Source organism: Paenibacillus rigui (assembly GCF_002234615.1).
Classification (GTDB): domain Bacteria; phylum Bacillota; class Bacilli; order Paenibacillales; family NBRC-103111; genus Paenibacillus_S; species Paenibacillus_S rigui.
Genome location: NZ_NMQW01000017.1, coordinates 1 through 230,686 on the forward strand (window position 1 = coordinate 1; position 230,686 = coordinate 230,686).

Here is a 230,686-nt window from a genome sequence, read left to right on the forward strand (position 1 = left end):
TAGTGAAAGCTGATACACGAGTCGACCAGTATATCACCTCTCTAATCGTCGGCACCGTCAGATGGTTATAAAAGACAGAGTTTACACAAACTATTTTACAGACTCAAGAGAAAAATGCAATTGGTATAGATCTGTTTTTCCCATCTCCATGCGTGGATCCATTTACGCACCTACCCTTACGACACCCATCGGAGTATCGTATTTAATAATTATTTCATATTTTCTTTTTATTCTTTAAGATAACGCTAATTCGTCTTGTTAACATTTTAAGGGAAGTGATCATATCCTTGAGATAACCTTTATTTTCTTTAAATATACAAATAAAAATACTACCGCAATTAATTGCAATCCAAAACCTATTATTCCAAAACTAACAAATATCATTGAGATTATTGGCATTAAAATAATAAAAAGTAATGAACCATAAAAAATAAAAGTCCTAATTCTAAAAATTTTTTCAAACAAATCATGAATTAACCAAATAAATAAAGGCCCCCCAAAAATTAATGATAAACCCGAGAAAATAATATTTAGTCTTCTAAAGCTCGACGCTTCACTTTCCCACATAATAAAGTACATACTGACAATAATTGAACATACAACCATATAAAAGATGGGAATGGCTGGTCTAAATAATTTAATAAGGAAATCAGAAAAATCTTTTGTTTTATATTCAATTATATATTTAGTAGCTTCTCTATTTAGTTTGTCTATCTCTACTTGTACTAGCGAATTAATTACTTGCAACTTGTTCGAATTGTGATCCGAATAATAATCTCTTATTACTTTTCTTAAATCATCAGTGTAGTATGGACTACAATTTCCTAGTGCATCAAATAATTTTTGTTCATTCTTTTCACTAGGAGTTACAATATTAAGGGAGATAACACTTTCTAATTGACCATAATGAGCTGCCGTTTTCCGGTTACTGTCAAAATTTATTTTATTTTCATTTTGAATAATTGCCTTGTTTTCCTTATAAAGCCATATCATAAAGGTGAGTATAAAAGTTAGAATAGCTGAACCTATTGGATTTGATTTAACCAGAAAAAATAACTGATAAAGAGTATTCAATTCTATAATATCTCCTATTCTTAGGAACCAAGATTTCTTGAATTTTATTAAATGTTAAATCAGCATTTATATGATTGATTAATTTAATGTTCTGAAACTTGTAAGTGCTTTTTCTTGTAACTCTTGAAGTGTATTATCAATCGTTGATCCTTGGTATTTATTTGCACGGTTCATTATCTCAAGAATATACCATGATATTGAAAGTCTATATTTATTGAATTGTTCTTCTGTTACATTAACTTCCTGTCCAAGATTTAAATTTAGCCAAGGACAATTTGATAGAATTCTAGAGTCTGCTTTTCCATTTTTATGAACTAAGACATTACGAATTTGTGAATGTTCAAAAATTGCATTTTTAACATGGTCATCAATAAATCCACCGTGCCCTACACAACTCAGTATAGATTCAAATCTTCCAACCCCCGTCTTCATGCCAGCTTTTTGGTTTTGTTTTAAACAATCCAGTAAATATATGGATTGTTCGTTCTTATCCATATTATAGAACTCAATCAATGGTCCATTAATTTTCTTTATTTGTTCTTCTGACTTAACTCTCTCCTCGTTCTCTAGCAGATGAATAATAAAATCATCGACAAGGGCTTCCAAAATTCCCCACAAACGAATAGTGGCCAAATTATAAATATAAGAATAATTATTGTTTTTTTCCTTCTGTAAAAAAGGTTTTAATTGTCGAAAATAGGGTTCACTTTCCCCTTCTGCTAATTTATTGTTCATAAACATCATTCCAAGTAATGTTAATCTTGTATAAGAATCAAGATCGTTAATAATTTCCGTAAGATAAGCATCAAAGAAGTTATTGCTCTGCTCCAATTGCTATACACCACTTTTCTTGGATGTTTTCGTACTTTAAACGCAATACCAGGCACTTAATGACTTTGAAAGATTAAAAGACGACACTCCTAAGAGTACCGTCTATATCCGCACTAAGCTTCGATGGGCCAATCCTTATACTTTTCTTTTGCTCGTTCAACAATAGCACTAGTCAAGAACGATAGCTGCTCGCCTTTAATCTGTTCCCGCATAAGCACGAATTTAACCGCCAAAGTAACCTTAGCCATAATGTCCTGTCGATGCGGGTTGGTCCAGTCAATTTGGAATTCCTTTTTCATAGCGCTCACTACTTTTCGAATTAATCCAGCAACAAAGTCATTGGAAAATGCATCGTTACCCATGTTTTCAACAATGTAATAGAATGCCATTTCTTCATCTGTTAACCCAAGTGCTTCTTTCTTTTTTCGCTCTTCTTCTATTTTCTTTTTGGCCTCTACCATCATTTGTGCTACTGTAGCCGCACTAATGACACGATTGTGATAATCATTAATCGTATTCTCTAGCATTACACTTATCTCTTTGCCCAGGGTATACTTCTGCCTGAGCATATAGAATACTTCTTCTTCGAGCAATTTTTGCATTAACTTCAATCGAAGATCGACGTGAGGCTTTTTCTCGAAATCGGCGAGAAATGCTTCGTCAAGAATCGAAATGTCCGGCTTCTCAATGCCCACTTTTTCAAATAAATCAATTACTTCTTCACTAGCACCGATACTCCGATCGATCAATTTTTTTAACTCTTGTTCAATTTTTTTGGGCTTTCCATCGCCCCCATTAATCTTAAACTTCTTAATTTGTATTGCTGCAATTTCATAGAGAAGAACATCGTTAGCATGAGAAATTACCGGTTGAAGATGCTTAACGAGTTGGTAAGCCTTATCTAACTTTGCTTGAGCATTTAGAAAAGCATCCTCATCCGGCCCCATCAAATGGCCGACAAGATCAGCTATCCAATCCTCGCGCTCCACTTTCGGTTTTGAACGCCAATCGGTTACATTCATACCTTTTGGTATAAAAGCGCGGACCACATCAAGCGACGCGAAGAAGATCGGCACCGCCTCCTCATCAATATTACCAGCCGGCTTCCCCTTACCTCCGCCTTGCGTGTATTTATGTGTCGCCTCTTTAAGGGCTTCGGCTATGCCGATATAATCGACGACCACCCCACCCGTTTTACCGGGATAGACCCGGTTGACGCGCGCAATAGCCTGAATGAGACCATGACCTTTGATTGGCTTATCAACGTAAAGGTACGTCAGTGGTGGAATATCGGTACCGGTCAACCACATATCACGAACAATAACGAACTTAAGAGCATCTGCAGGATCCTTCAGTTTCGCCTTAACAGCATCCTGCTCTTCTTTCGATTTAATATGGGAATAATCACTGCCAGGTTGTTTTTCCCTCCAGGTAAACGGATCTTTATCGATATCACCAGTCATTACGATCTCAATCGGAGGACATCCTTCAATGGCCCTCATTTTCTCATAAAGAGCAACACAGATCTCACGACTCATACAAACAATCATTCCCTTGGCATCTGGAGATGCCGCCTTTCCAAAATGGTTCAAGATGTCCTTTGCTAGTGTTTCTAATCGTTCGGAGGTTCCGACGACTTTTTCAAGCGCTGCCCATTTGGCTCGTTGTTCATCCCACTTGCCATCTCCAACTTGACTTACGATCTGTTTAAATTCTTCATCAAGCTGGGCGTTTTCTAAATCAAGCGGAATAAGGCGAGACTCGTAATAGATCCGAAGCGTTGCACCGTCCAGAGTAGCCTGTTGCATGTCGTAGATGTGGATTACATTGCCGAATAACTCAAACGTATTCCGGTCCGCGAAAGTTATTGGTGTACCGGTAAATCCAACGTGTGAGGCATTCGGCAAGGCACGACGGAGATTGCCTGCAAAGCCGTCGAAACTATATTGGGTACGATGTGCTTCATCGGATATGACAACAATGTTCCTGCGCTCAGAACAAATTGGGAACTCACCTTCTCCATCCTTCAATCGGAATTTCTCGATCGTGGAGAAGATGATTTGGCCTGCCTCGTTACGCAGAAGTTCCCGTAGTTCGTTCGCGTTTTCGGCATGATGAACATTTCCAACAAGAGAAGCACCTTGTAGGAATGTTTCATGTAGTTGCCCGTCGAGGTCTGCCCGGTCAACCTGGATGACAATCGTCGGATTTTCCATTTTAGGATGCCGGGACAAAATCCCTGCAAAAAAGAGCATAGAGAAAGACTTGCCTGAGCCTGTAGCGTGCCAAAGAACACCAATCTTACGGTCACCCTCTGGCTGGGTTGCGCGAACAGCATGTTCCACTGCAAACCTAACACCAAAGTATTGATGATACTTTGCACCAATCTTTATAGCTTCTTTGCTGCCATCTTTCATAAAAGTAATAAAGTTACGAATGTAATCGAGAAGACGCTCTTTATCGAACATCCCTTGGATCATTGTTCGCATGGAATTCGTGATATGATTATCTACTTCTTTACCATCAATAGACTTCCATGCCGCATAAAACTCATACGGCGCTCCCGGGATGCCATGGAGCGTTTGGGTGCCGTCGGAGATGACCGAAAAAGCGTTATAGTTGAACAGTTGACTGATATCATAGGTATAATTAGTGATCTGGTTATAAGCATAGTCAATCGTTGCCTGCTCACTGTACGGACTTTTAAGTTCAAACACGACAAGTGGTAAACCGTTGATGTAAATAATCAGGTCCGGCCGCCGCGGCATCTTACCTTCAATGGACAATTGATTTACGACAAGGAAGTCGTTTGCCAAAGGCTCTTCCCAGTTGATAGGGGTAACATGATGAAAGACTTGCTCGCCATTCTCCTCGTAAGAGAAATCGATGCCCTTAGTGAGCATCTCATGAAATCTCTGGTTACGTTGAAGTAGCGTAACTCCATCCGGATCAGTAAAGTGAGACACAAGAGAAGAAATATGCTGATCCGGGATTTCTGGATATCCATCCTTTAGGAATGATTCCAATCGTTCACGAAGCACGACCTCACTGAGAGAGGAACGACCGAACAGGTTCATAGCATGGAGGTAATTGTATCCAATGTTTCTGAGTCGTTCAATTGTCGTTTCCTCGAAGTCCGTTTCATAAAGTCCGTTAACCAACTGATAACACCTCCTCGACTTGTTCCTCTGCTGCCTTCAACTCAATTTCTCCAGAAAGAAGTCGGGGAAGCAAGTAGTCTCTTGTATTCATCAAAGTTTCTATTTCATTCGTTAGCAATTTAATCTGGGCAAATAACGGCTCTACTTTTTTATTAAACTCTTGTACTCTTTCCGAATTCAGTATTGGTAGTGCTTTGAAATTGGAACGGTTAACCTCAAGAAATGTACTTCCATTTGAAATCGATCTAATCTTTTCCATATTGAATTTCAACCATAAAAACAAATACCATGCCGAGTATCTTTCGTTAGGAATAAGAATAATGAACCCCTGATTTGTTGCAGCTGGCTCTTGGTTTATTGCAATTACACCAATAGTTGCTCTACTGGTCATCATTACTGAATAGGCCGGAAACATTTTTGCAGAACTTTCATTTAGCCCCATTTCGGTTATTTTTTTAGCTGATTTATTTACGAACAATGTTTTAGATGAAGTCAAATCCGTTGGTGAAAACCAGTTTATCTCACCGTTTTCCCAGTATTCATTTACTTTTGTACTCGGAGTTCCACCTCCAAGAACTTTTACTGCAGATCCAATGTTTGTTACCTCGAAGCAAGCAGGGATTGTCCCTACTTCCTCTATTTCATGAAATTCCTCCTCTTGAAAAGGACCAAACTCCACAAACCAATGCTTATACAAAGTTAACGCCATCTGTTCGAGGGTTTCGATCATGCGACGATTGATTTCTATTTTTGCATTGAGCGAGTCGAGGATATTCCCAATTTGCTTCTGGACTTCAATTTTTGGAAAACTTGTTGTGTATTCCTCAATTCTAGTTGGAGCTGTATGAAGTATTTTAGTACCGGAGGCACTTTGAAATAGGAAATTATTAAAATCCTTTGATAAAAAAAGCCAGTATAAATAACTCTTATCAATAAGATCTGACCTTAACACTTCAACTTTTCCAAGCCTTTGGTTGTGCAGATATTTACGGCCATCATCAGGGATTCTACCTGGAATCCCCAATATTTCTCCTCCAGCAGTCTGGCATGTCATAACTAATAAAATATCAGATGGTATTAATTCGTATTCCTTAGGATACTGACCTGTATATTCCTTTATTTTAGTGGTTTCAAATCGAAAGCCCCCATCATACCTAAAGTTACCAATATTCACCACAACTGGATTGCCATTCTGTTCTTCCGAAAAATACTCGCTTTTAAACGGCCATCCATGGTGAATTTTTATGACCTCGGAAAGTTTAAGTATACTTCTGGTCATAATAGCCCCTCCAAATTTCGAACAATCCGTTCTTGTAACCGGTTTGACTCCTCAAATTGTTCCCGAAGTAGTCCTATTAAAACATCCATTTTTTCTTCAAAAGGTATCTCGTCTAGTTCTTCCACCTGTGTTCCAACATAAATGCCTGGAGTCAATTTATAATCTTTATCAATAATTTCATCTATACTTACTGCTTTACAAAAACCCTCTACGTTATTAAATGCTTCTTCTAGATTGCGATATGCACTATAAACAGCAGCAATCTCTTTAATATCCCCTTTTGATAAAGCCTTTTGCTTTCGACTAACCATGATTCCTTTCTTCCTGGCATCAACGAATAACACCCGGTTCTTGCGCGCACGGAAGCCTTTCTCCCCGTTACGGTTCTTGCTTAAGAAAAAGAGACAGCACGGGATCCCTGTAGTAAAGAACAACTTCTCCGGTAGTTGTACGACGCAATCGATGTAACCTTCATCGACCAACTTCTGGCGTACATCTTTCTCGCCAGTATTATTAGTCGTCATCGCTCCGTTTGCCATAACAAAACCGGCAGTCCCGCCCTCTTTAAGGTGGTAAAGGAAGTGCTGCATCCACATATAATTGGCGTTACTGTCGGTTACAGCTTTGTCATAATCCGTTAGAAGACGTGGGTCTTTCTTTTGGACTTTCTCCGCTCCCCACTGCTTCATGTTAAACGGCGGATTAGCGATTACAAAATCAAACTTCATGTCCTTGTACTTATCCTCTAATAATGAATCACCTAGACGAATATCAGCATTGATTCCGTGCATAAGCACGTTCATTTTCCCTAGACGAACGGTTAGATCCACGCTTTCCTGTCCATAGAACGAGAGTGCCTGCTTGTTTTCAGAATATTTTTGGGATTGCACAAACATGCCACCTGAGCCGCACGCCGGATCCAGCACTGTCCCCGATTCCGGTTCCAACATAGCAACAAGCAATTCTACAATTGAACTAGGAGTGAAAAATTGGCCGCCACGGTTGCCTTCACTAGAGGCAAAATTGCCAATGAAATATTCGAATACCCTACCCAAGACATCTACCGATTCATCGTTAGAAGAACTGAACGCGTCTCGAGAGAAAATTTCGATTAGTGATGCCAAGTTCTCCGTTGGCAGGTTTGTTGATTGATATATGCGAGGCAAAACACCGACAAGATCAGCATTCTCGTCTTCGATTTTTTTCATCGCTGTATCGAGAATCTCTTTAATTTGGGGCTGCTTCGCATTTTTTACAATGTAAGACCAACGTGATTCCTCCGGAAGTACATACACGCGTTCCGCTATGTATTGGTCACGGTCATTTAAAATTTCATTACGCATTTCCTCATCTTCAAAATATAAGGGGCTACTCGGATCACTGAGTTGCTTCTCCAATTCTTGCCGACGCTTGTCATACCGTAGAGACAAATAACGTAAAAAGATCAGTGGCAAAACTATATGTTTATAATCTGCAGGGGCCACAGTTGACCGCATGCGATTAGCTGCTTCAAATAGGTCTTTCTCAAAATTTATATCAGCTTTTGTTGTACTCATTTTTACTACATCCTCCAAAGACAAAGAAGTCTATTATTAATCCTAATTATTCATTAAACATTATTCGACACAGAATTGCTTGTGTCCTTCTAATTGATTAGTTAAATATTACAAAAAAATCAAGATTTCCTTTTTGATGAATATGAAAATAAATCCAAGTACCTAATAGATTAAGATAAAAGGTACTTGGATTATTTTATTGAATCTACACTCCTGTATTACCTAATAATTCATTGATCAATCTTCATCCTCTTAGAGATCTGCTTCAGACTATGGTTAATATCTTGCAAATCTACAAAATGAACATAAACCTCGACCTGATCGTTACTATAAAATGATAATCCTTCTTCAATTTGACCTGTGACACCATCATGTAACGGATACAATAAAAAGATTTTCCTAGCATTATATTTCTTGGAATATGCATACATTTGGTACATATCCCCCTGGGATATTCCATAGTTAGAATATAAACTATTTAACAATTTCCATTTCGTATCCATAACGATAACTGAGTCATTTATTTCTAAAACAATATCCGGCTGCAGGCTAAACTGCTTTGGCTTGTCAAACAAATGATAGGATTTATCCTGTAGTTTAATTTTATATTGTGATCCAAGATGCCTACTAATAACATTTCCCATATATGCTTCAAAAATTTTTTCCATAGGAAATAGGAGTGCATAGGCAACACTTTTACCCGCAAAGGTGGTAAAACTTTTGTTCAATAAAAATAGCTTGCACCATTCAAGCAGTAATTGATATTCCTTCATGCTCCTATCTAGCTTTATATTTGCAAAGTCTTTCTCATAGTTAACTGATTCTTCAACCATTTCGAATGAAATAAGTAATTGTTCTATGTCTTTAATATTCTTTAAATCCTTAGATAAATTCAGTAGCTTTTTTAATGTGGTCTTTATAATCCTATTTTCTGACCTATTCATACTAAAAAGATCGTAAGATACGAAAAAACGCTCTTTATGAACTATATTTCTCTTAATATGTTCGTTAAAAATAATTTTCCCTTTATAGAATTTCTCATTTTCTTCATGTTGAATATAACTTGACCTGATTCCTCTCTTTGTTACCTCTCGTGCTTCCTGAACAAACATTTGTATAAAAATTTCATACAAATTATTCTTCATTACTCCAAGACTAGAGTTGTTAAAGGATTTAAAAGCGAAGTTCTTTAAAGACTTAAGCATTGTCAAAAAAATTTTCCTGGTGATGGTTTCAGACTGCAACTGATCTTTTACGTAAATTTTAGGAAGTATTTCAATTTTTGTACCATCACTCATTTGTACAAGACCCACATAGTTCTTTGCGCTTATAACTTTACCTATCCCTTTTTTGCTTGATATAGACATTAGCTCTAAAGCATCGGCACCTGAGTCATTCTTATGGGAAATGATAAAGTTCTCTAATTCATCAAAGGTCTTTGCAGGAATTGATATTAAATTAGGGGGGAGCACTCCGGAAATGTCCCTGACCAACGAATCATATTCTTTTATAACATAGTAGTTTTTCAATGTATTCACCATGAATTAATATTCATAAACTTGGACATAGGCTTCACTATTTAATAAGGCTTCCTCATTTATTTGATAGACATCTTTATCTGCATCAATCTCTGAGATATTGCCAAAAAGTTTTGAATCCACTTTTGTATTTTTGATGAATTTCAGCTCATCGATCTTATTCATATCTCCAAGTACAAGTTGGATTTTATTATAATCCTCATAAAAGTACTCTTGTAGTAAAGGAATTATCGAGTTTTTAAAGATGTTCGCCAAGCATTCTATCGAAGGGTTATCTCTAAGATCCATAAAATAAGCATGTCCAATCATATGCTCCCTGTCATAGAGCACTTCAATTCTTTTATTGATGATATCAAGCAGTTTACTAACTTTGATATCTGAAACGTTAATACTGTCAAGCACACCGCTTTGCGGCATCATCTCTATAAACTTAAACCGTCTTCTTAGTGCCGTATCCAGCAAAGCGATAGATCTATCTGCAGTATTCATTGTCCCTAGAATATAAACATTATCCGGCACACCAAATTTTTTCTTAGAATATGGAAGTATCGCTGTTAATTCCTCTTCTTGACCAAGTCGCTTTGATTTCTCAATTAGAGTTATAAGTTCACCGAAAATTTTAGAGATATTTCCCCTGTTTATCTCATCAATTATAAAAACGTAATTTTTAACCTCACGTTCAACACTGATGGTATTTGTATAGTTGTCTTGGTATTTTTCGATGATTTCGATGAGATCAGATGAATTAATTCTGTTTAACTTATATAACGTTCGAGTTGTTAAGTTTGTATTTCCGTTAAGAGCATATATATTTTCTCTAATGTTTGTAGCAAGCCATCTTACATTTCTTTTTCTCTTATAATCACCTAGGCTATTATCGAAAATATACTCTCCAGTCACAATTCCAATTGCATCAATAGTAGACTTATTATACAAAGAGAGAACAACATCACCAATGCTCATGTTATCTTGAAAGTCTAAAAGCATGTCTCGAACAGTACTTGAATCACAAACTGTTTCATATTCGATTTGTTCAGGCAAGTGATCCCATCCAATTCTTATGCAATTATCCCTAAAGCACTCTCTTTTCGTGTGATTGTCTCCTGCACCTTCTAAGGAAATCTTCCAAATTGTTGGGTTACCAGAAATCATATCAGAGTTATCGTTGTTTGTTACGACTTTCAATTTTGAGGCAGCATCACAAAAACCTTTGAACACTCCGGATTCCAAAGAGTATTTAACTTCACCCGTATGTTCTTCGTCGATAACTGGCTTAATTCCCTCAATAAACTCCTCATAGCCATAGGACTGATGAAAAGTGGTAAATGCAATTTGGCCCTTGTCTTTATACCCTTTATAACGATCAAAGACTTGGTTATAACCAAAATCTTTGACTTCTTGATCAATCTGTTTGAGACTGCTATTCTCGATAATTGCAACAGCATATTTTACTGTATTATAAGTTTTCCCGGTACCAGGAGGACCGTAAAGGATTATATTCCTATCTTCAAAGGGGCTTGTTCCATTCAATGCAACTTCCTCCTTAGCAATTGTTTGCTCATCAGTTCCATCTTCAACTGCTTTTCTATAGTAGGGTTCTAGTTCTGTTATTGCTTCTGAAAATGCATTTAATAGCTGGGCATTATCCATTGATAGAACTTGGTCATACCCAAAACTCCTTCCGATTTCTAATTTGTGGTACTCCCTGTTTTTTGTTTTTTCTATACTGCTTTTAACCTCGTCTGCTGAAATAATTTTTGGATCTTGATTACTTTTAAAAGTTACAAAATATTCGAAGTTTGTAGATTCGGGATTAAGAATATCTAAGAATTGATTATGTCTCTCATAATCTTTAGTTTCACATTTACTATCTTTAATTTCTAATGAAACCCTGTATCTAACCTGACTATCTTTCTTCTCTGCAAAAATTGAAATACTTGTCGGAGACTCTGACTTTTGCGGATCCTTAAGTTCTATCCAAAAATATGTACGAATACCATTTCCGCTACCATCTAGCCATTTAGAAGCTGTGATTTTATCAAAAGTATAACCCAGGTGTTCGAAATGATGACCAACTCCCACAAACTCTTTTCCAATATTTCTTGCCAAATCGCGTAAATCTAGCATTTCCTTTTTCTGATTTTCATCGACTATTTTATCTTGGGACTTATAGTACTCCCCACCATGATCGCGAAGAAAATCTAAAATTTCTTTAAATCTGATATCGGACTTCACTTTAGAGTTATTTCCTTTCAGCATTAACTGTGCATACTCATTATTTACAAATTCAATTAACTCATAGATGTATTTTGGACCTTCATCTGTTTCTATAACATCATCATGGTTTAGAGTAACAGGTATTTCTTTTACGCCACCGAACTCATTCTTATAACTCAATCTTCTTAACATTCCATTAGAGCGCAAGAAATTATAACTACTTCCTTGGTGGTCACCGTTATACCATTGGGAAATCCTCGCATTCTGAACTTCTTTGGAACAAAGCTGTTGTGCTGCTTTTTGAATTTCTGGCTGTTTGAAATAAAAATTCTCCGTATTCAAAGAATTATTTTTTTTGCCTCGAACATATTCGTTGTATGTCATTATCGCAGTTGCTACCCATACTGCAGAAGTAACGTCTTCATATATCATAATGAGCCCTCCACGGAGTGTACCAAATATAACTATTCTGTTGATAATAAAAATAACTTCTTCTCAAACCCGCCACGCTCTTCTCGCTTCTTCAACCTTACTTTTTCAAACTCCTCAACACTTACACATTTGTTATCCAGGATGGCATAGACAAGCTCAACCAAGTCCGCAAGTTCCTCAACTTGATCCTCTTGGTCGGCCATTAAATATTCGTCCAGCTCCTCTTGCAGCTTCTCATTAAGCTTCTCAACATATTCTTGATCGTCCAGCTCCCGGATGGAATATGTAACCCCTTTTGAATCCATAACTTGGGGAATTTTATCACGAATAAGTTTGTTATAGGTTTTCATTTTCTCCACCTATCCCTGGCATGAAATCCAGAATTTCCGTACCAGATTATTTTGAATTGCAAATTCAAGTTCAGATATATGCTTATCCTCTTTCAGTCCGGATGCTCGTATCCCATTAAGCAGCCTCAGGTTCCTTGCTTCCAGATCTATAATTACACTCTCAGAAGGAATGACATTCGATTTGCTACTGTTACAGCTGCGATGAGCATATACAAGGTTCCACAGATCATCGGAGTACAAATACGACCAGGGAACCACATGATCGATTGAAGGTGTTTCATTAGAATCAATCACTTTATTGCAAATGAAACAAATGTGATTTCCATTCTCTACGTCCAAGTATTTACTAAACTTACCTAATGGTTTACGTGGGATCTCATCTTCCTCAATAATCCTTACCTTTTTACATATCTTCGGGGAATGATTAAAACCTTCTAACATCTGTGCCCATCGGTAATTGATCAACTCAAAAACTACAATGCTGTTATCCTTGAGCTGCTTTAAGTTGGCTGAAGGAATTGTGAGATAATCCGAGCCGAGCTCATACTCATATACTCCCTCTATAGCGGCTCCAGAAAGCTTAATGAACCGATGGCTTACATCTTTCTTTAAATCTGCGACAGTCCGTTTTACGGCTCTTTCGTACTGGTTCTGGCAGATAGTTTCCAGGTTCGACTTAAGGTATTTCACCGGTTGCAGGCTACCTGTTTTCTCCTGGTAATCCTTAATTAGCCCTTTGACCGTAGAAACAATCGCTGGTGGCTTCAATGGATTAGGGCTCTGCTGGAGGTTAAAGAAGATCGTCTGCTCCCAGTAATACTTGATTACCTTCTTCGCAATTTCCCTGAAATGAATTGTAGACTGTTCTTCAGAGAAATCGGATTCGATTGCAATTTCAGTAATTGCTTTGGCCCAAGCCATTTTATAGGTATTATCGTAGCTGCAGTTACGAATGATACTTAACCATTTATCAAGAAAGTTCATGGTGACCTCTAAAGTTCGATTGATTTAGTGTCTTTTACTTTGACACTAGGGGCTATGTAATAAACTTTTGGTATTAGTTGTCTAATTCTAATTTTTTCTCCACCAGTCGCATTTTTATATATTGTATATATAGCCCTGAATGGACCTGTCGGTAGGCTCCACCAACCAAATACCACAGTAATGGCACTATAGAACAAACTTATTAACGGGGTAAGATGATACTCAGTAATCCAGTATCGAGACGGATATCGATTTGAGAAAAAACCGAATGAAAAACAAAAATGGTACTGTACAAGTACAGTCTCAAGGGAAATATCGACATTGTTGTATTGTAGTGTTTTATTATCTAATAATTGAACGGCATTTCTTTTTAGCCAGGTAATGAAATCATCTGTGCTCTGTTTATCTCTTCTCCCGAACAGTAAAAGCAAACAGAGTGCCAATGCTATGCTTGCTTGAAAGACCATGTCTTCTGTTTTATGGTCCTTAATACTCCCTGTAAGAACAATTAAACAAACGACCAGTGCAAAAATAATAACTTTCATGATTACAACTTATGTTTAATTTTCAATTGATTTATTGCATCCATGACCTTCTCGAAATCAGTGCTTCCATCTGCATTTTTATCAGTAGTTATATGAGCCGGCGTTTGATATGATATACGCCCGTTGTATTCCATTAAAACATAAACTGCAGGCCTTAGATTCCCATCCTTCTTCCAATCAACAAACCCGTAAGTAACAAGGTAATTTACATTAGGCCCGTGACTAGATGGGATAGAGATCGTTTCTGCGTGCGTATATACATTGGTATTAGCCATTATCCACCTCTAAAAATTTAATTTAAGTATTATCACATCATTGAAAAAACAAGCTCTCAGGGTCGGTCAGTGTTTCTATTGTTAATTGAATCTTACGTGTCAGCTTTTCCTCACTCAAAAAGTACACACTAGGGCTTAAAAGTTCATCCATATGTACTATAATTAATAAGCCCATTAATTCTTGATTGTAGTAAACATTGTAATTAGCTTTAACCGACTCCATTAGGGCCAGCCTTCCGATCATACCGATTAAATGCTGAATTTCATCTTTATCAAATCCACCTTCAAAAAGGTAACTGATTCTATTAAATACTTCCTCTATATCGTTGATATTGGTCTTTAATACAACATAACCATCATCATCTAATAAGTCTGATTTGCTCAGACTCTTTACATTGTTCTTAAAACCAGATAAGGCAAAATAAATTCTAGTAAAAAATTTGCTTAACAATGTAATCACCTTAGGTCTGAATTTGTTCTACTGTTGGAATATCTGCTGGCGCCCATTTCAGTGTCGCTAGCTCGGTACGAGAAATCCATTCTAGTTTCTCATGTTCAGTGGCTACAGGCTTTCCCGAAGTTATTTTAGCGAAATAAGTAATTAACCGGACTTTAATGTTCGGATACTCATGAACAACGTCAGCGATTAATTCACCCACCTTAATTTCACAGAGCAGCTCTTCTTTAATCTCCCTAACAAGGGCTACCTTAGCCTCTTCTCCTTGTTCGATTTTCCCCCCTGGAAACTCCCAAAGGCCTGGTAAAGACATTTCCTGAGACCTAAGCGCACATAAGATTTCATCATTTTCATTTACAATTACAGCACCAACCACATCAACCTGCTTCATGAAGTATTTCCTCCCTTGCCTTACTTGTGAGCTTCGCAACGTCAGTTGGTAAGTCCAAAACATGCATCTTCTTATGGCAGTTAGGGCAGAGTGCAACCGTATTTTCGATGCTATCTTCTCCACCTCGAGCGAGCCATTGTACGTGATGCGTTTCCAGGTACGGCTCGTTTTTCTTATTTTTAAAAGGTGCCGGCTGCTCGCATAATTGGCATTTCCCGTTAGCGCGGCGCTTGGCATATTCAGTAACGTACGGATCACGGTCGTATGTTGTTACCGTTCCCTCTCTTCTTGAAGAGGTCTTCCGGGCGTGTTTTGCCCTCTGCTTAAGATCGTCCATTGACATGCGCTTTGCCTTTCTTTCGTGAACAGCCTTTGCTTCTTGGACAACTATCTCGGCTGGATGGTAATATCGATCCTCACCAATTAATCTTAACGGGAATATCCATACTTTTCTCACATTTTTATTTTCATCTAATTGCTCTTCTTGATAAGGGGTTTGAGCTAATTCCACTCTACCTCGATATGTATATTGTTTTTCCTTATAGACTTCAAAAAGAAATAAATCAACCCCATTAGTTTTGGATTCATTGAGTGTTTTATTTTGCATAAACTCAAGGCTCTGATCATCCTTCATTCCCATACCGGTATAGTGAAGTACATCATTAATCCAACGGTCATCATAGGTTGATTCAACGTGATTTGAGATTAATACAAGAGCATTTTTCTTAAGAGATCTCCTCATTCCACCTTGTGGAGAGCACTGGAATATTGCACGTAATTGATCGTTATAGATTGTATCTCCAGGGGTTAGTCCGTACCAGTTAGTCATAATTTTTTGCCTTCCATAATTTTTTTATGAGTCCTATGAATAAAAATAGCAAAATTCGCCAAAAAAGTATATGAAAAATTCCGAAATCTACTATAATATGGTATTATACCCGGGTATATATAACCACTTTACCTCAATAATACCGAAAAAGGATGGATTTTTTATATGTCTAAAGAATCAAACAAAGAAGGAAATCAGTTATCAAGGATATTTACAGTAATAAAGGAATACTATCTTTTATTCCCGTTAATTATTTACCTAAGCGGATTCTTATACGTCCAAGGAAACTTTAGTTTGTATGTTTTTGAAGCTTTTAGTATTTCCGCCTCACAAACTTCACCTGTATCTCAAGAGAAGTATATATTAAATGGCATCTTTTGTTTGGTAATACTAGTTATTTCTTTTCTTTTCGCATACTCATTCAAATGGGCTTACAAGAGCGTGGATATAGAGAATATTTTCAGAAAAATAAAAAAAACTAAAATAGATAATCCTACAGAAAACGAAACTATCGAACACAAAAGGTTTACAAAAGGAATAGAAATATCATTTTATCTTGGAAAATCAAACAGTATTAAGGTATCAAAAATTAAAGATACTCAAATTGTTGATTCTCATAAAAACAAAAAAAATCAATTAAAAAAAGAAAAAATACATTTTGGCAGTAGTTATTCATCAATTGTTATGTTCATGATATTGGCTATGCCCTATTCATTTCTAATTAATACATTGCTTTTTATCCTTTCGTACAAGGTTTTTAACGCTACGATTCAAATTGATATTTCCTATATTATTTATTTTTCAATATACATGCTATTTTCAATAAATGCTTACTATAAATTGATTAATGAAAAGCAAAGAACAGATTTATATAGCAGTATTACAAACCATTATTCAAAAGAGATGTATAGTTTGGAGGACAAAGATGTTGTTAGGGATGTTTTCTCACGTTTTAAGGATAATAACTTCCATACAATAAATTTTATTGATTCCAGAAAAATCAAATATAATATTACCCAAATCCTTTTTATTTGTATTTTCGGTACGACAATAGCTATTAGTCTTTACTTATATGGTTTAAACTCGCAGATATTAAACATAATGACATATAATAATGGGGACGGCGTCACCAAAGTATCCAGAATTACAACTGCTGACGGAATTGTCAATGAATATTTAGCTCTTGATTTTTCTAAAGATTTCTTTATAGGATACAATGGTGGTAATGCTATAACTATACCCACTTCAAAAATACAATCTATTGAAACTTGGAGTGAGAAAAAGAAAATAAAAATAAAAAAATATGATTCCAATCTTGATCTTGATTTAATTGATAAAGAAGTAGCTCAAACTGTAGAAAATTTTTATAGTTATAGGTTATCTAGAAATGCAACTGGCTTTGTGGGTTTACTTTCCTTGAATTACTATGAGAATAATTACCAACTCATTTCTCCAGATATTTTAAAAAAATCATGGGAAGTTGATCCAACATTTAGAAATAAAAATGTTGTGGATTTCATTGCGTCTGAACTTTCAATACCAATTAAAAATAAGGACAACTTATTCAGTGTATATGTAATTGAGTATTGGAGAAAGGAAAATAGAAAGTATAGATTTGACTTTGTCAAAGAAAAAAATACTTGGAAGATAAATTCAATAAGCCAGGATAATGATTTTGTATTTACTAGTTTAGATTAATATGTAGTGCAATAATTACTAACAAATAGTTTCCATATAATTAAATCTCTGCTAAAATATATTATGCCCTCTCAAAGGGCTTTTCTTTTACATTAAAATGGAACATATGTTCCTATTTGATGCTTTCACAGGAGGTTGCAATGGAACTACACTACTACAAACCAACAGATCTTGAAACCTGGATCAGCAAGAAGTACCAAGAAAATGGGATCCATTATGCTTCCGATTTGGACATTGATCACATTGCCTCTATCTTCAACATCACCGTAAAAACAACCAAAGGAGAATCTAAAGCCATTTGGGATGAGGACTACTCCCTTATTCTCCTTCACGGCTACTTAACTGAAGAGCAAAAACGTGAACACTTCTTTCACGAACTTTGCCACCCCATTAAGCATGTTGGCAATCAAAACTCTATGCCGCGGGCTTTTCAAGAACTACAAGAGATCCAGGCTGCCCACTTTCAGCTGTACGCAGCCATGCCGGCCTATATGCTCGAGGAATTCAAAGAGATAAAGAATTTCCCGACTTATATAAAGGTGCTCTCCGAAGAGTTCAAGTTGTCAGTCCGTTTTATCGAGAAAAGGATTGAACAAATCCAAAGGAGAATTAATCAAGCTCGTATGGATCATCAATTCCTGATGAGTAGAATGCCGGTCAAAGTCCGTTATGAGCAGTCTCAGATAGCTAGGGCTGTTATTGACAAACTAAGCCATATTAAGGCCAGAAAAGGAGCGCTCTAGATGGCCAAGATTTCTGTATATTATGACTACCATGATGACGTCTTAGCTCCCATCTGGATGTTCATTTCCTTTGGCCGTAGAGGTATAGAATGGAACCGTCAAAAGGTCTACATTCCCATTGAATCTCCCTTTCAGAGGATCTATCTGGAGGAGATAAACGAGGATACTGTAGGCCTCACAATTCAGTTAGATGACCTCACTGTTAACCCGGACTTCCCGGGTTCTTTTGGCATAGACTTAGCCCATATCTTACGGCGCATTCGGAATCATGAAGAACTTCACAAATTACAATTGGATGAGGTAGAGCAATTTATAATCCAAATTGCCGATTTAGAGGAATTACTGCAGATGGATGTTAGAAAATTCTATCGGATATAGTTTTCATAATTACACAATTATTCCAATGTAGTATAATGTTCGTCGAGGTGAATTTATGAATAAAGCATACAAGCCCCTTACCTCCTCTATCGAGCTTCATACTGCAGCTTTAAATCAAACACCGGTTGCTGTCTTCATTGGTAAAGAGCGTATTGGCGCCGGCCTAATTGAAAAAATAACTGATACGGCAGTAAAAATTGGTGATGAGTATTTTTTTAGGGCAAACTGTGCTTTTGTGTTAGAAAAATAGGTTACCGTGTATTATAATTAAGTTGTTCCTGATGCTAATCGCTCCATTGCGATTAGCTTTTCTTATACCCCAACAACGAACATATATTCCCTTTTAAGGATGTGAGCATAATGCCGAGCATTGAAAAACGTGGAACTAATTCGTTCAGACTTATTATTGAATCCGGCTATGATTCAATGGGCAAACGACTTAAGAAGTCAAAGACCATACGAATAGACGATGAAAAGCTTTTAAAGACCACACGAAAACTTCAAGATTATCTCGATCTAGAACTTGCTAAGTTTAAAATGGAGGTTGAAGCAGGCGAGTACATCGCCCCCGACAAAATGCTTTTTTCCAACTTCGTGGAGGAGTGGAAAACAAAGTTTGTTGAAAAGCACCTGGAGGGTAAAACGATCGACAATTACCTGCTCCATGTAAGAAAGCGAATTAACCCACACTTCGGACATTTAAGGATGGATAAAATAAAGACGCTACACATCATAGACTATCTCGATAAGCTTGCGGGCGCAGGTAATCGAATGGATGGGAGAGATGGCGCTTTAGGATCCGCAACCATAGTTTACAACTATCGTGTTTTACGCAGCATTTTTTCTAAAGCAGAAGAATGGAAAGTCATAAAAGAGAATCCAATGAATGGGGTGAAAAAGCCAAAAGAGGCTCTCTCGAGTGAGCTTAATGTTTATAGCGAGGCAGAGGTCAAAGAACTTTTTGAAGCCCTTCAGAATGAAAATATACGACTTAGGACCCTTATCGCATTGGCTTTAACTACGGGCATGCGCCGCGGCGAGCTGATCGGCCTTGAATGGAAGCATATTGATTTTGAAAATGGCATTATTGAAGTGAAGCAATCTATTCCTATGTATATAAACGGAAAGCCCCTCATTAAGGCACCGAAGACAGCGAGCTCCGTTCGAAAAATAGCCCTCCCCCATTCTATTGTTGAAGAACTAAAGGAACTTCAGCAACACATGCGAAAAGAGCGCTTGAAAATTAATGACAGATGGCAAGGCGGGGAGCATAATTTTGTTTTCTGCTCCTGGGATGGCAAACCTCTCGCTCAGAATCGGCCAACAAAATGGTGGCGCGAATTGTTTGACCGTCATCCGCAGCTTAAATACATTCGCTTCCACGACCTACGCCATACCTCTGCTACCCTGCTTATCAATCAGGGTGTGCATGCTAAGATCATCTCTAACCGGCTTGGTCATTCTAAAATCTCAACAACAATGGATACTTATGGTCATGTCATTCAATCAGCGGATGTTGCAGCAGCTCAAAAATTAGATACTTTGTTTCAAAAGACAAAGAAAAATGCGTGATTTTGGGGAACTTTGTTGGGGACGGATTGGGGACGAATTGAGGACGAAATTGCTCAAACCGTCCCCAATTTGATTAGAATGGATTGGTACTCCTTTTCAAAAAAGCCTTATAAATCAAGGTTTTTCGCTATATAACAGCAGCGGTCAGAAATCAGAAACCTCCTCTCCCATGAGGGGCTCCGCAAGGGGCCCCGAAATTATTTTATGGAACAGTTTTCGGTGAACCCTTGATACATAAAGGTTTACGATATATAACAGCTTCAAAAAAACTTATATAACAGAGGTGTTTTCATCGACTTGGTTACCGATTGGTTACCAAATTGAACTAATTGCTTCAATTTAAATCAATAGCTAACATTAAAAACAGACCTTTCCCCAAAAAAAAGGTCTGTTTTCTTTTGAGCTCTCATTCCTAAACATTGAGACTTTAAGAAAGCAAAGATTAATCTAATTAGTGTATGGTGAATTTTTTGAGTTAAACGTAGAAGATTTGAATTGATAGCCAGGTCCTCTCTCCCACGCCTCAATCAGGATGATTTTTTCAGGCGAACTTTCAGACCATTCAAATATAACCTTCTTTATTTAATGTCTTCAGTACTTCTAATACACCTCTTCGACTACGACCAGTCTTAATCTCCAGTTCACGTATACTTGGCATCTCTCGCCACCTCATTGAATAATTAGAAATTAGGTCGACTGGCTCAAAAAAATCTTGTCTTAAATGATCACCTGATGCACGTATGGTCGAGCGTGACAATGCAACGATCACGATCAAGCGTCAGGTAGAGCATTAACAGAATCAGCGTATACCGCCCGAGAAGGAGCATCGTGAGTGCCAATACAAACCATGCATCAGATCGATGAGATCTACAATTATTGGATATGTATTAGGACTTCATCACTCCACGTTTTATACGAATGGTGTAATAAGCTGTGTTGAAGAATTATTTGTTTTAGAAGATTTTGCAAAGCAATTGGTGGTGGATCCGCACATACTTCAAGAAATCCTTAGAGAATAGCTAAGTAAGAAGTGTGCCGATCCTACAATAATTTTTTTTCGCGGCTTATTCCTAACTCAGAGAACGGTTCAGGAAGGATTTCCATGATTTTTATTGAATTGTAAAAACTAAAAAATATTGTTATACAATTAGGAGGAGTTTAATTGGCTAATATATTGGGTGGTTTGTTTGGTAATTATTCTGAAGTTTCTGTTCAAGAACTGACAAGTCAATACGGAGGTTATCTCATGCCCCAAGAGAAAATCACAATGGGGTTTAAACTTGTTCGGGATTCTTTTATTGTTACTGATGAGCGTCTGATCTTTATTGACCATCAAGGTGTCACAGGTAAAAAGACAAGAATTGCCTCAATTCATTTGGATTCTATCTATGAGGTAACTATGGAGACTGCAGGAACTGGTTTTGATGATAGCGAGTTAACTATCCACTACATAACGTCACCTGTTTATAAAGCAACAAATGTGCAGGTGTCTTCCTACAAATTTGAATTCGGAAAAAAGTTCAATTTACAACCATTCTATATAGCGATGCTTTCTATTGCACATCAAAATCATAAACGTTTAAATGCCTAATCACGGTTTGCCTGATGACAACTTCTAAAAATGAAGATTTTATAATCAATAATTTCGGTATTGTTTTAGCTGAGGGCGCAAATGCATTTCCTCTCATAACTGTTCCTCAAACACATAAAATAGAGGATACAGGGGCTATTTATGAAGTTCATTCAGCTGGAATTATTGGCGGAAAGCCAATAATTATGTTAAATCAAATGAGGAGCTTGTTGTATATCGTCTTCCTGATGAATTGTTGCAGTGGGTTGAGATGTGCATTAAAACTTTTATGGATAGGGGAATAGATGTTTTTCCAGACAAAGTTGAATATGCAATATTGGATGGACTTGGACATTATGCAGAATTTCTTTATGAATTTGAATAAATAAAACTGTTCATAGTGCTGCAGAGTAACGGGACCTACTATCACTTGGTTCCATTTTTTTCGTTAATGGAAATGTATACTCCGTAACCTAGTTAAAGGTGGGATTCCATGGGTAACAAATTTTCGATTATTGACGATGAAAGCAATAAAATTTTGGGCTTCTGTAAAGAAGTTGGGGGACTACAAAATGAGTTACCTAACCCAGACTATGATGCTTCTTCAAAACTGATTTTATATGGATTTACAGTATCAGAAGCATTTATTAAGATACCAACAATTAAGCTTTTAAACCTCCATCTCGATTTTTTAAGTAGGGATGGAACGAGATTGGGAGGTTATTATTTCTGTCCAAATAAAGTATTGAAAATAAACCGATTGGAGATTTCACAAGATACACCAATCGAAATAGTAGGAAAATTCCTAGAAAGTCCATTGCCTTTTGCTTACGAAATTTGGAAAAAACTACGTGATAACCCTAATGAACTTGGGCAATGGAAAACCAGTACACTTGAAGAAAAACAAGGCTGGTTACAGGTTATTCGTTTAAAAGATCGCAAGATTCATACAATTAGAAAAAATCAAGTTGTTACAATTGATGGGGAGTTTATTCAGCATATTGAGTCATTTTTCATTGCTATCGGCGAAGCAGTTAATGGTCCTTTTGGTTATTATGGAGCTAACCTACAAAGCTTTAAGGATTATTTAAGTGGAGGTTTCGGGTTAATTCCCCCCTTTATAATAGAGTGGAGAAACTTTCATAAATCATTTGAAGCAGGATTAGAGGAACATGCTGAATTTGTTTTCTTGTTGCTAAAAATGCTTGCTTATAGGAAAGTGAAAGTGGTTTATCTATGATATACTTAGATCAATTACGACGGAGAACTATAACTTAATAGCCAATTAAGCCCCTATTCGCTCAACAGCAAAATTACTGTTGAAAACGGAACAGATGAGTTCTTGGTTCCGTTTCTTTCGTTATTATGACTAACAGGGCACTTTAGCTCAATAAATAACACAACAAGGCTGCAGACACACTGTGGTCCGCTAGCCTCGTTAAAGGGAATTTACAGTGGAGGATGTCGTATATGGTACCAACTTGGCCATTTGAGGATCCCGAAAATGTAGCCGTAATAACAACCCAGATTATTATGACAAAGGAACGGCCTGTTTTATTTGTATCTCATGACGAGGAAGATGGGATGTGGCAATTTCTTGAGGGGGAAGAAGCGAACGAAAGAGACTAACGTATTACACTTAAAAAATTGAAAGGTGTGTTTATATGGAATATCACGTGGGAAACACTAAGATTCTTTGCCCTTGCTGCAGAAACAATACTTTTGATAAAGATTACCGGCAACTAAATTCAAGAGGGGCTACCTTCTTAGGTTTAGACTGGGCGAACCGTAATGCCACAATTCTGGTTTGTCATCAGTGCTCTTACATTTCATGGTTTATGGATGAGCCTGAAGAGGTTTAAATAACCACACAAAACAATTTGAAAGTGAAAAAGGAGCCGCATGAAAAGACTTTTCCTTTACGGACCAATTGTACTTGTTATCATAATGTTTCTTGGTTTTAATAAAAAGGCTACAACATTTCATTGGTCCAATATAATTGAAAAGATCATGTTCATTCTCATTCTGAGTAGTATTTTATTTGCAATCTGTAGGTTCACAAAGAAATAACTTTTAGTTCTCCCTTCAAATGTAGGAGGGTCCCTTGCAATGGCACAGTTCGTTCCAGCGTTGCTATCAGCATAGGCTCATTTTCTTCAGTCAGAACAGCTCGTTCAACAGCCTCCAACCATGCTGCTTGTATTTTTTGAGGATACTCACTTTCTGTCAGCCCTCCACCTAACCCGTAACAAACAACATATCTTCCACTAAGTTTCCATTTTTCATCTGCCTTGAGCAATCACCCTCGCTTCAATATTGCAACTATTTCCAATTTTTGGCGTTATACATAATAAGATTCGTAAAATGAGGTGATGTCATGTCTTCCGGTGGTGGCTTTGTCTTTGTTAATGTTGCTTTAATTAGCATATGGCTCTTGCTTACTGTACTTAATATTGTGTTAAGCATATGGGCTTACCGTGATTCATTAAGAAGAGGTAAGAGTCAAGAATATGCACTTATTGTACTCTTTGGAATGTTGTTCTTCCCAATTATTGGCCTGATTATATACCTTTTTATTCGTAAAGATTAACTGGCCTTAGTCCATGCAGAAGAATCCCTTATGAACATTCTATATCCCTTTCACCCGCAGGTGCTGCTAAAAACAACCGCTCCCCGAAAATAATTTCCCACTCGTGTTCCTCTAAGTTCAGCAATTGAAATTCAAGTGCTCTGCTGATTACACAGGGTGCCAATTTGTCGTCAGCCTGAACCAAAAGGAGATGCCAAATGAAGCCGTACTGGAATTATTGTCGCAGCATTGCTCAACCCAAAGAAAACATCACGATTGCACAAGCTAAGATAAACTATCCCCCAAACTGATGGGCATGTGGAGGGCCCCCTGAATGAGGAGTCGTCTTTCTGCTCATTGCTCAAAAGGATTTAAATTCACATCACATTTTCAGTGAATTTTCATTTATAAATGCTAGAGTACAAATGACAACCAGATACTGCTAACAAACCTGAACCGAGAGAGGTGAGACAATGCAAATATCGAATGTACAAGCCAGAGAACAATTACAAAAAGTTCAACAAATCTCTAAGGTTGAAGGATCTGCATCGGAGGAAGCGAATGAAAGTGCTTCTGAGAAAGCTAACGAGCAGCAGAAGAAAGCTGTTGCGCAGAGCACGGGCATAGGAGCAAATCTGGATATACAAGCTTAATATATGGTATAATTTCGAATAACATATTTCATATTAAGAATCACATGCTGCTGTCTCAATAAGACAGCAGCATGTGTCATTTTAAGGGGATCGACAAAGATTTTCATTATCGCCCGAACCTCTATCCAAATCAGCCAAAAGGTGGGAGTCCAATGCAACAAGAACATCCTGCGAAACATGAGGAAAAACATTTCCTGGCTCCGGATCTTATCCGGGATATCGTGATCGGAATGGCGGATGGATTGACTGTCCCTTTCGCCCTTGCTGCCGGATTATCGGGAACCCTGTCAAACACAAGCTTAGTCGTCGTTGCCGGAATGGCCGAAATTGCAGCAGGCTCTATTGCCATGGGGCTAGGCGGATATTTAGCCGCGCGCACGGATCAAGAACATTATTTATCCGAATTGGAACGTGAGCGGCGGGAAGTGATTGAGCTGCCCGACCGGGAGAAGGAAGAGGTTGCAGACATTTTGCGGGAGTGGCACCTGCCCGAGGAAACCGTTACTTCTGCCGTAGAGTCCATTAGTAAAGATCCCGACCGATGGGTGAATTTCATGATGAAATACGAACTAGGGCTTGAGGAACCAGTACCCAAAAGGGCTCGGAATAGTTCTCTAACGATAGGCTTGTCTTATATTGTAGGAGGCATTATTCCCTTATCTCCCTACATATTTATTCGAAATGCCGATTCAGCGCTGATCCTTTCCGTTATTGTTACATTAATCGCACTTTTTATCTTTGGTTATGTGAAGGGAAAATTCACCGGATCTAAGCCAAGTAAAAGTGCTTGGCAAACAACCTTGGTGGGAGGGGTAGCGGCAGGAATCGCATTTGTTATAGCTAAGTTAATTTCTTGAAGTATATTTGCCTGACTTTCAAAGTCCAATAAACCTCTTATTTCAACGTTTTTAGTTTCATCATGTTTTACATACCTGAACGGTAGTTTCGTCCTTTGTACGTGTCCAGTCCAGACATTTCCCTGAATCTATCATAGAATATATTATTCCAATAGAAAGGGATGATAGGATTGGCAAACAAAGATGTAAGGCTCCAGCTTTTCTCCGGCAATAATTTTACAAATCGACGGATTCTTTTTAGACATGGGGGTGTAGCAATTCGAGATTTGGGAGCATTTCGTTTTGATAACTTGCTTTCCAGTCTCCGTCTAAGAAATGCTTCAACCACTGATTCTGTGACACTGGTATTGTTTTCACGAATTAAGTTCCAGGGGTCCATTCGCGTATTTCGTGGAAGCCAAACCGTATCTAATTTAGGTAGTTTCAATAATCTAACTTCTTCTTTAATTTTAGTAGGACGCAACCTTACAAATTCTCAGATCCAGCAGATCCAACGTACGGGAATCCCTCCTCGTGATATTTTAGCTATTCGACAATAACATTTCGGACCTGGGCACAGCCATGTGCCCTTTTTTACATAAAAGGAGAGACGACCCGATAGAGGCCGTCTCCGCATGATTTATTTTGAAATATAAAATGTATTGTTTTCAAATTTGATCGTAAGGCCGAATTCCTCAACAGCGTATTTCCATGTCATCGGAAAGTATGTAACATCGTTCAAAACTAAAACAGGATACTCTTCATTCGAGTTATCAACCCAACTGTCATTGACAAATACGTTAAAGTCAGGCTGTTTTGCATATAGCTTAGACGCAGGCGTACCATAATCTATATTTAATTTAGCAGCTTTATTGTCGGTTTTTCTAACAACAAATCCAGTATCGCTGTTCCAATTTGTATCAAGAGCTAACGCTTGAGTGTAATTCCACGTCATTGGAAAGTAAGTAATTTCGTTATATTCAATTACCAGGTATTTTGATGTTGAATTCGTTACTTGCTGCCCATTTACAACTACATTGAAGGATGGCAATTGCACTTTTATGTGGCCAGCCGGTATCTCTTCTTTTGGTGCCGTGTAAGTAGGTGTTGCTTGTGATGGCGAGGACGAGGATGATGATGAGCTTGCCTTACCCCCATTGTGATAATGGTATTCGCCTTGTTGTAATCCCCACTTAGCACAATTCGTTCTACAGTAGTGACCTCCATTTGCATCCGTATTTCCAGGATGTGCTGTAACTACTGATGAAGCAGCCAGCATTGATGCAATTGCTAGAATAGAAAGTATCCCTTTTCTCATGGGTCTCAGCTCCTAATATATCTAGTATGATATGCCCAAGGAATTTTACCATACTATTACATTTCAAGCAATTACTTGTGCGATTTACTGTATTCTGATTTGAGTAGACGAGCCCAGTCCAGTGCAAAACTAATTTACGATCTTAAACTTATCTTCTTTTCGGGTTAGACTGTACTTTCTTCTGACTGAACTCTCTTTGGCCCATCGAGGAGAGATAACCATCCAAAAATGTATATCCAAAATTGCTGCTCTTGTAATAAAATGGATTATACTAGTGAAAATAATAGGGGGAAGCAATGTCTAGTACAGATAACGAAGAAATTAAGCCATTCGTTCGTCCTTGGGTGCGCTATTGGGCAAGATACCTTGACTTATTAATTCTAGGGACTATAGCCGGAGCTGCATTGAGCTTTTTAGGGAGAGATGATCCATTACAAACGATTAGCAATTTCATTCTAGGACTCATACTGCTAGTTCTACTAATTCCATATGAAGCTTTCATGATTGGTCTCTTAGGTACTACTCCGGGGAAATGGGCCTTGGGTATAAAGATACGCACAGAAGATGGGGCAAAACTAAATTTTAAGGCAGCATTTCGTCGAAGTATTCTCGTTTGGTGGCGAGGGCAAGGTGCGGGTATTCCTATTGCGGCATTCTTAACAAATTTGAATGGTTATCAAAATCTTAAACATGATTTGGGAATAACCACTTGGGATCGAGATGTTGGAGCCCGAGTCTCTCATCATCCAAAAGTTATATGGAGAGAAATAATTATTTACCTCATCATTATTCTTCTTGTTTATTTCCGACTTAAATCCAGTTTATTGTCTAGATTTTTTTAATGCCTAAGCCCTCTTAAATGAGGGCTTATTTTGAAGAAATATATTTGACCCTACGGACCGCCTGCTCCGCAATTTCAAGAATTTTCTCACTATCCCTGGCACCCTTTACGGAAATCTCCATTATTTGCTCCATAGCCGTTATCAATAATCTCTGATTCTCCTCCGCTGCAATAGCTCTTTCTACCGCTTCCAACCACGCAGCCTGTATCTTAGGAGGATACTCGCTATCCGCCTGCCATTTAACCCGTAACATGAGCATATCTTCGATTAAATTACGCTTTTCATCTGCCATGAACAATCGCCTCCGATTTATGAATGCAACGAATACCATTTTGTCACAACCTGCCTAATAGGATTCGTAAGCTGAGGTAAGGTTATGTCTGCTTGAGGTTTTATTCGGCATCGCAAGTACTTCCTGTACTTCCTATCGTTTGAAAAGCGGTAAAAGTCAAGGGTATGCGCTCGTAGAAAAATAATAGTTTAAAAAGGCCCCGTGCCGGATGAACCATTACGCGAGCCTATTTTCGATCGGCATGCTATTCGGTTTGACTTCCTTCTGTGGCGGCCTATTCCCCCTCAGCTATCGATATCGACTCGATGATCACCTTTTCCGCTGGAGAGCTGGCTTCGCCGGTTTTTTTGTCCTTTTCCACTTTCGTATCAGCAATACGCACAACGGTATCCATACCGTCAATTACTTTTCCGAAGATCGTATAGTTCGGCATTTGGTTCAAATGCTTGCTGTCTTCCCCTGTGCAAATAAAAAACTGGCTGCCGTTGGTATTAGGCCCCGCATTGGCCATCGCTACAATACCTGGCTCATAGGTATGCTCTGAGCTTAGCTCATCCTTAAATGCATATCCCGGGCCCCCTCTCCCTGTTCCTGTAGGGTCCCCGGTTTGGATCATAAATGTCTTTATAATTCTGTGGAATATGATATCGTTATAAAATCCTTCTTTTGCAAGAAAGACGAAATTGTTTACCGTGACAGGCGCTGTATTTGCGTATAGTTCTATCGTAAACTGCCCTTTATTCGTTTTCACCAGTGCCCGATAGGACTTACTCGCATCAATACTCATCTCCGGAGGGCTTGCATATTGCTTCCTACTCGCCGGTTGCTGTGTACTCCCACTTTCATTTAGCTCGACCCTCTGTTCAACCGTCCTTTGGTTCTGTACTGCTGAGCTGTTATCGCTCGCACTAATAAAATGTAGCGAAGCCGCAAGAACCATAAAAATGGCTAAAATGCCTGTACCCATTATTCCTCTCTCCTTATGAATGCTAAATTCCATTCCCGTTAGTTGTGTATATATTACCATATTTTGTGCCGTACATGCCCGCAATAATTACAAAAAAAAGTGCAGCCGATTTTTTGGGCAAAACAAAAAAAGCACCTGGACAGCGCTTTTTTGTTCAATCCGCTTATTTCATGAATATAAACACCTAGATCCCTGTCATCATAGAGGCTTGCGTGACGGGCGCCATAAAGAAATTACGGTAATAAAAGGCACGGGATTTATGAAAATATTGAAGCTCCGCGTATTTGTAATACAATTGGGCGTTGCTCGCATAAACGGTTTTAAGTCGTTCGAAATGATCGGATAAGGATGAATGCTCCAGATATTTTTGTTGAGCTTGAATAGAATCCAGCTGACGCATGATGTAGCCTTCCTTCATTTTTAATTCAGGATACGCTGGATGTACCCGGTTGGTGCCTACTCTTTCTCTTTGGCAGGTGAACTATACTCGTTTCCGCATTCTTAGCTTGTACTTTGTTCCAATTTGAGCATTAATAATACAGTTCAAGCAACATAATGTTAAGTATTGCTATGATTCACTTACAACATCTCATTAGATTGGAGTGAAAGAAATGGCATTCAAAATCTGTTCTAATTGCAACGAGAAGGTAGAGGATGATTGGTTATTGTGCAAGTATTGTCATGTACCTATGAAAAACAATACGACGGAAGTTACGGCCTCATCAACCGAACATACTTCCGGTAATTATTTAAAAATTATTTTGAGTGTGGTCACTCTCATCGTCGTCATCCTAATTCTTTTCGCCCTTTTAAAATAAAATAAGCCTCAACACTTTGGAGAAGGAGCCTATCCTTCTCTTTTTTTCTGTTTTATTGTATAAATATCATTGAAATACGAACACTAGTTCCTATATAATGATCATTGAGGTGAGTGTCATGAACATGGAAGAAGAACTAAATGTCATTCGGGACTACATCTTGCTGCCCATTGTCATATCTATAGTTAACAAAAACCGCATGGAGATAGCCTGTTCCGAATACACCTTAAAAGCACTTTATGCGGCGACCGCATCTGTTTTAATTCATGAAATGCGCAAAGATCTGGAGCGTGTCCGCCTCCAGCTTAAGGAACTTAACATATCCGTTATCGATACCCACCAGAAAAAAGAGGGGATATATATTCACTACCCCTATCTGTTCGACGGTCGGCGCGGTCAATTCACAATAAGTAAAGACATGGCCAAGCTGGAGATCAAATCCAGATTGAATCATTATATCAGGAAGGTTTTTACTTCTGCACCGATGCAGCCGGAAAGACATGCATAGTTTTATCTCCAAAAGGAAATTTTAGTTGTATTGCGCTTATTACAGCCTGGAGGAGAAGCAGATGAGATATTGTTGGTCCGGTATAACCATTACCGTGTCTGTCCTTGCTTTATTATTACTGCCGACAAGCAGCGCGGCCGCCCCGAAAAAGGACCGTAATTATTACGAATCCCGGGGAGAAGTCGTTTGGGAAGTGCCCACGGAAGAAAAAATTATTGCCCTTACCTTCGATGATGGTCCACACCCGGAGCATACCGCTCTGATTCTGGATCTACTGAAGCAGTACGATGCCAAAGCAACCTTCTTTGTTGTGGGCAATAAGGTGGAGCGCTTTCCAGAGCTGTTGAAAAGAGAAGTGGCGGAAGGGCACGAATTAGCCAATCATACATACAGCCATGCCTACCTGAGCCGAAAAATGAATATCAAAAAAGAAATTGACCAAACAGAAGAGCTCGTTTACAGCATTACGGGACAAAAATGTCATCTGTTTCGCCCGCCCGGCGGTATTTTTAATGAACGGTTGATTTCCGTTGCCAAAGAGGAAGGTTACAAGGTCGTGATGTGGTCTTGGCATCAGGATACGAAGGATTGGCGAACGCCAGGGGTCGGCAAAATCACGGATCGGGTATTGAATCATACCAAAAATGGAGATATCGTGCTGTTCCATGATTATATTGAAGGGCCTACCCAAACGGTAGAAGCATTGAAACGGATTTTGCCCGAGCTGAAGAAAAGAGGCTATCGGTTTGTCACCATATCCGAGCTGCTGACGTACAGCAAGGTGAACCCCGTCAAAAAGTAACAGAGTGAGTGAATTAGAAAGCCTCATTGCGAAATTAGAAAAAAAGCCGCAGCTAAGCGGCTTTTTTCTGTGAGTGGATATCATTTCGTTTGCAAAAACTTGGTCGTAAACATCTTGGTGACGTCCTGCTTTTCCTTCAATATCCCAAGCTCTAGCAGCTGGCCCTGCAGCGTAGTCCAACGCTCCTGCGTCATGTACCCCACTCCATGTGTCGCTGCGTCTCCGGAGACGATCAATTCTTTTTGCGTCTTCGCTTCGTTATTCAAATTTTCCACCGGCAAATCCGGATTGTATTGATGGATGAGGGGATTCACCGTCTCATAATTGTCGTTGTAGTAATTCCAGCCCTTTTGACTGGCTTTCACTACCGCTTCCACGACGTCCGGATGCTCGGCAATATATTTTTCCGTTGTGAACAAGATGTTAGCGTAATTGGCATAGCCGGAATCGGCAATTTTCAGATAAGATACATCCACTCCCTGCTTCTTCAGCACGAAGGGCTCGTTCGAGATATAGCCCTGATTGAGCGAGTCTTTGTCGGAAATAAAATTCGCAAGCTGACCCGTATAATTGATCTGATTTACTTTATCCAAATGGTATTTATTTCGCACATATTCCCAGTACATAACGCCTGAGCTGACGAACAGTTTTTTCCCGTTGATGTCTTCAAATTTCGAGATGTTGTTTCCTTTATGGAAAATGAGCACGCGCGGATCGACCTGAAACGTCGTCATCAAGCCGACGACCGGTATCCCTTGTTCTCTCGCCTTCAAAATGTCATCCGCATAGCTGATGCCGAAATCAGCCTTTCCCGATGAAACAATCTGCAGCGCGGAAATGCCTGGACCGCCCGACTGAAGTGTGATGTCAATGCCATTGTCTTTGTAATAGTTCTGTTGAAGCGCGGCGAACAAGCCGCCGTCATTTCCTTTGGCAAACCAGGCGGTAATAAGCTTCACAGGCACCGGAGGCTTAACGGTCGACGCGGGGACGCTTTCCCCTTTGGTTCCAGATGCGGCTTCCTTAGGCGTTTCCTTAGATGCAGCCTGAGGAGCCCCGGGAGAACATCCTACGATAAAACAGAGCAGCAGAGCAATGGTCAATCCGTAAGCGGCTTTCCTTCTTTTTCTAGTTTCTCTCCACATTCGTCTTGCTCCCTCCTGTCTATTGGTTCTCCCTTACTATAGTATCGTGTCATGTTAATGTTAAATAAAATAACATCTATTTTGTGCCGTATAACGATAATTCGCCCAATCTTCATCTGCTCAGACAAAGGGATAGCAAAAAAAGCACCCTCTCCTGAACAATCAGGCTAGGGTGCCAAGTTCTTATTGCATTATATTTGTCCGGGTACCATGGAGGTCGAAATGGCAATCCGGTTCCAGCAGTTAATCGTATTGATCGCCATGATCAAAGCCATGAATTCCTTCTCGTCCACATGCGCACGAACGTTGTCGTAAACCTCCTGCGGCACACCCGCCTCGGAAATGAGGGTTACCGCCTCCGTCAAGGCCAGCACAGCCCGCTCCTTCTCCGTGTAAAATGGAGCTTCACGCCAAGCGTTCAGCAAGTAAATCCGCTGCTCCGATTCTCCCAATTTACGCGTATCCCGGGTATGCATATCGAGACAAAAGGCGCATCCGTTGATTTGTGAAGCGCGAATTTTGATTAACTCATACAATTTCTTATCGATACCGGTAGAAGCCATAAATTGCTCCAGCTTCAGCATCGTCTGATAAGCCTCCGGATTCGCTTTTTGTGCATTCATTCTTGGTTCCATCTGAATCTCTCCCTTGGTATGTTGTCTGTCTTTCGATATCTTAGACAACCGGCCACACTGTTTTGTGACAACATAGGAGAAATGGAATGAAACTTATCGAATATGCTGCAGTTTATCGGGATTCAGGATGAAGTAAACCTGCTCCGCCATCCCGGAGGATGTGCTGGCTCCACCAAAACAAATGGCCATATGGAGGATCCCTTCACGGATTACAAGCAGTCCTGCATCTCCATTGATCCGTACCGGCCGAAGCTCGGCTGCAAACGTACCTTTTCCGTAAATCCCCTCCAAAAATGCCTGGATACGCAGTCTGCCTTGTATCGGATAAATCGCCGCACGAACTTTTCCTCCTCCATCGCTCACAAGAGTTGCATGCTCAACCAGGAGCTGCACGAAGGGCTCGAAGTTGCCTGACCTGGACGCTTGAACAAATGCGGATACGAACCGATCCGAAGAAGAAGCCTCAGTGGAGACATGTTCCTCTCCGTGCAGCCGCTCTATCTTAGGCTTGGCGCGGCTGTAAATTTTCCGGCAATTCGCCTCCGACTTGTCGAGCATTTCCGCAATTTCCCCGTAATCGTAGGCGAGCACCTCGCGCAGCAAAAAAACGACCCGCTCCATAGGCGAAAGCTGCTGCAGCATAACAAGCATGGCAAAGGAAACCGTCTCCTCGCGCACTACCTGCTCCTCCGGGGACCCTGAGGGGATCAGCTCTTGAATAACAGGCTCAGGCAGCCACGGGCCTACATACACTTCTCGCTTCCTTTTGGCTGATTTGAGCGTATTCAGGCAGCGGTTAGTGATCATTTTGACCAGATAGGCCTTGATATGACGCACATCTTCGACAGGTACGTGCTGCATGGTTACGAAGATATCTTGAACCATATCCTCCGCATCCGTAATCGACCCTAGCATCCGGTAGGCGATGGATTGAAGCAGCGGCTTATAGGATGTGTACAGATCGTCGAGCTCCATATTAATAGCTGATTAAAGAGGCCATGAGCAGCCCCGATGCCAGACTAAGACAGAAGGAGAACTGTCCGACGGAAACGTTCCCTTTCGGAATTTCAGCCAGTACCTTAAACGGCGTAAGCAGCTCGAATAAATAAAATACAATAATTTGAAAAGCAATACCGAGCAAGCCCCATACCACGAGATCTAACAAGCCTACCGAATGGTAGACGGCTGAAGCGAGCACCGCGGTCTGGCCTAATATTTTCCCACCCAAATCATAAGCGGCCGCCCGGGCTGCCCCTACTTTGACCGGATCCGTCACTTCGGACCCATCCCGGATCATTTTGAATTCACTGTAAGGCGTCGTCCATGTAAAAAATAAAATGCCCAGACCCAGCAGCGGGACCGTAATCCCCAAATAAATTAAAAAATTAACAATTGCGTCAAGCTGTGCCACTCGTGTTCCCCCTCTTTAGTCTTTCTCACATCGTATGGGCAGGAAATAAGCATTGTTGTCCGTAATCCGGTTGCCCAAACGGGCCACAACAGCGGATGGCTGCCCTCCCATGATGAACGTACCCCACAATAAGTACCCTTCCGTCTCGCCCTTGAGCGTCTCCACGCAAATCCGTTCCATCTCGGCGAACTGCTGGTACACCATCGGCTGCTCCCAATAGTACTCGCCTTCGTCCTTTGCGGCACAATCCCCTTCTTGATCAAAAATCGTCACGCCGCCGCCCTCCCGTCCATAAATGGGCTTGGTGACATAGGACGCTCTGCCTATAAATTTGTTCTCCAGATACGTCGGCAGCATGTAGGTTTGGATCAACGCATGCTCTTCGGCTGTATAAAACTCACCCGCCTCATGCAGCCCCCATACAAGCGCCTGGAAAGCTTTGCTTTGGACGATAAAGGCCTCCGGAGGGTTGATGATAGCCGTCTTCCGCCGGGCCACTAGATCCAAAGCATGCGCCCCCGTCGGATATCCGTCAGTATCGGTTTCCATAGCCAGCTTCTCCAGCGCATGCAGCCGGTACAGCATATCTACAGGAACGTGCTCCTCTCCTTCCAGCGCACAGAGCCTATCCTCGTATACGCGCAGCGAGGACAGATCGATAAACCGTCCCGGAAGCTTCGACTGCTGCAGCAAATACCGGGTCGTGCCCGCATCCTCTTCATGCCAGCCGAGCGCAGTGAAAAAAATAGACTCGCAGGCGTACCCCTGCTCCTGATATTCCCTGAACACCGATGAAAATGCTTCTTCAATATGGCCGCCGCAGTCCCGGTTCGGATTCGTATATCCGTAATGATCACATACCACGCCGTTTACGTAGTACGCCTCTACCACCGATGTAGGCGAATCGCTGTTCAGCTCCAGCATCTTCAACCCCTCCGGCGTGTTGGCAAAATCAAACCGCCCCACCACGGTCGGGGCTTCCGACTTCATAGACAGCTTCACCGTCTCCAGCGCTGCCTCGGGTATGCCCAGCTGAAGCAGCAGCTGATCGTTCTGCTGAACAATTTTCAACGTCTTCTTAAATAGACGTGACAGCCCTAGCGCCGCCTCATGCAGCTGCCTGTGCAGCTCGTCGGACAACGGGATGACCGAGGCCAGGGCGTACTCTTCTCCGTCGATATGATCCCAAGTAAACACTCCATCCGATTGAAGCCGGTCATAAATGGAAGTCCTGTTCTGTCGATAGGTCAAATCTCTTCAATCCTTTGTGTGGTATAGGGTTAGTATAACCGCATTAAAGCCGTTGGGCAATATTCCCATACAAGGATAAACGGCTCCGCCATCTGTGTATGATGGTACCCGTTTGTCAAGGTAGACGAAAGTTGTGAACCTTCTACTTTCTTATCTACCAACTAGAAACAGGCCGCCCGAAGGCAGCCTGTTCCCTTTTTTTCATTATTTCTTGTTTTTAGCGTAAGACTCTTCATATTCCTTGATCAGGTTATCGCCGCCTGCTTTACGCCAAGCGTCAACCGCTGCCTGCCAGCCCGCATCATCAAGCTTGCCTACGATATATTTCGTTTCCGCATCTGTGATCATGAGCTCCAGATCTCTTCCGCGCTCGGAGTACGTTTTGGACGTTAGATTCAAAGCAGGGTTAGCCACAGAGTATTTCAGTCCGTCCGGCTCCATTTTGGTCGCCTTCATGCCGAGCGGTGTATCTTTTACCACAGGAACGTTATAGGTTTCAAAGTTCAGGAAATTGTCGCGGTAAGGCTTCACCTCACGGTTAAACGCCGTAAAATCAACCCACTCGACCATGCCGCCGTCAACTTTCTTGTAGTGTGTCCCTTCAATACCGCGTTTTTGCAATACGGACATCGGCGGATCGAACAATTTATCCATGAAGGTCAAAATTCGTCTCAGCTCGGCTTCCGTTTTTACAGACGATTTCGGAATAACGAGGATACCGTTGTTCCCTGTTCCACCCGCTACTCTCAATCCTTGCGGTCCTTCCCAAGGCGTAACATCGATAACCGCTGTCGGTACGTTTTTCACGATACGGTCTTGCAAGCCCGTAGCGTTCGTAGCTACGCTGTTAATTTTCAGCCCGGCACGGCCGGATTCAAACTGCTTCTCCAATTCCGTTGCGTCCAAAGCAGGGAAATCCTGATTGATCAGCTTTTCAGCATACAGCTTTCTGAACAATTTTAAAGTCTCAACAAACGGAGGGGTAACGAATTCCGGCGTAAATTTGCCGTTGCTGTCCACACCCCAACGATTCGGAGCACCTTGAGCGACGGCAAAACGTGTCAAGGATGAAGCCGTGCCATCGTTATACTTTTTATCGAGCAGCATACCGTAAGTATCATTTTTTCCATTTTTATCCGGATCATTTAATGTTAGCGCTTTTAAAGTGTTGTACCACTCATCGATCGTTTTAGGTACTTTCAGACCTAAGTTATCGAGTAGATCTTTCCGGTACACGATAGCGTTACGGCCGATTTCACGGAATTGCGGAATACCGTAAATTTTACCGTCCACCTTAATGTTTTCATAATATTGAGGATTTTGTGCCGATAAATTTTTGTAATCCTTCAGGTAGGGCCCCAATTCCCAAAATTGGCCCGATTGCATAGCGCTGATCGATGTAGGGATATAGTTGACTCTAAGAATTTTGGGCAGGTCGTTCGCCGCGATCATGACGTTAACTTTTTCATCATAAGTCGAGCTTGGTACCCATTGAATACTTAGCTTCGTGTTCGTATATTTCTCAATCTGCTGCTCGATCACATTGCCTTTCGCCGGAATGTCTCCGACCTGAGGAATAACAACCGATAATTCCAATGGCGTCGTGTCTTCCTTGGCAGCGGTTTTATTATCTGTTTGTGCATCCGTTTTGGCCGGTGCTTCTCCGCCGCCGCAGCCTGCCAGCAAACCTGCCGCCATTGTGACAGCCCCCATAGCTGCAATCCATTTTTTCTTTTTCATTTTCATTAGGCACTAACTCCTTTAATGATTATTTTGCATGGGTGCTGTATCCCATACGGCTCGAGTTAACCATCCTGCAATTGCTTCGACCTCGCTTGACAACGTTTACATTTTTTGATGTTCAGCCTGATAAAACTGCAGTTCTGGTTTCAGTTTGGGTGCCCCCTTCGACGAAAGCCTTTCTCATGTAAGCGCATTAATTTTGTCGATCGGTCCAATCTATGCCCATTGCTGCACGCTGCAGAATCGTTCCCGCTAGCGTTAAGCAAATTATACGTTCGATGTCGAATAACAAACAATCGTCTTTATTTAACTTCCTCTCCAAATAGCTCAGATACCGGAAAACATCAGTATTTAAGCGGCTTGGCGGGCTTTACGCACATCGGACATCAAAGCCGCAGCAACAAAAAAAGCGTACCTGGAGTACGCTGAATTAATTTCGGAATATCGCTTGTAACGAGCTTCCTGATGATTTTTAACTTGAGCTGGAGCCCGAGCTGCTGCCGATCCCCCCATGAGAAGAAGACGACGAGCCTTTAGAGATTCCCGAGGAGCCATCCTCTCCCCCTTGACTTGATGAAGAGCCTGAACGAAAATAACTGCGGGACGATGACGAGGATGAGCTGCCGCTCCCATTATCGCAATAACCGTCGTTATTTTGATCGACGCAGTTTGAATTTGCGCTCGTGTTCGAACACCCGGTCCCCGCAACCAGCGCCGCGGCCACGAACAGAGTGACCAGCTTGTGCGTCTTCCCGTACCTGTTCTGTTCCACTTTGCTTTCCTCCTAAGAGTTTTGCCGTAGGCAAAACTTGCTGCTTTGACGATCAAGTCATAACGGCATAATAAACAAAGGTTTCACGTTCCTCATCGATTTCAGCGGAGGACCGGTACCATTCTTGACCGTCTACGTACAAATAATTCGCCTGCAGATGAAGCATGGCATCCAGCGTATCCAGAAATCGGAACGTATGAACCAACCGGTAATCGTCCCCGGTATCCCGATACTCCCGCAGCTCCATGCACATCCCGCGATGCCCTTCCAAAGCAGGTTTTCCCCACGGCATCGGCCGTTCATCTTCAGCCGGTTTGACATAAATAACATAACAGCCGGCTTCTACCGCGCAGGACGTTTTTTCATAAACCTTTCCATCCTTGACCAGGTAGTCACAGGCGAACCGCAAAGCCGTTTCTTCGCGCTCTATGTCTTCGTAGTAATACAGCAGCGGCAGATCGCCGCCCTCTTCATATAAACGATATTCCAAGCGAGCCAAACGCATGCTCCTTTCCCCTACCTGTGTAATGCGATATAAATCGCGATGTATGTAATACGCGTGAGCTCCCGAAAAGATGCGTAGGTCATTCTTCTCATTTTCCTTCATCCCAATTTCCAAAAAATTCACTTGCATAACGAACATATGTTCTGTATATAATATATACGAATACACGTTCGCATTATGGTGGTGTAAAGTATGACGATAAACCCAAGACTCGAAACAGAACATGACATCCAACTCGTTAAGGACTACACATTACTGCCCATTTTGCTGGATATGTTGGCCAGGGATATCGAGGAATTAACTCTGTACAAGGATAAAATTGTTTACCATCACGTCATTTCTTATCTAAAAGGCGTGGAGCAGACCATTCATGAGAAGCTCTACAGCCTGAAAAATCAGATGAGAAAGCAGCACATTACCATTCTGAATACGGAAACGAATGCACTGGGCATCGAGGTCGAATACAAGGTTCGCGGCTACATCCATCAATTTCACATGCTGCGGAGCCTGGTCAAAGCAGAGCTGCTAACCATGCTGATGAATATACGGAGGCGGGACACATGAGCGAAAGCCGTGAAAGGGTTATATTTCTTGCGGATTGCCAAAGCTTCTATGCCAGTGTGGAAAAGGCAGACCATCCCGAATTCTTCGATAAGCCCGTTGTGGTAGCCGGGGACCCTGCAATCCGTTCGGGAATCATCCTGGCAGCCTGTCCCCTCGCCAAAAAGCTCGGCGTCACGACAGCAGAGCGGCTGGGCGAGGCGCTCGCCAAATGCCCTGAGCTTGTAGTCATGCGCCCCCGGATGCAGCATTACATTGACGTCTCTCTCATGATTACAAAAATTTATAAGGAATATACGGATCTCGTCGAAATCTTCTCTATCGATGAACAGTTTCTCGACGTCTCCGGCAGTATCATGATGCTCGGAGACCCGTTGACGATCGCGCAAACCATTCAGCACAAGGTGCTGCGGCAAACAGGCGTTAAGGTCCGCATCGGCATCAGCTCCAATAAAATTTTGGCTAAAATTGCGACGGATATTTGGGCGAAAAAGAATCAAACCGGCATATTCGTGCTGCCGAAATCCGGTGTCGAGGAGCTGCTGTGGAAGGAGCCGGTCCATAAAATGTTCGGCGTCGGCTCCCGGATGACCGCGCATTTTGCCAGACTCGGCATGTATACGATCGGCGATATCGCCAAGACGCCTCTCCCCCGGTTGAAAGAACGGTTCCGCGCGCACTTCGGGAAGCAAAGCGATATTCACGCAGAGGTCATGTGGCGAACAGCCAACGGACTGGACGATTCTCCTGTCACCCCCGGAACGTTCAACACGCCGCCCAAATCGATCGGCCATATGATGACGCTGCCGCGGGATTATCTCGAGAGCACCGAGGTCAACACCGTGCTGCTCGAGCTCACGGAAGAAGTATGCCGCGATTGCCGCCGCAAAGGGTATATGGGAGGCGTCGTTTCCATCAGCTGTATGTGCAGCCCGTTCGAGGCGCCGACAGGCTTCTCCAGGCAAATGAAGATGCCGGACCCGACGAACAATACGAATGCCGTCTTCGAGGCGGTCAAAGCGTTGTTTTACCGGTACTGGGACCAAATGCCTGTACGCCGCGTTGGCGTCATGTTAAGCGGTCTGGTGGATGACCAAAGCTATCAGCTGACACTGTTTGAAGATCAGGTGAAGCGGAGATCCCTGGATCAGGCCACGGATCGAATTAAGGAGCGGTTTGGCAGTGCTTCTATTGTAAGGGCCTCGTCCGTAACGACTTCGGGGCAGGCTGTGGCGAGATCACAAAAAATCGGGGGGCATTATAAATGAGCAAGAAGCTGGAAGGCAATGGATTATGGGAATCAAGCCGGATGATGCTGCCGCAGCACAAAGAGCAATCCATGTCGGTTCAAAACAACACCCCCTCTCTAAAGCGTGAACCTCCCACCAAAAAAGAGCTTGAGCTGATGCGCGACTGCATCCTTCTTCCCGTCGCTCTTCACATTGTGGAAAAAAACCGCAGAACCATTGAAATGTCGTCGCAAACGCTCAAAACTGTTTATGCGGCCGCCGCCAAAATATTGGCCGGGCACATTCGGGGGGATGTCCAAAAATTCAAAAAAATGCTTGTGGAACAAAATATTCGTCTGTACGAGCATTCCAAGGAGGAGAGCCAGCTCGTCTACCGCTATGTGTGCCGCGGCCACGAGGATACGGTTGTCATGACCAAGGATTTCATACGAGCTGAAGTCAGTGTCCGAATCGGCAGGTATGCCCGAAGCTTGGTTACAGCTATTGAAAAAACCTCTGCCGAGGCCCTTCGAAGATGAACGATCGCGTTCCAGAAGCAGGCTTTATCACCAAGATAAAGAAGCGGCGGCAGGTGAATAAGCCTCCAGCTGCCGCCGCCCTAAGTGCTATTCTTCTGTCGTGAAGCTGAGAACAGACGGGTCCACACTGGCGATTTCGCCAAGATCAGGCGTATCGTCCAGCCGTACGACCGTTTCACGCGGTCCGTGCAGCTCGAACACGATAATACGATTCTGGCCTTGTCTCAGCAGCGGGCCGGGCAGGTATAGAGCTTTTTGCGGCCCTTTCTCCCAATAGCGCCCGAGGTTAAAGTCGTTGATGAACACCAGACCCTTCGTCCAATCGTCCAATCGAATGAACGTATCGGCAGGCTCGTCCACCTCGAAGAAGCCTTCATAGAAGAACGGGCCGGCTTCCGCCACCCCAGCTGCATCGTCCGGAATCGGCTGGAACGACAATCCATCCAACGTATCCAACGGAATCGAGTGAATCGTCCAGCCGTACAAAAACTGATTATCCAGCCGCACGCCTTCGGTAATGCCTTTATGGTCGCGCAGCAGAGGACCATAGTTGATGCGCCCCATATTTTCAACCAGCAAGGTCAGTTCTGCACCTTCAGCCGGGATATCGACCTTCAGCGGCTTAGGGTCCCACCGCTCGACAACGCCGATCGGCACACCATTCATAAATACTTGCGCGCGGTCGCGGACCTCCTGCAGCCATAATTCCTGTCCGCGGCGCGGGCCGTTGACGAAGGTCGTATAGGCAATAAATCCATAGTTTTGCCCTACCCTCTCCATCGGCTCCGGATGGGTCCTTTCCACCCGTGGACCAAGAGCATCCAGTTGATCGAACAGGCGGGAACGACGGGTCAGACGCACTTCCCCGTATCGCTTACGCGGCAGCGGATCGGGGAACGCCTCCTGCGCAGCGCCGGTTTCACCGGTATATTTTTGCAGCACGTGTCGTACGGCCTCCAGCTTCGGAGTGGCATCGCCCCATTCCGATAAGGGAGCATCATAGTCGTAGCTGGTCACGGTAGGCTCGTAGGCTTGGATGTGATTGGCGCCGCTGTAGAAACCAAAATTGGTTCCTCCGTGGAACATATAGAAGTTGACCGATGCGCCTGCCTGTAGCATGTCATCCAGCACTTGAGCTACGTCTGTACCATCGCGGGTATGATGGGGCTCCATCCAATGATCGAACCAGCCGTTCCAAAATTCCATGCACATGAGCGGCTCATCGGGACGGTACTCCCTGAATTTGGCGAACGATTCCTCTACTTTTGAACCAAAATTGACTGTAGCCAGAACGCCGGGCAGCGTGCCGCCCTGCAGCATTTCATCCGTCGGGCCGTCGGACGTAAACAGCAAAACATCGATGCCCCTATCGACCATCCCTTGACGCAAATGTTCGAGATATCGTTTATCGTTGCCATAGCTGCCGTATTCATTTTCAACCTGCATCGCTATAATGGGACCGCCATTCGTACTGAGCAGCGGTCTCAGCTTCGGCAGCAGAACGTCATAGTAAGCATCCACTTTAGACAGAAACAACGGATCCGAACAGCGAAGACGCATATCCGGGTAACCAAGCAGCCAAGCGGGAAGACCTCCGAACTCCCACTCCGCGCAAATATAGGGACTTGGACGGACAATGACCTGCAGTCCCAGCTCACCGGCCAATTGAATAAACTGGACGATATCGGCCATGCCTTCAAAGCAAAAGCTGCCTTCCTTAGGCTCATGAACGTTCCAGGCTGCATAGGTTTCCACAATATTGAAGCCGCAAGCCTTCAGCTTAAGCAGACGGTCCCTCCAATACTCGGGAACGACGCGAAAATAATGAATAGCCCCTGATAAAAGCCGCACCGGCTCTCCATGCCAAATAAATTGATTCCCTTTCACTTCCAGCAGCGACATAAGCGCACCTATCCTTTCAACCGCTTTCCTAGTTCTCCTATAGCCAAGTTACAGGAATGACCGGGAACAGCTTGTACCGTATGTACTCGTACCGTATATATTTGATGCGACATCGTCCGGCCCTACCTTGAGCCTGAACCCATATGTACCCCATTGCATCTAATCTGAACATATGTAATTATAAATCATCATTTTGGTCGTATCAATCATAAATTTGATCGTTACCATCTTTTTATGATGAATGGATATACATCCATCAGGGGCCACCCACAAGGCCCATCAAAGGAGCAAGCTCCCCGACGGACCTTGTCAGTATTCTTTATTAGCCCTGACCCATTCCATAGGTTCCATGACCATGACCATGTCCATGTCCGTGCCCGTGCCCATGTCCATGTCCGTAGTGATGGTAAGGATGGTGGTGATACCCGTAAGGATGATAAACATAAGGATGGTAACTATACGGATGATAGTATGGGGGATACGGGTGCGGGTGATGTGGGTGGTGGTGCATCCACTGTTGATGATGCATTCCATAATGTTGAGGGGATTGTTGGTAAGAGCGTTTATTTTGAGGCATTTGCAATCGTCCCTTTCCACTTTAGATTTGATATGAATACATCCATAACGTATGCCTGATAGGGTGCAATAGATGCTTATCCTAATAATTTAGGCTCCAAATTGGACGTATATCTGCATTCCCTGCTCGGCCTCACAAGGCTAAAAAGATGCGTGCCCCTGGTACGCCAAACACAAAAAACGCCCTCCTGTACAAGGAGGACGCTAGTAAAATGGATTTAGAACCCGGACGTAGCCGTGTCCGTACCGCTGTCTTTTAACCCTTCAGCATTGCCGCTCCCGGCGTTGCCGAATACGGAATTCGACTGGCAGCGAGCCGATCCAAGCTTAATTGCGGCCGTCGAGCATTGAAAAAGGCTGTTGTTCATAACCACATTGCCTTTGGCCAGGGAACCGCTCCCTTCCCCGATCGTATCGATCAGCACGCCGATTTCAGCTCTGCGGACTTCATTGCTTTTGATGCTGTTCCCGTCACCGTTCAGCACCGCTATGCCGCGCACGGCAGCATCGATCGTATTTCCCGTAACCGCATTGCCGTAAGGCTTGTCATCACCGGCATTTTCCTCCGCATCCAATTGAATGCCTCCCGAAGCCGGCTGCGATATGACATTGCCAGTAACCGTATTGAAGCTGCATGCATCCTTCAACCGGATACCGTAAGAGCTGCTTGTTTCGGTTGAGCCCAGCCCAGCGGCAGAAATCATATTCCCTTGTATCAAATGATGCGCACAAGAGGTCAGCTTGGAAGATAATAGAATGGCGCTGTCCTTGCATTGTTCCATCACATTGCTGGCAATGATCGAATAAGTGCTTCCGGCTGTAACATAAATGCAGTTGCGGTATACATTTTTAAAATGATTCCCGATGATCGTATGATTGCTCCCGCCTTCTACCACAATACCATAGCCTTCGTAAAGGCTATCGGAGCCTAATATAAAGGTGAAGGTGCACCCCGTAATAGAGACATGATCTGCACGAGTAAGACATAACGCGTTCGTTATGTACTTGAACACACAACGATGGATTGCAATATGAGAGGCTTCAAATATCGTCACGCCCTTTTCCACAGCGGAAAATAAGGTCCCGTTGGGCACTCCGATTCCTTCAAAGGTAAACCCTTCGATCGAGCAGTGACTGGCGCTCCCTCCGAAAAGCAGCATCTGCAAGTTATCCGCCTCTGCTTTTAGAACGGTCGCCTCCGCCCCATCGCCTAGCAGGTGAACCTTCGATTTCACAAAAATGGTAGATCGAATGACATACTTGCCTGGAGGAAAATAAACCGTGCCTCCGCTAGAAGCCGCCGCATTGATAGCGGACTGGATATAGGCTGTATCGTCATCATCAAGCCTGCCCGTACCCGATGCTCCAAAATCCTTTACATTGTAGAACGGAATGCTGCTTGTAACAGGCTTGGTAGAAGAAGCCGCATAGGCCGTCTCTCCTGTAAATCCTGCGCCTATAGCGAATAAAGCGCCCGCAGCTCCCATCGATGCAAGCAGCTGCCTGCGAGTCATCGGCTTATCCGCTGCATCAGCGTGTGTCTCTCTGGTCTGCACGAGAAGCTCCTCCCTCTCTTGGAAATTCTATGAAAATTATAACTTTCAAAGAGAGAGATGGCAACCCTGTCTCCTTCAGCTCCGAACGCAAGGATACAAAGGCTTCGCCGTCTTTGAAGCTGGCATGCGTTGGGTTAAGATAGACGAAGTAGATGAAACTGACCTCGGAATCTGAAAAAAGCAGACCCGAAGGTCTGCTTTTTTACAGCTTTGTCAACGAAACATGCCCCAGAGCTTAATCAAATGAAACGTGTTATTCGGATCAATTTTTTGTGAGATGACGAAATTCACCATATGTTCTGTCTGTTGATCCGTAGGTCTTTCTCCGAGCACCTTGGAGAGCATCCCGACAAACCTTCTGACTTTCACGCGATCTTGAAGATCCGTCTTCGTCACACCTTGCAAAATCATTTTAATCCGTTCTTTCGTATCCGGATTTTTCATTTTCAGCTTGACGCGTTCCACAAATGCAGGATCGAATCCGTATTTCTGATAGCTCATGTCACGAACACCTCCGATAACGGATATTGGGGATACAGGTATGCTCATCCAATTGGAGTTGCTGCAAACCTCTCACCGTAAGTTTATGACGGAGGGCTCGGACATGTGTCCTATAATCTTGCCATGAACCGCAAATAGGTGTTAATCCAGCAATTCGCTGTCCGTAATGTGCTCCCGCTGTAAAAATTCACGCAGCAGCGTATAGCCGGCGGCAGTCCAGAAATCCGGTCTCCGTACAAGCTCCGCCGCATCGTCCCGCGCCCGTTCCATCACCTCAAAGTCGGTCACCATGTCGGCGATCCGGAAATCCGGCAAGCCGCTCTGCTTCGTTCCGAAAAAGTCTCCCGGACCTCGCAGCTCCAAATCGCGTCTAGCGATTTCGAAGCCGTCGTTCGTATCGGTCATCGCCTTCATCCGCTGCTTGCCGACCTCATTCTTCGGATCGGCTATCAGCACACAGTACGATTGATGCTCCCCCCGGCCTACGCGTCCGCGAAGCTGGTGGAGCTGTGAAAGACCGAAGCGGTGAGCGTCATAAATGATCATGAGCGTCGCGTTCGGCACATCGACTCCGACCTCGATAACGGTCGTCGACACCAGAACCTGAACCCGGTTAGCGCTGAACTCGCGCATCACCTCGTCCTTTTCCGCGGGAGTCATCCGGCCATGCAGCAACCCCACCTTGTAGTCAGGAAAAGCAAACTGCATTTGGGCATGCACATCGATCGCATTCTGCACATCCAGCTTCTCGGATTCCTCAATGAGCGGGCAGATTACATAGGCTTGACGCCCTTCCGCCACCTCGCGCCGAATAAAGCCCAAAACCCGGTCCAGCATATCGTGTGTGACGGCGTACGTCTTGATCGGCTTGCGCCCTTTGGGAAGCTCGTTCAGCGTGGATACATCCATATCGCCGAACGCCGTAATAGCCAACGTCCGTGGAATCGGCGTCGCTGTCATCGTCAGCACATCGGGGTTCAAGCCTTTGCGCCGCAAAACGCTGCGCTGGTTGACGCCGAACCGGTGCTGCTCGTCGGTTACGACAAGACCGAGCTTCCGAAAGAACACATCCTCCTGAATTAACGCATGCGTACCGACGACCACGTCAATCATGCCCATTTGCAGCGCACCCAGTACATCCCTCCGTTGGCGGTCCGTCAAGCTCCCCGTAAGCAGCGCGACTTGGATGCCGTAAGACTCGAATAGCCGCTCCAGAGACCGTTTATGCTGTTCTGCCAATATTTCCGTCGGTACCATCAGCGCTCCTTGGTAACCGGCCTTTACAACCGCGTACAACGCCGAGGCGGCGACAACTGTCTTCCCGGCTCCTACATCCCCTTGAAGCAAGCGGTTCATGCTGAACGGCTGCTGCAAATCATGAAGAATTTCGGCCAGCACGTTTTTTTGCGACTCGGTCAAAGTAAATGGCAGCGCCCGCACGAAAGCCCGCACCAACGGCATGTCCAACGGATGCGCAACGCCGTCCGCACGATCATGATTCAGAGCCCGGTAGGCTTGCATCTTCAGCTGGAACAAGAACAGCTCCTCGAATACCATCCGCTTGCGCGCCCGCTGCCCTTCCTCCATCGAGCCGGGCATATGCAGCAAGGCAACCGCCTGCTTGCGCGGCATGAGATCATATTTCGCCAGCAATTCCTGGGGGAGCACCTCCGGAATAAGGCCGCCGTATTGCGTTAAGGCCTGCTTCAGCGTCTGGCGCATCCACTTTTGGGTCAAAGCCCCGGTAACCGAGTAAACAGGCTGCAGCGTGCCGATCTGGGAAGTCCCTTTCCCCGGAAATTCGGACTCCGATACGGTAAGGTGCAGCCTTTTTTGATCCCATTTTCCGGTCAATACAATGTCTGTCCCCGCCTTCAACTGATCCTTTAAGAAATGCCGATTAAACCAGACTGCGGTGATGAATAACGGATCCGCCATCATTTTACAGGTTAATCTCGACTTGACCCGACCGTACATTTGTACAAGCGGAACCCCGACAACGGTGGCCTGGACGGTAATCTTATCTCCATCCTTCGCTTCCGTCAGGTCGCGCAGCGTGTAATCTTCATAACGAAAAGGATAGTAGTCGAGCAGGTCTCCCACGGATGCGATGCCCAGGGTCAGTAACTCCTCGGGCTTTTTCCCCTTGACCCCGTGTACCTCTTTGACCGGAATTTGATACAAATCGATAGAGGCCATTATGCCGGACTGACGAAGGCAGCGACGGCTCCGGGACCGGCGTGCGTTCCAATGACTGACCCTATAGTTGTATACTGCATACTTTTCACCTCAAAATGCTGCTTCAACAAGCCGCTCAGCTCATCGGCCGCAGACAGCGTGTCCGCATGGGCCACAGTCACATGAATCGGCTTTCCGGCAAAGTCGGCTTGAAGCATCTCCACAATGCGCCCCATCGCCTTTTTATGTCCCCGAACCTTATCGACCGAATACACTTCACCCTGATCAGTGATGGATAATATCGGCTTAATGTTCAACAGCGAACCGACCAATGCGGCCGCTTTGCCGATGCGCCCTCCTTTTTGAAGATACTCCAGCGTGTCCACTAGAAAATAGAGCCGCATCTCCCGGCGCATCGTTTCGACCAATGCAACAATCTCTTCCTTGCTTTTTCCAGCCATGGCCGCTTCAGCCGCAGCCACAGCGAGCATACCGATACCATACGATGCCGATTTGGAATCGATTACGGTCAAATCCGCCTTCCCTTCAAGCATGGTGCTGGACAAAACGGCGGTTTGATAAGTTCCGCTCAATCCCGAGGATAAGTGAATCGACACAATGCCGGCGTCCGAAGACGCGGCGAGCTTTTTATAAATGTCCAGAAATTCAACGGGAGAGGGCTGCGAAGTCGTAGGCAGCGAAGGGAACGAGGCCAGCTTTGCAAAAAACGCCTGTGGACTTAAATCGATCCCGTCACTGTAAGTCTCCGTTCCAAAATGTACCTTTAAAGGCACGATTTCAATGTTTAAGCGTTCCTGCAGCTCCACCGGAATATCGGCTGTACTGTCCGTAACTACTCGAACCTGACCCAATCCATCCACCTCAATCTATAGATAAATGTCTGTCCGAAAGCGGCTTATTCGGCAGATAAAATATAATAATAAAGCGGCTGACCGCCGGCGTGAACTTCGACCTCCAGGTCCGTATACGTCTCTTCGATATATTGCACGAGCGAACGGGTCTGGTCCTCAGAGGCATCCTCACCCGTATACACCGTCACGATTTCCGCGCCATCGGCTACAAGGCTGTCCACCAGCTTTCGCGCGGAGGCCAGCAAGTCCGGATCCGCAGCAACAATTTTACTATTATGAATGCCGATATAATCCCCTTGTTTGATGTTCATATCATCCATCTGCGTATCCCGTACGGCGTAGGTCACTTGACCTGACTGCACCTGCAGCAAAGCTTGCCCCATCAAGTCGGCATTCTCGTCTGCCGCCGCCTGCTCCCGGAAGGCAAGCATGGCTGCTATGCCTTGAGGAATCGACTTCGTCGGAATAACGATCAATTGCTTGCCATCCACAAGATCAACCGCCTGCTGGGCAGCCAAAATAATATTCGAGTTGTTCGGAAGCACGAACACGGTCTTGGCCTGAACAAGAGAAGCTGCCTTGACAATGTCCTCCGTGCTCGGATTCATCGTCTGCCCGCCATGGAGCACCTGATCCACACCGAGACTGTTCAAAATCCGTGAAATTCCCGGCCCTGCGGATACAGCAACAAATCCGTACGGCTTCAACGTCTTCACTGGCTCGGACACCGATACTCCTGCAGAGACGCGACCGGACAGCTCCGCCGCTTCTTCGAGCAAAAGATGCGTGTGCTGTTCTCTCATATTTTCAATTTTGATCCGGCTCAAAGCCCCATAAGTCATCGCATGGTTCATGACACTGCCGGGATATTCAGCATGAATGTGCACCTTGACCAAATCATCGTCCGCTACAACGAGCAGGGAATCCCCGAGCTTGGATAGCTCCTGACGAAATTCGTGCTCGTCGAAAGCCCGGCTCCCAGGTTTGCGGCCGCTCAGTGTCACCATAAACTCGGTGCAGTAGCCGAACTCGATATCCTCTGTCGCAAGCTTAGCCTGTGCCCTTAAAGGCTCTGCCGTGCCATGTCCTTCGGAGGCATGGGCAATGACCGGCTTTCCGGTAAATCCCGGACCCCCGGCGAAACTGCCGTCAGCTGTCGAAACCTCCTCTGCATTGCCCTCTTCCTGCAGCGCCTGAAGGAAGCCTTCGTAAATATACAGCAGCCCTTGACCGCCGGCATCCACGACCCCTACCTGCTTCAGCACCGGCAGCAAATCAGGCGTTCTGGAGAGCGCCTCCTGCCCGTGCTTCCATACTTCTCTCATCAGCTCCGCCAAATCTGCAGTCCGCTTGGCCTGCAAAACGGCATGCTTCGCCGCCTCCTTCGACACGGTAAGAATGGTGCCTTCCACCGGCTTCACGACAGCCTTATAGGCCATATCCACTCCATGCTGCAGTGCCGCGGCAAACTGTACCGAGTCAATTGAAGCGCTGTCCGTGACAGCCTTCGCGAAGCCCCGGAACAATTGGGACAGAATGACCCCTGAATTCCCGCGGGCCCCCATCAGCAAGCCTTTAGCCAACGCTTCCGCGGCCTTACCTATATGCTCGGACGGACGCCGTCTCAGCTCTTCTACACCGGAAGTCAGAGTCAGGTTCATATTGGTCCCGGTATCCCCGTCAGGAACTGGAAACACGTTGAGCGCATTGACATTGTCCACATTTTCTCTAAGCTGCCGGGCTCCTTTTTCCACCATACGGATAAAGTCGTTCCCATTCATATTGTTTAAGCGCTTACTCAAATAAACCATTCCCCTTCCTGCTATGGAGCGGTCCGGACCTTTCCCATGCCGGACCGCCTCTTAGCGTTACTGAGCTACACGAACACCTTGAACAGTAATGTTCACGGCATACACTTGAAGCCCTACAACCTCATTTAACACATACTTTACCTTCGTCTGCACATTGTGGGCCACAACCGATATTTTCGTACCGTAACTAACCACGATATATAAATCAATGGAAAGCGATCCCTGCTCATTTCGATGAACCTCTACACCCCGGCTCAAATTATCCCGACGCAGCAGTTCCGCAATGCCGTCCTTCAATTGATTGCGCGAAGACATGCCAACCAGTCCATAACAATCCAAAGCTGCCGATCCCGCCAACACAGCAATAACCTCATCCGTTATATATACTTTGCCATATTCCGTAGCCAATTCAATAGCCATCATACGCAGCTCCTTTGATATAGATTAGGATGGACTATTTTTCATTCTACTATATCAACCGGAAGAAATAAATAAATTTTGGTTAAAACGGCATAAAAACATCCTTGCGCCGTTGACGGCTTTTGTTCCACTGTGATATGATATTTGAGTGTGTTTTCTAGGAATTGCTCACGGAGAGTTCGCTTTCGAAGACAAGCAATACGAAAGTCGTCGAGGCTTTTAAGGAGGTGTAATACAATGTCCCGCAAATGTTTCATTACTGGTAAAGGACCAAGCACTGGCAACCACGTATCTCACGCGAACAATAAAGCGAAGCGTACTTGGGGTGTTAACGTTCAAAAAGTTCGTATTCTGGTGGACGGTAAACCGAAGCGTGTTTATGTAAGCACGAAAGCTTTGAAATCCGGAAAAGTTACTCGCGTGTAATTTTTAATCCGCTGATAGACAAAAAGCACCTGGCCTCAGGTGCTTTTTTTAGTGCCAATTTATATCGCAGAGGCTCGGTAAGCTAAGCTTCGCAATACATAGACAAAGGTACCCGTCTGAAACCGATGCTTCTTGGAAAGCCGCCTGCTCACGCAAGCATGTAAGACGGCAGGACCGTTTATCCCTCCGCTGCATTGGGCTCTAGTCTGCGAAACGTATCCTTCGTTTTTCGCTTGCTGCGCTTCCCCGACCGCCCTAAGTATACAATCCGGTACGGTCAGTTTTTGCTGAAGGTACTAAGTACCGCCTTGACAAACCCGCCGATAAATCTCGGTAACTTGATCGTGTAAAATTTCATTTCTACCCCTCCTCCAATTTCGTGGGAAAGCCTTCATTTTCCAGTCCGTGCTCCTCATCCCTCAAGCACAAAGTCCATTGATACTCTATTGTATTCGGCATTCTCGAAAACGTGCCTATCCCTTTGGCGACTGACCAAAAAACAAAAAAAGGCTACAAAAGCCGAAACTTTTGTAACCATGTTTATGCGGCGGACAGCCGATTTATGACGCTACGATGCAATAAGTGCGAATCCCAGTTAAGCCTGCGCGGGCAGCTGCCCGGACTTAACGGTCAAATATATGGCATAGAACACAGCCATGATGAAGTACAGCACAATCGTCGTTACTACGAAAGCGATCCGTATGCCGCGGCCCTCGTGCCTTCTGAAAAATTGAATCCCTACATACAAAGCGCCTAGCGAAAATAAATATTTCAGCATATCCTGAATGTTGGAGAACAGACTGAGAAGACCCGCGCACAGCAGGCTGTAGCCTAGAACCGTAAGGAATCTCAAGCGTACGTCACTCCCCGCCCCGAATGTGCCGTATCGCCTGCGCACGATCACTCGTGTTGAACACCGCATTGCCGGCTACGAGCACATTGGCCCCAGCGGCCGTTACTTGGCGTGCGGTGTCGGCATTGATCCCTCCATCCACCTCAATGTGGACATGAGAGAGACCACGCTCGTTCAACATCTCACGCAGCCTCGCGATTTTGGGCAGCATCTCCGGAATAAACTGCTGGCCCCCGAAGCCGGGATTTACAGTCATCAGCAGCACCAGATCCAACGAATCATTGAGCACATGCTCGATTGTATTTAATGGGGTTGCCGGGTTGAGCACAACACCGGCCTTCACCCCTTGTTCTTTTATAAAATGAAGCGTACGGTGCAGATGGCGGCATGCCTCTACGTGAACCGAGATCAAATCTGCCCCCGCCTTGGCAAAGGTCGGGATATAAGCGTCAGGATTCTCAATCATGAGATGAACGTCCAATGGGAGCGCAGTGTGCGGGCGGATCGCCTCAACAACCAGAGGACCGATGGTAATATTAGGCACAAACTGGCCATCCATGACGTCCACATGAATCCAATCCGCTCCCCCGCGCTCCACGTCCGCAATTTCGGCGCCAAGCTTGGAAAAATCCGCGGATAAAATAGACGGTGCAATGTGCAGCATGTCAGTACCTCCGTTTTCTGTCTTTAATTTCCCCTAAGAAATACAAGTAATGTTCATACCGGGAAGGTGCAATCTTCCCTTGCTCTTTCGCCTCAATCACTTTACAGCCAGGCTCTTGCTGGTGAAGGCATCCGCGGAATTTACATTCGGCAGCATATGGACGGAACTCCTTGAATGCATCACTCAAATGCTCCGCCTCCTCAATCTGCAAAAAATCCAGGGAACTGAAGCCCGGCGTATCCGCAACGAGCCCCCCGTTCTGAAGACGAATCAGCTCTACGTGCCGTGTCGTATGCTTGCCCCGGCCAAGCTTCATGCTGATTTGATTCGTCTCAAGCTGAAGTCCCGGCACCATTGCATTCAGCAGGGACGATTTGCCTACGCCGGACTGTCCGGCAAAGACGCTGATATGTCCGGCCAAGCGTTCAATGACGGAATCGATGCCAATGCCGAATTTTGCGCTCGTCACAACCACTTGATAACCGATGGATTCATACAGTTGAACCACATCGTTCATGGTTGACACATTCATCTCGGTTTTAACAGAATCTTGCATTGAAGCCCCTTCAACGGACCCTCCGGCCGGTTCTTGGGCGAATTCTTCCTCCGCATCCACCAGATCCTGCTTGGTCAAGCAAATGATCGTGTCGAGCCCCGCGCTTTCCGTATGCACCAGGAACTTGTCCAGAAGCTGTAAGTTTAAAGCCGGCTCCTGCACTGCAAATACAAGCACCGCCAACTCTACATTCGCAACGGGGGGTCTAACCAGCTCCGAGGTCCGAGGTAAGATTTCATCGACCATCCCCTCCCCGTTTTCCGTTAGTTCGAACATCACCTTGTCCCCTACGAGTGGAGAAATGCCGCGTTTTTTGAATATGCCTCTGGCACGGCATTGAATCGAGACGGAGGACATGGTTTGCTCCTCTTCCGAGAGTACATAGTAATAACCGCTAAGCGCCTTTACGATTAAACCGGCTGGCATTCATTTCTGCCTCCTGTGCTATTTGGGTTTGGTAGTCGTCGTGCTGGCCGGCGTTGCCGTTCCATTTCCCGTTGCCGGGGTACCCCCCTGCGTACCGGAGCCGGTTCCAGCACCCGTTCCGGTACCTGCACCGCCGGTGCCTCCGGTCCCACTCGTTCCGTTGCCTGTACTGCCGGCCGGCGTTGTGGTCGTCGGCGTCGCGCCACCCGCAGGAGGTGTCGTTGCACCGGTCGTGGCTGGAACCGGATTAAACGGCTTGCCATTTTTCTGTGCCTGATAATCCTGATAGGTCACAGTCAACAGATCGGTCAGCGTATTATCGGCTTTGACTTGAATCGTCGCCGTCTTATCCGGTGCAACGACAAGCTTCACCTCTGTTGTCGTCGCCTTGGTTACGTTCGGTATCGTTTTATACTCCACCGGCGTATTATCGTTCGTCGCGTCGCTCAACAAAATTTTGACGGTGGATGCGGCGCCGTCCTTCAACGGCTTAATGGGCACTTGAATCGTCATAGGCCCTGCATCCGACGGAAGACCTGAGCTGATAATCAATCCGATTTCCTCGCCGCGGGAAACCTCATCATTGTACTCATAAGGGAACTGCTTGATGACTTTCCCCTTAGGCTGTTTATAGCTTGGCTCTACGCTGATTCCGTCCTTGGCCAGCTTCAAATTGCTAACCGTAATCCGCGAACGCGCTTCAGCTTCGCTTAGACCGACCAGATCCGGCATTTTGAACGTTTCTCTGCCCTTGCTGACCGTCAGCTTCACACTCACCGTGGAAGGATCAATGTCATCGTTGGCCGCCGGGACTTGTTGGATTACGGTTCCCGCAGCTTCATCGACAAATTGCTGATCTACCGCAATCCGATCCCCTGCGATCCCCATGTTCATCAGCTTCGATTTGGCATCAGCTAACTGCGCACCTGTCAGGCTAAGCATTTTTTGCAGCTCCACACCCTTGCTCACATAGAGCGTCACCTTACTATTCGGCTTCAGCTTCATATCCATCGGAGACTGACGAATGACAGTATCCTTCGGAACGTCCTTGGACGTTTCCTGCACGACATCATAGTCCAGCTTGGCATCTCTCAACATCTTTTGGGCTTCCGTTAAAGGCTTGTTAACCACTGTCGGCACATCGACATCCTGAATCTTGCTAAATGTTTTCAAATACGGGATGGCGTACCACATCGCGCCAAGGATGACGAGCAGGACAACAATCCATACGACCGGCTTCACCCATCGTTTTTTCTTTTTTCCGGCCACAGCCGTATCTCCGCGCTTCTCGGTCTCATCGTCTTCCTCGTCGCTGACGGGAGGCATATATTGCCCCGGACGAATCGCTGGAATAACCCGGGTCTTCTCTTCATCCAGCTCGTCCTCGTCGAGGAAGTTAAGCTTGGCCTCATTGCGGCGATGCGGCTGCAAGCAGCTGTCGAGATCCTCGAGCATCTGCTTCGCAGAGCGGTATCGTTCCGCAGGATTTTTCCGCATCGCCTTCAAAATAATGTTCTCCACGCTCTGCGGGATGAGCGGATTCACCTTGCGCGGGTCCTCCACTTCCTCCTGCAAATGCTTCAAGGCTACGCTGATCGGACTTTCTCCCAGAAAAGGTAGGCGTCCAGTCAGCATTTGATACATGACGATACCGAGCGAATATAAATCCGATTGCTCGCCTGTAAAGGTCCCTTTGGCATGCTCGGGAGAAAAGTAATGCACGGAGCCGACAACCGAGCCGGTTTGCGTGATTGTAGAGGAGGTCACAGCCCGGGCAATACCAAAATCGGTTACTTTCACCCTGCCGTTCTTGCCGATCAAAATGTTATGAGGCTTGATATCACGATGAATGATTTGATTGTGATGCGCATGATCAAGCGCGTCGCAGATTTGGCTGGCTACATGAACGGCCTCTTCCACCTGCAGCGGCGCTTTTTCTTTGATCAGCTCATTTAATGTCGTACCCTCGATGTATTCCATCACAATGTAGTGAACGTCTTCTTCCTGGCCAACATCGTAGATGCTGACTACGTTCGAATGGGATAATGACGCCGCGGCTTGCGCTTCTCTTCGAAAACGCTGAATGAACTCCTCGTCGTGCACGTACTGCTGACGCAGCACTTTGACAGCCACATGGCGATGCAATAAAATATCAAGTCCCTTATACACGATAGCCATGCCGCCGCCGCCAATGCGCTCGAGAATTTCATAACGGCCTCCCAACTGCTTACCTATCATCCATCATCACCTCTTTTCACCGTCAAAATGATCTTCAGCACGATCCGGTTCGGTAATGTTGCTGACCAGCACCACGGTAATATTATCATCGCCACCTGCAGACATGGCGGCTTCGACAAGGAGGCGGGTCCGGTCTTCGAGCGTTCCCGCCCCATTCACAAGCGCCAGCATCTGATCATTGCTGACCAAGCCGCTAAGACCGTCACTACAGAGAAGCAGTACCTCTCCGCAGGTCCAAACCCAGTCCGCAGTATCGACCTCAATCGTCGCCTCCGTACCTAACGCCCGGGTCAGAACATTGCGGCGGGGGTGATGGCCCGCCTCTTCCCGGGTTATCTGACCGGTTTTGACCAGCTCGTTGACGAGCGAATGATCCTCGGTCAGCTGCTCCATGCCGTCAGCATTTACTTTGTAGGCACGGCTGTCGCCGATATGCCCGATCACAACCGACTGTTCATCGGCAAGCACGGTAACAACCGTCGTTCCCATCCCATGATAGTTTTCTCGCTCCGAGGCAAACTGAAATATCGTTTCATTCGCCGACTCAATGGCAGCTTGAATACAGCTTTTACGCTCCTCTACGGATGCCCCGAAAGGGATCGTTTGCAAGGCGTCGCGAATAAGGTCCACAGCCATCTGACTCGCAACATCCCCTGCCTGATGGCCCCCCATCCCGTCGGCTACAATAGCCAGAACAAAGCCGTTCAAGCTTTCTTGGACAAGCATCCGATCCTCATTAACCGTCCGAACACGGCCGACATCCGTTAGACTTGCTGTTTTCAACATGTTCTCCTCACCTCGCACCCGACTCCATATGCTTCGCCCGCAATTGTCCGCAAGCTGCAGCAATATCGCTCCCCTGCTCCCTGCGAATCGTCGCATTCACTTTATTCCGCTCCAAAATCCGCTGGAATGTAAAAATATCGTCCCTCGGCGTACGCACATAATCCCGTTCGGAAACAAAGTTCACGGGAATCAGGTTGACGTGAGCCATCGGGAATGTTTTCAAAACTTGAGCCAATTCCTCCGCATGCTCGGGACGGTCGTTCACGCCTCCCATAAGAGCATATTCAAACGTGATTCGCCGCCCGGTCTTCGCAACATAATACTGACAGGCTTCAATCAGCTCAGCAAAAGGATATCTGCGGTTCACCGGCATCAGCTTGGAACGAAGTGTATCATTCGGCGCATGGATCGAAATCGCCAGATTGATCTGCGTGTTCTCCTCGGCAAAACGATAAATGTTCGGCACGATTCCACTGGTGGACACAGTAATATGACGCTGCCCGATATTCAGTCCCTTCGGATGAATCATCACCTTCAGAAACTTCATCATCGCATCGTAGTTCTCGAACGGCTCTCCAATCCCCATGATGACGATACTGCTAACGCGCTCATTGGTAGGATCCAGCTGCTGCTGCGCTTTGACGACCTGGGCGATAATTTCCCCTGGCGTCAGGTTACGCTTCAGCCCTGTCAGTGTCGAAGCGCAAAACGTACAGCCGATGCGGCAGCCGACCTGCGTCGTCACGCACACGCTGTTGCCGTAGCTATGCTTCATGATGACCGTCTCGATCGCATTTTTGTCCGCCAGCTCGAACAGAAACTTAACGGTTCCGTCCTTGGATTCATACTTCGCCACCTCGGACAAAGTAACGAAATCGAATTGCTCGACGAGCTTTTCGCGGAGCGATTTCGGCAGGTTCGTCATCTCTTCGAAGCTTGAAACTCTTTTCACATACAGCCAGTCAAAAATTTGGCCCGCGCGAAAGCCCGCTTCGCCGCTCTCTTTAATCCATTCCTGCCAGTCCTCGAGCGTCAAATCGTATGCGTACGGTTTTGCAGCTGCCAATACTTTCGGTTCTTTCAGTTCCATTTATTTATCACAACCCGTTGTCATGTAATTGTAAAGATTTCAACCTATTTTATCATAAATCGCATCATTACGCTCGTTTGCGCAGCTTGGCGATAAAGAATCCATCCGATTGATGCTCATAGGGATAAATTTGCAGCGGCTCCGGCTGGGACGGATCCATCTCAAACTCGGGATGCTCCTGCAAAAAGGTTTCGATCATACCGCTATTTTCCCCGCGCTCAATCGTACATGTACTGTAGACCAACACCCCGCCGGGACGAAGAAGCTTGTGAACCTGATTCAACAGCTCCCGTTGGATGACGCAAATATCGTCCAGCTCCTGTTCCGTCTTGCTCCATTTCATATCGGGCTTGCGCCGGATGACGCCAAGCCCCGAACACGGTGCATCCAGCAAAATCCGGTCAAAGGTGCCCTCAGGGAGCCTTTCCGGCAGCTTACGGGCATCGGATACAAGCGTACGCACGGAGCTCAGGCCCAATCGTTCGGCCTGCTCGGCAATCAGCTTCTCCTTGTGCTCATGAATATCGCAGGCCCACACTTCTCCGCGGTCGCCCATCTTCTCAGCCATGTGCATCGACTTTCCACCCGGAGCGGCGCAGCAGTCCAGCACCTTATCCCCCGGCTGGGGATCGACCGCTTCCGCGACCAGCATAGAGCTCTCGTCCTGAATGGAAAACAGGCCCTCAGCGTACCATGGGGTCAGCGCCATGTTGCCTCCACCGCGGACAATAACGCCAGCCGGCGCCAGATCGGACGGCTCCGCCTGCAGCCCTGCATCGACCAAGCGGGTAATCAGCTCCTCACGGCTCAGCTTGAGCGTATTCACCCTAAGGCTAACCCTGGGCGGCACATTATTGGCTTCACAAATGCGCTCCGTCCGTTCCTCGCCAAGCTGCTTCATCCACCGGCGTACCAGCCAATCCGGGTGAGAGTGCGCGAGCGCGATACGTTCCACTGGCGGAAGATGCTCCGGAAGCTTCAACGTATCCTTTTGACGGATGACATTGCGCAGCACCCCGTTGACCATGCCCGAAATGCCCTGATGCCCTTTCTTCTTGGCGAGGTTAACCGCCTCATTGACAACGGCATGCTCCGGAATGCGATCCAAATACATCATTTGATACAAGCTGAGCCGCAGCAGGCTGCGAACCCACGGCTGCAGCTTGGCAACACCTTTGGCCACGAAGCGCTCCAGAAAATAGTCCAGCGTATTCATCCGCTGAATCGTTCCATAGACGATTTCCGTCGTTAATCCGGCGTCCTGCTTGTCGAGACCGTATTTTTGCAATGTTTGGTGCAGCAGCAGGTTGCTGTAGGAGCGATCCTGCTCCGTGCGGACCAGAACCTCCAAAGCCGCTTCCCTCGCGCTCCCCTTCTTCTGGGCAGGGCCCGTTGATGGGGCCGGTCTGCGGCTGCCGGCTTTGCTAGGCTTCCCCGCGCCGCTTCCGCCTTGACCCTTTGTTTTCTCAAAGCTTTTATTCAATGAAGTATGCCTCCTAATTTCGTGCCGCGATCAGCGTCCGAGCACCGTTCCTGCTTCTAATTGACCTCCGCGGACGAATTGCGCGGCATCCATCGCTTTTTTCCCGGCAGGCTGCAGTTCCGTAACCGTAAGAATACCGGCCCCCGTTGCAATCCGGATCCCCTTGTCCGACACTTGGACGACAGTACCGGGCTCCATGCCGGATACGCTGCTTTCAGCCTTGTCCGGCTTGCCGGCGCCCCAAATTTTGAGAACGTCGCCGTTCCATAACGTATAAGCACCCGGACGCGGATTCAGTCCCCTGATTTGATTCCATATCGCCAATGCCGGCGAGCTCCAATCTATGAGCTCCTGCTCCCGGGTGATATTAGGGGAATACACCGCATCCTCTTCGACCTGGGGCACCGCCTGAATCCTGCCCGCAATCAAATCAGGCAGCGTATCCAGCAGCAATTGGGCACCGGCAAGACTAAGCTTGTCGAACATGGTACCGGTTGTGTCTTCATCCGTAATCGGCACCTCAACCCGGCTGATCATATCCCCGGTATCCAAGCCCTCAGCCATGTACATAATTGTGACGCCTGTTACGGCATCGCCGTTCATGACGGCATGATGTATCGGCGCGCCTCCGCGATACTTTGGGAGCAGCGAAGCATGGATATTGATACAACCGTGCTGCGGCAGCTCCAGCACCGCCTTGGACAAAATTTGCCCGTAGGCCGCTGTCACGATCAAGTCCGGCTGCAGCGCCTTCAGGGCTTCAACTGACTCGGGCCGGCGCAGCCTCTCGGGCTGCAGCACGGGAATGCCGTGCTTCTCGGCCTCCACCTTCACAGGCGTAGGCGTCAAAATACGCTTGCGCCCAACCGGACGATCCGGTTGGGTCACAACGCCGACAACGTTTCTGCCGCTATCCAGCAGCGCTTGTAAAGAAGGCACGGCGAAGTCCGGCGTGCCCATAAAAACGATTCTCATACTTCACCGCCCTGCGGCTCACTGCGGTACATTTTTTCCGCCAAGTCTGTGTACAGCACGCCGTTCAAATGATCGACTTCATGCAAAATGCAGCGTGCAAGCAAATCCGTGCCTTCCACGACGATTTCTTTGCCGTCACGGTCCAATCCTTTCACTTTCACTCGCTGCGCCCGCTTTACATCGCCTGTCATGTTCGGAATGCTTAAGCAGCCCTCAGGGCCGAATTGCTCGCCCTCCGTTTCGAAGACTTCCGGGTTGATCAGCTCGATCAAACCGCCATGCTCATCTCCGCAGTCCATCACAATAACCCGCTTCAAAATACCAATTTGCGGAGCCGCCAAGCCAACCCCCTCCGCATCGTACATCGTGTCTACCATATCATTGAGCAGCTTGATAATGTTGGGTGTAATTTTCGTGACCGGCTTGCACACCTCACGCAGTACCGGATCCGGATCTTTCACAATCATTTTAATAGCCATAAATAAGCACACCTTTCCTTCAAAGGACACGTTCCTCGGTATCCCTGTTTTATTAATAATAAGTATATGAATATCCCTATTCGTTAGGAACAGCATGCATTTAGGAGCTACATAAGCACCTGAGGGTCGACATCGACGCTGATCGTCAGCTTTTGCTGCCGTTCCAGCTCCTCAAAGCCCGCCACCGCTTGATGCACAAGCCTGGAAATGGACGCTTCCCCCCGATATTTTATCATGCATTGAAATCGATATCTATCCTTGATTCGCGAGATAGGCGAGGCCACAGGGCCCAGTACCTCAACAGGCATCGGCTGAAGCTCCTTCGCCAATTCCTTAATCCGGGAAGCTAACAGCTCCGCGGTACGCATCAGCAGGGGGACCTGTTCATGCGATAAAGTGATCAGGATGAGACGGTGGAACGGCGGGTACTCATGGAATTTGCGCAAGGTCATTTCCTTTTCCATAAAGCTTTGATAATCATGACGGCTTGCACTGATAATGCTGTAGTGCTCGGGAGCATACGTCTGTACGTATACCTCCCCGGGCAGCTCGTGGCGGCCTGCGCGACCGGCAACCTGCGTCAGCAGCTGAAAGGTCCGCTCCGCCGCACGAAAATCAGGCAGGTTCAAGACCGTATCCGCAGCTATCGCCCCTACCAAGGTCACATGCGGAAAGTCAAGCCCTTTAGCTACCATCTGCGTCCCGAGCAGCAAATCCGCCTGGCGGTTGCGGAACAGGGTCAGCCATTTTTCATGAGAGCCTTTCTCCGTCGTTGTATCCACATCCATCCGTATGACCCGGATACCGGGGAACAGCTTCGTCAGTTCTTCCTCAACCCGCTGCGTCCCAGTCCCGAAATGGCGTATATGCTCGCTGCTGCAGCTTGGGCATACGGTAAGCTCGCGTTCTGCGTAGCCGCAATAGTGGCAGCGGATCGCCCGCGAGCTCTGATGATAGGTCAAGGAAATATCGCAATGAGGACATTCCGCGACATAACCGCACGTGCGGCACATAACAAACGTGGAATACCCCCTTCGGTTCAGCAGCAAAACCGTCTGTTCCTTCTTGTGTAACCGATCTTCAATCGCTTTATACAAGTCACGGCTGAACATCGAACGATTTCCTTGCCGCAGCTCTTCTCTCATATCAATGATATGCACGCGTGGGAGCGGTCTTCCCTCTACCCGATTGTGCATCGTCAGCAGCTCAAAAGGAACACGCCGCCCGGTTAATCGAGCTTGGCTGTTGTTATCAGCAGCCGGATGCCCTGCTTCCGTTGAAGCACCGAAAAGATCCAGCTGCTCTGATCTGAATCTAGCTTGGCTTGAATCTTCCCGTGCGGCAGCCTCGGCTTTGTACTCCGGCAGCGTACCGTACATGCTTTCAAGCGATGGCGTGGCGGAGCCAAGGACGACAACCGCATCATGCTGCGAAGCACGGGCAATCGCTACGTCGCGTGCGTGGTATTTCGGGCTCTCCTCCTGCTTGTAGGACGATTCATGCTCCTCATCAATAATGATGAGCCCGATTTGGGTGAACGGCGCAAAAATAGCCGAGCGCGCCCCAATCACGACCCGCACCTGCTTCTGCATGATTTTCCGCCACTCATCATAACGCTCGCCATGGGACAGCCTGCTGTGCATCACAGCGACCTGATCCCCGAACCGTCCCTTAAACCGCTCCACCATCTGCGGCGTGAGCGAGATTTCGGGCACGAGAACAATAGCCTCACGGCCTTGATCCAGGCAAGTTTGGATCGATTGCAGGTATACTTCCGTTTTCCCGCTTCCGGTCACCCCATGGAGCAGGAATACGCGGTGCTCGCGATCCATGACCGGACGGGAAATGCGTTGAAACACCTGCTCCTGCTCCGGCATCAAAGACAGCGGCACCGTTCGCTGAAACGAACGATGCGAGTAGGGGTCACGGAGGACTTCCACTTCGCGGAGCTCCAGCCAGCCTTTTTCAACCAGGCTTTTAACCGTACCCGCAGAAATGCTAAGCTCGTTCAACAGGTCCGTCAGCTTGACAGGCACCGGCCGTTCGGCCAAAAGCTCCAGCACTTCCTTCTGCTTGGCCGACCTTGAAGGCAGCTGCTCTGCCCATGCCCGCAGCTGCTCCGGGTCGTCGGGCGGGAACACCGTCAGCGCTTTTTTCGCAGTCATCCGATCCTTGACCATTTGAACTTCCTGCAAATATCCCTCCGCCATAAGCTCCTTGATAAGCTTGCCTTCCGAGTTGAACCGCTGCAGCAGCGCTTCAATTTCAACGGAGCCTTTAGCGGCTACATACCGGATGATCTCCTGTTGAGCGGGCAGTAGAAAGCTGTGCTGCCCCACCGCATTCCCGGACAAACCGGACATGGGGCGCTCCTGCCCCATCGAATCGTCCTTCACACGGACATGCCGTTCATATTTCGCCTTCAGCGCGCCCGGAATCATCGCCTGCAGCGCCGTAATCTCGTGGCACAAGTAGGTCTGGCTGATCCAATGGGCAAGCTGAACCAAATCAGGCGTCAAAGGGGGAGACAAGTCCAAGATCTCAGCGATCGGCTTGACCTTGGCCGGATCCATCACGGAGCGGTCATCCAGCTCCACCACGAAGCCTTGCAGCTTCCTGGGACCGAACGGCACACTCACCCGGCTGCCGACTGCCACCCAATCCCGCAGTGCTTCCGGCACGGAGTAGTCAAAGGCACGGTTCGTCTGCTTGGCCGGCACATCCACAATGACTTTTGCGTACATCAGTTCGCCCGTTCTCCCTTCTTCATCCGCTGCACCGTAAGAATCAACAATTGTCTGGCCACTTCCCGCTTCGTCATGACAGGCAGCGCCTCAACCAAGCCGGAACCATCATAAATACGCACCACATTCGTGTCCGTACCGAAGCCGGCCCCTTCCTGCGTAACGTCATTGGCAACGAGCAGATCACAATTTTTACGTTTCAGCTTGTCCAATGCATATTCGTCGATGTTTTCCGTTTCCGCTGCGAACCCTATAATAAATTGCGACGTTTTCATCGATCCGATCGTTTGCAAAATATCCGGATTTTTGACCAGCTGGAGTATCATCGCTTCTTCTTTTTTCTTGATCTTTTGCTCTGCTTGCTCAACCGGACGATAGTCCGCCACTGCCGCTGCTTTCACGACGACGTCCATCTCCCGCAGTCTTGCCACGACGGCATCCAGCATTTGCTGCGTTGACTCCACCTTCACAGTGCGAATGCCCTCCGGGGGCATCGCCGACGTTTTGCCCATGACAAGCGTAACGTCTGCCCCCATCAGATGGGCGGCCTCCGCAATGGCAAATCCCATTTTGCCGGAGGAATCATTCGTCAGATAGCGCACCGGATCGATCCGTTCCACCGTACCACCGGCAGTGACGAGCACCTTCTTCCCCCGAAGCAGCTCCTGATCGTTAAAATAACGCTGGATCGCTTTCACGATCTGCTCCGGCTCCTCAAGCCGCCCTTTGCCTACATAGCCACAGGCCAGCTGTCCGGTTCCCGGCTCCACGAACAAAACCCCACGGGCCGCAAGCGTACTCATGTTCGCCAGCACAGCCGGATGGGCATACATATGTACATTCATAGCGGGTGCTACCATAACAGGAGCCGTTGTCGCAAGCAAAGTCGTGCTCAGCATGTCATCCGCCAGTCCATGAGCCATTTTGGCTATCATATTCGCTGTCGCAGGGGCTACCACAACCAAATCCGCCCGGTCCGCCAAATCGATATGAGAAACGACCGAGGCATCCTTTTCATCGAACGTATCTACAATCACATCGTGCCGGGACAATGTTTGGAATGTCAACGGCGCAATGAATTTGGTTGCCGATTCGGTCATAATGACTCGAACGTCAGCACCCGCTTGTGCCAGCTTGCTGCATAAAGCAGCCGCTTTGTATGCGGCAATGCCCCCGCTGACTCCTAAAACGATCGTTTTTCCCTTCAGCATCCGTTCCGCCACCTCGATTCGAGAAAAAAATAACAACCCGAGGGTTGTTGTAGTGGTGTTACTTTATCAATTCTTTACTTGGCAGCTTCTCGTAAGAGATATGATCCTCATAAATCTCTTCCAACGCCAGACCTACGAATTTGTGGGAGCGCTTGTTGCGCACTTCCGTTTTGGAACCGTCACGCAGCAACCTTGCGCGCTTAGCGGCCGCCACAACCAGCGAATATTTACTGTCTACTTTGTCCAACAGTTTATCGATTGAAGGGTATAACATGTTAATTCACCTCTGCCATCCATTGTTTGATTTTGCTTACTACTCTATCCTTACGGCAATGCTCCGCCTCGATGATCGATTTGATGCGCGAGCACGCATTCTCGACACGATCGTTGACGATAGCATAGTCATAATGCTCCATTAAGCGAATTTCATCCATCGCGACGGACATCCGGCTGCGAATCGATTCCTCGGATTCCGTGCCGCGACCTACAATTCGGTTCTCCAGTTCGTCCATCGACGGAGGAAGCAGGAAAATAAAGACGCCTTCCGCAAACTTCTGCTTTACCTTCAAAGCACCCTGAACTTCAATCTCCAGAATAATATCTTTGCCGGCATTCAGCGTATCCTCTACGAATTTACGGGGGGTTCCGTAATAATTGCCTACATATTCAGCCCATTCCAGCACTTGGTCATCATGGATGAGCTGCTGGAATTGTTCTCTGCTCTTGAAAAAATAATTCACACCTTCCACTTCGCCCTCACGCGGCTCGCGGGTCGTAGCGGATACAGAATAGATAAGCTCCGGCGTACAGGAGCGAAGCGCCTTGCATACCGTGCCTTTGCCTACACCGGACGGTCCTGATAGTACAATTAATATCCCTCTGTCCTTACTCGTCATGATCATCGTCCTTATTGGAAAGTCGATGGGCCACCGTTTCAGGCTGCACCGCAGATAAGATGACATGATCGCTATCCGTAATAATAACCGCGCGCGTACGACGGCCGTAAGTCGCGTCAATCAGCATATGACGGTCGCGTGCTTCTTGAATAATCCGTTTGATGGGCGCGGATTCCGGACTCACGATGGAAATGATTCGATTCGCGGATACAATGTTGCCGAAACCGATATTGATAAGTTTGATAGCCATCCTTTTCCTCCTAAAAGCTTTCCAAAGGAAAGCTACTTCGTAAGCGTCTGCCAAGCTTTCCTTCGGAAAGCTAATTCGTATGCACCTGCTAAGCTTTCCGAAGGAAGCTGCATCGTAAGCACTGCCAAGCTTCCCGAGAGAAGCCGCATGTACGCATAAGACGAGCCACCGATTCGGAAGCCACATCGCGAATAACTCATAAATTCATTGTAAGCGGGCTGCCCGAAAGCTATACCTGCGCTTATTCCATATTTTGAATCTGCTCCCTCATCTTCTCCAGCTCCGCTTTCATGTCCACGACCAGCGTCGTGAGTCCGACATGATTGGCCTTCGAACCGATGGTGTTCACTTCCCTGTTCATTTCCTGCACAAGAAAGTCCAGCTTCCGGCCAATAGGCTCGGATGAGCTGAGCAGTTGTTTGCATTGTTGAAAATGGCTTTGCAAACGGGTCATTTCTTCATCTACATTGGCCCGGTCCGCAAGCAGCGCTACCTCGGTAGCCAGGCGTGCTTCGTCAACGACCGGCTGCTGCAGCAAATCCTGAATGCGGGCACGCAGCTTCGAGGCGTAATCCGCAACCACCTGCGGCGCCAGCTGCCTTGCCTGTTCCACGAGGCCATTCATCACCTGCATACGCTGTTCCGTATCCAGAGCCAGATGATTGCCTTCCGCAGCACGCATCCGCACCAATTGATCCGTCGCTTCCTCCACACAAGCCGTTAACTCTTGCAGAAGTTCCTCTTCCGCAGCAGCTTCACCTTGTTGAAAGCTTATCAACTCGGGAATTTGCAAAAAATCGCGAATGGATAACGAATCACTCAGCCCGAAGTGTTGCTTCAATTGCTCCGCAGCGGCTTGGTAGGCTTGCGCCAAGGGCCAATTCAGTTCAACAGACCGGGACGCGGTCGTGTCACGGTCTATCGTGACGAATACGTCCACCCGCCCACGTTTGACTTTGCGTTGTACGGTTTGCCTCAGCAAATCCTCGTACTTCAGCCATTCTCTCGGCATCCGGACGACAATCTCGCAATAGCGGTGATTAACGGACTTCACGTCAATCTGAACCGTATATCCCGCAAAACAACGGGTCGCTTGTCCGAATCCGGTCATACTGATAGCCATGGCATTCACATCCGTTATTCTATATTAATTCATTTTGCTAATGGGTACAAGTGGAAACTGTCCGCCCTGATTTCTCCCAGACGTAATTCGTCAGCTTCACCGTCATATCGTAGGATAAGAAAGGAGTCATGAGGTAGATCCCATTGAAATATTGCATCGCGCAATCCAGAAGCTCCTTGGCGATCTGTACGCCCATGGCGCGCCCTTCCTCGCCTTTCAAATCTCCCATTCTTTGACGCACCTCATCCGACAATTGAATGCCCGGAACCTCGTTGTGCAAATAGTTCGCATTGCCTCCGCTCGCCAGCGGCATAATGCCGATGAAAATCGGAACGTCCAAATGCTTGGTCGATTCATATATTTTCTCGATCAGCTCGGTATTGTAAACGGGCTGGGTCATAATATAGTCGGCGCCAGCCTCGATTTTCCTCTCCAACCGTTGAACCGCTTTGTCCAAATACTTCACGTTCGGATTGAATGCCGCACCGACGATGAAGCTCGCTTTGCGCTTCAATGCTTTTCCTGAAAAAGCTACGCCTTCGTTCAGCTGCTTAATCATGCGGATAATTTCAAAGGAAGTCAAATCGTAAACAGAGCTCGAACCGGGCAAATCGCCGAACCGCGCCGGATCCCCCGTCACAGCAAGCACATGATCAATGCCAAGCGCATGAAGCCCCATCATATGCGATTGCGTTCCTATCATGTTGCGGTCGCGGCAAGCGATATGGATCAACGGACGAAGACCGGTCTGCTCCTTCACCAGGTAACCTAACGCCAAATTGCTCATTCGGGTTACCGCAAGAGAGTTATCCGCCATCGTCAGCGCATCGACATGCGCCTCCTTTAATGCCTGCGCACCCTGCATAAACTTCTCGATATCCAAATCACGCGGCGGATCCAACTCTACGATCACCGTGTGGCGCTGCTTTACCAAATCGACGATATTCGGCTCTTCCGTCCCTGCATCGTCTGCGGAGCCCGATCCGTTGACCACTGTAAGTACAGGCTCGGTTTGTACCATTGCAGCCTTCTCCACGCCGGGAGCTGCCGTCCTTGCTGCAGAAGCATCGGCAGACGGCTTTGCCAAGTGAGGTGTATACCCTTCCAGCGCTTTGGCCATGGCGGCAATATGCTCCGGTGTCGTCCCGCAGCAGCCGCCGATAATCCGTGCGCCCAAATCTGCGAACCGGAGTGCTGTCTCTGCGAAATATTGCGGCGTGGCAGCGTAAGTGAAACGCCCGTCCACGTAATCCGGAATCCCCGCGTTGGGGAATACCGAGAAAGGCAGCTCCTCCTTCAAGCCCGTCACCCGTTCCAGTGAACGGAGCAGGCCGTTCGGACCGCTGCGGCAGTTGAAGCCGACCACATCGGCTCCGCTTTGCTTCAGCTTTGCAAACGCATCGGGAAGCGATACCCCGTCCTGTGTCGTCCCTGTGCCTTCAGTGGCAAACTGGCAAATGACCGGTAGCTCGCTTAGCTTGCGAATCGTTTTGAGTACGAGCAATAGCTCCTCGAGATCATAAAACGTTTCAAGCAAAAAACCGTCGACTCCGCTGTCCAGCAGCACCTCGATTTGCTGACGGAAATCTTCCTTGACCTTGGACGTGCGGACATTTTTTCTTTTGCCGCCGCGGATCGAGCCGATGGCACCCACGACGTAGGCGTCCGATCCAACCGCATTGCGGGCTAAAGTGACTCCAGCACGGTTGATTGCCTCGACCTCCTGCTCCAGCCCGTACTTGGACAGCTTCTCGCGGGTGGCCGAAAACGTATTGGTTTCAATAATGCGCGCACCGGCTTCATAATAACGGCGGTGTACATCCGCGATGACATCCGGCTTGAGCAAATTGAGCTCCTCATATGAAATGCCGACCGGAAAGCCCATTTGATACAAATACGTCCCCATGGCCCCGTCGCCTACCAAAATGTGCTGACGGAGCGCTTCTCTCAAATCAAGCTTCATCCTCTTCCGTCCCGCCTTTCCCATAGAAAAATAAATATTATAACTTATAACGATACCGTTCCCTCAAACACCTGTTCGGCAGGACCGGTCATATACACGTGATTATCGGCTTCGCTCCATTCAATGAACAAATCGCCGCCTTTCAAGGATACCGTAGCTGCCCGATCGGACAGGCCGTTCAATACCGAGGAAACCAAGGTAGCGCAGGCACCAGTGCCGCAAGCAAGCGTAGGACCCGCTCCGCGTTCCCAAACGCGCATATCCATGTAGTCTCTCGTTTTCACCGTGGCGAACTCTACATTTACACGGCGAGGGAACATCGGGTGAACCTCCAGCTTCGGCCCCCACTGCCCCAAATCAAACTGCGTTGCATCATCCACATAGATGACGCAATGAGGATTCCCCATGGATACGGCCGTAAAATGAAACCGGACTCCGTCCACTTCAATCGGGTAGTTAAGCACCCGCTCCTGATCCACCATAGTCGGAACCTCGGTGCCGCGCAAAATGGGAGCGCCCATATCCACACGCACTGCGGTCACTTTGCCATGATCCAGAGTAAGCTGCACCTTTTGGGCGCCCGCACCTATCGTTTCGACCGTCAGCTCACGGACGGAAGCGTCCACCATGCCGTGATCGTAAATATATTTTGCTACGCAGCGAATCGCGTTACCGCACTGCTCGGATTCCGAGCCGTCCGAATTGATGATGCGCATCTTGAAATCCGCAATATCCGAAGGCAATATATATACCAAACCGTCCGCTCCGATGCCGAAAAAACGGCTGCACAATCGTTTGGCAAGCTCGCTTGCATTCGACGGCAGCTGTGTCTCGCCCGCAACGACGATGAAATCATTTCCTAAACCATGCATTTTAGTAAAATTCATCGTAGCTCCCCTGCTTTCCATCCTATCTCTTGCTCTCTACTTCGGTTTAGCCATTATCATAACGCAAATAGCTGGTTATGCATAGTTTTTTCCGCCAAATTTTACGCTAAATCGGGCGAAAAAGCAAGAAACCGGCTCACGGATTTTGGACCCGCTAACCGGTTTCTCGCTTAAAATTATCTTGCCGCGGGCTTGGCGCTGCCATAGCGAAGCGTTTTTTTCTTCGCCGGCTTGCTCATGACACTGCCAAATCCCATAAGGAACGTAGGAATACCTGCAAAAATAAGAACGATGATCCAATCCTTCCAATGAAGCGGAACGGTTTTGAAGATCGGGCTCAGCTGCGGAATATAAAGCACAGCCAGCATCAGGATAAGCGAGGAAAGCACAGCGAGCACCAAATAAATATTTTGCAGCGGATTCCGGTGAAAGATCGAACGCGAGCTGCGGCAGTCAAATACATGAATCAACTGCGCCATAACCAGCGTCGCGAAAGCAACCGTCTGTGCTTTCACCAATACAGCGGCGTCTCCCTCCGCACCTTGCCCGAGCACGATCCAGAACGCGGCCAGCGTACACAAGCCGATCAATATGCCGCGGCTAATAATTTTCCAGCCCAGCCGGCGGGCAAAAATATTTTCGCGCGCGCCGCGAGGCTTTTGCTGCATCAAATCCTTCTCGGCTTGATCGACGCCAAGCGCCATCGCGGGCAGCCCGTCGGTAACCAGATTGACCCACAAGATTTGAATCGGCACGAGCGGCAGCGGCAGGCCCGCCATCATGGCGAGGAACATCGTCATAATTTCGCCGACGTTCGAGGCAAGCAGGTAACGGATAAATTTGCGAATATTCTCGTAAATACCCCGCCCTTCCTCGATAGCCGCAACGATCGTGGCGAAGTTGTCATCGCTCAGCACCAGTGCGGACGCTTCCTTGGATACATCGGTGCCGCTAATCCCCATTGCGATACCGATATCCGCCGCCTTGATCGCAGGCGCATCGTTCACGCCGTCGCCTGTCATGGCAACAACATGACCTTTGCGCTGCAGCGCTTTGACAATGCGTAGCTTATGCTCCGGAGACACCCTTGCGTAGACATAGGCGTCTTCGACACGGGCATCGAGCTCATCGTCGCTCAATTGACTCAGCTGCTGACCGTTCAACGCAAGCCCGCCCGTAGACGGAAGAATGCCCAGCTGCCGCGCAATCGCCTCTGCCGTCGATTGATGATCTCCCGTGATCATCACGGTCTTGATACCTGCCTTGCGGCATTTGGCGATAGCATCGCGAACCTCTTTGCGCGGCGGATCGATCATTCCCGTCAGCCCGACAAACACGAGGCCGGACTCCACCTCGTATTCCTCCTCGCAGCGTTCCGTCGGCTTCACCTCGCGATAAGCGAGACCGAGCACACGCAGTGCATTTTTGGCCATGCCTTCGTTGGCCGCCAGCACCTTTTGCTTCAACGTCTGTGTAAAAGGAATGACGCGGTTATCCCACAGCACGTAGCTGCACTGCTGCAGCAGCACGTCGGGCGCCCCTTTGGTGCACACCATCCGTCCGCCTTGATGCTCGACCAGCACCGACATTCTCTTGCGCTCCGAGTCAAAAGGAAACTCTCCGATACGCCGGTACAATCCATCCATCGACTGATGCGTCAGCCCTGCCTTGGCCCCAAGAACAACCAAGGCGCCTTCCGTCGGATCGCCTTTAATATTCCAGATCCCGGACGTCTCTTCTTCCGCCTGCTTCTTCCGTTTCGTTTCGGCCTTCTCCTCGAACAAGGAGGCATTATTGCACAGGACCGATACTTGCAGCAGCCGCCGCAGCATCTGATTGTTTCGTATGTCCGCCGGCCCTCCCTGCTGGAGAATATCCCCGCGAGGATCATAGCCGTCACCCGTCACTTCCAATATATCCCCGCTCACCCACAAATGCGTAACCGTCATTTTGTTTTGCGTCAGCGTTCCGGTTTTGTCCGAGCAAATCACGGAAGCGCAGCCCAGCGTTTCAACGGAGGGCAGCTTGCGCACGATCGCTTTACGTTGAATCATGCGCTGCACTCCGAGCGCCAAAGCAATAGTCACAATAGCTGGAAGCCCTTCCGGTATTGCGGCAACCGCCAAGCTGACGCCGGCCAAGAACATGCCGTACGGCTCTTGTCCATGAACAATACCTGCAATGACGACAACGACTGTCAGCGCAAGCGCGACGATAATCAATATTTTACCGAGCTGCTCCAGACGGTGCTGAAGCGGGGTCTCCATCGATTCCGTGCTCTGAATCAAATCAGCGATTTTACCCATTTCGGTGCGCATTCCGGTACGAATGACAATGCCTTTGGCGGTTCCCCGCGTAATCATCGTCCCCATAAAGCCCAGGTTGCGCTGGTCGCCGAGCGGCACTTCATCGTTCAAGAGCGCCTCGGTATGCTTGCTGACCGGTACCGACTCGCCGGTGAGAGCGGACTCCTCCACGTATAAGCTGTTCGCTTCAATAAAACGCAAATCAGCCGGGATCCGGTCCCCGCTCTCCAGCAGCACAATATCCCCAGGAACCAGCTCCCGTGCGGGCAGCTGCTCCAGACTGCCGTTGCGGAGCACCTTGGCGTTCGGAGCGGACAATTCCTTCAAGGCGCGAAGAGAACGCTCCGCGCGGAATTCCTGCACGAAGCCGAGAATCCCGTTCATAATAATAATTGCCACGATCGTAATTGCATCAAGGTACTCCCCGAGCAGTCCGGATATGAGGGTCGCCCCCATAAGCACAAGAACCATGAAGTCCTTGAACTGGTTCAAAAACAAAGCGACCGGCGATATTTTCGCGCCTTCCGATAGCTCGTTGCGGCCCGCCTCCTCCAATCGCTTTCCGGCTTCCTCGGTTGAAAGTCCTTTGGACGGTTCGATTTGCTGTGATTGCAAAATGTGTTCCGCCGTCATTTGATACCACTGCTTGTCAGCCATCTGCTTATTCCCTCCCAAAAGGCACTAGAAAAGGTTGTTCTGATCCTGCCCCGCCCCGCTCCACTAGGACAGCCTCTTACATCATGTCTATTCAGACAAGCCGCAATTTAGCACAGAAGGAAGGGAACAAATACGTATCAAAAGAAAACGGACTTAAGTTTTTGCCGAAATTATGGCATGATAGAGAGTGGAATCCAAGATCTCATCACATTTTGCGCAGTACATGAATGGAGTTGTAACAGCTATGTCGTTAGACGGACTCGTCGTCCACAGCCTAGTGCAGGAGCTTCAAGCTTGCGTAGGCGGACGCATTAATAAAGTACACATGCCCTCAGGGCATGATATCGTTCTTCAGCTAAGAGCGCAGGGCAGCAATAAAAAACTGCTGATTTCAGCAAATCCCACGTATCCGAGAGTCCATTTCACGGACCAAAACTTCCTTAATCCAATGGAAGCCCCTATGTTCTGCATGCTGCTGCGCAAGCATTGCGAAAGCGGCATTATCGAAAGCGTGACGCAGCCCGGTATGGAAAGAGTTATCCATATGCAAATCCGGCAGAGGGATGAGCTCGGGGATGTCAGCAGCAAAACGCTCATTATCGAAATCATGGGACGTCACAGCAACATCATTTTGCTGGATACGACGGCCGGCACGATCATCGACGGCATCCACCACGTCACCCCAGCCATCAGCAGCTACCGGATCGTAATGCCGGGAAGCCGCTATACCGCGCCTCCCGAGCAGCACAAAGCCCTTCCCTTCGGCCTCACGAAGGAAAGCTTTGTAACACTGCTTACTTCGCCGCTCCCGGAGCCTGAGGAAGCTGCCGAATCACTTTTAGAGGGACGCGCACCGAAAAGCGCCGGGAACCAGGAAGAAACATGGGAGCAGCGCATCGTCAATCGCATTAGCGGCTTCAGTCCGCTCGTGGCTAAAGAGCTGGTGTACCGCACGCAGCCGCCTCTAACGGCTGCCCATACCAATGAGGCGAATGCAGCCCATCTGTGGGAGCCGTTTCAGGAGCTGGTTACCAGGCTTCAGCAAGGCCGCATTGAGCCCCATATTTGCGACCGCGAGTCCAACGGCAAGTCCTATTTTTCCATTATCGAATTAACCCATATCCAAGGGCAGGTTACCCGCTACCCAACCGTCAGCGAGTGCCTGGAGGCTTTCTACGGCGATAAAGCCGAGCGGGATACCGTGAAGCAGCGGGTGTCCGACCTGCTCCGCTTTTTGCAAAATGAACGCAACAAAAATGTTAAAAAACTGGAAAAATTGCAGGAAACTATGGACGAAGCTCAAGATGCGGATAAGTTCCGCATTCTGGGCGAGCTGCTGACCGCATCGATGCACCAAATTCAAAAAGGCGCCGCAGCCATTGAAGTCATCAATTACTATGACGAGGACCAGCGTATGGTGACCATTGCCCTGGATCCGCTGCTGACCCCATCCGAAAACGCGCAAAGATATTTCAAGAAATATACAAAAAGCAAAAACAGCCTGATTGCCGTCCATCAGCAGCTGGAGCAGACCCATGAGGAAATAGCTTACCTTGACAGCCTGCTTCAGCAGCTGGGCACGGCATCGCTCGGAGATGTGGAAGAAATTCGCGAGGAATTGATCGAACAGGGCTATATTCGCGACAGAAGTAAGAAAGCGCGAAAAAAGAAGGCGAATCAGAAGCCGCTTCTCTCCTGCTTCACCTCCAGCGAAGGCATTCCGATCTATGTCGGGAAAAACAATACCCAGAATGAATATTTAACTAACCGGCTCGCTCAATCCGCCGATACCTGGCTGCACACGAAGGATATTCCAGGATCGCATGTTGTCATCCGCAGCCCGCAATACGGCGAGGCGACCTTGCACGAAGCGGCGCAGCTTGCAGCCTTCTACAGCCAGGCGAAGGAATCGAGCCAGGTGCCTGTTGATTTCACCTTGATCAAGCATGTTCGCAAGCCGAGCGGCGCCAAGCCGGGCTTCGTCATTTATGACCACCAGAAGACGCTGTTCGTTACCCCGGATTCGGAAGCGCTGAAGCGCATGCCGGTCAGTGTGAAATAAACAGAAAAAACCTTGCAGTCCGGCGCGATAAATCCGTCGGTTCCTGCAAGGTTTTTCTTTTGCGTGCCTTTCCGGCGGCAGGTCAAGCATTCCCTTCTACAGCCGAGCCCGGCCGTCCGACGGACACATACCGAAACCCAAGGCGTTCCATCCGCTCCACCGGGAAACAGTTTCTGCCGTCGATCACGATCGGATGGGCGAGAAGCCCCTTCACCCTCGTGTAATCCAACGCCTTTACGGTGTCCCACTCCGTTGTGATGATCATGGCATCTGCACCCTGCAACGCCTCATACGGATCTTCGACAAGCCTTGCCTGCGGCAGCAGCGGAGCCGCCTTGCTAAGAGCAACCGGATCGTAAGCCCGCACTTCCGCGCCTTTATCCACCAGTGAAGAGATAATATCCAAGGCGGGAGCGTCTCTGAGATCATCCGTGTTCGGCTTGAAGGTGAGCCCCATGACGGCGACCCGTTTGGACTTGACGCTGCCCCCGAGCGCACGCTCAATCGTATGAACGAAGCGTTCCCGCTGCAGCGCATTGACCTCGATGACGGAACGTAAAATTTTGAAATCGTAATCTACGTCCTCCGCTATTCGAAGCTGCGCCTTCGTATCCTTTGGAAAACAAGAGCCTCCATAGCCGATGCCGGCCTGCAGGAAATGGCTGCCGATCCGCCGGTCCATCCCCATCCCCCGGGCTACCAGCTCAATGTCAGCACCTACTTTATCGCAAACATGCGCCATTTCGTTAATAAATGAGATTTTGGCTGCGAGAAACGCATTGGAAGCATACTTTACCAGCTCGGCGCTTTCTCTATCCGTATACAGCACAGGCGCGCCGAAAGGCTCATGCAATCTGCCGATCCGCTCCCCGGCTTCCGTATTCGAGCAGCCGATAACAATCCGGTCCATGTGAAAAGTATCGTGAAGAGCCGAGCCTTCGCGGAGAAATTCGGGGTTGGCGACGACAGCGAAATTTGCCGACGGCGCTCCCTCCCTGATCATTTGCTCCATTCGTCTCGCCGTACCGACAGGCACGGTGCTTTTGATCACCACGATTCTATAGGAAGATGCTCGCTCTATCGCTTCGGCTATTTGCGTCACGACCTCTTTCACCTGCGACAGGTCCACCTCGCCGTTATCGAGGGATGGCGTCCCTACGGCAATATAAACGATATCCGATGCCTCCACAGCCTTTGGGAGGTGGCAAGTAAAGGCAAGACGGCCGTGCTCCAATTGTTCGGCAACCATCCTTTGCAAGCCCGGTTCATAAATCGGAATTTGCGCTTCGGCCAAGCGCTTGATTTTCAGCTGATCCTTATCCACGCAGATGACCTTGTGACCAATCTCAGCAAAGCAAGCTCCCGTAACCAAACCTACATAACCCGTACCGATGACTGCCACGTTCTCTCCCATATGCCCCTCCTGCCGCGCCATTGCAGGCTAGCTTTCGGGTTCGTTCCTCCAAGGATCGGTTAATGAGCGCAAATAGGCTTTTAAGCTGCCCTGGAGATCTTCCCGCTGCAGCGCAATCTCAATGGTCGCTTCAATATAACCGAGCTTATCCCCGACATCGTATCGTTTTCCTTGAATCGGATAAACGACCATCTGCCGCTCTTGATTCAAAATGCGAAGCGCATCCGTCAGTTGAATCTCTCCGCCGCGTCCCGGCTCACAGCTTTCCAAAATGCCAAAAATTTCAGGAGTCAAAATATAGCGCCCGATGACCGCCAAATTCGACGGAGCCTGCGCGCGTTCAGGCTTCTCTACAAGATCGTCAATGTACTGAAAAGGAACCTTGTTCGCCGATGGAGAAATAATCCCGTACTTGTTCACATCGTCCCAAGGTACCTCCTGCGTGGCAATAACCGACGTGTTCGTCTGGTCGTACAAATCCATCATTTGCCTGAGACACGGAGGCTCCGACTGAATAATATCATCGCCCAGCAGCACCGCAAACGGCTCATTGCCGATAAACTTGCGCGCGCATAGAACCGCATGACCGAGACCGAGCGGCTGCTTCTGACGAATATAATGCACATCGGCCAAATTCGATACCGCCTGCACCATGCGAAGCAGCTCCTGGTTGCCCTTCTCCTCCAGCATCATCTCAAGCTCGATGGATTTATCGAAGTGATCCTCGATCGCCCGTTTATTCCGGCCCGTTACAATCATAATATCTTCAATACCGGAAGCAATGGCCTCCTCTACGATATACTGAATGGCCGGCTTGTCAACAATCGGCAGCATTTCTTTGGGCTGCGCCTTGGTGGCGGGAAGAAACCGGGTGCCAAGACCGGCAGCAGGAATAATCGCTTTACGAATGCTCATGGGCGGCTCTCCTTTGCCTGGATTAGCTGCTCCACAGCCTTCATTTCTACTTTTCTTGCACCGATCGGCGCGTGAAACACAACCCCGTTACGCTCCCCGTGAAAATCGGAGCCTGCGGTGACAATCAGACCTAGCCGCTCCGCGATAGCCAAATAATGCGCTTCCTGCTCCGGTGTATGATCCGAATGATAGACTTCCAGCCCCGCCAGGCCCTGCTCTGCCAGCTCGGCAATCAGGCCATCCTGATCATAGAGTCCGGGATGCGCCAGGACCGGTACGCCGCCTGCCTCTCGTATCCACTGAACCGCCGTCTGCGGTTCAATTCGGGGAGGGTTCACATAAGCCGCCCCGTCCTTGCCCAAATAACGGTCGAATGCTTCCGACATCGAGCCGACATACCCTTTGCGAACCAGAGCGTCGGCAATATGCGGCCTGCCTATGGTCTCATCCGCTTTTTTGGACACTTTCAGAGAGGCGATGACATCGTCCATCGTGAGCTGCAGCCCCAGCTCGTTCAACCGCTCCAGAATCAGCTCATTGCGGCGGTCTCTCGTTCTGCGAAGCTCCTCCAGCCGATCCAGCAGCTGTGTGCTGCGGTAATCGATAAAATAGCCCAGCACATGGATATCCGTCCCTCCGGCTACCGTGCTGATTTCGACTCCGGGAACGACCGTGATTCCCATCGTCTCCCCGGCTTTCAATGCTTCTTCGATACCCGCTACTGTATCATGGTCTGTAATTGCAACGGCGCCAAGGCCTGCTGCCAAAGCCAAGCGGACATTTTCCGTCGGCGGCTGAGTGCCGTCCGAGGCTAAAGTGTGTGTATGTAAATCTGCATATTGCATAAGCTCCGTTCACATCCTTTTTCAGTGTAAAATGGAATAGTTAACTTAGGATTAAGACAGTTTATATATTTAGTAAATCAACCCGGACGGCTGACACGGGTTTGAAGCTTGTTCCTCTCTACAGCCACTGCCCTAAGTCCCGTTCCCGCAAAAAGGACACGAATGTTACAGCCGATATTGGAAGAATCGTAGAATTCAAATAAATGGCATAGAAGCTTCTCGAGAAACGGACGCCCTCTATCATTTTAACATGAAGAACACCCAATGCCGCCTCATGCTTTACGGATGATTGGGACAAGATCGAGATCCCGAGACCTGCCTCCACTGCCGACTTGACGGCTCCCGTACTCCCGAGCTCCATCACAATGGTCATATCGGCTGCCTGATAACCCGCTTGCTCCAGCTGCTCCTCCATCACCCTTCTCGTCCCCGAGCCTTGCTCTCTAAGGACGAACGCATATTTGAGCACCTCCTCCATCGGAACCTTGTCGAACCTCGTTAGGGGGTGCTCGCGCGGAACGATGAGAACCAGCTCGTCGTTCATCACAGCCTCGGTGTGGACGTCCGGATGATGCACCTCCGCTTCCACGATACCGAAGTTAAGTTGGTGGTTCAAAATCTCGTCCAATATTTGCCTTGTATTAATTACCTTTAAGCTTACCGAAATATTCGGATATTCCTTGCCGAAAGGACCCAGCAGCCGGGGCAGTATATATTCCCCGACGGTCATACTTGCTCCCAGATGCAGTCGTCCCTCCAGCATATGTGTAAATTTGGACATGCTGACATCCGTTTCTTTCATCAGATCGATGCTCCGTTTAGCAAACGGCAGCAAGGTGCGCCCGGCTTCGGATAGCTCAATTTTTTTGGTCGAACGATTAAACAGCTTTGTACCGAAATAATCCTCCAGGGATTGCACCTGCATCGTGACCGCGGGCTGCGTCATGTGCAGCGCCTGAGCCGCATTCGAGAAACTGCCTTTCTCCGCAACCGTGTGAAAAATGTGGAGCTGATGAAAATTAAGTGCCATAAACGGGGTTCCCTCCAACTTGCATGGTAGACCTATTATAGCAAAAGAAAAAATCCCTCGAAAGTAAGCAAATTCATCAATTGACAATGAACGAGAAAAAACTCTCTCCTTCGCAAAAAAATTGCGCCGGCAAGCTGAGCTTAAGTATTTTCGCCAACGTATGGTAAAACTAAAAAAGAGTACGCCGTGAGAACACGGTATACTCTGGATTACGTAAGGAGATGATTAGTTAAACACGGCTGGTTACCTGCGTTTCCTGCTATTTTTGATCAAGGTCATCCGGCGGGAGTGGCGCAGCCAGGAATAGTATGATTTCAAGTCGCGAAGCTCAATCGTTTCGGACATCCGGCCCAGAAAAGTGACGATGATCATCCGATGCAGCGGTTTGCGCGAGGACGGCGAGCCTGTGTGAAGCGCATTCATTTCCTGATCCGCAGGATGATAATCCGTAAACTCGGCTACGAGGACCAAATCGTCTTCAACTACGTAGACATCCTCACCATTTTTATAGTAGGACTTCATTTGTCCTTCACGGAGTCGGCTCCATAAGAAATCGCATATATCCACAAAACCGGTCTTCTGGCTCTCAACCCGGTCCGCCCAGCGAATCTTGGCATGATTAGTGATGACGATATCCGCTATATTTTTGTCTCCTAAAGCAATAGAAGACGGCTCGCAGTTGGTGGAACGCTCTACCGTTTTATCCCTCATTAACCACAACCCCCAGCCTATTAAATTAGTCCTTTAAACCTATGTACAAGATAGTAGTCATATCTATTTTACTTTATTTGCTAGTAGATTCCAAATTAAAAATTCTTTAGAAACCCGGTCGGCACCTTGACTATTCGAACAAAAAAAGCTTCTGGGATCCAGAAGCTTACGCTGCGCATACATTATAGAATAGCAAGGGTTGCCATTCCCTTTTATAAGGTGTAAAATCTCGTTTTATCCGGCATATTACTACTGTATTCCGTTTTAATTTCATTGCGGTAGGAGCGCTCCACCTTCTTGACGAAAGGCAGCTTTTGCAATTGTTTCATCGTTTCGTCCAGCTTGCTTGTATGAACGTACATAGCTGCATAATGTAATCTTTTGGAAATAAAATGAACGCTGCCATAACGGTCCAAGTGCTTGGATGCCGCCTTGCTGTCGCTGATCCACACAATCAGTCCGCTGCGATCGGTAAACATAGGTAAGACCTTCTCTCTATAATAAAATGAATAGTTACGTTGCTGACTAAAAAAGGTGGAATTCATGATGCATTACCATGACAAAGAATCACAAGTCCTCGTGGCTGCCGTTCGCGGCGAGCTGACGGAAAGTATTCACCGCGGTCATATCGCTGTTGTTAATATCCACCGACACACGGTTGCTTATGCCGGGAATCCGGACCACTACACGTTCGCCCGTTCCACAGCCAAGCTGCTGCAAGCGATTCCTTTATTGGAAGCGGGAGGGGCCGAGGCGTACGGCTTCAACGACAAGCAGGTTGCCCTGCTCTGTTCCTCCCATAACGGGGAGGACGCTCACGCTGCCACGGCTGACGCCATACTCGAACGCCTTGGACTCCACGAGTCTGCGTTATTATGCGGAGTGCATGAGCCATACCATCAACCGACGGCCGAACGATTGAAGGCCCAAGGAATCCCGCTCACACCCTTGCGGAATAACTGCTCCGGCAAGCATTCCGGCATGCTGGCATTGGCTCTGCTTAGACACTGGTCCACCGGTCAATACTCCGACCTTGAGCACCCCGTCCAGCAGCAAATGCTGCATATCATGTCCGACATGACGGGCATTCCCGCCGGTCAAATCACCTTGGGCACCGACGGCTGCGGGGTTCCCGTATTCGCGGTTCCCATCAGCTCGCTTGCTTACGCCTATGCCAGGCTGGGTCAGCCTATAGACTTGCCGGATGCCCGTGCACAAGCGTGTAAGCGAATTATTAAAAGCGCTGCCAATGAACCGTATTATGTAGCCGGAAGCGGGAGATTCGATACCCGGTTAATCGAGGTGACCCAGGGCCGCCTGATCGGTAAGATGGGAGCGGAGGGCGTATTCGCGCTGACCGTTCCGGAGCAAGGCTTAGGTATTGCCGTAAAAATTGAGGACGGCTCGATGCGGGCTTTGTATCCAGCCGTCATGGAAGCGCTCATCCAGCTTGATCTTCTTCAAAAGCATGAAATCGAGGCGCTGAGCGAATTCCAACAGCCGCCAATCGTCAACTGCCAAAAGGCGGTTGTAGGACGCCTGCAGCCTGTGCTGAAGCTGGAAGTACACAGCAAAAGCATATAATGGTTAACAAGGCCTTCCTTTCGAAGAGGAAGGCCTTGTTCGATTAACCGCAGCTGCCGGAGCAGCTGCCGCCGCTGGAGCAGCCACCGGTGGAACAGCTGCCCCCACCCGCAAGCGGATCATTGCTCGGCACTTTAATGGTGTCGGAGACACTCCGTGCAATCGTCTCGGAAACCATGTACAGCAGCTCATCCAGCCGCTGCTCGGCCGCTTTGAAGCCGCGTACTGTCTCCAAGCTATCCAATTCACTCTGAATAGCTTGGGCCTGCTCCAATGCCGCGTGATAATCCGGGTGAAAATGACCGAAGCGCTGACATTCCTCGAACAGCTCTTTCTTTTTGTTAAACTGTCTCACCAGCTCGTGCACTCGAGGATCCTCGTCCTTGCGACGCTTCCAATATAAATAATCCGCCGTTTCCGCGGAAACATTAATCATGTCACCTAAATCGTATGCCTGCATCAGAATGGCAGACATATCTAATGTTGGAGCCTCAATTACTGCCATCAACAGCACCTGCCTTACTTGGATTGTCCGGATACGGATAACTGCTCCTGACAAGTCTATCATACCACACCTGAGACGCATTTGTTGCATCAATATTTATCATTAATGCCTGGCAATATCATCTTCATTTCCTGCCACTCTTCCGGAAACCAGCAAACCTCCTGCTGCTCCGTTTGTTCCAGACCGGTCATGCTCCAGGTTCCTCTCGTTTCTTGAAGCTTGCGAGGGGCAATGAGATGATCCTGACCATTGTAGCGCACCTGCAAACCGGCGCGCCATTCCATCGCCTTTTCGACCATTTCCCTGCGGGTGGAGACATGATAAGCTCTGTAATCCCTCACCCACCCGGTAGGGATCCCGTTTAAATCTGGATAAAGATCCCGGATTTCCGGAAGTCTCGGCTCCATTTCAAAATAACCCAGGCCATGGCGTGAATAAATAAAGCCTTTATTGAAAAGCCAATTATGGGTTGGATCTGCAGAAGAAAGCGCCCTTTTGTCAAAGTCAGGCTTCAAAAGTTCAGTGCCGCGGCTTGGGCCCGTTGCTCCATCCAGCTGCGCGATCTTGCCCGGCATCCAGCCTGCTTTGGTCAAAGCCTCCGAAATTTTCTTTACTTGATCGGGCTTGACGATCCAGGCCAGCTGACCTACCGGCTCGAGCAGCCATTCTCCGCTTCCCGGAAGCTTGCGGACGGCATCGGCTGCCGCCTCATCCAGGCATCGCAGCAGGACGACCTGGGCCAACCCTACTTTGCCGAAAGGCTTCGCCCACTGTGCAATCGTCAGCTTGATATTTTCGGGAACGCCGTATAGGGAGTAACGTTCAAGGAAGTTTATTACCTCTTCCGCACGCCGCCCATGTTCCATCGCCCTCTGCAAGCTCTCCTTACTTAGCTTATAAAGAGAAACCTGGTCCGATTTATGCAGATCCGCAAGCACGGATAGCTCCCAGCGCACAGCGAAGCCAACCTCCGGCGGAACAAGCAGTTCAAAATCCGGCTGCACATAAAAGCGTTCCTGATCCTCTCCCTCCTCGGAAGAGGAGATCCCCGCCCCCCCGCCAACAGGTCCGGCCGGCTTGATCGGATGCTTTATCCAACGATACAGCGGGACTCCATGCGAGTCCGTGCCTTTTTCCATCCAGCCAAACGCAATCAGAGGGTAAATCCACTGCCGTTCCAGTTGCAGCAGCGCTTCGGCATCCTCTAACGGAAACGGAGACATGCTCTCTCTGCTTCCCTCTCCGCCATGCCTCAGGCCCTGTTGAGACAACCAGTCCAGAATGCGGGTCGATCGAATCCAACCGCCCTCCTCCGACCGTTCCAGCAGGCTCACTGCGTGCTGAAGCCAGACGGCTCCTGGAAAAGCGGCCTGCTTCCATATGGCATATAGCGTATCGTTCTGTTCCTTTTCGCTCAAGGAAAGCCAACGTTCCAGATTCAGAGGGTGCAGCAGCAGCCCATCCGAATGCCCTTCCAGCAGCTCCAATCTTGTCAACAGCTCCATCAGGAAGGCGATTTTGGGAGAATATATGTCGACATAAGCATATTTCATCCCCGCCCCTTCGAGCCATGGATCCGGAAGCGTCAGCAGCTCGCTGAGCTTCTGCAGCTGTCTTTTGTTTATGGTTCCGTTCTTCGTCCATTTCACATCGTTCTGAGCTATAAACACTAACGCCTGAAACAGATCGTGCGCAAGCCCGGGCCCGTTGGATTCCGTGAGCTGGATGTGTAGAGACCCTTCATCTGATAAAAGCAAGGGCTCCTCTCCCATTCCAGGCAAAGGAAAGAGCACGCGCTGCCACAGACCGAGTCCATCAAGCGACATCACATACACATGCTCGCCCCATGATTTACGGAATGGAAAAATCAAGCCCTTTTTGACCAGCTGCAAAAAACCAACCTTCGCGTCGGCCCCGGACATGCCGGATGCCGCCAGCTTTTCCAATCGCGAAGTGTCAAAAGACTCGCAGCCAATCGATCTGACGATCAGCATCAGAACCTTCCGTTCCCGAACCGAAAGCTGGCTGTAGAGAAAGTGCATCTTGTCCGGATCATTCAGAATGGATTCCAAGGTTTCCCCTTGCTTCAACCAAGTATAGTACACCGTCTCAGCCTCGATCTGGGATCTCAGCTCCTGCGGCATTCTGGCTACATAGTACTTCGTATTCACGGCGTGCCTGCCTCCTCCGGCTCCATAAATGAACTCACACGGTTTACTTTGTTAGCCTGCTCTGCTTCGAGGGAAAAGGGAGGTGCACTGACCACAGCCTCTTCACGATCATCAATGATGTAGCGGTATCCCTGCTCCACCAAAAACAGCTGGCGGTTCAGCGCAAACTCCTGCTCCTTCGTACTGGATGAGACGATGGAATAGAAGCTGGCTGCATTGACTTCCGCCTTTGGACGCAAAATACGGCCAAGCCGCTGGGCTTCTTCCTGCCTGGAGCCGAAGCTGCCGGAAATTTGAATCGCGATGGACGCATCCGGCAGGTCAACGGCAAAATTAGCAACCTTCGACACGACGATTGTGTGCAGCTCTCCCCGTCGAAACAGCCCGTACAGCTCCTCCCTCTGCTCATGCGGCATCTCACCGGTAATAAGAGGCGCTCCAATGGCTTTAGCCACAGCTTTCAGCTGATCCAAATATTGACCGATGATGATCGTTTGCTCTCCTGCATGCTTGGCAAGCAGCTCCTGAACAATTTTCAGCTTATCAGGGTTTTCGCTCGCAATACGCATCTGATGCCTTGCCTCTGCGCAGCGATATATGTCCTGCTCTGCCGCCGGCAGAGGAATACGGACTTCGGTGCAGGTTACCGAGGCAATCCAGCCTTTGTTCTCCAGGTCCTTCCATGGCATCTCATAGCGCTTCGGCCCGACAAGCGAGAACACGTCTTCCTCCCGGCCATCCTCCCGGACCAAGGTTGCCGTCAGCCCGAGACGGCGTGTCGCTTGAATATCGGCCGTCACCCGAAACACCGGTGCAGGCAGCAGATGGACCTCGTCATAGACGATCAGCCCCCAATCCCGCTTGTTGAACAAATCCATATGCACGAACAGGTCATCCTTTGACTTTCGATAGGTTAATATTTGATAGGTTGCGATCGTAATAGGCCGGACATCTTTTTTGGTCCCTGTGTATTCGCCCACCATGTCCTCCGTGACATCCGTTTTCTCCAAAATTTCCCGCTTCCATTGGCGGACCGACGTACTGTTCGTAGTTAAAATAAGCGTTGCGCAGTTAAGCTTGCCCATCGCGGCGATTCCGATGACGGTTTTTCCCGCTCCGCAAGGCAGCACGAGAACGCCGCTGCCTCCCTGCAGGCTGCCTTCACGATAGAACGAATCGACGGCCGAGGCCTGGTAGTCGCGCAGCTGAAACGCCTTGCCTTCCTTGCTTTCCCGCCGAAGCCGGATCGGCAGCTGTTCGCCGCGCGTATAGCCGGCCAAATCCTCCACAGGATAGCCCAGCTTCAGCAGCTCCTGCTTTAATGCCCCCCGGAACGACGAGGAGAACCGGAGGGTGGTCGCATTCACTTGACAGAGTCCATAGGAGCGCAGCGACTTAAAAGAGACCATTTCCTTGATGGCCTCAATGTCGTCGGAAATGAGAAGCAAATCTTCCCCTAAGCTTTCCATACGAATGCGGCCATACCGTTCGATAAATCGCTTAATATCCTGCTTCACGCCAAGCGGAACGCCGAATTTCGCGTTGTTCTCGAGAAAATCCGTCACTTCCTCCGTCCTCATCCCGGCCGCTGCGGCATTCCAAAGGGACAACGCGGTCATCCGGTAGGTGTGAATATGTTCAGGCGTTTTCATCAGATCGGCAAAACGCGCCAAACCAGCGCGAACCGTGTCGAATTCAGGGTGTCGGGCTTCCAATAATATAGTGAAATCGTTCTGGACGATAAGCGGCTTTTTCGAATCCATCTGGGAGGCTCCTTTCCATTTCCATCCTTTCTAGTATGAGGGGAATGGTTGGGATTTAAACATTTCACCCCTTTACAAGGGTTCGGAATTGGTTTAATCTACGCTACGTAGGAATGGACAGTATGCAAAAGAGGGGGCAGCACAAGTTGAATAAACGCGGGATCCTGTACATAACGGCCCTTTTATGTGTGATGGTGCTTTTCAGTATTGTTGCGGGCTGTAAAGACAGTCCTGCATCCACCAAATCGGGTCGGGAGACAGCCAAGGTTGAACGGGTCGTCGATGGAGATACGTTCGAAATCAAGCGGGATGGAAAAAAGGAAAAGGTGCGTTTGATCGGGGTCGATACACCCGAGACGAAAAAACCGAACACGCCGGTCATGTTTTACGGCAAGGAAGCTTCCGATTTTACGAAGAAAAAGCTGGAAAATAAAACAGTGGAGCTGGAATGGGATGTCGAGCAGAAGGATCAGTACGGTCGCCTGCTTGCCTATGTGTGGATCGGAGATGAAATGTTCAACCGCACCCTGGTTCGTGAGGGCTACGCTCGCATCGCTACCTTCCCGCCAAATGTCAAATATGTCGATCAGTTCAAGCAGGATCAGGAAGAAGCGCGCAAAGGCAGCAAAGGGCTATGGAAGGATTATGACAAAGCTTTTGAAAAGAAAAAATAATGAACCGGCAATCAGCCCCTTTTGTCCGTGAAAAAAAGACGACCAACGGAATCCTCCGTCAGTCGTCTTTTTTCATTAATGCGTGCCTTTAACATCCATTTGAAGCTCTTTTGTTTCTTTCTGATAGGTGGAGTTCTTGATTCGCTCCTGCAGCTTCTCATAGTACAAGTCTTCATTGATTGGAAGGTCAACCCAGTTATCCGTCCAGGAGGACAAATGCATCGCATTGGACAAGGTCAAGCCCTTGATCCCTTCTTCACCCGGCGCGAGCAATGGAGTGCCTTTCAAAATATGATCTACAAAGTTTTGCATAATGCCTTTATGTTGAGGGCCGGGAGCCCCGACTACCGGCACATCGCATTTCCAGCACTCAGGAGAACCGAAGCCGCCTTTATAGTCACGGTTAAAATCTTTCTCAGATACGCGCAGACGCCAGAACGTCAGCTTATCATCCTCAATCACAATTTTACCGCGATCACCCGATACCTCGAAGCGATTCGTGCCCGGCGCCTCTCCTGTTGTGGTTACGAACAAGCCTGTCGCGCCGTTCGCATACTCCACATAAGCGGTTACATCGTCTTCCACTTCAATGTTGCGGTACTTACCGAAGCCGCAAAACGCGCGAACGCGTGTAGGCATCATGTCAACCGTCCACTGCCACAGGTCAAGCTGATGCGGATCCTGATTGATCAAGACGCCGCCGCCTTCGCCCGCCCAAGTTGCGCGCCAGCCGCCGCTGTCGTAGTAGCTTTGGGAGCGGTACCAGTTCGTAATGATCCAGTTCGTGCGGCGTACCTCGCCAAGCTCACCGGAAGTAATCAGATCGCGAAGCTTCTGGTAGAGTGGGTTCGTCCGCTGATTATACATAATTCCGAAGATTTTACCGGATTTGGCCGCCGCCTCGTTCATTTCACGCACTTGCTTGGTATATACTCCAGCAGGCTTCTCCACAAGAACATGATAGCCGTGGTTGAATGCTTGAATGGCAGAAGCCGGATGATCATAATGCGGTGTTGCAACCAATACGGCATCAAATGCTTTGGAAGCAAAAAATGCATCCAGATTATCGAACAATTGAATATTCATATTTCCGTGATTGCTTCTAACCCATTCAAGCCGGGCTGGATCCGTATCCACAACAGCCGTTAATTCAGCGCCTCGAACTTCATTTTTCGAAAAATAGTCGGTATGGCCCTTACCCATGTTGCCCATACCGATTATACCAATACGCACCTTTTCCATTCGTTCCGTTCCCCTGCCTCTCATTGATCATAAGAGCTATGTAAGCAATTTCAAGCTCAACCTCATTATATAATGCACACGTGAACAATACAATAGCATAAATACAAAAAAAATCGTTCTCTCTGCTTCACAACGGAAGTCAGAGGAACGATTTCCCTCAGGCTGTTTCTGCTTTCAGAAAATAATATTAGACCGTTACTTTGTCTTTTTCCGAGATTTGACTCAATGCTTCTCCGGCCTCATCCTCGAACTTATCGCGTACGGCCAGGTCACCGATCGATACGATCCCCACGAGGTTACCGTTCTCTACGACCGGCAGACGGCGGATTTGCTGCTTGGCCATTAATTTGGCCGCCTCATCCACTGTAGTCTCCGGTGTCGCGCTTGTAATTTGGTTGCTGCTCATGACTTCCTTGACAGCCGTAGAACCTTCTTTCTTGGCTGCAAAGCCGCGGATAACCAAGTCACGGTCCGTGATGACGCCGATCAGCTTTTTCCCGTCCACAACAGGAATAAAACCGGTATCCTCCTGCTTCATTTTGACTGCAACCTCATACACATTATCCTGCAAGGTTACGGTTGAGCAATCCGTCGTCATGATTTCCTTTAACGTTCGGCTCAAAGAAAATCCCTCCCAAAAAAGAGTTGCTGGCGAAAGCAGGTGCAAGCGACAATCCGCACGCAGTCATTTCGTCGCAGACATAGATTTTCCCGAAACGGCGATACGCATGCGTTGAAATATTAACACATAACGGTATCTAGCCCTAACCCTTCTGGCAATCCATCACCATACTGACGAATAATCGGGCAGCGTGCAGCATCGACGTCTCATCAATATCAAAGCGGGGATGATGATGCGGATAAATGATGCCTTTCTCCTTGTTCCCCGCACCAACGAACATAAAGCATCCCTTCCGGTGATGCAGGTAATAAGAGAAATCCTCCCCCGCCATGACCAGCGCCAGCGGTTCGCAGGGCACCACCTTGCTTCCGGCTCGAAAAAAACGCTCTACCTCCGCATCATGATTGATAACCGGAGGATAACCTAATTTGTAATCCACCTTATAATCGGCTCCGGCCATATGACAGGTATGCTCGACTACTTCCTCCACGCGCTTCTTCACTTCCATGCGCAGTTCGGGATCAAAGGTCCGAACCGTTCCGGTCAATGCTGCGGTCTCCGCAATGACATTAAAGCTGGTGCCGCTGTGAAAGGAGCCCACGGATACGACACAAGGCTCCGTGGGGCTTACATTGCGGCTGACGATCGTTTGCAAATTTACAACCAGCTGGGAAGCCGTCACGATACTATCGACTGTTTCATGCGGTAAGCCTCCATGCCCGCCCTTCCCTGTTACGGTAATTTCAAACTCATCCGCCGCAGCCATCATGGCACCCGATCTGCTGTATGCCGTACCTACCGGAAGAGGCGTCCACAAATGAATGCCGTAAACATAATCTACACCGTCAAGCGCTCCCGCTTCTATCATACTGTTAGCACCGCCAGGGCTCAGCTCCTCTGCATGCTGGAACAAGAAAACGACATCGCCCTTAAGGAGGGACCGGTGTTCAGACATCGCCTTGGCCACCCCGAGTAAAGTTGATGTATGGGCATCATGTCCGCAGGCATGCATGATTCCTTTTGCTTTCGATGCGTACTCGGTAAGCTTCTCATCTTGAATCGGCAGTGCGTCCATATCGGCACGAAGCGCCACCGTAGGGCCGCTGCCGTTTCCTTTCAAACGTGCGACTACCCCATGTCCTCCGACACCGGTCTGCACCTCAAGCCCCCACTCGCGAAGCTTGCGAGCCACGAATATGGCGGTTTCCTTCTCACAATAGGACAGTTCCGGGTGCTGATGCAGGTACCGCCTCCAGCCTACCATGTCCGGGTAAAGCCTCTCTACCGCTTCCAACAATTGTTCCATGGCTCTTCCCTCCGCTTCTTTTTTTCATTTTACCAAATATGCTGCCGGCTTTCATCTATCTGTCACGAAGGTGTCACAAGATGATCATACTTTCGTCCAACTTCCCCCTGTACATTTTGCAATAGGGTTGCACAACTTTGGGAAACATACTATCATGGATAAGAAAAGCTTCTATAGGTAGGAAGCTTTTTTAATGGACTTGACTTTTATTAGGAGGGCTTCAAAGTGATTATTGAAAACAATGGCGTAAAAGGGCTTAAAAGCGATCTGGCCCATCTGGATGAAGTAAGCGCAAAGCTCGGCTTTGTTCGCTGGCAGTGGGAGTACACCCGCGCTACATACGATTTGAAACTCGAAGACAAAACGACAGGCAGCGACTACTTTTTGCGTGTAAATACTCGGACAGAATCCGGTAAACTTGAGTCGCCTTATGCAATTCTTTACATAGAAGACGTCTACATCGGCAAAGCAACTTTCCCTCACGGCCTGGACTATCAATCGCCGATTCCTGATCAAATTTTGAAAATGGCTACATCCAAGCTTTCCCAGCTAAAAACCGAACTGTCTCACTAAGGAGGAGGTCATCATGACTTCCCCACGGCGAGGTACACCGGATTTTTTGCTGCTTTTTTTAACCTTTGCATTAGTTTGCTTCGGTCTGGCTATGGTATTCAGCGCAAGCATGGCGTATACACGCCTTGATCCCCTTACCAAAACAACGGTAAACGATCCGTGGTATCTTGTGACGCGTCAGGGGATCTTTATTGCTTTGGGTACGGTAGCCATGTTTTTTTTTATGAACGTCGATTACCGGCTCCTGAAGAAATGGATTCGTCCGGGCTTTGTCATTGTCGTTATTTTGCTCCTGCTGGTCCCGGTCATCGGTAAAGAAGTGAACGGTGCGAAGAGCTGGTTCAATATCGGAGGCTTCGGGATTCAGCCCTCCGAATTTGCGAAGCTGGCAATCATCATTTATTTGGCGGCTCTGATCAGCAAAAAAGAAGACAAATTCCGTGATTTCAAAACCGGCTTGTTACCCGCCCTTGCTATCTTCGGATTTATTTTTGCTTTAATCGCCCTGCAGGGGGATACGGGCTCTCTGATGATTCTTACTCTTATCGTGGCCATTCTTATCGTCGCGGGAGGGGCCAATCTAAAGCATTTGTTTTATTTAGGCATTGCAGGTGCCGGTGTGCTTTCCTTGATGATTACCGCATATTTCATCAAAACAAATGGAGACAGTTACCGGATTGAACGGTTCAAGACGTTTCTGAACCCGGAAAACGACCCATTAGGAAGCGGTTACCAGATTATCCAATCCCTCTATGCCTTTGGCCACGGAGGTTTCGTCGGAGCCGGTTTCGGACAAAGCATCCAAAAGCTGCATTATCTCCCGGAAGCCCATAATGACTTCATTTTCTCCATTATCGGAGAAGAGCTTGGTTTTATTGGAAGCACGTTTTTTCTTCTCGTTTACTTGGCTTTTTTATGGCGCGGCCTGTTTGTTGCTATTCGCTGCAAGGAGACGTTCGGTACCTTAATGAGTGTCGGAATTATAGGCATGATTGCCATTCAAGCACTAATTAATCTGGGCGGCGTCACAGGCAGCATACCTCTGACAGGGGTAACCCTTCCTCTGATCAGCTACGGCGGATCTTCAATGCTGGTGACACTTTCGAGTATAGGCATTCTGCTAAGCATATCAAGAGCCTACAACAAGCCGGATAAAGAAAAAGAAACGAAAAAGAGAGCCTGATCTGAGTATCAGCTCTCTTTTTTCATACATATGTACAACGCGGATAGTCCATCCGTCTTATCTCACGCGATGAGGATCTTCCACAACGGCAGGCTCTTCTTCGCGGAAAGCGACTCCTTCAACCTTCACGTTCACTTCAACGACGGTTAAGCCGGTCATATTCTCTACAGCTTCCCGCACATTGTGCTGCAGGTCACGACAGACCTCTTGAATTCTGGAGCCGTAATTAACGATCACACGCAAATCGATGGCCGCTTCCACCTGTCCAACCTCGACAGATACGCCTCGCTGTACATTTTTACCGCTAAGCCGTTTGGCCAAACCTTCGGAAATCCCTCCCGACATCGCGGCGATCCCAGGAGTTTCCAGTGCAGCTAACCCTGCGATTGTCGAAACAACATCATCTGAAATGCGAATAAGACCAGTTTGAATTTCTTCGGACATACGGATCACTCCTTAGAGGGTTATAGCTATATTGTAATGACTTCCCCCAGGGAAAGCAACTTGGGCGGTGACCCGTGGGCCATATCTTTGACTAATTTTGTCGAAGTAACGAAATTGACCTCCGGCAAACACGGAATGAACCGCTCAAGCTGCGATGATTGCTATAAAGACTTCACTGCGCCGCCGTCCACATAGAAGACAGAGCCCGTCATATAGCTGTTCCTTGGCGAGAGCAAGTAAGCCGCAATGGAAGCCAATTCGTGCGGCTCACCATACCGTCCCAGCGGAATATCCTTCACGAGCGATTCCTGAATTTCTTCCACCGGCCTTTGTTCTCGTTCTGCGCGGGCCGAATCCAGCTCGACGATGCGATCCGTCATAATTCTTCCCGGGCAAACGGTATTCAACAAAATCTGGTCCGGCGCAAGCTCCATGGACAAAGTTTTCATCAAACCTAGCACACCGGTGCGAAACGTATTCGAGAGCACGAGGCCGGGAATCGGCGTTTTTACCGAAGTCGAGGCAATGGTGACAATCCGTCCTCCCCGCTCCTTAAGCAAAGGATGAAAGCCGCGGATCAATCGGACGACACTCATTAGATTGCCCATAAAAGCTTTCTCCCAAGCCGCATCGTCAAAGCTAAGGAAGCTCCCGCTTGGCGGTCCTCCCGAATTGCAAACCAGCGCATCGATACGGCCAAAATGATCTCCTGCATAAGTAACGAGCCGGTCGATATCCGCCACTTGGCTCAGATCCACTGCCATGGCCTCAACCTTCACCTTATACTTTTTACGGATTTCCTCCGCAATTTCCTTCACAGCCTCCTCACTCCGGCTGCACAAAAGCAAATGCGTACCCTCGGCTGCAAGCTGTTCGGCAACAGCTCGTCCAAGTCCTTTGCTGGATGCCGTCACTACAGCTGTTTTTCCTGCCAAAAATAAATCCATAGGAACACGCTCCTTGTTTACATTGTCCCAAATTATGGGTATAGTAGAATAGGTTTTATTCAGATAAGGTATACTTTACCATAAGAGGTGAGAGTTTTGAAACGCATGTACACCATCGGGCTTATCGCCAGCTTCGCGCTGAGTGCCTTCGCCCATTACTCGGGGCTGTTCTCAGCTACGATGCAGTTTATAATCTCCTGTATTGCCATCATCTTTGTCGCCGGTTTTCTTGGCAAAGCGACCGAAAGCGTCGCTCATTACGCCGGAGAACGCTTGGGTGGCTTCCTTAATGCAACGTTCGGCAATGCTGCGGAATTGATCATTGCTATCTTCCTCGTCAAAGACGGAATGTTCGACATCGTAAAAGCCAGTATTACCGGCTCCATTATCGGAAATCTGCTGCTTGTTCTCGGCGCCAGTCTCCTGGTGGGGGGCTTGAAGTTCAAAGAGCAGCAATTTAATGTGAAATTGGCCAGTCATAACGGTTCGCTCATGCTGCTTGCGGTGATTGCCTTGTTCATTCCGGCGGCCTTCACCAAAAGCTTGACGACGAACGAAACATTGAATCTGAGCATATTAGTTGCCATCATTTTGATTGTCGCTTATCTGCTTTGGCTGCTGTTCTCCATGGTAACCCATAAGAATGAGCTGGCCGACGAGGTCGTTGAGCACGGCGAAGCAGCATGGTCCAAGCGCACATCCATTTTGTTCCTGGTTGTTGCCACCGCCATGGTTGCTTTCGTCAGTGAGTGGCTGGTTGGGACACTGGAAACCATTACTCATCAATTCGGGCTTTCCGAGCTGTTCGTTGGTGCCTTCCTGATCGCGATCATAGGGAATGCGGCTGAGCATAGCGCAGCCATCATGCTGGCACGCAAGAACAAGATCGGCGCTGCTGTGGAGATAGCCGTAGGCAGCTCACTGCAGATCGCCCTGTTCGTTGCTCCCGTATTAGTGCTCGTCTCCCTGCTCTTCGGAAAAACGATGAATATCGTGTTCAGCACCTTCGAGCTGGTTGCGATTGGGGTATCCGTCATTATTGCCAAGTCAATTTCTCAGGATGGAACGACCAACTGGTATGAGGGTGTGCTGCTGCTCGTCGTTTACTGCATCCTTGGTATCGCGTTCTTCTTGGTGTAGCACTTTCAAAAAAAAGAGTAACCTTCAATGAAGAAGGCTACTCTTTTTTGTTCAGTGCTTCATAAAGCTGAGCCAAATTCCGTTCGAGCTTCATCATGATTTGCTTGCCGGCAATTTCAGTGATCAGCTCAGCACGAATGGCGAAATCGATCTCTCTGGATAACCCGTACATCTGTGTATCTAACACCTCTTCATACAGAGGACATTTACGTGTAGCCAAGTTTTCCATCTGTACTTCGATGAGCTTTTCAATTTTGTCCGCATCCTCTTGAAGAAGATGAAGTGCTTTCTGCGATAAGCTTAGTAACAAATCGGATGATGACATCAAGCTTTTCCCCCCTGTACGTACGAGTTCATAGCTTAATATTAGACGAAATTGACGCAATACACAAGAGAGCGCATCCTAATAAAAAACGGCATCTCCACTTATGCCGTGGGATGCCGCTTTTACCTCATTAGTCTTGAATGCTGTTGATTTGCAGATTATGCTTCGCGAACACTTCTGCCATTGCTTTCTTAGCTTCTTCGGCATCAGGGCCGTGAACGTGAAGATCATAGTTGCTGCTAGTCAACAATGTAGTGAATAGACCCAAAATACTTTTTACATCGATGTACTTGTTATCGTACTGCAAAACGATAGAGGATCTGAATTTGTTTGCAGTTTGGGAAATTTCTACGATAGCTGCATTATTGGCACTTGACATTTGGAATCCCTCCATGCGGATCAATAACTGGAATATGTAAATCGCTTTCTTTTTAGATTTTACCTTGGAAAGTTACAACACGCAACAACTATTTCAAATGTTCTGGATTTAATCCCTCAAGCTCGGGAATGACGAACCGCCCATCTTTTCGAATCAATACGTCATCAAAATAAATCTCCCCGCCGCCGTATTCCGGCCTTTGAATGAGCACCAAATCCCAATGGACGGAGGAACGGTTTCCGTTATCCGCCTGCTCATATGCTTGCCCCGGAGTAAAGTGAAGGCTGCCGTCAATTTTCTCATCGAACAGCGTATCTTTCATCGGCGTCAAAATGTATGGGTTAAAGCCAAGACTGAACTCGCCGATATAGCGTGCCCCTTCGTCAGAATCCAGAATATCGTTCAAACGCTTCGTATCGTTGCTCGTCGCTTCCACAATTTTGCCGTTCTCAAAACGGAACACGATGTTCTCGAACGTAATCCCCGACTTCACCGAAGGCGTATTATAGCTGATAACTCCATTTACCGAGTCCCGCACAGGCGCAGTATATACCTCGCCGTCGGGAATATTGCGCTTACCGCAGCATTTCACCGAGCCGATATTTTTAATGGAAAAAGAAATATCCGTTCCCGGCGATACGATCCGTACGCGGTCCGTCCGGTTCATCAAGGCTTGCAGCGGGTCCATGGCATCCGACATTTTGGCGTAGTCCAGATTGCATACGTCAAAGTAAAAATCCTCAAACTTTCCGGTACTCATGTTAGCCAGCTGTGCCATCGAACCGTTCGGGTAGCGCATGACGACCCACCGTGTCTTCTTGACTCTTTGCTCCAAATGCACCGGCTTGCTGTAATAGGTTTGGTAAAGCTTCATCTGGGCTTCAGGCACATCGGACATTTCGCTGACGTTCTCTCCCGCACGGATCGCCACATAACAGCTCATGTCCTGCATCCGTTTCAAGTCCATTTCTGCCCAGTGCTCAATCTGTTCTTTCGTCGCCGACTGAAGGAGCGCACTTTGTACGGCAGGATCGATCAATTCGACATAAGGCTGCCCGCCTCTTGCGTACACTTCCTCTACTAGCGCCTTTACAAGCTCGCGTTCGGAACCGATCATCTCAATCAGCACTTTTTCCCCGGGCTTCACATCTATGGAATAGGTTGCAATGTTGTGTGCAAGTGTTTGGATACGTGGATCTCTCATAGCTTTAATCGACTCCCTTTCGTAAATAAAATAAACTGTGGATGCTTGTTATAATATACCCTACACCGTATCAGCTGTCGCTGCCAAACCACTTCCGTTTGTAACGGTTGCCGATCAGCATCAGAATGATGAATACAAGCAGCAGTAAAAGCAGTCTTCCTTTATTATGGTGGAAATAAAGCAAGTCATGCCCGATCAACGATTCGAGAAAAATCATCGGCAGTTTGCCGACCACCGTTCCAAGGAAAAAATCTCTTCCTTTCACTTTGGTTACAGCGGCTCCGAGATTAATTGCGAAGGAAGGCAGCACAGGGATGACCCTGGCAATGGCTATGTATAAAAAACCGTTGCGCTTAAGCCTCTCATTGAATTTGGCGAGCTGCGGATATTTTCCCAGCTTTTTCTCCACCCAGGTCCTCCCATAGGTGCGGGCAAACCAAAAGGCGGTTATGGCCCCCAGAACCGACATCACATAGTTGACGAGAAACCCAAGCCATAAACCGAATAGCAGCACGTTAGCCCCGGCTACAACGACAAAAGGCACAAACGGCACAAGCGTTTGTACATAAGCCAGCAGCGCGCCTGCCAGATGCCCCATAATCCCCCACGAATCCAGTATATCGGACAAGTGATGGACATTCCATTTACCCACAGAACTCTCCTCCTTCACACCGTCTTATTGTACCATTTCTTCACCTCAATTCACAAAACCATTCCCCTTCTTGCCAAAGGCAAGGATAAATTTAATAAAATCAGGGCTGACACTTGACATGGATAGGTGAAGTCTTATAAAATTAGAAGTCGAGAATGAGCACTGTTCACAAAGGAATTGTGCTTATGGTGGAAGCCTGTGTCACCCTCACAGATTTTGTTGCTTGCAGGACAGCGGCTGAACTTTCTTGCCAGATGCCTTAAGGACAACCCTTGGGCTTCAAACAAAATCGAGCACATGCTTCACCCGAGGAAACAAACACATCCACCATCTTATTTTAAAGGAGCACATTATACATGGCACGCTACACAGGTCCTAAATTTAAACTTAGCCGTCGTCTGGGCATCTCCCTAAGCGGCACTGGAAAAGAATTGAAACGCCCATTTCCTCCAGGACAACACGGTCCGGGACAACGCAGAAAAATGAGCGGCTACGGTATTCAGCTGCAAGAGAAACAAAAACTTCGTCACATGTACGGAATGAACGAAAAACAATTCCGCAACTTGTTCGACAAAGCTACTAAGCTTCAAGGGATCGCCGGTGAAAACTTCATGATCCTTCTTGAGAGCCGTTTGGACAACCTGGTTTATCGTCTGGGCTTGGCTAACTCCCGTGCAGGCGCGCGTCAGTTGGTTTCCCACGGTCACGTAACTGTCAACGGTAAAAAAGTAGACATCGCTTCCTACATCGTAAGCACTGGCGATGTTATCGGTCTTCGTGAAAGAAGCCGCGGCTTGTCTTCCGTTAAAGAAGCTTTGGCTAACCGCAACTACCTGCCGGCTTACCTGGAATTCAACGACGCTTCGATCGAAGGTAAATTTACTCGTCTTCCTGAGCGCTCCGAGCTGCCTCAAGAAATTGACGAGAAACAAATCGTCGAGTTCTACAGCCGTTAATATTTGTTCTGCAAACCGCCTTCCATTACGGAGGGCGTTTTTTTTTATGTTTAAATCATGATAGAAACAAAGAAGCCGGCCCTTGAATTGCCTCCAAACCGGAGATCAAGGGACAGCCTCTATTATTTTACATTTGAACCTTTAATATTACACAAACTTTGCCAAGTAGTAGTTACGCTTGCCGCGGCGGATCACGATATATTTACCTTCAAGCAGATCGCTTTGCTGCAGTACTTTATCGAGCTCGGTCACCTTCGTTCCGTTCAAAGAAACTGCGCCGCTCTCAATATCCTGCTTCGCTTGGCGTTTGGAAGGAGCTGCCTTCACCGCGAGCAGCAGATCGATTAGAGCAATCTCGCCTGACACTTCCGTAGAAGGAACGTCCTGGAACGCATCCTCGATTTCGCGGCCGGTTAAAGTGTCTACGTTGCCGCTGAACAGCACCTCGGAAATTTTAATCGCGCTGTCTGTCGCTTCCTTGCCATGCACCAGCTCTGTCACTTCTCTTGCCAACACACGCTGCGCTTCACGCTTCTCCGGGCTTTCGCTGACTTGCGCTTCCAGACGGGCGATTTCTTCATGAGGCAGGAAGGTGAAATATTTCAGAAACTTCACCGCATCGTTGTCATGCGTATTGATCCAGAACTGGTAGAACTGGTATGGGGACGTTTTGTCCGGATCGAGCCACACGGCGCCTCCAGCGGTTTTACCGAATTTGGAGCCGTCGCTTTTGGTTACAAGCGGCATCGTTAATCCGAAGGCCTTGTTCCCTGTTGTCTTCCCAATCAGTTCAAGTCCTGCCGTGATGTTGCCCCACTGGTCGCTGCCACCCACCTGCAAGCTGCAATTCACATCGGAATTCAGTCTCATGAAATCGTAAGCCTGCAAAATCATGTAGCTGAACTCCGTAAATGAAATCCCATTGCCGATACGTGAATCGACACTGTCCTTAGCGAGCATGTAATTGACGGAGAAGTTTTTGCCGATATCCCTCAAAAATGTGATGACATTAAGGTCGCCCAGCCAATTGTAATTGTTGGCCATCCGTGCCGGATTGACACTGGAATCAAAGTCCAGGAAGCGGGAAAGCTGGCCACGCAGCTTCTCTGTCCATTCCTCCACCACATCCTGCGTATTCAAGGAACGTTCCGTCGAGCGACCGCTTGGGTCTCCGATTAAGCCTGTGCCTCCACCCACCAGAGCGATAGGCAAATGACCTGCCATTTGAAACCGCTTCAAGCACAAAATCGGCAGCAAATGCCCGATATGCAGACTATCCGCTGTCGGATCGAAGCCTGCGTATAACACCACCGGTTCCTCGCTAAGCTTTTTGGCTAGTCCTTCTTCATCTGTTAACTGGTGAATCAATCCTCTGTACTGCAGTTCCTGTAAAATATTCATTCGCCTCTACTCCCTCTCTTCTGAAAAATACAAAAAAGCCTTCTCATCCACAAAGGGACGAGAAGGCTATGCTCGCGGTACCACCCTAATTAAAGCCATCAAGTGCCCGGCAGTTCCTTAAAAAGGCGACTGTGCGGCAGCGAGACAAGCTTTCACTTCAAATGGATAACGGGTTAAACCCGGTTGGAAGCTACTGACGCCCATGGCGCGTTCCCCTCCCCTGCTCAGGATGGTAATTCGAATCAAGGCCAAGTACCGGTTTGCACCTGCCACCGGCTCTCTGCAAGCATGAATCCCTGATCTACTGCATGATGGGAACTGAATTCTCACCCGTCAACAATCCTTCAAAGCATTTATCATATTCGATTACAAATTTTATAACACAAGTCGGTTTACGTTGTCAAACGGAATGTTATGGATTCTTAAGGAACGGAAGTGTCCACCCCTACGAGCTTTATGCTATAATGGATAGGTATGTTTTCCAAAATCGGGAGGAATTTTTATCGGTATGGAGATGGAGAAAAAGAATCGCGATGTCAAACAAGTGCTGTGGAGTATCGGCAAATATACGTTGATCACTTTGAAATGGATGGCTATCGCAGGTATTATCGCAGGCTTTATCGGAGGGGGCGCCGCCTTCGGCTATGTGTCTGCGCTGGTCAAGGATGATCCGATTCGCAGTAAAGAATCGATGACTACCCAAATACAGGAAAATGCTCTAACCGGGTTCGTATACTTCAATGACGATTCCATTATCGGTCAGCTGCGATCTGAAGAAGACCGGCGTCTAGCCGAATTGAAAGATATTCCCAAGCAGGTGTTGGATGCGGTATTCGCTATAGAAGACACCGAATTTTATGAGCATAACGGAATTGATTTCAAGGGTCTGGCCCGCGCCGTCGTGCAGAAGCTGCTGAGACAAGATGTTCAAACCGGCGGAAGCACGATTACGCAGCAGCTGGCGCGTCGCGTGTTTTTGACATTGGATCGTGAGGACGGCCGGAAGGCGAAGGAAATTTTCCTTGCCATGCGCATGGAACGGTTAATGTCCAAGGACGAAATACTGCTCGCTTACTTGAATAAGATTCCATACGGCAACGGCTCCTCGGGCTATAACCTGTACGGGATCAAAGCGGCAGCCAAAGGGATTTTTAATATCAGTGACCTGAACGAGCTGAATATTGCACAATCCGCTTATCTTGCAGGTCTGCCTCAACAGCCAAGCAATTATTCAACGTTTACGAGCAAAGGTCAATTTGACGGCGCGGCCTTCAAGCGGGCCGTAACGCGGCAGCAGCTGGTTCTGCGGCGCATGCTCGAAGAGAACAAGATTGATCAGCAGCAGTATCAGGATGCGCTAAACTTCGATCTTCGCGGATCGCTTGCCGAGACATCCAAGAAAGCCTACTCCACCTATCCTTATTTGATGATCGAAGTGGAGAAAGAAGCGGCGAAGGCACTGCTGTCCGTACAGCAGCCGAAGCTGGATCCGCAAGCCAATCCGGATGCATACAGCGAAGGTTTAAAAAATGTTCAGGCTCAAATGAGCCGCAGCGGCTATCATATTTATACGACCATCGATAAGGACATCTATGATGCTATGCATGCCATAGCCGAGGACCCGAAAAATTTTACGCCTGACGATAAAACGAAGGGTGTCGAGCAAATCGGTGCCGTGATGATGGATAGCAAAACAGGAGCCATTCTCGGGATGATCGAAGGCCGGGATTTCTTCAAGGAGCAGCTGAACCACGCAACCCAAGCGTACCGTCAGCCCGGTTCAACGATGAAGCCCATTGCCGCCTATGTACCCGCATTGGAGAAGGGCGCCATTCAACCGGCTTCCATTATCGATGATGTGCCGATTATTTTGAAGGACGGCTCCAAGGGTTATCATATTCCTCAAAACTGGGATAATCGATACCACGGGTTAATGACGGCCCGTCAAGCATTGAATAACTCATACAATATTCCTGCCATCAAGCTTTTCATTAATGATGTGGGCATAAGCCAAGCGTGGGACCTTGCCAAAAAAATGGGGATTACGAGCATTGCCAAGGAAGATTATACAGCTCAGACCGGCGTGATCGGCGGACTGCGCAACGGTGTATCCGTCAAAGAATTGACCGGTGCCTACTCCACCATCGGCAACAAGGGCGTACATAACGACGTGTTCATGATCCGCAAAATTACAGATTCCAACGGCAAAACCGTGTATGAGCATGAGCTGAAGCCAACGACACTGTTCTCGGAGGAAACGGCTTACCTGATGACGGATATGATGCGTACGGTCGTCACTGCAGGAACAGCAAGCGATTTGATGTCGAAGTTCAAGCATTACGGAAAGGTGCCTATTGTCGGAAAAACGGGCTCCACCCAAGATGATGCCGATGCATGGTATATGGGCTATACACCGGACATTACGTTAGGGGTATGGGCAGGCTATGACTCCCCTGTCTATAAGCTCAGCAAAGCGTCCGGCGGAACAAGCCGAGCCAAAAATATTTGGGCTTTGGCCATAGATGCGGCAATCGACAAGAAGCCGGAATATTTTACGACCAAAGAATTCACCCGTCCCGATGCGATTGTCAAAATGACCGTTTCCGGGCTTTCAGGCAAGCTGCCGAGTGAAGCAATCTCCAAAGAAGGCAAGCTGGTCACGGATTTATTTAACAAAAAATATATCCCGACCGAGGAGGACAATGTCCTCACCAAGCTGCCTATCGTTTCATATAACGGCATCAATTACATTGCCCAGGAGTCCACTCCTTCTGATTTTGTCACGGAAAAAACCGTGATCAAACGCGAGAAATCGATTGGACAGATCATGAAGGAGCTGCAGGCTGCACTACAAAAAGTGCCGGGTGACAAGCGAATGTCCCTGAGTGACTATTTGCCTACGGATTACGATCAGGATGCCCCTACCGAGACGGATCCCCGTGTCGATGACGGAAAAGCGCCTACACCGCCTACAACGGTTGTAGCGACGCACGCGGCGGGTGTAAGTACCATTACCTTCCAAGCAAGCGAAAGCGGCGACGTCGTCGGTTACAGGCTCTATCGTTCCTCCAATAAGGGATCGTTCCAGAAAGTCAGCGGAAAGGTCATCAGCACAGGTCAAGAGACGAAATTTACGGACTCCATCGGAGGCAGCGGTGTATTCGGCTATTACGTCACCGCAGTCGACGTAGCAGGCAAGGAATCGGTGCCGAGCAAAGCAGGCTATACTGACGGCGCCAGCGTGGACCTCCTCTTTCTGACCCCGGATGAGAACGGAACGACGGCAGTCATTCCGGGAGGTAAAGAAGAACCGGACGGCAATAACGGTGCCAAAGACAGCACTCCAGCCAAAGAAGCACCAGCTGCACCTTCGGGCGTAACCGTCAAATCCAGCGGGGCGGGTGTTGTCGTCACTTGGAAAGCAAATGACAGCAAAGATAAGATAAAGCAGTACGTCATTTATTACAACGAGAAGGAAAAGGGTGATTTCACGAAGCTTGGCAGCGTGACGAGCGGAACGGAATTCCGTTACTATGCCTCCGATTATGAGGGATATTATAAAGTCGTCGCTGTAAACGAGGTCGGGGAATCGAAGCCATCCGTCATCGTGAAATATAAAAAATAAACTGTTGTCTACCTAACCTTTCGTTTCAAACGATCAAACAAAAGAACACCCTGCCGTCGGTAGGGTGTTCTTTGTTCTTTATTTTAAGCCAAATCTTTTATTAGCCTAATCCTAATCCTCGATCGTAGACAAATCGCCGGTCGGCAAATTCAATTCCCAGGCTTTCAACACACGGCGCATAATTTTACCGCTGCGTGTTTTGGGCAGCTTATCCTTGAATTCAATTTCTCTAGGAGCGGCATGAGCCGACAAACCGACTTTGACAAATTTGGATATATCCGCCTTCAATTCTTCAGACGGTGTGTAGCCTTCACGCAAAGCAATAAACGCTTTAATGATCTCTCCGCGCATCGGGTCAGGTTTACCAATAACCCCTGCCTCAGCTACAGCCGGATGCTCAACCAGCTTGCTTTCGACTTCGAAAGGACCTACGCGTTCTCCTGCCGTGTTGATCACATCATCGATACGGCCTTGGAACCAGAAGTATCCATCCTCGTCACAATAAGCGGAATCGCCGGAAATATACCAGCCCGGAATACGGAAATATTCCTCATATTTTGCAGGGTTGTTCCAAATTTGGCGCATCATCGAAGGCCATGGAGTCTTGATAGCCAGGTTCCCCATCCGATAAGGAGGCAAAATGTTGCCTGCATCATCGATAATAGCAGCTTCAACACCCGGAAGCGGTTTCCCCATGGAGCCCGGGCGAATCGCCATACAAGGATAGTTACAAATCAGCTGACCGCCGGTTTCCGTCATCCACCAAGTATCATGAATACGATGGTTATAAACCTTCATCCCCCAGCGGACCACCTCAGGATTGAGAGGCTCCCCAACGCTAAGGACATGACGCAGCTTGGACAGATCAAACGCTTTCACCGCGTCGTCCCCTGCTCCCATCAGCATACGGAAAGCGGTAGGAGCGCTGTACCAGACGGTAACTCCGTACTTCTCAAGCGTGCGGTACCAATCCTGCGGGCTAAAACGGCCCCCACGGATCACGTTCGTCGCCCCGTTCAGCCAAGGAGCAAATATACCATAGGACGTTCCTGTTACCCAGCCAGGATCGGCGGTACACCAATACACATCTTCTTCCTGCAAATCCAGCACGACGCGGCCGGTATAATAATGCTGGAGCATCGCATTGTGGACATGGAATACGCCCTTCGGTTTGCCCGTGGAGCCTGAAGTGTAATGAATTAGCAAGCCGTCCTCGCGGTCCACCCACTCGATCTCCAATGCATCCGATGCAGCTTCCATTTCCTTATAGAAATCCACTTGGCCTTCCGCCAAGTCAAGGTTTTCGCCGACCAAGATAATGTGCTTCAGCTCAGGCAGCTCACTCACCGGTACGCGGGGCAGCTGGGATGGCGTCGTAATAATAGCTACCGCTCCGCTATCCTGCAGTCTGTCACGTACAGCGGTCTCCATGAACGCTTCAAATAAAGGTCCGACCACGGCGCCGACCTTAATGGAACCCAGCAAGGAGAAATACAGCTCCGGCGTTCTCGGCATGAAAATAAAGACGCGGTCCCCTTTGCCAATCCCCAGCTTGCGCAGTACATTGCCGAACCGGTTGGATTGCAGCTTCATGTCTTGAAACGTATACTTCTCATCTCGTTTATCATCGCTGTAATAAAGAGCAATTTTATCGCCCTTTGCAGATTCTGCATGTCGGTCAATCGCCTCGTAGGCCATATTTACTTTACCTGTTGTTGACCAAGTGAATTGCTTTTCGATAGCCTCCCAGCTGAACTGAGCACGCTCTTCTTCGTAATTTTTCATGTTTGATGTGGTGGAAACGGGTTCAATGCTTTCAATATTCGCGTGGTCCATTCTGCTACCTCCCAAGTTCAACAAATCCGTCTTTTTTTGAAACGCTTACAATTGGTACTTATGCAAACGTTTTTTCTACATCGAATATTATACCACAGAACTATTTTATTCCACTATTTCTTTTCTTGGAATCGTTTTTTTGTTATAGTATCAGACAAGTACGAGTGACACCACCGTACGACGAATCAGCAGCGCTGCTGGTTCGCTGGAAGGGAGACACCAGGCCTATGGAGCATATAAAACGATATCATTCCCGACTTGTGCCCTTTCATCATTCCACATCCATTGTGGTGGAAGGCCCTGTCCCTCCCGAGCAATTAAGACAGCTTCGCATGCATCCCGATCTGGATGCGTTCCGACGCCCAAAGGAGCAGTTTGAGGCGCTGGTGGAAATTGCGGAGCTACCCGAAGGACGCATCATTCTTTCACGTCACGGAGATGAAATCGTAGGTTATGTCACTTTTCATTACCCGGATGAGATGGAGCGCTGGTCTCAAGGCCAAATGCAGGATTTGATCGAGCTTGGGGCCATCGAAGTCGCAGATGAGTACAGGACGCTTGGACTCGGGAAGCAAATGATTCAACTCGCTTTTGAAGACGGCCAATTAGAGAATATGATTACCTTTACAACGGAGTATTATTGGCACTGGGATTTGGAAAAAAGCAAATTATCCGTATGGGACTATCGAAATATGATGGAAAAGCTTATGAAAAGCGTGGACATGGTCTGGTTTGCCACAGACGATCCGGAAATATGCTCGCACCCTGCGAACTGCCTGATGGTACGTATAGGCAAGCATGTTCCTCTTGCATCTGTGGAGCAGTTTGACCGCATCCGCTTTCAGCAAAGGTTTATGTATTAAGGATAAGCAACAAGCTTTGGGGGCGGAATGAATGACGAAATCACCTGTTTTTATATACGATGAACAGGAAACCGGCTACCGGTTTAATGAAGAGCATCCCTTCAATCAAAAACGACTTACGCTGACGGTTGACCTGCTCCGCAAAGCGGGAGCATTGCCGGATTGCAGCATTATTGCGCCTGCGGCAGCAACGGATGAGCAGCTCCTTTCCATACATAGCGCTGAGTATGTAAACGCAGTCAAAGCGTTAAGCGCACCGTCGCCGGAGGAAGCCGCGATACTTAAAGCCGGGGCTTACGGGCTGGATACGGAGGATACTCCCTTCTTTCCGAATATGCACGAAGTCACAGCGGCGATTGTGGGAGGCTCCATCCGGGCTGTCGATGAAGTGATGACCGGACAAGCCGGGCACGCCCTTCATCTGGGCGGAGGCCTGCATCACGCCATGCCCAACAAGGGGTGGGGCTTCTGCGTCTACAATGACGCCTCTGTGGCCATACAGCATGCCAAACAAGTGTATGGCGCCCGGGTTCTCTATATTGATACGGATGTGCACCACGGTGACGGTGTGCAGTGGAGCTTTTACAGCGAGCCCGACGTATGCACGCTATCGATCCATGAGACCGGGAAATATTTATTTCCCGGGACCGGAGCGGTGAACGAGCGCGGGGAGGGCACCGCCTTCGGCACCTCGATCAACCTTCCCGTCGAGCCGTACACAGAAGACGGCTCCTGGCTGGAATGTCTGGAGGAGGTGCTGACCCGGGTCGCGGCACATTTCCAGCCGGATCTGATCGTATCCCAGCATGGATGTGACGCCCATGCTTATGATCCTCTCTCCCATGTCCATTGCAGCATGGACATCTACAAGGCTATGCCGCGGCTGATCCACCGGCTCGCCCATCAGCACTGCGATGGGCGTTGGGTCGCGCTGGGCGGCGGCGGCTACGACATCTGGCGCGTGGTTCCGCGCGCCTGGGGCCTGCTCTGGCTCGAGCTGAGCGACCATCCCTTGGTCGCCCAGCTCGAGCACGAGCAGGCGCTCGGGCTGCCGTCTGCGTGGCTATCGCAGTGGCAGCCTGAAAGCCCGGTCGAGCTGCCCGTTACCTGGCTCGACAACAAGGATGTCTGGACGCCGATGCCGCGGCGTGACGAAATTACCCTCAAAAACCGGCAAACGAAAGATATTGCGCTGCTTTATGTTCCTTAAAAGCAAAAGCCGGTCTAACACGCGAAGCAAGCATGTTAGACCGGCTTATTTTTTTACCACGCCAGAATTTATAAGCTTCCGAGTCATCGGAGGTATAGCTTTCGTTATCCGTCTATTGCACGACCGGCGGAGAGAAAGGCTTCCGATAAAAAACTGACAGCAAGCGCTCAAAATCGAGACGCTGCTGCCAGCCAATTTTATTAAAACTGAATATTTTGCTCGATAAATGCTTTCAATTCGCTGATCGGCATCCGTGTTTGCTCCATCGTATCGCGGTGGCGTACCGTCACCTGACCATCCTGCTCCGAATCAAAGTCATACGTGATACAGAACGGTGTACCGATCTCGTCATGACGACGATATCTTTTACCGATCGATCCGGTATCATCATAATCCACCATGAAATATTGGGACAAATCCTGGAAGATTTGCTGCGCACCTTCAGAAAGCTTCTTCGATAACGGGAAGATCGCCGCTTTAATAGGGGCAAGCGCCGGATGGAAATGAAGCACTGTTCGGCTGTCATCGCCCTCTAGCTGCTGTTCCTCATAGGCATCGATCAGGAACGCCAGCGTAACGCGGTCCGCACCCAGAGAAGGCTCAATGCAGTAAGGAATGTAGCGCTCATTCGATTCTTGATCAATGTAATTGAAGTCCTCGCCTGAATGCTCCATGTGCTGCTTCAAGTCATAATCCGTACGATCCGCGATACCCCACAGTTCACCCCAACCAAACGGGAATTTGAACTCGATATCCGTCGTCGCATTACTGTAGTGGGACAGCTCGTCATCCGAATGATCGCGCAGACGGATATTCGCTTCCTTCAGTCCAAGCGTCTTCAACCATTCGAAGCAGAAGCTTCTCCAATATTCGAACCACTGCAGATCCTCACCCGGCTTACAGAAAAATTCAAGCTCCATTTGTTCGAACTCCCGCGTACGGAATGTGAAGTTACCAGGAGTAATTTCGTTCCGGAAGCTTTTGCCGATTTGTCCGATACCGAAAGGCAGCTTCTTTCTCATCGTCCGCTGCACGTTTTTGAAGTTAACAAAAATGCCTTGTGCTGTTTCCGGACGCATGTAGACAACGTTAGCGCTCGACTCGGTTACGCCTTGGAAAGTCTTGAACATCAGATTGAACTGACGGATATCCGTATAATCGAACGCTCCGCAATCCGGGCAAACGATGTGGTGTTCTTTCATTAAATCCATCATTTGATCGAACGTCATACCATCGACAACGATCTCGATTCCTTTTTCACCGAGCGCATTCTCGATAATTTTATCGGCACGGTGACGCGCCTTACATTGCTTGCAGTCCACCATCGGGTCGTTAAAATTACCAACGTGGCCGGAAGCGACCCACGCTTGCGGATTCATCAATATGGCTGCATCCAAACCTACATTGTATGGGGATTGCTGTACGAACTTTTTCCACCATGCGCGCTTAATGTTGTTTTTCAATTCTACGCCCAAAGGACCGTAATCCCATGTATTCGCCAAACCGCCGTAAATTTCAGAGCCCGGGAAAATAAAGCCGCGGTGCTTTGCTAGTGCTACAACCTGATCCATTGTTACTGTCATTGTTCTTTCTCTCCTTCTTCAATCTACAGATGCTTCAGCATATAGTCTACGATGCGATATGAATTTTCAGAGGCTTGAACGGTGAATTCCGCAAAATTCACATGTGCCGAGCCATCGGCCTTGTCGGACATCGAACGAATAATGACGTGCGGGATAGCGTTCATTACACTCACTTGTGCCACGGCCGCCCCTTCCATCTCCGTACAGGCCCCTTGCAGCTCATGGTACAGCGTCGCTACCGTTTCACGGCTTGCAATGAACTGGTCACCGGACAGGACTCTGCCAACCTTCACTCGCCCATCAAACAGCTCCCGGCTTGCCTGCGCGGCCAGCTCTCGCAACGACTCATCGGCCACGAACAACGAGGTTTCTTCGTAAGGAATTGTGCCTCGCGGAAAACCAAGCGCCGTCACGTCCATGTCGTGCTGCAGGCTCTCAGATGATACGACGATATCTCCGACATTCAGCTCTGGATCTACCGCGCCGGCAACGCCTGTAAAAATAATCGCTTCCACCCCGAAGGTGTCGATCAATATTTGCGTCGTGACCGCAGCATTTACTTTACCCACACCCGACTTACAAAGTACAAGGGATTTCCCATGCAGCGTCCCCTCGGTGAATTGGATCTTTGCCTTCTCCGTCACACGGACATCCTGCATGTGTTGTTGAAACTGCTCTATCTCTTCCTTCATAGCGCCAATGACGCCAATTTTACCGAACAAATTGTACTCCTCCTAAACTAGCATGGCTAACAAAAGAAAGAGGCTCATGAACGATGAGCCACCGATTGTCTATGAATGACCTCATGCGGTAAAACCACCTGCATCAATTCTGAAGCTTCTTTCGTTTCTTTATTCATCAGCTTGGTCAAGAGCCTCATGGATACCGCTCCGATATCATACATCGGCATAGCAACCGTTGTAAGCTGCGGGCGCACCATGGATGCCATACGAATGTTGTCCACGCTAATGACTGAAATATCATCCGGTACTTTTAGTCCATTATCCTGCAGTGTATGTATGGCGCCGATAGCCATCTCATCGGTTGCAGCGAATATCGCTGTTGGGCGATCACTTAGCTCGAGGAAATGCTTGGTCACTTCCAAGCCGGACTCATATCTATAGTTACCGATACGAACATACTCTTCGCGGATAGGCAGGCCTGCCGCTTCCATCGCTTTCTTGTAGCCCTGGTAACGTGCAAAACCGTTTGCCGGATCCTGCAGCGTCCCGGAAATCATCGCTATTTGGCGATGGCCGTTCTGAATCAGCAAGGATACTGCGTCAAAGGCTGCCTTCTCATGATCGATGTCCACGGATGCAACCGTATTGTTCTCATCTGTAGTTGCACAAAGCACGATCGGTACGGAGGAGGTTTTGAATGCTTGCAAATGCTCTTCTGTCACGGCGCCGCCCATAAACAGCAGTCCGTCCACCTGCTTCTCAAGCAGCGTATTGATAACACGGATTTCTTTCTCTTTCTTCTTATCCGCATTACATAAAATAATGTTGTAATGATACATGTTGGCAATATCTTCAATACCACGTGCCACTTCAGAGAAAATGGAGTTCGATATATCCGGTATAACCACGCCAACGGTTGTCGTCTTCTTGCTGGCTAGCCCTCTGGCAACCGCATTTGGCCGGTAGCCAAGACGTTCAATGGCTTCGAATACTTTCTTGCGTGTCTGGGGTTTCACATTCGGATTATTGTTGACAACCCGTGAAACGGTTGCCATGGAAACGCCTGCTTCTCTGGCTACATCATAAATGGTTACAGTCACGGTCATTCTCTCCAATATATTAAAATGTATAATGCTGCGATCATAAGCTATTAAGCCTTATCATACGACAAAATACGGCTTTGCGCAATGAATTCGGCATGTTCTTACATGTATAGTATCAAAAAATGCAAAAAAAGCCAACTGCAACGCAGAAGGCTTTTCAAAGATTCGATCCGTCAAGCTAAATCATTGACCGATACCGAGTGCTTGGCCACTTGCTCCAACCGTTTGCGGACATCCGCAATCCATGGCTCATCCTTCAGGGATTGAGCCAGCAGCAAAAGGTCCAGCAGCTCGTTAATCCGATCCTCAACGATTTTCTCCACAGGAGCGGAGGCGTATTGTTTCTCCGTCACTCTTTTCATCAAGCAAGCAATTTCACTGATGTGATGGAAGGAAAGCTGCTGCTTCTCGGGCAAGCTGCCCAGCTGTCCGATAATGCCTGTTAGCTCCGGCTTCACCTCTGCGAACACTTCGCTCCTTTGACAGGAATCACAAGAAAAGATCGGTACATTCTCTATTTCTACTTTGTTCTGATAGATGACAGTCCGCAGTCTGATACTCATCGAGCTGCCACACTTGCAATGCTTCTGCAACCGAAACCACTCCTTCTTTCCATACAACCCTAACCTCATATCTTCTCGTATCAAATATTCTATCTTGGGAGGCATTTTCCTGCTGATCCGAGGCTAGTAATATTTAACACAGTGACCGCGTTCAAGCCATCTGCGGAGGGGAGGGAAAGTCAGCAGTAGCATAGCAAGTGCGGCTCCAATGGCATCGTTGCGCAAGTCCATCAGATCAGGCGTACGGCCTGGAACAAAGGACTGATGATACTCATCTGTCAGCCCATACAGGACACAGAGCAGAATGACAATTAGCTTCCGCCTCCACGTCAGACGCTTACTTGACAGCGCCCAGGCAAAGGTGAGAGCAAGAACAAAATAGGCAATAAAATGACCCCAGTCAAAATCCTTCATGGAAGGAAACCACTGATGCACAATGCTCAGCCACCCGTCCATATCGGATCCCGTTTGCGCGGACAAATAATAGATGACCCCCATCCAGACAACGACGGGAAGCCAATGAATGATGAATTTCATTCCATCGCCCCTAACGACTTCAATGCTTCTTCAAATTATTTTGACGTAAATTCAGCCAGCACCCTAACGAATTCTTTCGTAAAAGCCGGCAAATCGGGAGGTCTGCGCCCGGAGACAATATTTCTGTCCACAACAACCTCCTGGTCTACCCAAATCGCTCCTGCATTTTCCAGATCATCTTTAATCCCCGGTGTGGATGTCATCGTATAGCCTGCACAGATTTTAGCGCTTGCCAGTACCCATCCCGCATGACATATATGAGCAATAGGCTTCTTCGCCTCATGAAATTCCCTGGTTAGACGAAGGACATCCGCATAGCGGCGCAGCTTGTCCGGTGCCCAGCCCCCCGGCACGTACAACCCGATATAATCCTCCGATTTGACTTCCTCCACGCTGTATTCCGTTGTCAAAGGCACACCGTATTTCCCGTGATACACTGTGTTGGCTTTAGGACCTGCCAAATGAACTTCAGCACCCGATTCACGTAACCGCAAAACAGGATACCACATTTCCAAATCTTCAAATTCCTCATCAACGAAAGCAAGCACTTTGCAGCCTTTTAATTCCATTGTAACTTCCTCCATCCCATATTCTCTCTTTATCGTTATGTCAGAACATCCTGATGCGAATGATGATTCAGCACTTCCAATACAGCCGTACCGCTCGTGCAGCGAAGCAGCTCGTCCCAAATCGCGGCACTTTCCTTGTACCGGCTTTGCAGCAAGCTGTTCTTTACACGCAATATCGATTGCACTGACATGCTCAGCTCCGTAATTCCAAGCCCCAGCCAAATCGGCAGCGCCCGGATATCCCCGGCCATTTCACCGCAAACACTGACATGAATGCCGTTCGCCTGCGCTGCTGTAGCCGTTGTTTTAAGCATACGCAGCACCGCTGGATGGAACGGGTCATACAAATGAGCCACAGTTTCATTCATACGGTCTACAGCCAATATATATTGTACGAGGTCATTGGTACCGATACTAAAGAAATCAACCTCTGCAGCCAACAGATCGGCAATGATTACAGCCGCAGGTACTTCAATCATAATCCCGACTTCAATATTAGCCTTAAACGGGATTTTTTCAGCCCGAAGCTCCTGCTTGGCTGCTTCCAACACCTCATTGGCTTTGTGCAGCTCCTCCAACGAAGAAATCATCGGATATAATATTTGAATATTACCGTAATGGCTTGCTCTTAGAATCGCTCGCAGCTGTGTTTTGAACAAATCCGTTCGATCGAGTGAGATCCGAATGGCACGGTACCCTAAAGAAGGATTTTCTTCCTCAGGGAGGGCAATGTAATCAAGCGCCTTTTCTCCGCCGATATCCAGGGTCCGAATCACGACCCGTTTGCCTCCAAGCTTTTCGGCGACCTGCCGGTATACCGAAAACTGCTCTTCCTCCGGAGGCAGGCTGTCCCGGTCCATGTAAATGAATTCCGTACGGAACAGGCCGACCCCGGAGGCGCCGTTCCTCAGCACTTGATCCAGCTCTTTCACAGAGCTGATATTCGCTGCCAGCTGGAACACAACCCCGTCTTGTGTTTGGGTCGGAACCGGAGCAAGCGTCTGGAGCTTGTCGTGCATTTTTTGCCAGATCGTTTTACGAATTTTATATTGTTCAATTACCTCATCGGTGGGGTTGATAAACACATGTCCTTCATCGCCGTCGATAATCAAGAAGTCCCCGTTTTGAATAGGTGTACCCTGCTTTCCTTCCACTCCCAGAACGTAAGGAACCCCCATAGCTCGTGCCATAATTGCGACATGGGATGTTTTGCCCCCCAGATTCGTGACAATCCCAAGCGCCTGGTTAATATCCAGATGAACCATTTGCGAAGGAGACAGCTCTTTGGCGACTAAAATGTATGGCTGGTCTTTGGGCGGCAAGGTTTCTTCCAATGCCCCAAGCAGATGCTTAAGCAGCCGATTGCCGACATCCTTAATATCCAGGGCACGTTCCTTCATATATTGATCATCGAGCAGATCGAACATATTGACGAACTTCTCAATCGCTTCCTTGACCGCAACCTCAGCCGCCTTATACTGACGCTGCATAATTCCCTGAACTTCATTCATGAAGATCGGATCTTCCAAAATCGCTAAGTGTGCATCGAATATGGAGGTTTGTTCTTCTCCGAGTACTGTAACGAATTCCTGCTTAATGTTCTCGATTTCATCCTTGGAGGAGCGAATGCCATCGTAAAGTCTTTCGAATTCAAAGGCTAAATCCGTGACATCTATCAGCTTCTCCGGAAAGTCCCATTCCCACGTAGGTATAACGAAGGCCTTGCCCATGGCAATGCCAGATGAAGCACCGATTCCCTCAACCAAAAGCGTTCCCTCCCCCTGTGGCCGCTTCGCTTTTCATCACAACGGACATGACGGATGCCTGTCCTTTTTTCACCGATTTGTACGGTGCGAAGCTCCACGATTTCACTTTATCCATATTCGTGATGATCATAGGTGTAGCCAGCGATTTACAGTTGTTCTTCACTTTTTGCAGATTAAAGCGAACCAGCAGTTGCCCTACCTCCACATAATCGCCTTCCTTGACCGCTGCGGTAAACCATTTCCCTTGAAGCTGGGCCGTATCGATCCCGATATGAAGTAGAACCTCCAGGCCTTCGTCTGTCTGGATACCTACAGCATGAAGGGTAGGATACAAGATGATGATTTTCCCGGCTACCGGTGCGACCAGTTCTCCCTTGTCAGGCATAAACGCAACACCATTGCCTACGAGCTTTCCTGCAAAAATTTTGTCAGGCACCTCTTCCAAAGGAATCATACGTCCCTGCATTGGGGAATGAAAGGACACCTGCTGTACGTCTTTCATTATCACCTTCTTGATCTCTTCCCTAATCAGCTCTGAGTAGGTTCCGAACACAACCTGGACATTACCGCCGCCCAAACTGATGACCCCTGCCGCCCCCAAATGTTTGAGCGAAGCGACATCCATCAATTTGTCGTTCTGCAATGTCAGGCGAAGACGTGTAATGCACGCCTCCAGGTTCTTAATATTTTCCTTGCCGCCCAGCGCCTGTAAAATTAACGGGGAGCGGTACGGGATATCACCTGCCCATTCTTCAAGCTGTGATCCTTCTTCTCTGCCAGGCGTAGGAATCCTGAATCGGCGGATCGCCCAGCTAAACAAAAAGTAATACACAAAACCGTAAGCCAAGCCTAGAGGAATAAGCATCCAGCCGTTGTGGGATAAATGATAGTTAATAACGTAATCGATAGCCCCGGCAGAATACGAAAAACCGTGATGAATATTTAACGCATAGGCTAACCACATCGATAGGCCGGACAAAATAGCATGCACAATAAACAAGTACGGCGCTACAAAAAGAAAAGCGAATTCGATCGGCTCGGTTACCCCGGTTAGAAAAGAAGCCAAGGCTGCCGTCAAAAACGTAGCACGTATTTTGGGCTTCAAATCTTCCCTCGCCTCTTGAATAATAGCCAGAGCGATAGCAGGCAGAGCAAACATCATGATCGGATACAAGCCGGCCATATAGGAGCCCGCACTCGGATCGCCAGCGAAATAACGCGGCAAATCACCGAACAGTACTTCCCCGCTCGGCTTCTGGTAAGCTCCCAGCTGAAACCAGAAGAAATTATTAAAGACATGATGAAGGCCTGAAGGCACCAACAGCCGGTGAATAACCCCATACAGAAACGTACCGAATCCGCCCAGCCCGATGATTGCAGTCGAGAGCGTTTCCATGAATCGCTCCAGAAAAGGCCCTATTTCAATAATAATTGCACTGAGCACAAAAATGGACAAGCCCATCAGCAAAGGAACCATCCGCGGGCCGCCAAAAAATTGAATGTACTCCGGTAGCTGAATATGCTTTACCCGATGATACAGGATTGCCGCAATAAGCCCGATCAAGATCCCGCCAGGTACGCCAAGATGGAATGCATCACCTAAATAATGCTTTGTTGCCTGTATAAACATTAAATGACCAATCAACGCGGACATTCCTGCAATACCGGAGCTTTCCGTTAAGCCCAGCGCGACGCCAACAGCAAATATCATGGGCAAATACGTAAAAATGGTATTCCCGCAAAACAAAAGTATGTCCCCAAAGTGGGACATATGTACATCTTGCCACGGCAGTGCTGCAAGTCTCAGTAGTATGGCGGCAACAGGTATCGTCATGGTCGGAAGCATTAACGACCGGCCTAACTGCTGCAAATTTCCCATCCAGTTCAAACCAACCGCTCCCCCCTTTCTTATTCGATGGTAAGGCCAATCTTACATTTTGTCAAACGTCTCAAATAAGCCCGCCACGTTCAGAATGCCCTGTGTTCTGTTCCATATAACCTTCATCGGCGGCAGCACAAAAGGATAGCGAGCCTGACGGCTCGCTATATGAAAGACATTGAATTAAAACTGATACCGGTTATACCCAAAGCTTTGTGTACCCATTTGGCTTTGAGCCGGTTGCGCGGAGTCGCTTCTCAGGTACGCGTCATGACCTTGTTGGTTGCCGCGATAGCTGGCTGTGTGATAGGCTTGCGGATTTTGGAATTGCTGCTGTTGCCCGAACGCTTGAGAGGAGCCAAAAGAGCTGCCCATTCCTGTGTTGAAAGAGTTGTAGCTCGCTGTGCCAATACCGTATTGGCTTTGGGCCGGTTGGGCGGAATCGCTTCTGAGGTAAGCGTCATGGCCGGGTTGATCCCCACGGTAGCTGGCTGTGTGATAGGCTTGCGGGTTTTGCTGTGTATAGGATGGGCTGGAATAAGAAGAACCGAAGCTGCTGAAGGAAGGAGCTTGATTCATGTAGTTTCCGGAAAATTGGCTCTGCGCAGGCTGATTAGAATCGCTTCTCAAATAAGCATCATGACCCTGTTGGTCTCCACGGTAGTTCGCTGTATGGAAGGATTGAGGAGCCTGGCTTTGAAAACTGGAATATTGATTGCTGCTGGCTTGGAACTGATTGCTGAAGCTAGGGTTCAACGATTGGTTGTACTGGGATTGCACATAACCGATCGGTTGATACTTCGTTTCCAAACCGCGGTATTGGGAATTTACATTTGAACCCATTTGATTCTGAAAATTGTTTTGTTGGTAGTTCTGATACATGTAAAAAATCCTCCTTAGGAAGTAGGGAAGTCTTCGGAATAGGTTCATCAGTTGTGATACCTTTCCAGAAGCCTTTCTTATTGTTTCTAAGGAGGATTTAATTTATTTATGGAAGCTGTTGGTTAAGCAACCTGTTTTTATCCACAATGCCTCGTAATTCAGAAGCGGCGATCTGAGGGTTTGATTGTTTTGTTATCGCTGACACTACCGCAATACCATCCGCACCCGCAGCCATAACTTCTGGCGCGTTGCCGCGAGTTATGCCGCCAATCCCTACCACGGGAATGTTCCAGCGACCTTTCACCTCACGTAGAAGATCGGTACCGATAGCGGCACCAGCATCCTGCTTCGTAAACGTGGCATAAATTGCTCCAACACCCAAATAGTCGGCTCCCTGCTCCATCGCCCACTCGGCCTCTTCCAACGTACCTGCCGATATCCCGACTATCTTGTCATCTCCCAGCAGCTTTCGCGCCTCTAGGCCGGGAAGGTCGTCCTGACCGACATGTACACCATCCGCATCCAGCAAAATAGCGACGTCAACCCGATCATTCACAACGAAAGGAATACCGTGATTCCGGCATAGCTCTCTTAATTGAATTCCTTGCTCCAAAACCTGCCTCAGGGGAGCGTTTTTTTCCCTTAGCTGAACGAAAGTCACTCCTCCCGCAATCGCTTCTCTTGCGATCTCCAACGCGGAGCGGCCTTCTTGTTCATGAAGCCCCAGCACCAAATATAAGGGCATATAGGAATGGATGTTTTTACGAAACAAATTATTTGCCTCCCGGAAGCAAAATGGAGTCCTCCACTTTGATACAGCGGTCCATGATGACCTTCAGGCCTCCGGCATTAGCAATTTTAGCTGCCTCTTCATTATAAATACCTAGCTGCAGCCAGAACACTTTCGCCTTGATCTTCACAGCTTCCTCTGCAACAGGAACAACATGCTCACTTTTGCGGAACACATTGACGATATCGACAGGCTCCGGGATATCTGATAACGATGGATAGCAGATCTCCCCTAATATTTCAGTCGCATTCGGATTCACAGGAATAATCTTGTACCCTTTTTTCTGCATGGCTTCCGATACCATGTAAGACACACGATCCGGCTTATCGGATAAGCCTACGACAGCAACCCGATTGGCTGCGACTAACAATTGTTTTATCTCTTCTCGAGACGGATTTTCAAATGACATAAGGCTCAGCTCCTTTTTGCGTGTTACTTCTTATAGGATAATGCCTGGCGTCCCATCGCTTCCCAAATGGAAATAAACTGTGCTTTGTCAATCTGGACTTGGCTTTTCCCGCTCAATGGATCATTCACATATACGTTATGTTCATCAAATCCGACAAGCAGTACTGCGTGCTCCATAAAAGTAGTCTGAATCGGTCCGATCGGCGTATCCCATACCACCCACTTATCAGGCACCTGGTAGTCGATCGTTGTCCATACCACGGACGGGATCCCTTCTCTAAGCTGCTGCTCGAGCTTATCCCACGGCTGTTGTGTGAGGTCGACCGCCTTCGGAACATAGGCATGCAGCAGCTCGTAGAGTGCTGTATGGTAAATGCCAAACCCCTTGGAAGCTCCGCTGATATCCCCTACAAACCCTGTATTCGGATTCCCCCAAAAAGCAATCGAGCCGTCTGCGTTTCTCTTGATCGGAGTCGTATCCCTCTTCATTTCCGCGGCAAGCTCCATCTTGTCCTTAGCGATTCCATAGTACTGGAGCAGCATAGTCAGTGCTGTCACTTCGCAGCCGGAAGGCAGCTCAGGCCTTTGATTCACAACGGGTGCTTGCAGCATAGCCGAGGTTGATGGCGGCTGCGGCACAGGAGCTTCCGGAGCCGCTGCCTTGGCTTTCGAGTCAGGCTTCCCCGATGACTCCGCATAGGCAATTTGAGAGGATTGATCAAACCAGGCTTGTCCGGTTATTTTGGCATACAACAGGATGGAAAATACCGCACTTGCGAAAAGAAGGCCTCCGACCAGAAAAAAACCGAGAGTGACCTGAATTCCTTTCCACAATACCTTCATCAAGCTCAACTCACTTGTTGTGTATTTTGCCCCAACCCCAAGCAAAGGGTACGAGAGAACCTTATTCTTCTACGAGCTCAATTTGAGCACCCAACGATAACAGATGCTCGAAATAGTGAGGGTAAGATTTGGCAACATGATGCGCATCGTTAATCACAAGTCCCTGCTTGGAACGCAGCCCGACCACAGTCAATGCCATGATGACGCGATGGTCGTAATGAGCGTTGATTTCAACGCCGCCCTCTACCCCCTGTGGACGACCGTGGATAATAATTTCACTTTGGCGCTCTTCCACATCGGCTCCAGCCTTGCGCAGCTCGGTCAAATAATCGGTAATGCGATCGCATTCCTTGTAACGCAAGTTCTCAACGTTATAGAACCGGGAGGTGCCTTCTGCGAATACGGCAGCGGCGACCATAGCTAGTACGGCATCCGTAAAGTGGTCTCCGTCAAATTCGCCGGCTTTAAGCTGCTGATTTCCTTTCACATGGACGACGCCGTTTTCATGAGTCAGATTGACACCCATGTCACGAAGCACGTCGACAACAGCCTTTTCCCCCTGTTTGCTCGTCTCTTCCAAACGAAGCACTTTTACATCCGAGTTCGTCACCGCGGCAGCAGCCAGAATCGCTGCAGACCCCGGGTAGTCTCCTTGAACAACATATTTTTGCGGCTGGTATTTTTGGCGGCCAGGAATTTTATAGTGCATCAAATCTTCCGATGCCTCAATGTGGATACCGGCTTGAGCGATAACCTCCAGCGTTTGGCCCACAATAATTTTCGATTTCAAATCATGAAGCACTTCGATTTCACTGTCTTCCTCCAGCAGTGGAGTCATGAACAGCAAGGAGCTAAGGAATTGCGAGCTGATGTTACCGGAAACGGTCAGCTTGCCTCCCCGCGGCTTGCCTCCGCGAATCGTGATGGGAAGCTTGCCCTCCTGATGCTCTACTTCAATGCCCATTTGCTGCAAGGTGACGATCAGATCATCATGAGGACGTTTGCCCAAGGAATTAGGATACGTATTTACAAAAGTAAGCTCAGGGCAGAAAGCTGCAATAGACATTAGAAAACGTAGAACCGCGCCTGCGTTGCCTACATTCAATTCTTTCACATGTTTCGGATGACTTCCGAAGCCTTGAATTGTCATTTTCTCATCGTCTTCTTCAACAATAGCGCCCAGATCGCGGATACAACGGCGCATCGCGTCACTATCCTCACTGTGAGCCGGGTAATAAATCGTGCTAGTCCCTTCCGCCAAGGCTCCGATGAGCAGGTAACGGGTCGTGTAGTTTTTGGAAGATAACGCGTTAATGGTACCTTCTAATTGATTTGTCGGTTTTACAATAGCTTTCATGAATATGTATCTCTCCTGTTCCGCTAAATAATGCGCAATAATGACAACTTACGATAAGGTTACAGCCAGTTTACCATACACGGCTGGGGTTGGAAACCGCGAAGTTGACACCAACGGCGATTTGTCGATATCATGGTCACAAGTAGGTTGGATAACCGATAAACGGTCATCAGCCTACTATTAGAATGCCCCAGGCAGGAGGTTTATTGTAGATGCAGCTAATTACCCCTCGGCAATTGAAAGATCGTTTGGAGCAAGGTGAAAGCTTAATTATCATCGATGTTCGGGAGGACGATGAAGTCGCTCAAGGCATGATCCCTGGCGCGAAACACATCCCTTTGATGCAAATTCCGGACCGCTTGTCCGAAATCCCTCAGCAGGAGGAAGCCATTCTTGTATGCAGAAGCGGCAACCGCAGCGGCAGAGCTTACGATTTCTTAGCCGCACAAGGGTACAGCAAGCTTAAAAATATGAGCGGCGGCATGCTGGAGTGGGAAACGCTCTAAGCTGCTGCGGAATCCAATCCGCCTATTTCTTCATGTGCTCCATGATCAGTTCCGCAATGGCGGAGACCGGATGTTGAGTGGTATCTATGATAAGCTCTGCGAAATCGTAAGCATGCTTGCGCGTTTGCAGCAGCGTCTTTACCCGTTCTTCGACGTTACCTTGCACAAGAGGACGGGTTTGATCCTGGCTTACTCTCTGAATTATGGTTTCAGCCGAAGCGCTTAATGCCACGACGAACCCGCCTTGAAGCATATTTGTGCGGTTTTGCTCAGCCAAAACCGCACCGCCTCCGGTGGATATGATCTGGCGTTCTCCCTTGAGGACCGTTTCAATTACATCGCTTTCCGCTTTACGAAAGGCCGCCTCCCCATGCAGGCGAAATATTTCACTAATCGGCATGCCCTGCTGCACTTCAATCAGTGTATCGGTATCTGTAAAGGTCCAGCCCAACCGGTTGGACAGCTCTTTTCCTACGGTTGATTTTCCTGTTCCCATGAAACCTACCAATACAATATTGGATTTACTCATTACTCTCGCACCTCTGCCTCTAAATTCAAATCTCGCGGTTGTTCTACGATCAAATAAACCTTCTAATCATATCACATGTTTTATAAGATGAATACAATTCGCCACAAAAACATAGGATGAAATGTGAATAAATTCCAACCTTATCCGCCATGATGGTAATAACCAAAGCCACTTGAACAAGGAGAGATTAAACGTTGACGCATTCAGCCCTATCTCAATCGCACAATTCCTACCCCAATCCCGCGCAGCAAAAGCTCGAGCAATTGTTAGATCCGGCTCATCCCTTGTGCAAAGAAGACGTCGTATGGATTCTGGAGTTTATTAAAAAAAAGGTGGCTGAAGAAGATCCCCGACTTGCGGATCTTTCCCAACCACGCTTAATGCAAAACTTTCGATATTTTGCCGAAATATCCTTGATGCTCATTCACCGTCGCAGCGGCTTCGAATTTGAAGCAGACCGGCTGAGAGACTGGATTTATGAAGCCTCTTTCGGACTGCAGCCGCGCAAGCCGCATGGCAAGCGGTAACTCTTAATTTTCCATCCAGTTGAAATGGAAGGATCCTTCTTTATCCAAACGCTGGAACGTATGTGCACCGAAATAGTCGCGTTGTGCTTGCAGCAGGTTGGCAGGCAAGCGCTCCGTACGGTAGCTGTCGTAGTAAGCGAGCGCGGAAGCAAAGGCTGGAACCGGCGTACCGCGTGTTACTGCTGCAGCTACTACCGTTCTCCAAGCATCTTGGTAGTTTTCAACGATACCTTTGAAGTATTCATCAAGCAGCAAGTTTTTCAACTCCGGGTTACGGTCATAGGCGTCTTTGATGTTTTGCAGGAAACGGGCGCGAATAATGCAGCCGCCACGGAAAATCATTGCAATGCTGCCGTAATCCAATCCCCAGTTATATTCTTCGGATGCCGCTCTCATTTGAGCAAAGCCTTGAGCGTAAGAGCAAATTTTACTTGCATACAACGCTTTGCGAACCGCCTCGATAAACTCTTTGCGATCCCCTGTAAATTCGGATGCTTTCGGCCCGCTCAGCACCTTGCTCGCAGCGACACGCTCTTGTTTCATAGCGGACAAGAAACGGGAGAATACGGATTCAGTGATGATAGACAAAGGCACGCCCAAATCCAGGGAGCTTTGGCTTGTCCATTTTCCTGTTCCTTTTTGGCCTGCGGAATCCAAAATAACGTCTACCATCGGCTTGCCGGTTTCCGGATCTTTTTTGGTGAAAATATCGGTTGTGATCTCGATCAGGTAGCTGTCGAGCTCACCTTTATTCCACTCTGCAAAAATCTCATGCAGCTCTTCCGTGCTAACGTTCAATACATCCTTCAACAATTGATACGCTTCGCAAATCAACTGCATATCACCGTACTCGATGCCGTTGTGAACCATTTTTACATAGTGGCCCGCACCGTCCGGTCCAATGTAAGTGCAGCAAGGATCTCCGCCAACTTTGGCAGAAATGGCTGTAAGAATAGGTTCAACCAATTCGTAAGCGTCTTTTTGTCCGCCTGGCATAATGGAAGGCCCTTTCAATGCACCCTCTTCACCGCCGGAAACACCTGTGCCGATAAAGCGCAAGCCATGAGCGGCAAGCTCTTTGTTTCTGCGTTGGGTATCAGGGAAGTAAGCATTGCCTCCATCGATGATGATGTCGCCTTCTTCCAGATGCGGAATCAAGGAATCGATTGTAGCATCCGTGCCTGCACCGGCTTGTACCATGATCAGCACTTTACGAGGCTTCTCCAAAGAAGCTACGAATTCTTCGATGCTGTATGTACCAACGAGGTTTTTTCCTTTGGATTCTTCGAGCAGAGCGTCCGTTTTCTCGCGGGAGCGGTTGTAGACGGATACTGTAAATCCTCTGCTTTCAATATTTAATGCCAGGTTTTTACCCATGACCGCCAATCCGATCACGCCAACTTGTTGTTTCGACATTTGGTTTCTCTTCCTCTCTTTTTGTATCGTTGCAAACAAAATGACAAATTAGATGGTCATTGCGCCGAAGCCGCCATCTACGCGCAGCAGCGAGCCTGTAACAAAACTGGAAGCTTTGTCACTTGCCAAATAGACTGCCGCACCTTGCAGTTCTTCCGCCTCACCAAAGCGGTTCATCGGGGTATGACCCAAAATGGACGCTGTACGCTCAGGAGACAAAATTTTACGGTTTTGTTCAGCTGGGAAAAAGCCCGGAATAATCGCATTGACACGCACGCGCGCAGGCGCAAACTCACGAGCCAAAAATTTCGTTACGCTGTTAACGGCCGCTTTGGATGCCGAGTACGTGAACACCTTGGACAATGGTGGCTCGGAAGAAACAGAAGAGATATTAATAATGCTTCCGCCTTCACCCTTATCAACCATATACTTCCCAAAAATTTGGCAAGCTAGCACAACGCCTTTGAGGTTGACCTCCATAATGGCGTCCCATTCTTCCATCTTGAGCTCAAAGAAAGGAGTAGGGCTGTTCATCCCGGGACAGTTCATCAGGACGTCGCAGCGTCCCGTCCATGCCAGCACTTCGTCAAGGACGCGTTTCAAATCTTCCGGATTCGTTGCATCCGCGGAGAAGCATTGGGCCTTACCGCCCACTTCCTCCACTTGTTTTTTCACTGCTTCGGACTTCTCCTGATTGCGGCCGACAATAGCCACATCAGCGCCATGCCCGCCTAAAGCCACAGCCATAGAGCCGCCTAATGTGCTGTTTCCGCCAATAATCACTGCCGTTTTTCCTGTCAAATCAAATAAATTCATGGTGATCCTCCTTAAGGTTTCATAAGTCCATGGCATGTAGAGGTCGTATCAACCCACAACGATTTATTTGGTGTGTGCCTGTTGAAATGCGGCAATGGCATCGAATTCGTCCTTCAACTGATGGTACACACGATTATAAATTTTTGTCAACTGCTGATACAACTCGTAATGCTCGGTGTTCGTCTTATGGCTATGCGTTATCTGCATCCATTGATGCACCATGGAGAAGTCGCTGATCTCACCCATGGCAAGCAGTCCCAATTGAGCCGCGCCTAATCCGGAGCTCTCAATCGAGTTCGGAACGGCAACAGAGCTTCCGGTCACATCCGCCATCGCTTGCAGCCAGAACTTGGAACGGGCAAACCCGCCGGAAGCCCGAATTTCTTTAGTCGGCCCGGACAATTCCTCCAATGCGTTAAGTACCGAGTAAATACGATATACAACGCCCTCCAGCACTGCACGGATCATATGCTTCTTCTCATGGTACAACGACAATCCGAAGAATACGCCGCGTGCATTCGCATTCCAGTAGGGCGCTCTCTCACCCGCCAGCAGCGGTAAGAAAATGAGCCCGTCCGAGCCTGCCGCCACTTCCTGCGCTAACGAAGTCAAATAATCGTACGGGTCCATCCCTCTGCGGCGTCCTTCTTCGGCTTCTGCCGTAGCCAGCTGATCGCGTACCCAGCGGAACATGATTCCGCCGTTATTGATCGCTCCGCCAACGACCCAGAAGTCTTCCTTCAGCGCGTAGCAGAACAACCGTCCCTTCGGATCGGTGATCGGCTCTCTGACGACGCCTCTCACAGCACCGCTCGTACCGATTGTAACAGCGTAGACGCCTTCTTCAAACGCACCGACACCAAGGTTAGCGAGAACGCCGTCAGATGCGCCGACGACAAACGGAGTATCTGCATGAAGTCCCATAGCTGCAGCATATTCCGCTTTCATGCCTTGCACACGATGCACTGTGGAGACCGGCTCGGAAAGCTGCTCCTCCCTGACCCCGCATGCTTCCAAAGCCTGCTTGTCCCACTTCAGCTGGCGAAGATTGAACAGGCCGGTAGCACTCGCTAGCGAATAATCAATGACGAACTGCCCGAACAGCTTCGCAAACACATATTCCTTAATTCCGATAAACTTATGGGCCTGCTCAAAAATAACGGGACGGTTGTCCCGGAACCACATCAGCTTCAACAACGGGGACATCGGATGCAGTGGAGTGCCCGTGTTCATGTAGATTTGGTGACCGTCGAGCTGTTCCTTAAGCACCTTCACGTAATTCACGCTCCGGTTGTCCGCAAACGTGATGCATTGGGTCAAAAGATTCAAGTCGCGGTCAACTGCGATCAAGCTGTGCATTGCAGAGCTGAAAGAAACGCAAAGCACCTGGCTCGGCAAAATTTTCGCTTTGGCTACAACCGCTTGAATCCCGTTTAGTACAGCCTGGAATATTTCATTCGGGTCCTGCTCCGCCATATCCGGTCTTGGCGTGTACAACGGATACTCGATGGAATGGGATGCAAGGACGCGACCGTCTCTGTCGATAACCAGCGTCTTGGTGCTGGTCGTACCCAGATCGGCCGCAATGATGTACGGCTTTTGCAAAGACAAACTCATTTCACTAAATTCCCTTCGCTGTCAAATTGGAGGTCGTACGGCTCCGTCAAAATTTCGATATCAGCGTGCTTTCTTGCTTCTTCCAGCAGGTTAACCGAAATTTCGATTTCCCCTAGGTGAAGCGTGTCTTGAATACGCACCAGCCTGCATTTTGTATAATCCAAAATATTGCATGTTTTGACCCCGGCTTTAATGGCGTAAAAGTCATTATCCAATGTCGTGGAAATTTTGGTCGGTGCGCAAACCGTCGAAGTCAAGCCGTTGACAAACGTTGCCGCTCTATCCATTTTATCGACCAGACGCTGTGTCGTAAAGTCCGCAGTGCCTACCCCATTCGCGTTACCTTTCGTTTCGGGGGTCAAATCCAGTACAATCATCTTCGATACATCGGGTCCGCCGTGCGCATAGGGAGTCGGGTAACGGCCGGTTACATTCGGATCCATCCCGTCACCACTAATATTTTTACCGATGTAATCGATCACCAGCACGTCGATCTGGTCGAACAAAATTTTCGGAAGGCGGGCTTTCGCTTCTTCCAGCAGGACCATCTCGCGCGCCTCGATCTGCTCGGCCGGCAGCACCTCGATACGGCAGGTTTCATCGTATGCATTCTCTACCAAAGCAACACCGAAGACAATCGGAAGCTTCTCAATCATAATTGTGGCCATTGCAGGCACATTCTCCGCCATGTATTTAAATCCGAGCTGATGACAAGCTTCAGCCCCTTTTTGCTTACCAAGCCCGATAGCGATCATCTTCATAATGCCGCTCTCAATCCGTCCACGGAACGCAGTATGCGGCTTCACGCGATTAATCACGACGATGGCGTCCGCTTCGGAAGCGATTTTGTCCACATAGACAGGCAGCCCGTTAGGCAGCTCATCGATTTTGACGACTTCCATGGACGAACGAATCGGTGCGCCCATCGCTTCTTCGGTAACACCAAGATGATGCAAAACATCCTTTTGCCCTTCCGCAGTTGCACCCCCATGGCTGCCCATGCAAGGAACGATGAATGGATGGCCTCCGGCCTGCTTGATGGCGTCAATCGTCACTTTGGTGAACAGGGCGATATTCGCAACACCGCGGCTGCCCACTGCAACCGCTACCTGCTGACCCGGCTTAATCCGGTCGATAGCACCCGGCTGCTGCAATTCTTTTTCCAAAACCTCGGCCAAATTGTCCAAACGGGTTGCATCGAATTTTTGACGAATGCGCACCATTTGCGGAATTGGAATATCTTCAAGCACTGTTCTCAAAATACTCATGAGTGTAAGCCTCCTGTTATGGTTTTGACGGAATCCCGGATCACGAGCTCCGTACGGACAAAGATCGTTTCTTTTACCATTTGCTTGGTTTCTATAAAGCTGAGCAGCTTAAGCGCTCCTTCTCTGCTTATATCCTCAATGGGTCTGCGCACGGTGGTTAAAGCAGGGGTAACGAAGCCCGAAAACATGTGATCGTCAAACCCGACAACCGAAATATCGCCGGGTACCGAGAGATGGCTCTCCGTAATCGCTTTAATCGCCCCAAGCGCCATGTCGTCATTGCAGCAAAAAACAGCCGTCGGCCTGGTTTCAAGCTCCAGCAGTCGGGTCATAGCCGTGTAGCCGCTCTCCAAATCATAATTCCCGTGCATTCTGTAGTCGTCTCTCAACGGCACCTGATGTCTGACCATGGCTTCGATATAACCGTCGCGGCGAGCCTGGGTAGACTTGAAATTCTCTTTCCCCTCGATGATCGCAATGCGCCTGTGTCCCTGCTCGATCAAATACTCGACAAGTCGAAACGCACCGCTCTGATCATCCGGGATCAAGTTCATAACCTGTACATTATCTATGGGACGGTTCAACACGACTAACGGGATTTCCCGTTCCGATACATATTCGATAAAAGATTGGTCGGTTGAGCTCTGACTCATCACCAGAATACCATCGTAGCTTTTACGGTTAACCTTCTCGAAGCTCTTGTAATCGTCAATCCCGCGGACAATCAGGTTGAACTGATCTTTAATCACGTCATTGACGCCTTTAATGGCTTCATAAAGAAAACCTGCGGACGTACCGGTATGAAGAGTTGAAAAAAACAAGCCCAAGTTGTATGATCGGTCAAGGACCAAACTTTTGGCGTTGTAATTCGGAGTGTAATTCAAACTGGCCGCAAGCTGCCGGATTCGTTCCTTCGTCTCTTGGTTAATTAGCGGACTGTCGTTTAACGCTCTGGAGACGGTTGTATGAGACACATTGGCTAGCTTGGCGATATCCTTGATTGTAACGCTCAATCCTACCACCTCAAGCTGTATCATACCACATAGCTGCACACGTTAACAACGAACTTTTTTTGCTTTTTATATGCTTCATTTGCATTGATTGCTGCGGATCATGATACGTAAAATGGGCCTGTGTAAGGTTACACAGACCCATTCATACTTCGCATTTACATTTCCAATTGCAGCATTTCATGCCTTAACTCCATCAACCTTTCTTTGCTCGTCTTTACCGCGTCCACATCCCCAAGATTCAGTGCATCGTGCAGGGTAGCCAGCTCGTAATCCAGCTCCAGCCGCAGCACCGGAATACGTTCATCGGGTCGCTTCGAACGAAAAGCTTGCATCATTTCCTCCACCGTCACGACAGGTTCCTTCTGGAATATCACCTTATGCTCCACCCCCGAGATTTCCACCATCCGGATAATTTCGCCGAACATAATATTCTCGATCAGAATTTGACGATCCTTAAATCTTTTGACAACAGCGTGACCACGGGTATCCCCAATCATCTTTTCCATTAATTCAGCCAGCTTCTCGTCCTTGAAGGAGTAATTGCCGACAATTTTATATCGTTCGCCGATGCGCTGAAATTTAAGCTTCACCAATTTTCTTCCGGTTCGAATCGATACAATAAATTGCTGCTCGCTCTCGTTCCAGTACAGAGAATAACCTTCCTGAATTAAAGCTTTAATGAAGTTGCGGATTAGCCGACGGTCAAATCGTAACTCAAGGTTGCAATATTCCACTTCATGACTTTTACTCACGGCAATCCCCTCCCGATATGGTGCATTACCCCCGCCCCGTTTGTGTCGCTCTGTGTCCTGATAGCGATCTGTCAACGCTTTCTTTGACTCAACCGGGTTTTGATAGAATTTTCAGACAATTCAGTTACTTAATTCTATCTTATTATGAATCATATGATTTAGCAACTTGGATTATTGACTATTTTCTTTATATTTTAACCATTTTTTAATGGAGGAATAACAAGTCGGGCGCTTCATATGAGGAGCATAGAAAAAAAGACCGTCTCGGATGAGACGATCTCCTGCTCCTTCCAGGCAAGCTTGAAAGCCTGTTACGGCGTCTGCTGGGCTTCGTTGGCTTGTTTATTGATTTTCTCCTGGTACTTGCTCTCTATATCCGTACGCTCGTCCGCGTTGATCGTATACGTCAGCGTATCCCCCCAACCGTCCTTGCCTAATCTGATGATTGACAAGTAGTAATGATTCACCGTGATATCCTTCAAATAGATCGTTTGATAGTACAGGTATTGGTAACGGTCTTCCCCGTCGATCTTGTCCATAATAATCGGCTTGGTGAAGTACTGCGTATCCTTAACTTTGTAAGATAGCGTATTTTTCACATAATCCTGAAGCACCTTGATTTTATCCTGGTTCAGCTCGCCTGTGATGAGCACGTTATCTCTTGTAGACGTTCGGCTCGGCGTCGGTCCTTGACCCCACTTTTTCTTCACTTCCGACTCGCTGACATAGAACACATTCGTAAATACTTCCTTAGCCAAGGTCAACCCGTCGGTCTTGATGCCCATCGCTTTGATATCCGATAATCTGTAGTACAGCTGCGTGCTGTTTATATCCCCATAAGTGCTGAGCAGCGGATATTCCGCACCAAGATAGCTGACGGTCTGAGCATAAGGACTACGCAGCTTGATTTCCTCATACACCCCGTTGATATCGGGGTCTTTTTGCTCCGGATTGATCCGGCTGTTGATATAAATCGTTTTATTCTCATTCTTCCATAAAATGTTGGCGCCGAGCAAATTGCCCAGCTCCTTCAGTGGCAGGTAGCTTTTATCTTGATAAACAAGGGTTGGCCCTTCAAGCTGAACAGGCTTCCCGTCCACTACAATGTTAAAGTCCGGGCGCAAGTAGGCTTCCACCCGCTGGAGCACATCTTCCGCAAACACCCCCGCGGTAAACGTACCTGTAAGGATCGAACCCATCAACATCACACGCTTCCAACGCTTCATCACGATCTTCCAACCTTTCTTCTTCGCATTTCAATTGCCTGGTATTGTCAAATCCTGCTAACTTGTTGATTCGCCACGAAGCGACAAAATCCCTCTTTCAAAGTTTATATTGACAAAGTACTCAATTCCGATAAAATAGGTTGGTATAAGAAAACACTTTACTATTATTATCGATTTTTCCAAGGCATTTTTGAAGTGCTGAATTGGATCTTATTAAAAGGATGAAGAAGTGAGTTCAAAAAGGGGTGAACACCTTGATCGAGATTAAAAATGTAAGTAAAACCTTTCATCAACGCAAAGGCGGGGCCTTCACAGCGATCGACAATGTATCGCTAACGATACAGCAAGGAGAGTTCGTTTCTTTGCTTGGACCGTCCGGCTGCGGTAAATCAACGCTATTGAATTTGGTAGCCGGCTTGGAGCAAGCTCAGCAAGGAACGATCACCGTTCATGGCAAGCCCTGCAGCAAGCCGGGTCCCGACCGGGTTGTTGTTTTCCAGGAGCATGCCCTGTTCCCGTGGCTCACAGTGCTCGATAACGTAGCTTTCGGGCTAAAACAGAAAGGCCTCGGTAAAAAAGAACGCGAGGAGCTCGCAATGGAGCAAATCCGATCCGTTCACTTGAGTAAATTCGCCGACCGCTATCCGCATGAATTGTCAGGCGGCATGAAGCAGAGAGCAGCCATTGCGCGGGCACTTGCGATGGATCCGGAAATTTTGCTCATGGATGAGCCCTTTGCCGCCCTTGACGAGCAAACCCGGCTGATCCTGCATAAAGAGCTGGAAGAGATCTGGATGAGAACGCGTAAAACGATCCTTTTTATTACGCATAATATTCGTGAAGCCGTCATTTTATCGGATCGGGTCCTTGTGATGTCCACCCGCCCGGGAACGATCAAGAAGGAATTTGCGGTTCGCGCTGCAAGACCTCGCGATTTATCCGATCCCGTCCTCCATCACGTCGAAAGCAGCATTATGGAAGCTCTGGCGGATGAGCTGGAAAAAGTGGTAAAGGAGGAAATCGGCGATGAGTACAGCATTAAGAAGAACCATCTTTCTGGTTCTGATTCTGATAGCATGGGAAGCGGGATATAGAATATTCGATTGGGGCTGGAAGTTCCCCTCCGTCCTGCAAACCTTCCAGGCGTTCTATGACGGCTTCGTCCACGGACAATTACTGGAAGCCACGCTGGAAAGCATACGACGTCTGTTAACCGCCTTCGTGCTGGCCATTGCTATCGGAACGGTGCTAGGCTTCCTGTTCGCGAGATACCGTATTCTGGACGATACCATCGGCTTTCTAGTCGTTGCCCTGCAGACAGTGCCTAGTATCGCCTGGCTCCCCTTCTCCATTATCTGGTTCGGTATGAACGACTTTTCCGTCGTGTTCATTACTACGCTTGGAGCTACCTGGACGATGGCCATGTCAAGCCGTACCGGCATCATGAACATCCCTCCGCTGTACATCAAGGCGGCTCAGACGATGGGAACAGGCAATGGCTTTAAAATGTTTTATCAGGTGATGGTTCCTGCGGCGTTTCCGCACATGATTACAGGGGTACGCGTAGCATGGGCTTTCGCATGGCGCGCCTTGGTAGCGGGCGAGCTGATCGCCAAAGGCGTCGGGCTCGGCCAACTGCTGCAGGACGGACGCAACCTGGCAGATACTGCACTTATGCTTTCTATCGTTATTATTATCGCGGTGCTGGGCACGCTGTCCGACCACTTTTGCTTCAAGAAGCTGGAGGATACGATATTGATCCGCTACGGCTTGGCCGGGCAGAAAAAATAAATAGATTTTTGGAAAAGGGAGTGTCAATCATTTTATGAAAAAGACTGGATCCTTGTTGTTAGCTCTGTTGTTAGTCACTGTGCTGGTTTTATCGGCCTGCGGCAAAAAAGAAGAAGCTGCGAAAGACGGTTCCGCCGCTCCAGGTAAAACCGCCGCAGCCTCCACCGTCAAGCTGGGAATATTCAAAAACGTTACGCATGCCCCCGGCTACATCGCGCTTGAGCAAAACCTGTTCCAGAAATATTGGGGCGAGAATGTGAAAATTGAAGTCACACCATTCGATAACGGTTCCGACTTCTCCACAGCCTTGGCAACCGGTGAAATCGATCTTGGCTTCGTAGGCCCTGGTCCTGCCACCAACCAGTTTCTGAAAAGCAAAAATTTCCGTATCATCTCCGGCTCCAACAACGGCGGTGCCGTACTTGTAGCAGGAAAAGATTCGGGTATATCCAGCGTAAAAGATTTGGTTGGTAAAACCGTTGCGATTCCTACCAAAGGAAGCACGAATGAAATCTCTCTGCGCCTGCTGCTGAAGCAAAACAACATCAATGTGACCACCGATAAATCCGGTGTGAATCTGATTGCCCGCGCCCCTGCGGATACGCTGATTGCAATGCGTCAAAAGGAAGTGGATGCTACGCTGATTCCTGAGCCATGGGGTACGCAGATGGAGCAGGAAGGGATCGGCAAGATCATCGTCGATTGGGATAAAATCCCGCCGAACAACGGGAACTATCCGTTGACCCTGCTTGTAGCGAGCGACAAGTTCTTGAAGGAGCACCGCGATATGGCGAAAGGCGCGATCAAAGCCAATGCGGATGCAATCGATTTTATCAAGAAAAATCCCGACAAATCGTATGAGCTTATTAACAACCGCTTGAAAGCATTGAGCGGCAAAGGCATGGACATCGCATTAATTAAAGCCGCAATCTCCCGCTTGAACTTAACAACAGATGTAAACAAAGAAGCTATCGAAGAAATGGCGAAGGTTTCCATTGATGCCGGATATATTAAAGATGTGAAGAAGGAAGAGCTCGACTTGAGCAAGTTCCTTGACCTGAGCTTGCTGGATGAGGTAAAGCAAGGTAAATGAGATAAACCTCTGGGAAGTGAGCAACAAAAATCCCCCTGCTATCTGAAGAAACAGATAGAGGGGGATTTTTTCGGCATCAGGAGCAATTGGAGGCTGCAAGCCTGACTACACACCCGGCATCATGACATACGTATCTGCCTTTTGTTCAGTAATGAACGGACTTAAATCCTGATCCGGGCTATACACGTACAGGAAATGCATCGCCCTGGTGCAAGCTGTATAGAACAGCTTCCGTTCACTCTCGCGGCTGTATCGTCTCTTCGAGCCATCATAGATAAGCACCGCGTCGAATTCTACCCCCTTAGCCAAATAGGCGGGAATGACGACAACCCCCTGCTCGAAGCCTTGGGTATCCTTCGTTACCAGGCGAAGCCCAGCGACCCGGTTTTGCAGGGCTGCGAAAGCCTCCACACTCTCCCCTGCCGTCTTACAGATGATGGCGACTGATTCACAGCCATCGGAACGCAGCGCTTCGATTCGTGAAGCAATTGCCTCATGCAGCCATTCTCTGCCTGCGCCTGCCATCACCTCCGGCTTCGCCCCGGCCCGGTTAAACGGGATAATCGCATCCCCACCCGGGACCATACCGCGGGTAAACTCAACGATTTCTTTTGTAGACCGATAGCTTCGCGTCAATCGGATCAGCTCGGTCTGGTCCGGCCCGTACAGCCTCGTTAACGGCTCCAGTTCGCCCAATGCCGAACCATGAGCATAAATCGCTTGATTCAAATCCCCAAGCGCTGTCATGCGGCTTCGGGGAAACAGCCTTTTCAAAAATTCAAGCTGAAACGGGGAATAATCCTGCACTTCATCGACGATTACATGGCGAACGGAAGTATTGGTTTGAAAGCCTTGAACCAGCTCCAGCAGAAACAAATACGGCGTCGCGTCCTCGAAGGAAAGCTCGGATTGCTCCAGCTTTGCGATCGTAGCTTCACAAATGTCGGACCATAGCTCCGGCATCGTTCCTCCCGTGCCTTTCATCAGCTCGGCAAGCAGCTGGGAGTCCGTGAACAGCTGACGATACAAAGCGCGAACATGAACGAATTTAAGCTGCTTCAGCCGTTTGCGTACCGGCTTTAGCCGTTCATGAACGATAACCTTGGCCAACAGCTCCTTCTCCTTCTCGAAATCATCGAAGGTTTCTTCCTTGTCCTTTTGCATCTTTCGGACCCTGGCGTAGGCACGCTGGTAATCCTCAGGCTCCAGAAGTTCAATCTCTTCCTCTACCCACGGCTCATTACGCTGCGTAAGCTCGAAAGAGGCCACTTCCTTCAACAGCCAATCCCGGAGCAGTACAATTCGATTCGTCAAACGGATCGAAGAATCATACTCGTAAAACTTTTCTTTCAGCTGCGCAGCCGATACGATATTGTTGCCGCGGAACTTCACCGGCTTGAACAGCATGCCCTCGGCTTCCAGTCGATCCTTATAAGCAAGCAGCACGCGGAAAAAATCGTCGGAAGATTTATATTCAATGCCCTGCAGCCTGCCGTTATAACCTGGCTGCCCTTCGCTTGTCAATACATATTCCATCTGGTCGAAGGGATCCTCGACTTTGAAATCTTTGCCCAGCCGCCGCTCCAAATATTCCTGGAACGTCGTTTGCTGCATATTTTCCTCGCCGAGCTCTGGCAGTACGGTGGAAACATAGCTGTTAAACATCGGATTCGGAGAAAACAGCACCATCTGGTCTGCTGTTAAATGACCCCGGTATTTGTACAGCAAATATGCGACACGCTGCAGCGCGGCGGATGTTTTCCCGCTTCCTGCTGCACCTTGCACGATCAACAGACGGCTCCGGTCATTGCGGATAATCTGATTTTGCTCCTTTTGGATCGTGGCTACAATACTCTTCATCTGAGCATCCGAATTCCGGCTCAGCACCTGCTGAAGCAATTCGTCTCCAATGGTAATCCCGGTATCAAACATCCAGTGGATGCCGCCGTCACGAATGACATATTGACGTTTCAAGAGGAGCTCTCCGGTAATTTCGCCGCCAGGCGTCTCATACTTTGCCGGACCTGGAGGATAGTCATAATACAAGCTGGATACAGGGGCACGCCAGTCATAAACAAGAAAACGGTCTCCCTCTTCATCCCGGAAAGAAGTGATACCAAGATAAATCGGTTCGGGCGATGACTCCCCGCTTCCCTCCTCCCGAAAATCGATGCGCCCGAAATACGGAGAACGAACGAGCCGTCTCAGCTTCTTGAGCGTGGCAGCCGCCTGCCGGTAGCTTCGCTCTCTTTCAGACAATACCTCAGCCTGCTGGCGCAAGCTGAAATGGGTTTCTATCATATCCTCCGAAGTGCTTAAGTTCACCGTCACTTCATCCCAGAAATGTTTGCGGATCTCAACAACCTCCGTCTTCACTTCCCCGGTCTCAGCCTCTAATTGTCTTATCCTTTGTTCAATGCTGCCGATAACCTCTTGCACCCGCTGCTTCTCTTCCAACCAATCCTTATTTGTCAAACTCACCGAATCGCCCCTTTACCAGAGTATACTTGTGCAAAACCAATCTTCAATTGCATTTGACATTGAGGGTTTCCTTGTGATATAATCTTATTAGGATATTAATGTACGGGTTCACTTCCAAACGAATACATAGCAAAATTCATTGTAACACTTCCAGCAGCCCTAAGCAATAGGGATGCTTTTTTTATATTACAAGTTTCCGATCAAACAGAAACCTGCTCTTCGAAGTCAGTAAAAAGCCCTGTGTTCCATTAACGGAAACAGGGCTGTATTTTTTTCAACACCAGGTTATGACTGAACTTCCGGAGGCGGTACCGGGTGGGACGGCTCCAGAACCGGAATTAGCGTGCTTTGCACCTTGGTATGGGTAATGCCGTCTGTCGTGAGCAGCACCCGGTCCCAATCCGCTCCTCCCTTGCGGGAGTAAACGCGAAGTACATGCGTCCCTTCATCCAGATTAAATTGCGTGTTATCGAAGGCCCGCTTCCAATCGTTATCTTTAAGCGTCACCCGCTTTAAATCCGACCCGTCGAATTGAATAAATAGCGAGCCTGCAGTCGTTGTGGAAGCTCCCTGGGAGAAAAGATGAACCTGGTAAGCACCGGCGTGCTTCACCTTGAACTCATACTCGACATAAGGGGTGCCTTCAGGTATTTTATTAGCAGGCAGCGTATCTTTATAGGCTGAATCGAGAATCTTGCTGCTGGTGGCATCCGGCACCTGGCTCCCTACCTTGACGTAGGCTCCGCCGGAAGCTTTCGGATCCGGTACAATCGAAATCTGATCGTCCCCCGTACTGGAGTTGTACGTAATTTGTTCAGCCTCCAGCAGAACGTATACATTCTCATCCTCCGGCTGCTTCAGATCCGCCACGAAATAACCGTACGCACTGCCTGCCTCAATCGAAGTCGTCGTTTGGCTTTCCTTCCCCAGCTCGTCCGTAACCGTCAGCGTAATAGTGTAAGAGCCTGCCTTCTCATACGTATGCTCTGCTTGAAGCTTATCTTCCCCAGCTAGCACCGGGCTGCCGTCGCCGAAATTCCAGCTATAAGTGCGGACTCGATCGCCAAGTGAGCTGTCCGGATCGTAAGAATCTGCCGCATTCAGATGTACGGTCAACGGCGGGCGTCCTACGCTCACATCCGTCGTAAATGCAGCGACGGGCGCTTGGTTCGGATCCTTGTTATCTACAAGCATCGTCTTACTGTCCGTCCGCCCTTTCTCATCCGTAATCGTCAAGTTGACGAGGAACGTACCGAAGGTGCGGTACGTTTTCTCGGGATGCAGTCCTTCTGCAGAGGTGCCATCCCCAAAGCTCCAGCTGTACGTCAGCTGCTGACCGGAGCTTGCGGCCGCATCGAACTGAACCTTGCGTTCTGCCGTCCCCCTCGCCCCATATCCCGACAAGGCATCCGCAGTAAACGCCGCAGCAGGATGATCTGCCGTTGGAAGGGCCGATACTCCGGATTCCGCCAACGCAATCCGGTAAGCACCGGAGACGCTCTGCTTAAACTGAACCTGGCCCGAGACCACAGTGAAAGGAATGGCATTCCCCTCCTGCGAGCTTACGCTAACGACTTGCCGGCCTGACGGAATCCCAATGGATAGCTCGGCGCTATCCTGTAAATCCGATACGGTTCCGTGTATTTCCGAAGCCGTTATCTGCTGTGTCAGCGTCACCGGGACAGAGGATTGTACGAGGGCTTTACCTTGGACGGATGCCATCTGCCCTTCGCGCAGCATCAGATCCGTAACTTGTCCGTTTGTTTCCCGGAGCCAGGCAAAGCCGGCGTCAGAGCGTAGATGTCCGGCTGCGACGGACTTCGTTTCTTTTTGATCGTGAAGCAGATACGTATCCTCGGAAGGCCCAATCCTGATTCTTGCGGCGGTATAGCTGTCCGTGCTTAAATCTTGGACAGACGGTGCAGGCTGGTCCAACTGCTGCGGTACGAGAACCGTCAGGTACTGGGCATGGTCCGTTTGAGCCGGAACCCGGATATACGTATCCCGGATATCTTCTTTGAACAAGCTGATGACTCCATCCTTCGGTTGAACCGGGACATTGGACGGGAAAATAAAGGTGTCCAGCTTGGCTTCCTGCAAACCGTAATTCGGAACCGATGCTTCCTTATCCCCCGGAGGCTTCTCGGTCAACTCGGGATTCATTGCCTTCGTAATCGACCATTCGGCATGGTTTCCATTCAAGCGAAGCGCACCCAAGCTATGCAGATACATGTCAAAGCTGGCCGATCCGGCCCGGGAGCTCACCTGATCCGCAACGACAAAATATTGCTGTCCCGGAAAGGCGACGGCCCGGCGATGCGTCCCTATCACGGACTTATCGTCCGCAACGAAATCGCCCTCCTTTTGGGCAAAGTCAAAATGGGCCGTATCGATTTCGTATGCGGAGCGAAGCGGTTGATAAGGATCCGTCTCATTGCGGGTGCTTCGACCATTCATCGTAATCAGGTTATGTGCTGCGGGCGTTTTGAGGTACGAATTGAAGGCACTGTACTGGCCGTATCCGGTATCGGTCGCGAATAAGGCATTCTGCCCATAGATATCAAACTGAAGCTGATCCTGATGCTGATGATTATCCGATTCAGGCGTACCGTTAAGCATGAGCCAGAGCGTATTCTGCCCCCCCTCCTCCTCCTTCCCGTTCCACTGATTTCCGAGAATTGCATTGCCCCCGTATGGCTTGCCTGTATCCGGATTCATCCCGCCGTTCATAAACATCGTTCGGGACACGGTTGGCCGTTTAGCTTCAATTGCAGCGTCGTATGTAAGATATTCATCGATTCCGATCTGATATTGGGACGTGGCTCCCGTATAGTCGGGCAAATAGATATGCGTGTTTTTGTAGCTCCATTGCAGTACCTCCGATAGCTTCAGCTCCTTGCCGTACTGCGGGGCCGGTGTCGATTTATACAACCCTGCCGCCATATGCGTGGCGTAAGGCTTCACATAGCTGTCTTCCGTGTTGGGCAGCCAGCCGTTGCCCATTCTTGTTTTGACCGCCCATTCAAAAAGGGGCTGCACCTGGTTAATCAGATGCTGTGGCGATAGCTCGTCGGGAGCGTCGAATCCGACTGTATTTTTATAATGCCATAAGAACGGAATCAGGTTCACAAGCGTAAATTGTCCATAATGCGCCCCTTCGCGGGAAATACCGTCGGCGCTGAACTGAAAATCAAACGTGTTATAAGTCCGCTCTATTGCCAAATTCAGCCAGTACTGGGCCTCCGGCTCCTGCGATAAGGTAAGAGCAACCGTGCCTAAGCCTAAAGCAGGCTTGGACCGATGATTATGCGGTCGCGGCGGCTGCGGCGTGATTAACCAGTCGGCGATAAACTGCGCTTCTTTTTTCAGACGGCCGCGGGCTTCCTGCTCCTCGCCGGCAGACAGCTCGGAATATAACCAATCATAGGCCTCAGCGTAATTTTGCAAATAGGTGGCCCAATAAATGTCCCCGTCATCCTTGGTCCGTTCGGCTACAGTGCCCGTGTACATATGCGTAATGGCAGCAATCGCCTGCCTCAGCAGCCTATGCTTACGCTCGTCGCTTGTCTGTGGATCGTCTTTGACCATCATGTAGGCAAAAGCAAGCAGCTTGGCCCCGCGGCTCCGGTCATTCTCGTGAAGCTTGGGATCGGCATAGTCGAGCTGGCCATAGGTACTGTCAATCGTGGTGTTCAGCTGCATCCACAACTGCTCATAATAAGATCCTTTGACAAGGCGGCGTGCTTGGTATTCAGGCAACTTGTCAGCCGTAAACCAGAGACTTGGATGCGCTTCCATTTTTGGCAAAGCCCCAAGTAGCACAGCCGGATCGCTTAGTTTACTTTGTAACCCATCGATTTTCTTATCTTGATCGGATGTTTTCGATTCTGGCGGTATCATGGACGGATTGACAAGCTGTAGGCCTTTGTAGGAGGAATAATCGAAGGCATAGCTGGTTTGGGGCAAAATCAATAGACTTAACGCGGCAATTATCCATGCTTTGTTCTTGAACCCAGATGCTTTCCGCTTACGGTTACGGTTCATGCTTACATCATCCCTCATCCCGATTAAATTCGGGCCGTTCAGCCCCAAGCCTTGCCGCGTCAACAGTGCGAGCAAGGAATGGGGGCTGAAACGACCCCGTTGATCGCTATAGCTTCGGAACCTCGACTTTTTGCGTGACACCGTTATCGGTAAAATATAAATGCACGCCATGGCCTTGGTCATCCATGAAAAAGGACACATATTTCGGTTCATTCTTAGGCGTAGGCACCAAGAGCGTGACAAGGCGATGGCGATCTGCCGCCTTCGTCGAAGCAGTCAAATGCCACTGCTCGCTTAAGCCTTCGATTTCCTTCGGATCGACATCCGTATAAACGTTCGTTTGGGACAGCTGCAGGTCTCCACTTGAGCTATAAACGAACCTTCCTTCCATGTCCGCCTTCTGTCCTCTCACCTTGAAGGACTGTCCGTCCAGCTTCATCTCGTACAGCGTGTGGAACAGCCAATCCACCCGCCCCGGCTGCGCCAAGTCCACGTGGTCTACCACGACGATATACGACTGCTGGACAAAGTACAGCTCCCGAACATACCTCTGCAGGTAGGGAACATGCTCTGCGTAGGCTGCCGTCGCATCACAACGGGAATACGTATACGTCTTGTGGGTTTCGACACTTTCCACTTTGCCGCTGGCCGCCATGTTTCTCACCTTGTCGGTTCCTGCAAATTGGCCAATACCATCGATCAGAATCGAGTTCGTCGAACGGGTTTGTCTGCGCCAGTTCATATGCATGGTGCTGCCAAAGGCTACATAATGTCCGCTCTCAATGGCCAAAGGCTCACCGAAGGCATGCAGCAGAAAGCCGTTCTGATCCCCGTGGCTGTGGCTGATCGAGCCATAAGGACTGCTTTTTGTAAGCAGCATGATATGCCGATCCGGCTGATCCATGTGCGAGTGGAATGCCACCCAGCCGATATCCCGGAACCATTTGACCGGCTCGATGTCCGTTGGGGCTTGTGCTTCCACCAAAGGATAATCATGCAAATACATCATTTCATCGAACCGGAAATCCCACCAGCCATAATTGTAAAATTTCATTTCCGAACCGGTATCCGTCTGCTTCGTTTGCTCAAAGTACCATTGGTACAATGGATTTCCTGTAATTCCTGCAAATTGTCTAATGTTGAAGCCGGTTTTCAAGCTGACCGGATCTCCCAGGGTAGACTGATCTCCGAAGCTGGCTCGAAGCGTATCCGGACTGAAGCAGTACAAGGGGAAGTCACCGGTTTTGCGGAAAAACGGACGCTGATAGAAATCGATGCCGGTCGTTTTCTTCAACAAATTTATTGCTTCGGTAACGAACGCCATCCCGGTCGTCCAGTACATCGGTCCTTCCGCCCAGCCGCCGTCCATTCCGCCCCAAGGGGAGTATAGGCCTGCATAGTATTCAACCGTGTAATCCAGCCACTCGTTGGCCTGTGCCTCCTCGCCCAGCATAGCCAGGCAGCAAGGGACGAGGACGGAAGAAAGCGATCGGACGGCATGGCTGTCGAACGGAACCTGATGAATTTTGGAACGGTCAATCACGTGAAAAGCCACCTGATGCGTCCGCTTCAGCAGCATGGCCCGCACAAGCTCGCGTTCCTCTGCAGTCAGATAGGCATGCAACCAATCGTAGCCCCATGCCAGAGCTCCCGCGACGCGAAACGATGCCTCATCGTTGTAATCTCTGGAGGTTGGCCCTTCCGGATTCCATGCTGCCACATGCAGCAGCCACGTCTTGGCCCGTTCCAGCAGGGCCTCATCCTCAAGCACGACCCCGGCGACACTCAAATGGCGAATGGCATACAGCGCTTCCTGACAGTCAATGTACATTTGACGCCATAGGCTTGCTACCCGTTTGTGATTCGGGTAAGGCAAGGGCTCCGGTATCAGCTCTCGCTCCGTCCAAGGCTTGACGGATCGCTCATAGAAGGCGTCCCAGCCGCAAAAGGAAGGATCCAGCCTCACCTTTTGGCGGAAATTCGGCAGCTCTTCCGCCTGCAGCCAGAGACGCGGATGGGCAGCAGAAACTGCCGCAAACCGATTCTCGCGGCTCGGCAGCGGTGTTTCCGGAAGTCCCTCGGGTACGGTAAAGGAGCGTATCAGACTCCACTCCGTTTGCTCCGCTCCCCCCGCTTCAACCCTCTCCTCATCGGAGAGGAGAAGCGCATACCTCCAATAATAAGTGCCTGGCGCCAAAGCATGCTCCGGCGTATACAGGTTAAAAGCAATCGGCTGAATCGTCACCGTCACATCCGGCTCGAATTGTGCCGATGCGGAATACTGCAACACATAGCTGTCTTTCTCCAGCTGTGCGGGGATCCATGTAAACCGCGGCGGATTTTCGAATAAAACGGTCTGTTCATTCGGGACATATTGCACGGTTAACACGCCGCTCTGCGGCTGATATAAAGGTCTGCTTAGGTGCGGGTTTGTACTCATGCTCCGATCCTCCGTAACACGGTCAATCCTTGCTCCGGATGCAATTCATAGCCGATTTCTTTCGATCCGGACCGTACAATCAAGCGCGGAGAAGCTCCGTTCCCGGTACCTGCCGGTATCCACTCCAGCTCGGCGGGCTCACCGACGGTATAAACTTGTATAAATCTACCGTGCTTGCCTTGCTGACGCTGTAAGAGACCACTTAACGGCCGGCTCGGATCGATCGAGGTACCCGGTGTTTCGATGGAAAGCAGCTTGGCATCCGGTATGGCAGCAATGGTTTGGTATACATAAGAAGCCTCTGCTTCCGTGCCAACAGCGTACCTTAGGACGATTCGGTCCGAAGCCGCATCCTGGTGATAGCTTCCTTGAAGCCGAACAAGATCATAGCCTGCAGCGTCGGGAGCTGCCTCCCCAGCTGCACTGACGGCTGTCTCCGATGAATTCAATTGCGTCGGCAGCCAGCCGCCTTCAACGCCCTCGGGCGCTTGCAGCGCGTGCATCCACCAGTCCATCGTGTTCTCACGGGTTAGGGACACCTCGAACCAGTCCACCAGCCAATCAGGGGTCAAGTGAAGATGGCGATCCATGAGACAGCCTTCATAAGCCCCTTCGGAGTGAAGCCAGACAGAAACGGATTCCGGTGTCGCTTCATACCGCTTGCACGAGCCTTGATGGGGCGCCTGAGAAGCTCCGCCGACGGAAACCGTATTATGGCTTGCCGTCTCGGCAAACCACGCCTTGCGAAGCGCAGAGCCGTAAGGAACCATTCCGAGATCCGGGGACAGTGCCCCTGCTGTATGGTGCAAGCTCAAGTGCAGCTTGTCGTAATGGCCGTGAGAACCGCCATGCTCGCCGAAATCCGCCAGGAATGATAGCTTGTTGCCGGCTATCCGCCCTGCCACGAAACCGGAATGCTCAAGAAAGAGCGAGCTTCGGTTCGGCATGCTCTGCGCGAGCTCGACGTCGCCTTCGCCGTACATCAGTGCTTCCAGCGTGCTGCGGCGGCGTTCCCCCGTCATCTGCCGATACACTTCACCTAGCAAAGCCGCATATGCGCTCACACCGGTGTCCGGTTCCACGAGCGTCGAGGCGGGCAGCGCCACATTCGCATAATAGGAAAGCCCGATCTCCATAATTTCCGCGATTTCTCTGGCAAAAGGCAGACGAGCCATCGGTCCGTCATGCAAGGCGGGCAGCAGTCCTTGCGTATCGGCCAATCCGATCAGCACCTCGAACATCCCCTGCATGCTTTGCCCCTGCTGTCCTTCTTCATGATACAAGTCGATTCCGAACCGCTCCGCCATTTCAGCGCTGATTAGATAAGCCCTAAGCACAAAAATATGATAGTAAGTCGCACCTTCAAATTCAAAATGATCCGGCTTCACACCTATCGATAGATGGTGTCTCCACCCGCCCTCGCCTTCGATAAGCGCTTTCAAAGGCTCGACCTCTCCACGCGCTGCATACACGCAGGAGAGCGCTGCATTCAGCCATGCCGTGTAATTGTTCTCGGCATTCTTCTTCTCGTGAATCAAGATGTAGCGATACTGCGTCATGCTGGATTCCAGCATAGCCAGGAACGTATCCATATGGCGCTGCTCCTCCGAGGTGAAGGCCACGCCTTCATCCTGCAGCAGCACGTAGGCCCGCAGCAGCGTGGTGGCCCAGATCGCTTCCGTCAGCGCCTGGTGGAACGCGCGGCCCTTCAGCATCCACGGCTGCGCATCGGGATGCACAGGGTACAGCGGGAACTGCGCCGCATAGCTTACGAGGATCCGCTTCGCGAGATCCGCGTAAGCCGGCTCCTTCGTTCCCGCGAAGACCGCTGCCGCCTGGAGCGCGTACCGCGCAATGGCCTGGTGCTTGAACACCAGCCATGCGCCCCGGTACGCGTCTCCCTCGATGCGGCAGCCGTGCGGGCAGCCGAACGCATGCGCGTCGCGTTCGGCCGGGTCAAACAGAAGCTCCGTGTGGTGGTGGGGACACACGTATTGATGCCACCATCCCCCGGGCTCCTCAGGGATGTTAAGGCTGCCTCTGGCGGAGAGCTCATCGAGCTCCGCCTTCAGCTGAAGCAGCAGGCCGGGGGCCCATGCTGTGGTTGTAAGCTTCTCCGATATTCTCATCGCATGAACATCCCCCCGTTGATCTCGATCGTTTCCCCAGTCAGGTAAGCCGCCAGATCGGAAACGAGATACAGCACAGCACCTGCCACATCGTCCGGCGTGCCTTCACGCTGCAATGGAATGCCGTTCACGGTAGCCTTACGTCCTTCATCCGTCGTAAAGGTGGCATGGAATGCCGTCTGACCGATAAAGCCAGGCGAAACGAGGTTGACCGTAATGCCATGGCCGGCGACTTCTTTGGCCAAGTTTTTGGAGTAGGCCGTCACCGCCGCTTTGCTTGCTGCATAAATGCCGGAACCGGGACCTCCGCCGTTATGTGCCGCGACAGAAGACATGTTCACGATGCGGCCTGCGCCTTTGGACTTCATGCCAGGCAGCACACGCTTGCACATAAAAACAGTGCTTTTGAAATTCACGTTCAATACTTTGTCATACATGTCTTCCGTCATTTCCGCCGTAGGCACGCGCTTCACCATATGTCCCGCATTGTTGACGAGAATATCGACCGTACCGTCGAATGCTTTTTCCACGTCGCTCACCAAACGGTCAATTTCCCCTAGATCGGTCACATCGGCTTGGAACAGTTCTGCTTGGCCTCCCGCTTGGCGAATCAGCGCAACCGTTTCTTCGCCCTGCTCTTTATTATTCAAATAAGTGACGCCGACTTTTGCTCCGTTCGCTGCAAGCAGCAGCGCGACCCCCCGTCCGATTCCTGCGTTCGAGCCTGTCACCAAAGCGATTTTTCCAGTTAATTGCGTATTCATAGTACAATTCCTCCCCATAGGTTTTATAATTTGATGTGATTCGACTGCTCAGGCATGTTCAATATGATACGGCTTCCTTGTCCCCAAACACTTTCCACCTGCAATCCATATTGTTCGCCAAACACCATTTGAATGCGCCGATGGACGTTCATGAGACCAATTCCACCGCGACGGCGATTGCCGTTCGCAAACTCTTCCTCCGACAAGCGGTTCAGCTTTAACCTCTCCTGTAATGCCTGCAGACGCTCCAACGAAATGCCGGCCCCATTGTCCTCAACGATAACCTGGAACAAGCCGTTCTTTTTCACGGCATCGATACGAATAACATGATGCGGTTCAATCCCATTCGGGAACGCATGCTGGAAAATATTTTCCACCACAGGCTGCAGCGTCAGCCGAACCATTTTTTCCAACAGCAGGTTGGGCGGAATGATCACGTCAATCTCAAACTCGCGGTCAATCCGGTGCTGTAAAATAATCATGTAATTCCGAACATGGTTCAGCTCGTTGGCCACAGTAATTTCCTCGAGATTCGTCTGAATCGAATAACGCAGCATGAATGCCATCGCTTCGACCATCTCCGTAATCTCATGCGAATCCTGTACAATCGCGTAGCAGTTGATCGTTTCCAGCGTGTTATACAAAAAGTGCGGATTAATCTGCATTTGCAGTGTCTGAAATTCGGCCCGATGCCTTTCCAGCTCGGCCTCCTGGATTTGCAATGCATCCTTCTGCTGCTGCAGCTCGGCTGCGTATACTTTATCAATCATTTGAGATAGCCGGGTCACCATCAGGTTATAGCTGTGAATCAAGCCTCCGATTTCATCGGTACGACCGATCTCCTCGATATGCTGCCAGTTCCCCTTTTCCGTCTCCCTCATGCTGTCCTTCAGCTCCCGAATCGGAGCCAGAATGGAGCGTCCGAACCGATAAGCCAAGTAGAGCGCCAGGATCAGCGTAGCCAATCCAACAGCAATTGTCGTCGTCCGGATCGTAGAGATCGGCTTGCGAAGCTCCTCCACCGGCATCGACACGACGAGCTGCCATTTGGAGTAATCCGACTTTCGGGCCACGAACATCCGGTTTTCCCCATTAAACTTCGAAGTAAAAACTTTATTCTCGCTAGTGCTCAAATGATTGGACAGCTCCTTGAGCGCATCCTTGCCGGGGTTCACATTGGGCGGAAGGTAAATCGCATTTCCGCTCTCATCCAGAATGAAGAAATAGCCTTCCTTACCGATATTGACCCGGTCCCAAATTTTGGCCAGCTCCTGAAGCTTGAACTCGATAGCGACGATTCCTTTGAACTCATCATAAGCGGCGCCGCGCACCTTTCGAGCCATCGTCACCACGGTGCCTTGATCCTCAGGACGCAGACTCATGTCCAGCAGCACGATTTTGCCGTTGCTCGGAATCAGGCTCATGAGCTGGTTATATTTCTCGCTGACCATATTCGTGTCCTGAATCAGAAAATTTTGATTGTCATAAATAAAGGCCCTGCCCTGCTGACCGACCACGTAGATGGCATTCAGCTGTTTATACAGTGTGACGATCGATTGCACCGAGCTCAGGGCAAATCTTCTGATTTGATCCGAGTAATAATAATACTCGTACGAATCTTCCGCACCGATCTCAAAAAAAGCCCTGACATCCGAATTCGATGAGAATGCATTGCTTAACAATTCATAGGTCTGCAAATAAATATCCGTCTGGTAGGCTGCGCCTTCAATCATCTGCTCCATATATTGCTCAACCTGACCGTCCAGCGCACGGGAGGATTGAAGATAGGAAACGACGCCCAAAGAAGCGACCGAAAGGACAATCACAATGAGAAAATAGCTGAAAATTTGCGCGGAAAGTGAACGTTTCCTCATTACTCAATCCCCAGCTTGTTCCGGTACTCGGAGGGCAGACACCCTGTATACTTCTTGAAGGTCTTTGTAAAATGCGGATGATCTGCATAGCCGACCTCACCGGAAATATCCGTAATGCGATAATGCGGCTGCGCCAGCAGCTTCTTGGCCCGCTCAATCCGGCGCCGGGTCCGGTATTGAACGAAGGTTTCCTGGGTTGATTGCTTGAAAAGCTGGCTGAAATACGAAGCGTTCAGGCCGATACGCTCCGCCACTTCCTCAAGCGATACATCCTCCGCCAGATGCTCTTCAATATATTGCTTGGCTTCCTCTACCGGATCCTTCAATTTCCCCTTGCGCTTGATCTTCAAGCCCTCCAGCAGCTGCTCAAGACTATCCTCAAACCGGCTCCAAGCTTCCTCCTCGCTTGCCACATCGTGCAGCTGCAATCGTTCGGTAAACGCGAAGACATCACGCGTGTTCAGCTTCTGATACAGCAGCCCTGAAAATTCCTCCAGCACGTCGAGCAGATGGCTCAGCTTGAGCCTGCACGAGCGCAGCTCCTGCTTCACTTCTTCCAGTACCTCCCGCAGTGCCGCGGTTTGCAAGGACCATACCGCTGCTTCGGCCGTACCTACCCATTGTTCAAGCCGTTTGACGGAAACGAAGGCTTGGGATTTTTGAACCGCATGCAGGTGCACAAGCTTGGACAACGCCGCTTCCACGGCTTTTTTGCTAATGGGCTTAAGCAGGTATTCCTTCACACCGTAGGACAGGCATTTCTGGGCATATTCAAAATCGTTGTAGCCTGACACCACCACGATTTGAATGTCCGGGTCCAGCTCCGCCACCTGACGGCACAGCTCCAACCCATCCATCTTCGGCATACGGATGTCGGTAAATAAGAAATCGGGACGCTCCTCTCGGATTTGCCGCAGCGCCTCCAATCCGTTGTCAGCCAGACGCAGGCTGCCCAAGGGCTGTCCTGACTGCCCTATCAGCTTTTCCAGCCCTTTACGGATCATCGGTTCATCGTCTGCAATCAAAACTTTGTACATAGGAACGCCCCCTGGATGTAATGGTTAAAAACGTACTCCCCACGCCGTTAAGCGTGAGGAGCTTTTGGGCGAATGTCATAAGCCTGCGCCTGGATGACTTATGGTTAACGGCGCGGCATGCTGATGGTCACATTCGGATCTTTTTTGTTAAATTTATCGGTTGCTTCTTTAATTACGTCTTTGCCGCCCTTGGATTTCCATTCTTCCAACACTTTAGGCCAATCGGAAATCGGCTCTTTGCCATATACCATTTTGACCATATGCTGCAAAAGCACAGGTGCCGCGTAGTCGGATTCCGGAGAAATATCCGGATTTTTCACATAGGACTCCAGTCGCGGATCGAATTGGATACCGTCACGTCCTTCTTTTGCCAATATTGTATCATAAATATTCATCAGCTTCTTACCGTCTTCAGTCAAGCTGAGCGTACCTTTGTTGTATGTCGTATCCTGAACCATCCACAAGAATGCCTGGCGGTAGCGCTCTTCATCGACGGCTTGAGGATCCGTAGGTGTTTTGTAGTTGATCTTGCCGTTATCCATCGTGTAATTCTCGCCTTCTACACCGAACGTGAAAAATTTCTCAGCTTCATCGGACAGCATCCAGTCGAAGAACTTAATAATGCCTTCCGCATTTTTCACATTTTTGTTGATGAAGTACGCGCGGGTAACGGAGTTATACAAATATGAACCGCCTTTGCCGTCCGGACCGATTGGCGAAGGGATTACCTCCAGCTTGGCCGTAGGCATGTTAGCCTTCAATTGCTGCTCCCACTGCAGTACTTCGTTCGCATTCATCGACCAGATCCCGGATTTCCCGGCCAGGATGGAGTTTTTGTATATCGTCGGGTTAATTGTCGCGAACTCCTTGTTGATCAAGCCCTCATCAAACATGGTTTTGTAGGTTTGCAGCGCTTTCATCATGTTCTCGCTGTTGAAAAACTTAGGAACGATCTGATCTCCCTGCTGCATGAACATCGACATGTAAGGATACACATCATACGGACCGAAGAACGTATCGGCATATTTGAAGTTTTCCCGACCCTGGTACGGATTCTCTACGCCCATTTCTTTGAATTTGCGCAGCACGTTCAAGTACTCATCCACTGTCTTTGGAACCGGAAGCCCCGCTTTATCCAACAAATCCTTGCGGATGACGGTGGCGCGGCGGGAAGGATTGGATAAAAACTCAGGAATCGCATAGATTTTGCCCTGGAACGTTTGCTTGGCCCAAGCTTCCTTCGGGATCTTCTTCAACAGGTTTTGTCCGTATTTTTGCAGCAAATCGTCCAAAGGCATGAATACGCCCGCCTGAACGGAACCCGCCATTTCCTTGCCTGCGATGCCCCCGCTGCCCTGTACAACATCGGGAATGTCATTGGTGGCAAACATTTGCGCCATTTTTTGCTCGAATTCCTTGTGGGGCACCAGGACGATATCCAGATCTGTATTTGTTTTCTCTTCGAGTCGTTTTACCCACTTGTCTTCGTTGATGTTGGCTGACTTTTCCACATAGTTAAATGCCAGCGTACGCATCGAGATGGAGAATTTGGTTTTCTCGTTGCTTTTGCCGCCCTCTGCTGCCGGTGCTTCAGGTGATTTGGCACACGCGGAAAGCGTTGTGACCGCAAGGACCGAAGCCATACCTACCTTCATCCATTTCTTCATTCCAATACCCCTTTTCTCCCTATGAGTGTGAAGCTGCGCGCCATAGTAACAGCGCTTTCATGATAGTTACATTGTAAAAGGACCGTCTGCCCCAAACAATGGAATGAATTTGGTTCCAGTTGTCATTTTTTTAGAATTCGACAAGGTGAGGTCAGCTTTTCTTTATGCTTTTACTTTGTGTACAGGTCCCCCTTCTCATTCGTTAGCCATTTGCACCTTGTATACCTTTATCCTAATGACTTTCACAGGTTACAACAATGGAATCCCTTTCTTCTTACTTGTGTTTTTTTTAGGTCAGCTTGGGGCCGTCGACAAAATCCGATATCCCGTTCGCCTCAACAGACTGCAATATGATATAGTAACCATATCCGGTTAACCATTTTTTCACACTATACCTTACTTCATAGATCGGTAGGAGGATCTCACTGTGACTGCAACTTTTCAAGGCTTTACCCAAGCTGATTTCGATGTATTTACCATTCCAGGTCTGGAAGGACGCATGGAAGGCATTCAATCCCGCATCCAGCCCAAATTCAAAGCGATCGGTGAGACACTGGTTCAAGAAGCGGCTGTCCTTTCAGGGTCCGAGATGCATCTCCATATTGCCAAGCATGCCCGGCGAACCGTCAATGCACCCGTCGATACATGGATGGCCGTTTGCCATAACAAGCGCGGCTACAAGCAGTATCCCCATTTCCAGGTAGGATTGTTCGAGGATCGCGTTTTCATTTGGCTTGCACTGATCTATGAGCTTCCGAACAAGCAAATCATCGCCCAGAAGTTTCTTGACCGTCTCGATGAAATCAAGGCGATACTGCCCAGCCAATACATGCTTTCATTCGATCATATGAAAAAGGACGCGGAAACACTGCGTGAACTAACGGACGCGGAGCTGGAAGCCGCCCTTGTCCGATTCCGCGATGTGAAGAAGGCGGAGCTGCTGATCGGTTTGCAGCTCATGTCGGATAACCCGGTTGTTGCGGACGGCGACGCTTTTATGAAGCTTACCGAGCAGGCCGTCCAAACCTTGATGCCTTTGTATCAAATAGCGATGAACGCGGTACACTAGTCCGGGCGCACCTTCACAAAAATTTAGGTTATCTTCAGCTTCTATTTAGATTTCGATAAGCATTCCTGTCTATGCTATAGTTGGTTACATATCCCATAACAAATGTGAGAGGTGGACATGCGAAATGAAACCTTTTTCCAGTAAAAAAGCAATCGTGACCAGCTTGGCTCTCGCGCTACTGCTTGGCGGAGGGGTACTTTACACGACGAATCAACGGGCACAAGCCGAGACCACCGATACAACCGCGGTGCAGCAAGCCGAAGGAACGCAGGCTCATGACAAGCAGTCGAAGCACAACAAGGGCGACGGGCAGGCCAAGCCGTTCGTCAAAGACGGAAATGGCCGGATGAGTGCGCAGTCCAGCTTAACGGAAGAGGCCGCTGCCGTTCTTGGTATCGATAAGGATACTTTAGCTGCCGCCATGAAAGACAAGTCATTGGTCGAAATAGCCAAAGAGAAGGGCGTCAGCGAAGCTGATCTGATCGCCAAGCTTCAAGTGGAGCGCAGCAAGAAGATCGATGAGGCCGTACAGGCTGGCAAGCTGAAAAAAGAGCAAGCGGACAAAATCAAAGCGAATATGGAGAGCCATCTGAAATTTATGGTAAACCATAAAGGCTTTGGCGAGTTCCACAGAGGAAAGGGCCACGGGATGAACAAAGGCATACCTGCGCCTGACAAGCTTGCCGCCCTGCTGAACCTGACGGAGGATCAGCTCCAGACTCAGCTTAAAGCAGGCAAATCTTTGACCGAGATCGCTCAGGCTCAAGGGATTAGCAAAGACCAATTGATTACGAAGATCAAGGATGAGATGACCCCATGGATCGAGAAAATGGTCGATCATAAACGCGGAGATGACTCGTCTTTGAACAATGCGAAGAACCCGTAACTGTCCCCGGCTGTGCCAGCATATGTAACCAGAGGAACCGCTTCTTCCTATCGGAGGAGCGGTTTTTTCTTCGTCTTTTTGCGTCGAATCCTGCTTTAAAAAATGTAATATTTTTCACACTTCTGTCATGGTTTTCATATATAATTAGGTTTATCCTCGATTGTAAAGGCGGTGCCCCATGCGGCTCAAATCGAACCTTCGTCGCGTCTCCCTGCTTTTCCTGGGCTTGGCTGCTATGAGCGGAGGCGCAGTGTTATATGATCATATGAAGAAACCGGATATCATTCAAGCCGCAGCTATTCAAGACCCGGAAACTGGCGCAGCCGTTTATGAGCAGCACTGCTTGTCGTGCCATGCCGCCGAAGGCCAGGGTGCCGGCAAATATCCTTCGCTTGTCAGCGCGCAGTTTAACAAAAAGTTCCCGACCTATGACAAGGCCTACGACTTCATCAGCACCCGGATGCCGCAAAATGCGCCCGGGACGTTAACCGAGGCAGAATATAAGGCTGTAAGCGAATATATTATGGCTCTGAACGGATCCGCAACGGAATTTAATGATATCCAAGGATACTGGGCACAAAATGAAATTAAAGAGCTTTTCGACAAAAAATATATCGACGGCTACAAAAACAAGCCGGAAGGCACCCTATCGTTCAAGCCGAATCAAAATATTACCCGTGCCGAGTTTGTCCGTTATTTCGTAAAATCCAAGGAGCTGTTCTTATCCAACAACACCGTGTCCGAATTCACGGATCTAAATGACATCGGCAAGGATAATCTAACCTATATTATTACGGCCGTAGAATACGGACTCATTAACGGATACCCTGACGGCACCTTCCGACCTAAGGCTACCATTACGAGGGCGGAGATTGCCGCCATTCTGTCTCGCAGCGAGATCCTCAAGCCCATGGACGGCACGGCCTTTACGGATGTCACCGGCGATTACTGGGCCAACGATGCGATTCGCGCAGTTCAGCAGGCCGGACTGTTCAACGGCTATGAAGATGGAAGCTTCCGCCCCGATCAAAAAATGACGCGCGGTGAAGCCGTGGCCGTGATATACAGGCTCATTCACCCCTCAGAATAAACAGCAAAGCCGCCGGTCTCATCCCCTATGGAATGAACCGACGGCTTTCTTATTCGAGGGAGTGTTGAGTGCTAAGTGCTGAGTGTTCCCTCCGAACGGCGCTATGTTTCCTGAAACAACAAACGAACAAGCTAGCTTGCCAGAGGCTGGGAGTCCTTGTTGTCCATTGCGACAAATCGGTACAGCAGGTATAAAGCCGCCAACGAAAGCACGGCACCGATATAAAACGGCAGCTGCATGCTGTACTGATAAATACCCGCTCCCAGTAGCGGGCCTGTGATTCTTCCCAGACTGTCCATAGAGGAGCTCAAGCCTGAAGCAACACCTTGTCCCACCTTCGTTTTCTGAGTAATCAAGGAAGTCACACAAGGACGGATCAGCGCATTCCCTGCGGCGAACACTGACAGGTAGATTGAAGCCGTAGTCAGATTGGTAGAAAACAAGATCAGTACAAAGCCAATGGCTGACAGCACCAGCCCGATGCCGATCACTTTGGTCTCATCGCCCCGTTTAATAAATCTCCGGACGACGCCCCCCTGAATGAGGGCCCCTACCACTCCGCTAATGGCGAACATAATACCGAGCTGGAGTGAGGTTGCACTGATCTGAACTTTTTCAAACAAGAGCAGCGTGGCTTCCAAACCCGCTAATGTAAACGACACGAAAAACGAAAGCACATACAAATATTTGACGGAACCGACAAAAGCAGACCATCGTGATGGCTTGGCTTCCTGCGGCTTCCGTCGTTTCTCTTCACTCAGCGATTCCGGCAGCATCAGGAAGGCAAATACGAATGTGCCCAGCGCAATAACCGAGGATGTAAAGAAAGGCACCTTGTAGCCCCATTGACTCAATATACCGCCTACGGCCGGGCCGAAGATGAAGCCAAGACCGATGGACATACCTACAAGGCCCATCCCCTTAGTCCGGTTTTCTTCCGTTGTAATATCGGCTACATAAGCTACTGCACAGGCGGTTGCTGCGCCGGAGAACAAGCCTCCCAAAATACGCGACACATACATCAGCACCAAGTTATCGCCCGCAATGCCGAACAAGAAGAAGCTGACGCTAAAGCCTAACGTACCGATCATAATTAACGGTCTCCGGCCAACCCGGTCGGAAATGCCCCCCCAAATCGGAGACATCAGAAACGAAGCCAACGAATAGACCGAGAGCAGCATCCCCAGATGAAAGCTGCTGGCGCCAGACCCTGTTATTGCATCGGGAAGCACGGGAATAATAATACCAAAGCCGATAAATATCGTCATCAGCAGTACCGCAATGATGGCCAGCTGTTTTTTCATAGTACGTTCAAAGCCCCCCAATAATATGTATATTCCTATCCTAACATAACTTATTTCTCCATGGAAATCATCGTCTGAAGATTAACAAAATCGACAAAACCGTGTACAATTCCCGCCCTCTTCTCCCCCTTCATGACCGATATGCGGCATTCTCCTGAAAATTTACAAAGGTTTTATAAAAACCGCTTGCATCCTTGTCCAATAATGGGTAGCATAGTAAGAGTTTGATTGAAACTAATTTCACTCTTCAGAAAGGTAGGGATGACAGTGGATCATCATCGCACTCCCTTGTTCTCTGCATTAAAGCAGCACGCAGAGCGCAACCCCATTCAGTTTCATATTCCAGGCCACAAAAAAGGAGTCGGGATGGACCCGGAGTTCCGCGAATTTATCGGAGACAATGCACTGTCCATCGACCTTATTAATATAGCACCGCTTGATGACCTGCACCAACCGACCGGCGTCATCGAGGAAGCACAGCAGCTCGCTGCAGACGCTTTCGGCGCAGACCACACCTTCTTTTCCGTCCAAGGGACGAGCGGCGCCATCATGACAATGATTTTGACCGTCTGCTCCGAAGGGGACAAAATTATTGTGCCGCGTAACGTACATAAGTCCGTTATGGCCGCCATTATTTTTGCAGGAGCCAAGCCCGTGTTCGTCTCGCCGGTACGTGACGAAAATCTCGGAATCGACCACGGCATTACGACCCGCTCGGTGAAAAGAGCTTTGGAAAGACATCCTGACGCTAAGGCTGTACTTGTCATCAATCCGACATACTACGGCGTCTGCGCCGATTTGAAAGAAATCGTTGATCTTGTGCACAGCTACAACATGCCCGTGCTTGTCGACGAGGCTCATGGCGTACTCATTCATTTCAGCGATAAGCTGCCTGTCTCCGCAATGGAAGCGGGAGCGGATATGGCGGCAACGAGTGTCCACAAGCTGGGCGGCTCGATGACACAAAGCTCTGTTTTGAACGTAAGAGAGGGACGGATCAATGCCCGCCGCGTCAAGACCATTATCAGTATGCTGACGACCACGTCCACATCCTATATTTTGTTAGCTTCCCTGGATACGTCACGCCGTCACTTGGCATTGAATGGGGCACGGATGGCGGAGCAAGCTATCGAACTGGCCCAGCATGCCCGCGAGGTCATTAATGAAATACCCGGACTGAGCTGCTTTGGCGAGGAAATTCTCGGCACTGAGGCCACCTATGCCCATGACCCGACGAAGGTCAACATCCATGTCCGTCACTTGGGGATCACCGGGTACGATGCGGAAAACTGGCTGCGCGAGCATTACAATATCGAGGTCGAGCTAAGCGACATGTACAATATTCTTTGTCTGGTCACCCCTGGGGACACCAAGGAAAATATCGACACGCTGCTTAATGCGCTTCGTGAGCTGTCCAGCCAAAACTATAACGTGAGACCGGCTACGGAGCTTGTGATTAAGGTTCCAAAAATCCCGCAGCTTACGTTGACTCCTCGCGACGCTTTTTATGGCGATACCGAGATTATTCCGTTCAAGGAATCCGCAGACCGGATCATTGCTGAATTTATATATGTTTACCCGCCAGGTATCCCAATCCTGCTGCCTGGTGAAGTCATTTCACAGGATTTGATCGACTACATCACAGAGCATGTGGAAGTTGGTTTGCCTGTCAAAGGACCTGAAGACCGCAGCATTGAGAATGTAAAAGTTATCGTAGAAACCCAGGCTATTTTCTAAACTTTCTTATCCAAGCCATAGACCAAGAACCTCCTCCCACAAACATACAAGTTTGCAGGAGGAGGTTCTTTTGGATTATACTCAGCCTTTATGATTTGGCCTCGGCCGCTTCCCGCTCCAGCCATCCGATAACATCCGCAAGCGCATGCTCGTTATGATGGCAGCAGGTTCGATTCGATGCCTCCAAGAGGGTTTCATGCGCGTTCGCTACCGCGATGCCAATGCCTGCCCGCTTGATCATCTCCAGATCGTTCAAATGATCGCCCATGGCGATGCATTTGGACTTCTCGATTCCTACCAGCTCCATCAGGTGCTCCAGCGCATGTCCTTTTGTCGCCCCATCCGGTAAAATTTCCAAATATTTATCATCGGAACGCACCCAGGTCAGCTGCGATTCATGCTCGAAGACATAGGCTTGAACCTCGTCCAATCTGGCAGGCTCCCATGCTGTAAGCACCTTGAACCAAGGCTCCGTCAGCTCTTCTATATTTTGCGTAAGCGGCCTTGTGAAATGCTCCATCCTCCGATGATGATCCGTCATGCTGTTTTCCCGGAGAAAATATGGCTCCTCCCCGCTGTACACTTCCACTCCAAGCTCGGGGAATCGCTCCATAACACGCTTGAGCGCCGATTTTACCTCAGCCTTGTTCAAGGTACGCTGCCACACCGGCTTACCGGTTGTAAAATCATGAATGATCGCACCATTATATATGATGGCCGGCGCCCCTAGAGGCAGCGTATCAGCAAACCGTTTTACCGAGGAAGCGATTCGGCCCGTAGCAAGAGTAAAAAGTCCTCCTTGTGCTACGAATCTCTCGATGGCGCTGCGGTTCTCATCACTGATTTGTTTGCTGCTGTTCAGCAGCGTCCCGTCCATATCGGTCACAAGCATATAACCTGCTAATCTTTTATTACTCATTAGAATCAACCTCTCTCCACTTCTTTTTTCTATGGATTCTTCATTAGGCGATAGGTTACCAGTTCGTCCTTATTGTCAATCCGGATTCATAATGCTATGATGTTCATGGAATCATTTCGCTTTCAATGAAAACCTTTCCAGTCCATAATAGGCAGGTGTCTACCATGGCGCAAAGCGCATATATTAAGTTTGTAGAGGGCTCTACCGTATCCGCGTTATCCTTGGATGAACTCAAGCAACAGCTGCTCCATTATAAAGAACAGTTGGCGCTAACGGGCAAGCAGCTTGGTTGGGAATACGATGATGCCGGCTTCCCCTACACGATCGAGAATAAACCGGAAGCAGAAGGCAAATGGTTTTATTTGAAAGGTACGAATCCGCTGTACAAATATATCGTAATGGGTACCGGCACCAGCAAGGATGGAGAATCGGAGAAACATTACATCCAAGTCGTACTGCCCGAAGACAGCACCCACGGCGACAAGGCCAAAGGCAATGAATTTTGCAAGTACTTAGCCAAGCTTTGGAAAACGGAGCTGCACTTGTTTAATGGACGCATTATGTATTTTAATCCTAGAAAATAATTCGGCTTGCCAAGGATAAACGGCTTCGCCACCTTTTATGATGGCACGCGTTTGTCATGGTAGATGGAAGTTGTAAAACTTATACTTTCTTAGCTGTGAACGAAAAACCCTTCTTAATTTAAGAAGGGTTTTTATCGTCACGCCTATTCTTTTTCCTGTTCTTCTACAATTTGATTGTAGATTTGAACGACGCGGTCCCACTCTTCTTCATCCTCGATACTCGCCAGAAAAGCGTCCTCGTCTTCTTCCTCAATGCGGAAAATGACTCCGTCCGCCTCTGGGTCGTTACGATCCAAAAGTACTGCATATGGCTGGTCGTTCGCTTCGAAAGTATAAACCATAACCATTTCGTGTTCTACGCCATCTTTATCGGTTACAATGAAAATATCATCGTCGTGGTCGTGGTCATGATCACAATCTGGTCCGTGAACGTGATCGCTCATGGGAAAACCTCATTTCATTATGTAATGTTCATCCCTTGTATACTAACACGTTTCATGGTTTCGGGTCAATGCAGCTTAGGCCTTAAGCCGCGTCTTTCCGAAATTACTCGGAGACGATAACCTTCTTGGATACGACGGTATAATCCCCGTTCTCATCAAGCTTGATGGAGAAGGTAATCGTATACTCCCCTGCTTCATTGAAGGCTACACTAAAGGGCCACGGATACCAGAAGTTTTCCTTTTGACCATTTACAATTTTTTCGTGAGGCGCCACAGCTTGTTCGCCACTAGGCGTTTCAATCGCAATTTTGAACGAGTAAAAAGGCGTCTTCAGGCTGTCCACCTGTGCAAAAACGGCAAAATCAATCTTCTTGCCTTTAGGAACTCTCCCAAAAGGAGATTTGATCGAATAGTCGTCATTCACCTTCTCTGCAACAAACATATGTACATTCGGCTTGTAGATCGAAACGGTCTTCGAATTGTTATCCCAACGAACCAGCGATTGCAGGGACTCGGACAACACGCGTACAGGGAAAACGGTATTGCCTTTAATTAAAAATGCAGGTGCATCGCCGTCGGCGACTTGCTTCTCCACATCATTGATTACCATCTTAATCTTGCTGAATCCTTCATAGTCGCCCCACATTGAGCTGGCAAGTGTCCCCGCAGTTCCAAACAGCGAAAGAGAGAGCACCAGTGTTAGTACCCGTAGCCGTGGCACTTTCATTTCTGCAACCTCCATTATGTCTTGTTCTTAGTCTTCTGTTACCTTATACTCCATCGGCTGCGAAGAGTTGCGCTCGTTTCTTCAAAAAAACAAAAAAAATAATAAACTCAAACTAGATATAGTTATAAAAATGAATCCGTTCTACATATTCATACAAAATGTGCCAAATAACTTTGACGATCCCCTGCCTAAATCCTACTATTCCGGCATGCTTTGGACTCCCCTCCATCGCGTGTTTCTTCTTAAATGAATTTACCTGAACCTGTAAATATGACTTGAAAAAAATGTCTCAAGCATGATAGATTTATTATGACATAAAGCGTCAGCGGAACCAGGAGTGGAGGATTGTGGTGAGTCTGCAAATCCAAATGATCGGCACAGGGAGTGCTTTTTCAAAAAAATATTATAACAATAATGCACTGGTATACAGCAACGGGTTCAAGCTATTGGTAGATTGCGGATCAACCGCCCCCCGGGCGCTGCATGAGCTAAAAGTACCGATGGATGATATCGATGGAATCCTCATTACGCATATTCATGCCGATCATGTCGGCGGCCTGGAGGAATTTGCCTTCCGATTCAAATACACCTACCAGAAGCAAATCAAGCTTTTCGTTCCGGCGCCGCTTTTGGACAGTCTATGGAATCATAGCCTTCGCGGTGGTTTAGAGAATCCGTCAGAGGGTCTTCATGGCTTGAACGATTATTTTCAAGTCATTGCTCTTCGTGATACGACACCTATCCAACTCTTTCCCGGATTGCGAGTTCAATTAATAGCGACAGTGCACATTCCTGGGAAGCCTAGTTTTGCTCTGCTATTTAACGATAAGGTATTCTACAGCTCCGATACGGTATTCGATTATTCGCTGCTGGTTCGTCTATACGAAACACGGCAATGCGAGTACTTTTTGCATGATTGTCAGCTGACATCACCAGGTTTAGTTCATGCCAGCCTGGATGATTTGCTGACCTTGCCTGAGTCTGTTCAGCAGCAGCTTCTCCTGATGCACTACGACGATACTAAAGACAGCTATATGGGCAGAACAGGAAACATGAACTTTATTGAGCAGCACAGGCTGTATGATTTCCCATAAAAAAACCTGACCTCCGAAGGGGGTCAGGTTTTTATGCATAAAAACAACATGAGGTTCTCTTCACTATGCCTTCCCTGCTGCCAGATGGATTAGAACATCGGTAAATTATCCAGATTATTGGTCGGATCACCATCGGCGTCACCACGGATGTAAGAATCTCCATCTTTCCCTTTGAAAACGTTTACTCCCTGAATGCTGCCGCTTTGTACCTCTTGTAGGGCTTGATCGTATTGAAGCACACGACCGCTGGACGTTTTGAAAGCCATAATATCACCGTCGCCATTTTTCTGTACTGCAATGAAGCTTTCGCGCATAGGATTTCCTCCTTACACACTGGTTTGTTTTTAGTTCTTCCCTGCCGTCTTATAAGTGAGACCGTCTACGAATGTATTTTTAGAACCTAAAGAAGATTTTATACATGCTGCCTTTAAATTCCAAGCGGCCTAGCAGGAATTGGTTTGATTTTAGAGAATTCCATTTATTCGATACCTTTCATTCCTATTATGTGATAAGGAGTATGAAAGCATGAGCTATAACTGGGTTTTATTCGTATACACGTCCGTTATTTGCACTTCTTCCATTTACTTTGCCAAAACCCCGACCCCGCTGCTGCTCATATGGACCGGAATCATTTACATAGGGCTTCATTTTATGGATAGGCGCAACAAAGCCAATACCGCTTATACTATTTTTCAAATTATTACGCTCGTCATCTTTCACAAATTAAGCGTTATGGACTGGTGCCTGCCTCTTTATCTCGCACAAATGGGCAAGCAGTTTTATAGAATCCAGACCCCTGCGAGAGCAACAACAATAAGTTTACTTTACATTACCCTGTATGCATTGGTCGCCTTCACGCATATTGAGATTCGATCCTATGAGGTATTTACCTTGCTGTTCAGCTCTATCAGCTGCTTCATTCTAGCCATTCTGTACTACCGTTATATTCACGTGATACTGAATCAGACTCAATTACTGGATAATGAAAAGCAGCATCTTAGCACCCATGACGCGCTGACAGGACTATATAACTATGAAGAATGTCACCGCCAGCTGGAGCATCTGGTCAACGCCAGACGCCCGATCGTACTGGTTCTGATGGATTGTAAAGATTTGAAATCGCACAACACGGCGAACGGCTTTAACGGAGTCAATCGGATTCTGAAGCAGGCCGGACAGCTGCTAAGAATTATGTTCCCTGAGGCCCTCTTCATTTGCCGTTATGGCGGTGATGAATTTGCCATTGTCCTGGAGACGCAGGAAGTAGAACAAACCAAAAGCAGCATTTCCTTATTGCTGGCTTCCGAATTTCCTAAGCTGACCGGTATCGAAATCAACTATGGCCTTGCATTCTACCCTACTGATGGCTATACCAAGGATGACTTGATCTCGAATGCGGAGAATACCTTGTATAATATGAAGCGAGAATCGTGGTTAAAGCGGGAGGAGCACATGCTGCGTTCCGAAAAGCTGCGAGTCGTAGGGGAGTTAGCCTCCGGCATGGCACATGAAATCAGGAATCCTCTGACGACGATCAAAGGCTTCCTGCAATTGTCCAAAGCCGATAACTTCAACATTCGCCCATGGTATGACCTGATTATGGACGAAATCAAGCGAATGAGCATGCTGACCGCGGAATTTTTACAGTTTTCGAAGCCGCATGCGACTCAGTTCAAGGTTCATTCCATTCAAGATTGCATTCACAGAGTTATTTCCTTGTTGGATTCCGAATCAGCGCGGCTGGGTCACTATATTGAATTTCAGAATACAGCCCAGCCGATATTTATGCTGATGGATCAAGATAAGATGCTGCAGCTGCTGCTCAATTTGATCAAAAATGCTTTTGAGGCTATGCAGGATCAAGGCTATGTTCGGATCAAGCTGATGTATTCCGAAAAGCATGCCATAATCGAAGTATCGGATACAGGCAAGGGCATTCCGGAATCAGAGCTGGACCAAATCTTCCTTCCTTTCTATACGACGAAGGATTCGGGTACGGGCCTTGGACTGTCGATATGTCATAAGATTGTACAAGACCACGAAGGAACGATGGAAGTGGAAAGCGAGCTGGGCAAAGGAACAAAATTCATTATTACGGTGCCGACTGCTTCCCAAGATACGCCCCCAAGGGTAGTTCCTAATGAAAAAAGCGCCGCAGATAGACACGTATCCATTTAGCGGCATTCAAAGCAAAAGAAGCACGGCTGAGACCCGCAAGGATCCTCGCCGCGCTTCTTTTTTCTTTTCTAAGCCTTTGACTCCAATGCATAGCTCAAAGCCCCCGTGCATATGCCTAACATGGCTCCGGCAAGCACCTCTTCGGGGAGATGGCCCAATCGTTCCTCAAGCTGTTTTCTTTTCCTCTCGTGAACCAGTTCGGGATGCTGCTCCGCGAGCCAGACAATCGTATTTTCAAGTTCATTGACCTCGGTGGCAATATTGCCCGCCTGTCTGCGAATCCCCATCGCGTCGTACATAACAATCAAGCTCAAAATGCTGGCTATCGCAAAATGGACCGAAGAAACCCCTTTTTTAAAGCCGACATACGAAGCTAATGCCGCTACGCCGGCTGAATGGGAGCTTGGCATGCCCCCTGTCTTCAGCATGTCGATCCAGTTCCATCTCCCTGTTTCGGCATACCGGACAGGCACCTTCACAACTTGTGCAAGACCAATTGTTGTCAACGCCGTGATAAAGGCTCGATTCATGCAATCACCTCTGTCTTATGATCCTTAGACCTTTCGTTTTCTATTCGCCTGCAGGTCCTAGGAATCGTTTCCCTATAATGCCTCCAACAGCAGCGCACTATCCGGTTCATTCCACTGAATGGACACATCAAATAGCTGACCTACATCCTGCACTGAAATAGCGGGCTCACCGTCCATGCTTTGTATTTTCCGCTGAGTTGGCTTGGCTGTACCATCAACTATCACCTGATCCTGATTCACTTGAACCTGGACCTCATGCTGATGAAACCGTACCGTAGCCGATTGCGCCGCTGGCTTCGGGGCTTCGGATTCCTCCGTTTCATTCAATACCCTCACAGGTATGTATAGTACACCGTTTTGATCATCATGCCTCCGAACCGCTGTGATGGGTTTTCCGTTGATAAACAGTTGTACCAAAGGCCAATGGTTCATCCCTTCCTTTTGCAGGAGGCTTGGAAGACGTTGGCGTTCGAAAGGAAAAGGGATCGGTTTCAGCCGCTGCTCGTCATCGTTGTATTCAAACCAGTTGGCATGGAGCGGCGTATACATGAACTGCTTGCCCTGCGGGTCCAGCGCCCAGATTTGAAGCTGTGCATAAAAGGAATGCAGCTCCTCCTTCATGGGCTTTAGATCCAGCGTAGCCTCCACAGCTCCTCTACCGGTTGTCACGACTCCTCCCCCTAGTTTAGCCGGGATCCCTCCCTGATTGCTAAATCCTATAAGCTGAATTCCATATTGAATTTCTTGTTCCTCATGAACAGCCACCGAGGAGAACTGAAAACGGAACCTTCTTGAAACTTCGTCTACTGCATCAGTTCCCTCCGCAGCTTCTTCGGATATTTGTTCCTCCACCAAGTGTTCCCACTGAAGCAGCCTGGGGACGCGGAGTGATTCTTTTGCCTCCAACCCAGCCGCCTCTTCCCAGTATTTCCTGAGAGCAGGAATCGTTTCCGCCATAGGGATATAATCATTCTCCTGACGCAAAAAATAGGCAACTTCTTTGGGACTGACAGGTGGAGGGTAAATCCCGACGCCGAATAACAGCACATAATCCTCAGCCATAATTTCATCAGGCTCCCACTTATGGGAATAAGGCAGCTTGCTGTCCTGCCAACGGACCGGGTAACCGCCCAGCTGTCTTATTTGCGACCATTGATTTGACTCCATCAGCTCATCGGGGTAAATCCCTTCCTTCTGGTGAAGCCAGTAATATGTAAAATGGTGCCCATATTCATGAATGAAGATGCGTTCCACCGGAACGGCTTCTACCTCAAATACACGAATGGTACGGGTAGTTTTATCGTAATGACCTACTCGGGAACCGCTTTTCCCTGTACTTTTTTCAGGTGAAAGGATCACCTTTTTCAAATCCGAAAGCTCTACTCCATGGCCGCAACCGAGCAGCGTGCTGTATAATCCCTTCAGCCGCTCCTCGCCCCACATGCTGCTATAGCTTTCAAATTGAATTCCCTCTGGGCTGAGATACATAGCAATCGGAGCCCCTCCTCCTGCCTGGCTGTCCAAGGTCAGCAGCCCTAGCCAGCACGTCAGCACCAGAAAAATCAGCATTCCGGCTCTTCGCTTCATAACCGGACTACGGAATCCAATTATTGGGCTTAAACCCGTCTCCAGCCTGACTAGAAACCTTTTTCTAAAGGTTATTCCTCTCATCGCAGCGGCTCCTCAGCAATAGGTTGTTAGCGCTTACAAACATAAGCCCATATTACCATAAAATAGCATTCCACCGTGTTAAATTTTTATAAAGATGAGCAGACCTAAAAAAGCGCCCCGCTTCTTGAAGAGCGGAACGCCGTCTTGTATGCCATTCTAAATTCTCGTAAGCATGGATAACGGAAAGCTGGCTTCCTTATCGTTGCCCTGAATCCCCCAACCCATAATCCCATTGATGTATTGAAGCTCTAACGGTTCATCGAAGCCCTCCACCTTGTATGTTCCCGGCGGAAAATCCGCTGAATTCAAAGTATAGGCCTTGGCCGTATAATATTTGCGTTCGAGCTGCTCTTTCTGGCTTGGAAACTCCACTTTCCCAATCGACTCCAAAATTTCAATCATCTCCGCTTCCAGCTCCGCAAGAGACATTTGACTGTATAGCTTCTTCATTTCAATTCAACTCCATTTCTGCTCTGCAAAGCCCGACCAGCTGGACTTTATGGCTTTCCAGCCATGCATGTACTTCTGCAAAGCTGGCAAGAAACGCCTCCGGCTTGTTCACCTGATCGCCAATAGCCCAATGTCTCCCCAAAAAATGAATACATAACACCAGGCTTCGCAATAAAACAAGCTGCGGCAGCGCCTCAATTTCACTGTTGCTCAAGCTTGCTGTCGTGCTGTATCCCTGTACGAAAGCTTCAATCAGTTCCCAATGCTGACGATGATGGCGAACAAGCTCACTTATAAAAACCGCTGCTTCCATTACACGCAAGTCCGATGTCACGAACTCAAAATCCAGTATGCCAGAAATCCGGCCTCCGTCACTTAACACATTCCCGCCAACAAGATCGGAATGAACCAATTGAAACGGCAGCTGCAAAAGCCGTGGCATGTTATGCTCCAATTGTTGAATTGCCTCACGGAGCAGCTCCGCTTCCCGCGCTTGATTGCCTTCCAGCAATGAATCGATCCATTCGTTTAATTTATCCGGTGTAACAAGCGGATGCACCGCATACAGCTCGTAATACGGCTCATATGCCGTTTCCGCCTGAACACGAACCTGAGCCAGCGACGTCACCAATTCTCCTGCCGCCCTACCGATCTGATAGACGTGAGACGCCTTTGCCAAGTCTGCCCGCTCACCTTCGATATAACGGAACAGCACGGCAATTTTGCCTGGGGATACCCTGCCGTAGAGCTCTCCATCTAACGTTGGTACGGGCTCAGGAACTTGAAAGGAGAGCTGATGGGATTTAAGCTGCTCCAATACAGCCAGCTCGAATTTCACTTTATCCACGTCGGCATGATTATCATATATTCGAAGCACATAAGTGCTTCCGTTATGGGTTACAAAAAGAGTAGTGTTATTTACTCCGCTTTCCTTGCATGCGATGCTCAAATGACTGTCCCCAAAATATTGCCGCAGCAGCTCATTCAGCTGAGGACTTTGCTCCATGTTCAATAACCTTGCCTCCTACTTTCGGTGCTTTAGCCGCGAGGGCTTGCAGAAAATCCCGCTGTAATATACTGCTTCTCCGGGCTTTGCAGCCATACCCAGCATTTGAACATTTGTGTGGAGGGGCTCAGTTGGTCGTGGAAATCTTTGAGTCCCAACACAGCCGCTTCCATCCCGTACTGTCCGAACGCCCGGAATAAATACCGGATGCGCTCGTCTTCCGTTTGCAATCCATACAGCCCGTCAAGCAACGCTTGGTTGCTCGAATCCAATCGAATCATATCCGACCACATGATCACTCGCCCATCCGGCTTCAGCAAAGACAGGAGCAGTCGGTTATAGTCCGTGACCAAGCTGTTACGCAAGGCAGACAACGCGTCGATAATTTGACGGATGTCCTGCTCCGCATATTGGGAAGCATAGCCTGCAAACTGGGTCAATGCATGGATATAGAACAACTGCGTATGCACTGAAGAGGAAATAACCAGCGAAAAGCTTTTTTTCCATTGAGGCAGTACATCATTGCGCTTCGCACGAAATGCACTCTCTCTTATAAAAGCAGCCATCTCCGCCGCAGGAGCTTGATTCAGAAGCATTTCTTCCCACGTTTCATAGAACTGGATCTGGTCCAGCCCCGTATAATCAATATTAGTAAACGATTTAATTCGACCGGACGCGAGGCCTCCGCTTTGCCCGATGACTTCTTCAATCACATTGTCTTCCGTATCCATTACGGTTACCTCGGTAAAGTGCTCCGTTAGGCCGGGAAGATCCACATCACCGTGAGTTCCCGCCCCCAACACGATAACTTGGTCTTTTACTTTCAAAAGACCGATGCTGTGCTCTATCAGCTGCCGTATATGAAATCGATGGGTCCCCCACTCTTTGTCACCCCAATCGATTGACGAATGTTGAATATGCTCCTGCTCGGCTTGCTGCATATGTAATGGTTGAAAAGAACGTTGAAATTCCCTCATGTTGAGCCCTCTTTCCACAGATAAGTTATGCTAGTATTATAACATAGGGATTTGCTCGTTCGCTCTTGAAACTTTGCACCGGAGGTCGACAGATCATCTTAAATTACATGTTAAAATTTTTTTGAGATAAAATGTTGACAACCTTCAAATACCTTGGTATATTATTACTTGTCGCTAAAACAAACGACAACTTCATACGACTTGTTAGCTCAGCGGGAGAGCACTATCTTGACAGGGTAGGGGTCGCTGGTTCGAACCCAGCACAGGTCATACAGAAACAAAAAAAGCCTAAGTAATTAGGCTTTTTTTGTTTTATAAAGAAAAAATCCCCTGCAGGGGATTTAGAAAAGCAGAGCAATTGCCAATAAATCAAATAATGCAAGGGTTATAATGGGGTTAAAGCCGAACCCAAGCATTGAAGTTCTTGCTCGCCCGCAGGAAGTATCTATACAGACATGAGTTGAATCAACTTTGACAATCGTGCCTACGTAGATCTTACCGTTAGTGGTCCGAATTCGAACATTTCTATTCTTATACCGCTTGCACAAACAATACATGCTCATGGAATCTCACATCCTTTCACTTCATCTATTAATAGATTATGAGAAAAGGACAAGAATGTGAGGGCAGCAGTATGCTATTTTTCAATCTCTGGGATAATCGACTTTCATAATATCCATGAAAGGAACCTTGACGGTCTCCCCGTCCCTAACAATATGTACCTTGCCTGTACGCGAGTCCATCGTGGTAATCAGACCGCGAACCGGCTCCTCCCATCCCCACACCGTCAGCACGATCTCGGCCTTCTCCTGTTTGGCCTCCACCAGTTGATTTCCGAGCTCCTCCAGAACAAATTCATCCCGGGTCGGACGTTTGGCCACCTTCTGCTTTGCCATCTCCATATCCCCTTAGTTACTTTGTATTCATATCAGATTTGGATTAAAGCTGTATATGTTTACTTATCTTAACACTTTCGCTATTCGGGGAACACCCCCAAAGTAAAGAGAAGGGTCCAGGAATATCCCGGCCCTTCTCAAAGTGATGCTACTGCTGTTGACTGGAAGAACTATCCGCATTGGATTCTGAGTCTGAATTCGAATCGGAGCCTGATCTCGACGACCTCGATTGTGCGCCTGATCCGTCAACGGCAGACTGCAGCTCCTCAAGCTGCTGTGAATTTTGTTCCACCTGCTGTTGAATTTGCTCCAGCTGTTGAACATGGACCTCCTGAGCCAATTGCTCTGTTGCTTGGGTAACCTGCTGTACCTGCTCGGCTGTTTCCTGTATTTTTTGCTCCAGCTGCTTATCCTCCTGTGCCATGCGCAACACACCTCCTTGAGAGTTAACCCTCTAAGGATTTGTCAGATTCTGTTTATTTATTCCCCAAAAAAGCGATCCCGCTCCACCTTTGCAATCCTCAGTCCAAATGACTTATACCAGGTGCTTTTCCCCTTTTCTTGCGCTATCCGATGCAGGGCATGTTCCTTCCAGCCTTGAATCGCTTCCGGTGAGTCCCAGTAGGAGACGGTTATTCCAACTCCATTCTCATCCCGTACACTCTCCACTCCCAAAAATCCTTGCTGCTGCGAGGCCAGCTCGCCCATCAAATCCGCCATCTTCCCGTACCCTTCTTCCCCTTCGGTTCTTAACGAAGTAAAGATAACGGCATAGTACGGCGGCTGCGGAGTTTTGGCTATTTCACTCATCTAAAACTTCACTCCAATTTCATTTTATTTTAAGGTTTTTTTCAGCCATTTTTAATAACTGCCTCCTATAATAAGAGATGTTGATCCCACATTCAACATATATCACGTAATCCCTGCCGTCGCTGCCATCGACGCGACAGGGATTTTTTCTGTAAAAAAACACAGACTCCTTGGAATCTGTGTCTTCACCACCACAAGTTTACATTTCTTTGGCCTTCTGAATTTCATCCTCCATAAACGCCTTCTGATATACTTTAAACAATCGGAAATAGTTTGTGGAGCTGCGAATATGAGAAATGATTCTGCAAATTTTCCCCATATAATTGCTATCCTCTATTTTCGATGCGATACGAAACACCGTATTCAGGCTCCCGATCGCTTGATCTCTGCTAATAATGCCTGTTTCTAAATTTTTAATCGTAGATTCAATCTCTTCATTCATAAACCATTTGATTTGTACACGAAAGTTGTGATGATTCCTCAAAATAACAATCTCCTCCTAGGATGGTTGATCCGTTATCCGGTTATATAAGAAGTACTCAACAGACGTTCACTCTTATCCGCATCGAATATCCCGCGACTGCATGCTCATGAATTCGAGCTGCGGATCATGAACGACATGCACCTCTTCATCCTGGGGCTCTCTTGAATCATTCCAAAAGCATTGAACATGTGTATATTGTGCATCTACACCGTTAAACATGGTGCAGCCGCGGCAGTAGTTGGACACTTGCTCTTCGCCGAGTTGTACAATTTTGTTCCGCAAGCAGCAATATACATTTCCATTCTTGTTTGCATAATTCAGATGGTTTACATATGACATTCGCATCTCCCTATTCTTGTTGGTTTTCTTTTTTTATTGGTAGTACGTTGGATTATATACTAATCCCTTTAAAAAGATGCTCGAAATTTAGGGATCGTTTTGAAATATTTTTCAATTTTTTCGATGAAAAAGAAAATAAGCTGTCGAGAGCTCGTCCCGCAGCTTATTTCGAATGATTATTTTCAATTTCACCTAGTAATTGGCTTCATTTTCATAGCCTTCATGTTGGTAGTCCGGATGCTTCAGCTTCTCCATGATCCCCATTCGTTCTATATGCTTCTGCGTATCAGGGGTGCCCAGCTTGTACAATAAAGAGTATAAGTTCACCATTCGCTCATTGTGCTGCTCGGTTGCGGCATCATGGTCCGAAGACTTATACGGCACAGGCGCTCTCGCGAACGTCTTCTCCATGTCCGTTGTATAGGCCTCCAGCAGTTCCCTTAATATGGCGATTTCGTCTTCTCTCGCTTCAACTACAAACTCATAGGCATAATTCGCTTGATCCGCCAGCGTTTTATTATCCTCAATCGTTGCAGACGCTACAGATACGTAATAAATATTTTTCATCTGTCTTCGCCTCCATTTCAGATAGGTTACCGTTCATTAACCGGAAGGCGTATTTCTGAAACAGGGCTTGCTAACAGATTACAGCTTTGAAATGGATTTGTATAAATAAAAATGCAGCCGTTCGTCAATTAAGTTCATATGTTCCTCTCCGATGTGTTGAGGCAATTCTTCATAGGTCACCGAATCCCCTTCGATTTCCCGATTTACTTTCAGCTCATAGGTCCCGTAATTGTAAGTGGCTCTGGTTACGATAAACGTCGCATCCGGCTTAATGAATACTTCTTTCGTATTGCCCTCGCCTAAGGTAACAACCGTGATGTAGCAGCACTTCACCTTCAATCGAGGGTCCGTTACCTTCAAATTCAACGGATTGCCTTCCACCAGCGGGTAAGAAAACGGCGTGTTCATGAGAGCCTTTTTCAATGTTCTTTCGTCCATAGCTCATGCTCCTTCGATGTATTGAATGAGAGTTCCCATATGCAGGCCGGAACACTTGCTTCCAATTTTATCATATTCAGGCTCAATTGGGCACAACAAAAAAAAAGGTCCGCGCAGAACGGACCCCCGGTTATTCATTAAACATAGGCTTTGCCTTTCGTTAAAATGCAAGGAACCCCCTTGCCGACGGCACCCGGCTGTGACATCTTTTCGAGGTAGCGCAAGCCGCGTTCACACTTCCTGCACCGGCTGCACACATCAGAGGTGACGATTTTCATATTGAATTTGTTTTTATCCATACTGGACGGCGGTGTGCTTTTTTTCTTAACCTTTTTGCCACTCATAGTTTTCACCTCAACACTTAAGTTGATGTATACTATGTAGCCCAGAGGCAACGCGTACCGCTCCTCCCAAGGTTCTGCCTGTCCCGTAAGCAATTTATTTTTGGGCTTGTCTGCTCGATTAACTTCTAAGGATTCCTGTAAAGCACGATATGACTTTACGCATTCGCCTTACGCGGTGCCGGTGCTCCTGTCAAAAGCCTGCCTATCCTGAACCGTCCAAGGAGCTTCGCCAGGATAAGTGACAGCAAAGAGCATAGCACGAAAGCCACGGCTGTCCGCAACGTCATATTCGAGTCTGGAAGCAGCCAATCTGCTGCGGCTGTGCTGAAGGTCAGCATGAACGCATGGGCCAAATAAGCTCCATACGAATATTGTCCGATGAAGGCCATCCATGCGATCGGCTTGGAGCCCGCTTTTTGATGAAAAGCGATAGCAATGACTCCTACAGCCAATACGGAAACGAGTAAAAATACCGCCATGAAGGGCTGCAGCAATAGGGTAGCATTATACTGAATATGAACCGGCTCGCCAAAGCTGGCCACAATCCGGTACATCAGTATGGACGATACGATCGCATACAAGCCTATCCAGCCATATCTCCCGTTCCATAAGCGCTGCTTCCATTGTTGAAAGTTCAGCCCTGCCGCCGCGCCCAGCAGAAAATAAATAAAGAAGTAGAACGCATTTCGATCCGCATACTCGGTAAATAGCGGGGTTAGCAGCGGCACATGAAGTTCTTCCGCCCACCGGCTAATCTCGCCGATCTGTCCCGTTAGCCAAACGTAGCCTACACACAGCAAGATAAAGCCGAAACGCAGCACACCCGGGTTGTGATTCAACGCACGGTAGACCCGCTGCACGATCTTCTGAACGAATGGAAAGCATACATACAGCTGAATGACCATCACAACGTACCAAAGATGATAGGACGCTTTACCGGTGGCCCAGTCATGGAGTATTTGCAGCACATTCGATCCGTTGATCGTCTGTATCCCCCCGAAAAAAAACGCATAGATGAGCGACCACAACAAATACGGCAGAACGATATCTTTAAACCGCTTTAGCAGAAAAGGCCCGTAAGGAACCCCATCGGGATAATTATAAAACAAGACAAGTCCGGTGATGAAAATAAACATCGGTACGGCAAATTTGGCCAAGATCAGCCACACCCCCAGCAAGGTGCCGTCCGCCAGCCCCGCTTCAGGCACATAAGCATAATGGCCAATGGCGTGCTGAAGCACCACGGCCAAAAACGCCAATCCACGCAGCGTTTGGATTTCATCAATTTTGGCTTTCTTCGCCACTACTTTACGACTCCTTCCGATTCTTCATCCGTATGATCTCAAATCAACCTTCCTATCATACCATAATCCAGACTGCTCGATGAATAGCTGAGAGGCTTGATTTGAAAAGCGGCTCCTTCTTCGATATAGTGAAGTGGAACAGATATTGTACACGATATTTCAAAAGGAGAGGTAGCATGATCAAAGTATACCCTGCCACATCCCGTTATTCCGCCGATCATGGATGGCTGCAAAGCAACTTCAGCTTTTCGTTCGGCGACTACTATGACCCGGAAAACACCGAATTCGGACCGCTTTGCGTGTTCAACGATGATATTGTAGCAGGACACCGCGGCTTTGGAGCCCACCCCCACCGGGAGATGGAGATCGTATCCATTGTTCTCCGCGGTCAATTGAAACACGAGGACAGTACAGGCCACACCGCTATTACCAGCTACGGCGGCGTTCAACGCATGTCGGCGGGAACCGGCATCATCCATTCCGAGGTGAACCCGGCGGACGAAGAAGTGGAGCTTCTGCAAATCTGGTTTACTCCAAACGTGCGTCAGCTGGAGCCATCGTACGAAACAAGCCATTATGACCCAGCACAAATGAAAAACCGGCTCCTGCCTGTCGTATCCGACAATTCCGGTCCCGGCGTTGCCCATATTCATCAGAATATGACGATCTATATGTCTGAGCTGGATGCCGGTCAATCGCTCCGGTTCACTCAGCAAGAAGGACGCAGAATCTATGTGTTCGTTATCGAAGGGGCACTCAGCCTGAATGACGATACGCCATTGCAAAGACGGGATGCTGCGAGAATTACGGAGCTGTCCTCCCTTGACCTGCACACCGAACAAGGTGCTCAACTGCTGCTTATAGACCTGCCTTAATCATTATCCAAATTTACACGGGAGCGTGCGATCATGCCCGATTTGAATGAAAGAACGAACAAGCTGTATATCAAACATGCCGTAGGCAGCCGTATGCTGCTGGACGTATCCGGTACGCAGAAGCCGTTTGAACTGGCGGAATGCCCAAGAGGGTGGAGCTTTGTTATCGAGCAAGTCGATGCCGAAACGGTACAGCAGCTTAAAGGCTGTGCGAGGGACTTAAATATATTTTATTTTGTAGAGCAGCCGGGACATCCGGTACATAAAAGATGGTTTTACGATAAGGACATCCCCCAGCTGCACCACAATGCAGAGACAGGCTGCTTGACCATTGAGATAGATTCCATGATGGAATATAATAACGAAAAAGTATAGCTGTCGCTTGCCCCTTCCTCCGGCCCTTACAAAGAGAAAGGGGATTTTTCTTGCTGCGAAGCTTCGTCGGCTCGCTTAGGTGCCCAGCACCTTTTTACCTCGAGGCTGGACGCCCTGCGCATCCGGCTCCAAAGTAATGCCCAACGCTTCAAATGAGCCTTGGATCGCCTGCAAATCATACGTCCATACCGCATTCCCGTTCGTATCCGGACGGAATGTGCCGCCGTTGTAGCGCTTGCCTTCCTTAATCACCCATAGCTGGTAGGCTTGTTCCCCGGCGTTTCCTTGAAGCCCGTTCATTTTGACCACAAGCTTCCTGCTGTCTCCCTTTTGTTCGATCCAGGCGGTCCCTTTGGCGGCGGGCATGGAAGAATCGAAGGGCCTGAGCACATATTGTTGAACGGCAGGAGCGCTGGGCCTCACGACGTTTTCCAAGCCGCCCCAGCCCCAGATAGCTGCCGCCCCCAACATTATAATCGAGACTGCTGCAACGGGAACGTACTGTTTGCGGTACCACGGAACCCTCTTCTTCTCTATTGGCAAGGGACGCAGCGGCGTTGGTTGCGGCAATGGGTCCCCGTCATCCTCAAGTCCGAGCTTATCCATAATACGTTCCAGCATTTGCGATTTCATCGCTTCAGGAACCTCTACATCATCCAAAGCATAAGGAAGAGCCTGCCATACCTGATGAAGCTCGATCAGATGTTCCTTGCATGCCGGACATGAATCGAGATGCTGCTCAAAAGCGGCAGCTGCTTCAAGCGAAAGCTCCTTCAAGAAATACGGCAGCAGCAGCTCGCAGGTTGAATTTGATTCCGTCATGGCCGTTCACTCCTTTCTGCAAGGGTCAGATGCTTACGCAGTGTTTTTAACGCTTGATGCAGCCTGCTTTTGACTGTGCCTAGCGGTTCTCCAATGTGGCCGGCAATTTCGTTCAGGGTGTAGCCTTCCCAGTAGAGCAGCTTAATCAGTTGAACTTGGCTTGCGGATAAGTGCCGGTAAGCAGCTTCGATTTCATCCTTCAGTAATCGTCTAGTAATTTCATCCTCCAGCTCATCACGCCCATGAATAGGGGAATGTCCTGTATCCAGGGTGCGTTCATCGTAGGAGACGGTCGTATTCTCATTTCGCTGCTTTCTCAGCTGATCGATCACGATGTTCCTTGTTACCGTAAGCAGCCAGTTCACAAATTTCCCTTTGTCTGGATCATACCCTTTCTCCATCGTCCAAAGCCGCGTAAATACAAGCTGGACTATGTCCTGGGCATACTGCGGATCTCCTCCGGACTTTACGGCAAAGGAGTACACCAGACGTACATAACGATCATATAAAATGCGAAGCGCAAAGCTCTGCTTTTCCTTAATGAGCTGCATCAATTGTTCATCCGAATATGGCTGCAAGCGATCGGCACTCCCTGAGTCCCTAAGAACTCTATCAGTTTAGGAAACAGAATTTCTAAGTAACGGTGTATAGTTATCTTCCACCAATCGATTCCATTTGGCAATAGAAAAAAGCCCTCCAGCAAGAATCTCTTCTCACCTTCAGGCTTCCTGCAACCAATGCTATTTTACGATAATTTTGGCTTTCATCCGGCTTTGGTGCGGTCTGCAGTAATACGTATACTCTCCCGGTTGGGTTAAAGTAATTGAAGCAGACTCCCCTTTCCCGAGCAGCTTCGTTTCGAAGACGGGACTTCCATCCGCATTTAATGCATCAGAAACCGCATTGTGCATGACATCATCCTGATTGGTAAACGTAATGGTCGAGCCGGCCTCAACCGTCAATTCTGTTTGAGAAAAAGCAAAATGGCTGATTTCAATGGAATACGCGTTAGCTTGAGGCTGAGAATTTGAAGGAGTCTCCTCCGAAGCTTTCGGATCAATCACATACCAAGCATGGTTCACATCCTGCCCCCATACGTCCCCGGCTTGCTGATCCTTTACGTAATAGTAAAGCGGCATTCCTTTGAAGGTCGTTTGCTTGGTGCCATCCTCCCGTGTTATGGTTCCGAAATGATTAGCAGAAGTGCTTAGCTCTCCCGTCACCGGCAGATGCTCCGTATGAAATATCGGCCAAGCCGATTCGCAGTTACCTTTGCATGCACTTTTATCAGGACTATCCTTCGTGAACATATACAAGGCCATTCCTTTGGCATCCGCCAAATAGCTGCCGATGCCTTCCTTCTCGGCTACCGTAATACCCGAATGGTTAAATACCATCCAAAGTTGATTTACGCCTTGCCCATTCGTATCGCCAGGCTTCGTATCCTTGATGTAGTAATACATAGGCATTCCCTTGTAAGTCGTTTGCTTCGCCCCGTCTTCCCGGGTCATTGCTCCAAAATCCGCTGCATTCAATTGTGCAGGGATCCGTAGGTTATCGGCATAGAATACGGGCCAATTCACAGCGCATTGGTCTTTGCAAGCGCTAGTGCCCGGAGAATCCTTCATGAACATATATAAGGTTCTGCCAGTGCCATCCACCAGATAGGAGCCGATCTGAGCATGATCGGCGATTCCTATGGATGTATAAGAGGCAAGGCTCGCCTTGGCCGCATCCACGACCTTTTGAGAAACCAATACAGCCAACAAGGATTGCTCTCCCCCCTTCACCTTCACAGGCAGTGCTTCCACGGTAGCGGTAGCGATATTGCCATTGCGAAGGGTACCCAGCTTAGCGACCCGGGAAAGGCCCATACTTTCGGCGAATGAAAGCGTATTGTCATATGTATAATCGTTGTCCTGCTTGTAGCCCAAAGCCTCCAGCAGCACCTTGTAGTACTGTTGTGCTGTAATGTGTTCGCCTGGTTCGAATTTCCCGCTTCCCGTTCCCGTCCAGCCCAGCTGCGGATTGGCCTTGAGATAGCTTAGAACGGCCTTATTCGCCTCGCTAACCTGACCTGCGTCCGAGAAGTTGTCGCTTCCCTTATAGCCGGATGCGGCGCTTTCCAGACCTTTTAGACGCAGGAACAATATGGCCGCCTGAAGTCTCGTTGTCGTCTTGGACAAATAGCTGTCCGTTACACCGCTTCCGTCCCCCTGTAAAATACCCAGCTCCTCTGCAATCTGCGCATCCGTTCTGGCTGTACTTGCTGCGGGCACCCCCGCCGCCCAAGCCGGAAAAGCACTGCTGAGTAACAAGGAGCCTGCCAGCATCCACACTGCCGCTTGCGGCTTCTTTTTCATCATAACGTTACCTACCTCCCGAGTTATCCATGGATAATTTATCATGCTCAGTTAAGGTAACGTACTCGGATCGATTTCGGTTTGCCGCACAACAAAAAAATTCTGTGATGCTCATACCAATGCATGAGTCTCACAGAATTTCGTTGAGTACGCTATGTAATTCCTTATGCCGAAGACCGGACTCGAACCGGTACGGTAGTCACCTACCGCTGGATTTTAAGTCCAGTGCGTCTGCCATTCCGCCACTCCGGCAAAGATCTGATTCAGATCTTAATGGCAATGCTTGTACATCTTATGGTGGGCCCTGAGGGACTCGAACCCCCGACCAATCGGTTATGAGCCGACCGCTCTAACCAACTGAGCTAAGGGCCCTGGATGTATTGGTTGCGGGGGCAGGATTTGAACCTGCGGCCTTCGGGTTATGAGCCCGACGAGCTACCGGGCTGCTCCACCCCGCGTTAGTATGATAGCCTCTCATAGCGACGAAACTTATTGTACAACAAATAAAAATGAAATGTCAACAAAAAAATTATACCATATAGCGAACGCCAAATCTTCCCTTCTTGGAACGGAACACTTCTACTTCCTGTGGACATTCATAGCCGTAAATCCACCAATCTTCTTCCATGCGCTTCGCCAGGCAGCCTGCCTGGAATTTGCTCTCGTATAATTTGCCCCAATAGACCCAGTTCATCATAAGCTCACTCCGTTTGTGTAATCTGTGATCGGTTTCCTTTCCTTTGTAGCATAACCAAAATGAGAATTCCTTATTTGACAAAAAGAACCTTGGATATCCTCGTTACGGATCAGCGTTTCTTTCCTCGTCATCTCTGGAATGATGCGCGATCCGGCTCGACGCCGATGCGGCAACACTAGCGACGAGATCGTCCAGGAATGTATGCACCTTGCCTCCGGACTTGGTATCCAGTTGTTTAATAATGCCCACTTTACGCTTATCCAAATGGCCGAAGGTGGTTACCCCTATACTTCCGTAACCGAAGACGGAACCTAAGGCCAAAGTCTCGTCGCAGCCGAATAAGCCTTCATCGGATTCGATGATGGATTGAATAGGCTCGGACAGCCGGCCCTGCTCGGCCAATATATCCAGCTCAATCCCTACCAATATAGCATGCTGAAGCTCCCTCTTATTCAACACGGCATGAACCGATTCAACACACGCCTCCAATGCAAGATTCGGGTCATAGGGCAGCTGCATTTCGAGCACGATCCTAGCAATATCTGCGACCTCCACTCCGCGCTCAGTCAACTTGCGGTAAACTGCGGCCTTAATCTCCTGGCTGTGTACTTGACGTTTCATAGCGGCATCGCCCCTTCTGGCTCCCATAAAGTTTGCAGCTACTAGCAGGATATGATTCCTTCTGTCAAAAGGTTTTCCTATCTATGGATCTTCAACAGAAAAAGCCTCTCTTCCGAAGAAGAGAGACTTTCTTGACCATAGTCCGTTTCAAAGCTTTATTGAGCCAGCTTTACTTTTTCTTTATCCTTCAGCTGATTTTGTCCGGATACAATCAGCTGTTCTCCTTCTTTCACTCCGGACAACACTTCCTGATTCGTTTCATTTAAACGACCCAGCTGCACTTTGCGCTTCTCAGCTATGTCTCCATTCAATACATATACAAAAGTGTCTCCGGCTTCACGCACTACACTCAGTGTAGGAACCGTTACGACAACTTCATCCTTCTCCTCCGTCAGTAAAACCTGTACCTTCATTCCCGGCTTCAGCTTCGTATCCGCATTAGAAATCTCAAGCTCCAGCGGGTACGATTTGGTTTGTGTGCTCATGACATCCGCCAAATAGCTGACCTTCCCTTTCATTTTCTCCGTGCTTCCAGGTATATAGAACATCAGCTCTGTCTTCCCTCTAATCAGCTGAGCTGAGGCTTCGGTAAGCTCCGCTTTAATTTTGATAGGGTCAAGCTGCTGTACTTGAGCCACCTTGAACCCGGCGGACAGCGTCATACCTACCTCTACCGGGAGATCGGTAATCACCCCGTTCACCTGGGCTTTGAGCTCCAGATTATTTAATGTACGATCCGCTTCACGAACCCCCAGATTGGAGGATTCCAGCTGGGTCTGATACTGTGACAACGAATTGGTCGTTTCCAATGTCTTCAGCTTGTTTTTATTGCTTTCCAGGTCCAGGCGTGTATTTTTCAGCTGGGTCTCCAGCTGCTCCAGCTGGAATTTGGTCACAAGCCCCTGATCGAAATCGTTACGCATTTTCGCGTAATTTTTCTCAGCGTCCTTGACGGCCTGCTCGCCTTTGGTAACGGCGTTTTGCAAATCCTCCTTAGAGTTGACCAGATCCTCCTTCGCCTTATCCAACTGTTGGGACGCACTCTTGACGCCAATCAGGTTCTTTTCCTTTTGCAACTGAACGTCGGTAGGATCAAGCCTCAGGATGACGTCGCCCTTTTGCACCATTTCACCGCGTTTTTTCAATATTTCCAGTACATCTCCCGATGCCTTGGTGACAACATCCATCTGTATGGACGAAACGACGTCAGCCACCTGCTCCAGCGGGTCGCCGATCGATTTCTTCTCAATCTTGGCTGCCTTGACAACCTTCAGCGGCGCTTCCGCCGATGGGGTGCTCGGCTGTGCGGCCGGGGCGGACGTACAGCCTGCCAGCAGGGCCGATGTAATGATCACCGCTCCTATGACCTTGGTGCTATGTTTGATTGTTGTATTTGGGCTCCAGTGGTTCAAGTTCATTTGACAATTCTCCTTTTCCTTGGAAGTCGGGCGATGGAAGGTTCCGCTTCGCGTACACCCGACTTTAGGTCTGTATTAATTCGTAGTCGTAGCGTTGGTCTCAATGACCGAGGGGGACTTTTTCTTGAAAAGACCTGCTATCTTCCGCTTGGTGTTATCAATCATTTCATAAATAATTGGAACAATAACCAAAGTGAGCAAGGTAGAGGTCGTTAATCCGCCGATTACAACGACAGCCAAGCCTTTGGAAATCAGCGTCCCTTTGGAAAGACCCAAGCCTAACGGAAGCAGGGCAATTATCGTAGCACCGGCTGTCATAATAATCGGTCTCAGCCGCGTCATTCCCGCATCGATCAAAGCTTCGCGGACGGAGTGTCCGCTTTCTCTAAGCTGCTGTACCCGATCCACCAATACGATGGCATTCGTTACCACGACACCGATCAGCATTAGGAAGCCGATCAGCGAGGTAATATTAACCGACTCATGCGTTACAAACAGCCCTAGCAGGCCGCCGATGGCTGCCAGAGGCAAGGAGAACAATATGGCGAACGGTGCGCTGCCGTTACCGAAGGCCAATACCATAACCAGATAAACAATGAAGATGGAAGCGCCCATCGCAACAAACATTTGCATAAAGCTGGTTTGGATGTCATCCGTAACCCCTTTGACCTCCGGTCTTACACCGTCGGGAAGGGTTAGCGTTTTTAGAGCGGCTCCTACTTTGTTACTTACGCCGCCTTTATCCGCACTGTCAATTTTGGCATTGACCTTCACAATCTGCACCTGCTGTTCGCGGGAAATGGATACCGGAGCATCCACCTGACGCACTTTTGCCACTTCAGCCAAATGAATGGTGGCTCCGGAGGAGGTTTTAATCGGGAACTGGCCGATTTTCTCAACCGAATTTTTGAACGATTTGTCGAGCATAATTTTGGTTTTAAACGTCGTGTTGTCAAATTTCAAATCACCGATTTTTTCTTCAGCAAGCCAGCTTCTGACGGTGTCTGTAATTTGCGCGGAGGATAAGCCGTACAGGCGCGCTTTATTTTGATCCACATTAATTTCGACCTCAGTCTTGGATTCACTCAGCGTGTCCTTAATCTCGGTCAGCTCCGGGAATTCCTTCATTTTATCCTTCACCATCGCAGCGGCCTGCTGCAGCAGCAGCAAGTCGTCACCCTTCAGTGCATAGGAGAAATCCGCTCCACCTGACGATGGTCCGCCTCCGGAGATCAACGTTCCCTCCACTTCAGAGCCTTTAGGCAGCGTATAAGCGATTTTTTCCTTATACTCTTTTACTATCCCCTTTGCATTGGATGCAGCCGAAGCCTCTGCAAAGATAGAGGATCTGTATGGAATCCGATCCGTCGAGTTGTTATAACCAATTAGCGACTCTACGTAATTGAACGTTGGGGCACCTGTCGAATCCTTCGACTCCCGCATAATCGCCTCAATTTCTTTCACCTTGGCATCCATCGATTCGATTGTCGTTTCCCGTGGCATCTTAATGGTGAAATACATCATTTTATCCGATTCGCTCTCAGGCATAAAGGATGTAGAAAGGTTTGGAACGGTTGCGACAATCGTGACAATAAATAAGATAAAGGCAAGCAAAATTGTTTTTTTGCGATTGTTCAGAGACCAGATCAGCGTCTTTTTGTAGCCATTGGAAAACTTACCCAGTGACTCTTCATCATGATGCGCATTGGATTTGCCTTTCATAACAAGCAGCTTTGCGAGCATCGGGATGACTGTCAACGCCACCAGCAAGGAGGACATTAATGCGACAACCAGTGTGATCGCGAAGGGACGGAACACTTCTCCGAGCACCCCGCTCACGAAAGCAATCGGGCCGAAAACACCTACGGTGGTGATCGTAGATGAAGTAATGGCTGACGCTACCTGGGAGGTAGCCAGCTTGATAACCGATTCGTTGCGTTCCTGTGCTTTCTGCAGCTCTGTGTAAATATTCTCAATAACAACGATACTGTCATCAACCACCCGGCCAATCGCAATAGCCATACCGCCGAGGGTCATAATGTTCAAGGAAATGCCCAACGGCCCCATGAACAACAGGGTGATGAGGATGGATAAAGGGATGGAGACGAGAACGATCATCGTCATCCGGATATTTCTCAGAAACAGAAGAATCATGATGGAAGCCAGCACAGCGCCGAGTGCGCCTTCCTGAACCATCCCGTTAATCGAATGCTTAATATCGACGGCACTATTATAAATCGTGTGAAAAACCAGGTTAGGATACTCTTTCTTCCAGCCTTCCATCAATTTATCCGCCTCGGCTGCAAACTCAACCGCATTGGCGCTTTTCGTTTTGTACAGGTTCACACCAATCGCAGGCTTACCGTCCAGCCGGGACAGGAACGTTGATTCCGTAATCGCCTCGACTTTGGCAATTTGCTTCAGCAGCAGTGTATCTCCCGATCCGGTATTCAATTTCATATTTTCAAGGTTGTACACAGTATTCAAATCGCTCTTGACCCGAACCATCTGCTCATTCCCGTTGAAATCAACGGAACCGGCAGGACTCGTTTTCAGTGCCGACTGTATGCTAGAGGATACCTGCCCGGGCATCAAGTCATAATTAGCCAATGCATTGGCATCCAATTTCATCGTCAGAACGGCTTCCTGATTCCCGATGGAATCCAGGTGGTCAATCCCCTTGATCGTATTAAAGCCCGGCTGAATCACGTCTTTGTAAATTTTGTCCAGCTCCTGCTGGCTCATCCCGTTGTTGCCGTAAATGGACAAGTAGTAGACCGGCTCCGAGGCGAAGCCCATCGTCTGTACCTTCGGCTTCTCCGAGCTTTGGGGCAGGATGACGTTCGCAATCAAGCTCTCTACGTCTTTCTTGACATCGTCGGGCTTCTTATCCTGCTCCAGCTCGATCACGATGGACGAGAAGTTGTCGCTTGAGGTGGAAGTCAAATTCTTTATTCCCTCAAGCCCGGCAACCGCCTTCTCCAACGGCTTGGTTATGTCCTCGAGCACGTCCTTTGGAGGTGCAGTATACTGCGTATTAATCAAAACGACAGGAAAGGAAATGTCGGGCATACTCTCTACCTTTAAGGTAGTGGATGTGTAAATCCCTCCCGCTAACAACAGCAACATAATGATCATGACCGCTGTTATATTTTTCATAGAAAACTGTGTAAGCTTATTCATTGGTTTACTCCTCCATCACATGGGCTACGATAGTTAGACGAATCTTTCGTCATCTCCCCTTCAATAATTTGGATTTAAAGGAAAAGGAAAACTCCGTACGGCCTGCTTGCAGTTTATTGAGACGAAGAAAGAAATAACGTTTTTTTCCGTTCGTCCCACTCCTCTTCCAATCCGTCCAATCGCTTCAGAAAAATCTCGTACAGCGCCTGCATCTCAATAAATCTGCGCTTGCACGCATCATAGGAAGGCTTCTCTTGTTCATCCACCTCGGCGATCGTAGCAAACACCTTTAATGTAAACTCGATCTGCTGCTGGATCCGGCGTAATTTCTCGATACTGGATTTCACACCCGTCATGCAAAAGTCATCCGCTATGTAATAATAATCTTTGCGATCGTTGTTCGTTGGCAGCTTGTAGCACATGCTGTGCCTTTCCAGCGTCCGAACCTGCACACTAATCGCAGCCTTCGTTACCCCTAGATCATCAGCCATCTGCTGTAGACTGACAGGAGCGGGAGAGAACAACAGGTAGGCAAAAATTTTACCGACCAACGGACTGAAGCCGTCGTTCTCAAAGGAAAGAGACATATGATTGCTTATGTTCAACTTTAAGTCAGTAAAATCCGTGGGTACTCTCATAGTCGTCTCCTCTGATATCATCGTTAAGAATATTGTTAACGATAATAACATAATGCGCGTGGAAAAAAGTGTCAATATGTCCTGAACAAATTTAATCAACACTTAACAAATGAAATGGGGAATGAACGATGAACATGGAGAAACCGCCTTTGCTATTGCTTACGCGCACATAGCAAAGACGGTTTCAAACGATGTTTTGTTACATCATCATGGCCCAATACAAAAAATTAATCCGTGGTGGAAAACCAGTCAATCTTTTGGGAAGCCAGCAGCTTCTTATGTCCTTGGAATGAATCATAGATGCTCAGCTTATACGTTTTCAACGTTTCCAAGTGAAAGATGAGATCGTCATCCTGATTCGTAATACGAAATTTCTCATGCTTGCCCAGCCTGATTTTATTATCTGTGGTGGTGTTATCCGCATTCGTAGAAGCATCCGGCGGCAATACATCAAAATCTTTAAAGTCGAATTCCTTTGTAAATTCCTTGTTGCCCTTCTCATCCTCAAAGCCAAATATCAGCTTGCGGCCTTCCATATTGGATTCTACCAGTGCATTCTTGGTAAGCTCGTAATCGAAGGTGAGTCTCAATTCATTGCGATCGAGCCATGTATTGATGCTTCCAATCGATAAGCTGTAAGGGTACAAGTCTATATTTTTCAGTTGGTTTTGTACAGTAAACGCTTCCGAAGGCAGCCATAAAGCAGAAGCATTCACATAGGCGTCAGGCTTCGCATCCAGCTCGGTGAATTTGCCTTCTGTCACCGCTTCTCCAATAAGTGCATGCATATTGGAGGTCAGGAAGCCTTTGGGCACCTCGCTCGACAGCAATAATAACGCCGCGCCTCCCGGGCTGACTTTATTTTTTATCTCAGTAATGGCTGCAGGATATACAATGCCATCCGAAGTCTTAAATTGTGCGACGAGCTTCGAAACATCAGTAAACCGTTTCTCCATATTCGTTGCTTCAAGCTGTACCGTAAACATATCGGACGTATCGCCGGCATACGTATTTACCGCCCTCACTTTGTAGCTGGCGCTGCGTCCGACGCCTGCCACCTTGACCGCTTCGCCGACATTGTAATACGGAACATTCAGCAGCTCGGAGCGATGGACGAAATCCAATAAATCCTCCTGCGTATTCTCACCTGTCTTCTCCTGAAGGACCAGCTTGACCGTAGAAAATGTATAGGTATAAGGAATTTTACCGATGAATTGATAGTTGACCGCGCCATCCTTGGGCAAGCCTATCACCTTATCAGTCTGAATCAGCTTTGCCTCAACCTTGATCGAATCATCCAGCTTGAAATATCCGGTTAATTCAGGCAGGGGCAGCGCGTCTTCTCCATGATTCAGCAGGGTCAGATTAGCCGTCAAAATGTCCTGATCCTCCCAGGGGAGACGCTGAAATGAGTTCAGCTTGGTTGTATAGGTACCATCCTTATTCGAAAAAGGATACTCTCTGCTGGAATCGACGCTATCCGGCTCAGAAACAGGAGGCAGATTAAAATAAGCAATTGGCACATTCAGCTTGATATCCGATGCATACTGCACAATAACAAGCTGCCAGCCCTCTCTGCTGACGGAAGCCGGAACGGATCCGGACAGCTCGATTTCTTTATCCATCTGAGGATTGATGGAGACATCCTTCAGATTTTTGGCATCCAACGGATACAAGTAGCCTTGACTGGTGCGGATTAAAAATTGATAGGCCGGAACAGCAGCCGTTCGGTTTCCGACATTTTCGAGCTTTAATATGACAGTAGGCGTCACATTTTTCTCGTTTTTGGTCATCAGAACCTTTTTGACTGTTGTCCTCATTTGTGTACCTGACATTTCAATGACGTGCGGCTCGGAGACCGGAGTCACAACCGAATAATCTTCGGGAACCGGAACCTCACCCATGCTTCGTTCAAAATTGGGCTGGCTGAAGTCCCATTTGATCACTTCAAAAACAAGATCTTTCAGTTCGGTCGTTTCATTGACCGTTGCGTAGAAATTTATATCCTGCACCGATTTGGCGGTAATGCGGTTCTTTTCCTTATCCTGGGGCAGCACGCGAACCGAAATTTGATTGCCGTCTTTGGTTTTCAGCTTTATCCAGTAGTCGATAAACAGCAAATCGCTGCTGCTCTCATTGTGAACACTGATCGTGAAGGTGACCGTTTTACTGCCTTTCTCAGGCAGCAGGTATACATTTTTCACTTCAAAGAAGCTGTCTCCGTTCAAATTGATTTGACCCAAAGCAGGCGCCGATCCGGTAGACAACGATGAATTGGAGCCTGTTGAAGAAGAAGAGGAGCTGCTGCCGTCATCGGCCAACGCCGGTACGGCGGACCCTAAAGTCAGCGCCGCAGACAGCAGCCAGACACATGCAGCCTTGTTGTTCCATACCATGATATTTAACATCCTCTCTGTAGTTGCTCTTTTTAGTAGGTAAACCCACTTATCCTATAGGAACTGCTTGGGCGGAGTTGATCGGCCCGTTCGGGTTCTCTTTGATTTGCTGGAGCATCGCATCCCCTTCGGTCTGCCATTGCTTCAATGCGTCCCGTACCTGAAGCTTCCCTTGGGACACTTCATTAAATAATCGGCGGCCGATTTCCTGAACCTGATAAATATTCGGTTTTTCACGATAAATTTTGGTGTCCTGCTGCGGAGCCGGGGTTAGTGTCGTAAAAGCCTCCATATGGAACTGAACGCCATCCTTCGGCTTAATATATTTTTTACGGGCCACAATATTATACGAGCTGCTCGCTTTCAGCCTGGCCCACTCCTCACCGTTGACAAACTTGATGAACTTCCAGGCATCCTCCAAATTTTGCGCCTTCGCATTGATTCCCATAATACCGTTCATATTCATATAGCCGCCTACATCCGGCGCCTCGGGGTGTACAGGCAGTGTAACAACGTCCCAATCGATCGGAGTGAAGCTTTTATAGTTCTGGGCATTCTTGTTGGCGTTCGTGATTTGGTTGATTTGGCCGTAATTAATAAGGGTCATCGCCACGCGGTTGGATAGAAAATCATCGTGCTGGAACGGGTTAAAGTCTTCTCCATTCGCATTCATCATCCGGGATTTCATCATGGAGGGGTCCTGTTGATCCGGCACCACTTTATCCTGCTTCAGCTGAAGCATGGTCTTCCAAACCTTTTCCCATTGATCGGAATCGACTGTCATTTTCTCGCCTTTATCATCAAACATACGGAGCTGCAAGGGCGTCGTATACAGCTGCATGGCATAAAACAGATCGCCCATCGGCTGCGGCGAGAACGAAAATCCGTATTTCCGATTTTCCCCCTCCCCTTTCCCCAGCCGCTTGGCGAGATCGAAGGTTTCCTCCCACGTCATTTTATCTTTAGGGTACGGCACTCCCGCTTCGTCGAACATCCTTTTGTTATACACCAAAGCGGAGGAGTTAAAGGTCGGTGCCAGAGCGTAAAGCTTCCCGTCGCCCGCCTTCTTCAACCCTTCGATCACGGCAGGAACCATATCCGAGGTATCAAATTTATCCTTCGTGAGGAGCGGATCCAATTGGGTCAGCATATTATTGGTGATCAACTCCGGAAGCTGATCGTAGGAAACCATCACGATGTCGGGAGGGTTGTCCCCCTGCATCACTTCCTTCAGCTTATCCATCGGATCGATCTGCTTTTTGTTCGGGTCCATTCTTCCGTAGCGCATACTGTCATCCAGCGTCGGGATAATTTCGATCTTAATATTCGGGTTCGCAAATTCAAAAATTTCAGTAAATTGCTGACGGAAATATTCATCGTCCCCATAGCCGAAGCTTGTCGCCACACGAAGCACTCTCTCGGTCTTGCTGTCATTGCTTGCCGTCTGGGAACAGGCTGCCAATACAGGTACGGCAAGTCCCGCACATAAGGTGACCGATGCCGCCCTTTTTGCCCAACGTTTCATTAGGGAACCCCTCCTTAGCCTCTTTCGGATTCAACTTTTTCTTGCATTGCGGACAATGATTTCGGAGAACGGATCATAATCTTCTCTCCGTCGAATTCCATCGATGCCTTCGAATCAATTTGAAGCGCCTGAAGGTATGCTTTTGGAATTTGCAGCCTTCCGGCTTTATCCAGGACCACATACTCCTCGTGAACATCATGCATCGGCTCCAAGTCAGTACCCGAACCCGGGTCCGAATCGTCGAGATTCGGGTTTCTTTTAATAAATTCAGTGCTGGTCATACCGTCTCGGATTGCTACAACCCGATCCACCTTGCTTGCCAATGCCATATCATGAGTAACGATGACAATCGTCACACCCAGCTCCCGGTTCAATCTGCGGAAAATATCCATGATCCGGTCCGAAGTCTGGGTATCCACCGAGCCTGTCGGCTCATCGGCCAACAGCAGAGAAGGCTTATTCGCAAGCGATATCGCGATAGCCACCCGCTGCTGCTCCCCGCCGGACAGCTGCTGCAGCTTGTTGCCCATGCGCTCCTTCAGACCGACCCACTCCAGCAGCTGCTTCGCATAAGCGCGATCATACTGGCCGCTCAGCATCATCGGCATTTCAACATTCTCCAAGGCGCTCAAAAAGGGTACCAGATTACGGGCATTGTTCTGCCAAATAAACCCGACCGTACTGCGCTTGTACTCTACCAGCTCCTCATCGGTCATCTTGAGCAAATTCCAATCCCCTACCCGAACAACGCCTGCCGACGGCCGGTCCAAGCCGCCCAGAATGTTGAGCAGGGTGGATTTTCCGCTGCCGCTGTTGCCGATAATTGCCATCATTTCACCAGGAGCAACGGAAATATTGAGACCTTTGAGCGCGACGACCTCGATGTCGTCGGTCTTGTAAATTTTGACCAGCTCTTCACACGAAATCATCGTTTATTTCTCCTCTCCGAGCTTCACAGCTTGATGTACCCGCAGCCTGCGGATGTGCAGGAATAAGAGCAGAGCACCCGTCAGCATCATAAAGGCCACCACTACATACAGCTGGTCCGTATCTCTGGCGTTAAACACAACGCGGAACGGAGGCACCTGCGTCTTCACATTCTCCGCGGTTTGCAGAAACGGGAGAAACAAATAGCTGGTCAGCTTGCCGATACCTATCCCAAGTCCGATAGACAACCCCGCGGTAAACCCCTGCTCCAACAGCAGCATCCCTGTCAGCTGCCTGCGGGATAAGCCCATGGCCCGGAGCACGCCGAATTGAACGACACGGCTCGATAAGTTGAAAAACCAATATAAAATATATCCGATTAACGACACCAGAACCGAGACGAGGAAGCCGAGACTTAAAATACCGAAGACACCGCCGCGTGCAGGATGCTTCTTCTGAGCGATCAGCTCGTTGCGTACATCCTTTACGCTTGCAATCTGGATCTGCTTGGCATTTAGCGCTTCCAGCAGCGGTGCCACCTTGGCTCCTTCCTTCATCTTCAGCCAGACCTCGTAGGGAGTCACCGGTGATTGATCGTAAATATAGTCCAAATTCGCGATAAAAAACGGCATCTGCTCCGGGTACTGGCTAGGCCAATAGGGTACGGCAGCCACAACGACGAATTCCACGAGCTGCTGTTGGATCGAGATGCTGAGAAGGTCCCCGACCTTGATATGATTCTTCTCTGCGAAGGAAGTCGGAATAATAACCGACTGCTCGTACGTCCCCATCAGGTTCAAGTAACGGTTCGGATGAACCTGAAACAGATCTTTGCGAAACCAGGCGACCTTGGCAAAATCGACATTGTCGATCCCCATCAGCATCCCCTGACCGAGCGACTTGCCGGAGACGACAACATTTCCTTTGGTTCTAAGCACCCGTGCCGCATGCTCGACACCTTCAAGCTGCTGGAACACAACAAAAGGTGGCTCCACATACCTCAGCTTGGGTGGCGGCGGCTCCTGGCCGTTCCCTCCGGCTGCCCCCATGCCGGGGCTGCCTCCCCCGCTCTGTGTTCCTCCGCCGGCTCCGGACCCGGCGCTTCCGGTGCCGCCTTTGCCACCATCTGTGGGGCCTCCAGAGCCTGTACCGCCGCTGACGCCCCCATCCTGCCCCCCAGATACATCCTGGGACAGCTCGTCGGATACGCCTTCCCAGACCGCCTGCATGATCACGTCCGTTCCATAGGCGTACAGAATACGATCCGTCGAATTCATATCGATCGTCCTCGCTGCCGATGAATTATACACGCCGAGACCAAGGGTAAGGATCAACAGCAGCATCAAAGGGTAGTACGACTGCGCCGAACGGGATAACTGGGTAAGGGTCAAGTAGACGGGTACAGGCAGAAACCTTTGTCCGAGCCAGTTCCACAAGCGAAGCAGCCATGGAAAGATGCGCAGAAAAAACAATCCGAACGCGATAATCGACAGCGCCGGTACGAAAAACAACAACGGATGCACCTGCAGCTGATCCGTGGTCAAGCCGGTCTGAGCGGATAGCAGCTGCCGCTGATCAAATAAATAATAGCCATATCCTACAAGCGCGATGAGCAGCACATCGAGAAACCATTTTTGCCAAAAAGGCTTACGGTCTGAACGCGCCAGCTTCTGCTTATAGCTGACGATGGAGGAACGGGCGTAAACAATTGCCGGAATCACGCTAGCTCCGAGAGCTATTAGTACTGCCAACACGCCGTAAAGCAGGGCTTCCCGGGAAACCCCGACGGGCACCGCCTTCCGGTCCACGAAGGTTAAGAAGCCGCTGGAGGAGCCGATGCTTTTGGCCATGAACCAACCAAGCATCGGTCCGATGATGATTGCGACAGCACCCAGCAGCAGTCCCTCCAGTACATAGACCCCTATGATTTGCCGCGTACTGCCACCCCGGCTGCGCAGTACCGCTATCACACCGCGCTGCCTTTCCAGCGATTGGCGGGCGTTCATAACAATATAATAGAAGACCATAGCAATCATCGGCGCCGCCAAAGTAAACAGAAGAATTTGCAGCTGCAGGCTCTGTGTCTTGAATTCCTGCAGCAGCGGGATGAAGGACACATCCACCCGGGTATTTTTCAGCTTCTGAAACAATGTAATGTCCAGACGCTCCAGCTTACTCTCGAGTGGAGAAAGCTGACTTGTTTGAATGTTGCGCAAATCGAAAGCATAATACCAATTCGCCAAATTAAGCGGAATTTTTTTCTGCTGTATGATGTATTCATCAAACCCGGTCTCGCTCATGAAGAAGGTGTTGAGCATCCCTTCCATACCTTGAAACCAGTAAGGACTTGTTCCCTGCTTCGCCTGAATCGTACCGACGACCTTCACTTTCAGCGGAGCAATCCCGAGCCCACCGCTGATCGGATAATTAAACACATCACCGACATGGATATCGTTGCGGTACATCGCTTCTTCCATCATGACGGCCTCCACGATGCCGTTCTTCACTTGATCGGAAAACCATTGTCCCTGCTTGATATCAATCTGATCCTTGAGCCCCGTTTGTGCCATCAGGGTCATTTGGCGCTTCTTGCTCGGATCGATCTTCTTCGGATCGTCGGGCGACAGCTGCGAAGCGCGGATCGAATAGCTCTTGACATAGGCTTCGTAGGGAAAAGCGATCGTACGCGGAAGTTCATTCTGTATGTATTGATCGACCTCACGCAGCGCATCAAGATCGGCCCGGTCGTTTCCTGACGCCTGGTAGCGGATGAGCACGGATCCTGCAGGGAGACCGCCGTTTTTTTCCTCCAGCGACTTGGATACTACGCGTTTCAGCGATCCGTCCGCATACATCGGGATGCTGGTCGTAAACGCAACCGCCATGATCAGTCCGAGCAGCGAGCTTAACGTGAGCCACCGGGTGTTCCACATTTTGCGGTATAAAAACCGCAGCATCGACATCAGCGGCCCACTACTTTCTGCCCCGGCGTTAGTCCCTTCAAAATTTCAACGTCCGTCGCCGTCTGCTGTCCAATCTCCACGTCCACTTCCTTCTTGTTGCCCTGCTCGTCCACCACCTGAACATAATTGCGTCCGGAATACGACCGTAAGGTCGATAACGGTATCGTAACCGCCTTCTCCTTGCGTTGGGTAATAACCGAAACACTGAGCGGCGTACCGCGGTTCAGCCCTTGCGGAAATGCGTCCAGGGTGACGACCAGGTAATTTTCGATGGAATCGATAGGCTTGCCTTGGCCGTTGTTGTTTCCCTGCAATCCGCCGGTACCGCCATTTCCGTTCGTTGAGGCTTCCTTCGGATTCGGCAGCTGCAGCACCTTGCCTTTATGCTGACCGGCCGAGTTAATATCGACAACGGCTTCCATGCCGACCGCGACTTTTTTGACATCCTCCGTATTCAGCGAGGCGACGACCGTCAGCTGAGATAAATCCGCTATCGTGGCTACCGCATCATAAGCTTTGGCCGTGTCGCCCTTCTTTAAATAAACCGAGACGACGGTTCCGGCAAAAGGGGCTGTCAGCTTGGCTCCCGCCAAGGTGCTTTCCAGCTTGTTCAGCTCTTCACGCTTCAGCTCGAAATCGATCTTCGCCTGCTCCAGCGACTCGGCACTCATCTCGTCCGCCTTGCGAAGCGATTCGATCATGGTCAGCTCGTCTTTGCGTGTCTGAAGCCTTTTTTGCTTCAGCTGGCTTTCCAGCTCGGACACGTCCAGCTCTGCGATCAGCTGCCCCTGCTCGACTTTATCGCCGCTTTTGACAAGTATATTCTTGATTCTTCGATTGTCATCATCTGTAAAATACAGATCCTCTTCCTTGGTCGCCATCAATCTGCCGGAACCCCGAACCTTGGTTTCAAGCGTATCGGTCTTCACGGTAAATTCCGGCTTCTTCGACAGCTTCGGCGGATTCACGGCAGGAAGGGCTTCTTCCTCGTCTTCCTTGGGAAGCAGTGAACAGCCTGTGCTTACGAAGGCCATCGTTACCAGACACATGGTGACAAGAAGGGGGGTGCCCGCTCTTCTCAGGACATGCCTTGCTGCTGGTTTGATCAAGGATGGCCTTTCAGCCTTGTGCAGGCGTCTGTGTATGGATAAACCTTCCATCCACCATTTCGTATACATGGTCGGCAACCTCCATCATTGTCGGATCGTGAGTAGTCATGCAGATGGTTACCTGCTCGGTTTGAATGATACTTCGGAACACGGCCATGACCTGCGCACCCATCTGGGAGTCAAGCTCTGCCGTAGGCTCATCGGCTAACAGCAGACTGGGACGGTGCGCAATCGCCTTGGCGATAGCGACCCGCTGCTGCTCTCCTCCGGACAGCTCGAATGGGCGATGATGCATCCGTTTGCCTAACCCGACGAGCTCCAGGCAATGGGCGGTTCGAGCTTTCCATTCAGAGCGGGGGACATCCGCCATCCGCAAGGCAAGCTCTACGTTCTCCCATGCCGATAGCAGCGGCATTAGAGCAAACGACTGGAAAATAAATCCCATTTCCTTGCGCCGTATCGAGGTTCTCTCATCATCGCTGCACAAGTGGAAAGGATAATGTTTGAACATGATCTCCCCCTTGTTCGGCTGATCCAATCCCCCGATCAGGTTAAGCAGCGTCGTTTTCCCCGAGCCGGAGCGTCCTTTTAACATCACCAGCTGGTTCGGATACAAAGACATCTCAATGCCTTTCAGCACAGGCAGCTGTTGCCCGCCTACCGGGAAAGATCGCTCCACGCCGGATACGCTCAAAAGCCGTACGGGCGCATCCGTCTGCGCGGAATCTTTATGCAGGGATTCGGGATCGGCCGCTGCTGCCTGCTGCTCTCTTTTCGCCGATTGAAGCCACCGTAACATAAGATCCCTCCTGCCAGAATTACGTTTATATGTATCTATCAGACCATTACTACCATATTATAGACGAATTAAATTTGAAAAAGGTTACAAATTGGTTCGAAAATAAAATAGGGTGCAATTGCCCCAATGAAGCACAATAAGACCCATAGGAGTCCTTATTGACAAGAGCTCCTAGGGTCTTACGGGATGTTTCATTTACACTTCAATTCATTCTAAATCAGGTCCAGCGTAGGCAGCCGGGTTAAGTCCTTCCCCGTTGGCCGCTCTATGGATTGACCATTGGCGCGAACCAATGTGTAGTATTCGTAATTACCAATGACTGTGTAATCGGCATGCATGACTCCCGGATACGCCCGATTAACCGAATAAATCTGGCTCTTATACGCCTGCAATGCCCTTCCTTTATGTTGGCGGAACTCACTTATATCCACCTTTGCCGTTATGCAGCACGTTGCTTCAGGTCCGGACTCTTTGCAATGATCATAGTAGTGCGGAATCGAATTGTAATAGAATGCAGGCAGACCTCCGCTCGGATACTTCCCCTCCGACCTGGTCACAGCCAGCTCCGTTGCTTTGGAAATGGCTATATGGTCAAGATGACCTGTGACGCCATCCGGTGGAAAGGTGACGATGATGTCAGGCTGTATGGCAAGTATGCTCTCTTTGATTTGCTCCGCCAATGAGTCGAGCCCCTGCTCGTGCAGGGCTCCATCAGGGTGACGATATAATACAATATTCGTTACGCCTAAAAAAGCGCAGGCTGCCTTCAGTTCCTCCTCACGATGCCTAGCCAATTGCTCCCGGCAATCGAACTGAAACGCCCCGGATTTCCCCTTGCACCCCGAAGTCGCACAAATTAGGTAAACTTCATGCCCGCTGTGACGGGCTTTGGCCATCGTGCCGCCAGCTGCAAAGGATTCATCATCAGGATGGGCAAAGACGAATAACCATTTTTTACTCATGCTCCTTCAGCTCCCTGCATTATGGATTGGAGATCATTTCAAGCTCACTGCTCCAGGCCGGCATTCAAATAGGATAACCCCATCGCAGTAATACCGAATATCGGTTCATTGTGTAAAGTTTCCAGCTGAGACTTATCCGCGTATGCCCTTATTTGTTGAGTCAAAAGGTGACGAATCACGGTGTCATTTTGCAGTACGCCGCCTTGCAGCATGAGCTTAAAGGGAATATCCCGCAGCTGAAGCCGGTCAATGACCGCTTTGACAGCAATAAATAATTCGTCGCTTGCAGCTGTAAGGATCCGGTGAGCCTCACTGTCCCCGGCTGCAGCAGCCAGACTAACGAACTTGGAAAGGTCGCTCAACTTCTCCACAGAGTAGTCGTTGCCGTATATCCAATTAAATAATTGTTCGGGATGGCTGACCCCCATATGGGGAAATATCCATTCCTCCAGGCGGGTCGCCCTTCCTCTGCCGTCGTGGGCCCTTAACATGGCCGTGACCGCTTGCTTGCCTATCCAGTATCCGCTGCCTTCATCGCCTGTCCGATGCCCCCATCCCCCCGATCTGGCTGAGTCCCCTGACCCGTTAATGCCATATACGATCGATCCGGTTCCTGCGATGACGAGAATACCCGGAGTTCCTGACGCAGCTCCCAGCAAGGCGGACAATCCGTCATTTTCAACGATAAGCCTCTTCACTTGAACGGACTGCTGAACTAAGGCTTCGTTCACGATGTCCATGATGATATTTCGATCATACGTAGTGTCCAGGCCGGCCAGAGCAAACACGGCACATTCGATTTCTAACGATAAAGCTGCTTCCGCATATTCGGCAGACTGTCGCTTCGCCCAATCTCGTACAGCCTCATGAATCCCATTGGACAGCTCCCTGATTGCCGCATCCCTGCCAACGCCTTGATAATTGCACGAACCGCCTCTTCCTTGTCCCAGCAGGCTACCTGCTTTATCCATCAAAACAACCTGGCTTTTCGTTCCGCCCCCGTCCACGGCCAATAAAGGAATTCGGATTATCCGTTCCATCACGACGATTGGCTCCAACTTAATATAGTTTGATCCAGATGCTGCAGTGCACGTTCATTTTGATCCTGAGCTCGTTGAAGCCACAGCTCGTGGACTTTGTGCTGCTGCTTGCGCGACTCAATAAATCGACTCATTTCCGCAGGATTGGGTCCTCCGAGAAGCGAGCGCAGTTCAATGAAGTGAACCGGATCCAGCGCCTTATCCAAAGCTTCCTGGTCGAGCGATACCTTACGCCCAATGACAAGCTGAGCCACTTCATTCACAAGCGGCAGTGTAATTTCATGAGCTGCCAGCCCCTCCTGCACCGCTTTGTTCACGACACCGCTGACAATATGATGAGCCGTTCTAAAGCAAAGCGCATCCGTCCTTACCAACGTATCTGCCAGCTCGGTTACCGTTGCGAAGCTTTCTTGCGTCCGCTGCCTCAATACTTCCTGATTGACGTCCATCGTCCCGATGACGGCGGCCAGCAAGCGGTATGCCTTGTCCATAAGATCAAGACTTTTCCATGCGTAAGGCTGCATATCATCCTCCGTATCCACAATATCGCCGAACGGCGTATTATGAATCATCGTTAACACCGTACCTGCATTGCCTGCGCAGCTCGACAATAAGGCCCTAAGATGCTCCAGTGAAACCGGATTGCGTTTCTGCGGCATAATCGAGCTGATTTGGACATAGGGCGCTGCAACCTTCAACACCCCAAACTCCTGCGTGCACCATAACAAAAGATCCTGAACAACTCGTCCGAGGTTGATCGCCGCTAATTGGACGGCTGAAGCTGTTTCCCCCAAATAATCCGCCCCGCCGATGGCGTCATAAGAATTTTCTATCAGCTCGTCAAAGCCCAGCAGCTCCATCATCCGCTCCCGGCTTACGGGAAATCCCGAAGTTGTCAAAGCCGCGGCCCCCATGCTGCTGCGGTTGCAATTGGCGTATGCAGCAGTCATGCGGCGAATATCCCTGCCCAAGGAATCAACGACCGCACTCACATAATGAGCCATCGTTGTAGGCTGAGCTTGCTGCGTATGCGTGTAACCGATCATCACGGTTTCGGTATGATCTGCTGCGAAAAGAAGCAAATGCTCCTTCAGGTGCAGGGCGGAGGACAGCGTTGTGAGCAATTTCTCCCGAAGAACCATGCGATAGATGGAAATGCCCATATCATTGCGGCTTCGGGCCAAATGCAAATTTCCTGCGATCTCCCCCGCATGCTCCAGCAGCTCATGCTCCACTTGAAAAAACAAGTCCTCAAATGCTCCCGAATACTTCGCCTGCTGCAGCGCAGCCAGATCCAGCTGCTGCAAGGCTCTAGCGATATGCTTCGCATCGCCTTCGGTAATCAGCTGCTGCTCCAGCAGCATAATTAAATGAGCCTTATTAATCGCCATCATCGGCCCTAATAAATGCTGCTTCGCTTCATTAAAGGCAGGCTCCAGCACAACCTCCGCATACGTTTTGCCCGGAAACGAGATGCCTTCGCTGCTCAATAACCGCTCTTTATATCCCATTACGGTTAACCGTCCTCTCCGTCTTTTCTTTTTCTGTTCTCCAGCCAGCTGCGTATTAACCGGTTCATATTGCGGGAAGCCTCTTCCACAATCGCTGTCCCGGCCTCAAAGGACGTTTGGCTGATTTGGCCTGTATAACCATTCCAGCCTTGGGGTGTGCCTTCTACTAATATATAAGGAAGCGAGGCTAAAGCAGGCTTTGAAGTCAAATCGGGATCGGTTGGCTGCACGGTAACCAAATCAGGCCGGAACGCTTTGACGGCTGACATTTCATAAGGACCTCCATGTCCCCTTCCGGTTGTTCCCTTAAAATAGCCTTCCTGCTCTGCGAACTCTAGTGACACCATCTGCCACCAGTTAATAAGAAGAAAACTGGCGTCCGGGTAGCGGCCGGTAACGGCCTCAGCCACGGTGCGGGAAGGTCCCATGTTGGCATCATGGGCATTCAATAAGACGATATTGCGGAGTCCCAGCTCGCAAATTCCTTCAACGATATCCGTTAAGTACTCGGTATACACCGAGGGCCGAACCGAGATCGTTCCGGGGTAATGTCTTGTTTTGCCCGGACAGCTGGTAAATGAAACTGTAGGATAAATCAAGGGCCGCAGCTCCGCAGCCACATGCTCTGCAAAGCCTTGGGCCAGAATGATATCCGTACCGAGCGGGGAATGGGGCCCATGATATTCTACCGAGCCTAAGGGAAGGACGGCGAATTGAGCCTCGGCCTTTACTCCTTCCAATTCCCTTCCATGAACTTCAATGACGTGCATCGGGAAGCTCCCTCCTAAGAATGGCAGACACCCGGAGGGCTTCCTAAAGAAACAAGAAGCCCTCCGAATGCCGTTTCATTTATTGCTTTTGACTGATCATATTAACGAACATCCGGATCGAGCCCGGAACGAGGCTTGGAATTTCACGATACCAAACCAAGGAGCTGTAGGTGTAGATGCCTTTGCCGTAAGGAGCGGATAAGAAGGTGCCGGTAAATTCTTTCTCTCCCGGATCCCCGTTAGAAATCAGCTCTGTGTATTCCTTGCCCCACTCCGATGGATTGTAGGCGGAGCGGTCTTGAATCCATTGATCCCAATCCGCATCCGTAATTTTATTCGGATAGTTGAACATCGGATGCTCCGGTGCAAGCATCGTCACTTTGGAGCTTTCGTCGGTCACGCGCCACTCAATGAGCGGAGCCCCAATTTTAATCGGATAAGGAGCAAGCTCAGGTGTCCACTTATCCTCAGGCTTATGATATTGAACGACCAGATTGCCCCCATTCTCCACATAGCTAAGCAGCCGCTGGTTGCTCGGGATCAGCTCAGGACGGAATGCATAGGCACGGATGCCAAGCACAATCGTATCGTACTGGGATAAATCGCCGTACTGGATATCCTTCGCATCCAATTTCGTTACCTGGACACCTAGCTGGCTTAAATATTGGTCAATATTGTCAAAGCCACTGGACACATAGCCGACCTTCAATTGTTCCGGCACTTCAAGCTCAAAAGCCTGAATTTTCAATTCAGCCGGCTGGATCATATACGTTTTGCCGATATGCGGGTATTCGATCGTTTGAGCCCCCTCGGTGCTTTGAATCCCCCCGTTCGACGCAATGGCCTTCACCGTATATTTACCCGGTTCGACCTTGGAGGAGCCTTTCACCGAGAAAGCGACTGATTTGGTTTCCCCTTTGGCTGCAAAGCTCAGTTCCTCCGCGGCCGGCTCTACCGTCCAGCCTTCCGGTACATTCAAGGAAACGGTCGCTTTAGAAGCACCCGGCGTATAATTGCGGACCGTCACCTTCACCGGAATCGGTTCACCGGTTTTGAGCGTGTTCAGCACCGTTGCACTCGGGCTCAATGACATCGAATACGGCGGCAGGACAGCTACGGCATTCTGAGGAGTCACTTTAAGCCTGGTGGTAGTGTCGAAAGCCTGGTACTCTACGTTGCCGGTCAACACCGGTGCAGCGTAAGGCTTGAATTCGGCCGCATTCGCAGGTACCGATACATCGTAAGCAGCGGAGACGGTTTGATTGGTGCCAAGCTTATCAAAGCTGACTGCGCCTGCAGGCTTAGCCGTCCACCCCTCCGGAACATTCAAGCCCAGCTTGATATTTTTCAACTCCAGCGTCCCACCGTTAAACGCGGTAACCACAACTTGCACGGATTGGCCTGCGACAAGCTCTCCGGCTGCCGGCTTTACTTTGGCTACGACCGATGCGGCCTCCATGCTTGCTTTATTCAACTGCTCTTCCTTGACACGCAGCCGATATAATAAATCCACCTTCGTGGCATTGTCGAGATTCGATGCATTTACATCGGCTAGCGCATTTTGCACATCGGCTTTCATCGCGTGAACTTCCTTGGCAACTCCTGCAAAGCTTGGATAAGCTGCGATGACCTTCTCCGAATCGCTTTGCAGCACACGCAAATCCTTTGTCACCTTGTTGTCCTTGCCCTTGGTATCGATTTCTTTGGCTAAATCCTCGAACGTATAGGCAATGCCGTCAAAGAAGTCCGTTTCTTTATCTTTCAAGGCTGTCGTACTCGATTGCAGCTTATAATAATTGCTGAACAAGTCCGGTTTGGCCGGTCCTTCATCATAGTTGCGTCCCATCCCTTGGCTCTTGTGCATGAAGCGGGACTCTTCCCCAAGCTGCAGATAGGAAGCTCCGTAGATTTCATTGTAGTCGCCGATCGGGACGACAACGCTGTAATCCTTTGAGCTGGCCGGCACATACAGCTTCTTTACCTGCCATGGCTGCAGCCCTTTTTGCAAATGCTCAGGAAATACGTTCGGATCGGCCGCATCCTTAAAGGCTCTGACGGTGATGACGTTAATGGCTCTGTGATGTCCATGCGTGGAGTTTTCATTTAAAAAGGACGGGTACACGATGTCCGGCCGGTCTTCCCGTATTTTGCGGATGAACCGTTCGTATACAACGGAATCGCCCCATTTGGCCAGCGTCTCATCCGGGCTTTTCGAAAAGCCAAAGTCAAATATCGGATCGTTGATATCCTCGCTGAGCATGCCAAGCGTAATATTCGTCACCTTGGATGCCTCCTGCAGCTCGCGGGTCCGTATAATGCCCAATGCGTTGCCCAGCTCGCTGCCGATCTCATTCTGTCCCCCTTCTCCCCGATTCGCAATCACGCTGAACGCGTTCACTCCCTTACCCAGGGAGAGATATGCCAACGTGGCACTATGCTCATCATCCGGGTGAGCTCCCGTATTCATGGCGCTGGCTATCGTCGTTAGCGGCTTAATGGACTTCCACAGGTCTACAATCCCCCGATCCGCCTGGGCCGGCTGTGCCCCTAACGGAAACAGAAGACTGCCCGCTACCGCAATACTGGTAATGACCGAAAGCATTGTCGAGCTCGTTTTCCTAAGCCTCAAGTTAACTCCTCCTTTGATTACATTGTTGTAGCCTCGGCAGCTTTATGACCGCAGGTCAATCTTCATTGAAAGCCTGCAGCTATCATCACGTGGACGCCCACGATATGACCGGTTGAAGCGGAGTTTAGACCGCTGTGCCTGCCTGATCGCCTGCGATTTTTCTTGAAATGAACAGCACGATCACAATCAGAATGATTTGCAGAACGCCATAAGCACAAGCGGTGCCAAATTCAAAGGAGTACATACGCTGGAAAATCTCGACGGAAATCGGTGCGGTTTTGGCCGTGAATAATAAAATCGAAGAAACGAATTCGCCGATGCCTTGCACAAAAGCCAGCAGCGTGCCGACCAGCACCCCGCTTAAAGCCATCGGGAAGACAACCCTTCGGAAGCTGTACCACCAGGACGCTCCCAAATTACGGGCCGCTTCTTCGACCGAGCCGTCCATTTGCATCAAAGTAGCGGAGGTCGAACGGAATACTAGGGGCAGGTGACGCACGAAATAAGCAAGCGGAAGAATCCAGAAGCTGCCGATGAGCACCTGATTGAAGCTGAACACCGAGGGCTGGCTGAACGCCGTAATCAGATTGACCCCGACAACCGTACCCGGCAGCGCCCACGGAAGCATGATCAAGATATCCAGCAGCGTCTTGCCTTTAAATTTCATACGGACCATTGCATAAGCTGCGGCAACCCCAAAGATGACATTGCCTATCGTCGCAATAAAACTCAACTTGAAGCTGTTGCCAATCGGGCGCCACGTCTTGCTATCCGTAAATAGCTTGATGTAATGGTCTACCGTGTAGGCCGGAGGCAATATTTGCGTCGTCCATGTGGCGTCTTTGGAGAAGGAAATGAGGATCAGCACCAGGATCGGCAGCAGCAGCACAATAACCCCGATGAAGGATAATACCATCGCCGTATATTTGCCTGCCGTACTCTTCACCTCGGTTCGATGAACGCTGACCCCTTTGCTCATATTTTGATAGTTGCGCAATCCCTGATACCAACGCATGATCATCAGAAACAAGATCGAAACGATGGTTAGCAAGGTTGACTGCGCAGCAGCCATATCCAGATTGCCGTTCGTCCTGGACAAATAAATTTGCATCGTCATGGTCCGCTCGATACCGAAAATCAGAGGCGCCGTATACGAGGCCATCGAGATCATGAACACCAGCAAGGATGAGGCGATCATCGCCGGCGTCAGCATTGGCAGAATCACACGCCGCCATACGTACAATCGTCCCGCTCCCAAACTCGAGGCCGCTTCCTCAAGGGAGGGATCCAGGCCCTTGATCGCTGTAGAGGCCGTCATATAAAAGTAGGTGTACATCGTGAACGTATGCACCATCAATACGCCCCAGACACCCTTCAAGGAGAAAGGAACCTGCTCCAGCTCGAACAGCAGCTTCAAGAATCGCGGAATAATGCCGCTTTCTCCATATAGGAACGTAAAAGACAGCACCCCGACGAGGGGAGGCAGCGCCATCGGGACCATCGCCAGAACGGTAAGCACCTTTCTTCCGGGAAACTCATACCGTTCCAATAGAAAAGCCATGGCAACCCCAACGATGGCACATGTGATTACACTAAGTACGGAGATATAAATGCTGGTCCATAGCGCTTCTAAATTCGCGGTATGCTCCAAGCTGAAAAATTTCGCATAATTTTTTAGCGTAAATTGCTCCTGCACCTGTACGCTCTGGACAAACGTCTGAAACAGCGGGTAGACTACATAGGCGAGCAGCACAAGAAACAGCGGAGCGACCAAAACATAAATGAAATAGCGGGAAGAGGTTATCGCAGACCAGGTCCGATTAGACAGGGCGGAAGCTGAGCTTGGATTTTGTTCTCTCACCGGGATCCCCACCCTATCCTAAGAAATAAATACTTTCTTTCGGTATATGAAAAACGATTTCTTCACCGCGCTGCCTGACGTGATGTCCTATCCCGACAAACATGGCCTTCAGAGGGGTATCCCCGATGTGTACCAAATAGTTCACGCTCACGCCTGTAAATTCTGAGATCGTTACTTTTCCTTGAACCGTATTTGTTAATGAAGCTGCCTCATCCTGCTTTGTTGAGGCTTCAACAATGGCCTCCGGACGAATGGACACTGTAACGGAAGCCCCTTTTTCCAGCTTACAGGCAGAGGCTGCATTGTGTATGAGTCCCCTAAGACGAAGCTCCGGCGCAAAGTCGAACCGCAGCACCGCTTCTCCGTCCTCCAAGGCTACCACCGTCCCCTGCCATAGATTGGATTCGCCTATAAAAGAAGCGACAAACCGGTTCACCGGACGATGATAAATTTCCTCTGGACTGCCGATTTGCTGAACAATCCCACCCTGCATGACCATAATCCGATCGGACATAGCCATAGCCTCCGCCTGATCATGAGTGACATAAATGGTCGTAATTCCCAGTTCCATCTGAAGCCGTTTTATTTCAAGGCGGGTTTCTTCCCTTAGCTTGGCATCCAGGTTCGACAAGGGTTCATCCAGCAGCAAAATGTTCGGTTCAATGACAAGCGCTCTTGCCAAGGCAACACGCTGCTGCTGCCCGCCTGATAACTGATCGATCCTCCGGCTGCCGTAGCCTTCCAAGTGAACGAGCTTTTGTATCCTCTCCACTTTTTGAATCAGCTCCGGCTTCGGCACCTTCCTCACCTGCAGCCCGAAGGCTATATTCTCAAAGACCGTCATATGGGGAAATAATGCGTAGTTTTGAAATACCATCCCGGTGTTCCGTTTGTTCGGGGGCAGTGTCGTCACGTTATCCCGGCCAAATAAAATCCGGCCCCCGCTCGGGTAATAAAACCCGGCTATCATTCGAAGCGTCGTCGTCTTGCCGCATCCACTGGGGCCCAGAAAAGTAAAAAACTCGCCTGGCTTGATGTGAATATCAATACCTTCAACGCCTTTAACCGAGCCGAACTGCTTGCTTACATGCTCCAATGTCACATCAATCAAACGCAGGTACCTCCCTCCGTGAGGATTAGAGGCGGAGAAAACTCCGCCTGCAGTCATTATTTGGACCCTTTCCCCTTAATGTTTTCATCCCAGTACTGCATCCAGTCCTTTTCTTTCTCCGCCATAACAGTCCAGTCCAGCTCCATAGGCTTCAATTCAACGCCCTTCAGCCATGCCGGCAGCGTATCCTTGCTGATATCCGTCCGCGTTGGAATTTGGAACAGCTTCTCGGCCAATTCCACACGAAGCTTGGCATCAAACAAAAACTCATAAAACTTTTTGGCCGCATCCATGTTTTTGGCGCCTTTGACGACTCCAACTCCATCTACGAGGATCGGTGCTCCGCTTGCCGGGTATATAAAATCGAACGGCTGTTTTTGCAGCTCTTTCTGAATCATAATGTCCTGCAAATTCCATAGCGACAGCGTGCCTTCCTCACGGGCAAGCTTCAAATACAGGTTGGTCGGATCTTGAGCATACTCCTTCGTGTTCGCATCCAGCTTTTTCAACCAATCGTAGCCTTTTTTCGGATCGGCCGCTCCTTGACGGTGAATCATTGCAGAGTAAATTGTTCTCATCGTTCCTGAGGCCAACACGCCGCGAATAATGATTTTGCCCTTATACTTCGCGTCGAGCAAATCGTCCCAGTCCTTCGGTGCGTCCTCCTTCTTTAATGCCTTGGAGTTGTACATGATGACCTCGGGCAGCAGCATCTCACCATACCACCGGTCTTGAGCGTCTTTGTATAACGCAGGCACTTTATCTGCAAAGCTCGGCTTGACGCTTTCCAGCAAGTTCTCATTGGCAGCAGTCATCAGAGCGGATTGGGTGCCTCCCCACCAAAAATCAGCCTGCGGATTCGCCTTTTCCCCGCGTACCCGCTCCAGAATTTGCTGCGCCCCCATGGTCAGCACCTCGACATCCATTGTCGGGTTTTTCTCCTTGAACTTCGGGATAATCTCGTCGACGACATTTTTATCTCTGGCGGTGTAAATGACGAGCTTCTGCTTCTCTGCGGGCTTCGGCGCCTCCGTCGGCTTTGGCGTTTCCGCTGCAGGCTTATCAGCGGGCTTCGCCGGCGCAGACGTCGGTGCCGCTCCGCCACAGGCTGTTGTTGCCAGCATGACCAGGCTGAGAACCGTTCCGGTAAACCAGGACGTACGCTTTTTGAAAAGTTGTTTCATCGTTTATTCCTCCTAAGAGTTTTGTGTAACAAAACTTGCATCGTAAGCATCAACTGTGTTTTTGCGCCAGTAAAAACTGGCTTCGTAAGCGTCCACTGAGTTTTGTGTAACAAAACTTGCATCGTAAGCATCAGCTGAGTTTTTGCGCCAGTAAAAGCTTACTTCACAAGCATCTCCGTCCCCCTCGCTGAGGGAAATGCCTCCAACGCACTGTGTATGGCTCCGATAATGCCGGCTTGCTCGCCTAACGACGCCATCTTCAATCGGGGAATTGATGGAATCCATTCCGCAAGCATGTGCCGCAGCTCAGCAATCCCCTCCTCCCCGATATGGACCAGCTCACCGCTCAGGATCAACAGCTCCGGATCCATGACGCACGCTATATTGGCCATGCCAAAAGCCCAATGCTTATAAATATCGTCTAGAAGCTCGCGCGCGTCATCGGAACCATTATGCGACAGATCCAAGAGCTGCCTGATAATGCTTATATCTTCTTGCGGTGAAGGAAGGAGCCGCTTCGCTTTGTTCCGGATGGCCGGTACGGAGTAGTTATTTTCAAAAACACCAAATTCCCCATACCCGCGCTGCCCCAACGGACCAACCATCATATAGCCGATTTCCCCACTTGCTTCCATAGCCCCACGGTAAAATTGCCCTCCGATCATGATCCCTGCCCCGATCCCGGTACCTACATACATGTACACAAGGTTGGAGCAGCCTCTGCCAACCCCCTGATGAAATTCCCCCAGGGTCATCAGATTGACATCATTGTCAATGATGACCGGCAGACCTAGTCTTTGTTCAATCTCTCTCTGTACCGGCAACCCCATCCATCCTGTGCTTGGAGCGTAGCTGACCGTACCGTCTCTGCGCTGAGTAATGCCAGGCAGTCCGAGGCCGATGCCAAGCAGCCTGCTTTTATCGAACCGGCTCTGTGACAGCAGCTCTGCGAGCCCGTGCTCCACACTTCGGATCGCTTTCTCCCCATCCTTCGGGCAAGTAAACTGCGTTTGATACTGGAACAAGACCTCCCCCTTCAAATCGGCAATGGCCAGCTGCATCGTGCTTCCTTCAAATACAGCTCCAACCACTCCGTAGGCTTGATAGTTATACTCCAGCAAAATCGGCTTACGCCCCCCTTTTGACTCCCCAACCCCTACTTCATGAATTAAGCCTTCCCTAATCATTTCATCCACCAAAGAGGAAACGCATGGTCGGCTCAGCTCCGTCAACTTGGCTAAATCCGCTCTCGATACCCTCGAGTTCTCCTTCAGCTGATGAAGAATACCTTCGCGGTTCATTTGTTTGACCAACTTCGTATTGCCCGTTTGACCCCGACCGATCAATGGAATGGTTCACCACCTTAATTAGTTAAAATGATTAACAAAGCGCATTTGATCCTAATCTATGCACGCCCGAGCAGCGGTATGACACGTCCGTTAAGTTTTTGTGAACGAGCACGGGCAGCGGATGAGCGTATGGTCCTCCAGGTTTCTAGCAAAAAAGCTGCGGCTCCCTTCCCCCGATAAGAGAACGGAACCGCAGCTTTATTTTACACAGGCATCATGTCATAGAATTGTACTAACCTACCTCACATATCTTCTCTCAGAAGCTTCAATAGGATAATCGTTTGCACTCATATCGCGGCGGCGCATCAGCCCCTCCTCGTCGAACTCCCAATGCTCATTACCATGGGTACGCATCCATTGACCGGTCGCCGCGTCTCTCCACTCGTATTCGAAACGGACCGAGATCCGGTTGTCGGTGTAGCACCACAGCTCCTTCATCAGCTTGTAGTCCAGCTCCTTCTCCCATTTACGGGTTAAAAACTGCTGGATCGCTTCGCGTCCCTGGAAAAACTCTGCCCGGTTACGCCACTCCGAATCGATAGAGTAGGCTTGAGACACCCGAATAGGATCGCATGAATTCCATGCGTCTTCCGCCGCTTGCACCTTGGCTCTGGCACTTTCCAATGTAAATGGGGGTTTAATAATCGTTTGCATTCCCGCTCACTCCTTAGATAAATAAATAGTCAACAAGTCTTGTGCCGTCTCACGGGCGCGAAGCGCAGCCGCAGGCTCTCCTTGAACCATCGCTGTCACAATCGCCCCCTCCACCAGCAAAAAAAGCGCATTCGTCAACGATTCCGTACGGTTTTCTTCCTTGACACCCGCTTCCCGGACCAAGGTACGAATAAATTGCAGCAGCTTCACTTTATGCTTCTGCGAAGCCAAATGAAACGGATGCGATACCGATGAAAACTCCGCAGCCGCATGAATAAACGCGCAGCCATAAAAGTCCGGCTTACGGAACCATTCCTCCAAAGCATCGAACAAGGCAAGCAGCGAAGCGCCTGACGACTTACCCAGCTCCCGGACCCTGGCTTCGAAGTTTTCCAGCCATAACTCATCTCTGCGTGCAAGATACGCGGAAACCAGGTCATCCTTGGATGGAAAATGATTGTACAGTGTCATTTTGGCAACCCCGGATTCGGCCACGATCTGGTCAACGCCTGTTGCCTGTATCCCCTGCTTATAAAACAGCTCGGAAGCGACAGACAATATGTGGTCTCTCTTTCCTTTTCTCATTGCACATCCTCCTTAAGCTAATTATACATACAGGTCTGTCTATTTTCAAGCTGAAATTAAATTTCGCCTATCCAAAGGCAGTCTGCTGACTTGGAAAATAAAATCGTAGACTGCCTCTTATATTGAGCAATTGCACAAGCTATTTTATAAAAAGCTTCAACATCTTAATATAAAATGGATTAACCATATAACCGTTCGGATTTACCGAATACCTTTTGCCCGTGTTCAGTCGATCGATTGTTTCCATTTCTTTTTCGGTTAATTCAAAATCGAATATTTCACTATTTTCTTTTATTCTTTGGGGATTTGAGGATTTTGGGATCACTATAATCCCCCGTTGCAGATGCCAACGCAAGATGACTTGAGCAGCTGACTTTTCATGATGAAGGGCGATTTCGGTCAACTCCGGACGTCCCAGCAGCGCTTTATTCCCTTGCCCCAACGGCCCCCATGCCTCATGTAAAATCTGATGCCGAGCAAGATAATCGTGCAATTCGTTTTGCGGAAATTCCGGATGAGTCTCGATTTGATTAACCATCGGCGGAATCTTGGAATGCTTCATTACATTTTCAAGGTGCTGAATCTCGAAATTCGCAACGCCTATTACCTTTATTTTCCCTTCCGAATATAACTCTTCCAAGGCCCTCCATGCTTCCAGATAACGAGGGCCGGCAAAATGTATCAGATACATATCAAGGTACGTTACATTTAGTTTTTTACAGGTTTGTTCAAAGGCTCTTTTTGTCGCTTCATAGCCGAGGTCAGTGGTCCATACTTTTGAGGTAATAAAGAATTGTTCTCGAGGATTCCCGCTTTTTTGAAGCTCTCGTCCTAATGCTTCTTCATTTCCGTATATTTTAGCCGTATCAAAATGACGATAACCGACTCGAATAGCCTCGCGAATCGCCCTTTCAAATTCTTCTCCTTTTTTTATTTTATACACGCCAAAGCCCAATTGGGGAATTTTGACGCCATTCACCGCTTCGATTACTTTGTTCATTTGCGTTCCCTCCCTTGTTTCAATAAAAAAATAATCCCAATTGGGTTATTCGCATTGTGAAAGAAGCATCTCGATCTGATCAACGAGATTTTTCAGCGACTTGAGCTTGCTTTTGGCGTCTAGATGATAATAGTTCATAGTCCCTTCTTTACGAAGGCTTATAATTTGCGCTTCTTTCAATATTTTCAAATGATGGGATACCGCTGGACGGGAAAGATGGGTTTTTTCCTTAATCTCACCCACTCGCATTCCCGGATCTTGTTGTCCTTGAATCAAGGCCATGAGTATGGCTTGCCTGGTCTCATCTCCGATAGCGGTTAATACCTTCTGATTTTTTTTAAATTCAGCTGCAAGATTCGCCGTGACCTCATGTTTCACAGCATTCCCCCCTGATTCGACGATTCAATCGTTTAATTTTTTGGACGAATAAAGGATACCATGCTCCTTTCTTTTGTTCCACATTGGGAAAGAAAATCGAGACCCTGATTTTTCCTTCATATCGTCTGGAATTATGAAAATGAGGCTCGTTCCCGACGATATATTTTTCTGTAAATCGAACAACTTTCTATTCGCATTTTCAGGATAAATATGATTTTCTTGAATATTGGAAAACGGAGAAGTTTATAATTTTCGTAAATGATAGACTACAGGAGGACGCAAGCTTCAATGAGGATAATTTGCGAATCTTTATTCAAACCATCTTCTTACATGAGGTGAATAAGCAAGGCTATTCGCATGATAAAGTGCTCCTTTTCATGACAAGGAACCCGGTAAAGTTACGCCTTAACAATGAAACCAATCTGACAAGCTATTTAAGAGGCTACATTTAAACAGGGTGAATGGCTTAAAGCCAGCCTCTCTGGCTGGCTTTTTGAAGTTCCCGTGATTGCGGGAGCAACCCTATTACTTATGAGCAGGATAACTATCGTTCTCCATTACTGAATACGATTCCACTCTGCGTCCAACAAATCCAATTGAATCGCAGCGGCTGCTGTTGCCCCACTCGATGCGGCCGATATTAACTGAAAAGGAGCTCCAGATGCATCACCTGCCGAGTACACGCCCGAAACATTCGTCCTCCCCATTGTATCAGTATCAATTTCCATAACGGGCCCGTTGCCTGACAACACACACCCCAGTTTTTCTGAAACATCTGTACTTTGAATCAAAGTTGGGAGAAAGAAAATCCCCTCACATTTCACAGGCGGATTGGAACGGAAGGTAATATGATTCACATATCCTTTTAGCGATTCAATCCGTTTGATTTCATCTTCGATAACTACGATCCCATGGAGCTGTATTTCCGAGTGTTGGTCGGGAGACAAGAATGGTGAACCCTGGGTGAGTAGGGTCAAATGTTTGGTCCATCCTGATATCATCTTCACGAAATGCAAACTCAAATCATTCGGGGCAATTACACTAATCTGCTTGTCACGCAATTCCCATCCATCACAAAAGGGGCAGACAAAGGCACTGGTTCCATACACTTCGGAAAGCCCATCAATATCAGGCAATACATCTTTCATCCCCGTAGCAAATAAGATCTTCCGGCTACGGACTACAACTTCAGAGCTCTCCAAGTGGAGATGAAAATCTCCGTCACGTCCGGTCGCTGATTTTACAATATCGGACTGAAATGTGACCGAAGGGTATTTTAATATTTGCTCCTTAGCAATTCTTCGAAATTCAGCAGGAGCAATCCCATCCCTTGTTAGAAAACCATGAGACTCTCGAGTCACTCGGTTTCGTGGCAATTCTTCATCAATCACCAGTACGCTTCTACGTGAACGCCCCAATACCAAAGCAGCATTGAGTCCTGCAGGGCCGCCACCAACAATTACGACATCATACGTTTCATTCGCATGTTTCTGCATGTTCAGAAACCTCCCTCTTTCAAAATTACAACCTTAATAGACTTTTAATATCTATCAGCCATTACTTATTTTACATTATTGGCAATCCAGGATTGGATGGATTCGCCCTCAGGCTTCCAGCCAAGCAAGTTACGAGCATGTACGGCGCGAACCCGGCAGTTTGTCGCAAGTGTATATTGAGCAAGAAGACCAAGTTCTGCGACGGCTTCTTCCAAGGACCAACTGACCGTTTTTCCTTCGTATCCAAGGGTTTCGCTCACATACCGGGCCAAATCTTTGAACGACTCCTCCCCGTTCTCCGCAAAAAAGTAAGACGCGGACGGTGTTTTCTCCAACGCAAGCAGGTACAGCTGGGCCAAATCTTGAATGTGTACATTGGACCAGCGGTTACGCCCTCTACCGATATAGGCACCTGCACCCATTTCTTTCGATTTTTTTACAATTAGCGGCAATTGAATACTCTCTCTTGGAAGCCCCAGTGAAGTTCCATAAACCATGGACGGTACGATCACAATGCCTCGTACTCCCTGTTCCACACCTACTTTACGTACCAACTCATTGATGCGAATCAGCTCTAGGTCCCTAACCACTAGTGTTTCTTCATTAAAGGTCTGCTCACTTTCATATTCCCCCTTGGCATCATCCCCAACGATGCCTGAACCGGAGGTATGAATCAATGGCTTTCCTGTCCCGCGCAAAGCGCTGATAAACGTCTCGACTGCCGCGCGATGTCCGACATCAGCCGTATGAATCACGCCGTCACTCCGCTGCGCATATTCAGTCAGAAGCTGTGCATCTTCCAGGGACCCAATAACAGGTTCCACGCCCATTTCTTTGAGCTCGTTTATTTGGTCAGCATTGCGTGTCAATCCATAAACCGAGTGCCCTGCATCCAACAACGCCTTAGCTACGGAACCTCCAATATATCCGGTAACACCTGTAATCAAAATTTTCATGCTCTCTTAATCTCCTTTTTCTTTAATCGCTTTAACTCCTAAATTTCTTAACAGGGACGACAATTATCATATCCATCGTACTCTCACTATGATCCGTCTGGGTTATCCTTCTTTTAGTGTTTATATTATCGATATAATCAACTAATTATATCTACAATTACACGGCATAAAGCTGCATTCATACAAAGAAGCGGTACCTTCGATCGCTTAGATGACATCAAGATCAAGAAAGGAAACAGCCTCCCCCTGCTGTCTGAGACGATACCCGCCGTTTGCACCAGAAACAGACTGAATGAATCCTGCTTTAACGAGTTGTGCCATCATCTTAGACAGCAAGTTCGCGACACACTTAGCTTCTCAGCAAGCATTTGAACTCCTACAGGCTTATCGGAATCTGACATGATGAGATATAGCATCGCATGAAGGGCATAGTCGGTTGCTTGAGAATAATTCCTTCGCCGCCTCAATAACAGACTTTATATATCTAGAATAACTATGTTTAATAAATAAGTCAAGTGCTCCTATTGAGCAGTTCTTAAGATGCTCGGCAATAGGAATGCTGCCCGTTGGCTTATTATGACAACAGCCGCTCGGTGAGACTGCCAGCTAATTTGCTGCAGGCCCAGATGGATTATTTTGAGGCGCATACGTTCGAACGGCTTGATCCAAAGGGAAGCTTTCACTTTCAATGGCTGGAAAAATTCTGATCGAGGCTAAGCGAATTAAATGTATTCACACCTGCTGTTGTGGCCTCAGCAAGCACAGACATACGAACGTGGCAACGGAGAGTCCTCCAGTTGCGATCAAGGTACTGGAGAAGGCTCGCGTATAGTCTGACAAAGCCGCTTCTGCCAACGGATGACGCAGCGAGGCGGAGAACAACAAGCCGATCAAGGCGACCCCGAGCGAATTGCCTAGGTTGGCCACTGTGTTGTACAATCCCGAAGCGGTGCCGGCATCTTGAGGGCGAACCACACTAAGGACGGCGTTGACCAACGGCCCAGTCACCAATCCGAGTCCCAATCCATAACCGAGTAGAAGCAGGATGTTACGGATATGGAAAAACTGCGTGGCATCCAGATGCAGCGAGCCGATCAGAAGAAAGCTGCAGACGGCCATGACGAGCGCTCCCGTCCTCAACACGGCGGAGCCCCATCGCCGAACGACTCTCCCCGATAACAAAGAGGTCAGAAAATAACCTCCGCCCACCGGCAAAAAGGCAAGGCCCGTTGTTCGCACATCTTCATGCAAACCATACTGAAGGTAGTAGCTTAAGACGACAAAAAACGAAATCATCCCGAGAAATAGCACCAGCACATTCAGCAGCCCGAGAGGGAACAGCTTTTTTTGGAAAATAGATAAATCGACCAGGGGTAGGCCACCCTTTTTCTTTTTCCGGTTCTGCACCGCGGCAAAGGCTAACAGAACCGGCACCGCCAGAATAAGAGCCGTCCACGTCCAGAGCGGCCATCCCCGCTTCGCCCCTTCCGATACCGGATAAACGAGTAGAAACAGGCCTATCGTCAGCAGCACCACGCCGGGCCAATCGATCTTGCGGGACTCGGCCCCGCGCGATTCGGGTACAAGTGGCATGCACATCAGGACAAGCAAACCGAACGGCACGTTGAATAGAAATACGGTGCGCCAGCCGAGATGAAACCAGTTCCAGTCGATCAGAAATCCTCCCATGATGAGGCCGAACGTGAACCCGACGCCGATCGTCGCGCCGTATATGCCAAATGCGAGCCCTTTTTCCTTCGGAAGCAGGGTGGTGTGAATGATGGACAAAATTTGGGGCAATGTAACAGCCGCGGTTAGTCCTTGAATGATGCGGACGGCAATCAGCAGCCCAGGATCCGATACCGCACCTCCCAAGGCAGACATAAGCGTAAACCCGCCGACTCCGGTCAGCAGCATCCGTTTGCGGCCGTACAGATCCCCGAGCCTGCCGCCGATGATCATCGCCACAGCCTGACCGAGCGAGTAGCCCGATACGATGAGCTGCGCTTCAAAGAAGCTCGCCTGCAGGCTGTTCTGGATGGAGGGAAGCGCGACCTGAATCATAAACGTGTTCAACTGGATGACCAGAACCGGCAGCAAAATGACCGCAAAGGCGTACCAGCGCCGGGGATCAACTTGCGGTCCAGTGTTCTCGAGCGTTAAAGATTTCTCCTGAAGAGGTGTAGACATCGTGAATTCTCCTTTCCCTGACTGATCAATGAATGACCACGAGCGGCACGAAAGAAAAAACGCGCTTAGGCGCGTTTTTTTATCTGCAAATTTAAACAGTCTCCCCGACTGTTTAAACTGATTTTTTATATACATCTGCAAAAACTTTCGCGAAATCTCTGAGCTTGACCTTGCCGAAGTGGAAGTCGGTCGCACGGAGACTAGTGTAGAATTCGTCGGCGTTTTCGCAGGCGCGGTTCATTTGGGCGAAGCGGTCGGCGGTGTCTTCGTGGAAACCGATTTTTTTCATAACATCTGCGAGAGCTTCGACGGGGATTTGTTGGTATTTGGCTTCGATACCATTTTCAGCTAGAGCCTTGAGCCAGTCGTTGCCTGTAGCCCAGTCGCTCACGACGAATTTCGCGCTTTTCCCCGCTGGGGTGTGGGAAATCAGAGCGTAAGCAACGTCCGCGATATCAACGGGGCTGACCCAGCCTTGCGTAGTGTCGGCTGAGATTGCACTGAAGAGGGTTTGCTGGGTTTTAAGACTTTGCATGTCGGCAAAAAGATTGCTGTAAAAGCCGACAGGACGGATGTGAGCAACGTTCACGCCTTCAAGCGAGTTGAGCGCGTCTTCTGCAAAATGATAGAAGTAAAGGATGCCGGCGTTCGGGTTGTCGGAACCGACTGAGCTGAGGTTGACGATGTTTTTCACGCCTGAGTTTTGCACGGCGGTCTTGTAAATTTCAGAAAGCTCGATGGCGGTCTGCCACATGTCGATGCCGGAGACCGGATTGATTCCTGAAATCATGAGATAGACGACGTCGCTGCCTGCGAAAGCCTGGGTGAGGAAGTTGATGTCGCGGTTTGAGCCGACCGCTGGTTTGGCACCGAGCGCCTCGATGTCGGCGATACGATCTTTGGAGCTTGTGATGACGGTGACATCGTGGCCGTCTGCGATGAGGCGTGGAAGGTAGCTGCTGTTGATATTGCCGAGTGAGCCTAGAACTGTGATTTTCATTGTGTTTTCTCCTTTTTTGATATGATTTTGAGAAATGGAAGCCGCTCCACTCCAAGTTCCTCTTCGATTTCGTTTTGTCTCTTGACGATGGTTGAAGCGCCTGCGCCGGTCGTGCTAATTCTTGAGAACAAATTTCCCGATTTGAGCACGAATCGTGCCGAATTCTGCTTTCATCCGGTCGGCCAGCGCATTGATATCCTTCAGTGACGCACGTCGCTAAGGACTGCGGCCGTGATGTGGCCATGTTTGTTCACGATCCGAGTCGAGAGTAGCTTAGTTACGCTCGGTGACTAGACTGCGTGTTTGAATCTTCCTCCTTTCGTAATTGGATATTTGTTACAGGGTCGATTATACAACGAGGAATTAATAAAGTAAACTAATTTAATATATTTTGTTAATTTAATTATATTTATAAATGTCGTTTGTAATGACCACGATTTTGATATAATATTATGGATAAGTATCAAAGGAGGCATACATTCGTGAGAAAAGCCGTAGGCGTCGATAAATATATTGAAAAAATAAAGCCTGTTGTAAGAAGAATCAAATTCAGCCAACTGAAAATGGACGATATCTCTAAATATATGGATATCAGCAAAGTGACACTCTATAAGCATTTTTCATCCAAAGATGAAATCATCCAACAGGTTGTTGAATATTACATTAATTACTTGCGAGGATCCGATACCGATGTCAAAGATGATAACATCTCTTTTGCCGAGCGTTTTCAATTAACGTTTCTACAATCTTTGATCTGTGTCACATATATATCTGATCTGTTCTTAGAGGATCTCAAAGAATTTTACCCTCACCATTTTGAGAATCTTGCAGCAGCCCAACAACATCGAAATAAAAATTTACAAAACTTTTTTGAATCCGGGATGAATCAGAACATTTTCAACAGATTGAATGCTGTGCTATTTATGGTTCAAGATGACGCTGTGTTGCGGCGCTTCATGGATCCATCATTTTCTATTCAGTACGATATCACCTTGAAACAAGCGATTATTGATTTTTATAATATGAAACAGTATCAATTGCTTAAATCTGAATATCTAGATACGGTAGACAATTCTAATTTCGAAGAACAAATAGTTAGAATTTTACAGACGATTTCGTAATCATGTTCGCTATCCTGAGCTGCTCTTATTGATGCTGTAACCAAAGCCTACCCTGGCGGCTGTGCACTTATGTCAATAAAGATGGGTACGGATTGGACCATTATTAAAAAGTATCAAACGTCCATGCCGTTTTAGCTGCAGCTTTGAGGCCTGTACGGCCGCTCTCAATCTACTGGATAATAGCTAACGTCTCTGGACTTTATACTTCTTTATATGAACAAAAATGCTCCCCTACAGTATCAGGTTTTTATTATTTCACCTGTCTACCGTATGGGGAGCATATCCATTAGCTGCATATTGCTCAAAAGTGGTAAAAGCCAATTTTTTGAACTAAAGTTCTTCGTTAGCTTAGAAGTGGATTACTCAACTGTGCTTCTCAATCAATGAGATTTTCCTTCCTTAATTTCGAAAAGTCCGTCGCATAATACGCCATGGCGATGGCCGGTAAGGTGATTCCGATCAGCAGTGCCGCCTCCCAGCCCCCCGTTGCGTAAGCCCATCCCCCTGTCGCTGAGCCGATAGCGCCCCCTAAAAAGAATATGGCCATATACAAACCGTTAAGCCTACTGCGAAATTCCGCTCCTAAAGAGAATATCACCCGCTGCCCGAGAACCATGTTGGCGGAAACCCCCATGTCAAGTAAAATCGCCGCAACTACGAGGATGGGGACTGCGAGTGCAGAACTTGATGGAACCAGCAAGGGAAGCAGCATGGAAAAGATGACGATGGCCAAAGCCCATCCCGTAGCCGGGCGAACCCATCCACGGTCTGCCATACGGCCCGCCGCTGGCGCCACAATTGCCCCCATTACCCCGACTAATGCGAACAGAGCGACCTCCTTCTGAGTGAAATGGAACGGCGGACTTGTCAATACCAACGGAACTGTAGTCCAAAACAAACTGAACGTTCCGAATACACAGGCATGATAAATTGCCCTTCGGCGCAATGCCGGTGTCGCCTTAAGTAGATGCAGCATGGAGTGCAGCAGCGCCGGGTAAGCTGTAGCGGTCGAAGGCTTCCTTGAGGGTAGTGCCTTTGCCAATACAAAAGCCAGCGCGAAAATCAATGCTGCGGAGATGAAATATATGGCGCGCCAGCCCATATACTCCGCCACTAAGCTTGAAATGGGACGTGCGAGCATAATCCCCAGAAGCAGCCCGCTCATGACGTTGCCCACATTGCGACCGCGCACGGCTTCAGGCGAAAGATGAGCCGCATACGGCACAAGGATTTGTGCTGCTACGGAACCTACTCCGATCACGAGTGAAGCGGTGAGGAACAGGATGGCGCTTTTGATTACAGCTGCAATTGTTAACACGGCGGCTGTAAGGAGCAATGATGAAAGGATCAACTTACGATTTTCCAGGATGTCTCCCAACGGTACGATAAATAACAAGCCGATCCCGTAGCCGACTTGAGTCAACGTAACAATGAGTGCGGCAGCCCCGGAGGAGAGCCCGATGGTCGAACCGATGGAACCTATCAATGGTTGAGCATAATAAAGATTTGCCGCTATGATACCGCAAGCGGCTGCCAGGATAAAAATCAGCGATGGCGAAACCGATTTTTCCGTTGGAATGGAAGCTGAATGCATAGAAAGTCCCCTTTACTCACCAGAAATTTTTCGGAACAGTCGTTCCGGAATGTACAAAAAAAATTTTTATAGCATTTCCATCACCATTTCTACCATCTGCTGCATCTTGCTGCGGTCACCCTGTACCTTCGTAACGATATTTATACTATGATTCAGGTTGGAGAGCAGATATGATAAAGTCTTGATATCTTTCTCAGGCATGATTTCTCCGGTCTCCTGACCTTTGCGCAGAAGCTCGTAGAAGGATTTCTCCAACTCGTCAAACCGCTCCCTGATCAACGCATTCAGTTGCTCATCTGGCGAATCCATGCCGACGGCTGCATTAGTAATGAGACAGCCCTTCGGTGACTCGCCGTCCAAGGCGGAATCGATGTGGTTCTCGAAGTACTGCCGAATTCCCGTTTTTGCGGATGTCGAATTGACGAGGATGTCCCGTTTGGCTTGCTTCCACTTCTTGTACCAGTGGATCGCCTCGATATAAAGCGTTTGTTTGTCCCCGAACGTTTCGTACAGACTTGATCTGCTAAGATCCATAGCTTCCAGCAAATCGGGAATGCTTGCCGCTTCGTAGCCCTTCTTCCAAAAAACGAGCATCGCTTTATGAAGCACCGCTTCTTTATCAAACTCTTTGTAGCGTCCCATGGTTCCCCCTCCATTTCCGTAGGTACAGTATATACTTTTCAGGAACGATAAGTCCAGTATTTTCTGCAGATATGAAAGTGCTCATTGAAGCATTAAAACGTAAAATAAAGAAACTGGAAAAAGAAAACAAAGAATTACGAGAGCAAATGAAAAAGGCTTATGCTCAAGTACACACGAAATGTTAGAGCATTTTATTGGGAGCTCGCCAGAGACTGAGCTTTTCCTGTCAATGACCGACTTCCAATGATCACTTTCGTGACCTTGGGACAGCCCCTTCTAATTTTGCGAATCGGCTCATTCTAATGTCTGCTCCGGTCTCCGCCCTCAAGCATATCGAGCAGCAGACCCGCGAGCGGAGCGGGGAATTGCGCGTTTTGCGCCGCCGCCAGGAAGAGGCTGACATCCTTCTGCGGAATTTTGCTTTGGGAGATGGTTGTTGACTTCTCGGCGATCATTTTGCCATAGCTTTGATAGATTGGGGCAGCGAACAGAGTGCTCGTAAGCATGTTAACCGCCGCTTTGGGATCGACCCCGCCACGCTCGGCCATTCCTAGTGCTTCCTCCAGCGAGCGTGCGGCGGAGACGATGAGGAAGTTACCGATCAACTTGACGAGCACGGCCGTACCGGCTTCTTCGCCGAAGTCAAAGATCCCTTTGGCTCCCATCGCCTCCAGCACCGGCCGTACTCGCTCCTTCGCTTCCTGCGGGCCCGCTACGGGAATCCACAACTGCCTGGCAATAGCCGCCTCAGGCCGCCCAAAGATGGGCGCCTCTACATAGACTGAGCCGTGCCGTGCGTGCAAATCCGCCAGCTTCCTGCCCATATCCGGCGACACCGTGCTCATCGACACGTGTATGCCGCCCGGCCCCAGTCGCTCCAGGAAATCCTCGCTCCTGACGACGCTTTCCAATGCTTCATCGTCCCACACCAAGGTGACGACGATACCCCCGGCCGTCACGCAGTCGGCGGGATGGGCCGCCTGCAGCGCGCCCTGGGCAACGAGCGGCACCGCTTTGTCCGCGGTGCGGTTGTATACGGTCAGCGTATACCCTGCTTGGAGCAGATTGGCAGCGATGGGCAGCCCGAGCAGCCCGAGTCCGATAAACCCAATGTTTTCTCTCATGAATATAACCTCCTCCGAAGTTCCCAAAACATGACGTTTACGTCATGTTTTTTGCAAAAAAAATTACTCTCGATCTTTGACTTCGAGCCACCTCTCGAAACGTTCGATATGGGACTGCAGTTCGGCGTGGAACTGCCGCAGCGCTTCGAGCTTCTCGTCCGTATCCGCCAGATGCCGGCGCAGCAGGCCGAGAACCTTTCGCTTCGGCTGCACTCCGCTAGGGTCCGTGAAGTAGAGCTCGATTACGTCCCGAATCTCCTCGAGGCTTAAGCCAAGCTTTTTCAACTGATCAATTTTCCGCAGACGGGTGACCGTTTCTTCCGTGTAGTAGTGATGACCGTTGCCTTCGCGCTCGCCTGAAGGAAGCAGTCCGATGCTCTCGTAGTAACGGACCGTGCGCTGGGTAACCCCGGCTCGTTCTGTCAACTCTCCGATGCGCATGCGCTCCATGATCGATCACTCCTTTTACGATAAAATATAACGTTAACGTCATGTTTACATCGTAGCACTTTGATTGGGCGATGTAAAGGCACCTGAATTTCGCCTTAATTATGATACGGTTCACCGCGAATGATCCTGAACTATCCTGCTCGTTCGTAACGATCGATCCTCGATTAATGCATTTTTTTCTCAGTCCGGAAAATATAAGGATCTACATATTAGTTATGCATAATATGTAGATCCTTTTGTTTTAATAAGTTTTTTTCAACCAAGATCTTAATAATTTTCAATCTAATAGGTTATTTTCCTTTAACAATAGTTATTTTCAACCATTTTGGTGGTAAATTATGGACAAATTAGAAAACTACATTTATATTAATACTTGCTGTCCCCCACACGCTCCATGCAGCGGAGGCTTGATTATAACGAAAGGATGATGAACCGAACATGAATCCAAGACTGATTCACAGCAACGAAAATACTTATTACACCATTTGCTTGATCTTCAGCATCGTGGTGTATGTGCTTCTCTGCATATCGCTTCTAGGTATATTTTATTTATTGATAGGCTTGGCAGTAACCTGCATCCTGCACGGCCTCATGCTGGGTCACATCAAAAACAACGGGATTAAGCTGACAGAGCGTCAGTTCCCCCACATCCACGCCAAAGTACTAGAGCTATGCCAGAAAATGGAGATTACACCTGTGCCTGATGTTTATGTTTTACAATCCGACGGCATGTTAAACGCATTCGCTACCCGCTTTTTCGGCAGAAATTTCGTTGTGCTGTATTCCAATTTATTTGAATTATCGGATACGGAGCAGGATGAGCTGGCCTATGTCATTGCGCATGAGCTGGCCCATATCAAGAGAAAGCATATGACGAAGCAGCTGCTAATTCTGCCCGCTTTATGGATGCCCTTCCTTGGGAAGGCTTATTCCAGAGCATGCGAGTTCACATGCGATCGCATTGCGGCAGCTTACACGGGCAATGCACAAGCTGCTATTCATGGCCTCACCATTCTTGCCATCGGCAGAGCGTTATACAAGGAAGTCAACATTGCAGATTATATCTATGAAGCCAGCAAAGAAGCCGGAGGCTTTTTTACCACATTAAGTCGCCTGATCTCAACGCACCCGCCGCTGCCGCAGCGAATTTATCAGATTGAGCAAATGCAGTCCGAGCCGGAACGGTACGGCTATTACACGAGCCAATTTGAGCAGGATCTATCCGTGTAAGGCTGCAGCAGCTAAAAAAGAAAAGACAGTAATCCTGTCCCGCAAGGGGAGGTTACTGTCTTTCGTTTATTTAACCCGATTATCGGGAACGGAATTTCTGGGAATGCTCCTTTGCCTGTTCGACCGTCGTGATCCGGTTGCGGCTCCATTCAAGTAAAATCCGGTCAATATAACGAAAATGGACCTTCCCCGCAAATACCGCTTCCTTCAGTCCCGCCAAAATAAGCTCCTCCGGATAGCCGTCCTTATCGAGCCAGCCTGTAATGGATTCAAGCTCCATCGGGGTTAAAGGGCGAGCGAACTCCTTCTCGAAAATCGAAAAAATATCTTTGCGCACGGCTGGCTCCGCCTTGGCCTGCCGCTTCGCGGTTTCCTCCATCCAACAGCCTGCCAGCCGTTCCAGCAGCGGGTCGAAGTTGTACTTTTCATTCTGCATCCCGCTGACCGGATCCATACCTTCATCGATGGTCAGCAAGCCTTCCTTCAACAGCTTTTGCAAGGTGGCGATAACCTTATCCGGCGGAATGCTCATCCTTCCCTGCAGTTCCTCCAAGGTTGGGAAATCCTTGCGTTCCTTCTCCATAATCGCCATCACGTGAATCATCAGCATCACATCGACCTCAGACAGCTTCAGTTCGCGATAATAAGTCAGCAGGAGATAAGGGATCCCCACATTTCCATTTCGCCATCCCGCTACGAATGCTGCCTGCAGCTCGTTTCGTTCTTTATCGCTTCGTATCATAAGTTCCGTGTCTCCTCTTCATTGCCCAAAACCGGGTATACGGTGATCTTTGCCGTTATCCCATTGCCGTAGGAAATCCGTTGCGTGAATTCCCCGAACCCCTATGGATACAGACGGTACAGCAGTCTTGGAAAAGGTATCGTCTCCCGCACATGATCCAGCCCGCAGATCCAGGCAACCGTCCGCTCCAAGCCGAGTCCGAAGCCGGAATGCGGTACGGTGCCGTATTTGCGCAAATCCATATACCATTGGTACGCCTCTTTGGATAATTCATGCTGCTGAAACCGTTCTTCCATCAGCTCCGGATCATCGATCCGCTGGCTGCCGCCGATAATTTCACCATAGCCCTCAGGGGCGATCATATCCGCACACAGCACGACCTCGGGCCGGTTCGGATCCGGCTTCATATAGAAGGCTTTAATCTCCGTCGGATAATGCGTAATGAATACAGGCTTCTCATAGCTTGCCGCAATTGCTGTCTCATGAGGCGCCCCGAAGTCTTCTCCCCACTCGAACTCATGACCATTGGTTTTCAGGAACCGCACCGCCTCATCATACGTAATCCGTGGAAAAGGAGCTTGTATCCGTTCGAGCTTCGTCACATCCCGCTCCAGCACCTCCAGCTCTTTGCGGCAGTTATGCAGCACCGACTGAATGATATGGGAGACGAACTGCTCCTGCACCTCCAGATTTTCCTCGTGTGTGACGAAGGCCATCTCCGGCTCGATCATCCAAAATTCGATCAAGTGACGACGTGTCTTCGATTTCTCGGCCCGAAACGTCGGCCCGAAGGAATATACCCGTCCAAGTGCCATCGCGGCCGCTTCCATATAAAGCTGACCGCTTTGGGTCAAATAGGCATCCTCGTCAAAATATTTCGTATGAAACAAGTTCGTCGTTCCCTCGCAGGAAGAAGGCGTCAAAATCGGGGGATCGATCAGTTGAAAGCCCCGCTCGTCAAAAAACTGCTGAATCGCCCGAATAATTTGCGCACGGACAACCAGAATGGCCCGCTGCCGCGGCGTACGAATCCAGAGGTGGCGGTGATCCATCAAATAGTCCACCCCATGCTCCTTGGGCGTAATCGGATAATCCGCAGTAATCTGAATGATTTCAATCCCCGTAACCGTCAGCTCATACCCGCCCTTGCTGCGTGTATCCTCGCGAACCGTCCCCGTCACATACAACGAGCTCTCCTGCGTCAGCTGACTCGCCGCCTCCCAGACGGATTCAGGCACTTCACTCTTGACGACGACCGCCTGAATGAAGCCGGAGCCGTCCCGCAGCTGCAGAAACTGGATTTTGCCGCTGGACCTTTTGTTATGCAGCCAGCAGCCAATAGTTACAGAATCGTCTTTATGCTGATTCACATCACGAATCATGGATAAGTTACGGCTCATGGTTAGGGCTTCATCCTTCCCGAATCTTTAGAGTAACCTGCTCATTATACTACATCTATGCGATCCGAAATCAACTGATGCGTATCGCGTGCGATAACCAGCTCTTCGTTCGTAGGTATGACCCACACCTGTACCTTGGAGCTATCCGTGGAGATGCGTCTTTCCTCACCCGAACGTCGCTCGTTCGCCTCCTCATCAAGCTCCAGCCCGAGAAACGTCAGCTTTCGGCATACAGCCGCGCGAAGGTCTGCCGAATTCTCGCCAACGCCCGCTGTGAATACAATCGCATCGATCCCGTTCATGGCGGCTGCATAGGCGCCTATGTATTTGCGCAGCCGGTATTCGTACATTTCGAAGGCCAACGTTGCGCTTCGGTCGCCGGTTCCCATCGCCTGCACAATTTCCCGCATATCGCTGCTGATGCCTGAGATCGCCATCAGTCCGCTGTGCTTGTTCAGCATTGAATTGACCTCACCGATCGTCAATTCCTCTTTTCCCATCGTGTACGGCACAATGGCGGGGTCAATATCTCCACTGCGCGTTCCCATCATCAAGCCCTCAAGGGGAGTCATCCCCATACTGGTATCGTACGATTTGCCGTTCAGCACTGCCGTGCAGCTGGCGCCGTTGCCGATATGGCAGGTGACCAGCTTTAGCTCGTCCAATGGCCGCTGCATCAGCTTGGCCGCCCTATCGCTCACATAAGCGTGCGAAGTGCCGTGAAATCCGTAACGGCGTACTTTATGCTTCTTATATAATACCATGGGTACCGGGTATAAATAAGATTGCGACGGCATCGTCTGGTGAAACGCCGTATCAAACACGACCACCTGCGGCACATCCGGCATATTGGCTTCTACCGCGTGAATACCGAGCAAATGCGCCGGATTGTGCAGCGGTGCCAGGTCGAACAGCCGCTTGATTTCCTGCTTCACGTCCTCGTCCACAACGACCGAGCTGGAGAAGGACTCCCCCCCATGGACGACCCGATGGCCTACAGCCTGAATTTCCTTAATCGAGCCAAGCACGCCTTCCTCTTTATGGACGAGCCAATCCAGCACTTTGCGGATAGCTGTGGTATGCTCCAAAATTTCCTCGACCTGCCGGATTTCATTCTTGCCTGTCGGCTCGTAGGACAAAATGGCGGAATCCATCCCGATCCGTTCGACCTTGCCTTTGGCGAGCACGGATTCGTTCTCCATCTCATAGAGCTGAAACTTAAGAGAAGAGCTTCCTGCGTTAATGACTAATATTTTCATAGTCGGCCTCCCTCCTTGTCATAGCGGAAAAAGCCTTGACCCGTTTTCGTTCCCAGCTGCCCGGCACGCACCATTTGCTTCAGCAGTACGGATGGGCGGTATTTCACATCGCCGAATTCCCGGAACATACGTTCCATCGCTACCAGCACGGAATCGAGTCCGAACCGGTCGGCCATCTCCAATGGACCGTAATGAAAATCATAGCCGATTCGCATGGCGGAATCGATATCTTCCGCGCTGGCCACCCGTTCGGATAACGTATGCATCGCTTCATTAATGAGTACGCAGATGAGACGTGTCGTTACAAATCCGGGCGATTCATACACTTGGATACCGCGTTTTTGAATCGTATCCTCTACAAAACGCTTGGTCACTTTGAACGTTTCATCTGATGTTTTTAAGCCGCGAATAATTTCAACCAGATGAATTTTCGACACCGGGTACAGAAAATGAATCCCGATCACCCGCTCCGGCTGCTGTGTCGCTGCCGCAATCTCGGTCAAGCTGAGCGTTGATGTATTGCTTCCGAGAATAATCGAAGGGGCGCAAAGCGCATCCAGCTGTTGAAACAGCTGCTTCTTCTGCTCCAAATCTTCACTGATCGACTCGATCACCATTTCGCAATCAATAAGCTTAGTAATATCGGTTTCTTTATGTATTCTTGATAATATCAGCTTTTTCTCCGACGCCGTAATCGCCCACTTGTCCAGCTGCTTGTCCAGACTGATTTCAATCTGCTCCCAAGCCTGCTCCAGCTTCTCCACGGTTCGCTCGATCAGCACCACCTCAATGCCCTGACTGGCAAGCATTTCGGCGATACCTTGTCCCATCGTACCGGCTCCAATAACCCCAATTTTACTCCACTGCATGCCGATTCCCCCCCTAGTGCAACATCATCCCATACACTTTCTATTATAACCATGATAGCCGTTCCATTTCGGGTATATTTCATGAATCTTTTCCCCTGACCGTATTATACACAACCTGACCTGGAAAATGAAAAAAAAGCGAGCCGACAGCCGTCGGATCGACGGAGCAACTCGCTTCGTATAAAGTACGAATTAGGATAACGGGATCACTTTTTTTGAATCCTGGGATTCGAAGGCAGCCAGAATCACATTCAAGGATCTCAAGCCTTCTTCGCCTGAAATGCTAGGAGGCGTATTCGTGACAATGCATTCCACGAATGCGTCGATAACGCCGCTCGCCACTTGCTTCTCGTTCGTTGCCATCGCACCGACTTGGTATTTCTCTACGGAGCCGTCACGCAGCTCGACAATAACTTGATCCACCGGATCGGTACCGATATGCATCGCACCATTTTCACACCACAGAACGGTGCTGTTGTCTCCGCCCTTGTAGTACGTCCAGCTGGCAACAAGCGTACCGATCGTACCGCTTTTCATACGAAGCACGCAGGTCGCATTATCGTCAACATCGGTGCCTTCCTTATGCAGCGTGTTTACGAAGGCAGCCACTTCAGCAACCTCGTCATCCAGCAGCCAACGGATCAGATCGGATTTATGAACGCCCAAATCTCCCATTGCGCCCATAATCGCCTCTTCCTTACGGAAAAACCAGCTGTCCCGTCCATCAATACTCCAACGCTCCGGTCCCGGATGACCGAAGGACGTACGGAACGATAGGACTTTCCCCAATTTTCCTGTTTGCAAAATCTCTTTCGCTTTTTGATGCGGAGGCATCAATCTTTGGTTATGGCCGACCATCAAATAAACGCCGTTTTTCTTAGCGGCCTCGATCATGGCCAAAGCATCCGCTTCATTCGTAGCCATCGGCTTCTCAACCAGCACGTGAGCGCCTGCATTCGCAGCTGCAATCGCATAAGGGGCATGCAGCACGTTCGGTGTACATACGCTTACAGCGTCCGGCTTCTCTGCTTTCAGCATCTCTTCATAGCTTGTATAAGCTCTTGCCCCGTATTGCTCCGCATAGTGCTCCGCTCTTTCCAAGATAAGGTCGCAGAAGCCAACGAATTGGACATTCGGATTTGCTGCATACTCAGGGATATGTCTATGCTTGGAAATGGACCCGCAGCCCACAACCGCCACTTTAATTTTACTCATGTTCTTAGTCGACTCCTTTGTCTCTCTTATTCTATAAAGTTAAAACTTGGACAAATAGTTTTCTTTCAACCAGTTGTAGCTCGTAGCTACGCTCTCCAGCGGAGGGTTCGCACAACGGTCCTGCTCTACGATGATCCATTCCACGCCTGCATCAGAACCGGCTTGGATAACGGAAGGCAGATCGATTTCGCCGCGGCCGAGCTCTACAGTGTTGATCTGACCGTCTACGACACCTTTGAAGTCCTTCAAGTGCAGCAGCGGCAGACGTCCCGCATAATTCGAAATATATTGCAGCGTATCCAAACCGGCGAATTGGACCCAGCCGGCATCCAGCTCAACCTGAAGCGCTTCAGGAGAAGCAGCGGCATACAACGCGTCGAATACGTATTGATTGTCCACCTTCATCTCGAATTCGAATGCATGATTATGGTATGCGAATTGAAGGCCCTGCGCCTTCACCTGCTCGCCGGCTTGCGCAAAATAGGTGATCAGGCTTTTCCATGCCTCTACATTCTCCCTGTCTTCTGCGGCAATATAAGGGCAGATCAGGTAAGGAGCGTCAATCGTACGCAGGTAAGCGATTTCTTTATTTAAATCGGCTTTCATATTGGCAAGGCTTACATGGGCGCCGATGGCTTTCAAGTTCAATTCCTGCAGCAGTTCCTTCAGCTCTTCGGCAGGCAGACCGCCATACCCGGCAAATTCAACGCCTTCATAGCCCATTTCAGCGACACGGCGAAGCGTTCCGCGGAAATCTTTGGCCAGATCTTCACGCACGGTATAAAGCTGTAAACCAATACCCATTCTTCTCATTGATTCACTACCTCCATAGAAATGATGTATTTGATTCTATTTTAATCAAACATGCCCTATAATAGCTATGAACGATGTGGTTAAACCATGAACTATTTGGCTATAAAATCAGTTAAGCCTATTGTTGTTCTTTCCATGAGCAGCTGCTATCGTGGAGGAGAGTTTGAATGCAATTCGAAAAGGAGCTTTCGCCGATGTCTTCCATTATTTTAACTTGCGGCTATTCCTACCATGCCCAGCCCTTTCAGAACAGCCATAAGGAGGGCGTCCCCTCTTACTTGTTTCGCCTGCAAACCGAGGGCAGCTCCCAAGTTTATGTTAGAGGGCTTCTGCATACCATGGAGCAGGGAGACCTGCTGTTGATTCAGCCCGGGGACCCTTACGAGCTTCGGATCGATGAGCATACGAATAAGCTGAACCATACGGTCATCTCGAGCGGAGATTATTACATTTTCTGCAAAGGGGACTGGTTGGATTCCTGGTGGACAAAGGGGAAAAAACCGCAAAAGGTCCGCATCGCCGCGTATGAAAGACTGCTCACGCTGTGGCGTCAAATTATTTTGGAGAAGCGCCGGTTTGAAGATGAAAATAAAGAGCTTTCCGACTATCTGCTTCGTGCGCTTTGTTTGCACATCGACAGAGCTATATCGGAAACGCGTACCTTTCAGGGCAGCTCCTTCCTCGCATCAAGAATGAAAAGCTTTATTGAGGAGCATGCCTTCCTGCCGCTGAAGGTAGAGGACGTCGCCATCCATGTCGGCTTAAGCGTCTCCCGGGCCGTCCACCTGTTCAAGGAGTGCTTTGGCAAAACCATCATCCAATACGCTTTGGAGATTCGGCTCTCATCTGCGATTGAACGCATGACCTACACCGGAATGACGCTGGAGCAAATCGCAGAAACGTCCGGATTTGCCAGCTACTCGTATTTTCATCGCGTGTTTCGCGAGAAATACGGCGTATCCCCCAAGCAGTACCGGCTGAGGCAAGAACAGGACCTTCAGCAGTTTGTTGGAACCGGCTTGGAACCGCATTGAGAGTTATCGGTGTTCAACATGATGGTTTCCAGCGGAATGAATGATCGTCACCTTTTGGACCATTGGATTCCAAGCGCATACGCGAGGGATTGCAGAAGCGATTCCCTATAAAAAATAGACTCTCCCTCGTCAATGGACCAAGGAGAGTCTATTGCTATCATCTTACTTCACATTCAAAGCCGATACCTTCAACCCGGCGAAGGAAACCGGCAGCCCTTTCGGATCACGGATCCGAACGGTAACCGTCTCACCCGGCAGCAGGTCGAAGAAATTATCGCTGAATCGAATGTTGCCCTGCGGCAAATCGATTTTGACGAGACGGGCATGGCTGCCTTCGGCAGTGATGGTTACCGTCTGCTCAGACTCCTTCGCCTCCACCTTCAAGGAAGCAGCCGGCAGCCGCAAATCTTTCGGATCCCGCAAATAGTAGACATTATCCGGCGCATCGAACCCTTCGGCCGTCAGCTTGATGACGACCTCTTCCGGCGAGCGGCCGTTCAATATATCGGCCTCCGGAAGGCTGCCAAGCTGCACCGATCCGTTGCTTGGAACCAATGCATCGAACAAGCGGCTGTAGAGTGGCACGCCTGCAAAATCATACACCGTCAAGCGCACTTGGCCATCGTACGTTTCTACGCGGTCATTGACAACCCAGACATGCAGCGGCTGTTCCGGCTCGTGGTCTATCGTCAACAACAGCGGATGATAGAACTTCTTGGCGTAATAGAACGAAGCTTTCGGCAGCAGCTCGTAGTCGATTAACGACCAGCTCGTACCCGGCCAGCTGTCATTATGCTGCCAGACGAGGGAGCCGCTCGTCCGTTTTTTGTTGCGGCGGTAATGCTCGATTCCATACTTCAAGCCCTCCGCCTGCGTCAGCATCGAGAAGTTCATATATTCCTCGATATCCTTCGGAATGCCGGTGAACCCTTCCATCAGCAAGATGCCCTTCTGATGGTTCGTATCCTTATTGCGGTATGCCATTTCAACGCTGCCCCAGTAGAACTGGCCGTCCGGAATATTTTTCTCCAGCGTATACCGGTTGGCGGAGGCATGCATGCCGAATTCGGAGCTGAACAGCGTGAAATCATTTTTATAATTTTTGAACGTGACCCCTTGAATGCTGTAGTCGAGTATCGGCTTGTCGCCGAACTTGCGCGGGTAGACGGAACCATGCCATACCTGCCAATTATGACGGTCTCCCACGTCAGGATCATTGGCATCGTTGCCTCCGAACGGAGAAGACGGCCAGTAAGGACGGCTGTCATCCAGCTCTTCAAGCACTTCGGGAATCAGCTCATGGTAGATGCTCTCGCCATAGAATGGCGTCGTAATGCTGCCCTCGGAAGATTTCATATCGTACAGCCAGTCAATCTCGTTATTACCGCACCACAGGGCCAATGACGCGTGGTTGCGCAGTCTTTTGACATTGTATACCACTTCTTTGCGCACATTATCCATGAAATTTTTATTAAAATCCGGGAACAATGCATTGGCGAATGCAAAATCCTGCCACACCAATACGCCGCGGCGGTCGCATTCATCGTAGAACACATCGGTCTCATAGATGCCCCCCGCCCAGATGCGCAGCATGTTCATATTGGATTCAATCGACAAATCGATCAAGTCACGATAGCGTTCATCCGTTATAGCCCCAATAAAATTGTCCGCCGGAATCCAGTTGGAGCCTTTGGCGAAGAGCTTGACCCCATTCAAAATAAACGCGAATGCATTTTGCCCCTCCGCATCCTTCAGCTGCAGTTCGATTGTACGTATGCCGAACGGCTTCCTGTAGCTGTCTACCTGCTTTCCGTCCGCCAGAAGCGCAACCTCCAGCTCATACAAATACGGCTCACCCAAATCGTGCGTCCACCACAGCTGAGGCGCAGTGACCTGAAGGTCTGCCGCCGCTTTTTTTCCACTGATAGGCAGCTTCGCCTCGGCAACCGGTTGTCCTTCACGGTCCAGCAGGCGCACGATGCACTCCTTCACCAGCCCTTTACGGTACGAGGTCACGTCAACCTCCGTACGAACCAAAGCCGTATCCGCATTCGCCTGCAAAGTGCGGGCATACACGCTGTCCAGCTTCGCAGCCGAATACCGCTCCACACGGACCTTGCCCCAGATGCCTACAGTCACCATCCGCGGACCCCAGTCCCAGCCGAAGTTCATCGCCGCTTTACGCAGCCAAGGACGCTCCTTTGTATAAGAGGACCATTGGAACTGTTCTTTATTCTTATTGTGCAAATACAGCGGATCGAACTTGACGGCGATGCTGTTCCACCCGTGACGAATGACCTTCGTTACATCGAAGGTGTGGGCCATCAGCGCATTGTCCGTATTCCCGATCTCCAGCCCGTTCAAATAAACGGTGGCGAACGTATCCAGCCCTTCGAAGATCAGCTCATGCTTCTCCTCGCTGCCCTCCTCAATCACATAATCGAAGGAGGTCCGGTACCACCACTCCTTCTGTTCGATCCAGCGGCTTTTGGCATCGTTATGTCCAAAATACGGGTTCTCGATAATATTTCTCTCGATTAAAGCCGAATGCACATCTCCAGGCACCTTCGCCGTAATCCAGAAACGGTCGTCCAAACCAGGAAAAGACAGCTCCTGCGGTCTGACCTGGCCTACCTCAAAATGTTGAATTCTCCAAAGACTTTTCAGTTCCATATCGTCCTGCTCCCTCTTCCCCTAGGGTGATGTTTGTCCTGTATGCTGAGCGGCTTCCTCACGAAACTCGCTTGGTGTTTTGCCAGTATATTTTTTAAACAGCTGGCCGAAATATTTGACGTCCTCGTAGCCTACCTTGGCGGCAACCTCGCTCACCTTGGCAGGCGACACCGTCAGAATCTCCATCGCCCTGCGAATTTTTTGCCGGGTAACGTAATCGCCGAACGTCATGCCCGTCTCTTTTTTGAACACCTCGCTCAAATGGTTCGGGTGCAAATGCACATGCTTGGCCACCTGCTGCAGACCGACATCCTGTCCCAGATGCTCCTCAATGTAGGCCATCGCTTTCTGTGCATGCGTTGCCTGCCCCTCGGCAAGCTGATGATGATACAGCTTCATGATCGAGTACAATCTTTGGAACAGTGCGTCCTTCGGCTGTACCGACTGCTTAAGCTGCAAATGTCCCGCAACCGCGCCCTCCTCTGCGGTCTGCCCCCTGCCTGTGGCGGCAAGCACCCGCGCCAGCCAGCGATGTGCAGCAATAGCTGCCGAATGAATCAAGGCCTCCAGCGATTCCTGTGTCATTTGCGGATCCTCCAGCTGCTCTTGAACGAGCCGCTTCACCCAGCCCTTCAGCGCTACCGGATCATTTTCCAGCAATATGGAAGAAAGCTCCAGCTCCTCCTCATGCGTACAAACCGTTTTCCCGCCTCTGCGCTGAACGATGTCCGTATAATCGCATACACTGTCCGGAATCAAAGCTTGATACCCGAACGCGGCATCCGCCGTAAGAAAGGACGCATGCAGCTCTTCTTTACGGCTGACACGCTGGCCCAGAGCGGCAAACAGCTTGCATTTTAACAAGCGTTCGATCTTTTGAAAAAAAGACCGGAGCTGGCGGCTGTTTTCCTCAGCACCGCTGCTTGACGCAAAAGCGATCACAATTCGCTTCTTTTCCAGCAGCGTCTCGCAGGGCATCAGATCATGAAGCATATTTTCCACGGCAAAATGCAGCAAAGATCCTGAAACCGGAGAATCATCCCAGCCTTCCGCCGTGACAATCATCATCTGAAACCAGAGCTCCTTCTTGTGGCCGTCTCCCAACAAGCGCGGGAAATAAGCAGGAAGCAGACCTGACTCCACGACCCCGGTTTCCCCGTTCACGATCCAACGCTCGAACAACCGGTTGACCACTTCTTTTTGCTTGAAATGGTCCTGGCTGTAGGCCGTCCACTTCTCCTCCACCCGCTGCTTTGCGCGTAACACCGCCTTGATAATATCCTCCGGACGGCTCGTTTTGAGCAAGTAATCGCTGACCTCATACCGGATCGCCTGCTGCGCATAGGAAAAGTCGTCGTAACCGGACAAAATGATGACCTCCAGCTCAGGGAGCAAGCGCTTTGCTTCCTCCGCAAGCTGAAGACCGGTTTTGCCCGTCATCCGGATGTCCGTCAGCAATATATTCGGGCGTTCCCGCTCAAGCCGCTCCAACGCCTCTTCTGCCGATTCGGCAGGCTCCAGCAGCTCAAGACCTAGCTCTTCCCACTTTATGACCTTGGCAAGTCCCGTACGAATAATGACCTCGTCATCCACGATCATGATTTTCATGGCTTCCCCCTCCTTCCACGAACGGTATGGTAAAGGAAACTCGTGTTCCTGCGTTCGGCTTGCTCTCGATGAGCAAACCCGCATCCGGTCCGTAATGCAGCTGCAGCCGCTCATTCACGTTCCTTAATCCATAGCTGGCGACGTCGGAAAAATCCTGTTGATCCGCCGGCTCCTGCAGACTTTTTTTGATTAGCGCGAGCTGCTCCTCGGTCATTCCGATCCCGTCATCCAGGACCAGAAAGCTCATATGGTCTCCCTTGGGCTCCACATAAACGGTGATCATGCCTCTGCCCTCTTTCTTCTGCACGCCATGAATCATCGCATTCTCGACCAAAGGCTGAAGCAGCAGCTTCAGCATAAACTTATCCCTCAGCTCCGGATCCACAACAATATCGACATCGAACTTATCAGGAAAACGGATTGACTGGACCTGCGCATAATTTTTAATGTGAGCCAGCTCCTGATGGACAGGACAAAATTCCTTGCCCTTATTCAGACTAAACCGCAAAAAGTCGCTTAATGCCCCGACCATATCGGCAATCCGCTTCTCCTCCGTCAGCAGAGCTATCCAATGAATCGAGGAAAGCGTATTATACAAAAAGTGCGGGTTGATCTGCGCCTGCAGCGCCCTCATGTCGGCTTCCTTTTTCCGGGCCTCGTTGCGGATCACCTGCTTCTTCAGCTTCTCAATGTGCGATCCCAGCATGTTGTAGCTTTCCGCCAGCTTCCCCAGCTCATCCGTCGTCCCCGTCGTGTATAAAGGCAGCGGCTCCTCGGGATTGACCTTCGACAACAGTCGGGTCAACGCACGCAGCGGATTCGTCACCCGGTGCACTACAAAGAATACGATGCCCACCGTTGCAAGGATGGAGACGAGAACGGCAATCGCCGTCAGCTGTAAAATATACCGGTTCTGTGCACTGTACAGCTCAAAGGGGATGACTCCGACCAACGTCCATCCGACTAACGCCTCCTTGTAATAAAGCATCGATTTCTTCTCATGCTTCTGCTCGCCATAGGTCATCGTCCCGTAAGCCG

The 230,686-nt window shown here is 48.7% G+C and carries 210 protein-coding genes, 4 tRNA genes and 2 pseudogenes (1 of these 216 cut by a window edge); 48 read left to right on the plus strand and 168 right to left on the minus strand.

Going from position 1 to position 230,686, the window contains the following annotated elements:
- Positions 1-279: 279 nt before the first annotated feature.
- From CF651_RS11210 to CF651_RS11275, 14 genes are all read right to left on the minus strand, one after another.
- Complete coding sequence (locus tag CF651_RS11210) at positions 280-1,074, minus strand: hypothetical protein (protein WP_094014948.1); 795 nt, start codon at positions 1,072-1,074, stop codon at positions 280-282.
- A gap of 78 nt (positions 1,075-1,152) precedes the next feature.
- Entirely contained in the window at positions 1,153-1,905 is a 753-nt protein-coding gene (locus CF651_RS11215; RefSeq protein WP_094014949.1) for a hypothetical protein, read from the minus strand.
- A 113-nt stretch (positions 1,906-2,018) separates the two neighbouring features.
- Positions 2,019-5,066 carry a type I restriction endonuclease subunit R gene (locus CF651_RS11220; RefSeq protein ID WP_094014950.1) on the minus strand — a complete coding sequence of 1,016 codons (3,048 nt, stop codon included), beginning with the start codon at positions 5,064-5,066 and terminating at the stop codon, positions 2,019-2,021.
- Complete coding sequence (locus CF651_RS11225; RefSeq protein ID WP_094014951.1) at positions 5,059-6,345, minus strand: restriction endonuclease subunit S; 1,287 nt, start codon at positions 6,343-6,345, stop codon at positions 5,059-5,061. Before CF651_RS11225 ends, CF651_RS11220 begins: the two co-directional genes overlap by 8 nt.
- Positions 6,342-7,901 (minus strand): type I restriction-modification system subunit M, encoded by a 1,560-nt coding sequence (locus tag CF651_RS11230; RefSeq protein WP_094014952.1) that lies wholly within the window; start codon positions 7,899-7,901, stop codon positions 6,342-6,344. The genes CF651_RS11225 and CF651_RS11230 overlap by 4 nt, the downstream gene beginning before the upstream one ends.
- A gap of 230 nt (positions 7,902-8,131) precedes the next feature.
- On the minus strand, positions 8,132-9,442 hold the full coding sequence (locus CF651_RS11235) for an McrC family protein (protein ID WP_094014953.1): 1,311 nt from the start codon (positions 9,440-9,442) through the stop codon (positions 8,132-8,134).
- A 3-nt stretch (positions 9,443-9,445) separates the two neighbouring features.
- Positions 9,446-12,088 (minus strand): AAA family ATPase, encoded by a 2,643-nt coding sequence (locus tag CF651_RS32815; protein ID WP_094014954.1) that lies wholly within the window; start codon positions 12,086-12,088, stop codon positions 9,446-9,448.
- Positions 12,089-12,120: 32 nt separating this feature from the next.
- Positions 12,121-12,438: a nucleoside triphosphate pyrophosphohydrolase gene (locus CF651_RS11245; RefSeq protein ID WP_094014955.1), complete on the minus strand. Its 318-nt coding sequence runs from the start codon at positions 12,436-12,438 to the stop codon at positions 12,121-12,123.
- A gap of 9 nt (positions 12,439-12,447) precedes the next feature.
- Complete coding sequence (locus CF651_RS11250) at positions 12,448-13,422, minus strand: HNH endonuclease domain-containing protein (protein WP_094014956.1); 975 nt, start codon at positions 13,420-13,422, stop codon at positions 12,448-12,450.
- Positions 13,423-13,430: 8 nt separating this feature from the next.
- Positions 13,431-13,967: a hypothetical protein gene (locus CF651_RS11255; protein ID WP_094014957.1), complete on the minus strand. Its 537-nt coding sequence runs from the start codon at positions 13,965-13,967 to the stop codon at positions 13,431-13,433.
- 2 nt (positions 13,968-13,969) lie between these two features.
- Positions 13,970-14,242 carry a hypothetical protein gene (locus tag CF651_RS11260; protein WP_094014958.1) on the minus strand — a complete coding sequence of 91 codons (273 nt, stop codon included), beginning with the start codon at positions 14,240-14,242 and terminating at the stop codon, positions 13,970-13,972.
- 37 nt (positions 14,243-14,279) lie between these two features.
- The gene (locus tag CF651_RS11265; protein WP_094014959.1) at positions 14,280-14,693 is read right to left on the minus strand and encodes a hypothetical protein; all 414 of its coding nucleotides are present in this window, start codon (positions 14,691-14,693) and stop codon (positions 14,280-14,282) included.
- Between the two features lie 10 nt (positions 14,694-14,703).
- A complete protein-coding gene (locus tag CF651_RS11270) occupies positions 14,704-15,090 on the minus strand; it encodes a (deoxy)nucleoside triphosphate pyrophosphohydrolase (RefSeq protein ID WP_094014960.1) in 387 nt (128 codons plus the stop codon).
- The gene (locus CF651_RS11275; RefSeq protein WP_094014961.1) at positions 15,077-15,919 is read right to left on the minus strand and encodes an HNH endonuclease; all 843 of its coding nucleotides are present in this window, start codon (positions 15,917-15,919) and stop codon (positions 15,077-15,079) included. The genes CF651_RS11270 and CF651_RS11275 overlap by 14 nt, the downstream gene beginning before the upstream one ends.
- A gap of 165 nt (positions 15,920-16,084) precedes the next feature.
- Here CF651_RS11275 and CF651_RS11280 point away from each other — a divergent pair, with 165 nt between their 5' ends.
- The 12 genes from CF651_RS11280 to CF651_RS32645 all read left to right on the plus strand — a co-directional run bounded on the left by CF651_RS11280 (position 16,085) and on the right by CF651_RS32645 (position 26,498).
- Entirely contained in the window at positions 16,085-17,617 is a 1,533-nt protein-coding gene (locus CF651_RS11280; protein ID WP_094014962.1) for a hypothetical protein, read from the plus strand.
- A gap of 140 nt (positions 17,618-17,757) precedes the next feature.
- Positions 17,758-18,360: an ImmA/IrrE family metallo-endopeptidase gene (locus CF651_RS11285; protein ID WP_179232775.1), complete on the plus strand. Its 603-nt coding sequence runs from the start codon at positions 17,758-17,760 to the stop codon at positions 18,358-18,360.
- Positions 18,361-18,738 (plus strand): intermediate filament family protein, encoded by a 378-nt coding sequence (locus tag CF651_RS11290; protein ID WP_094014964.1) that lies wholly within the window; start codon positions 18,361-18,363, stop codon positions 18,736-18,738.
- Positions 18,739-18,793: 55 nt separating this feature from the next.
- Complete coding sequence (locus CF651_RS11295; RefSeq protein ID WP_094014965.1) at positions 18,794-18,988, plus strand: hypothetical protein; 195 nt, start codon at positions 18,794-18,796, stop codon at positions 18,986-18,988.
- 110 nt (positions 18,989-19,098) lie between these two features.
- The gene (locus CF651_RS11300) at positions 19,099-20,310 is read left to right on the plus strand and encodes a tyrosine-type recombinase/integrase (protein ID WP_094014966.1); all 1,212 of its coding nucleotides are present in this window, start codon (positions 19,099-19,101) and stop codon (positions 20,308-20,310) included.
- A gap of 1,162 nt (positions 20,311-21,472) precedes the next feature.
- The gene (locus CF651_RS11305) at positions 21,473-21,901 is read left to right on the plus strand and encodes a PH domain-containing protein (protein WP_094014967.1); all 429 of its coding nucleotides are present in this window, start codon (positions 21,473-21,475) and stop codon (positions 21,899-21,901) included.
- A gap of 472 nt (positions 21,902-22,373) precedes the next feature.
- Positions 22,374-23,120, plus strand: coding sequence for a barstar family protein (locus tag CF651_RS11310; protein WP_094014968.1), 747 nt, complete (start codon positions 22,374-22,376; stop codon positions 23,118-23,120).
- 230 nt (positions 23,121-23,350) lie between these two features.
- Positions 23,351-23,509, plus strand: coding sequence for a hypothetical protein (locus CF651_RS32250; RefSeq protein WP_179232776.1), 159 nt, complete (start codon positions 23,351-23,353; stop codon positions 23,507-23,509).
- A 748-nt stretch (positions 23,510-24,257) separates the two neighbouring features.
- Positions 24,258-24,470 carry a PLDc N-terminal domain-containing protein gene (locus tag CF651_RS11320; RefSeq protein ID WP_094014970.1) on the plus strand — a complete coding sequence of 71 codons (213 nt, stop codon included), beginning with the start codon at positions 24,258-24,260 and terminating at the stop codon, positions 24,468-24,470.
- Between the two features lie 452 nt (positions 24,471-24,922).
- Positions 24,923-25,102, plus strand: coding sequence for a hypothetical protein (locus CF651_RS11325; protein ID WP_094014971.1), 180 nt, complete (start codon positions 24,923-24,925; stop codon positions 25,100-25,102).
- 152 nt (positions 25,103-25,254) lie between these two features.
- Positions 25,255-25,959: a VIT1/CCC1 transporter family protein gene (locus tag CF651_RS11330; protein ID WP_094014972.1), complete on the plus strand. Its 705-nt coding sequence runs from the start codon at positions 25,255-25,257 to the stop codon at positions 25,957-25,959.
- A gap of 161 nt (positions 25,960-26,120) precedes the next feature.
- The gene (locus CF651_RS32645; protein ID WP_425436250.1) at positions 26,121-26,498 is read left to right on the plus strand and encodes a hypothetical protein; all 378 of its coding nucleotides are present in this window, start codon (positions 26,121-26,123) and stop codon (positions 26,496-26,498) included.
- 80 nt (positions 26,499-26,578) lie between these two features.
- On the opposite strand, the gene CF651_RS11340 is transcribed toward CF651_RS32645, so the two are convergent.
- Positions 26,579-27,256, minus strand: coding sequence for a YHYH domain-containing protein (locus CF651_RS11340; RefSeq protein WP_094014974.1), 678 nt, complete (start codon positions 27,254-27,256; stop codon positions 26,579-26,581).
- 296 nt (positions 27,257-27,552) lie between these two features.
- Between CF651_RS11340 and CF651_RS11345 the strand changes: the two genes are divergently transcribed.
- Complete coding sequence (locus CF651_RS11345; RefSeq protein ID WP_094014975.1) at positions 27,553-28,098, plus strand: RDD family protein; 546 nt, start codon at positions 27,553-27,555, stop codon at positions 28,096-28,098.
- A gap of 25 nt (positions 28,099-28,123) precedes the next feature.
- Here the strand turns inward: CF651_RS11345 and CF651_RS11350 are convergent, their stop codons facing one another.
- From CF651_RS11350 to CF651_RS11360, 3 genes are all read right to left on the minus strand, one after another.
- On the minus strand, positions 28,124-28,390 hold the full coding sequence (locus CF651_RS11350) for a hypothetical protein (RefSeq protein WP_094014976.1): 267 nt from the start codon (positions 28,388-28,390) through the stop codon (positions 28,124-28,126).
- Between the two features lie 274 nt (positions 28,391-28,664).
- Positions 28,665-29,357 (minus strand): peptidylprolyl isomerase, encoded by a 693-nt coding sequence (locus tag CF651_RS11355; RefSeq protein WP_094014977.1) that lies wholly within the window; start codon positions 29,355-29,357, stop codon positions 28,665-28,667.
- A 184-nt stretch (positions 29,358-29,541) separates the two neighbouring features.
- Positions 29,542-29,757 carry a hypothetical protein gene (locus CF651_RS11360; RefSeq protein WP_094014978.1) on the minus strand — a complete coding sequence of 72 codons (216 nt, stop codon included), beginning with the start codon at positions 29,755-29,757 and terminating at the stop codon, positions 29,542-29,544.
- Positions 29,758-30,293: 536 nt separating this feature from the next.
- Here CF651_RS11360 and CF651_RS11370 point away from each other — a divergent pair.
- Together CF651_RS11370 and CF651_RS11375 are read left to right on the plus strand one after the other, a co-directional pair.
- On the plus strand, positions 30,294-30,683 hold the full coding sequence (locus tag CF651_RS11370) for a YhjD family protein (protein ID WP_094014980.1): 390 nt from the start codon (positions 30,294-30,296) through the stop codon (positions 30,681-30,683).
- A 61-nt stretch (positions 30,684-30,744) separates the two neighbouring features.
- Positions 30,745-31,485, plus strand: coding sequence for a polysaccharide deacetylase family protein (locus tag CF651_RS11375; protein ID WP_094014981.1), 741 nt, complete (start codon positions 30,745-30,747; stop codon positions 31,483-31,485).
- Positions 31,486-31,565: 80 nt separating this feature from the next.
- Here the strand turns inward: CF651_RS11375 and CF651_RS11380 are convergent, their stop codons facing one another.
- The 8 genes from CF651_RS11380 to CF651_RS11415 form a co-directional block, all read right to left on the minus strand.
- Entirely contained in the window at positions 31,566-32,630 is a 1,065-nt protein-coding gene (locus CF651_RS11380; protein WP_094014982.1) for an ABC transporter substrate-binding protein, read from the minus strand.
- 191 nt (positions 32,631-32,821) lie between these two features.
- Positions 32,822-33,265: a carboxymuconolactone decarboxylase family protein gene (locus CF651_RS11385; protein ID WP_094014983.1), complete on the minus strand. Its 444-nt coding sequence runs from the start codon at positions 33,263-33,265 to the stop codon at positions 32,822-32,824.
- Positions 33,266-33,358: 93 nt separating this feature from the next.
- Entirely contained in the window at positions 33,359-34,240 is an 882-nt protein-coding gene (locus CF651_RS11390) for an RNA polymerase sigma-70 factor (protein WP_094014984.1), read from the minus strand.
- Position 34,241: 1 nt separating this feature from the next.
- On the minus strand, positions 34,242-34,676 hold the full coding sequence (locus CF651_RS11395; RefSeq protein ID WP_094014985.1) for a DUF350 domain-containing protein: 435 nt from the start codon (positions 34,674-34,676) through the stop codon (positions 34,242-34,244).
- A gap of 15 nt (positions 34,677-34,691) precedes the next feature.
- Positions 34,692-35,927, minus strand: coding sequence for a glutathionylspermidine synthase family protein (locus CF651_RS11400; RefSeq protein ID WP_094014986.1), 1,236 nt, complete (start codon positions 35,925-35,927; stop codon positions 34,692-34,694).
- 204 nt (positions 35,928-36,131) lie between these two features.
- The gene (locus tag CF651_RS11405) at positions 36,132-37,673 is read right to left on the minus strand and encodes an extracellular solute-binding protein (protein WP_094014987.1); all 1,542 of its coding nucleotides are present in this window, start codon (positions 37,671-37,673) and stop codon (positions 36,132-36,134) included.
- 469 nt (positions 37,674-38,142) lie between these two features.
- Complete coding sequence (locus tag CF651_RS11410) at positions 38,143-38,442, minus strand: hypothetical protein (RefSeq protein ID WP_094014988.1); 300 nt, start codon at positions 38,440-38,442, stop codon at positions 38,143-38,145.
- Between the two features lie 52 nt (positions 38,443-38,494).
- A complete protein-coding gene (locus CF651_RS11415) occupies positions 38,495-38,947 on the minus strand; it encodes a hypothetical protein (RefSeq protein ID WP_342746572.1) in 453 nt (150 codons plus the stop codon).
- A gap of 192 nt (positions 38,948-39,139) precedes the next feature.
- Here CF651_RS11415 and CF651_RS11420 point away from each other — a divergent pair, with 192 nt between their 5' ends.
- From CF651_RS11420 to CF651_RS11430, 3 genes are read left to right on the plus strand one after another with little or no spacing between them, the layout of a single operon-like run.
- Positions 39,140-39,511, plus strand: a complete 372-nt coding sequence (locus CF651_RS11420; protein ID WP_094014989.1) for a YhjD family protein — start codon at positions 39,140-39,142, stop codon at positions 39,509-39,511.
- Entirely contained in the window at positions 39,508-40,776 is a 1,269-nt protein-coding gene (locus tag CF651_RS11425; RefSeq protein ID WP_094014990.1) for a DNA polymerase IV, read from the plus strand. The genes CF651_RS11420 and CF651_RS11425 overlap by 4 nt, the downstream gene beginning before the upstream one ends.
- Positions 40,773-41,276, plus strand: coding sequence for a YhjD family protein (locus CF651_RS11430; RefSeq protein WP_094014991.1), 504 nt, complete (start codon positions 40,773-40,775; stop codon positions 41,274-41,276). The genes CF651_RS11425 and CF651_RS11430 overlap by 4 nt, the downstream gene beginning before the upstream one ends.
- An 87-nt stretch (positions 41,277-41,363) precedes the next feature.
- Here CF651_RS11430 and CF651_RS11435 read toward each other — a convergent pair whose 3' ends face one another.
- From CF651_RS11435 to CF651_RS11470, 7 genes are all read right to left on the minus strand, one after another.
- Entirely contained in the window at positions 41,364-43,178 is a 1,815-nt protein-coding gene (locus CF651_RS11435) for a glycoside hydrolase family 35 protein (protein ID WP_094014992.1), read from the minus strand.
- Positions 43,179-43,972: 794 nt separating this feature from the next.
- Entirely contained in the window at positions 43,973-45,310 is a 1,338-nt protein-coding gene (locus CF651_RS11445; protein ID WP_094014994.1) for a right-handed parallel beta-helix repeat-containing protein, read from the minus strand.
- Between the two features lie 213 nt (positions 45,311-45,523).
- Positions 45,524-45,811 carry a stage VI sporulation protein F gene (locus CF651_RS11450; protein ID WP_094014995.1) on the minus strand — a complete coding sequence of 96 codons (288 nt, stop codon included), beginning with the start codon at positions 45,809-45,811 and terminating at the stop codon, positions 45,524-45,526.
- A 141-nt stretch (positions 45,812-45,952) separates the two neighbouring features.
- Positions 45,953-48,010: an ATP-dependent DNA helicase RecG gene (gene recG, locus CF651_RS11455; RefSeq protein ID WP_094014996.1), complete on the minus strand. Its 2,058-nt coding sequence runs from the start codon at positions 48,008-48,010 to the stop codon at positions 45,953-45,955.
- Entirely contained in the window at positions 48,010-48,861 is an 852-nt protein-coding gene (locus CF651_RS11460) for a DegV family protein (RefSeq protein ID WP_094014997.1), read from the minus strand. Before CF651_RS11460 ends, recG begins: the two co-directional genes overlap by 1 nt.
- Before the next feature lie 44 nt (positions 48,862-48,905).
- On the minus strand, positions 48,906-50,672 hold the full coding sequence (locus CF651_RS11465) for a DAK2 domain-containing protein (RefSeq protein WP_094014998.1): 1,767 nt from the start codon (positions 50,670-50,672) through the stop codon (positions 48,906-48,908).
- A gap of 57 nt (positions 50,673-50,729) precedes the next feature.
- A complete protein-coding gene (locus CF651_RS11470; RefSeq protein ID WP_094014999.1) occupies positions 50,730-51,092 on the minus strand; it encodes an Asp23/Gls24 family envelope stress response protein in 363 nt (120 codons plus the stop codon).
- A 237-nt stretch (positions 51,093-51,329) separates the two neighbouring features.
- Between CF651_RS11470 and rpmB the strand changes: the two genes are divergently transcribed.
- Complete coding sequence (rpmB, locus tag CF651_RS11475) at positions 51,330-51,518, plus strand: 50S ribosomal protein L28 (protein WP_094015000.1); 189 nt, start codon at positions 51,330-51,332, stop codon at positions 51,516-51,518.
- A gap of 277 nt (positions 51,519-51,795) precedes the next feature.
- On the opposite strand, the gene spoVM is transcribed toward rpmB, so the two are convergent.
- From spoVM to CF651_RS11570, 19 genes are all read right to left on the minus strand, one after another.
- Positions 51,796-51,876, minus strand: coding sequence for a stage V sporulation protein SpoVM (gene spoVM / locus CF651_RS33375; RefSeq protein WP_094015001.1), 81 nt, complete (start codon positions 51,874-51,876; stop codon positions 51,796-51,798).
- Positions 51,877-52,113: 237 nt separating this feature from the next.
- Positions 52,114-52,371, minus strand: coding sequence for a hypothetical protein (locus tag CF651_RS11485; protein WP_094015002.1), 258 nt, complete (start codon positions 52,369-52,371; stop codon positions 52,114-52,116).
- 7 nt (positions 52,372-52,378) lie between these two features.
- Positions 52,379-53,035: a ribulose-phosphate 3-epimerase gene (gene rpe, locus CF651_RS11490; RefSeq protein WP_094015003.1), complete on the minus strand. Its 657-nt coding sequence runs from the start codon at positions 53,033-53,035 to the stop codon at positions 52,379-52,381.
- A 1-nt stretch (position 53,036) separates the two neighbouring features.
- The gene (rsgA, locus tag CF651_RS11495) at positions 53,037-54,017 is read right to left on the minus strand and encodes a ribosome small subunit-dependent GTPase A (RefSeq protein WP_094015004.1); all 981 of its coding nucleotides are present in this window, start codon (positions 54,015-54,017) and stop codon (positions 53,037-53,039) included.
- An 18-nt stretch (positions 54,018-54,035) separates the two neighbouring features.
- Entirely contained in the window at positions 54,036-56,255 is a 2,220-nt protein-coding gene (gene pknB / locus CF651_RS11500; protein WP_094015005.1) for a Stk1 family PASTA domain-containing Ser/Thr kinase, read from the minus strand.
- 6 nt (positions 56,256-56,261) lie between these two features.
- Positions 56,262-57,041 (minus strand): Stp1/IreP family PP2C-type Ser/Thr phosphatase, encoded by a 780-nt coding sequence (locus tag CF651_RS11505; RefSeq protein ID WP_094015006.1) that lies wholly within the window; start codon positions 57,039-57,041, stop codon positions 56,262-56,264.
- Between the two features lie 7 nt (positions 57,042-57,048).
- Positions 57,049-58,131, minus strand: a complete 1,083-nt coding sequence (gene rlmN, locus CF651_RS11510) for a dual-specificity RNA methyltransferase RlmN (RefSeq protein WP_094015007.1) — start codon at positions 58,129-58,131, stop codon at positions 57,049-57,051.
- Between the two features lie 67 nt (positions 58,132-58,198).
- Complete coding sequence (rsmB, locus tag CF651_RS11515; RefSeq protein ID WP_094015008.1) at positions 58,199-59,614, minus strand: 16S rRNA (cytosine(967)-C(5))-methyltransferase RsmB; 1,416 nt, start codon at positions 59,612-59,614, stop codon at positions 58,199-58,201.
- 30 nt (positions 59,615-59,644) lie between these two features.
- The gene (fmt, locus tag CF651_RS11520; RefSeq protein WP_179232777.1) at positions 59,645-60,589 is read right to left on the minus strand and encodes a methionyl-tRNA formyltransferase; all 945 of its coding nucleotides are present in this window, start codon (positions 60,587-60,589) and stop codon (positions 59,645-59,647) included.
- The gene (gene def / locus CF651_RS11525; protein ID WP_094015009.1) at positions 60,586-61,068 is read right to left on the minus strand and encodes a peptide deformylase; all 483 of its coding nucleotides are present in this window, start codon (positions 61,066-61,068) and stop codon (positions 60,586-60,588) included. Before def ends, fmt begins: the two co-directional genes overlap by 4 nt.
- 107 nt (positions 61,069-61,175) lie before the next feature.
- Positions 61,176-63,812 carry a primosomal protein N' gene (gene priA, locus CF651_RS11530; RefSeq protein ID WP_094015010.1) on the minus strand — a complete coding sequence of 879 codons (2,637 nt, stop codon included), beginning with the start codon at positions 63,810-63,812 and terminating at the stop codon, positions 61,176-61,178.
- The gene (gene coaBC / locus CF651_RS11535; RefSeq protein ID WP_094015011.1) at positions 63,812-65,023 is read right to left on the minus strand and encodes a bifunctional phosphopantothenoylcysteine decarboxylase/phosphopantothenate--cysteine ligase CoaBC; all 1,212 of its coding nucleotides are present in this window, start codon (positions 65,021-65,023) and stop codon (positions 63,812-63,814) included. The genes priA and coaBC overlap by 1 nt, the downstream gene beginning before the upstream one ends.
- A 58-nt stretch (positions 65,024-65,081) precedes the next feature.
- The gene (gene rpoZ / locus CF651_RS11540) at positions 65,082-65,297 is read right to left on the minus strand and encodes a DNA-directed RNA polymerase subunit omega (protein ID WP_094015012.1); all 216 of its coding nucleotides are present in this window, start codon (positions 65,295-65,297) and stop codon (positions 65,082-65,084) included.
- A 1-nt stretch (position 65,298) separates the two neighbouring features.
- The gene (gene gmk, locus CF651_RS11545; protein ID WP_094015013.1) at positions 65,299-65,919 is read right to left on the minus strand and encodes a guanylate kinase; all 621 of its coding nucleotides are present in this window, start codon (positions 65,917-65,919) and stop codon (positions 65,299-65,301) included.
- On the minus strand, positions 65,909-66,169 hold the full coding sequence (gene remA, locus CF651_RS11550) for an extracellular matrix/biofilm regulator RemA (protein ID WP_009672664.1): 261 nt from the start codon (positions 66,167-66,169) through the stop codon (positions 65,909-65,911). Before remA ends, gmk begins: the two co-directional genes overlap by 11 nt.
- Before the next feature lie 241 nt (positions 66,170-66,410).
- Positions 66,411-67,292: a YicC/YloC family endoribonuclease gene (locus tag CF651_RS11555; RefSeq protein WP_094015014.1), complete on the minus strand. Its 882-nt coding sequence runs from the start codon at positions 67,290-67,292 to the stop codon at positions 66,411-66,413.
- 37 nt (positions 67,293-67,329) lie between these two features.
- Positions 67,330-69,255 (minus strand): bifunctional homocysteine S-methyltransferase/methylenetetrahydrofolate reductase, encoded by a 1,926-nt coding sequence (locus tag CF651_RS11560; protein WP_094015015.1) that lies wholly within the window; start codon positions 69,253-69,255, stop codon positions 67,330-67,332.
- 44 nt (positions 69,256-69,299) lie between these two features.
- Positions 69,300-70,142 (minus strand): diaminopimelate epimerase, encoded by an 843-nt coding sequence (gene dapF, locus CF651_RS11565; RefSeq protein WP_094015016.1) that lies wholly within the window; start codon positions 70,140-70,142, stop codon positions 69,300-69,302.
- Between the two features lie 176 nt (positions 70,143-70,318).
- Positions 70,319-73,105 carry a calcium-translocating P-type ATPase, SERCA-type gene (locus tag CF651_RS11570; RefSeq protein ID WP_094015017.1) on the minus strand — a complete coding sequence of 929 codons (2,787 nt, stop codon included), beginning with the start codon at positions 73,103-73,105 and terminating at the stop codon, positions 70,319-70,321.
- Between the two features lie 244 nt (positions 73,106-73,349).
- On the opposite strand from CF651_RS11570, the gene CF651_RS11575 reads away from it, so the two are divergent.
- Positions 73,350-75,167 (plus strand): Rqc2 family fibronectin-binding protein, encoded by a 1,818-nt coding sequence (locus tag CF651_RS11575; protein ID WP_094015018.1) that lies wholly within the window; start codon positions 73,350-73,352, stop codon positions 75,165-75,167.
- An 82-nt stretch (positions 75,168-75,249) separates the two neighbouring features.
- On the opposite strand, the gene CF651_RS11580 is transcribed toward CF651_RS11575, so the two are convergent.
- From CF651_RS11580 to CF651_RS11605, 6 genes are all read right to left on the minus strand, one after another.
- On the minus strand, positions 75,250-76,581 hold the full coding sequence (locus CF651_RS11580) for a UDP-glucose dehydrogenase family protein (RefSeq protein WP_094015019.1): 1,332 nt from the start codon (positions 76,579-76,581) through the stop codon (positions 75,250-75,252).
- Positions 76,582-76,608: 27 nt separating this feature from the next.
- Positions 76,609-77,496: a UTP--glucose-1-phosphate uridylyltransferase GalU gene (gene galU, locus CF651_RS11585; RefSeq protein WP_094015020.1), complete on the minus strand. Its 888-nt coding sequence runs from the start codon at positions 77,494-77,496 to the stop codon at positions 76,609-76,611.
- Positions 77,493-78,341, minus strand: coding sequence for a PHP domain-containing protein (locus CF651_RS11590; RefSeq protein WP_094015021.1), 849 nt, complete (start codon positions 78,339-78,341; stop codon positions 77,493-77,495). The genes galU and CF651_RS11590 overlap by 4 nt, the downstream gene beginning before the upstream one ends.
- Positions 78,342-78,459: 118 nt before the next feature.
- Complete coding sequence (locus CF651_RS11595; RefSeq protein WP_094015022.1) at positions 78,460-79,371, minus strand: selenium metabolism-associated LysR family transcriptional regulator; 912 nt, start codon at positions 79,369-79,371, stop codon at positions 78,460-78,462.
- A gap of 243 nt (positions 79,372-79,614) precedes the next feature.
- On the minus strand, positions 79,615-80,082 hold the full coding sequence (locus CF651_RS11600; RefSeq protein WP_094015023.1) for a hypothetical protein: 468 nt from the start codon (positions 80,080-80,082) through the stop codon (positions 79,615-79,617).
- A gap of 212 nt (positions 80,083-80,294) precedes the next feature.
- Positions 80,295-80,561: a YlbG family protein gene (locus CF651_RS11605; protein WP_094015024.1), complete on the minus strand. Its 267-nt coding sequence runs from the start codon at positions 80,559-80,561 to the stop codon at positions 80,295-80,297.
- A 64-nt stretch (positions 80,562-80,625) separates the two neighbouring features.
- Here CF651_RS11605 and CF651_RS11610 point away from each other — a divergent pair, with 64 nt between their 5' ends.
- Positions 80,626-81,666: an asparaginase gene (locus CF651_RS11610; RefSeq protein ID WP_245855841.1), complete on the plus strand. Its 1,041-nt coding sequence runs from the start codon at positions 80,626-80,628 to the stop codon at positions 81,664-81,666.
- A gap of 43 nt (positions 81,667-81,709) precedes the next feature.
- Here the strand turns inward: CF651_RS11610 and CF651_RS11615 are convergent, their stop codons facing one another.
- From CF651_RS11615 to CF651_RS11625, 3 genes are all read right to left on the minus strand, one after another.
- Complete coding sequence (locus tag CF651_RS11615) at positions 81,710-82,171, minus strand: YlbF/YmcA family competence regulator (protein ID WP_094015377.1); 462 nt, start codon at positions 82,169-82,171, stop codon at positions 81,710-81,712.
- Positions 82,172-82,260: 89 nt separating this feature from the next.
- Positions 82,261-84,342, minus strand: coding sequence for a helicase-associated domain-containing protein (locus CF651_RS11620; RefSeq protein WP_094015026.1), 2,082 nt, complete (start codon positions 84,340-84,342; stop codon positions 82,261-82,263).
- A complete protein-coding gene (locus tag CF651_RS11625) occupies positions 84,339-86,105 on the minus strand; it encodes a DNA repair helicase XPB (RefSeq protein WP_094015027.1) in 1,767 nt (588 codons plus the stop codon). Before CF651_RS11625 ends, CF651_RS11620 begins: the two co-directional genes overlap by 4 nt.
- A gap of 146 nt (positions 86,106-86,251) precedes the next feature.
- Between CF651_RS11625 and CF651_RS11630 the strand changes: the two genes are divergently transcribed.
- Positions 86,252-86,779: a thermonuclease family protein gene (locus tag CF651_RS11630; protein WP_245855842.1), complete on the plus strand. Its 528-nt coding sequence runs from the start codon at positions 86,252-86,254 to the stop codon at positions 86,777-86,779.
- 75 nt (positions 86,780-86,854) lie between these two features.
- Here the strand turns inward: CF651_RS11630 and CF651_RS11635 are convergent, their stop codons facing one another.
- The 3 genes from CF651_RS11635 to CF651_RS11645 all read right to left on the minus strand — a co-directional run bounded on the left by CF651_RS11635 (position 86,855) and on the right by CF651_RS11645 (position 89,949).
- On the minus strand, positions 86,855-88,021 hold the full coding sequence (locus CF651_RS11635) for a Gfo/Idh/MocA family protein (RefSeq protein ID WP_094015028.1): 1,167 nt from the start codon (positions 88,019-88,021) through the stop codon (positions 86,855-86,857).
- Positions 88,022-88,208: 187 nt separating this feature from the next.
- Positions 88,209-88,643 (minus strand): CBS domain-containing protein, encoded by a 435-nt coding sequence (locus CF651_RS11640; protein WP_094015029.1) that lies wholly within the window; start codon positions 88,641-88,643, stop codon positions 88,209-88,211.
- A 142-nt stretch (positions 88,644-88,785) separates the two neighbouring features.
- On the minus strand, positions 88,786-89,949 hold the full coding sequence (locus CF651_RS11645; protein WP_094015030.1) for a M20 family metallopeptidase: 1,164 nt from the start codon (positions 89,947-89,949) through the stop codon (positions 88,786-88,788).
- Positions 89,950-90,174: 225 nt separating this feature from the next.
- Here CF651_RS11645 and CF651_RS11650 point away from each other — a divergent pair, with 225 nt between their 5' ends.
- Positions 90,175-90,522 carry a YugN family protein gene (locus tag CF651_RS11650; RefSeq protein WP_094015031.1) on the plus strand — a complete coding sequence of 116 codons (348 nt, stop codon included), beginning with the start codon at positions 90,175-90,177 and terminating at the stop codon, positions 90,520-90,522.
- 13 nt (positions 90,523-90,535) lie between these two features.
- A complete protein-coding gene (ftsW, locus tag CF651_RS11655) occupies positions 90,536-91,705 on the plus strand; it encodes a putative lipid II flippase FtsW (RefSeq protein ID WP_094015032.1) in 1,170 nt (389 codons plus the stop codon).
- Between the two features lie 57 nt (positions 91,706-91,762).
- On the opposite strand, the gene CF651_RS11660 is transcribed toward ftsW, so the two are convergent.
- Together CF651_RS11660 and CF651_RS11665 are read right to left on the minus strand one after the other, a co-directional pair.
- On the minus strand, positions 91,763-92,149 hold the full coding sequence (locus CF651_RS11660) for an Asp23/Gls24 family envelope stress response protein (RefSeq protein WP_094015033.1): 387 nt from the start codon (positions 92,147-92,149) through the stop codon (positions 91,763-91,765).
- Positions 92,150-92,310: 161 nt separating this feature from the next.
- The gene (locus CF651_RS11665) at positions 92,311-93,096 is read right to left on the minus strand and encodes an SDR family oxidoreductase (protein ID WP_094015034.1); all 786 of its coding nucleotides are present in this window, start codon (positions 93,094-93,096) and stop codon (positions 92,311-92,313) included.
- 105 nt (positions 93,097-93,201) lie between these two features.
- On the opposite strand from CF651_RS11665, the gene cax reads away from it, so the two are divergent.
- Complete coding sequence (gene cax, locus CF651_RS11670) at positions 93,202-94,236, plus strand: calcium/proton exchanger (protein WP_094015379.1); 1,035 nt, start codon at positions 93,202-93,204, stop codon at positions 94,234-94,236.
- A gap of 37 nt (positions 94,237-94,273) precedes the next feature.
- On the opposite strand, the gene CF651_RS11675 is transcribed toward cax, so the two are convergent.
- The 4 genes from CF651_RS11675 to CF651_RS11690 all read right to left on the minus strand — a co-directional run bounded on the left by CF651_RS11675 (position 94,274) and on the right by CF651_RS11690 (position 96,796).
- Positions 94,274-94,561, minus strand: a complete 288-nt coding sequence (locus CF651_RS11675; RefSeq protein ID WP_094015035.1) for an Fpa/YlaN family protein — start codon at positions 94,559-94,561, stop codon at positions 94,274-94,276.
- 130 nt (positions 94,562-94,691) lie between these two features.
- Positions 94,692-94,940: an HPr family phosphocarrier protein gene (locus CF651_RS11680; RefSeq protein ID WP_094015036.1), complete on the minus strand. Its 249-nt coding sequence runs from the start codon at positions 94,938-94,940 to the stop codon at positions 94,692-94,694.
- An 88-nt stretch (positions 94,941-95,028) separates the two neighbouring features.
- Positions 95,029-96,144: an aminopeptidase gene (locus CF651_RS11685; protein ID WP_094015037.1), complete on the minus strand. Its 1,116-nt coding sequence runs from the start codon at positions 96,142-96,144 to the stop codon at positions 95,029-95,031.
- Between the two features lie 70 nt (positions 96,145-96,214).
- Complete coding sequence (locus CF651_RS11690) at positions 96,215-96,796, minus strand: TVP38/TMEM64 family protein (protein ID WP_094015038.1); 582 nt, start codon at positions 96,794-96,796, stop codon at positions 96,215-96,217.
- Positions 96,797-97,152: 356 nt separating this feature from the next.
- Between CF651_RS11690 and rpsD the strand changes: the two genes are divergently transcribed.
- Positions 97,153-97,752 carry a 30S ribosomal protein S4 gene (gene rpsD / locus CF651_RS11695; RefSeq protein ID WP_094015039.1) on the plus strand — a complete coding sequence of 200 codons (600 nt, stop codon included), beginning with the start codon at positions 97,153-97,155 and terminating at the stop codon, positions 97,750-97,752.
- Positions 97,753-97,899: 147 nt separating this feature from the next.
- Here rpsD and tyrS read toward each other — a convergent pair whose 3' ends face one another.
- The gene (gene tyrS, locus CF651_RS11700) at positions 97,900-99,153 is read right to left on the minus strand and encodes a tyrosine--tRNA ligase (protein ID WP_094015040.1); all 1,254 of its coding nucleotides are present in this window, start codon (positions 99,151-99,153) and stop codon (positions 97,900-97,902) included.
- 508 nt (positions 99,154-99,661) lie between these two features.
- Between tyrS and CF651_RS11705 the strand changes: the two genes are divergently transcribed.
- The gene (locus CF651_RS11705) at positions 99,662-102,778 is read left to right on the plus strand and encodes a transglycosylase domain-containing protein (protein WP_094015041.1); all 3,117 of its coding nucleotides are present in this window, start codon (positions 99,662-99,664) and stop codon (positions 102,776-102,778) included.
- Between the two features lie 111 nt (positions 102,779-102,889).
- On the opposite strand, the gene acsA is transcribed toward CF651_RS11705, so the two are convergent.
- Complete coding sequence (gene acsA, locus CF651_RS11710; RefSeq protein ID WP_094015042.1) at positions 102,890-104,614, minus strand: acetate--CoA ligase; 1,725 nt, start codon at positions 104,612-104,614, stop codon at positions 102,890-102,892.
- Positions 104,615-104,841: 227 nt separating this feature from the next.
- On the opposite strand from acsA, the gene CF651_RS11715 reads away from it, so the two are divergent.
- Together CF651_RS11715 and CF651_RS11720 are read left to right on the plus strand one after the other, a co-directional pair.
- Complete coding sequence (locus CF651_RS11715) at positions 104,842-105,477, plus strand: GNAT family N-acetyltransferase (protein ID WP_094015043.1); 636 nt, start codon at positions 104,842-104,844, stop codon at positions 105,475-105,477.
- 31 nt (positions 105,478-105,508) lie between these two features.
- Positions 105,509-106,687, plus strand: a complete 1,179-nt coding sequence (locus CF651_RS11720) for an acetoin utilization protein AcuC (protein ID WP_094015044.1) — start codon at positions 105,509-105,511, stop codon at positions 106,685-106,687.
- Positions 106,688-106,887: 200 nt separating this feature from the next.
- On the opposite strand, the gene CF651_RS11725 is transcribed toward CF651_RS11720, so the two are convergent.
- The 13 genes from CF651_RS11725 to aroA form a co-directional block, all read right to left on the minus strand.
- The gene (locus tag CF651_RS11725) at positions 106,888-108,270 is read right to left on the minus strand and encodes a glycine--tRNA ligase (RefSeq protein WP_094015045.1); all 1,383 of its coding nucleotides are present in this window, start codon (positions 108,268-108,270) and stop codon (positions 106,888-106,890) included.
- A gap of 23 nt (positions 108,271-108,293) precedes the next feature.
- The gene (locus CF651_RS11730; RefSeq protein WP_094015046.1) at positions 108,294-108,992 is read right to left on the minus strand and encodes a 5'-methylthioadenosine/adenosylhomocysteine nucleosidase; all 699 of its coding nucleotides are present in this window, start codon (positions 108,990-108,992) and stop codon (positions 108,294-108,296) included.
- A gap of 44 nt (positions 108,993-109,036) precedes the next feature.
- The gene (gene ccpA / locus CF651_RS11735) at positions 109,037-110,059 is read right to left on the minus strand and encodes a catabolite control protein A (protein WP_094015047.1); all 1,023 of its coding nucleotides are present in this window, start codon (positions 110,057-110,059) and stop codon (positions 109,037-109,039) included.
- Positions 110,060-110,229: 170 nt separating this feature from the next.
- The gene (locus CF651_RS11740) at positions 110,230-110,649 is read right to left on the minus strand and encodes a hypothetical protein (RefSeq protein WP_094015048.1); all 420 of its coding nucleotides are present in this window, start codon (positions 110,647-110,649) and stop codon (positions 110,230-110,232) included.
- Between the two features lie 93 nt (positions 110,650-110,742).
- The gene (locus tag CF651_RS11745; protein ID WP_094015049.1) at positions 110,743-111,156 is read right to left on the minus strand and encodes a VanZ family protein; all 414 of its coding nucleotides are present in this window, start codon (positions 111,154-111,156) and stop codon (positions 110,743-110,745) included.
- Between the two features lie 35 nt (positions 111,157-111,191).
- Positions 111,192-111,725, minus strand: a complete 534-nt coding sequence (locus CF651_RS11750) for a type 1 glutamine amidotransferase domain-containing protein (RefSeq protein WP_094015050.1) — start codon at positions 111,723-111,725, stop codon at positions 111,192-111,194.
- A 35-nt stretch (positions 111,726-111,760) separates the two neighbouring features.
- A complete protein-coding gene (gene ptsP / locus CF651_RS11755) occupies positions 111,761-113,491 on the minus strand; it encodes a phosphoenolpyruvate--protein phosphotransferase (RefSeq protein WP_094015051.1) in 1,731 nt (576 codons plus the stop codon).
- Complete coding sequence (locus CF651_RS11760; protein WP_094015052.1) at positions 113,484-115,379, minus strand: glucose PTS transporter subunit IIA; 1,896 nt, start codon at positions 115,377-115,379, stop codon at positions 113,484-113,486. Before CF651_RS11760 ends, ptsP begins: the two co-directional genes overlap by 8 nt.
- A 174-nt stretch (positions 115,380-115,553) precedes the next feature.
- On the minus strand, positions 115,554-116,252 hold the full coding sequence (locus CF651_RS11765) for a hypothetical protein (protein ID WP_094015053.1): 699 nt from the start codon (positions 116,250-116,252) through the stop codon (positions 115,554-115,556).
- A 106-nt stretch (positions 116,253-116,358) separates the two neighbouring features.
- The gene (thiE, locus tag CF651_RS11770; protein WP_094015054.1) at positions 116,359-117,024 is read right to left on the minus strand and encodes a thiamine phosphate synthase; all 666 of its coding nucleotides are present in this window, start codon (positions 117,022-117,024) and stop codon (positions 116,359-116,361) included.
- A 1-nt stretch (position 117,025) separates the two neighbouring features.
- The gene (locus CF651_RS11775) at positions 117,026-117,451 is read right to left on the minus strand and encodes a CoA-binding protein (RefSeq protein ID WP_094015055.1); all 426 of its coding nucleotides are present in this window, start codon (positions 117,449-117,451) and stop codon (positions 117,026-117,028) included.
- A 23-nt stretch (positions 117,452-117,474) separates the two neighbouring features.
- The gene (locus tag CF651_RS11780; RefSeq protein ID WP_094015056.1) at positions 117,475-118,293 is read right to left on the minus strand and encodes a C39 family peptidase; all 819 of its coding nucleotides are present in this window, start codon (positions 118,291-118,293) and stop codon (positions 117,475-117,477) included.
- Positions 118,294-118,354: 61 nt separating this feature from the next.
- Positions 118,355-119,650, minus strand: a complete 1,296-nt coding sequence (gene aroA / locus CF651_RS11785; protein WP_094015057.1) for a 3-phosphoshikimate 1-carboxyvinyltransferase — start codon at positions 119,648-119,650, stop codon at positions 118,355-118,357.
- Positions 119,651-119,862: 212 nt separating this feature from the next.
- Between aroA and CF651_RS11790 the strand changes: the two genes are divergently transcribed.
- Entirely contained in the window at positions 119,863-120,156 is a 294-nt protein-coding gene (locus CF651_RS11790; protein ID WP_094015058.1) for a rhodanese-like domain-containing protein, read from the plus strand.
- Between the two features lie 22 nt (positions 120,157-120,178).
- Here the strand turns inward: CF651_RS11790 and CF651_RS11795 are convergent, their stop codons facing one another.
- A complete protein-coding gene (locus tag CF651_RS11795) occupies positions 120,179-120,685 on the minus strand; it encodes a shikimate kinase (RefSeq protein WP_094015059.1) in 507 nt (168 codons plus the stop codon).
- Between the two features lie 194 nt (positions 120,686-120,879).
- Here CF651_RS11795 and CF651_RS11800 point away from each other — a divergent pair, with 194 nt between their 5' ends.
- Complete coding sequence (locus CF651_RS11800) at positions 120,880-121,212, plus strand: hypothetical protein (protein ID WP_094015060.1); 333 nt, start codon at positions 120,880-120,882, stop codon at positions 121,210-121,212.
- Positions 121,213-121,215: 3 nt separating this feature from the next.
- On the opposite strand, the gene gndA is transcribed toward CF651_RS11800, so the two are convergent.
- From gndA to CF651_RS11835, 7 genes are all read right to left on the minus strand, one after another.
- The gene (gene gndA / locus CF651_RS11805; protein WP_094015061.1) at positions 121,216-122,628 is read right to left on the minus strand and encodes an NADP-dependent phosphogluconate dehydrogenase; all 1,413 of its coding nucleotides are present in this window, start codon (positions 122,626-122,628) and stop codon (positions 121,216-121,218) included.
- Between the two features lie 48 nt (positions 122,629-122,676).
- Entirely contained in the window at positions 122,677-123,444 is a 768-nt protein-coding gene (locus tag CF651_RS11810) for an SDR family oxidoreductase (RefSeq protein ID WP_179232778.1), read from the minus strand.
- A gap of 63 nt (positions 123,445-123,507) precedes the next feature.
- The gene (gene gntK, locus CF651_RS11815; protein ID WP_094015062.1) at positions 123,508-125,061 is read right to left on the minus strand and encodes a gluconokinase; all 1,554 of its coding nucleotides are present in this window, start codon (positions 125,059-125,061) and stop codon (positions 123,508-123,510) included.
- The gene (locus CF651_RS11820; RefSeq protein ID WP_094015063.1) at positions 125,058-126,329 is read right to left on the minus strand and encodes a nickel pincer cofactor-dependent isomerase, group 22; all 1,272 of its coding nucleotides are present in this window, start codon (positions 126,327-126,329) and stop codon (positions 125,058-125,060) included. The genes gntK and CF651_RS11820 overlap by 4 nt, the downstream gene beginning before the upstream one ends.
- Positions 126,326-127,342 carry a LacI family DNA-binding transcriptional regulator gene (locus CF651_RS11825; RefSeq protein ID WP_094015064.1) on the minus strand — a complete coding sequence of 339 codons (1,017 nt, stop codon included), beginning with the start codon at positions 127,340-127,342 and terminating at the stop codon, positions 126,326-126,328. The genes CF651_RS11820 and CF651_RS11825 overlap by 4 nt, the downstream gene beginning before the upstream one ends.
- A gap of 155 nt (positions 127,343-127,497) precedes the next feature.
- On the minus strand, positions 127,498-128,094 hold the full coding sequence (locus tag CF651_RS11830; RefSeq protein ID WP_094015065.1) for a hypothetical protein: 597 nt from the start codon (positions 128,092-128,094) through the stop codon (positions 127,498-127,500).
- 311 nt (positions 128,095-128,405) lie between these two features.
- Entirely contained in the window at positions 128,406-129,320 is a 915-nt protein-coding gene (locus CF651_RS11835) for a stalk domain-containing protein (protein ID WP_094015066.1), read from the minus strand.
- Positions 129,321-129,574: 254 nt separating this feature from the next.
- Here CF651_RS11835 and CF651_RS11840 point away from each other — a divergent pair, with 254 nt between their 5' ends.
- The 3 genes from CF651_RS11840 to CF651_RS11850 are packed head-to-tail and all read left to right on the plus strand — an operon-like array spanning position 129,575 to position 132,204.
- Complete coding sequence (locus tag CF651_RS11840) at positions 129,575-130,414, plus strand: ABC transporter ATP-binding protein (protein WP_094015067.1); 840 nt, start codon at positions 129,575-129,577, stop codon at positions 130,412-130,414.
- Complete coding sequence (locus CF651_RS11845; protein WP_094015068.1) at positions 130,347-131,111, plus strand: ABC transporter permease; 765 nt, start codon at positions 130,347-130,349, stop codon at positions 131,109-131,111. Before CF651_RS11840 ends, CF651_RS11845 begins: the two co-directional genes overlap by 68 nt.
- Before the next feature lie 34 nt (positions 131,112-131,145).
- Complete coding sequence (locus CF651_RS11850) at positions 131,146-132,204, plus strand: ABC transporter substrate-binding protein (protein WP_094015069.1); 1,059 nt, start codon at positions 131,146-131,148, stop codon at positions 132,202-132,204.
- A gap of 105 nt (positions 132,205-132,309) precedes the next feature.
- Here CF651_RS11850 and helD read toward each other — a convergent pair whose 3' ends face one another.
- From helD to CF651_RS11890, 8 genes are all read right to left on the minus strand, one after another.
- Positions 132,310-134,685 (minus strand): RNA polymerase recycling motor HelD, encoded by a 2,376-nt coding sequence (helD, locus tag CF651_RS11855; RefSeq protein WP_094015070.1) that lies wholly within the window; start codon positions 134,683-134,685, stop codon positions 132,310-132,312.
- A gap of 285 nt (positions 134,686-134,970) precedes the next feature.
- Positions 134,971-138,729, minus strand: a complete 3,759-nt coding sequence (locus CF651_RS11860; RefSeq protein WP_179232779.1) for a PKD domain-containing protein — start codon at positions 138,727-138,729, stop codon at positions 134,971-134,973.
- 106 nt (positions 138,730-138,835) lie between these two features.
- Positions 138,836-141,169, minus strand: coding sequence for a DUF4962 domain-containing protein (locus CF651_RS11865; protein WP_094015072.1), 2,334 nt, complete (start codon positions 141,167-141,169; stop codon positions 138,836-138,838).
- Positions 141,166-143,298, minus strand: a complete 2,133-nt coding sequence (locus tag CF651_RS11870; protein WP_094015073.1) for a heparinase II/III domain-containing protein — start codon at positions 143,296-143,298, stop codon at positions 141,166-141,168. Before CF651_RS11870 ends, CF651_RS11865 begins: the two co-directional genes overlap by 4 nt.
- Positions 143,295-144,062: an SDR family NAD(P)-dependent oxidoreductase gene (locus CF651_RS11875; protein WP_094015074.1), complete on the minus strand. Its 768-nt coding sequence runs from the start codon at positions 144,060-144,062 to the stop codon at positions 143,295-143,297. The genes CF651_RS11870 and CF651_RS11875 overlap by 4 nt, the downstream gene beginning before the upstream one ends.
- Positions 144,063-144,085: 23 nt before the next feature.
- Positions 144,086-145,936, minus strand: a complete 1,851-nt coding sequence (locus CF651_RS11880) for a cache domain-containing sensor histidine kinase (protein ID WP_094015075.1) — start codon at positions 145,934-145,936, stop codon at positions 144,086-144,088.
- Positions 145,936-146,973, minus strand: a complete 1,038-nt coding sequence (locus tag CF651_RS11885; protein WP_094015076.1) for a response regulator transcription factor — start codon at positions 146,971-146,973, stop codon at positions 145,936-145,938. The genes CF651_RS11880 and CF651_RS11885 overlap by 1 nt, the downstream gene beginning before the upstream one ends.
- Before the next feature lie 104 nt (positions 146,974-147,077).
- A complete protein-coding gene (locus tag CF651_RS11890) occupies positions 147,078-148,640 on the minus strand; it encodes an extracellular solute-binding protein (protein ID WP_094015077.1) in 1,563 nt (520 codons plus the stop codon).
- A gap of 427 nt (positions 148,641-149,067) precedes the next feature.
- On the opposite strand from CF651_RS11890, the gene CF651_RS11895 reads away from it, so the two are divergent.
- From CF651_RS11895 to CF651_RS11905, 3 genes are all read left to right on the plus strand, one after another.
- The gene (locus CF651_RS11895; protein WP_094015078.1) at positions 149,068-149,709 is read left to right on the plus strand and encodes a DUF1054 domain-containing protein; all 642 of its coding nucleotides are present in this window, start codon (positions 149,068-149,070) and stop codon (positions 149,707-149,709) included.
- Positions 149,710-149,833: 124 nt separating this feature from the next.
- The gene (locus CF651_RS11900) at positions 149,834-150,595 is read left to right on the plus strand and encodes a DUF2680 domain-containing protein (protein ID WP_094015079.1); all 762 of its coding nucleotides are present in this window, start codon (positions 149,834-149,836) and stop codon (positions 150,593-150,595) included.
- Positions 150,596-150,773: 178 nt separating this feature from the next.
- Positions 150,774-151,685, plus strand: a complete 912-nt coding sequence (locus CF651_RS11905; RefSeq protein ID WP_094015080.1) for an S-layer homology domain-containing protein — start codon at positions 150,774-150,776, stop codon at positions 151,683-151,685.
- 131 nt (positions 151,686-151,816) lie between these two features.
- On the opposite strand, the gene CF651_RS11910 is transcribed toward CF651_RS11905, so the two are convergent.
- Positions 151,817-152,989 carry an MFS transporter gene (locus CF651_RS11910; protein WP_094015081.1) on the minus strand — a complete coding sequence of 391 codons (1,173 nt, stop codon included), beginning with the start codon at positions 152,987-152,989 and terminating at the stop codon, positions 151,817-151,819.
- 267 nt (positions 152,990-153,256) lie between these two features.
- Between CF651_RS11910 and CF651_RS11915 the strand changes: the two genes are divergently transcribed.
- Positions 153,257-154,726, plus strand: a complete 1,470-nt coding sequence (locus CF651_RS11915) for an aminotransferase class I/II-fold pyridoxal phosphate-dependent enzyme (RefSeq protein WP_483869981.1) — start codon at positions 153,257-153,259, stop codon at positions 154,724-154,726.
- A gap of 88 nt (positions 154,727-154,814) precedes the next feature.
- Here the strand turns inward: CF651_RS11915 and CF651_RS11920 are convergent, their stop codons facing one another.
- Positions 154,815-155,645 carry a Cof-type HAD-IIB family hydrolase gene (locus tag CF651_RS11920; protein WP_094015083.1) on the minus strand — a complete coding sequence of 277 codons (831 nt, stop codon included), beginning with the start codon at positions 155,643-155,645 and terminating at the stop codon, positions 154,815-154,817.
- 164 nt (positions 155,646-155,809) lie between these two features.
- On the opposite strand from CF651_RS11920, the gene CF651_RS11925 reads away from it, so the two are divergent.
- Positions 155,810-156,229 carry a DUF1885 family protein gene (locus tag CF651_RS11925; RefSeq protein ID WP_094015084.1) on the plus strand — a complete coding sequence of 140 codons (420 nt, stop codon included), beginning with the start codon at positions 155,810-155,812 and terminating at the stop codon, positions 156,227-156,229.
- A gap of 143 nt (positions 156,230-156,372) precedes the next feature.
- Here the strand turns inward: CF651_RS11925 and CF651_RS11930 are convergent, their stop codons facing one another.
- Positions 156,373-156,672, minus strand: coding sequence for a DUF1292 domain-containing protein (locus tag CF651_RS11930; RefSeq protein WP_094015085.1), 300 nt, complete (start codon positions 156,670-156,672; stop codon positions 156,373-156,375).
- A gap of 103 nt (positions 156,673-156,775) precedes the next feature.
- The gene (locus tag CF651_RS11935) at positions 156,776-157,399 is read right to left on the minus strand and encodes a stalk domain-containing protein (RefSeq protein WP_094015086.1); all 624 of its coding nucleotides are present in this window, start codon (positions 157,397-157,399) and stop codon (positions 156,776-156,778) included.
- 350 nt (positions 157,400-157,749) lie between these two features.
- On the opposite strand from CF651_RS11935, the gene CF651_RS11940 reads away from it, so the two are divergent.
- Positions 157,750-158,493: an MBL fold metallo-hydrolase gene (locus CF651_RS11940; RefSeq protein WP_094015381.1), complete on the plus strand. Its 744-nt coding sequence runs from the start codon at positions 157,750-157,752 to the stop codon at positions 158,491-158,493.
- A gap of 89 nt (positions 158,494-158,582) precedes the next feature.
- On the opposite strand, the gene CF651_RS11945 is transcribed toward CF651_RS11940, so the two are convergent.
- Positions 158,583-158,807 (minus strand): DUF3892 domain-containing protein, encoded by a 225-nt coding sequence (locus tag CF651_RS11945; protein WP_094015087.1) that lies wholly within the window; start codon positions 158,805-158,807, stop codon positions 158,583-158,585.
- A 211-nt stretch (positions 158,808-159,018) separates the two neighbouring features.
- Here CF651_RS11945 and CF651_RS11950 point away from each other — a divergent pair, with 211 nt between their 5' ends.
- Entirely contained in the window at positions 159,019-160,671 is a 1,653-nt protein-coding gene (locus tag CF651_RS11950) for a sensor histidine kinase (protein ID WP_094015088.1), read from the plus strand.
- Between the two features lie 68 nt (positions 160,672-160,739).
- Here CF651_RS11950 and CF651_RS11955 read toward each other — a convergent pair whose 3' ends face one another.
- The 5 genes from CF651_RS11955 to CF651_RS11975 all read right to left on the minus strand — a co-directional run bounded on the left by CF651_RS11955 (position 160,740) and on the right by CF651_RS11975 (position 165,305).
- A complete protein-coding gene (locus CF651_RS11955) occupies positions 160,740-161,201 on the minus strand; it encodes a divergent PAP2 family protein (RefSeq protein WP_179232780.1) in 462 nt (153 codons plus the stop codon).
- A gap of 72 nt (positions 161,202-161,273) precedes the next feature.
- Positions 161,274-162,872: a stalk domain-containing protein gene (locus CF651_RS11960; RefSeq protein WP_144029047.1), complete on the minus strand. Its 1,599-nt coding sequence runs from the start codon at positions 162,870-162,872 to the stop codon at positions 161,274-161,276.
- 156 nt (positions 162,873-163,028) lie between these two features.
- Positions 163,029-163,322 carry a DUF1811 family protein gene (locus tag CF651_RS11965; protein WP_094015090.1) on the minus strand — a complete coding sequence of 98 codons (294 nt, stop codon included), beginning with the start codon at positions 163,320-163,322 and terminating at the stop codon, positions 163,029-163,031.
- Position 163,323: 1 nt separating this feature from the next.
- Positions 163,324-164,328: a phosphotransferase gene (locus tag CF651_RS11970; protein ID WP_245855872.1), complete on the minus strand. Its 1,005-nt coding sequence runs from the start codon at positions 164,326-164,328 to the stop codon at positions 163,324-163,326.
- 32 nt (positions 164,329-164,360) lie between these two features.
- Positions 164,361-165,305: a hypothetical protein gene (locus tag CF651_RS11975; RefSeq protein ID WP_245855843.1), complete on the minus strand. Its 945-nt coding sequence runs from the start codon at positions 165,303-165,305 to the stop codon at positions 164,361-164,363.
- Between the two features lie 198 nt (positions 165,306-165,503).
- On the opposite strand from CF651_RS11975, the gene CF651_RS11980 reads away from it, so the two are divergent.
- Positions 165,504-165,575: transfer RNA gene (locus tag CF651_RS11980), tRNA-Val, on the plus strand.
- A gap of 374 nt (positions 165,576-165,949) precedes the next feature.
- Here CF651_RS11980 and CF651_RS11990 read toward each other — a convergent pair.
- The 9 genes from CF651_RS11990 to CF651_RS12030 form a co-directional block, all read right to left on the minus strand.
- Positions 165,950-166,201, minus strand: a complete 252-nt coding sequence (locus CF651_RS11990; RefSeq protein ID WP_094015093.1) for a YolD-like family protein — start codon at positions 166,199-166,201, stop codon at positions 165,950-165,952.
- 148 nt (positions 166,202-166,349) lie between these two features.
- The gene (locus tag CF651_RS11995; protein WP_094015094.1) at positions 166,350-166,625 is read right to left on the minus strand and encodes a hypothetical protein; all 276 of its coding nucleotides are present in this window, start codon (positions 166,623-166,625) and stop codon (positions 166,350-166,352) included.
- Positions 166,626-166,681: 56 nt separating this feature from the next.
- Entirely contained in the window at positions 166,682-167,011 is a 330-nt protein-coding gene (locus CF651_RS12000; RefSeq protein WP_094015095.1) for an antibiotic biosynthesis monooxygenase family protein, read from the minus strand.
- A 199-nt stretch (positions 167,012-167,210) separates the two neighbouring features.
- Positions 167,211-167,495 (minus strand): hypothetical protein, encoded by a 285-nt coding sequence (locus tag CF651_RS12005; protein WP_094015096.1) that lies wholly within the window; start codon positions 167,493-167,495, stop codon positions 167,211-167,213.
- Positions 167,496-167,567: 72 nt separating this feature from the next.
- The gene (locus CF651_RS12010) at positions 167,568-167,834 is read right to left on the minus strand and encodes a hypothetical protein (RefSeq protein WP_094015097.1); all 267 of its coding nucleotides are present in this window, start codon (positions 167,832-167,834) and stop codon (positions 167,568-167,570) included.
- 192 nt (positions 167,835-168,026) lie between these two features.
- Complete coding sequence (locus CF651_RS12015) at positions 168,027-168,401, minus strand: hypothetical protein (RefSeq protein ID WP_094015098.1); 375 nt, start codon at positions 168,399-168,401, stop codon at positions 168,027-168,029.
- A gap of 78 nt (positions 168,402-168,479) precedes the next feature.
- The gene (locus tag CF651_RS12020) at positions 168,480-168,839 is read right to left on the minus strand and encodes a hypothetical protein (protein WP_094015099.1); all 360 of its coding nucleotides are present in this window, start codon (positions 168,837-168,839) and stop codon (positions 168,480-168,482) included.
- A 137-nt stretch (positions 168,840-168,976) separates the two neighbouring features.
- The gene (locus CF651_RS12025; RefSeq protein ID WP_094015383.1) at positions 168,977-169,183 is read right to left on the minus strand and encodes a hypothetical protein; all 207 of its coding nucleotides are present in this window, start codon (positions 169,181-169,183) and stop codon (positions 168,977-168,979) included.
- Between the two features lie 155 nt (positions 169,184-169,338).
- Entirely contained in the window at positions 169,339-170,487 is a 1,149-nt protein-coding gene (locus CF651_RS12030) for an acyltransferase (RefSeq protein WP_179232781.1), read from the minus strand.
- A 176-nt stretch (positions 170,488-170,663) separates the two neighbouring features.
- Here CF651_RS12030 and CF651_RS12035 point away from each other — a divergent pair, with 176 nt between their 5' ends.
- The gene (locus tag CF651_RS12035; RefSeq protein ID WP_094015101.1) at positions 170,664-171,362 is read left to right on the plus strand and encodes a pirin family protein; all 699 of its coding nucleotides are present in this window, start codon (positions 170,664-170,666) and stop codon (positions 171,360-171,362) included.
- Positions 171,363-171,395: 33 nt separating this feature from the next.
- Positions 171,396-171,737: a hypothetical protein gene (locus CF651_RS12040; RefSeq protein ID WP_094015102.1), complete on the plus strand. Its 342-nt coding sequence runs from the start codon at positions 171,396-171,398 to the stop codon at positions 171,735-171,737.
- A gap of 75 nt (positions 171,738-171,812) precedes the next feature.
- On the opposite strand, the gene CF651_RS12045 is transcribed toward CF651_RS12040, so the two are convergent.
- The 33 genes and pseudogenes from CF651_RS12045 to CF651_RS12200 all read right to left on the minus strand — a co-directional run.
- Positions 171,813-172,559 carry an anti-sigma factor gene (locus CF651_RS12045; protein ID WP_094015103.1) on the minus strand — a complete coding sequence of 249 codons (747 nt, stop codon included), beginning with the start codon at positions 172,557-172,559 and terminating at the stop codon, positions 171,813-171,815.
- Positions 172,556-173,137, minus strand: a complete 582-nt coding sequence (locus CF651_RS12050; protein ID WP_094015104.1) for an RNA polymerase sigma factor — start codon at positions 173,135-173,137, stop codon at positions 172,556-172,558. The genes CF651_RS12045 and CF651_RS12050 overlap by 4 nt, the downstream gene beginning before the upstream one ends.
- 162 nt (positions 173,138-173,299) lie before the next feature.
- Complete coding sequence (locus CF651_RS12055) at positions 173,300-174,925, minus strand: plastocyanin/azurin family copper-binding protein (RefSeq protein ID WP_179232782.1); 1,626 nt, start codon at positions 174,923-174,925, stop codon at positions 173,300-173,302.
- 164 nt (positions 174,926-175,089) lie between these two features.
- Positions 175,090-175,174, minus strand: a tRNA-Leu gene (locus tag CF651_RS12060).
- Between the two features lie 43 nt (positions 175,175-175,217).
- Positions 175,218-175,294 (minus strand) — tRNA-Ile (locus CF651_RS12065).
- 9 nt (positions 175,295-175,303) lie between these two features.
- Positions 175,304-175,380 (minus strand) — tRNA-Met (locus CF651_RS12070).
- Positions 175,381-175,451: 71 nt separating this feature from the next.
- Positions 175,452-175,619, minus strand: a complete 168-nt coding sequence (locus tag CF651_RS32255) for a hypothetical protein (protein WP_179232774.1) — start codon at positions 175,617-175,619, stop codon at positions 175,452-175,454.
- A 102-nt stretch (positions 175,620-175,721) separates the two neighbouring features.
- Positions 175,722-176,240 carry a phosphatidylglycerophosphatase A family protein gene (locus CF651_RS12075; RefSeq protein WP_094015106.1) on the minus strand — a complete coding sequence of 173 codons (519 nt, stop codon included), beginning with the start codon at positions 176,238-176,240 and terminating at the stop codon, positions 175,722-175,724.
- 155 nt (positions 176,241-176,395) lie between these two features.
- Positions 176,396-177,658: an efflux RND transporter periplasmic adaptor subunit gene (locus CF651_RS12080; RefSeq protein ID WP_094015107.1), complete on the minus strand. Its 1,263-nt coding sequence runs from the start codon at positions 177,656-177,658 to the stop codon at positions 176,396-176,398.
- A gap of 75 nt (positions 177,659-177,733) precedes the next feature.
- Positions 177,734-180,841 (minus strand): efflux RND transporter permease subunit, encoded by a 3,108-nt coding sequence (locus tag CF651_RS12085; RefSeq protein ID WP_094015108.1) that lies wholly within the window; start codon positions 180,839-180,841, stop codon positions 177,734-177,736.
- A gap of 113 nt (positions 180,842-180,954) precedes the next feature.
- Positions 180,955-181,479, minus strand: coding sequence for a GbsR/MarR family transcriptional regulator (locus tag CF651_RS12090; protein WP_094015109.1), 525 nt, complete (start codon positions 181,477-181,479; stop codon positions 180,955-180,957).
- 227 nt (positions 181,480-181,706) lie between these two features.
- Positions 181,707-183,875: a hypothetical protein gene (locus CF651_RS12095; RefSeq protein ID WP_094015110.1), complete on the minus strand. Its 2,169-nt coding sequence runs from the start codon at positions 183,873-183,875 to the stop codon at positions 181,707-181,709.
- A 49-nt stretch (positions 183,876-183,924) separates the two neighbouring features.
- Entirely contained in the window at positions 183,925-185,400 is a 1,476-nt protein-coding gene (locus tag CF651_RS12100) for an ABC transporter substrate-binding protein (RefSeq protein ID WP_094015111.1), read from the minus strand.
- Positions 185,401-185,414: 14 nt separating this feature from the next.
- The gene (locus tag CF651_RS12105) at positions 185,415-186,329 is read right to left on the minus strand and encodes an ABC transporter ATP-binding protein (protein WP_094015112.1); all 915 of its coding nucleotides are present in this window, start codon (positions 186,327-186,329) and stop codon (positions 185,415-185,417) included.
- 3 nt (positions 186,330-186,332) lie between these two features.
- Positions 186,333-189,290, minus strand: a complete 2,958-nt coding sequence (locus CF651_RS12110) for an ABC transporter permease (RefSeq protein ID WP_094015113.1) — start codon at positions 189,288-189,290, stop codon at positions 186,333-186,335.
- The gene (locus CF651_RS12115) at positions 189,290-190,339 is read right to left on the minus strand and encodes an efflux RND transporter periplasmic adaptor subunit (protein ID WP_245855874.1); all 1,050 of its coding nucleotides are present in this window, start codon (positions 190,337-190,339) and stop codon (positions 189,290-189,292) included. The genes CF651_RS12110 and CF651_RS12115 overlap by 1 nt, the downstream gene beginning before the upstream one ends.
- A 70-nt stretch (positions 190,340-190,409) precedes the next feature.
- Positions 190,410-191,198, minus strand: coding sequence for an ABC transporter ATP-binding protein (locus tag CF651_RS12120; protein WP_094015115.1), 789 nt, complete (start codon positions 191,196-191,198; stop codon positions 190,410-190,412).
- A gap of 212 nt (positions 191,199-191,410) precedes the next feature.
- Entirely contained in the window at positions 191,411-192,160 is a 750-nt protein-coding gene (locus tag CF651_RS12125) for a PIG-L deacetylase family protein (protein WP_094015116.1), read from the minus strand.
- A 44-nt stretch (positions 192,161-192,204) separates the two neighbouring features.
- Positions 192,205-193,200: an N-acetylglucosamine kinase gene (locus CF651_RS12130; protein ID WP_094015117.1), complete on the minus strand. Its 996-nt coding sequence runs from the start codon at positions 193,198-193,200 to the stop codon at positions 192,205-192,207.
- Positions 193,200-194,711 carry an argininosuccinate lyase gene (gene argH / locus CF651_RS12135; protein ID WP_094015118.1) on the minus strand — a complete coding sequence of 504 codons (1,512 nt, stop codon included), beginning with the start codon at positions 194,709-194,711 and terminating at the stop codon, positions 193,200-193,202. Before argH ends, CF651_RS12130 begins: the two co-directional genes overlap by 1 nt.
- A 5-nt stretch (positions 194,712-194,716) precedes the next feature.
- Positions 194,717-195,481 carry a creatininase family protein gene (locus tag CF651_RS12140; protein ID WP_094015119.1) on the minus strand — a complete coding sequence of 255 codons (765 nt, stop codon included), beginning with the start codon at positions 195,479-195,481 and terminating at the stop codon, positions 194,717-194,719.
- A gap of 79 nt (positions 195,482-195,560) precedes the next feature.
- The gene (locus tag CF651_RS12145; protein WP_094015384.1) at positions 195,561-198,083 is read right to left on the minus strand and encodes an NEW3 domain-containing protein; all 2,523 of its coding nucleotides are present in this window, start codon (positions 198,081-198,083) and stop codon (positions 195,561-195,563) included.
- A 151-nt stretch (positions 198,084-198,234) separates the two neighbouring features.
- A complete protein-coding gene (locus CF651_RS12150) occupies positions 198,235-199,971 on the minus strand; it encodes an ABC transporter permease (protein ID WP_425436255.1) in 1,737 nt (578 codons plus the stop codon).
- Positions 199,972-199,984: 13 nt separating this feature from the next.
- The gene (locus CF651_RS12155) at positions 199,985-201,082 is read right to left on the minus strand and encodes an ABC transporter ATP-binding protein (RefSeq protein WP_094015120.1); all 1,098 of its coding nucleotides are present in this window, start codon (positions 201,080-201,082) and stop codon (positions 199,985-199,987) included.
- A 56-nt stretch (positions 201,083-201,138) separates the two neighbouring features.
- Positions 201,139-202,266 carry an extracellular solute-binding protein gene (locus CF651_RS12160; RefSeq protein ID WP_094015121.1) on the minus strand — a complete coding sequence of 376 codons (1,128 nt, stop codon included), beginning with the start codon at positions 202,264-202,266 and terminating at the stop codon, positions 201,139-201,141.
- Between the two features lie 158 nt (positions 202,267-202,424).
- Positions 202,425-203,612: an ROK family transcriptional regulator gene (locus CF651_RS12165; protein ID WP_094015122.1), complete on the minus strand. Its 1,188-nt coding sequence runs from the start codon at positions 203,610-203,612 to the stop codon at positions 202,425-202,427.
- Between the two features lie 240 nt (positions 203,613-203,852).
- Positions 203,853-204,269 carry a nuclear transport factor 2 family protein gene (locus CF651_RS12170; RefSeq protein ID WP_094015123.1) on the minus strand — a complete coding sequence of 139 codons (417 nt, stop codon included), beginning with the start codon at positions 204,267-204,269 and terminating at the stop codon, positions 203,853-203,855.
- Between the two features lie 6 nt (positions 204,270-204,275).
- Positions 204,276-204,854: a TetR/AcrR family transcriptional regulator gene (locus CF651_RS12175; RefSeq protein ID WP_094015124.1), complete on the minus strand. Its 579-nt coding sequence runs from the start codon at positions 204,852-204,854 to the stop codon at positions 204,276-204,278.
- 139 nt (positions 204,855-204,993) lie between these two features.
- On the minus strand, positions 204,994-205,854 hold the full coding sequence (locus CF651_RS12180; RefSeq protein ID WP_094015125.1) for an aldo/keto reductase: 861 nt from the start codon (positions 205,852-205,854) through the stop codon (positions 204,994-204,996).
- Between the two features lie 45 nt (positions 205,855-205,899).
- Positions 205,900-206,232, minus strand: coding sequence for an ArsR/SmtB family transcription factor (locus CF651_RS12185; protein WP_144029048.1), 333 nt, complete (start codon positions 206,230-206,232; stop codon positions 205,900-205,902).
- A 557-nt stretch (positions 206,233-206,789) separates the two neighbouring features.
- On the minus strand, positions 206,790-207,728 hold the full coding sequence (locus CF651_RS12190) for an NAD(P)/FAD-dependent oxidoreductase (protein ID WP_094015127.1): 939 nt from the start codon (positions 207,726-207,728) through the stop codon (positions 206,790-206,792).
- 65 nt (positions 207,729-207,793) lie between these two features.
- Positions 207,794-208,684 carry an NAD-dependent epimerase/dehydratase family protein gene (locus tag CF651_RS12195; protein ID WP_094015128.1) on the minus strand — a complete coding sequence of 297 codons (891 nt, stop codon included), beginning with the start codon at positions 208,682-208,684 and terminating at the stop codon, positions 207,794-207,796.
- Positions 208,685-208,894: 210 nt separating this feature from the next.
- Positions 208,895-209,100, minus strand: a pseudogene (locus CF651_RS12200) (RrF2 family transcriptional regulator); the annotation flags it as partial.
- Positions 209,101-209,250: 150 nt separating this feature from the next.
- On the opposite strand from CF651_RS12200, the pseudogene CF651_RS12205 reads away from it, so the two are divergent.
- A pseudogene (locus CF651_RS12205) lies at positions 209,251-209,391 on the plus strand (6-phosphogluconate dehydrogenase); the annotation flags it as partial.
- Positions 209,392-209,416: 25 nt separating this feature from the next.
- Here CF651_RS12205 and CF651_RS12210 read toward each other — a convergent pair.
- Together CF651_RS12210 and CF651_RS12215 are read right to left on the minus strand one after the other, a co-directional pair.
- Entirely contained in the window at positions 209,417-210,874 is a 1,458-nt protein-coding gene (locus tag CF651_RS12210) for an MFS transporter (RefSeq protein WP_094015130.1), read from the minus strand.
- A 112-nt stretch (positions 210,875-210,986) separates the two neighbouring features.
- Positions 210,987-211,874: an NAD(P)H-binding protein gene (locus CF651_RS12215; protein ID WP_094015131.1), complete on the minus strand. Its 888-nt coding sequence runs from the start codon at positions 211,872-211,874 to the stop codon at positions 210,987-210,989.
- Positions 211,875-212,356: 482 nt separating this feature from the next.
- Between CF651_RS12215 and CF651_RS12220 the strand changes: the two genes are divergently transcribed.
- The gene (locus CF651_RS12220; protein WP_094015132.1) at positions 212,357-212,995 is read left to right on the plus strand and encodes a TetR/AcrR family transcriptional regulator; all 639 of its coding nucleotides are present in this window, start codon (positions 212,357-212,359) and stop codon (positions 212,993-212,995) included.
- Positions 212,996-213,371: 376 nt separating this feature from the next.
- Here the strand turns inward: CF651_RS12220 and CF651_RS12225 are convergent, their stop codons facing one another.
- From CF651_RS12225 to CF651_RS12245, 4 genes are all read right to left on the minus strand, one after another.
- Entirely contained in the window at positions 213,372-214,589 is a 1,218-nt protein-coding gene (locus CF651_RS12225; RefSeq protein ID WP_094015133.1) for an MFS transporter, read from the minus strand.
- A gap of 66 nt (positions 214,590-214,655) precedes the next feature.
- The gene (locus CF651_RS12230) at positions 214,656-215,231 is read right to left on the minus strand and encodes a TetR/AcrR family transcriptional regulator (protein WP_094015134.1); all 576 of its coding nucleotides are present in this window, start codon (positions 215,229-215,231) and stop codon (positions 214,656-214,658) included.
- Positions 215,232-215,530: 299 nt separating this feature from the next.
- Positions 215,531-216,382: an NAD(P)-dependent oxidoreductase gene (locus CF651_RS12240; protein WP_245855844.1), complete on the minus strand. Its 852-nt coding sequence runs from the start codon at positions 216,380-216,382 to the stop codon at positions 215,531-215,533.
- A 36-nt stretch (positions 216,383-216,418) separates the two neighbouring features.
- The gene (locus CF651_RS12245; RefSeq protein WP_094015136.1) at positions 216,419-216,805 is read right to left on the minus strand and encodes a MerR family transcriptional regulator; all 387 of its coding nucleotides are present in this window, start codon (positions 216,803-216,805) and stop codon (positions 216,419-216,421) included.
- Positions 216,806-217,243: 438 nt separating this feature from the next.
- Between CF651_RS12245 and CF651_RS12250 the strand changes: the two genes are divergently transcribed.
- Complete coding sequence (locus CF651_RS12250; protein WP_245855848.1) at positions 217,244-218,035, plus strand: M48 family metallopeptidase; 792 nt, start codon at positions 217,244-217,246, stop codon at positions 218,033-218,035.
- A 79-nt stretch (positions 218,036-218,114) separates the two neighbouring features.
- Here CF651_RS12250 and CF651_RS12255 read toward each other — a convergent pair whose 3' ends face one another.
- The 6 genes from CF651_RS12255 to CF651_RS12280 all read right to left on the minus strand — a co-directional run bounded on the left by CF651_RS12255 (position 218,115) and on the right by CF651_RS12280 (position 224,333).
- Positions 218,115-218,777: a DnaD domain-containing protein gene (locus CF651_RS12255; protein WP_179232784.1), complete on the minus strand. Its 663-nt coding sequence runs from the start codon at positions 218,775-218,777 to the stop codon at positions 218,115-218,117.
- Between the two features lie 101 nt (positions 218,778-218,878).
- Positions 218,879-220,177 (minus strand): asparagine--tRNA ligase, encoded by a 1,299-nt coding sequence (gene asnS / locus CF651_RS12260; RefSeq protein WP_094015137.1) that lies wholly within the window; start codon positions 220,175-220,177, stop codon positions 218,879-218,881.
- Between the two features lie 44 nt (positions 220,178-220,221).
- Positions 220,222-221,436: an acetate/propionate family kinase gene (locus CF651_RS12265; protein WP_094015138.1), complete on the minus strand. Its 1,215-nt coding sequence runs from the start codon at positions 221,434-221,436 to the stop codon at positions 220,222-220,224.
- Positions 221,433-222,305, minus strand: a complete 873-nt coding sequence (locus CF651_RS12270; RefSeq protein WP_094015139.1) for a 3-hydroxyacyl-CoA dehydrogenase family protein — start codon at positions 222,303-222,305, stop codon at positions 221,433-221,435. Before CF651_RS12270 ends, CF651_RS12265 begins: the two co-directional genes overlap by 4 nt.
- A 192-nt stretch (positions 222,306-222,497) precedes the next feature.
- On the minus strand, positions 222,498-223,520 hold the full coding sequence (locus CF651_RS12275; RefSeq protein WP_094015140.1) for a Gfo/Idh/MocA family protein: 1,023 nt from the start codon (positions 223,518-223,520) through the stop codon (positions 222,498-222,500).
- 39 nt (positions 223,521-223,559) lie between these two features.
- Complete coding sequence (locus CF651_RS12280; protein WP_094015141.1) at positions 223,560-224,333, minus strand: sugar phosphate isomerase/epimerase family protein; 774 nt, start codon at positions 224,331-224,333, stop codon at positions 223,560-223,562.
- Between the two features lie 167 nt (positions 224,334-224,500).
- Here CF651_RS12280 and CF651_RS12285 point away from each other — a divergent pair, with 167 nt between their 5' ends.
- The gene (locus CF651_RS12285) at positions 224,501-225,367 is read left to right on the plus strand and encodes a helix-turn-helix domain-containing protein (protein ID WP_342746573.1); all 867 of its coding nucleotides are present in this window, start codon (positions 224,501-224,503) and stop codon (positions 225,365-225,367) included.
- A 162-nt stretch (positions 225,368-225,529) separates the two neighbouring features.
- Here CF651_RS12285 and CF651_RS12290 read toward each other — a convergent pair whose 3' ends face one another.
- The 3 genes in view from CF651_RS12290 to CF651_RS12300 are tightly spaced (at most 21 nt apart) and all read right to left on the minus strand, a layout consistent with a single transcriptional unit that may run on beyond the window.
- Positions 225,530-228,040 (minus strand): beta-mannosidase, encoded by a 2,511-nt coding sequence (locus CF651_RS12290; protein WP_094015142.1) that lies wholly within the window; start codon positions 228,038-228,040, stop codon positions 225,530-225,532.
- A gap of 21 nt (positions 228,041-228,061) precedes the next feature.
- Positions 228,062-229,648 (minus strand): response regulator transcription factor, encoded by a 1,587-nt coding sequence (locus CF651_RS12295; RefSeq protein WP_094015143.1) that lies wholly within the window; start codon positions 229,646-229,648, stop codon positions 228,062-228,064.
- Positions 229,626-230,686: the 3' portion of a sensor histidine kinase gene (locus CF651_RS12300; RefSeq protein WP_094015144.1), read on the minus strand. 724 nt of this gene lie beyond the right edge of the window; 1,061 of the gene's 1,785 nt are visible here — the last part of the coding sequence; its start codon lies beyond the right edge, outside the window; its stop codon occupies positions 229,626-229,628. The genes CF651_RS12295 and CF651_RS12300 overlap by 23 nt, the downstream gene beginning before the upstream one ends.

Excerpts from the sequence above, each read along its gene's own strand:
- argH (WP_094015118.1), bottom strand. The coding sequence starts at position 194,711 with ATGGGATATAAAGAGCGGTTATTGAGCAGCGAAGGCATCTCGTTTCCG.
- CF651_RS11725 (WP_094015045.1), bottom strand. The coding sequence starts at position 108,270 with ATGACAGTAACAATGGATCAGGTTGTAGCACTAGCAAAGCACCGCGGC.
- CF651_RS11590 (WP_094015021.1), bottom strand. The coding sequence starts at position 78,341 with ATGCAATATGCAGATTTACATACACACACTTTAGCCTCGGACGGCACT.
- CF651_RS12270 (WP_094015139.1), bottom strand. The coding sequence starts at position 222,305 with ATGCAGTGGAGTAAAATTGGGGTTATTGGAGCCGGTACGATGGGACAA.
- CF651_RS12225 (WP_094015133.1), bottom strand. The coding sequence starts at position 214,589 with ATGCATTCAGCTTCCATTCCAACGGAAAAATCGGTTTCGCCATCGCTG.
- CF651_RS11765 (WP_094015053.1), bottom strand. The coding sequence starts at position 116,252 with ATGTATCAGAACTACCAACAAAACAATTTTCAGAATCAAATGGGTTCA.
- CF651_RS11300 (WP_094014966.1), top strand. The coding sequence starts at position 19,099 with ATGCCGAGCATTGAAAAACGTGGAACTAATTCGTTCAGACTTATTATT.
- CF651_RS11995 (WP_094015094.1), bottom strand. The coding sequence starts at position 166,625 with ATGGCACAGGAGGATAAGCAGCTGGAGCAAAAAATACAGGAAACAGCC.
- CF651_RS12055 (WP_179232782.1), bottom strand. The coding sequence starts at position 174,925 with ATGATGAAAAAGAAGCCGCAAGCGGCAGTGTGGATGCTGGCAGGCTCC.
- fmt (WP_179232777.1), bottom strand. The coding sequence starts at position 60,589 with ATGAGAATCGTTTTTATGGGCACGCCGGACTTCGCCGTGCCTTCTTTA.
- CF651_RS11320 (WP_094014970.1), top strand. The coding sequence starts at position 24,258 with ATGTCTTCCGGTGGTGGCTTTGTCTTTGTTAATGTTGCTTTAATTAGC.
- CF651_RS11625 (WP_094015027.1), bottom strand. The coding sequence starts at position 86,105 with ATGGATTCGAAAAAGCCGCTTATCGTCCAGAACGATTTCACTATATTA.
- CF651_RS11310 (WP_094014968.1), top strand. The coding sequence starts at position 22,374 with ATGGGTAACAAATTTTCGATTATTGACGATGAAAGCAATAAAATTTTG.
- ccpA (WP_094015047.1), bottom strand. The coding sequence starts at position 110,059 with ATGACCGTGACTGTAACCATTTATGATGTAGCCAGAGAAGCAGGCGTT.
- CF651_RS11245 (WP_094014955.1), bottom strand. The coding sequence starts at position 12,438 with ATGAAAACCTATAACAAACTTATTCGTGATAAAATTCCCCAAGTTATG.
- CF651_RS11850 (WP_094015069.1), top strand. The coding sequence starts at position 131,146 with ATGAAAAAGACTGGATCCTTGTTGTTAGCTCTGTTGTTAGTCACTGTG.
- CF651_RS11390 (WP_094014984.1), bottom strand. The coding sequence starts at position 34,240 with ATGGAGCTCGACGATCTGTACACATCCTATAAGCCGCTGCTTCAATCC.
- CF651_RS11595 (WP_094015022.1), bottom strand. The coding sequence starts at position 79,371 with ATGGCACTTAATTTTCATCAGCTCCACATTTTTCACACGGTTGCGGAG.
- CF651_RS11255 (WP_094014957.1), bottom strand. The coding sequence starts at position 13,967 with ATGAAAGTTATTATTTTTGCACTGGTCGTTTGTTTAATTGTTCTTACA.
- CF651_RS11235 (WP_094014953.1), bottom strand. The coding sequence starts at position 9,442 with ATGGTGAATACATTGAAAAACTACTATGTTATAAAAGAATATGATTCG.
- CF651_RS32815 (WP_094014954.1), bottom strand. The coding sequence starts at position 12,088 with ATGATATATGAAGACGTTACTTCTGCAGTATGGGTAGCAACTGCGATA.
- CF651_RS11970 (WP_245855872.1), bottom strand. The coding sequence starts at position 164,328 with ATGGAGCAAAGTCCTCAGCTGAATGAGCTGCTGCGGCAATATTTTGGG.
- CF651_RS12195 (WP_094015128.1), bottom strand. The coding sequence starts at position 208,684 with ATGAAAATTTTGATTACAGGTGTTACCGGATATATTGGAGGTTCCGTA.
- CF651_RS11275 (WP_094014961.1), bottom strand. The coding sequence starts at position 15,919 with ATGACTAACTGGTACGGACTAACCCCTGGAGATACAATCTATAACGAT.
- CF651_RS12190 (WP_094015127.1), bottom strand. The coding sequence starts at position 207,728 with ATGCAGAAACATGCGAATGAAACGTATGATGTCGTAATTGTTGGTGGC.
- CF651_RS11835 (WP_094015066.1), bottom strand. The coding sequence starts at position 129,320 with ATGAAGCGTTGGAAGCGTGTGATGTTGATGGGTTCGATCCTTACAGGT.
- CF651_RS11610 (WP_245855841.1), top strand. The coding sequence starts at position 80,626 with ATGATGCATTACCATGACAAAGAATCACAAGTCCTCGTGGCTGCCGTT.
- CF651_RS11560 (WP_094015015.1), bottom strand. The coding sequence starts at position 69,255 with ATGAAGCTTGATTTGAGAGAAGCGCTCCGTCAGCACATTTTGGTAGGC.
- CF651_RS12210 (WP_094015130.1), bottom strand. The coding sequence starts at position 210,874 with ATGTCTACACCTCTTCAGGAGAAATCTTTAACGCTCGAGAACACTGGA.
- pknB (WP_094015005.1), bottom strand. The coding sequence starts at position 56,255 with ATGATAGGTAAGCAGTTGGGAGGCCGTTATGAAATTCTCGAGCGCATT.
- CF651_RS12140 (WP_094015119.1), bottom strand. The coding sequence starts at position 195,481 with ATGCACGTCATTGAAGTTCATGGAAGGGAATTGGAAGGAGTAAAGGCC.
- CF651_RS11225 (WP_094014951.1), bottom strand. The coding sequence starts at position 6,345 with ATGACCAGAAGTATACTTAAACTTTCCGAGGTCATAAAAATTCACCAT.
- gntK (WP_094015062.1), bottom strand. The coding sequence starts at position 125,061 with ATGAGTTTGTCTTTGCAAAAGCCGTACATCATTGCGGCCGATCTGGGT.
- CF651_RS11935 (WP_094015086.1), bottom strand. The coding sequence starts at position 157,399 with ATGAAAGTGCCACGGCTACGGGTACTAACACTGGTGCTCTCTCTTTCG.
- CF651_RS11865 (WP_094015072.1), bottom strand. The coding sequence starts at position 141,169 with ATGAGTACAAACCCGCACCTAAGCAGACCTTTATATCAGCCGCAGAGC.
- CF651_RS11420 (WP_094014989.1), top strand. The coding sequence starts at position 39,140 with ATGACGATAAACCCAAGACTCGAAACAGAACATGACATCCAACTCGTT.
- CF651_RS11885 (WP_094015076.1), bottom strand. The coding sequence starts at position 146,973 with ATGTACAAAGTTTTGATTGCAGACGATGAACCGATGATCCGTAAAGGG.
- CF651_RS11955 (WP_179232780.1), bottom strand. The coding sequence starts at position 161,201 with ATGAATCGAGCCTTTATCACGGCGTTGACAACAATTGGTCTTGCACAA.
- def (WP_094015009.1), bottom strand. The coding sequence starts at position 61,068 with ATGGCTATTAAAATGATTGTGAAAGATCCGGATCCGGTACTGCGTGAG.
- CF651_RS11465 (WP_094014998.1), bottom strand. The coding sequence starts at position 50,672 with ATGGTTTATTTGAGTAAGCGCTTAAACAATATGAATGGGAACGACTTT.
- CF651_RS11280 (WP_094014962.1), top strand. The coding sequence starts at position 16,085 with ATGTCTAAAGAATCAAACAAAGAAGGAAATCAGTTATCAAGGATATTT.
- CF651_RS11615 (WP_094015377.1), bottom strand. The coding sequence starts at position 82,171 with ATGGCAGTAATTGAGGCTCCAACATTAGATATGTCTGCCATTCTGATG.
- rsgA (WP_094015004.1), bottom strand. The coding sequence starts at position 54,017 with ATGCCAGCCGGTTTAATCGTAAAGGCGCTTAGCGGTTATTACTATGTA.
- CF651_RS11705 (WP_094015041.1), top strand. The coding sequence starts at position 99,662 with ATGGAGATGGAGAAAAAGAATCGCGATGTCAAACAAGTGCTGTGGAGT.
- CF651_RS11230 (WP_094014952.1), bottom strand. The coding sequence starts at position 7,901 with ATGAGTACAACAAAAGCTGATATAAATTTTGAGAAAGACCTATTTGAA.
- gmk (WP_094015013.1), bottom strand. The coding sequence starts at position 65,919 with ATGACGAGTAAGGACAGAGGGATATTAATTGTACTATCAGGACCGTCC.
- CF651_RS11575 (WP_094015018.1), top strand. The coding sequence starts at position 73,350 with ATGTCGTTAGACGGACTCGTCGTCCACAGCCTAGTGCAGGAGCTTCAA.
- CF651_RS11270 (WP_094014960.1), bottom strand. The coding sequence starts at position 15,090 with ATGAAGCAGGTTGATGTGGTTGGTGCTGTAATTGTAAATGAAAATGAT.
- CF651_RS11680 (WP_094015036.1), bottom strand. The coding sequence starts at position 94,940 with ATGTCAAGTGCCAATAATGCAGCTATCGTAGAAATTTCCCAAACTGCA.
- CF651_RS11945 (WP_094015087.1), bottom strand. The coding sequence starts at position 158,807 with ATGCGCGAAAGCTTCATTGCAGTACAGAAAAATGGCGACGGTGATATT.
- recG (WP_094014996.1), bottom strand. The coding sequence starts at position 48,010 with ATGGCCTCTATCGATTTGTATCAAATTCCGGTCAAAGAGGTACACGGG.
- CF651_RS11660 (WP_094015033.1), bottom strand. The coding sequence starts at position 92,149 with ATGTCCGAAGAAATTCAAACTGGTCTTATTCGCATTTCAGATGATGTT.
- CF651_RS11950 (WP_094015088.1), top strand. The coding sequence starts at position 159,019 with ATGAGCTATAACTGGGTTTTATTCGTATACACGTCCGTTATTTGCACT.
- CF651_RS11930 (WP_094015085.1), bottom strand. The coding sequence starts at position 156,672 with ATGAGCGATCACGTTCACGGACCAGATTGTGATCATGACCACGACCAC.
- CF651_RS11795 (WP_094015059.1), bottom strand. The coding sequence starts at position 120,685 with ATGAGTAAATCCAATATTGTATTGGTAGGTTTCATGGGAACAGGAAAA.
- CF651_RS12280 (WP_094015141.1), bottom strand. The coding sequence starts at position 224,333 with ATGAGAAGAATGGGTATTGGTTTACAGCTTTATACCGTGCGTGAAGAT.
- CF651_RS12170 (WP_094015123.1), bottom strand. The coding sequence starts at position 204,269 with ATGCAAACGATTATTAAACCCCCATTTACATTGGAAAGTGCCAGAGCC.
- CF651_RS11470 (WP_094014999.1), bottom strand. The coding sequence starts at position 51,092 with ATGGCTATTGAATTGGCTACGGAATATGGCAAAGTATATATAACGGAT.
- CF651_RS11355 (WP_094014977.1), bottom strand. The coding sequence starts at position 29,357 with ATGGGTACAGGCATTTTAGCCATTTTTATGGTTCTTGCGGCTTCGCTA.
- CF651_RS11385 (WP_094014983.1), bottom strand. The coding sequence starts at position 33,265 with ATGGAACCAAGAATGAATGCACAAAAAGCGAATCCGGAGGCTTATCAG.
- CF651_RS12100 (WP_094015111.1), bottom strand. The coding sequence starts at position 185,400 with ATGAAACGTTGGGCAAAAAGGGCGGCATCGGTCACCTTATGTGCGGGA.
- CF651_RS11675 (WP_094015035.1), bottom strand. The coding sequence starts at position 94,561 with ATGTCATCATCCGATTTGTTACTAAGCTTATCGCAGAAAGCACTTCAT.
- CF651_RS12045 (WP_094015103.1), bottom strand. The coding sequence starts at position 172,559 with ATGACGGAATCAAATTCAACCTGCGAGCTGCTGCTGCCGTATTTCTTG.
- CF651_RS12000 (WP_094015095.1), bottom strand. The coding sequence starts at position 167,011 with ATGAGTGAAATAGCCAAAACTCCGCAGCCGCCGTACTATGCCGTTATC.
- tyrS (WP_094015040.1), bottom strand. The coding sequence starts at position 99,153 with ATGAATATTTTACAGGAACTGCAGTACAGAGGATTGATTCACCAGTTA.
- CF651_RS11900 (WP_094015079.1), top strand. The coding sequence starts at position 149,834 with ATGAAACCTTTTTCCAGTAAAAAAGCAATCGTGACCAGCTTGGCTCTC.
- CF651_RS11635 (WP_094015028.1), bottom strand. The coding sequence starts at position 88,021 with ATGGAAAAGGTGCGTATTGGTATAATCGGTATGGGCAACATGGGTAAG.
- ftsW (WP_094015032.1), top strand. The coding sequence starts at position 90,536 with ATGACTTCCCCACGGCGAGGTACACCGGATTTTTTGCTGCTTTTTTTA.
- spoVM (WP_094015001.1), bottom strand. The coding sequence starts at position 51,876 with ATGAAATTTTACACGATCAAGTTACCGAGATTTATCGGCGGGTTTGTC.
- gndA (WP_094015061.1), bottom strand. The coding sequence starts at position 122,628 with ATGTCGAAACAACAAGTTGGCGTGATCGGATTGGCGGTCATGGGTAAA.
- CF651_RS11425 (WP_094014990.1), top strand. The coding sequence starts at position 39,508 with ATGAGCGAAAGCCGTGAAAGGGTTATATTTCTTGCGGATTGCCAAAGC.
- CF651_RS12255 (WP_179232784.1), bottom strand. The coding sequence starts at position 218,777 with ATGATACGAAGCGATAAAGAACGAAACGAGCTGCAGGCAGCATTCGTA.
- CF651_RS11405 (WP_094014987.1), bottom strand. The coding sequence starts at position 37,673 with ATGAAAATGAAAAAGAAAAAATGGATTGCAGCTATGGGGGCTGTCACA.
- CF651_RS12180 (WP_094015125.1), bottom strand. The coding sequence starts at position 205,854 with ATGAACAAAGTAATCGAAGCGGTGAATGGCGTCAAAATTCCCCAATTG.
- CF651_RS11745 (WP_094015049.1), bottom strand. The coding sequence starts at position 111,156 with ATGAAATTCATCATTCATTGGCTTCCCGTCGTTGTCTGGATGGGGGTC.
- CF651_RS11450 (WP_094014995.1), bottom strand. The coding sequence starts at position 45,811 with ATGAGCTATCAGAAATACGGATTCGATCCTGCATTTGTGGAACGCGTC.
- CF651_RS11430 (WP_094014991.1), top strand. The coding sequence starts at position 40,773 with ATGAGCAAGAAGCTGGAAGGCAATGGATTATGGGAATCAAGCCGGATG.
- CF651_RS12265 (WP_094015138.1), bottom strand. The coding sequence starts at position 221,436 with ATGAAAATATTAGTCATTAACGCAGGAAGCTCTTCTCTTAAGTTTCAG.
- CF651_RS11260 (WP_094014958.1), bottom strand. The coding sequence starts at position 14,242 with ATGGCTAATACCAATGTATATACGCACGCAGAAACGATCTCTATCCCA.
- CF651_RS12175 (WP_094015124.1), bottom strand. The coding sequence starts at position 204,854 with ATGAGAAAAGGAAAGAGAGACCACATATTGTCTGTCGCTTCCGAGCTG.
- CF651_RS11715 (WP_094015043.1), top strand. The coding sequence starts at position 104,842 with ATGGAGCATATAAAACGATATCATTCCCGACTTGTGCCCTTTCATCAT.
- CF651_RS11860 (WP_179232779.1), bottom strand. The coding sequence starts at position 138,729 with ATGAACCGTAACCGTAAGCGGAAAGCATCTGGGTTCAAGAACAAAGCA.
- CF651_RS11775 (WP_094015055.1), bottom strand. The coding sequence starts at position 117,451 with ATGTCATTTGAAAATCCGTCTCGAGAAGAGATAAAACAATTGTTAGTC.
- CF651_RS32645 (WP_425436250.1), top strand. The coding sequence starts at position 26,121 with ATGATAGGATTGGCAAACAAAGATGTAAGGCTCCAGCTTTTCTCCGGC.
- rpsD (WP_094015039.1), top strand. The coding sequence starts at position 97,153 with ATGGCACGCTACACAGGTCCTAAATTTAAACTTAGCCGTCGTCTGGGC.
- CF651_RS11750 (WP_094015050.1), bottom strand. The coding sequence starts at position 111,725 with ATGGAATTAAAAGGCTGCAAAGTGCTTGCTTTCGTTGATGAGGAATTT.
- CF651_RS11810 (WP_179232778.1), bottom strand. The coding sequence starts at position 123,444 with ATGAATTTATTTGATTTGACAGGAAAAACGGCAGTGATTATTGGCGGA.
- CF651_RS11505 (WP_094015006.1), bottom strand. The coding sequence starts at position 57,041 with ATGTTGAAAACAGCAAGTCTAACGGATGTCGGCCGTGTTCGGACGGTT.
- CF651_RS11600 (WP_094015023.1), bottom strand. The coding sequence starts at position 80,082 with ATGAGGGATAAAACGGTAGAGCGTTCCACCAACTGCGAGCCGTCTTCT.
- CF651_RS12125 (WP_094015116.1), bottom strand. The coding sequence starts at position 192,160 with ATGAGTAAAAAATGGTTATTCGTCTTTGCCCATCCTGATGATGAATCC.
- CF651_RS12160 (WP_094015121.1), bottom strand. The coding sequence starts at position 202,266 with ATGAAACAACTTTTCAAAAAGCGTACGTCCTGGTTTACCGGAACGGTT.
- CF651_RS12090 (WP_094015109.1), bottom strand. The coding sequence starts at position 181,479 with ATGAGAGTACCCACGGATTTTACTGACTTAAAGTTGAACATAAGCAAT.
- CF651_RS11330 (WP_094014972.1), top strand. The coding sequence starts at position 25,255 with ATGCAACAAGAACATCCTGCGAAACATGAGGAAAAACATTTCCTGGCT.
- CF651_RS11375 (WP_094014981.1), top strand. The coding sequence starts at position 30,745 with ATGAGATATTGTTGGTCCGGTATAACCATTACCGTGTCTGTCCTTGCT.
- asnS (WP_094015137.1), bottom strand. The coding sequence starts at position 220,177 with ATGAGCCGTAACTTATCCATGATTCGTGATGTGAATCAGCATAAAGAC.
- CF651_RS11960 (WP_144029047.1), bottom strand. The coding sequence starts at position 162,872 with ATGAGAGGAATAACCTTTAGAAAAAGGTTTCTAGTCAGGCTGGAGACG.
- CF651_RS11360 (WP_094014978.1), bottom strand. The coding sequence starts at position 29,757 with ATGCGTCAGCTGGATTCTATTCAAGCTCAACAAAAATATCTGGAGCAT.
- CF651_RS12080 (WP_094015107.1), bottom strand. The coding sequence starts at position 177,658 with ATGAACTTGAACCACTGGAGCCCAAATACAACAATCAAACATAGCACC.
- CF651_RS11325 (WP_094014971.1), top strand. The coding sequence starts at position 24,923 with ATGCAAATATCGAATGTACAAGCCAGAGAACAATTACAAAAAGTTCAA.
- CF651_RS11345 (WP_094014975.1), top strand. The coding sequence starts at position 27,553 with ATGTCTAGTACAGATAACGAAGAAATTAAGCCATTCGTTCGTCCTTGG.
- CF651_RS11870 (WP_094015073.1), bottom strand. The coding sequence starts at position 143,298 with ATGAGAATATCGGAGAAGCTTACAACCACAGCATGGGCCCCCGGCCTG.
- CF651_RS11665 (WP_094015034.1), bottom strand. The coding sequence starts at position 93,096 with ATGGATTTATTTTTGGCAGGAAAAACAGCTGTAGTGACGGCATCCAGC.
- CF651_RS32250 (WP_179232776.1), top strand. The coding sequence starts at position 23,351 with ATGGTACCAACTTGGCCATTTGAGGATCCCGAAAATGTAGCCGTAATA.
- CF651_RS12120 (WP_094015115.1), bottom strand. The coding sequence starts at position 191,198 with ATGTTACGGTGGCTTCAATCGGCGAAAAGAGAGCAGCAGGCAGCAGCG.
- CF651_RS12115 (WP_245855874.1), bottom strand. The coding sequence starts at position 190,339 with ATGTGTCTGGTAACGATGGCCTTCGTAAGCACAGGCTGTTCACTGCTT.
- CF651_RS12025 (WP_094015383.1), bottom strand. The coding sequence starts at position 169,183 with ATGAGTGGCAAAAAGGTTAAGAAAAAAAGCACACCGCCGTCCAGTATG.
- CF651_RS11780 (WP_094015056.1), bottom strand. The coding sequence starts at position 118,293 with ATGAAGGTATTGTGGAAAGGAATTCAGGTCACTCTCGGTTTTTTTCTG.
- CF651_RS11990 (WP_094015093.1), bottom strand. The coding sequence starts at position 166,201 with ATGGCAAAGCAGAAGGTGGCCAAACGTCCGACCCGGGATGAATTTGTT.
- dapF (WP_094015016.1), bottom strand. The coding sequence starts at position 70,142 with ATGAATTTTACTAAAATGCATGGTTTAGGAAATGATTTCATCGTCGTT.
- CF651_RS12105 (WP_094015112.1), bottom strand. The coding sequence starts at position 186,329 with ATGATTTCGTGTGAAGAGCTGGTCAAAATTTACAAGACCGACGACATC.
- CF651_RS12130 (WP_094015117.1), bottom strand. The coding sequence starts at position 193,200 with ATGGAACGGATAATCCGAATTCCTTTATTGGCCGTGGACGGGGGCGGA.
- galU (WP_094015020.1), bottom strand. The coding sequence starts at position 77,496 with ATGAGCATTCGTAAAGCGATTATTCCTGCTGCCGGTCTTGGCACCCGG.
- CF651_RS11605 (WP_094015024.1), bottom strand. The coding sequence starts at position 80,561 with ATGTTTACCGATCGCAGCGGACTGATTGTGTGGATCAGCGACAGCAAG.
- CF651_RS12015 (WP_094015098.1), bottom strand. The coding sequence starts at position 168,401 with ATGAAAAATATTTATTACGTATCTGTAGCGTCTGCAACGATTGAGGAT.
- CF651_RS12215 (WP_094015131.1), bottom strand. The coding sequence starts at position 211,874 with ATGAAAATCACAGTTCTAGGCTCACTCGGCAATATCAACAGCAGCTAC.
- CF651_RS11645 (WP_094015030.1), bottom strand. The coding sequence starts at position 89,949 with ATGGAACAATTGTTGGAAGCGGTAGAGAGGCTTTACCCGGACATGGTA.
- CF651_RS11290 (WP_094014964.1), top strand. The coding sequence starts at position 18,361 with ATGGCCAAGATTTCTGTATATTATGACTACCATGATGACGTCTTAGCT.
- CF651_RS12035 (WP_094015101.1), top strand. The coding sequence starts at position 170,664 with ATGATCAAAGTATACCCTGCCACATCCCGTTATTCCGCCGATCATGGA.
- CF651_RS12290 (WP_094015142.1), bottom strand. The coding sequence starts at position 228,040 with ATGGAACTGAAAAGTCTTTGGAGAATTCAACATTTTGAGGTAGGCCAG.
- CF651_RS11820 (WP_094015063.1), bottom strand. The coding sequence starts at position 126,329 with ATGAGTATTTTGAGAACAGTGCTTGAAGATATTCCAATTCCGCAAATG.
- CF651_RS11890 (WP_094015077.1), bottom strand. The coding sequence starts at position 148,640 with ATGAAGAAATGGATGAAGGTAGGTATGGCTTCGGTCCTTGCGGTCACA.
- CF651_RS12275 (WP_094015140.1), bottom strand. The coding sequence starts at position 223,520 with ATGAGTAAAATTAAAGTGGCGGTTGTGGGCTGCGGGTCCATTTCCAAG.
- CF651_RS11285 (WP_179232775.1), top strand. The coding sequence starts at position 17,758 with ATGGAACTACACTACTACAAACCAACAGATCTTGAAACCTGGATCAGC.
- CF651_RS11380 (WP_094014982.1), bottom strand. The coding sequence starts at position 32,630 with ATGTGGAGAGAAACTAGAAAAAGAAGGAAAGCCGCTTACGGATTGACC.
- CF651_RS11880 (WP_094015075.1), bottom strand. The coding sequence starts at position 145,936 with ATGAGGAAACGTTCACTTTCCGCGCAAATTTTCAGCTATTTTCTCATT.
- CF651_RS11975 (WP_245855843.1), bottom strand. The coding sequence starts at position 165,305 with ATGAGGGAATTTCAACGTTCTTTTCAACCATTACATATGCAGCAAGCC.
- CF651_RS11845 (WP_094015068.1), top strand. The coding sequence starts at position 130,347 with ATGAGTACAGCATTAAGAAGAACCATCTTTCTGGTTCTGATTCTGATA.
- CF651_RS11580 (WP_094015019.1), bottom strand. The coding sequence starts at position 76,581 with ATGGGAGAGAACGTGGCAGTCATCGGTACGGGTTATGTAGGTTTGGTT.
- CF651_RS11685 (WP_094015037.1), bottom strand. The coding sequence starts at position 96,144 with ATGAGAGATCCACGTATCCAAACACTTGCACACAACATTGCAACCTAT.
- CF651_RS11790 (WP_094015058.1), top strand. The coding sequence starts at position 119,863 with ATGCAGCTAATTACCCCTCGGCAATTGAAAGATCGTTTGGAGCAAGGT.
- CF651_RS11250 (WP_094014956.1), bottom strand. The coding sequence starts at position 13,422 with ATGAACTTTCTTGATAAATGGTTAAGTATCATTCGTAACTGCAGCTAC.
- rlmN (WP_094015007.1), bottom strand. The coding sequence starts at position 58,131 with ATGGAACTGAAAGAACCGAAAGTATTGGCAGCTGCAAAACCGTACGCA.
- rpoZ (WP_094015012.1), bottom strand. The coding sequence starts at position 65,297 with ATGTTATACCCTTCAATCGATAAACTGTTGGACAAAGTAGACAGTAAA.
- coaBC (WP_094015011.1), bottom strand. The coding sequence starts at position 65,023 with ATGCTGAAGGGAAAAACGATCGTTTTAGGAGTCAGCGGGGGCATTGCC.
- CF651_RS11435 (WP_094014992.1), bottom strand. The coding sequence starts at position 43,178 with ATGTCGCTGCTGGAAGTGAAAGGGAATCAATTTATTTGGCATGGAGAG.
- CF651_RS11720 (WP_094015044.1), top strand. The coding sequence starts at position 105,509 with ATGACGAAATCACCTGTTTTTATATACGATGAACAGGAAACCGGCTAC.
- CF651_RS11415 (WP_342746572.1), bottom strand. The coding sequence starts at position 38,947 with ATGCGTTTGGCTCGCTTGGAATATCGTTTATATGAAGAGGGCGGCGAT.
- CF651_RS11350 (WP_094014976.1), bottom strand. The coding sequence starts at position 28,390 with ATGGCAGATGAAAAGCGTAATTTAATCGAAGATATGCTCATGTTACGG.
- CF651_RS11910 (WP_094015081.1), bottom strand. The coding sequence starts at position 152,989 with ATGAAAAAACAGCTGGCCATCATTGCGGTACTGCTGATGACGATATTT.
- CF651_RS32255 (WP_179232774.1), bottom strand. The coding sequence starts at position 175,619 with ATGATGAACTGGGTCTATTGGGGCAAATTATACGAGAGCAAATTCCAG.
- CF651_RS11295 (WP_094014965.1), top strand. The coding sequence starts at position 18,794 with ATGAATAAAGCATACAAGCCCCTTACCTCCTCTATCGAGCTTCATACT.
- CF651_RS11925 (WP_094015084.1), top strand. The coding sequence starts at position 155,810 with ATGGCGCAAAGCGCATATATTAAGTTTGTAGAGGGCTCTACCGTATCC.
- CF651_RS12245 (WP_094015136.1), bottom strand. The coding sequence starts at position 216,805 with ATGGAGCGCATGCGCATCGGAGAGTTGACAGAACGAGCCGGGGTTACC.
- CF651_RS12020 (WP_094015099.1), bottom strand. The coding sequence starts at position 168,839 with ATGGACGAAAGAACATTGAAAAAGGCTCTCATGAACACGCCGTTTTCT.
- priA (WP_094015010.1), bottom strand. The coding sequence starts at position 63,812 with ATGTACGCAAAAGTCATTGTGGATGTGCCGGCCAAGCAGACGAACCGT.
- CF651_RS12010 (WP_094015097.1), bottom strand. The coding sequence starts at position 167,834 with ATGTCATATGTAAACCATCTGAATTATGCAAACAAGAATGGAAATGTA.
- aroA (WP_094015057.1), bottom strand. The coding sequence starts at position 119,650 with ATGAAAGCTATTGTAAAACCGACAAATCAATTAGAAGGTACCATTAAC.
- cax (WP_094015379.1), top strand. The coding sequence starts at position 93,202 with ATGTACACCATCGGGCTTATCGCCAGCTTCGCGCTGAGTGCCTTCGCC.
- CF651_RS12085 (WP_094015108.1), bottom strand. The coding sequence starts at position 180,841 with ATGAATAAGCTTACACAGTTTTCTATGAAAAATATAACAGCGGTCATG.
- CF651_RS11905 (WP_094015080.1), top strand. The coding sequence starts at position 150,774 with ATGCGGCTCAAATCGAACCTTCGTCGCGTCTCCCTGCTTTTCCTGGGC.
- CF651_RS11340 (WP_094014974.1), bottom strand. The coding sequence starts at position 27,256 with ATGAGAAAAGGGATACTTTCTATTCTAGCAATTGCATCAATGCTGGCT.
- CF651_RS12075 (WP_094015106.1), bottom strand. The coding sequence starts at position 176,240 with ATGAAACGTCAAGTACACAGCCAGGAGATTAAGGCCGCAGTTTACCGC.
- CF651_RS12095 (WP_094015110.1), bottom strand. The coding sequence starts at position 183,875 with ATGGTATGGAACAACAAGGCTGCATGTGTCTGGCTGCTGTCTGCGGCG.
- remA (WP_009672664.1), bottom strand. The coding sequence starts at position 66,169 with ATGGCTATCAAACTTATCAATATCGGTTTCGGCAACATTGTATCCGCG.
- CF651_RS12285 (WP_342746573.1), top strand. The coding sequence starts at position 224,501 with ATGCAATTCGAAAAGGAGCTTTCGCCGATGTCTTCCATTATTTTAACT.
- CF651_RS12295 (WP_094015143.1), bottom strand. The coding sequence starts at position 229,648 with ATGAAAATCATGATCGTGGATGACGAGGTCATTATTCGTACGGGACTT.
- CF651_RS11875 (WP_094015074.1), bottom strand. The coding sequence starts at position 144,062 with ATGAATACGCAATTAACTGGAAAAATCGCTTTGGTGACAGGCTCGAAC.
- CF651_RS12145 (WP_094015384.1), bottom strand. The coding sequence starts at position 198,083 with ATGCTTTCGGTCATTACCAGTATTGCGGTAGCGGGCAGTCTTCTGTTT.
- CF651_RS11370 (WP_094014980.1), top strand. The coding sequence starts at position 30,294 with ATGAACATGGAAGAAGAACTAAATGTCATTCGGGACTACATCTTGCTG.
- CF651_RS12230 (WP_094015134.1), bottom strand. The coding sequence starts at position 215,231 with ATGGGACGCTACAAAGAGTTTGATAAAGAAGCGGTGCTTCATAAAGCG.
- CF651_RS12250 (WP_245855848.1), top strand. The coding sequence starts at position 217,244 with ATGAATCCAAGACTGATTCACAGCAACGAAAATACTTATTACACCATT.
- CF651_RS12110 (WP_094015113.1), bottom strand. The coding sequence starts at position 189,290 with ATGTCGATGCTGCGGTTTTTATACCGCAAAATGTGGAACACCCGGTGG.
- CF651_RS11920 (WP_094015083.1), bottom strand. The coding sequence starts at position 155,645 with ATGAGTAATAAAAGATTAGCAGGTTATATGCTTGTGACCGATATGGAC.
- CF651_RS11555 (WP_094015014.1), bottom strand. The coding sequence starts at position 67,292 with ATGGCTATCAGTATGACCGGATTCGGACAAGCGACCCGTTGTTTTGCG.
- rpmB (WP_094015000.1), top strand. The coding sequence starts at position 51,330 with ATGTCCCGCAAATGTTTCATTACTGGTAAAGGACCAAGCACTGGCAAC.
- acsA (WP_094015042.1), bottom strand. The coding sequence starts at position 104,614 with ATGGACCACGCGAATATTGAAAGCATTGAACCCGTTTCCACCACATCA.
- rpe (WP_094015003.1), bottom strand. The coding sequence starts at position 53,035 with ATGCTGCACATTGCACCGTCTATTTTATCCGCGGATTTTTCCAAGCTT.
- CF651_RS11965 (WP_094015090.1), bottom strand. The coding sequence starts at position 163,322 with ATGAAGAAGCTATACAGTCAAATGTCTCTTGCGGAGCTGGAAGCGGAG.
- CF651_RS12040 (WP_094015102.1), top strand. The coding sequence starts at position 171,396 with ATGCCCGATTTGAATGAAAGAACGAACAAGCTGTATATCAAACATGCC.
- CF651_RS11570 (WP_094015017.1), bottom strand. The coding sequence starts at position 73,105 with ATGGCTGACAAGCAGTGGTATCAAATGACGGCGGAACACATTTTGCAA.